This window comes from Microbulbifer sp. MLAF003 (genome assembly GCF_030012965.1).
GTDB lineage: Bacteria > Pseudomonadota > Gammaproteobacteria > Pseudomonadales > Cellvibrionaceae > Microbulbifer > Microbulbifer variabilis.
Genome location: NZ_CP120232.1, coordinates 1776200 through 2006885, shown reverse-complemented (window position 1 = coordinate 2006885; position 230686 = coordinate 1776200). Strand labels below are relative to the sequence as shown.

Genomic DNA, 230686 nt, shown 5'->3' with positions numbered 1-230686 from the left:
CTATAACCTCTTTTGTGCAAGCTATCACCACTGAGATCGACAGCAATATCTAACCTGTCGCGGTTGAGACGTAAAGCCACCGTGAGATCTGGATGATGTTTATCAATTGTTGGTCTGGCACCAGTCTGGTTACGCAGGCGATCGACAATGGCATCCTTGGTCTTTTGTGCGCCAAACTGGCTATTGCGAATCTCACGGTTTGTCCCCGAAAACTGCAGCCAAAGCTTGCCAGACGGCCGGATATGTTGTTCCCAGGGCTGTGCAGCAACGGCCCGATACAAGTCATCTGCACTGCTGATACGAACTTGCTCCAGTTGCAACAAAATACGATTCGCCAGGCGACTCCAGAGGCAACAACGATAGGCTACCTCAAGAGAGCCAGAGAAATGCACTGCCGCAGGCTGCTCCCGCCTGATATCAGCACCTAGAGTGCGCAATTCCTCGACAAGTAAGCTCTCCAAGCCTTTGGGACAAGTCGCAGTAAACTGAAATTCTTCCATATGAGGGTCTGTCAAAACTATTACTCAATTAACCCCTGCAAAATGGGGGATTTCGCACCTGTAGGTGCCAATTTGAAAAAGAGGTTGCGCAGCCATCAGAAAATTGGGGTCACCTTCCTCTCAGCTATTTAAAATCGCCACCTTTCTGGCGCGATTATCCCATTTTGGCTCGGCTCCGCCTACGCCAGGCTCCTCCTGGAACACAGTGTCCATTTAGTCATATGATTTTTTATGCCCAAATTAATACCACTCACAGGTTACTGAGTCAGATTTTCCGATCGCCCCACCTTCACAGTATTCTTGGAATGTGGAGGAGTGACAGGAATCGTACGTGGCTGCCCGAAGGAAAGATTCACTAGACTCAAAATATTGATGCAATAAAACTGTAACGAGCATCCATCACGCCGCGTAGCAATCCGAACATCTACAAGCAGAGGTGCCGTATTGATGAGACGCCAAAAACGCAATCACGCCGACAGGGCCTTCTACAAGGGTTATTTGGCCGCCCTAAACAATAAGTCCATTGACAGCTGCCCTTTTGTCGAAAGCGATCCCCATCAGGAATGGGTAAACGGCTGGCGTGAAGGGCGGGAAGACTACTGGAACGGCTTTGATAGGATTACAAAGGCGCAAAAATTGGAGATCTATGGCGCTATTTCCACCGATATTCAGTATCCCGATGGGTGGAGTACTATTTAGAACACATAACCTGAGCGTTTATCTACAAAACCAAGCCCAAAATAGATAGTGCGCCTCTATGCAGGCGCGCTAAACATTTGCTCACCACCCAGCTCAATCAGAATTTCTCAGGCTGGGCGCTTCGACCTCTAATCATCTTCCGAGCGACGGCGGCGCTCCAACGCAATAGCCTCCACTGCCTCACGAATCAGCCTAGGCCCACGGTAAATAAATCCGGTATATACCTGTACAGCTGTAGCCCCAGCGCGAATTTTCTCAGCAGCACTATCCCCATCGAAAATGCCACCAACACCAATAATTGGTATCTGCTTTTCCAAGGCCTCGGATAGCTGGGCAATCACCTGGGTGGAACGCTGCTGCAGTGGCTTGCCACTAAGTCCCCCTCCTCCGTACCATGCGGCAGATTGGAAACCAATGATTTATCGATAGTCGTATTGGTCGCGATTACACCGTCAATGCTGTATTCACACAGCGCTTCGGCAATCTGCGCAATGGCATCACCATCCATATCCGGAGCAATCTTCACAGCCACCGGCACATAGCGGTCACTCTTTTGAGCTAACTGCATCTGCTTGTCTTTGATACTTCCCAGTAACCGGTTGAGGCTGTCGCCAAACTGCAGGTCGCGCAGTCCCTTGGTATTGGGAGAGGATACATTGGCAGTAATGTAATCGGCATAGCGATAGACTTTCTCCATGCACAGACAGTAGTCATCTGCGGCCTTCTCCACCGGTGTATCGAAGTTCTTGCCCACATTGATACCCAGTACACCTTTGTAGCGGCGATGTTTTACACGCTCGATCAGGTAATCAACGCCAAGGTTATTGAACCCCATGCGATTAATAATGGCGTCAGCCTCTTCTACTCGGAACAATCGCGGTAGAGGGTTGCCGGGCTGTGGCCGCGGAGTCACAGTACCCACCTCTACAAAACCAAAGCCCAAAGCCCCCAATCCGTTGAAAGCCTGCGCATTCTTGTCCAGACCTGCGGCCAGTCCCACAGGGTTGGGCAGGGTCAACCCCATCAGCTCTACCGGATCGTGCGCTATCGGCTTCTTAAACAGGGACATTAAGCCGAGGCGCTCGGCGGCACCGATCGCATCCAATGAGAGGTGGTGGGCCCGCTCAGGGTCGAGCGCAAACAAAGCTTTACGCAGAGTCGAATACATACCTTTCCTTAAATAGGAGCCAGCCCCACCCACCAGATGGCAACAAGTGGAGCCATGTGTTTTAGCATACAAACGAGAGGCCACCCAAGGGTGGCCTCTCAGCAAGCCTGGCTAGCTTACTCTGCCAGATCTTCGCGATCAGCAGTGGCATGGGCGAGGTACATTAACTCGCGCAGGGCCACGGTGAACATCGCAAAGTCACTGACAGCGGAAGCCTTCAACTCGGCAATCATATTGTGCCAACGCTGAATAGCTGGCGCCATGATAGCGCTCCAGCGCGACATTGCACTATCTACATCCAATTTCTCATCGCCGGCCAAGCGCATAATGTTCACTGCCAGCGTCGAGAGTTGGCTATCCAGATCATCCATACTGGTTTCCCTGGCCTGTGCCTGCCAGAAACTATCCACCGGCAAATCCACGATCAGATTACCAAACCAGTGCAAATTCAACTCATCAGAGAGCCTGAAATAGACAGTGGCCACCTCTTCTACCGGTCTCTCGCTGGCGCGGGCCGATTCGGAAATACCGAGGGCTGAGTACAGATAAGTGGGTGATGCCGACAATAGCGCCAAAGATTCTGGTACCCCTGCTTCCAGCAGCTTCTGGTAACGCTGCTCCCATTCGGTGAGAGGGTCGCCGCTCAAGACTTTCGGCAAAGCCTTGATTACCCGCTGCACCGACTCCTGGAACAACTCGCAGTTTTGTGCCGGCTCCAGCTCACTGCGACGATTGCGCAGGAACCAGCGCGTAGCGCGTCGAACCCGACCGATCATTGAATTCAGCAGTTCAGTTTGCAGCTCAGCGGGCACTTTGTAATCCAGTTCCGCCAGCTGCTCCTGAAACTCCGGCATTTTGTAGACATCGCGGGCACTGACATAAGCTGCTGCAACATCATTTACATCTGCGCCGGTAGCCGTACTGATGCGGTTATAAAAGGTAATACCCATACTGTTGACCAGTTCGTTGGCCACCTGGGTGGATACTATCTGGCGCAAGAGTGGATGCTCGTAAACCTGCTCTTTATAGCGCTTAACCAGCTCTGCCGGGAAGGCGGACTCTACAGCTTCGCGCACGCGGGGGTTGTCGGTAATCTCTGCGCCTTGCAATTCCTCTTTGAGCTTCACCTTCACGTAGGAGATCAATACCGACAGTTCTGGCCTTGTTAGGGTCTGCCCTTTGTGCACGCGTTCAGAAATCTGTTCATTGTCAGGGATAAACTCCAATGCGCGATTCAGACGGCCATCATCCTCAAGCGTGTTAATCGTGCGGCGATATTCATCCAAGCGCATGGAAACCTGGTACTCAGCCACGCTCAAGGCTCGAGTCTGATCATAGTTATTGTGCAGCACAAGATCGCTCACAGAGTCAGTCATGCCATGCAGCAACTGGTTTCGCTGTTTGTCGGTCAGGTCTCCACTAGCCACAACCTTATCGAGCAGAATCTTGATATTCACTTCGTGGTCCGAGCAGTCCACGCCGGCAGCATTGTCAATAAAGTCGGTATTACAGCGACCACCATTAAGCGCAAATTCAATTCGCCCGCGTTGGGTCATACCCAAATTACCGCCCTCACCAAAGACCTTGGCACGCAGCTCAAGACCATTCACGCGCAAGTGGTCATTGGACTTGTCCCCAACTTCTGCATCTGATTCGGTAGCTGCTTTAACATAAGTGCCAATACCACCGTTCCAGATTAAATCTACCGGTGCTCGCAGCAGCGCACTAATCAACTCATTGGGTGTAAGTTGATCTTCTTTAATATCGAAGGCTTCCTTCATCTCCGGAGAAATCTTGATTGCCTTTACACGGCGCTCAAAGATACCGCCACCTTTTGAGATCAGGTCACGGTTATAATCGCGCCAACTTGAGCGCGGCAAATCAAATAAGCGCTTGCGCTCTTCAAAACTCGAGGCGGCATCCGGGCTTGGGTCAATAAAAATATGCATGTGGTTGAAAGCGGCTTTCAGGCGAATATGTTCAGACAGCAACATGCCATTACCGAACACATCCCCTCCCATATCACCGATTCCCACTACGGAAAAGTCCTCTCGCTGGACATCCACTCCCATTTCACGGAAGTGTCTCTGTACCGACACCCAGGCACCCCGGGCGGTGATTCCCATTTTCTTATGGTCATACCCCTGGCTACCACCTGAGGCAAAGGCATCGCCCAACCAAAAGCCATAATCCTCAGCGATGCTATTGGCAATATCAGAGAAAGTTGCAGTTCCCTTATCAGCAGCCACGACCAGGTAAGGATCATCCTCGTCTCGGCGCACCACCAGCTTAGGCGGCACTATCTCACCATCTTTCAGGTTATCGGTAATATCCAATAATCCACGGATAAATGTTTTGTAGCAGGCAATACCCTCTTCCATCAGAGCTTCGCGACTGCCGTCCGCCGGCGGACGACGCATCACAAAGCCTCCCTTCGCTCCGCTGGGCACAATCACTGCATTTTTTACTGCCTGGGCTTTAACCAGCCCTAGCACTTCTGTACGGAAATCTTCCAAGCGATCCGACCAGCGCAGGCCACCGCGTGCCACCTTACTGCCACGTAGATGCACCCCCTCTACCCTCGGCGAGTAGACAAAAATTTCAAATTCAGGACGTGGCTCCGGGATACCGGGAATATCCCGCGGGCTGAATTTAATTGAGATGTAATCTTTAGGCTCACCCTCTGCGTCAGTCTGGAAGAAGTTGGTACGCAAAGTCGCAAGTATCAGCTCCAGATAGCGGCGCAACACCAGGTCTTCATTCAGGTTTTCGACACTATCGAGATTGTCGTGAATCTTGCTAATCAAACGCTCAACCCGTGTCTGCTCCTGCTTGCCTGTGCTGAGTCGCGGATCAAACAGGGCACGGAAAAGAGCTACCAGGTTACGGGTGATTTCCACGTGGCTGGCAAGAGTCGCGGCAATATAACTCTGACTGGCACTGGATTTGGTCTGCTTGAGGTAGCGAGCGTAAGCTCTCAGCATGGATACTTCGCGCCAGTTCAAACGCGCGGCAAGTACCAGGCGATTAAAGGCATCACTCTCGGCGGTATGATTCCAAATAGCGGCAAAGGCGTCCTGGAATAAACCCCGGGATGCCTGTGCATCAATCTTGGTGGGCAAACCGAACTCCAGGTGGAATTCGTGCATCCATACATCGGTCCCACCACAGGGACGAATGGTATAGGGGAATTCACCAATTACCCTTAAGCCGAGGTTCTCCAACACAGGGATTACATCGGAAAGAGTGAGGCCGCTACCCCAGTTAAACACTTTAAAACGCAGGCTGCCCTGGGCCGCACCAACCGGCTGGTAAAAACTCATTGCCACCCGATTATTTTCACTGAGCCCTTGGATCGCAGCTACATCCTGTACGGCAATTCGCGGCTCAAAATCCTCGCGGTAGCCAGCGGGGAAGGCACGGCCAAAGATGCGGAAAAGACGATTGCCCTCTTCCTCACCGCTGCTGTCAATAAGTGATCTCTGAAATACATCTTCCCAGGAGCGGGTTATATCCACAATCTGCGCCTCCAACAGCGCCACATCTATATCTACAGGCTCATCGGGTGAAACACGGAAAACAAAGTGCACCCGGGCGAGAATCGACTCGGAGAAAAAGGTAGTGAAGTCTGAATCCTTGGCCTTGATCGCCTTGGCAATATGGGAGCAAATCAGTTCACGTACACTACTGCTGAACTGCTCCCGCGGTACATACACTGTTGCAGTGACAAATTTGCCGAATGGATCGCGACGCATAAACAAGCGGATATGCGCGCGTTCATTTAAGCTCAGCACCCCCATGACTACATCGAATAACTCCTGGGTACTGCCCTGGAACAATTCATCGCGGGGAAAAGTATCCAGAATCCTACGCAGTGCCTTACCGTCGTGACCATGACCGGAAAGACCACTGGACTCAATCATAGAAGCCATCTTGCGGCGTATAATCGGTATTTTCGCCGGGCTTTCAGTGTAAACCGGAGAGGTATAGAGCCCCATAAAGGCAGACTCTCCAATCACCTCACCTTCAGCGTTATAGCGTTTGACCATCACATAGTCAGAATAAGCACTGCGATGCACTCGGGATTTAACTGAGGACTTGGCAAAAGTTAAGTAGTTGGGGCCTTGATAAAAGCGCTGCTTACCTTCGCTAAACGCTGTCTCAGGCATGGGGGCTGCAGCTTCTTCCAACTTTTTGAAAATCCCCAGGCGGCGATCTTCCACCTCGCTGAGAATTTTCTTATCACCTACCTGGCTAAACTCATATTCCCGATACCCAAGAAACGTGAAGTTGCCATCTCGCATCCATTGCATGAAGGCACAAGCCTCCAGCAAATTAGTTTCATCTTCGGATAGCCCCGCACGCAACTGGCCCTCCATCGCACTACAGGTCTCGAGCATTGGCGCGTAATCATCGACCACCAGCTCTACATCGCCAAGTATATCCTTTAATGCCGACGACAAACTGGAGGCAAACTCTGTTGAGGTATCATGATTTACCTCAATATAAATCAGCGCCTCATTGAGCATCTTGGCGGGTTTGTGCTCTTTTCCTGAAACGTGCTCATAAGAGAGATCGAGAGATTCATCGCGGGGCGGAAGCAAGTGCTTCAATTTACCGCCGGCATTGCGCTCAAGATGCAAGACTGTGCTCTTGATCGAGTGAATAACCGTATTTCTTTGGTTGACCTCCATACGTACCGAGTCAACCAGAAATGGCATATCTCGTACAAGGATGCCAATCACCGTATGTGAACACTCCCAGCCATCATCCTCCAGACGCGGATTGAAGATACGCACCTTAGGTAAATCATCTGAGCGCTGCTGAATAAAGTTCCACCAGGAATAGATGCAACCGTAAACATCCACCAAGCGCCGGCCTTCCAGGTCCTCCAGTGGATACTGGTGCAGGAACTGCTGCGCAAAAGCCACAACAGGCTCCGCTTCACTCGCCAGCTTGTCACGAATCAGCTCACAAATTTGTGCCACCAATTCCTCACGGCTATCGGTAATCACCGTCGCCATATTCACGGGGAACCTCCCAATCTCATTTTTGTCACATCGAATCCAAAGACTGCAGATCCGAAAAGATAGTCATCTCATCCCTGTGTGCTGCAGGAGAGAGTCCTAAAAATTAAACTTTCACTTAGCCTTCGGGAAGGCACCAGAGCCTCCTCGAATTATGTCGCTTAACAAGTGTGTGCGTGCTCAGTGGTTGCCTCTTCATCTGATGCCGCTAAAATCGACGTGCCCCACCTTCTTGGCGGCGACTATATATAAAAGATGGTAGATAGCCACCCAAATCGACAGGGTAGGCGCAATCGCAAAAGAAGAGACGCTATGGAAGCAAACCGGAATTTCAGAGATCGCATTATCGCATTGGGCAACTGGCTGGAAGAGCAGATTATCGGTCAGGAGACACTGGTTAATCGCATATTGATTGCCTTGCTTGCGGATGGCCACCTGCTGGTTGAGGGCGCCCCAGGCCTCGCCAAAACCAAGGCGATTAAAACATTGGGTGAAGCTATTGAGGGAGACTTCCATCGCGTTCAATTTACGCCAGATCTGCTACCGGCAGATATTACCGGCACCGACATCTACAGGCCGGAAACCGGAGAGTTCCATTTTCAACCCGGACCGGTATTTCACAACCTGATCCTGGCCGATGAGATAAATCGCGCGCCGGCCAAAGTACAGTCGGCGCTGCTGGAGGCCATGGCCGAGCGACAGATCAGTGTAGGCCGCAAAACCTATCCGCTACCGCAATTATTTTTGGTGATGGCCACCCAAAACCCTATTGAGCAGGAGGGGACTTATCCTCTACCTGAAGCCCAATTGGACAGATTCCTGATGCAGGTGAATCTTGCCTACCCCAACGCAGAGGCGGAAGCAAAAATCCTGCGGCTGGCCAGATCCGAGGCTACTCTTGGCGAAAATCGCCCCTCAGATATTATTAACCAGGAGACAATTTTCCAGGCCCGCAACCAGATTCTGGAAATGCAGATGGTTGAAGCTGTGGAGACCTATACTGTCCAACTTGTCATTGCTACGCGCGAACCGGCGAAGTATGACAGCGAGCTGGCTTCATGGCTAGATTTTGGTGCCAGTCCGCGAGCAACAATTGCTCTCGACCGCTGTGCACGCGCACGAGCATGGCTCGCAGGCCGAGATTATGTTACACCCGATGATGTTATGGACGTGGCACCAGATATTCTTCGTCACCGCTTGCTGCTTAGCTTTGAGGCCGAGGCCGCTGGTATCACGACCGACCATGTCATCCAACGCCTTCTGCAGCAGGTACCGGCAATCTAATGCACGCGGCAACCTCCCCAACGGAATTCGACTTACGCGGGGCTTACCCAGAGGTGGGCTCACTTGTACAAATGCGATATGTTGCACGCCAGCTGCAATTATTCAAGCCGCGCCTTGTACGTAGCGACCAAGCAGGCAACCTGCTGACTCGCTACCGCGGACGCGGGATGAATTTTGAAGAGGTGCGAGACTATCAGGCTGGCGATGATGTCCGCTCTATCGACTGGCGTGTAACAGCCCGCACAGGAAAAACCCACACCAAGCTTTATCAGGAGGAGAGAGAAAGGCCCGTTATAATCCTTTTGGATCTGCGTTCGCCAATGTTTTTTGGCAGCCATCGAGCCTTCAAGTCTGTCGCTGCAAGTGGAATTGCCGCAGCACTAGGCTGGGCTGGGCTCCAGCACAGCGACCGCATTGGCGCCCTACTTTTTTCCGACCGCGAAATAGATACAGTCAGACCGCGACGCAGTCACCACGCAGTGCTGTCAATGATACATAGTACCGTGGCCAGAGCTGCAGAATTGTGCAGTCCTGTAGCGGAAAGCGGCAGCCAAACCATGAAAAACCTTCTGGAAGAGACTCGGCGTATCGCCCGCCCCGGTAGCGCTTTATTTCTGATTAGTGACTGCCATGATCTGGATGCCCACTGCTCTCAATCCCTATACCTACTATCGCGACATGCGGATTTACAAGTGATTCGGATTACCGATCCACTAGAGCTACATTTACCGACTCAATCACTCACGATATCCGATGGTCGCCAACGCACATTTCTGAATGCAGGCAACAAGCCCCTGCGCGATCATTTCGCAGAAAAGCAGGCGCAAATACGGACCGACGTCGAACAGCTTTGCCGCCGACACCGATTGCCATTGCTGGATTTTGATAACACCAAGCCCCTAGTGCCTGAGTTGATATCATTCTACGGCTCACGCCAACAAAATGGTTGGCATAAGAATAAAAGGCAGTAGCTGTGACGGATAAGGATGCAAATGTGTTTTTGGTGCTAGAACTCTATTTCGCAGGTGAGATGGCAAAGCCTTCGATGGGGGAAGCATGTTGAGAAAACAGCAACAAATGCAAAGTCCTTCACCGGAAGCCCAGGAGCTATTGGCGCAACTTTACGATATTCAGGAACCGACCCCCATCAGCTGGTGGCCACCGGCTCCCGGTTGGTGGATTCTCGCCACAATACTCTTGTTAAGCGTTTTGGGAATCACCCTGTTAGTCAGATACCAACGTAAAAAAGCGGCGCGCAATCGCTACCGTATTGAGGCTATTAAACTGCTGGAAGCTGTAGATAATACTCAGGCAACAGCTACCGCAGAAATTAATGAGATCCTCAAGCGTGTTGCCGTAACTACCTTTGGTAGATCTCATTGTGGAAACCTCACCGGTGATCAATGGCTGAGCTTCCTGGAGAAATCTGCAGCCCATAAGTGCCCTCCAGATGCACGCCAAGCTCTACTGGAGCAACTCTACCGTGGAGTTTCTGACCCTCGAAATAACCAGGCACTACGCGAATATGCAATCACCTGGGTGAAAATACACGGTCTGCAGTCCCACCAGCCCTCTGCATTAGTACACAAGGAGGCTGCCGGTGTTTGAATTCGCTTGGCCGTGGGTTTTCATTCTCATACCTTTGCCATTACTTGCCCGCTGGCTACTCCCCAGAGCCAAGCCTATCAGCAGCGCTTTAAAGGTTCCTTTTTACGCTGACCTATCCCAGCGCAGTGGCGGCGAGCAGCGCAACTACTTCGGCTTACTATTACTCATTGTGATTTGGCTGCTACTAATAAGTGCCGCCGCTCGACCCCGGTGGTACGGCGAGCCAATCACCCAGACCAGTAGCGCCCGTGATCTTTTAGTCGCAGTAGACATCTCCGGCAGCATGGAAACCCCGGATATGATGCTGGGCGGCCGGCCAGCGATGCGCATAAACGCCGTCAAACAGGTAGTTGGAGATTTTGTAGAACGCCGCCAGGGAGACCGGTTGGGACTAGTGTTGTTTGGTACTCGCGCTTACCTCCAGGCACCTCTCACTTACGACCGGGAAACCGTGGGCACATTATTGCGCGAAGCCCAGATTGGTTTTGCAGGCCAGGGCACTGCTATCGGGGATGCAATAGGTTTATCTGTAAAAAGGCTTACACAGCGCCCCGCGGATCAAAGAGTCCTCATACTCCTAACCGATGGTGCCAATACCGCAGGAGAGGTATCGCCACTAAAAGCGGCAGAGCTGGCACAACAGGCCGGGATTACTGTCTATACCATTGGCGTTGGAGCGGAGGAGATGGTGCAGCCCGGGTTGCTCGGCAGTCGTTTTGGCAGTCGCCGTATTAACCCCTCCCGAGACTTGGATAGCAAAACCCTTCAAGCTATTGCAGATGAAACCGGAGGGCGCTATTTCCGAGCGCACAACCCTCAGGAGCTTGCCAAAATCTACGCTGAGCTGGACGAATTGGAGCCAGTTGAACAGGAAGCGGAAAGTTATCGACCGCTAAAATCGCTGTTTATTTGGCCTCTAGGAATAGCTCTACTGCTTGCAGGAACCTGGGCCATCCTCCCTTTAGCAACCAATATGAGAGAGCTGCAAAGCAGCACCAAACAGAGACTTAATACCGGAGGCAAGGCCCTGTGAGTATTCCAGACCTTCTCCAGACCTTTCATTTCCTACGCCCCTACTGGCTGTGGTTACTAATTCCTGCCGCTCTGATTTGTTGGGGATTGGGAAGGACCATTCTCAACAGCGCACAGTTACAAAAGATTATCGATGCCGATTTGCTACCGCATCTCTTAATGCGTGGCGGCACCAGGCGTCCGTGGCTGTTTGCCCTGATATTTGCCATATTGGCGGCAATGATCATCTCCTTGGCCGGGCCAACCTGGCGAAAATTACCAACGCCGGTATACAGCAGTCAGGATGCCCTAGTCATACTCCTGGACCTGTCTCCATCCATGATGGCGACAGATCTCTCCCCTAACCGCCTAACCAGGGCACGCTTGAAAATCCTGGATATCCTACGCGAGCGCCAGGATGGGCTGACAGCCCTGGTCGCCTATGCCGGCGAGGCCCATGTAGTAACACCGCTCACCGAAGATACTGCTACGATTGCCAACCTGGTGCCTGCCCTATCCCCAGCAATCATGCCTGTGCCTGGCAGTAATATAGAAATGGCAGTCACCACAGGCATTCAGTTATTAAAAGATGGCGCTACCGGGCGCGGTCAGCTCCTGGCTGTCACTGACGGCATTGACCCTATCGCAGCGGATGCTGTGGCAAAGTCTCTTTCGGAGGCCAACGTTGAGCTAAATATTCTCGCGGTCGGTAGCGGCGAAGGCAGCCCCATTCCCCGGGGAAATAGCGGCGGCTTTGTCACCGATAGTAAAGGGGCGATCGTCATTTCCAATTTCGACCCCCGTGAACTCCGCCAGCTCGCTCAAGATAGCGGGGGCCGCTATGCAAAAATCACCGTGAACGACTCTGATATCGAGCACCTTCTTCCCCACTCTGAGAGCCCCCAAAAAGCTGAACTGACCGAAAGGGAATTCGACCAGTGGCGGGATGAGGGCCCTCTGCTCATTCTGCTCATACTGCCATTTGCCGCGCTTTTATTTCGTAAGGGGGCCCTAGCCTGTGCTCTACCCTTTGCATTGCTAGTAGGCTTTCCCAGCGACAGCTATGCGCTGGAATGGAAGGATTTGTGGCAGCGGAAGGACCAGCAGGGCCAGAAACTGCTTAATGAGGGGGAGCCCGGCCAAGCGGCAGAAACTTTCCGCAACCCACAATGGCGCGGCGCCGCCAATTACCGGGCCGGAGACTACGCAGCCGCCCAAAAAGACTTCTCCTTAAATAGCGATCCTCAAGCGCTCTACAACCTCGGCAATAGTCTCGTCCAGCAGGGCAATTACCAGCAGGCAATCGAAGCTTACGATAAGGCCCTGGAACAGGCTCCTCAATTTGCCGACGCAGAGCATAATCGGGAGATCGCGAAAAAGCTGCAGGAGCTGCACGAACGCCAGCAACAACAAGCTCAGCAGCAATCCGGGGAACAACAAAAACAGGAACAACAAGAGCAAGAACAACAGTCCGGAAATCAACAACAGCAAAGTCAACAGGACCAGCAGCAGGAAGACCAGCAACAACCGTCAACTAGTGAATCCCAAGCCTCGCAGCAGGAATCCGAGGGACAGGAGCAAGAACAATCGGCACAGCAACAACAGACTGCAAGCGAGCAGCAGGAAAACCAGGAACAGGAACAACAAAAAGCTCAGCAGGATGAAAAGGAACAAGAAGAGGGGCGGGAACAAGAGCAACCCGCTAATGCGAAGGAAAACACCCTGGACCCAGAAACCCAGCAAGCGCTGGATCAGTGGCTGCGGCAAATCCCTGACGATCCCGCTGGTTTGATGCGTGAGAAATTCAAGTATGAAAGCCTGCAAAGACGCCGGGCCTATCGCAGTGGGGAGTGGGAGCCCCCAGAAAATGGCGCTACGCAGAGGTGGTAAAAGTTCACCACTTATGGATTTCTGAGTGCCCTAATTTCGGAAAAGTTAATGGTACACGTAAACGAAAAGCAAATGATAAACAGCGTATTCAGCCAACTTGGCCTCTATCACCTGTTCTTTTTTTGCTGTTACTTGGTGGCAGCAACCTTAGTTTCGCCAGTGACCTAACAGCCACTGTCGATAGGAATAAAATAGGCATCGATGAAACTGTCAACTTACGTGTGCGCTACTCCGGCGATGAAAACGGCGGGCAACCTGACCTTGAGCAACTTGAGCAGGATTTCGATATCCTCTCCAGACAGCAATCCAATCAATACCGGGTAATAAATGGCCGCGCAGAAAGCTTTGTAGAGTGGACGCTTACACTCGCGCCCAAGCGTGAAGGAAAACTGTTCATACCATCTTTCCACTACAAAGGCCAAGTATCAGATGCGATTCCAGTCACGGTTAGTGAAGCAGGCAATACTCCTGATGGCACCAACCGCAAGGCATTTTTGGAAATTGAGCTGGATAAAGATAAAGCCTATGTACAAGAACAGATACTGGTCAAAGTACGCCTGTACACCACTATTGGCTTACACGATATAGCCACAGAGCCACTCCAGGTTGCCGGTGCTCACGTAGAAAAAGTTGATGAACAGCGCTATGAGCGCAAGCTGGATGGTATTAGCCATGCGGTATACGAGCTTACTTATGCGGTCTTCCCAGATAGCTCCGGTCAACTCTCCATCCCTGCTCTGACTTATGTAGCCATTGCTGGGCGCAGAGATCCCTTCTCTCTGTTTAATCGAAATAGCCAACGCCTACGCCTGCGCTCACAAGCGAAAACAATAGAAGTGCTTCCGAAGCCGGATAGTTATAGTGGAATTGACTGGCTACCAGCTGCGAGCCTGGGGATCGTGCAGAGTTGGAGTCAGGACCCAGATACATTTACTGTCGGCGAGCCTATCACTCGCATCCTCACTATTCGCGCTGAAGGTCTGAGAGCCGCCCAACTCCCACCATTGCCCAAGCTTGACGTAGAAGGGCTTAAGACTTATCCAGACCAACCCCAACAAGAGGACCAGGTTGGCCCAAATGGAGTAACCGGCAGCCGTATAGAAACCACTGCAATCGTTGCCACCCAGCCTGGTGACTACCAACTCCCCGCTATTACTGTTACCTGGTGGGACACCAAGAGTAAAAAACAGCGGGCCACTCAGTTACCAGCTTTTCGTTTTAATGTCAGTGGTACAGCAGCAACCTCACCGCAAAATCAAGAACCTGGTCAATTACCCTCCCCGGCCTCTAACACTACAAGCCTAGAAATCCAGGACTACTTTTGGCGCAACTTGGCTATAGCGGCAATCGCATCACACTTACTGTGGGTTATCTATTTTTACCGAACTCGCTGGAACAGCCACAGGCCAAACAGCCACCAAACTCCGAGGAATACGGCGGCACAGCGAGAATCAGCTCTAAGGAGGGCTGTGGATAGTGGAACACCGTTATACATCCAAAAAGCTCTTTTAGATTGGATTCATGTACGCTGGCCCCAGCTAAGAGGCAGCAACCTCACAGAAAGTACCCAACAATTAGCTTTTGAAGAGCTTGAAGAGCTTCATGGACTCTTAAGCGCAGCTATATATCAAGAACAGCCACGGCCGTTGAATCAACAGAAAGTCAAAGTTTTAGTGGAACGGTTGCTGGAAAAGCAATTGCCTTTTTCGGAAAGCACAGAAGAAGAATCTTTACCGAAATTATTTACCTAAGTAATACCTCCGCCCACAAAAAAGACTGCAAACATGCACCCCTCCAAAAAGAGGGGTGAGCTCTACTATTATCACTTAATATTTTTTTGATAAAGGAAGTTTATCTACTCATAACATCAAGCAACAAAGAATCAAACCACTATAAAATCTCACCACTGGTGCGGACGCCCCCTAAACACACTCTTGACCTTAACGTTTAGAGTGACCTATCTAAGCACCAACAAAAAGAACTATTGTTAAAAGTGCACCTCTTTTCCTGTGGCATTTTCAATGATTTTTTGGGGTACAGAGATAAATCCCAATCAGGGAAATCTAATTAACTGAAAAAATACAGGACAGACCATACGAATCATAGCATCCATATTAAAAAGCTTACCACTGAGAAGTTGCCCAGGCCGCAACAAACAGAACCTCAGGATAACTTTCCATTGGTGCAAATCTTAAAAATCTATAGCCCATCACTCTACCTAGCTGAAAACCTTCTAACCCTATAACTATAAATAAATTAGAGTTCTAGACCCGCAGCTTAAATACACACTAACTAGTTTTTTGCCAATTTAATTTAGAGCGGCAAATCTCATAAAAATTATGATCTAAAGGATGAATCAATGTTAATCGATGTGGCTTTTTATGAATTCTAATTACATCTCCAGGCCGCGTAATAACCTGATCATGTCCATCACAAGTGACATATGGCTTAGCAATATTATGTTCACCAATTATGAGTTTAAACTCACTGCTACCTTCCACAACTATAGGACGACTGCTTAGCGTATGAGGATTAAGAGGCACCAGGACAATTGCATCTAGCTTAGGGTGCATAATAGGCCCCCCACCAGAAAGCGCATAGGCTGTTGAGCCTGTTGGAGTGGAAACGATTAAACCATCCGATCTCTGTGTATATACGAACTGACCATCAATATACAAATCAAATTCAATCATCCGAATAAACTCACCCGGATGGAGCACCACATCATTGAGAGCAGCCCCCTTGCCAACTTGCTTTCCGGCTCTCGTGACAGACATATCTAATAAAAATCGACTCTCAGCCATATACTTACCAGACAACACCTCCCCAACCTTTTCTTCAACCTGGCCTGGCATAATATCTGTTAAGAAACCTAAACGTCCCCGATTAACCCCCAATAGCGGAACACTATACTTAGCAAGCGCCCTAGCTGCCCCAAGAAGACTTCCGTCACCACCAACAACAATAACTAAATCACACAATTCGCCAAGCCGCTCCTTGGAAGACACTCTAACATTGTGCCCTGATAGCGCCTCTGCCGTATTAGTTTCCAGAACTATTGAATAACCTTCTTTTTGAAGGAATGACATTAAGCGCTCGAGTGATATAACTGCACTCTCACTTTCTGTACGACCAATTAGACCTATATTTTGAAACTCAGTCACCATTCCCCCTATACATATTTAGTACCCCTCAACAGCCAGCTGAATACCCGCTCAGTCGATACTAACTGGCTAGGTGAAACCCCGAGAGCCCAAACCCCCATTATGCCGGAGACTAACTTTTCAGTCGAACTTGCAGAAGTCAGGAGAAAGTACAAAGTCATCATAGACTACGACGCACACTTTCCCGACAACCTTGTAGATTTAAGAGGTTCATTACGTCACCTCACCTAATATTTGAGCAACTCCTATTCATAACCGCGCCTTCCCTGAAGGCCCCCGGAATGAACTATAAGAACACGCTCCCCATGAGAGATATTTCCACTATTATTAATCTTTTGAAGGGCATTAAATAACTTCACAATATAAACAGACTCAATCGGGATCCCAGAGTGATCTTCGAGTATACGTTGTAACTCTCTTAATTCCGCTGAGAGCTTCCCATAGCCTCCTCCATGATATCCCCCCAACAAACACCCCATTCTTTCATTAGACAAGAGGTGAGGCACTTGCACTCCAGCCTGGATACTCTTGTTAATCTCTGAAGATTGGCCAAGCACAGTAAGCCAATGTTGTGCGCTTTTCCGAACACTCTCCCCTGCTTTTAAAACCTCAACCCCAACAACAGACGATCTCTGAATACTTGAACTAAGCCCAGCAAAGGTAGCTCCAGTCCCACAGGCTACCCAAACTTGATCAAAATCTACTGGCGCCGTGCACTCTATTACACGTCCCAATAATTGAGCACCTCGCACGCCAGCCAGATTAGAGCCCCCCTCAGGTACAAAGTAGACGCCTTGATTTTCAAGCCCCAACTCCTCTATAAAGCCCGATTCATAGCGTCGTCGATACTGCGCTCTTGTTACAAAAATTAATTTCATTCCAAGGCGTTCAGCATCCCGTAAAGTAGCACTAAGCACCGGCGGCCTTTCACCGCGAATAATACCTATAGTATTAATGCCAAAGCGAGCTCCAGAGGCTGCAACTGAGTGTATATGGTTTGACCAAGCCCCGCCGCATGTAACAATTGTCTCAGCCCTTTGATTTCTGGCCTCAATCAAATTATGGATAAGTTTGTAAGCCTTATTTCCTGATATTAGTGGATCGATCAAATCGTCACGCCTGACCCAAACATCCAAACCAGGAAACAAGCCGCCTCTAACCTGCTGGTATGGAATTCGAAAAGCTGCATCAGTAAATACCTGAAGATCTAGTCGGTCTAAAAAATGGGGCATCATGGACAAACCTTATAAAAAACTATTATGCCTATTTGGGGGGCACCTATCAGATACATTAATCTTATTATCCGCTCTGCCAAGAGCATTTCCCTTTACCAACTTAAACCAAAACATCAATATTCTAATTAGGCACACATTAATGTTTTTAAAACCACGAGGCGACAATTAATCCAAAAGAAATTGAGGTGTACTAAAGAACAAGCTTCCACATCATAACCAAGCCAGCCTATAGCCTGCATTTCAACTGAAAAAGGCTTCGGTACGAATGGGCCAATATCACCATATCCAAAAAGCGGCTTCAATTTAGATGCAGTAGTTCATACAATAATTTTTCGAGCAGATGCCGTGCCAAACAATTGTCGGAATACATAAAAATAACTACAAAATGCAAAAGCTTCAGCCAGGTTCATGTGGTGCAGTAACGACAGCTAGCCTCGCAATGCGACTTCCGCATAAACCTACTTCCGGGGAGACTGACCTGCAGCCCTATCTTGCACCAGGTCCAATTCTGTAGTCACCTCAAATCAACAAGGAATATGAACCCACCTTAAATTACTGAACTGCCAGTAAAATGACTATATATCCATAACCATACACCTCAAAGCCCCCTGAAGGAACAATCTACCTAAAAGGGGATGGGGGTGAAGATTGTCGGCAGGTATGATACTTCCGGCTAGCAGGCGGTATTTAACTAGAACTCAGGCCTTTATAGGCAGAGCAAGAAACTCAGAAGCTTGCCACATAACCGATATGACTTGTGAGTATATTAACAGCTGAAGGTCGAAAATTATTCAATATCGGCGACCACAGAAATGTTTCCCCAGCCTAAACAGCCACAAAAAAGGCCCGCACTTTCGTGCGGGCCTTTTTTAATCTGGCGGACCGGACGGGACTCGAACCCGCGACCTCCGGCGTGACAGGCCGGCATTCTAACCAACTGAACTACCGGTCCTCGGTAGCAAACTTCTTAGAAAGAAGTTGGTGGGTGGTACAGGGGTCGAACCTGTGACCTACGGCTTGTAAGGCCGTCGCTCTCCCAACTGAGCTAACCACCCGATGCTCTTTTCTTTAAGGGCCTTGCCCCCTTGAGCGAGGCGCATATTACCGGATTGGAATTTATTGTCAACAATTTTCGCGCCAAAAGTAAGAGTTACTAATCTTGGGCCTCTTCAGAGGGAGCAGAAACCGGTGCAGCCATCACATCCACCTCATCCACACTCACCTCCTGCATAATTTTGCCCTGCCGATAGTCGGGATCAATCAAGTGACCAGCTATCTTCACAGGGATTTCCATTGGAATTAACTGCTCCTTAGGACGCGCCAAATCCTGCTCATTGAAGTTACACACCCCAGTAGGAAAAATGCGCAGCAAATCATCAATTCGTCCAGTAATTTCTTCCGTGTGAGGACCATATACGCCTTTTGCCAAGGCTCTCTCTACAGGCTGTAATGCACACTTGAAAATATCATCAGTAATCGGTGCACCGGCCACCTGCCTGGAAGTGCTATGAATCGGGTACTCGCGCATACATTTCCCGGAAGCCAAGCCGTTCCATTCACCATTCCAAACTTCAGGGCCAGCCGCTAGTACATTGCCCTCCCGGTCAAAGCAGCGGTCGTTGGCACCTTCAGGCCGATTGCCTACCACACCCTTCGAAGGATTATTAATAATGTTCTGCATCCAGCGATCAACTATATCGAGCGCTTCATCCACTGGGTTGTGGTCCTTGTGACTCACCCAGATCAAGTGGTTGTCTGCATGACCCCGAGCACGGCGAATACGCTCACGTGCAGAAAAAGAAGCTGAGCTATGGTGCATATCGGGCTCTTTATCCAGATAGTGGCGCATATCCACTATCGGAATCTCAACATCTCCTAGAAAAACATGGCCCGACCGGTAGATCCCATTAATCGCCTCCATACTTGCGCGGCTCCGTTTTGCCGGCTTTGCAATTGTACCCAAGTTTAAATTTTGCTCGCTCCAAACAGATAGCTTCACTGGCAATAAGCCTCCGTTTAGAAACCACAACTTTTCATCACTCTGGTTTTCCTGTGCCTTCCACCCTCCAATAGATGCATTCACCTTTAAAAAGGTATCGATGCTTATATCCCCATTTACCAGTGCCTTTAAACCATACTGAACACCTTCATTATCCCAAGTACTATTGGCATAACCATTCTCTCCAGCGCCATAGAATTGACGCAGGTTCTCCCAATGAGTCCAGTGGACATTATCTACAACAGAGGTAGAAAAACTCTTAAAAAAATGTACAAAGTTAGGGTTGTTAACCAAGGGCACCAGCCCTCGCCACCCTTCCACACACTCCGTTGCCCCTCGAGCTCGGTTCCTATAGCGGCTATCAAATAAAGAAGCTGCAACGTTGATCATGTGGAAGCGACTATTCACTTCAGGGTTAGCAGCGAGCCCCTGAAGAATTGAACGCTCCTCTACACTCTTCCAGCGAGGATTATCGGCATCCTGCACATCAAAGAAGTATTCCAGCGGCTCACAATCGAATGCGTAGATAGTCTGAGTGACCATATCCGGATACGAGTAGAGAGGGATTACAGCATCCAATAAACCAGGGGCATTTTGGGCAAACAAGTACTGCTGGATAGCCCCCCCGATCCACCTATACCCACTGTATACATTGGCTCGCCATAAAGGGCTTCGAACTGCTTCTTTAATCGACGCGCTGTATCCTCCGCCAGCCACATATTGTAGTGGTTGCGGGTTTGGTTTGCTGTCGAGTAAACAATTGCATATCCACGCGCCAACTGATCCACTCGCCGCCTGGTTACATCGCCTTTATTGAGGTTACCTTGGCGCCCCCCAATACCGACACCTCCCCTAAATTGATAAATCAACCGCCGGTTCCAATTGCTGCCATTAGGTGCCTCTGCAGTTTCCCCATCCCCCCGCAAAGCAGCAATCGCATAGAAATGCCGATTTATAGTGCCTGTCTCTACGCGTATAATGAAATCCACTTGGCGCCCATTTACAGTCACTTTATCAATATCATTTCGCGCCTCAAACAGATAGCGAAACTTTCCATCAGTTGTACTGCGATAGAAATAGGTAACCTCAGTTGCATGACTACAGTCGCGACTATATCCAATAACTTCCTTTGTTTTTTCGCCTGCCTCATTCAGCGCAAAAACAGGTACCCCCTCTTTCACCTGGTTATCGACCAACGGCTGTTTATTCGTAATGGCATTTCTACCGCAAAAGAATGGATACTTGGATGGACCGGTAAACAGGGTCTCCACAGGGCCAACTTCACCTATCGAGATCGGAAATGGAAAGTATTCTGGCGGGCGAGACATCATCCTCGGATGAGGACCAGTATATGCAGGTGTAGGGTCATAATTTAGTGCGCCACTAGGCACCCCCAGTACAGGAGCATCTACTTTTCCATGTACTTTTGGCAGCTTCTCATACGCAACCCACGCAACTGCTCCCAACACAGCCAGCAAGAACAAGAAAAAAACTGAGAGAAACCATGCTCCCCTTGTCGACATAAACGCCTCCACAGCCGTCAACTTCTGTATCTGGTACAGGTTGATTATATGAAGGGATAAGCAAGGCAGCCGCTAGTTGGCGCCGGTCAGGACATCTAGGGCCAAAGTATCAGTAGCCGGAAGCAGATATCTTATCTATGGAAAGTCAAATCAAGTAGTTATTGAAAGTTAAAAAGGAGGCGCTATGGCCCCCTATCAAGACGAACTTAAGGAAATAAATTAGCCTTTAGTGATGACGCCTTTCTCCTGCAATGTAGAGATAATCATCTCCACTTCTTGTTCAAGAGTCATTTCAGCAGTGTTTAGGTGTAGCTCAGGGGAGAGCGGGGCCTCATAGGGATCATCAATGCCTGTGAAACCTTTGATCTCTCCGGCTCTAGCCTTTTTGTATAACCCTTTCGGGTCCCGCGACTCAGCCTCTTCAAGAGGACAATCCACAAAAACTTCTAGGTAAGGAAGATCGCCAGATTCGTGTATTTTTCTGACCATGTCACGATCATCACGGTATGGACTAATAAAGCTACTCAATACCACAACCCCGGTATCTGCAAAAAGCTTGGAGATCTCACCTACCCGACGGATGTTCTCCTGTCGATCTTCAGCAGAGAAGCCAAGGTTGGAGTTGATACCCAGGCGAATATTGTCCCCATCCAAGCGATAACTTAGCACGCCCCTAGCGGCCAGAGCCCTTTCTACAGCAACTGCCACAGTGCTCTTGCCAGAACCAGACAAACCAGTGAACCAAAGGGTCGCGCCTTTGTGACCAAGGATTTCCGCCCTTTTCTCCCTAGTCACTTCACCCTCATGCCAATGAACATTGGTCGCTTTGCGTTCAACTGTAGTAGTCACCGATCACTCCAAGATTTCACATACCATTCCTATGCACCCCACCATTAGCACTAAGTACCAACTAGCGGGGAAGTTTGGGCGCCAATTATCAAGGATTCAAGGGGATGACGTAAAGGGATTGCTTATAGCTATTTTGGGGGCGGAGGTTCATCCAGTGAATAATAAATGGCGAACTAAATTGCCCCAAAAGCCAAAAAAAGGAAAAAACGACTATTTAGAAAGGGAGAAATTCCCCAATTCCATTGGATAGCCCCAAAATTACTCTCCCAGGCTCAGCCACCAACTCAGCTAGACTTCACCCACCTAATATAAGGTCGCAGTATCCACAAGCTATGGGGAGAGGTCCAAGATGGGGCGAATCATCATATTATGCGGTGATTTTACTGAAGATTATGAACTGGCAGTTCCATTCCATTGCCTGAAGATGCTAGGACATGAAGTGAAAACCACTAGCCCTGGCAAAGTTGACGGCCAATACATCACTACATGCATCCACGACTTCAACGATCGCTATCAAGCGGTTACAGAGTGGGAGGGGCACCGATTTATCGTTGATAGAGCATTAAATGGGGTAGATGCGAATGACTACGATGCTATCATACTTCCCGGAGGCCGCGCCTGCGAAACCTTGAGAAACGATCCACTCGTCAAATCACTAGTAATAGCTTTTGCAGAATCCCAGAAAGTCGTAGCGACAATCTGTCGAGGACTCCAGATTCTACTCGCCACGGGCCTAATGAAAGACCTACCAGTAACTGGTCACCCTGTATGCCAGGCTGAGGCAAGCTTAGCAGGGGCACACTGGAAAAAGTTGAGTTTTGATGAGACGCTTGTTAACAAGAATTTCGTGATGGGCACAGAATGGCCAGGGTTATACGCATGGCTTCGTGATATTCGGACAGCTCTAAAGAGTGAGTCTCCCAGCTAACAACTAGGTAAACCCATTTTAAGTATCTTTGTTAATGCTAGAGAAAGCCTCTTATCTTATCTCTTGCTGACTGGCCATCGCTGCCCGATGAAAAGATCGAGCTACTCTCGAGCTTTTGTAGAAATCAACTTATCCAACACGGACCCTGTAACAGCGTGTGTGGCTCGACCCATTGATTCCAGCTGAAATGTAATTACTATTCCGAGCCTGATCGAAGGCACTCTAAGCCACAACATGTTGAGCCAGCCCCCAGCAGGGCACCTCAAATTACGGTAGCTTCGAGTTAGAAACCTGTAGCCTCATATAGTCAAGTTTCGGCTACAGGTGAGGAAAAATTGCCTTTTTGGTCACACAAAAAAATTAATTAATCTATTACCAATGAAGGAATAAAATGAAGTACTTCCTAGATGCGCTAAGTAAATATGCAGACTTCTCTGGACGCGCCCGTCGCACTGAATTTTGGATGTTTACCCTGGTTTATTTTGTACTTTCCATCGGTATAAGCATACTAGATGCTGCGCTTGGTGCCGGGTTCCTTGCAATCTTATTTGCCCTTGCAATGCTAGTCCCAACTATCAGCATCACTGCACGCCGCCTACATGACACTGGTAGAAGTGGTTGGTGGCAGCTTTTGAGTCTGATACCTCTTATTGGCGGAATAGTTCTAATTATTTTTCTAGTACTTGATAGTACAGAGGAGAATAAATGGGGCATCAGCCCAAAATTTGCATAATTGATATGTAGGCAAGTTAAATTATTGATGTGGCCTAGACTCAAATAGGCCGCATCATTCCCCTCGCCCACTCCAGGCCTAGCTTTTGCAAAAATTATTAAATTCCTCAAAATTATATAATTTTGTATATCCTCGATATAGAGCTATGCAAGCCAGAGTCCCTCTTGAGCATTTTGAAATGCCTTGAACTAATAAATTAACCTGTTGGGCAGGGTGGACTACAACTCAACAGCGACTCTTTATAATACCCATCTATTTTCCAACCCCACCCCTGCCGTCTCCCACTGAGCATTTAACAGGAACCCAAACCACCCCTAATCAATGTAACCACTTATTGCAAGAATAACACTGCCAAACCGAAGTTAAGACAACTCTGATCTCTTTAGCCCTGCATTATGTATGGGCTCTTTAAGGCCCTCATGAAGAAACTCGTAACTAGCCTTAGGCCGCTTATCCACGTCGCTGTAAATTAGAGCAATCCTGTTTTTACATGCAATATGTCTTTCAAGCGAACAAGTGCAATAAAGCCTCGTTAATCTGGTTAAAGATATCGGGGTCATGCTAACCTCTGACTCCTATAGGTAATTGAAAAACCCTACATTTCATGGGGTTTGGCTTTGAGAAAGGGGGTATTAGCCGATGGCAAAGAGCGTTTTGGATAGGTTCAAGATTCGCAAGGGAAAGGTTTTTGAGGCACCGCTGGAAGAAGCATTTGGCCGCCTGGTTACTCCATTTGAAGAGTTTATCCATCGCCAAAGCAGCAGTGGAATTTTGCTAATGCTATCAGCACTGGCAGCGCTTATTATCGCTAACTCCCCCTTCAAGATGCCTATAAGCACCTACTGCATATGCCTATCAGCTTAGGTACAGGTGATTGGGAGCTTTCTCTGTCTTTGCACCACTGGATCAATGACGGCCTGATGGCCATCTTCTTTTTTCTAGTGGGGCTGGAGCTTAAACGTGAATTTCTTGTAGGAGAGCTCTCCGACCTGCGTCAAGCTGTATTACCTGTAATGGCAGCTATCGGCGGCATGCTAGTACCTGCTTTAGTTTATACCTCTTTTAATATTGGCGGAGAGGCAGGGCGTGGATGGGGTATCCCCATGGCTACTGATATCGCTTTCGCAGTAGGATGCATTGCGTTACTAGGGAACAGGGTTCCCCGTGCAGTGGTCACTTTCCTGGTTGCCCTAGCTATTGTTGATGACCTCGGCGCAATCCTCGTGATCGCCATCTGGTATACCGAGCAGGTGAACGTTATAGCTCTAATCGCATCTGGAAGCCTAATTGTAATAATGGGGCTTCTTAACGCTGCCGGCGTACGTCGATCATCAGCCTACGTATTCCTTGGGATACTATTATGGTATGGACTTTACTTAGCAGGCGTTCATGCCACGCTTGCGGGCGTCATTACCGCTATGGCATTACCTGCCAAGCCAAAATATGATCCTGTTGCTTTTAGCACATTTGTAAAGGATATTATCCGCAGCTTTGACCGCTGCTTCCGCCCAGGTGATAAGATTATTGCCAACGATGCACTACGCGCGCGCGTTATGGCCCTGGGTAATGGCGTGAGCCTCGCCCAATCCCCCTGCAGCGTATGGAAACCCGTTTACATATCCCTGTTGGCTTTCTTGTAATCCCAATATTCGCCCTCGCCAATGCTGGCATCCCATTCGATAGCTTTAGTAGCTCAGCGGCAGTTTTTAACCCAGTTACTCTTGGAGTTATAGGAGGCTTGGTCTTTGGCAAGCTCGTGGGTATTGTGGGCGCAACCTGGATTGGCTGGAAGTTAGGATGGGGGAGATTACCCAAGGCAGCTAATTTTCAACATATAATCGGTGTGGCATTGCTCGCAGGTATCGGCTTTACCATGTCAATCTTTATCGCCGAGCTTGCGTTTAGCTCTCAGTATGAGCTACTAATTCAGGCCAAAGCTGGCATTCTACTAGCCTCTGTAATAGCTGGAACCGCTGGCTTCCTGGTATTACGCAATGCTCCTGCAACCACTACCATTGATGATGAAGAGGCTCAAGGCGACGACTTCGATTATCCAACTCAATCTTTATCCCAGTAAACATTAGCTTTAGCGCAACCTAGAAAACTGAATCAAGCACTTCTTTGGCCGAGTAAATTCTTGTTACTCGGCCTTTCAATTCTACGTTCTGTAATAATTAACCATGACAACAAGCGCACGCTGAAGTTAATGATCGAGATCACCACCTAGCAAGGTTTAACCATAAAACCAGCATCGCTACTTGCATAGTAGCATTCAGATTTTGCAAACTTGCCCAAAACCTTTCTACGTAAGGCCAAGCTAAACCAATAGATTAAACCCCGACAAAGCTATACGCACAGTATTTCTCTAGTTCCAGGAAGTTAAATTCTGACTAAAGTTACATCACAATGCGCATGATTCACTATACCATTTGCCGTAGATCCAATAATAGAACTCAACCCCTTCTTGGAATGAGTACCCAGCACGATTAAATCTACCTTCCTCTTCACAGATTCCTTACATATGACTTCGTAAGGTTTTCCTACCTTAAGAGCCCTGTTCTTTTTGGAAATACCAAAATCGGATACGATATCTTCAAATTTCGGCAGAGCACTCTCCTTTAACTCCTTCTGATAATCCCTCGGCAAGAAGCCATAAGGCAACACATTTAGAACAAACAATTTACTTTCAAATTTCTTCGAAAGCTCTACCGCTTTTGAAAGAACAAGCCTGCCTTCATGTGATGCCTCTATAGCACATAGAATGCTCTTATACATCTTTTAATCTCCTATGGTATATTAATGCTCTTTATGGAAAAAACACCTAAACAAAACCACAAAATCAAAATTACCAGTACATTAACCAGTCAAAATTTGACCGCCCCTCCCTCTATAACCCCCTTGGAAATCATGTAGAATTTATCATCATTAGATCAAAATCACGAGTTAATTAGCCAAAAACAATAAAACGACTTCAGCAATAAAATCATCGCTGCTTGGACATTCACCTCGAAACTAAAACCCCTATGAAACTTTTACTATCCTGAACCAAGAATATCATGTAGGCTTAAAACAGTATAAGCTTGTTAAAATTAGAGCAATAACAAAAAGTTACTCCCTGCTAAAAAACTGAGTTTTTAGCAATATAGAGAAGGGTAAGTTGGATGAAGCAATTACAATTAGAGCTTACAGTATTACTATTGAACGCAAAAGCCAAGCAGAGAAGTATTTATCGTCAAGATAACTTGTGCCTAGCCTAGGAGTTTTCCACTCTTAACTAGGCCCTCTATTCACAAATATGAAATCAGATAAGCCATGACCACTGACTTCATAAAGCCTGATATAGATAAGACCCGATTAAGATGCCGCACATCATCAAGGTTATATCGAGAGGCATAGTATATAGACTTGCGACCTTAAAGAAAGTAAATTTAAACCTAAAGGCAGCTTATAGCTTTAGGCATCTCGGCGTAATTAATGAGCCGCAAACCGCGAGAAAATATACCTCCTAGAACGGGAGCCAACAGCACCAAAATACTAATAAAACCACCTACCATTGCGTATCTATATTGCAAAGTGTACTCTCACCCATACAGGCTTCTATGAAGATGGCCCGCTGATTTTACAACAACCATTGGAATCTGCTTCATGGGTCAAAGTCAAAGCTGCCAGTGATGTTAGAGATAGACCTCAGAAGGGAAGTGGCATAAAACCCATATCTATACAAAGAAATACAATCAACAGCTGATATGTTTATCATGCCTAAATCGAAAATATCCAGGGAAAGTAAATATTTTAGATTAATCTTCGCTCTTCCTGCCTTCCGGTTTCGAAAACATCGAAACACTCATTTCTATAAAATTCAAGCTTTTTGCCGCCACCTGCTCTTACCTAAATCAAAACACTAAGATTTGCGAGCAATTTTTAACCAAGATCCCTCACAGCTTTTATCCCCTCACCTGCCATCTCAGTATCAACCCCAAACCCAAACATCTCGACAGGCTCTCTGTGTCGTCAATCTAACAGTCGTTCGCTAAAAAATTAATCTCAATAATTATGAATTTGATTTAGAATTCGCAAAACTGCCGTCGTTTCAAACACCCATGCCAGCTCTTTTGCAAAAGCGAGGGAGTTGGTGAGATGGAAATTATATAATCTTAAAGCTGGTCGAGCTCACTTACCCCCCCAGATCCTGCCACATTCAGATCAAAATCATTGACATTTTAAACATTCTTAATTTCGTTTTACCATTAAAAATTAAACGTTACATCATCTTTCTGTAAGCATAATTCGCTCACCCCAAAAAATTCAGAGCCCCTAAATTTGGAAAAAACTCAGGGTCCACCCCCGATATCATCAATTATCCAAACCAGATGAATAATGCAAAAATATATTTAGATAGCTTCCACAAGAGTAAGCATGGCCAGTTAGCATGCCAATTTGGAAGATAGACTTAGAAATATACAAAAAATCAGATTAAGTGCATACCGCCACAGATGGCTCAAGATCAAAAAAGGAACCACCCAATTCACCTTATTGATCAATTATCTTGGCTTAAGATGAATATAGTAAAGTCGAAGTAAAATCTACGTTTGATTACAGCTATGTGCAGTTGTTCCACCCTCTGCATATCTGTTTCTCATATAATTGTCTGATTATTCGCACCTATTCACAACTCTGCATCGGAGTCTCAGGTAACCAAGCTAGAATCTAGCAGACCGGCACAGGCTTTTAATTAATGGAAATATTTCGAACTAATAGCTACTTTCACTTGTCCCAGTCACAAATAGCTTTTAAGTTTACATATAAATCTCAACTATAAAGATTGAAAGTTGGTAGAAAGTATGCTATCCATTTGTTGGCAGCTATAGAATTTTATCAACAGGAAGTATCATTCGATGAAAAATAGTAATATATTTTTACTGATTATAATTACTGCGATGGCTTCTAATTTTGCTACTGCTAATAAGCCCTCCCCATCGGAGGCTTTGGCTGCTCGACCTTTACATTCAAACAGCCTCTATAACAGTAAGCTGCCTAACAATGCCCTACCACTATCCTCTATAATTACCATCTTAGAGCAGCATAATTATACACCAATAGACATAGAGTTATTGGATGACCAGTGGGTCATTAAAGCCTATAAAAACTACCAAAGATTTGAGCTGAAGGTAAACCTTTTTTCTGGAGTTATTCTCTACGAGAGAATTAGCAGCCATTAGGTTACACTCAAAAAAAGATGGGAAGTTATAAATATTCACCCTCCTAAGTAAATTCAGAGCACGCCTCCTCAAAAAAACAATATTTAGCTTATGATAACTGGGAATTTACAGCTGATTTTCAAGCACTTTTTTGCACAAAGCACTCTATCATCAATGTGTTACACTCTGCATTTGGTGAGACTTCTATTTTTTAGCAAATAAATAAACTGTATATATAAACACCGCTTAGCTCAAAATTCAATCATTCATACCCCATCTTCCAATAGCTGGAAGCTCAAGGTTGATTAATAAGATACTCTTAGGGGCATCCCGGAATAGACAAACAACTCTGTGTATTTATCAACCAAAAATAAAATGACGCTCATATAGGGCTGATTGATACCTTTAAGCCCCCCTTTAATCAGTCGTCTGCATATTAAGTCACAAAGATTACTATGGCGAAGCCGGTAAGGGTCTCCCACTAACCATGAATATCATTTCTTTAAAATCAAAAGAAACCTACGTAAAACCCCTTTCGCTAGATGGCTTTCACAAGCTTGTTCACGTTATACTTCTGCCGTCCATATTCAGGGGTTTATGTGTGTCTAATTATAAATCGAGGGTAAATAGAGGTATGATGAAACTAGTTGGTAGCTCAATCGGAGCTTTGTCTTTTCTATTAGGCTCAAGCAATATACTAGCGTATGGAGATGGCGATGACCCTCTCTGCAAATATGGCTGCCTTATGTCGACTAGTGCAGAAGTTACTGAAATACGAACATACACTCACCAGGCTGAACTAGTCGTCGCCGTTGACACGGGGTTTGAAGAGTGTCCAGAAGGTGGGTTCGTTGCTAAAGACTCCATTAACCGTATGGAATTAACATCGTTACTTTTGAGTGCCTTTCATTCTAAAACTCCAGTAAAGCTTCAGGTCTATAAAAGTAATGAATGGTATGCTTCGGAAGGAAAAACACATTGTATGATTAGAGCTGTTAGGCTGTACCAGAAATAGTATTAGATGGCAGCTGTAGCTGCCCGCGATCCTAGGGTCGCTATATTTACAAGTAGATATATCTATCTTTCAGTTATCTATGTCAGCATAAAAAATCATCATCGAGAGCTAATTTAAAGTATTTATAACGTTAAAAAAAGAAATTTTTTATTATTTCAATAATGACAACCCTTTCAGCTCTCTTTACACAATCATATGCATATTTAGAATGTGGCTACATCGATGTAAAAGGTATCACAGTGCAAGCAACTCGCGATAATGGTAGTGCTTTTGTAAATATATTACGTACACACGTAAATTATCAGGGAGATTGTAGCGGGGTTATGTATACCTACCTTAAAAATTCAAAAGCTTCTTACCCAAGGGTTTTATCTACAATATTATCTGCACAAGCTTCAGGAAAAAAGTAAGTGTAAATGTTAAAGAATCAAGGGATATATCTTCAAATGCACATGAAATTGAATGGATTAACAATTGGGAATGATGAAATTACCATTGGGCTAATTGGTATCATAAGCTGCGCATAGCAGACAGTTAAAATCAAGCAGCCCCAGATTAGGTCAGGGCTACTTTTCTGCTTAACAGCGCGGCACACGTGTAATCTCAAATTGTATACATTTAGGAATCTGAACATGTTAAAAAAATTAGTTTTTAGTTTTATGATTAGCGGGATATCCATGAGTTCTTTATCAGCTTCTCAGGATGTTGAAATAACAGGTATAGGCATAAGTGAATCTACGAAAACTGTCTATATAGGCGTTTATCCAAGCATTTCTGATACCCCATGCAGTGGAAGCTCACAAGTAAGAATTTCTCTTGCCAGCAGCTTCACTGCTAAAGAAGTGTATTCAGCTGCATTAACTGCTTTTGCCAGCTCAAAAACAGTCAATATAGGATACGATGATTCAAGCTCAGCAGAGTGCCTGTTCAACAACCCAATAATACAGACGCTCTACATTAAAAAATAGCCCCGCAAAATATTTGAAAATACATTATCAAAACTAACAAATGGAGAAACACTGATGAGAAAGATTATTTTATTTAGCCTTTTCCTATCAATGGAAACCTTAGCAAATGGCTGGAGCGGAATTCGGGATATTGAAATGATACAGCAAAGGGAATGCTCATCGGAGAATAAAGGCTTCGAGATTACGTTCAAAACTGATCACAAAAATCCTGACAGCTGCTCCAACCCTCGAATTGTTAATTTATCTTGCACACAACCAGGTTATGAAACAATGGTTTCCATGGCGTTAACAGCATTGGCCACAGGAAAAGGAATTGATACCTGGGTTGCCGGTTGCGACTCAGAGGGACATGCAAGAGTAGCTTCAATGACATTACGGCCATAGATTAACTAGGACAATTTTTGGTTATTGACTTCATTAGCTACCTCTCACGGTCAACCAAAATAAACAGGAGCAAATATGAAAATATCTATAATATTACCTTCAATTATTACAATGTTCACATCAGCACTGGCACATTCAGGGGCTTCGACAGAAGGGGGAATTGAACGCCTCTATTCCCAAGAAGAAGGTAATGTTGTACTCTGTTTAGAAGAAGGGTCTAACGATGCCTCGAAAAGTAAGCGCCTTACTTTCAATGGTTTTACAGGTACATCACTTCCGCTGACCCCATCTTAAAACCTACTTTACTGTCAGCTAGTATAGCAAAGAGAAAAGTTACTTTTAGAAGGCAGCCAAGACTTCTGGATAAAAAATTAAAGCCACCTACATAACCGAATAGCAAAACAAACCTCGACAGCAGAGACTCTTTGAGCCAGAGCGACTTGTATTGAGATCCAGTCGTCTCTGCCTAGAGTTAAATACTTATGAATATGGCCTACACATAGCACTAATGCCACCATCTTCAGCAAACTCTCAACTTAAGAATAAAGATAGGTCACACGAGAGGCTTCCGAATTTTTAGTGTTTTCTTGGGACTATCAGTTCCTAGGAAGCTAAGTGTGCTAAACATTTTACTTACGATAAAAAACTGACTATCAACAACTGTAATTAATCAGACCCAGTGCCATTTAACCGTCACGAAATAACAACAAGCTACAGTATTCAAGCGCCGAGTATATTCTGCAGTGTGCTTTTCCACCCCCTTTGGATCCCCACAATGAATTCCAACGATATAAACCGAAAGGAACTCTAATCCATCTAAATGGTTATTATGAAGCCAAATAAACTAACAGTATTTGTAGCTTTGCTATTTACCTTTTTTTGAATCCGCAGGGGATATCACTTATGGGACTATAGGTGCGTTAAAGGTTTACAGCTTTGATGGTCAAAAAAATTACGGAAATATTTTTTCTAAAACCGCAGCCAAATCTGAGCCATCGTGCAACAAAGTTGCAGTTATTACGAACAGTCTCCATTCTGACGAAATAGACAGACTTATAATTATTACTTTAATTGATTACATGTCAAGAAAAAGAAGGACAGCCTCTCAAACATAAGAAAGCTCACAGTGATCTTGCCCCGATAAAACGGACACACTACTTTTCATGCTGCTATTCGCTCATATTCTATTGGTGATTGATAGCCTAGAGCTGAATGCAGCCGCTTACGGTTGTAAAAATCATTAATATATCGAGCCAGAGCATACTATAAATGGCTCATTGTTTGGAAGCTAGTTTCTCTAATCAGTTCAGCTTTTAAGCTATGGAAGAACGACTCCATATGAGCATTATCCGCACATTTACCCGCTCTACTCAAGCTATGCTGGATTCCATATCTTCTCAACTCTTTTTGATACTCGGACCTTCTGTACTCTACACTTCTGTCCGTGTGTAATATTAATTCCGGTTGTGATCCTCTTTTCCTTACAGCATTCATCAGGGTTTTTCGGGTTAATTCTGTTGTTCTCTTCGTGTCCAAACTCCAACCGATTACTCGGCGAGAATACAAATCCATCACCACTGACAAGTACTGCCATTGACCCTTAACCTTAAGGTAAGTTATGTCAGCAACCCAACCTTGATTCTTGCTTTTAGGTACAGCTCCTTCCGGTCTAAGATTCTCCCCAGAGGCTCGGAAACGCTTTATGCCTGGTGCCCTACGTGCCACTCTCGTAACTCTGGCTACGACTCCTAATTCCTGCATCAGACGGGCTACGCGCTTACGGCTAACTTCATAGCCCTTGGTCTGCAGGGCTTTCCAAAATCTTGGACTACCATAGCGCCCTGCAGAGTCATCCGAAATCTTTTGAATCTGAATCTTTAGATCATCATCTTGGTGTTTTCGGTGCGATCGCAACCTCTTCAGCCAATCATAATAGCCACTGCGCGATACTCCTAGCCACTGACAAGTTCTTTTGATACCTAGTTCTGATCCGAACCTCTGGATAAATTGATATCTTGCTGATGTTCCTCCGCAAGAAACCGTTGCCACATTTTTAGCAAATCAAGCTCCTGCTTTAATTTACGATTCTCCGCCTCTAAACGCTTTACCCTAAAAAATTCCTTTTCTGTTCTAGAGACTACATCAGTAAGCTTTCTTCGTTTATCTGCCACAATCTTCCCTTCCTGAAACGCATTTCGTCATCGTGACAGCATGAAAGGGTGAATGGGTGAATGGGTGAATGGGTGAATGGGTGAATGGGTGAATGGGTGAATGGGTGAATGGGTGAATGGGTGAATGTCGAGAGTTTCAGCCACTTCCTTAACTTGAATGCCCTCTATCAAGCTAAGCATTACCGCTTTCACTTTGAATTCGTTTGAATACTGCCAAGTCTTTCTAGGTTTTTTGTATTTTAGCATAAGACACCTCGTCTGTTTGACTTTTGTGTCCGTTAAAATGGGGTAAGATCAGGGTGTCTACTAAACGTGGGTAAGTCTTACCCCTAACGCCGCAAGCAAAGGCGCACGAAGTGCGTCCAGCCCGCAGGGCGATTTTGCCTTGCCTTGTTAGAAGTTGTTACTTGCATTGAATTGGTTTTAGAACCTCTTCGCCATATAGTACTTCATATTTTCCAGGTTTATCTGTATCAACCACCTCTATGAGCGGTTCTGCCATATACAGACAAAATTGATGCTTGTTATCTATGAATACGGGCAATTTTTCTGGATTTTCAAATTTAGCGAAACCGCCACTCACCAATGGTTTTAGCTGAGCAGCATCAAACCCAACTGACAATTTGCTTTTAGTATTATTCTTTATTGCTAGATCAATAATCGACGGGAAACATTACCCGCCCCTGATGCTCATCTAGGGCTTCGTTGGCAGACTGATACAAGTCAGGAAGCTTATACTCCACGATGAGCATTGGGTAGAGAATATATGCTTCGGTTTTTAGATTTGGAAATACCGACTCTCGCTCTAAGGCCTTAACTAAAGAGTTGATTGCATTTTTGATTTGACCTTTAGCGATATATACAGTCGCCATATCACAGTAAGCCCGAGCATGATCGAAGTCATCTTTTAGCTGGAAGTATTGTTCTAGTAGTGAAAGTGCAACATCAGGCTCTGTGCTGGCAATGGTACAAGCCTGGACCTGCAAATACTGTTCTTTTCGGCGAGCACGCTTAAGCTTCTCGGAGAACATGCTTTCAATTTCTTCTCTCCACTCTTCGTTCCTATACCAATCTTCATTACTCACTCGGTACTTCCTTTACTCATAACGCCCCGCTAAAGGGCCGAAGTGAAGACGAACGTTTTTGGGTAGCCTAGCGTTAACCCAAAAACGAGCGCCGAAACGGAGGTTCAAGCCGCAACGCGGCTGAACTTTAAGTGGCTTGTTATGCATATATATGAATGAATTCCCTTACACACAAATAAAAGCTTACTAAAAACACAATAAGAACCACTAGGCTAAACCTGGCAACGTTAATTTCTACTGCTGAATTACCAATTTTGGTAGGTAAGAATATAGCTTTAGCGAAAGCAGAAAAAAATACGGATATCGAACCTGAGCTATGCGTGGTTCTTGTATTCGATTTATTTAAAGATATTTTCAGTAAATAACCAAGTCCACCGAGCCAGATAACTGAGGCTATAGAACTAACAACAAAATAGAAAATCAACATTCTTCCCCAAAAGATGCATAATGCCCGGCTAAAAGGCGCGCCGATAGGCGCGTCCAGCAGAACGAAGTGGAGCGGTTTTTGAATCGCTTGTTATGAATTTCTACTACCATTGGCCTCTTCTGCCTGATCGGCAGGGCATTTTATTTCTGTAAGTACGAATGATGGAACCATGTTGCCAACAATCGGAATTACTACTGCACCTAGAGCCGCTTTATTAGGGCTGCCCTTCAAACACGTTGTCTCGTTCGGTTTTAGCTCTATTTCTATCGAAGAAGACGGGCTAGCATCAGCCTTAGCTTGAATGGTATGAACACCTGAATTCATCTTGACTGAACCATGCTGCCCACTCCTCAGCCTGAGGAAATATTTGTCTGATTCGCCAATATACATGCTTATTGCTCCATTCTGAAATGCAGATTCCCGAAATACTTTTAACTCTGATATTTCGGAACCTTCAGTGACCAATTTCAAGTCAGTGGAAAGGCTAGTACAACCCGTTGCGAGAACAGAAATCCCTACCAAAAGTTTCTTCATAAAACACATCTATATTTTCCTCTGTATTCATAACGCCTCAGTATGCGGCGAGCGTAGCGAGTCCGGCGGAAGGCTGCAAGCCTGGAGCGCACATCACTGACTTGTTAGGCATTTTCTGCAATCATTTGGCAAAACACATCTGGATCCCAGGTCTTTTTATCGGAAACTTGGCCGTCACCCAGTTCTACTAACCGTAACACACCATCAGACCTTTGAATTACATCGACTGAGTAAAATGGTGCCGCATGAATTTTTGATATCTCTGAGACCAAATCAGGCACATTTCCATCAGCTGAATATGCCCTTCCATTTAGAACGAAATATCTTTGCTCGGTTTCTGGGAGATACTCCTCAACTCTTCTTAGTGATATACCTCCCTCGATCTCTCCTCTGTGCTCTTTAATAAGACTTACAATCTCTAGCACTTCAGATGGTGAATTAGCTATCGAACCACGCTCGTTATAGTTCGACTTTACAAAGTCCTTAACGAAGAAACGCCCCCAACCTAAATCATCGGCTAATTTCTCTAAATCCTTTTCTGAATCAGAAAAAATGGTTTCTGGTGTTAATTTTTTACAACTCTCATACCAGCAGGGTAAATGGTGTGAGCGAATAAAGCTTTGAGGTGGGGTGAGCATTTTCCCACCTTTACGCTCCACCATTGATGTGAGTTTTTCATAGACGGACGGTTTCATCATCCATCCACGATATAAAATAAGCTCTCCCTTATTTAATTGCGGTTTTGGGCGAAACTCATCAAATTCAACTGAGTCGTAATCAAATAGGGAGCAATCGACTCCCCTAGACTTGAGTGAAAGATACTCATCCCTAAAGGGGCCGTCAGCTTGCTTTTCGTCTAATGGATCAGCCGGAAATATTATTCTCATACTCATTTACTGCCTAACGCTTTTAGCAGAGGCGCAGTTTACTGCGTCCCTTGTCTAAACTTGTTAGGGGCGGTCAGCCAGAACGCTAATGCACCCACGAGGCCGCACACCCCAAGAAATAGAACTCCCTGCGTAAACTGAAGCCAGCCAGCTACTGTGGGCACACCATCTACCATTGTTTGCACACCGTTTACAGAAGCACTTGTTTTTAGCTCTGGATACTTCAGAGGCCAAGTGAAAATTGCCATTGGGATTGCAGCCAAAGAAAAACCAACAACCAAAGTCGACCACCAGCGAACCAACCGAAACTTACGCAAAACAAAATAGGCAGGTAGCCCGAGTAACAACACAAATGCACCAGACACAAAGAAGCAAATCATAGCAAAATTTCCTGTGCGAACCCAGATATATGGATCACCTGCCTCAAATATCTGAAATTGCCCGTACAGATACCATATGACCATCAGTAAGGCAGGAGATGCCGCTGCTGATATGAACGCGAGCAATAGTCTCATAAGTTCCCTAACATCGCACTGCAACGCCTTGTTATGTGATTGCTCAATGTAGTTTCCGAATTACTTCTAGGCACTTAGAGTATTCTTTGCGCTCGAAATGATTGAGCCATAGATCAAATACTCCATTCCCACATTTTTGATCAATGTAGGCTCGAACAGAGCCAACTACTGCCGTTCCAAACCCCTCTTTGTACAGAACCTTACCAACACCCTCACATTCGGTTATAAGTTCACGTAAGGACTCCACTGCCTTTTCACAGGAAAATAGGCCTAACTTTGTATCGGGATCAAAGTCCCCCTTTTTTCCATCATTTTGGCTACTTTAATCGTATACAAGTCCGAAAGTGCCTTAGGAAATTCAGATTCTATTCCGTAATGGCATAAGAAATCATCACACCAGTGCTCAAAAAATCCATTCCTAATATTTATTGGTATATTTGCCATAACTTGGATTCACATAACGCCGTGATAAGCGGCTTATTTTTTGTTGGTTTGAATGTGTGCTATTAAAGCACACATTTGAAGCGACGAAAAATAGGTCCGTCTTGATCGCCTTGTTATGTGTGCGTTAAATAGGTAATAGATCGTTCAATTGCTCCCGCAATTTATTAGTAATAGCAAGGGCTTCGTTGCGTTTAGCTTCTTCAGACTCCTCACTTTTTATTAGCTTGTTTAGCTTTTCTAAGTATGGATTTAAGTCTATAGGTGGGTTCAGCCCTAATCTTGATTGTGTGGTCTGTAATTCTGACGTCAAGTCAAAGACCGTACACTTTCTATCGAACAGCTTGTCTAAAGAATCAAATAAATTCTCTAATAGCTCTATTTCTATCTCAGTCATATATTCCGAGGCGAGTTCACATAACGCCTCAATAACCGGCCGCGTTGTGGCAAAGCCACGCTTTTAGCGGTCCGGCGCCGAAGGCGCGCAGCTGATTGATTTGTTAAGTGCATTTCCTGCATTGCCTGCAGCGCCTGCGATTTAAATAGATGCCACAACACAACCCCACTCCCATGAGGACCGCTGAACCATATGCGGCGACAATATACGGTGTGGCTTGTTCTTTAATTATTGCCGGGCCAATATGTGGATCATCAAAAGTAGCGAATGAAGCGTAAGTAAAAAAAGCTACCACTAGCGCACCAAAAGCACTTGCCCAGATAAAACGACGAATTACAAGCAATAATACTATTGCACCGACGGCTCCCTGAATCCACATTACTGGAATAGAGGTCATCTTGTCTGATACCTCAGCCAGAGCTGGCAGCGGGAATAAGGACAATAGTGGCACGATGTATTTCATAGTGTGAACACTTAACGCCTCAATAATGGGCCGGAGCACGCAGTGCGAAGGTCCAGCCCCGAAGGGGCGACATTGATTGACTTGTTATGTGTTGGATACATTAACTACTTTACGACCTCACACTCTTTACTGTCATGCATGAACTTACCGCCACTATCTAAGCACTTATCTATTTTTAACTGAAGCATGATGGCCGGCACGACCACAGCAAGTACGAGCAGAAGAAGAACAATTGAAACGGGTATAAACCAACTTTTCATACGACCTATTAAAAATCCATATTTCTGTTGAATATCCAAGCTTGTGCTAACGGTGACACTGGTCTTGCCCACAAAAAGTAGACACTCTAACTATGCGTATTTTCGCTCATACTCTGCTGGACTTACATAGCCCAATGCAGAGTGCTTACGAACCCTATTGTAGAAAATCTCAATGTACTCAAACACCTCAAATTTTGCTTGCTCTTCGCCTTCGAATGTTCCGGCATAGACCAGCTCGACTTTTAGCCTGCTAAAGAATGATTCCATTGCCGCATTATCCCAACAGTTAGCCTGGCGACTCATACTCGGCTTGCACTTGCTTTCGGACAAGAGATCCTGGTATTTCTGCGATCGATATTGCACACCCCTGTCAGAGTGAACTATTAGTCCAGGCTTTATTTGTCGTCGCTCTAGAGCCATTTTCAATGCTCGACGTGTCAATTCATCGGTCATCTGGGAGTCGAATGCCCAACCTACAATACGTCGAGAATACAGATCCATAACTACCGCGAGGTACAACCACCGCTCCAGAACCCAGATATATGTAATGTCACTTGTCCAGCGGCAATTTGGTCGATTCACATCAAAGCAACGCTTAAGTAAGTTGGCGGAGACATTAATGCTCCCCTCTACGGGCTGACTATATCGAAAGCCTTTGCCGTTTCTCGCTTTAATATGCTCCTGATGCATAAGCTTAGCGACGTAGTTCCGTGAACACGGCTCACCTAACTCTCGAAGCTCGTAAGCGATTCTAGGCGCTCCATAACGACCTTTAAACGCAGTAAACGTCTCTCGGATTTTATCGATTGTTCGTATCTTTCTAATCGTGCGAGGAGGTGGCAACCGCCCTCGCCATCGATAATAACCCGATCTTGAGACTTCTAAACACCGACACATCAAGCTAACCGGGAATGACCCTACATGCTCTTGTATCAGTGCGTACTTTACTCTTGGTGGTTCGCAAAGTACGCAGCTGCCTTTTTTAGAAATTCAACCTCCTGACGTGCTTCATGCAGTTCCTTCTTGAGCTTGCGAACTTCAGCGCTTTCCTGTTTGGAATAGTTGACGCCGTCTAAACTATTGAACTGCTTATCAGGCAGTCGATTAAATTGACGACGCCAGTTGTAGATCTGCTGTGCGCTGACGCCTAGCCCTCGTGCCACGGAGGCCGTTGTTGCCCCAGGCTTTTCCGCTCTCTTAACTGCTTCTCTACGGAACTCCTCCGTATACGCCTGAGTTCTTTTCTTACCCATGATACACCTCCGTGTTAGGCCTAAACCTAACTATACAGGGTGTCTACCAAACGTGGGCAAGTCTTACACATAACGCCCACAGTTGCGGCTGGATTGGAGCGTAACGGACAACCAGTCCGACAACCTGCGCTTGTTACGCAAACACTCTGTACAATAAAACTGGTGCCGCTACAACTGAGCAGAACAAAATACCTGAAACAAATAACCAAAAGAGCACCGGCTCTTTGTTCTTATCGAGTTTATCTGTATAAGAAAGCAGCTCAATCTTCCCTCTTTCAATACCATTTAAGCAGTATGAGATCATGAATATCGCTCCAACGAAGAATAAGTAGTTAGCTGCTCGTTCTGTACTGTTTGGAATTTCGGTGATCCCGCCGATAATGAAACCAACCGGGAACAATGCTAGACAAATGTACTTCACCTTCCTGTGTATATTTTGAAAATTCATATAGTTGCATAACGCCCCGCACAGGGGCCGACAAATAAGCGCAGCGTTTTGGCGGTCCCAGCGACCGATGGGAGCAGTTGCTGCGGCTTGTTATGTGAACGCGCAATATACATTTACCGCTCACTCTCAATCTTTTTCACTTGCTTTTTGTAGCTGCGCCTTTCCCGCTCAGAGTTTTTATATGAGTACTTTTTCCCAAGCTCTTGAGTGTCGGGATCATTCTCGTTCAGCATACGATGCATCTCACGAGCCGACTTTCCGCCATAAACTCCTTTTACGGTTTTATGGATACTTCTACTCATATTCGATGGTTCCTAGTACACATAACGCTTTTAGCAGCGGCCGAGCGCAGCGAGGTCCAGCCCCAGCGTCTTTTTGCTGGGGCGATGCTGGCTAAACTTGTTAGAAGTGTGCACGTCTCTGCTCCTTGTTCGGATTGTGAGAGACGCAATAACTAATGGCAGATGCCGTAAACTGCTTGCCCAAGTCTGATGTAAGCTTTGCAGAAATACTGCACTGCATCAAATGCTGCCCCCAAAAGCTGTAGGATCGTTTCGGATCAGTGGAGAATGTGAACTCAATAGACACACTTTGAAGCCAGCTAGTTTTGCCACCCATGCGTTTTACCATTTCAGATAAGTATGCCAAATAGGCTTGAGCGAATGGGAGCAAATTAGAATTATTACATTCGACTACATCTTGTGACGCTCGAAGGGACAATTTGTCTGCTTCCATTTGCCGAGCGATGGTTAAGAGCTGGCCTAGTGACCAATAACCTTCATAGTCATTGTTGCGGCTTGCTAAACGCTTAGCAAAACCTTTCGCGATGCTTTTGAATTCCTTTCGTCGCACTTTTTACTCTCTTACTTCTAACGCCCGCAACAGGGGCGACCAATGCTATGCACATTTTGTGCGAAACTGGGAGCGTAGCGACCCGCACAAAATGTGCATAGCGTTGGGCGTCCCGCGGAGGCCCGAAGGGCCGGGGCATCCTGCATGCATTTGTTATGAATTTAGCACGCCACTTCACGAATCTCTTCAATTGCAGGTAACCCAGAAAAAATGCCGACTAGCCCAGACACATAGGTAGTCTTACCAATACACCCTTCCATCTCGGAGTGAACGCTGCCATTTCTAATTGCTGTGTCTGAGAATAACAGTAAACTCAATACGTTAGCTGGAGGCTGTGTCTGTAAATTAATATGATCTTTTGATGGGATTAATACTAAAACATTGCCTCTAGGCGGTTTGTACATATAACCGACAACTTGAACATGCTTGCCATAGTAATTTTCAAACATACCGACAACCATAGGCACATCTCCTCGCATAAACCCGCCGGACGGCTTATTACTACAAGCGGTCAGCCCCAAGAGAACTAGTAGCAGTATTGATTTAGTATTTCTCATGAATTCATAATGCCACCGGCAGGGGCAGCTTACCTTGTGCGCGTTTTGCGCGAAAATGGGAGCGAAGCGACCTGCGCAAAAGGTGCACAAGGCAAGCTGTCCCGTGGAGGGCCGCAGGCCCGAAGCAAATTGCCCGGCCTTGTTATGCTAGCGAACCTCGAAAATATAAAGTTTCTTGGGCTTACCTTCTATAGGGACCCAAACCTCTTTGACTCCTTTAAAGTCCAAGACTAAATCTGCTTCTTCCAATATGCTTTGGCCTTGAATGAGCCCATCCCAGTAAACTCCACCACAGGTCCAGTAAAATGGTGCTTCTTTTTCAGGGATATTTACTACTAATTCGCCACTTTTCGGCCTGGTGATACTTAATTCGTGTTCTTTGAATGCAGCCGCGGAAATGAAATTCTTTCCTTCAATACTCATAATTTCAGGAAGTTCTATTTCCCTCACCTCTTGGGACGCACAACCGCCAATGGTAATCAAAATTATTGCGAGAAATATACGATTCATTTCATTCCTACTTGAGCATAACGCCCGCCATCAGCCGCCGCTTTGGAGCGTAGCGAAAAAGCGTTCGGTTGCATGGCGTTGTTATGCGTCACTCTTGATCACCTCGAATCTCACTAAGACGTGCTCGGATTCGCCTCATTAACTCTCCGTGCAGGTCGGTTTTCCGGCGGCTGGGGGCGATATCTTGCTTAGTAAGCACATCGTCAGGCGCTATCCCATGACGCTCAGTTATTTCCGCGAGTAAGCCAACCAGAGCCTCTATTTGAGCTTCAGGGTATTTTGGACCAACAGCTGGGTGGTCTATTGGAAGTTTTAGCCAATTCTTTCCATCCGAGGTCGCAAGGTGAACTAAACCGATGCCGATTGAAATGCTATTAAGATTCTCTTTACCTTTCCAGCTGCTCCTTCCTGCGTGCCAAGCTATATTCTCTTCTTCCACCAACTTCTCAATGGTCCCATCTGTGCCAATAACATAATGATAAGAGGCATTTACGTTAGGTCTTGATAGCGAGGACATTACACTCTCTAAGGTTGCATTTTCAGTGTCTGCTATAACGACATACTCAATGCTGCGAGGAGATGATGGAACGGTGAAGTTCCTCGAGGGAGAAGAGGTGCCAATCTTTACGCTGGGGAGTGACTCAGTATTCAGTTCTTCTTGCGCTTCTTCACTTAGCTTAATTTCGGCGTATCTATTAATATTGTCGATTGCCCATTTGCGCAGATTTACGGTCTCGGGCCTGGGTGGCTCAGTAAGAATCCCCACAGAAATTTCGACGTACTTCGTTTCAAGTTCTTTGCTTTTTACCGACCCTTCAATACCCTTACCAACAATTAGCAACACAATTGGGATGGCGACGCTTGCGATGATCGTCGTGAAGAGCTTCAAAACTTCTACAATCGAAGTGGATCGCTTCTCACCATCAGGAGGCTTCTTCAGAGTTACCACATATTCACGGATCACTCGCTATATCTCCTTGACGCATAACGCCCGGCTTTGGGGCGGCCATGGAGCGGCGAAATGGCCGTCCCAGCGCCATAGGCGCGACAACAGCCGCTTGTTATAAGCTTTTGCCACGGAGCTTCTCCCTTAAGGCCCTGATGCCAACTGGCTTTAGTGAGCAATACTTTGCAAAAACAAACTCAGCAAGAAATGGAGCAGCTAACAATAGGGATCCAAAAACCACTAAGCTTTGAAGTGCCAACCCCATGTAGATTGCAAGGATGGGTATACAGGCCCCGTAAAATGCTATCACCCACTTAGATAAGGATGTGTATTCATACTGGAAGAAGCACTTTTCGCAATGCATTCTACTTGAGAAAGACAGCATTTTTACCTTTACCGCTTTCTCTTTACATTTTGGGCACTTTCTCATCATGACTTATAACGCCCGCAGCTGCGGACGACTTGTAGCGACGAAGGAGCGGAAAGGCGTTCCGACAGCCTGCGTTTGTTAAGCGATTTTACTCGGGTGACCATTCGTACTCCATTGCATTACCAAGTGGAATAAACGATGCGAATCCAGAGATTTCATAGACACCCTCTGTTTCAGCGGATTTAGCAAACACATAAAAAGCACTGTTAGGTATTTGAAATACACGAGAACAACTTGAACTTAGCTTGTTGTTTATTACCACCACTCCTGAAACATTACCTTTGTAGGACTTTATAACCGTGAATGTGGCCACTTGTTTTCGCCCATCTTGGATCATCTCTTCTGAATCGAGACGCCCAAAGAACATCACATCATATTCTTGGAGCATTCTATCAGAGTCCATGGCGGTTCTTTTGAACGGACTCATGATGCATGCGTGGCTGGCAGTAGAGAATGCCAATATTAATATGGTCAGTATGATGTGCTTCATTTTTCGCTTAACGCCCGCAGTAACCGGCAGGCCGCGCGAAGCGCGGGCTGTCCGAGTTGACTGCCTTGTTATGCGCGTACACCGAACTGCTCCCGAATTTTGCAGACATATAACGCTAAAGCGATGGCAACAAACATTAATAATACATCGACATACAAAAGCAGTATCGGAGTGGTCACACCAACTAGTAGATAAACGATGAGACCTCCTAGCATATTACTTAAAACACCGATGATCAGAGCATGTAGGACTGGTCTTTCTAATTTAACTTTGAATAGGAAATAATAAATACAAAAACTTGCCAGAAAACCAGACACATAGACGAATAGGTGATAGACAGGTGATTCAATAATCTTCTCGTCATGGCTGATCCATAATCCGAACGGAATACCGACCAAAGTTCCTATGATGAACGAAAGAATTGTGTATATAGCGATTATCTTAAAATTCACAAGTCTATCCTAAAGCGCATAACAGTTTATTAATGAGCCAGTGGCTCACTATCCATTTGGCCACTATTTCTGGGAGGGAGCCTCCGAGCTCCGCAGAAAAGCCTTTATTTACAGCAGGTTATAAACTATTGCCTAAATAACAACCAGAGATAGTGAGCCATTGGCTCAAGTCGTCTGGTTCAACTTCCCGCTCTTGAACACATTTTACCCATAATTAAATCAATAAGTTAGGGGAGACTTTCTGTAGATGTAAGCCATGGCTCTATAATTCGGGCTTTCGCACCGGCGATACGCCCACTCCACTACTGAAAACCACAGCCAGTATCACCCACTCGGTATCGCCATCGCCGCAATAGAGCTATGCACAGCCAGGCGGTTGGCCACTTCGACAATGCAGTCAGATACCAGGCCCGCTACATGGTCAGCGACGTTTACCGGCTGGCCTGCATCAGTCTGCAGAGTCTTGGTGGTGACATAAACACTGGACATCAGATCGCCGGCGCCATCAGTCTGTACATTGTTCTGGTCATCAATGACGGCAATGGAGCATTTAAGCACTGCGGCAGCCTGAGCTTCGTTATTGGTGGGCTCGATGGCCTGAGTTACCGTTGCGCGCACAATAGTGCCCGCACTGTGGCCGTCGTCGATGGTGTAGGCGAACTGCCAGGCCTCCAGGCCTGGCACTGTTATCGGGGAAAAGCTGGGCATTCTCTATTCCTTAATCAATCAGATTTATGTTGTCCGTTGTGGGTGATAATTCGGTGCTGCGGATCAACGCCGGCGGCGTAGCTCTTACCACCTACAGATATTTTGTACACGGTACGCAGGCCGGCACATTCGACCCTCTCGACACGCTCCCAGGTGAGCGGTTCTTCTTCATGCAGTACACCCAGCTCAACGCCCTGGCAGTGCTGCGCCTCGTATACTTGGCCTGCACGGTCGGTGACGGGGGTTTCACGGCTGCAAATTACGTGGGCACCACTTGTTGTGGTGAGCAATACACAGGGTATTTCTGGCTCTGCATCTACCCCGCCAATAATGGAACTTAAGTGGACATCGTTGTCGCCGGTATCCCAGCAATCGATCAGGTCTCCGCTTTCGCAGTTGTCCGCAAGTAAACCTTCGCGCAGCCAAGTGCCTGCAGCAATGCACCAGGGTCTCTAGGGACCGTAGTGCCGCCGCCATTACTCGGGGTTGTAATAGTGCCTATACCTCGGCGCCAGGTGCTGGCAGCCAGCTGGTAAATGTTGGTAGTTGCGTAATAGGTAACCGCACCGCCCTGAGTGCCTGGATCATCACAGTACACATAATATTTAGTGCTGAAGGACAAACCAGTGATGCTGCCACTGTTGTAATTAACAATGCCGAAACCAAACTGCACCGAGTGCGCGGCAATCGTGATTTTTGCGGTACTGCCATCATCTGAGCCGGACAGCGCGGAACTGGTAGGCAGGCTGGCAATACCAGATTGAATCATCGGCAGATTGCGCTGGTCCTGCACTTCCACCACATCGATTTTTATATAATCGATTAAGGTATCACCCGTTTTAGCCGGATAATTGCAATAAAAAATCGGGGCAATAAACCGTACTTTGTTCTGTAGCTTGGCTGGGTTGCCAATATGGTTCGCTCCTCTAACGCCACTGTATTCAGCATTGCCACTAGCGTTGCCTTTGACATAGGCCACCAGCTTCTGCCAATTCTGCCCCACTATGTTTAGGCCAGCAGCAAGGACATAGTGCTGGCTACTCATAGTATCTGCACCAGTAGCATTGCAAGCAGTACCGGTATTATCGTAACCAGCCAAACCGGCATACATGGTGCGATCGGCATCACCTGCGGCATACATATAAACCCGAGTCTCTATCCGGTAAAGCTTACTGGGATCAAAGGGTATTTTTTCTGCGTGGTACATCGAAACATGATTAGTCAGGCGAGCCGCACCACCACCAACTGTTAGGTAACCGCTGGTATAGAAATTCTGGTATCCGCCGGAAAAGTTGGTCCAGTACTGGGAATAATTGCTATCAGAAAAATCCTCCAAAAAGGTATTACGCATGGAGCGGATCTGCGCACGCTCCTGTACGGTAGCGCCGACTGTGGCGCCCTCCTCAGGTTTATTGGTCCCATAAATTTCTTCCCAGTCTGCACGGGCACCGGCAATCTGATCGATTTTAATCAGCACCTTTTGTCGTGTGCTATATACCGCCTGCCATTTGGCTTTCCAGGTGGTGCGATCAATGCTGGTGACTGTTGAGGTATTGCCCAGACCTGCGCCGCTGAGATAACTGGAGAGTGCTGTTATTGCACCGCTGTAGTTGGTTTTCTCGGTGGTAATGCCGTAGCTATTGGCTTGTCCTTCGATATCGCCCTGCTCTGCCAGAATCTGGTTGTATTCGCGCACCGCGGTTAATTTCTCGGTAGGGTGCAGTTTGCCATCTGCGGCTATGTTACTGAAGTCTAATAGAGCAGCCGCGGCATCAGTTTTGGCTTCAGCAGCAGCATTTGCGGCGGCTTGTGCCTTGGCATCCGCTGCAGACACTCCCAACAATGCCTCGGGGTCACCACTACCGCCGAGGGTAACCACGATACCGCCATAACTTCCCCCGTCTGCGGCGTTGGCCCAGATAGAGATTTCATTGGCTCCAGCTTGAAGAGTGACTGGGAAGGAATACCATTGGGTTGAATCATTCGGCCCACTCATAATTCCGACCTGGACACCATTCAAACCAACGCGCGGGCCACCACCTTCGGCATCATAGGCCAGTACATGGATAAAGCCTTGGCCAGCAGTGGCATTAAAAGAATACTTAGTGCCGCCGGCATAGTTGGTATTGGTGGGCCAAAGTAACCCGGTGGGGCGGCCATCCCACTGAAACTGCAGCGTGGCCCCGACCATGCCCGCCTCGCGTGCCTGTTGGGCGATAGCGTTGAGTAGGACTTGGCGAGCGCTGTACACCGCCTCCCAATTAGCATTCCATATTGTGCGGCTGATAGAAGTGCTGGCTGCGGTATCGTTCCAGATGGGAGATAAGCCCCCCAGGTAACTAGTGAGGGCTGCCAGGTTGCCGGAGTAGTTTCCTTTTTCTATTACGAGTCCGGCACCATCAGCCTGCGCTTCAATACCCACTTGCTCTGCCTGAAGCTGGGCATACTCACGAATGACAATTAGCTTTTCGTTTTGATGTAAAACACCATCGGCGGCAATGTTATCCAGGTCTGCCAATGCGGCATCAGCATCCGCCTGTGCGGCTTCGGCCTTATCGATCGCCTGCTGTACTTCAGGGTCGAGTGCCGGGTCTTCATAGTCGGTATAAGGCGTGCGCGACTTGGGCACAAACATCAGGCGCGCGGCATTGGTGCCCAAACAGGTGCCCCCGTGCCCGGCATTACCGGGGCTATCCGGGCTTTCCCCATAACATGTATTTTGCTGTTACTAAGGATTGGCATGGGGTTCTGTGTACCGTCGACCAACAGCACTATGCCGCCAGGGGCACCACCGCCGCCACTGCCTCCAGGCACCTGAATTACATTGCTATCGCCAGTAGTACCGGGGCTGCCATCTTCACCGGAGTTTTCTATTTTGCCGCTGACACCAATGGCGATACCTCGCGCAATTACAACAATCCCAGCACCGCCCTTTCCACCTAAACCACCGCGTCCGCTGGGTTCATAACTGCCATCAAAGGAATAAAAAGAGGAGTGACCACCGCGAGCCCCACCAGATCCGGATAGGTCGTCAGGGATCCCTTGTAGATCTCCGCCGTTATTCTCGATATTAAGGGGCGGCATTACCTCATTGGGGCTTTGACAGTTTTTCCCCAAGCCCCTCTGGCTGTTCCTCGATTGACAGTCTCTTGAGCATTTTTTAACTGACCTGCACCGCCATAACAGGAACCGAGAAAGCCCACGCCGCTATTGCTTGGGGTGCCCCGTAAAGTGCCGTCAATTTGCAATACACCACGCACCCGCAGCTCAATATTGCCACTCACAGAAAGTGTGCGTCCTGCAGGTATCGTAAGATCACCCGGGTAATAATAAATTGCGCGGCTATCGCCATTTCCAGCCAAAGTACCATCAGCAGTTAAAAAGCCGCTGGCATCGATACTCAGGCCACTGGCCGTCATGGCCGCACCTTCAGCGCTGTACCAGGCATCCGGTAATTCCGCGCTGGTGCTTTCAGCCTGATCGGCAATCATGCCGGCGGGCTGGTAACTGCCGAATAGATCCACGGATACCGCACCGCTCACCTGATCGATACTGATGCGTTGCACTTCCATAGCGCGGTCTAGGCTGTACTCATCGAGGCCCAGCGCTGGCAACAGGCGAATATAGTCCATGTCATAGCTGTAGTCTGCGCTGTGGTCGTGACCAATATCGAAACGAATTAAAGAAACTTGGTTGCCGGTCCAGTCGCTAACTTGGGACAGATTAAGCACCAACTCCTGCCACTCCCCTTTGGCCCCATTTAGGCGCTCAATCAGGTCCAGCATTTCCGCAGTGCCAGCAGAAAAATAGCTGCTGCTCTCGGTGTGTTTAAAAAACAACTTGCTTCCGCTGCCCGCCGCTATAAGTTCGTCGCTGGTGCGGCGCACACGCAATTTAATAAAGGGCAGATCCGCCCCTAAAAAGTGGGCGCAAAGCTGCGACTGATCCAGGGGTTTTCACCTTTTACTGTTACCGAAAGGACACTATTGCTAATGCTGGAAGTGGTGATGCCATCGCGAGGGATCCAGCCTTCGCTGTCACGACCAAAATTAAAATCGTAGGGCCTGTCTCCGCGGATAGAGTGATCGCGCAATTGCGGCAGGCTCACCCGTACAATATCCCCCACTTCCAGGTCATTGTTACTGGGCAGTAATCCTAAACGCAGGCTTAAAGGTGGGCCGGCGAAACGATCGCGCAGAGCATCGAAGGTGTTTTTAATCGTGGTATAGGTGTGACGGGAATTGTGCAGACCGCGAAACTTTAAACTGTGCTGTTTTGCTTCACCATGAATAGCCACCGAATCCGCATCGATTAAATTATTCGAGCGCAGAAACTTGCCATCGAATCCGGGCTGCTCAAACCAGCTCCATTGCACCGAGAAAACATTGCGCACCCCGGCCAGGTTGTATTTCAATTCACCCAGGCTTTTCACATCATCGGGGCCTATGGTGGCCACATTGCCGGATTCAGCCAGCACCCCAGCCATACGGCGAAAACCTAGCTGGCCGGCCGCATTAACCGGCATAAAAGCGCCGAGCAATAAATTGATTTCGGTCTCGATAAACTTCTTGCCGTCAGTCTTTTCCAGGCCATCGAAACGTAGGATCTTGCCTTTGCTGTGGTCGCCGGGCTTGTACCAGTCGGCGCCAATGTTTTGGAACTCATCCAGCACCACGAAAGCGGGGTCTATGCCCAGGTGCCAATTGCTGGGCAGTACGTTATTGGTACCGAGAATCTTTCCAGTCAACAGTGCATAGGCCAGCTGGGGGCCAGGGCCTTCCAGATAGATAAATTCTTCAACTTCTACACCGCTTTCGTCGTCGCTGTCTTCAGGCAGGGCATGGTCTCGGGCAAAGGTGCCGAACAAACCCCTAGCGCAGTTGGTAAAGCTACTGCTGGTTTTACCGGTTGCGCGCACAATCTCGAAACCGTCCTGATATTTAATCTTCAGGTAATACACGGATTGGCCAGGGGCATCGCCATAAGCTGCGGTATGTGGGTTCGCTTCAAAGTTGCTGGTATCAAATACCTGCAGGGTGGTATCCGCTTTGGCGAAATTGGCAGCCAGGCGCGTGGTATTAGGTACAAAAATATCGCGGCGCATCTCGCGCTGGATATCCCGGCAGCGTACCCGGTAGATCCCTTCCGCATAGGAAATGGATTCCTCGGCAATCTGGGTTTGCTCCAGGCGAAAATCATTCCAGTCGAGCCCAGCAAAACCCTGATACAGCCGCACCGTACGGCCCTTGATACCGTTGCCCTGCTCCAGCTCGTCGCGCAGCACATAGGACAGCTGGCCACCAATATCTACCACCTCAAACGAGATAGCACCAATCTGCGCCAGGCCCTGCTCTGGGATTAATTTTTGGCTGGTAGCGCTGCACTTTTTTAGGGTGCCCAGAATCGCGTTTAAAGGCAGGCCGGGAATATCGTTGTGGCTAGTAATGTAGAGCGGCAGGTCGTAGCCGATTTCGATGACCAAACGCAGCTCACGCTGAACCTCCCGGTTGTACCGGTCAAAAGTTTCTGAATTATTGCGCATGATTAAGCTATGACTGCAGTAATAATAAAAGATAAAAAACACTTGGAGGGCTGTGTAAAAGAGCTAGTTCAGCGCTTAACAGCAGGGAACACAGCAACAATCAAGGTGGAAGATACCACCTGGGCAATTTTAAATACTCGGTAGAAAGGCTTATATCGATAATAACAAGGATTCCAATGCGGAAAGGAAGTCCTTGGGGAAATCACAAGGTGAGCTACCGAAAAGCTAAAGGATAGATGCGCTGAGGATAAGCGGAATATAACCTGCACTTCAGAGTTGAATGCAGGCTTTTATCTAACAGAGACTACTATTATTTACTTAATAGAGGAGGATCTTCCGCACCAACCGGAACGATTCTTAGATTATTTCAGTATAATTGAGTTTACATCTTCACCATCATGCCAGCGGTCGCATTTCCCGGACCCTATAACTTGGACCGTTTTTCCTGAGGCATAGGCGGTCAAAACCATTGAGAATTGTGATTTTCCAGCAGTAGAATTTTCATCTTTAATCATCCAATAACTCCCTGAAGCGCAATCAGGTTTATCTACAGCAGTTCCCGACATTCTAAAATAATGCAATCCATCACTTGCCCTATTAAGGATACTTGTGATTTGACCTTCTTGTGTACCAGCTTGAGCACTAAGTGAAATTAACATTAAGCAAAATGAAAAAAATTTTTTCATCACTCTCTCCATATATGGAATATTGATTAGGATAGTAAAAGAGATTGGAGCATAAAGATTAATATTCCGCAAAAGCATCACTTCGCAAGTCCACTCTCCCAGTTATTGATCATGCCGGCAATGTAATTGATAGTCATAAACAACTCAACCACATTTCGCCCAATAATTGCCATATGATGACACCCTCGATCTCTTTAATCGTCAGGAATGTCATGCCTTCATCAGCACCCTGTTGCTGACCTATACACTGCATAGGCAGCACCCTAAAAACATTGTTCGGAGATCTACTACCTTGCCTAATGTCGCCTGATGCAGGCTCATTCTAGAACAGCTCAAGCTGAGCCCCCGGTTGTACCGGTCAAAATTTTCTGAATTATTGCGCATGATTAAGCGATAACTTGAACGGTAGTGAAAGAGAAAATAAAGCGGCCATCTTTCTGACGCTGCTCTTTGAAGGATTTATATTTGAGTTGCACTTATTGCGGAAAATCGGCAGCGGCTTCAGTGCCGTATGCATCGAAAATAAAAATTCCCCGAAAGCGCAGCTTCTTTTAAACTCCCGCCAACGGGCCAAATCTGTGTAAGTGAGTTTTAGCGGTACCGTCTGACAAAGATATTCTTCTTCAAGGCGGTAAACTGTGTATTCTGTTTTACCACTGAGCGCCTTGTGCTCTTTACCTTCGGGGCGGTCACTGCAGTCATAGCGTTTTAGCTTGGCTTCAATCTGATAATCACTGCCATCGCCGACAATAGAGCGTGTTGGAGTGTATTGAATTAACATGGCCCTACCCCATCAGTTCCTGACCCTGGCGACTATTCTTATCAAATAACACCAGATCCCCTTCCTCAATTTGAGTTTTAATATCCTCGATAAGCTGATCAGCGCGATCACCAACCGGGCCATGGAATTCAAAAATATACTGGCTTGCCGGCTGTTTGGTTTCCCCTTCTACAAAACCATCATTACCAGAACTGGCAAAACTCTCTGATGGTGTGGCTGCTACCGCACCCCCGGTACTCATACTGGGCGCACTGGCATCACCGGAAACCCCGCCGGGTGCTTTCAGCGATGACAACATGCCGGCAATCTGCGCCCCTTGTGTAATAGCACCGGCGATCATCGGAATATTTTGCGGATAACCGATCTCAGAAGCCTTAGCAATATTCTTTACTAGCGAAACCCCAGTAGAGAAAACAGCCATAGCCATCTCTGCCTTTGCCGCTTTTTGGTTGTAAGCAGCCGCGGCAGACAGTATCTGCCCGGCACCGGTAGTAAACATTTTCAGCTTGCTTTTGTTGGAAGCCTGTTCGAGCTTTTCGCGCTGCTTTCGATGTTTGTTTTCTAAAAGAGTGAGTTTGCGTTCATATTCATCATGAGCGAATATTTTGCTGGCATAGGCCTGATCCAGCAGGGCCATTTCTTCATCCTGCTGTACCTGTAATTGTTCCATCTCGGTGAGCCAGGAAAGCTGCAATGTTTCTAGGCGGGCCACCATACGCTGACGCTCTACTTCAGTAAGGCCATCGGCGCCAGCTTGGTTACCATCGCCTTCACCACTCTCCGAGCGCGCCTGCTCTTCAGCCAGAGCCATTTGATAGCGCTCTTTCTCACGCTCAGAGTATTCAGTCCGCAGAGCCTCGATAGAATCGAAGCCGCGCCTTGTCAGCTCCTCCTCAGCAATCTGAAGGGCGGCTATTTGCTGCAGTCTCTGCTCATGATCGAGTTTTATTTTTCCCTGCTGATCTGCCAGAAATTGATCCAGCTGTATTAACTGAGCTCCACCGGCCTCCTCTGCCATGGCACGTTGTTGCGCAATACGGTCGCGCTCAGATTGCTCCCTCGCCGCTGCAGCAGCTTCTTCAGCTATGCGCTCTTCCTCTTGTCGCTTCTTCTGCGCGGCTATGTGTGCATTCTGTAACTCATCAAGCTGTTTGCGTATTTGCTCCGATTTGTGGCGGTGAATTTCAACCTGAACCTGGACGCCTTCAGCTTCTGCCTTGGCCAACAGGTGTTGATGCGAAACATACCGGCTGGGAAGCTCAGCAAATTGTGTACGCTGCTTTTCTTCATCAGTTGGTGCGATACCTCGGCGCAGGGTATCCACTACCCCAGTGAGTTTCTGAATCCCTGCCGTAGCGATACTGGTTGAGCCAGTGGTTTTACTGAGCCCCTCCAAAAACTCCTGCCAGGACTGCGCCAAGGAATCAGTAGCACCGGTGAGACCGCCCGCTTCGGCAGAACCGGCACCGCCCACCTGCTGCTCCAGTTTAAGCAGAATCATGCGCTGGGCTTCCGCTACACGGCCCGACTGCTCCAGGGTTTTAATCTGCTCCTTTTCTTGCTCGGTAAAACTCACCCCCGCGCGCTTAAGAGCAGTCAAGCCAGTCGATGGCTCCTCTAATGCCTTACCCAGCTGCAGCGCTGCACTCTTGGCATCGCCACCCATAACGGCTGATAAATCCTGGCTCAGTCGAATAGCATCATCAAAGACTGGCCCTTGCACACCCTTAAAGGTGAGCAATACGCCTTGGGCTTCCCTGATACCAGTAACGCTCGCCAAGGTAGCGCGGGCCACTGAGCGCACCTGGTCATCCAGCTGTTGTGCAGTGCGACCACTGGCACTGCCAGTAGCTTTTAGCAGACCTTCTATCTTGAGCTGCTGCCGCTCCATCTCCTCTCCGGCGCGAATGCTCTGATAAAACACCGCAGTAACACCGGCCACCCCTGCACCAAACAATGCCCAGCTAGCCGCGCCATTAGTCAACAGACCATTCAGGGCACCGACTCGACCAGATACACCACCCAAAGGGCCATCAATCGCGGCGACGCCCTGAGCAGCACCACGCATTGAGCGGCCAAACATAGTGCCCGCGGAACTGGTAGATTTCATTTCGCGGGTGAGCTGTTTATTGCGTGCGGTTGCTTGGGCCATCTCCCGCTTATATTGAGTGGAGCGCAGCTCCAGATTCGCCACCATGGTGGCCATGGAAGTTTGTTTTGCCATTGCTCAGCTCATGGAGTTCCAGATTGCGATTTGTTGCTGCACGGTTTTTGGCTTGTGCGGCAGAGGAAGGAAGTTAGAGACTTTGCCCCCCAGTGTGCCGGCGGCAATGTGGGCGAGTTGCCACTGCTGGACTTCGGTATTTAGGGGACGCTCAGAGTGATATTCATACCAGTGGTCGAACTCGGTAGAACTCATGGAGCGCAACATATTGAAATAGTCGGGACGATTAAAATCCCGCGCGAGCTGCCGGGCGAAATAGAAACCCGGCACTAGCCTTTTTTTCGTTGTCCTCGCTTTCTGGTTCGCCGCTCTCTCCCTCAGTGGATGCTTCTACATAGAGACCGGATAACTTGGCCGCAGGTACATAAAGCACATCAATCAACTTAGGAGTTACACTGCGAATTAAGCCCTGATGGATCTGCTCCAGTGATTCCTGACAGTCTGGTTTCATCCAGATGGCATAGGCAACCAGCAACAACTTCTTGCTCACCTCCCCCAACCGGAAAGCCCAAAGCTGGCCAAAATTTTCCAGTTCAGTTTCTGGTAACTCTTCACCCTGCGGCAGCGGAATATCTTCGGTGGTCTTTTGCAGATATTCACAGCGGTGGTAGGCGCTCAGCTCAAATAACTCTACTTCCTGCTGGCCAAATACAACGGTTTCGGATTCTAAAATAGGCGTGAGAACTGAATTCATTGTTAGCTGCCTGCGGTTACAGTGGGTTTACCGGAAATCTTAAATTTCACGGTGCGAGTGATCTTGTCATCCTTAGGCACTGCCTTACCCCAGCCGGTAATATGGCCGGTAAACTCTACTGTCGTGCCTTCAGGATATTCAATCTGGTAATACTTATTAGTATCGGAGTCGTAATCTGCCCGCAGTGCCTGCTGGCCGCTGTCGCTCTCATTCCAAATCAAGGTAATGGAAACCTCACCGGCATCACGTAAGCCTGACGGATCGTAATCCATATAGCCGCTGGTACCATCAATCGGCGTCATCTCAACAGAACCGCGCGACTCCTCGCCCGGGTCGATATCTAACATACCCGCTACTGGCGTATAAGAGCTGCCATCATCGCTGCGGGAAAATTTTGTTTTATAACCTTGTGCCATCGTTGTGCCCTCTGTGGGTTGCTCAATTAAAGGTCTATGGATTCAGTGGAATACTGGGCCGTATAGGTCAATCGAACCTCGCCCAGTGGGTGATCCTGATCCAGCGCAAACTGGGTTTGGCTGAGTAGGAATAAGTCACAGCTGCCACCCAGAGAGGCATCCTGCAGGGCACTCTCAATATCTGCAGCCGCTTGATCCAGTGCGGCATATATATCGCCATCGCTCTTTACTACCGCAGCAATAGTCAGATCCAGCTGCCGACTGGTACCGCCATGCATTTCGGGGTCAGTATTTTCGGTTGCAAAACCCACCACAATCGCTGGCAGTTTTTTGGAATCGATTTCTTCTGTGGTGCCAGGGGTGGGAATGAATAGCCGCTTATGTTCTCTATTTCTTTCTGTACTGCATCGCGTATGGCTATGCGTCGAGTCATAGTCTAATCCTGATAAATTATGGGCATAAAAAAACCCGCGATTGCGGGTTAGGGTGTTTACAGTGCAGCAATGCTTACCGAACTAATCATCATTTCTTGGGTGATTACCTAAATCTCGATGAGCCATGCAAATCAAAAAAAGGAAGCAGTTTTATTCATAGTCACTTATTAAATGCCGACGAGCCACCGTGCCCCGACCTCAAAAGCCCCGAAAGCTACTATCCAATATGAAGATATAAACGAGACCATTACTACCGCCAATGCCACCTTAATTTGGCTATATTTCCAGTGCTCTCGGACGCCGAAGAAGATTAATATACCTAAGGTAACAAGCATCATTGGCTCGTAGAAATACCTAATCGGAGCGTTGAATGGATAAAGAAATAACCCATAGATTAACCGACCCAGGCCTGGCGGAAATATTGCCACCAAACTTAGCAGCATACAAAGCATGTGCTTTTTTGGGGATTTTCGATACACAAAGCCGGAAACCAAGAAAAATACGAATAGGGGTATTAGGAATAGATCAACCCAATACACATATTGAAAAATAATCCCTTTCTGAACAGCTAATTCTATAGTACCTAAATATAGCCTTGACGAAGTGACAATAAAAATGACTGCTACACCAAGGGAGGACCATCCCAAATACTTGTGAATCAGGAAACTTCCTCTATTTATCAAATATGACTGAGTACAGAGCAGCAAAACCCAAAGAAATGCAACCAACCCATGAATATGGTGCAAAGACGATAACGTCTCGTAAACCATAAAATAACTTGGAGCAAACCCAAGAACAATCACAGCAGATAGGCTACAAACCCAAGCAAAGAGAACTCTAGAATTCAAGTATTAACCCTCATGATACTTAACGCCTTGCTAAGGGGCAACCGAAACGCAGTGTAGATTGCCCCACGGAGGCCGCGCTCTTTGCGACCGTGTACTTCAGCAACTTGTTAAGCCCCTACTCCCAGAGTTCCAAGTACTTGCTATGAAGCTCTTTCCGCTCTTGATCTGACATGTTTGAAATTGTCAAACCTTTAGCGCACCTATTTTCGATCACATACTCCTGCCAGCTTGGAGGGAAACCTGAAAGCCTAACCTCTGGCCCAATTTGCTTAAAGTGAACCAGCTTGAGAGTAAAGTAACTAAACTCTTGTTCTCCACGCATAACTTGGAATGATTGCCAAAAATGCATATGCCCAAAGAGGACAGATATCATTAAAACGAGCGAGAAAAAAGGAACAAATCGCTGGGCTTTTGCAACTATACCAAGTACCAACTCCAAAAGTGACCAGATTGCAAGCAACAGGAAAACTACCGTATACATCCAAAAAGGATTCAATGGATCCGGGCGGTAATCCCATACCTCCTCAAAACTCCAGCATTCGAATGGAGTTACCGTGATAAAAATATGAAATCGGAAAAAAATCAGAACTGCCGTAACCGACAGTACTAGCACCGTTAATCTCCAATAATTTGATTCCACGTATCTCATTTCTACTATGGCTTAACGCCGCGCTCACTGGCGGACAATACTATGCACTTTGGACGCATAGCAACCAAAGTAAAGGTGCATAGCGTTGGCCGTCCGGTGCAGCGCTTGGTTATGAGTTTAGGGCATCAGTTCTACAAATCGAACATCGGCACCGAACCACTCACTAATGCTGGAGCAACTGGATGATGGAGCATTGTCTAGAGTGATTTTTAGATTCTTCCCCGTTGCACGAGCAGTAGTTGCTAAAGTGGCAATTAATTTACAGCTTTCAGCACCAGTTCGGTAGTATTGTGCTACCGGATCGCACACTTTCATCATTCCAGTATCTCCAATTTTAAGATAAAGCGCATCCGGTTCATGATATGCAATACGCTCCACAGCCCCTACACAGGTAGCAACTTCAGAAACAGCATTAATTGAAAAAAATAAAAAACAAAACTACTGGATATTTCATAAGATTCCTATTTTATTCATAACAATTAATTCAAAAGAAGCTTCTTTATACCACCCTGCTATATAATTCTTGGCCCCACCTTTTTGAAAAACGAAATAAAGCCTATTAAATCAATAGGTTAGCTTAAATTGGCACAAGTTTACAAAAATAGATATAAAGCAGCGTCTTTATATCTCTGTATTTTCGCTGCTTTATATCACTTTGGGAACCCTATAAATATCAATGAGTTACTCATTTTCACTCAGAAATAGAAGAAGCTGCTGCTGATCTTTGTCACCAAATGCACAAGTGTGCATTTTTCAACCGTCCACCTGCACCCTTCGCACGATGCCATCATCTTCCAGAAGCTTACGCACCTTGTGTTCCACACTGTTAAAGCTGATTAAGGCATCCGAGCTGTGAGGCCCAACCTCACTAATCAACAGGCTGAACTCATCACGTGGCGTTCGCACCCGGTCATCAGCAAAGTCATCAATACTCTAATCGGGTATCACGCGGCACTCTATAGGCTTACCTCCGCCACCATCGTTATAGATAGCTGGCTTACCCCATTTACGAAACGCACGCTCTGCGGCTCTCTGCTCCAGATCCATAAATCACCTATGACTTCACTTTGCCAGGTGCTCCGGTAAACTTCACCGCTAGGCTAGTAGTGCCATTTCCAGCTGGCTCTGCGACAGCGGGTAATCGAGTAGAGTTCACCGTAAATAGAATTTGTCGCACTTATCAAGCTCCCCCTCGAGATTAAGAATACGTTCCTGCTTTATCGTAAGCTCATAGGCAAAAGCACTAGTATTTATGTAAGCTGATATAGAAATGAGAAAGAATATGAAGAGTACCCGCACTTTAAATATCCTTGATGCCTAACACCGTGAAATGCGGCGGTCTAAGCGTGGCATGCGCCGTCCGGTAGCGCGCTGTAGAGATGGAACGAGCATCATCAACTTGTTAATTTTTGTGCGGAGACAAAAATTGTTTCAGAATCATACCTACCAATTCTGGTGACTCCTGATGAGAAGCGTGCTCCGTAAATGGAATATTGGCAAAACTAGCATCAGGTATTTTTGCCTTCAGCGCCACAGCCTCATCTAATGAGAAAAGGAAATCATTGTCACCTCGAATAATTAAGGTCGGACACTTTATTCTTTCGACCAGGCCCCATGGATAACCGGCCTCTGTAGTATCAAGCCACACTTTTTTTACTGATTCTACAAGACTCTTGAAATCCGGGTTGGGATTGGAAGCATTATAGGACTCCACATCTACAGGAAAGCTTTCACTCCAAAACTCAGCAGTCAGGCCACCCAGGGCCTCGATAGATGGGTCATTAGCCTCCAATCGCCATTGCGAACCAAGTGTGACTAAGCAAACAACATTTTCTGATTGTTGCGCCGCCAACCGGTAGCCCACAATTCCGCCATCACTAAAACCAAATATTGAATACCGTTTAACACCTAAATGAGAAAGCACTTCTTGGATGTCTCTTTCATATTGAGCATAACTCAACGAGGGCCCTGCTAATGGTGACCTTCCATGACCACGAAGATCGATACTAATCAAATGGAAGTCTGGAGCAATATATTCATGCAAAGGAGCTAGGTCTTTCCCCGAACCTAAACCTCCATGCAGCATTAGTAGCGGCTCACCATTTGGATTACCAGATAGTTCGTAAAAAATTGGTGAGCCACAGGTTTCTATGTAACCACTTTTATCAATCATCACAACTTTCCAACTAAATATCTATCTTTGACTTACTAAGCCTTCTTAGCAACTGATGGCCTATGAACTGCAAAATACTTTTGCCTGCCTCTCGACCGATTATTAAATAAAAATTTCTCAATAATCTGAGAGGCTTCAATTTCCCTTTCAATTATTCCACCAATACACTCCACTCTTCATTCTTGGGTTTATAACATTCCCACGCGAACATAAAATCAAATCTGTCACCGTGCCTAAGCAATCTTGGAGGAATTCCTTTAAGGTGCCTATAAATTTCTACTGCTACCGTTTTGGCCCATTCTTGTTCTTTCACTTTCTCTCCTGTAACTTAACAGTGAGTTCAAGAGAAACTTCTTTATATCACCCTGTTTTATATCACTTTAGGGCCCCTATAAATATCAATAGATCACTGATTTTCACCGATAAGAAAAAGCGCCTTTTGATCTTTGTTATTAAAAGCACGACTGTATATTTTTTACTCGACGCCAGTCTCCCTTAATATCCCCAAAACCAAAGATCCATGGGTTTCAACTATCCACCTGTACCCGGCATATAACTCCATCATCCGACAACCGCTTGCGCACCGTATAGGCCACACCATTAAGCGTTATCACCGCCTCTGAGTTGTAAGCCCCTACCTCACTCACCAGCAGACTCAACTCGATACGTGGCACCCGCACGCGATCCTCATCTTCGAACTCGTCGATCTCCTGATCTTTTATCACACGGCAATCAATAGGCTCTCCGCCGCTACCATCATCAAAGGTAGCGGCTTTTCCCCATTTACGAAACGCGCGCTCCGCGGCTCTTTGGTCCAGATCCATGGATCACCTAGGCCTTCACAGTGCCCGGAACACCGGTAAACTTGACCGCTAAGCTAGTAATGCTATTACCGGCTGCCTCTGCGGCAAAAGCGGTGGGGCCAGTGATATCGCCGGTTGCGGCTGTTGCGGCGCTGTTATTAAAGGCTGCTACGGATACATCCCAGGTGAGGGTTTCCCCCTGACTGATCTCTGCGGCGGATACCTTGGGCACGGTGAATACGCCTTCAATAGCGATCACACCAGATGCGCCCACGGCGATATCATCCATCGCCACACCCAGTACTGCGCCTACTGCTAGCACCTGGCCAGAGGTAATTACCGCGCTAGTGCTATTGGTGTAATCCAGCATGCGCCCGTCTTGTACAAAATTAGTAGCCATTCTCTTTCTCTCAATTGAGTAAATTACTGAAAGCAAAAAAGCCGCGATGTGCGGCCCTTTTCGGACTCTTTAAGGTTTGGTTCGGTTTGAGCTGGGTATTAGGTCTTAGGTGTTTTCACCATGCCTTTCGCATCCCAGGCTTTCGCAGCTGCATCCAGGCGGACTTTGAATTCCACCCCGTCGATATTCCAGCCGTTTTGCTGTTCCAGCACTGGGGCTTGCTGGCCATCCAGATAGAGCACTTCGATAGTGTCGTGCGCTACCGGGTCGGCATTGAGGTACCAGCCATTGTGGCCGCTAAGGCGACCATCGGAGATCACACTGGCAATATTGCGCACGCTATTGGGTACGGTGTTGGATTTCTCGGATGCACCCACTTCAAATTCAGATTCCAGTGCAACCTTTGCGGCACCCTCATCGGCGATATCACACAGCAAGAATTTGGGGCGGATATTCAGGAAGGCGGTGCCATCCTTTTGCTTGCCCATCAGCACCCGTGCGGCATCGATGCTGGCGGTATTGATACCTGACTTGGTGGCGAGGTTGCCATGATCGGCATGGAACAATGCCTTGCTATCGGCCATTTTGGGGTTGTTAATCAGGATACTGAACACCAGATCCCCCACGGTGCGAATAGCAGCGAGCCCCATCTTTTGTGGGATTCGGGTGAAGGCCCCCAGGTCGTCATTGATGATTGCCTGGCGAGTAATGGAGAAGAGTTCCCCGTAAGTGGCCAACGCGGCAGTTTCGGCGCGCTCTCCAATACTCACGTATTTAAATTCTGCCCCGGGTGCCACTTGGCGCAATGAGGGGAAGGTACCAAGATCCGTGCGAGTAGCTATCTTGAAGTCGCTCAAGTTTCCAGTGGCGGTAAACTGCGGAAAAACTTCCGCCGCTTCAGAGTAACCCTTCAGCATCGATTTATTAGCGATATTGCCCAGGACGGTAGCGAAGTCACCAGAGCTATGCGTAAACGCTGCGGCGACTACACCCATTTTGTCCTGGCCCGCTAGGTTTTGGCTGTGGGCATGCATAAACATCCGGGCAATTTCCAGCATGGTATAGCCGGCCATACTATTGCCTTCGGTGCGTTTCTCGCCAAAGGCGCGCATGGCAATGACATTCTCAGCGTCTGCGTTGATGCGTTTGATACCCTCACCTTCCTGCACCACCACACTGTAGCTTTGTACCGGGGTTGGGGTCTGGTTACCCAGGGCTGTGAGCAGTTTATCTTTGGCCTTTTCAGCGGTGCAGTCCATATCATTGAGACATTCCTGCATCACAACACTGTGTGCCTCGAAGCCTTTAAAAACTCCTTTGATAGTGTCTTTGCGCTTTCTCTCATCCGCTGCAAATTGTGCTTTGGCATCGGCGGCAATCTGGGCTTTCATTTCCGGGGTGACCTCGATCGCAGCGGTTGCAGCTGGCGTGGTGGAGGTGGTTGTGGTCATGGCTTGCGCCTCCTTGGTTTTGGGTGGGTTGTCTGCAACCGCAGACGGGAATCTAAATTCAGTGGGCCCCTGCATAACCAATGCACTAATAGCTTGAGGGGTATTTTTGAACTGGTTTAAGTGATCAGCACTGAAGCTTGCGGCCATTTCCATTGCTGCTGTGGTGTCGTTGGCAAAACCCACTTCCACTGCTTCAGCGCCGGTATACCAAGTCTCGTCATCCATCACTTGGCTGATTTCCGCATCCGACATTCCTGAGCGGGAGGAATAGAGGCCGATCATGGTGGTTTTCACTTTTGCCAGCAGGCTCTTGGTTTTTTCCAGGGCGCGCTCATCGCCTCGCACACCGGCACTGGGGTTGTGCACCATGTAATAGGCATTCTCAGCAATATGAACCGTGCCTCCGGCAAGAGCGATCACACTGCCCATACTGGCTGCGATACCTTCAATCCAGGTTTCCACTTCGGCTCTATGATCTTTGAGCAGGTTGTATATGGCGGTACCGTCGAACACATCCCCACCGGGGCAGTTAATGTGCAGATTGATCTTGCTGACATCCCCCAGCGCTTTTAGATCGCGGGCAAAGTCTTTTGCAGTTACGCCCCAATAACCGATGGTGTCGTACAGATAGATATCGGCTTCAGTGTTATTTGCGGCAGCGGTAATGCTGTACCAAGATTTTTTAGGCATTACGGTCTCCTATTTAGAGTCGGAGTCAGACTCGGAGTCGGACTCAGTATTTTCTGTGGGGACCGCAGCGCGTTTGGTTGGGGTGGTGATTCCGTTCTCTTCCAACTTCCTCTGCCAAGCAGCGGTTTGTTTAATAACGTCATCAGGTTTTTTGCCTCGGCGACGGATGGTCTGCTGTGGGCTAGCCAGAACATTTTCCAGCAGCGTTTCATCGGCGCTGGCTTCATGTGCTGGATTAATCCAGGGCATGACCGGGGTAATGAAATCGACGTGCATCAGGGTTGCCGGATCCACATCAGCGGGCACTTGAAAAGCTTCAGCCAGTAAACCCATTTGCACCCAGCGACGAGTAACCGGTTCTACGATTTCCTCACAGAATTCCAGGCTGAAGGTTTCGTAGTTTGCCCACTGCTCTACCAGTTCCTGACGCTGCGAACTATAAGTACCGTTGTAGTTTTTGCTGATGCTGCTAAAGCTGTCCATGGTGCCGGCGGCAGCCATGCGGTGCATGGTTTCTAAAAAAGGAGTCAGCAGACCGCTTGGGCGATTACTCTGGATGGTGCCGACGGTTTCCCCTGGGCGAAGGTCGTCATAGATGGCTCCGGCACGGATATCCAGGGTGCGGTTTCCGTCATCATCCAAGTCGTCGTCATACTGATAGCGATCAGGGCTGCCCTTTTGGATAAAACCAACCATCGCAGAAGTGATCTTGGCTGCGACCCGTTCATTTTCTTCATAGTCTTTAATATCGTTGAGGCGATTCATTACCGCTGCAAAGATGGAGACCCCACGGCTTTGGTGCAGACGGCGCACAAACTTCAGGTGTTCGATATTTTCTGCACTATGGAACCTGCGCTTCATGCACCAGTTCAACGAGGCACCGGGGTGCTCGTCATACAGCCAGAATCCTCCGGGTTCGCCCCAGGCAGACTTTTGGATGCCTTGAACGATGCGCTTGCTGGGGTCGCTGTAATTTACCGGTAGAAAATCCGGTTCTAGACATTCGATGGTGTAAGGCACAGCAGTGCGATGTTTTAAGCCGGGTACTGTGCCCTGCAAGTGCCTCAGTAGGGTTTCCCCATCCCGCAGCCAGGTATTGCACAGTAGTCTCTGGGATTTGGCCCAGCTGAACTGCCGGGTACATTCCGGGCGCCGTGCCCATTCCTTGTGGGCATCATTCATTTGGCTGGCGAGACCATCATGGATATCTCCATCCCAGGTCTTGGGCTGAAACTCCACATCGATGCCACGCGGGCCAACAATGTTGGTGACCAGGGTTGTGAGAATACCAGCGGCGAAATCGTGGTTTTGTTCCAGGTGCCGAGCTTGGCCGCGTAGAGTTTCCACATCCGCTTCTACCACCAAGTCCCCGCTGCGGTTATCTCCAGGGTTTTTTCTTGTACGGCTTGGACGTGTAGCTTCATAGGCTGCAACGATTTTTAAGGCCCTGCGAGCTTGCACACGGCGCAGGGCAGCCTCGGGCGCAAAAAACCCGATTACAGAATCCAGTTTGTTCATTAGCAAAAATTCGCGTAGGCAGGGCCACGGCGTTTACCAGCAGCCTTTAAGGTTTCTTGATGTGCGCGGCCTTCCCACTCCTGCCGACCCGCACGTATTTCCTGCAGGTTCTCAGCGGTAAATTGACGGCCATTAATCACCGTGGTTTTTCCGGCGAGCACGTCTATCTCGGCCTCAGTGTAGAGGTCGACCATTTCCTGTGCGGTTTTAGACATTTAGCTATCCAATAAGGAGCCGGCAGGCTGTGATGGCTGCCGTGGTTTTTTTCGAGCAGGCTTGAGCTGTTCGGGAGTTGAGCTAGACCCAGGTTCACTAAATAAAGTGCGCTGGCCTAAACGCGCCTCAATGGTTGACCATTTTTTTTCGTTCCATTTGTGCATACCCATGACATGGGCTGCGTGCAAGGCGTAGACTTCAGTATCTAGCCCTTCGTTACTCTTACCTGCTCTTTTTTGCCACGCTTTCTTACTTACGTGTTTTTTGCTTGGAGCCTTAACCTCAGCAGTAACTTGCTCCCAATAATCTTGCCGTACATTTTTACAGCTGTGCATGTAGGCACTGGTGCCGACTAGACGTTTAGCAATCAGGTCTTTAGCCTTGTGTGTACCGACGAAATACAGTTTTACCTCAAAGAAATCTGCTTTGGTTCGCCTTTTGGAGTCGGCATATTCGACCTGTCTAGGAGGGGTATAAATCTCCTTTCTCCCAAAATCGTTACTATCGCCTTTGATTGGATTCACTTGAACACGATGATATTTTTTATCGCGAGTTCTTGCCCAGTGGTACACCGCGTTGCTGGTGCCACCATCGCCGGAATCAATACTTACCGCTGCCGCACGGATCTCACCAAAACGTTCGTGCTTAAAGCTTTGGAAAACCAACTTATCCAGAGCCGCCCAGCAATCATCCTGTTTGTCCGCAGTATCGCCATCGATCTCGCCCCAGAACATTTGCCAGCTTTCTTCATTGCGGCCAAAGGCGCGGATGGTGATTGCCAGGCGGTCGTGCTGCACATCAATGCCCACCGTAACCAGCAGGCCACCTGCAGGGCAGAATAATTCCGGGTAATCCTCGGCAGCCTCTTGCAGCTGTTCATGGTCCAGCAGCCGGCTGGCCGCATACTGATAGGGCCGGCCCAGTTTGTTGTTCTAGAATACGATACGTGCAGATTCATCGCCGCTTTTGGCTTCGTGTTCGGCTTCCAAGAAATCCCTGACAACCTCCGCCAAGCTAGTGCCAGGGATACACACATAAAGCTCCGATAGCTCCATAAAGGTTTCAATCGGTTCGATTTCATCGGGCTCAAAATCCTCGCCACACTGGGTTTTGACCCAACCGGCAAATTCATCGCCGTTTTCCCGTGCGGATTTACAGGTTTGCTGGATATTGGCCTGGCGGCGGTAATCATCCCAGGCACTGCCACATTTTGGGCAGGAATAAACAGCGGTTTCTGGCTGATTCAGGCCGAATACCGGGTGCGGTGTGCCGCCCTCTTTCTCCAACCAACTAACGTTTTCCCAGTCCTGCACATGGGACTCACCGCAGTCGTGACAGGTAACCGGTAGCACGCGCATGGTGCCGAGCTTGGTGTAGTGCTCGACTTGGGAAAGATCAGCAACCGCCGGCGTGCCGCCAATAATCAATTTCTTATTGCGCATCCGTTTTAGACGTTCACGCAGATGGCGAATGGAGTCGCCCTGATCACCCACGTCTTTGTTGGTATCGTCCGGCTCCTCCACATAGCCACGCTTGGCAGTGGTGGATTTAACATTAGAGACGGAATTAGAACCGACAGTCCGCACCTCCCCGCCGGGGAATACTTTTCTGGTAGATCTGTTCCCCAGCTTGCGACTGGTGGAGACATCAATCACACGCGCTACATTCGGCGAGCCCTCAACAATCTTCACGAACTTTTCGTCCATGAAATTCTGGCCTTTTGAATCCTTTGGAAAGAGCATCAATACCCGCGCGGGATCAGTCACCGCCACCTTACAGATATCTGCCGCTAGCAATACCGTCCAGCCAATCTGCGCCGCTTTTTGCATTACAACCATCCAGGAGACTTGGCTATCGAGCGCGTGCATTACGCCCCAGAAATAGGGCACAAAATCTACTCGGTAGTACCCCGCGTTATCGCTATCTTCGGATGGCAACTTGATATTTTCTGGCAACCACTCAATCAGCGGAATTTTAGGCTGCGGTATCCAGGTCTGGCGTACCTCCTTCACCAGCCTCTGTAAATTCAATCTCGTAACCGCCAATAGTTCTGAGGGCAGCTTCAATGTTTGGCTGTAGGGGTTCTCTGTTGACGGTAATGGCATACTGACTTTCGATAGCAATAATGATGCTCTCTACCGCTCCTATAAATTCATTCTTTCCAACGGTGGACCACTCCACCATCGCTTTGCGTGTTGACTCGACATCAAGGATTAATTGATCGTCTCGATATAGCTCGCGCATTTTTAGTTTTGCATTAACTTCAGACTCAATCGCTTGCGCCATATCGCGACGGTTTCGGGCCTCATTCGCCTGGCGGCCTGCGGCCTCGGTTCGCAGTCGCTCGTAGTATTCATGAAGCCAAACTTTGTAACTGGCACCTACGGTAAAAACCTCTGCCTTGTAGTGTTTGGCAATAGCAGGTTGAGTAGCACCAACCAGGCGAGCAAAACCAGACTGAGTGGCCTGATCATCAAGTGATAGGTTTTCAGCCAAGGTATAACCCCCTAGGAAATTTCAGATAGCTGTTAAAAAAACACGGTCCGAATTACCCGTGTGTTGGCCCCCTCAGGAGGACCCGTTCAAGGTCTCTTTGCGGTCGCAATCGCATGATCCATGGCCTTATTAAGTTCAATCGGCAGGTGACGCCGCGCTATGCCCTCGGCAATACGGAGAAAGGGAAAGCGCTTTTTATAGTCTGGCTTTCCCCTGAGGAATATCAGAATGGGTTTAACCGTAGGCCGGCGCTTGCTGCCTGCCCTCTTCCATACGCCTAAGACACCATTAACTTTGCCAACGAAATACTTACCCTTCTTATCCTGCCCACTACCAGATCCTGCCCGAAGCTCAGCCAGAATTTTTTTATAGGTTGCTGCTGAGATATTCCCGTGCTTGTTTAATCTCGCTGCTTTACCATGCACCACGTACATGCCAGAAGGTAGGACACCCATGTGCTGAAGGGCACGCTCAAATCTCTTATCGTTGCGCTTCACATCGATAACCGACGGTGCCAAGTACTTACTCGGTGCCGTACCGTTGGTTGCTTGATCACGGATAAAGATCTTCGCGATACCTGAGCACTTAGTGGCTTTCTTCACCAGTACAGAGTTCAGCGTTAACTTTGCCGGATTTTTAAATACACGCCCCATCGCTGAGCGCTCTTCTCCACGTATACGAAAGGCCACGTTATTTAGGGCAACCGAGCTGGCATAAGGTAGTTGCTTTTTCAGTTCAGCAGCTGCACGCTCAAACTTTGAAGTATCCAGCTTTACACTAACGTCCATCTGAAAAGTATTCCTACGTTATTTAATTCTCAAAATTAATATTTCAAAAACTAGCAAACCACATAGAGATCGCATTACCCAAAATAAAAAAACCCGCACTAGGCGGGCCAAATTAATACTAACTTAATTAAACCTCATGGTTTAACATCTATTTACAGAGCGGACACATCCCCATAAGCGCTATCCAACAGCTGCTGTAAAGGTAAAGTATCTGATATAAATTCCTCACCATCCAGGTTTACTGCCCGAACACTAACAAAGTATTCATCAATCCCAGAACCAGCATCTTTTGATATCATAAGATCAACAGGCTTCATAAAACTATCATGAAGCCAATTTGAAGGGATAACCAACTGTGCCTCTCCCTTTCCAAACCACAATGAATCAATAATAATTCCGGTGTGCCGTTCGGTAGGTATACCAGAAATATGATCCCTTAGGGATAGCTTTAGTGTACTATCATTAACTTTTAGTTTTTCTACATCAACAATCTTACTTGGTGTCACATCAACGAGGCGCCCCGAAATCTCAAATAGCTCTCCACCTAATTCATTTGATCTACCCGCACCTAGGAAGCTATCACTTTCTGATACAAAAGCTCTAATTTCAATATCATCAAAATGCGGATATAAAGCATCTATATTAGGTATATCAAAATTAAGCTGTCGATACATCCAAGCATTATTTACAGACCCTCGAAAGTTCCCAGCAACTCCCCCCAATGAGGATCATGCAGCTTGAAGTTTTTTATTACCAATTTGGGTGCATTCGCAAAGTCAACCTCGAGAGAAACAGACCCAGAATCAGCCTCTGGATGCGCAATATTTACCGTCAAAACTAAAGAGTTAATATTATCAAGGTTAAATGGTAGATAATATAAATGACCTTGGGATACACGCGCATCCTGCACCTCATACTTAAATGTTTTTGCTTGCACATTTACAACTAATAGGGTTGCAAAAATTACCGCAACCTTCATGGCTTTTTTAAAAATCATAAAATAAGTTTAATATCAGAAATAAAAACATACACAAAAAAATAAAACCACAAAAGAGTAGCTTTATTTGATTTGAACCAAAATAGCGCAAAAAATCTTACATTAGATCATGAATTAAGTACACATTGTTTTTTTGGGGGGATTACTTGGTACAGAAACCCAAAATACGGGAAATCTTTAACGAAAAATACGTATTCGAGAAATAGGAATACTGCACCTCAGAAGAAAAACACAAAACCTCAGATAACATCATGATTCTCCACACTCTCTTTCCTGCAGCTTTAAACGCTTGTGGTTGTAATACCAATTAACCATTAAACCTGCTGCAGCTATCAGCACACCAACAAAGCCAAGCCAGTTGTTAGCAAGCCAACCCGCAAAAGTTCCCGCACCAATAGCAGTCATATAGCCAGCCTTATCCGCTATTTCTCTCAAAGCATCCTGAAGTGTCATGACTGCTTCCAAGCCCTCACCGCTTTTTCAGCGCTGCGCCCCACGACATAACCACCGAGGCCGATTTTTACGATTTCCAGCAGGGCTAGAGTCTGCTCCTCGCTTAGATTTGGAGCTGTCCACCCCAGCCATTGAGCCACGATCAGCCCCACGAACGTGAGCATTGTTACTGGCCGCCAGTTTCTTTGTAGCCATGACTCTCCCCCAGCTTCTGCAGTGATTACCTGGGTAGCCGCTCTCAGCTCCTCCAGGTCCATTGAGATTAACTTTGAATCCACCTGTGCCTTTAGGCGATTGGCTTCTGTCTTATCCGGGAATGCCTTGTCTATGACCCTGCCGAGTAAGCTGGATATAGCTGAAATCATTAGTAGCTCCATACCGTAGGGCGCACACGCTCGCCAGGAATTGAATCAAGGTCATCCAAATGGATAAACCGCTTTTTGATCGGCCCCTTCTGCTTCACCCCTATACCGCTGAAACCCTCTTCTAAGGCAACTTTCATAAGCTCATGTGCTCTGTCTACAGCCACAGAAACATCAACAGCCTGCCCAGTGGTATGGGTTATGGTCGCATTTAATCTGGCGTTATGAGCTGGGCAACGGTAGCCGGAATTAATAATCATCGGCCTGCCATATCGCCCCCTAACCCGAATTAACCGTCTAAGCGTTTCATCTTTAAAATGATTTTTGCCACAACATCGGCAGGCCAATTCCGACTCTGTGAAATAGTCATTTTTAAACATGAAGCCTCACTCAGTTTATTCAGACACAAAAAAACCGGCTCAGAGGCCGGTTTTAGGGGAATTCCTTATTCGCTGCATGAGAACTTGACAGCTTGCCAGAGATTACTTATTTCATGGCTAGCTGTCAACACATGCAATTTCTGATAAAAACCCCACTTCCAAATATCCACAAATATTTTTTACTAAAACCTACGTGCCACATCTGTAATAGTTTGTACTGAGAGCCAATTGAGCATAAGGGTAGCGTTCTATAATATGCCGATTGGTGCCGTTTTAGCTTGGTGCCAAATTGAACTTCCTATTTATACAAACAATAATTAATAGGCATAAAATCATGAGAATTAATAAGTATTTCCAATGCTTGGCAGTCTTAACCCTTATTTTAGGTTTTGCTCAATTCAGCCACGCAATACCTCAAGGTCCTGGCGATTGCTATATTCAATTACAATGTCCAAATGACTCTACGATTGTCAGCTGTGCAGGAGAAACTTCCTCATGCCATGTAGGTTCCGACTATGTAAGCTGTAATGGCCAACGCCATGAATGCCCAGTTATTATTGTTGATCCGGAACCCTGTGTTGCCCCTCCTGTCATGGATATTGTAGAAAGTATTCCAACTTATTACCCACCTATGCATCCTTATGGTCGATACTATTTAAGTGGAAATTCAGTAGATGATTATAGTTATGCTTGGTCAGTCAATTATGGCGAAATTTTGAGTGGTAGTACTAGCGGATCTGCAGTTATAAAATCGCACTCCTTGGGCTGGTTCACTATTACTATTACTGCAACCTCAAAGGTTCCAGGCTGCACTAAAACCACGCAGTTTTCAGAAAATTTTTATGTTGATGAAGATTTTCGAGCGATTAAGTAGGTGACCTATCTGCCTCCTTGTAGTAGAGGAGGCAGAATTCAATTTTCTATTTCGCCCTTTCCCACATACTGAATGCTATTTCAATACTCGACTCAATAATCTGACAAAGAGTTTTAATACTAGCCACCGACTTCTTAACCACTCTAGAAACATCCTGCAATTCCCATCTTCGGAAATAACGAAGCCAAAATACCCTTAACTCGGCCTCCGCCTTATTCTGGCTCTTCCGCCCCTTGACTGCCCGAAGATACATACCTACAACCTGATCAGTTTCTTCTGCTCGTGCCTCATTCACCGGTATAAGGCTCTCCCTATGACCCGATACCATCTCCCTCGCAAAAGCGGACTTACGCGGCCAGGATATGGAATCCCCTGCTCTCTCCGGGTAGGCCCGGGACCACTCCCACAACAGTTCACGTATACCTAATTCAGACATCGCCCCTCCCCCTTCAAATCTCTAAAGCCAAAAACCAGCCATACACCCCATCAAGCTGCCTTCGGCATACTCTCGTAGTAATCCTGAAACCGCCTTTCGGCTGCATGCAAATTGTCTCGGTGATACGTGCCCAGGTAATTTATGTGGCCCTGGTTTATCCAGAATTGGGTAACCACCGTATTCGCGAACACAACCTCCACGAGGTGAGCATACTTGGTGCGGAATACGGCCAGCGGACTGCTGGGGTTGGTGGTGGAAATCCTTGCGATGGCTTCTTGGATGGTGACTGTGCACATGGTGAGCTCTCCTTGGTGATTGGGTTTTACCAGTTGGTATCCGTTGCGATTTCTACTGCGCTGAGGTTTCGCGTTAGCCGCTGCCCTGACCCCCGAGGCTGGGGTGCGAAGTACTTCTCGCGTTTAAGCCAGTTGCGCCAGGTGGCGAGCCAATCGAGTTTTACGCCGCGCTGACCGGGTTGGGATATCCAGTAATCGCGAAAGCTTTCGGCAATGTCGTGGATTCGGGGGATCAGGTCTGGGCGGAGGCGTTTGGCTTCGGTGCGGAATTTGTCCGTGAGAATCCAGTTTCCGGGCAGGCGTGTGCCGCGTTTGGGGTTGGCGCGTTTTGGAACTGTGCCTCTCTCTACTGGTTTCTTATTGGTTCTTACTGGTTCTATAGAGAAGGACGTGTTGTCATTTTCACCGGTTGGGTGCTCAGATTTCACCGGTTCGTGTTTTATTTTCACCGGTGAAATTATTGCACCGGTTTACGTGTAAAAAGAGGTCATAATTGGTCCTGCGCCCGTTGGATTTTTCGGCACTCAGGTAGCCCAGTTCTTCCAGCTCTTCGATGGCATTAATCACCGAACGCTTCGTGCATTGCGCAACGTCGGCCAGGTAGGCATTACCCGGATCACACTGCCCGGTATCACTGTTATGGCAATCGGCCAATGCAATTAAAACCAGCTTTGCTGTTGGTGTTCTGGTCCTGCGTTTAATGGCCCATGCCGCAGCTTCAAAGCTCACCACTCACCTCCTGTATAAATTTCCATATAGCGCACTGGATTACCGCCCTACTCCACAATCGGCAGAATCACCATGTCACAACAGAGGAATTTGAAAATGATCAATGTTTTGTTGTCGTCGACCAGCTCGCATACTGGATACCTGCAGGCACACCAGATCTGCTATTCACGCCCTGAGGCTCAAAAATATTTAGGTAGTGCCATATCGTGAACACCGTTCTGGCCAACCTCCTTTCAGTCGGTTAACCGCACAGAGAACACCCTAAAAGTTCCACTAAGCGTCCTTTAGAAGCACCTGCTTTCACCATATTTTCAGTTGAATCCAGCCATATTAATACCCCAGATATTAATAACTGACAATACCCCAGGTATTTGTTTTTCAATACTGGCGCTATTAACCTCAGCCGATGAACAAATCTAAACGCAAACTCACAGACAGCGAAATGAAGCTGTCGGAAGGCCTCCGGCGTATTTGGCTTGCAAAAAAAGGAGAGCTAGGACTTAACCAAGAGAAAGCCGGTGCCGCCATGGGAATGACTCAAGGGGCTGTAGGGCACTATTTAAACGGGCGTATAGCTCTTAACACTGAAACAATCATTAAGTTTGCCCGTCTACTTCATGTCGAACCCAGTGACATTGACCCCAATCAGGTTGTTAAATTGGGAAGGCGCTCAAATCCAAGCGCACTAACTGAGAACGCAATGCAGGGAGTTAGCAATGCATCCAGAAGCCACTTTTCCATCCCGCCACACCGTAGTACCGTGCCATTAATTTCATCTGTGCAAGCCGGAGGGTGGGCAGAAGTTGTAGACAATTTTCAGCCTGGTGACGCAGAAGAATGGCGGGAAACTACGGCAAAGGTCGGCCCAAATGCATTTGCTCTGCGTATTGAGGGTGACTCAATGACCTCGCCGACAGGCGTCAGCATTCCCCATGGGTCGATCGTGATTGTTGATCCTGACGTGGAATACACTAATGGTTCTATCGTTGTTGCCAAACTGATCGATGTACAAGAAGCAACTATCAAAAAACTCGTAATTGATGGCCCCAACAGATACCTAAAACCACTTAATCCAAACTATGCACCCATCCCGATTAATGGGAACTGCCGGATTGTAGGTGTAGCAAAAAAGGTCGAAATCGACCTGTAAAACATAAAAGGTGGTCCTTAGGCCACCTTTGCCACCCACCAACCTCAAGTTTCCGCCTACCTCACGCACCTTACCCCAAGGTAAATCCCTGGCGCGCTTTAATACCTGAATATTAAAAAATAATACCTCAGGTATTTACATGTAAAATACCCCTGATACTATTCAGATCGATAACCAAGGGAAATCGCTAAGGACAGGGCGCCCAAATGGAAACAGGCAACCACTTGAGAACACTGGCTCCACGCCAAGCCGAAGCGCTTACACATCGCGCCCGTGGCCTTTCCAATAAGGAGACGGCAGAAGCTATGCGGTGCTCAGTAGCCAATGTCACCAACCTGCTGGCGGAATGCTTTTACAAGCTGCATGCCCGCAACAGTACTGAAGCGGTGGCCAAGGCGGTAAAGCACGGATTAATTCACTTCGCCCTGATCGCTTCAGTTCTCAGCGGTATTGGTGCGGATGCACAGGAGCAATTACGCACCCGCATCCAACGCCGCCCCACTATTCGAACACTCCGCATCCGCAATAATCGAGAGGGCATCGTATGACCGCCAAAGTCTATGTACTCCCAACAGCTCAAACTCAGCGCGACACCAATCGCTCCAGTGGTTATACCGGGCCAATCGTTGCCCCAAATCATAAAGGCCGCAACACGGTATCGTCGCAGCCAAAACCTACTTTGGCTCGACCTATACAGGGTGATGGTTGGCCTCCGTTTGGAGGTGATGCGGCATGAACTCTTTCAGCCCAAAACAGAGCGTGGAGACCTTGCTCACCGTAGCCAACGGCTACTCCGGCGCTAGTGCAATTGCTGCACAGGTATTGCTTTCAGCCTGGAACAGCAGTGATTTCGCGGTCCCTATCGCCGAACTCGCGTTACTCGATGGTGACAACTATCAACACGCACTTAACGTAATCACGCTTCGCTACCAAGGCAAAGAACCCCACAGCGTCATTACTCATGGCGAGAAAAAGTTTCGCGCCCTTAGCGTCGAGTGGTCTCACCTTGAAACGCAGAGGAAAGGTGCAGCGTGAGACAGATTCAGCAGCTCCCAAGAGTACGTTGCGTACGCTGCAGAAAACCCGCAGAGCCAGTATTTAACGGGAAGCTGTTATTGCGCGGCTGGAACTGCCAATCATGCAAATACTGGGAGCCGGCAATAGGTAGAGAAAGAAAATTCAAGAAGCTGGTAGGAACAAACCATGAATGAATTCTCCCAGCTGCTGCACATCACTCAAGACCTAATGGCCACGGTAGAAGCCCAACAATTACAAATAAACGGCATGCGCGAACAAATCGCGGCACTCTCCGAAGCCATCCAAGGCCAGCCACCAGAACAAAAATTGAAGGACCAGGAGGCAGCGTGAAAAAGGAAAAACTCTTCACCATTACCCAGGCCGCCCGAACGCTAGAAATGGGCAGGAATAGCCTACTCAAATTGCTACGCAACAATGGCCTGTTACACAGCCGAGAACCCATGCGCAATTCGCCGACAAAGTTCGCTGCGACACAGGGCCTACTAGTAGCGGAAAATGCAGAGTTTGAGCGTGGTCCGGTTAAGGTGCCGTACATCATCACCAAGGTTACATCGAGAGGCATGGTCTGGATTCGCGATCTTATTGAAGACAAAAGCGCATCCAAAGCCAGCTAGTAGTTTTACGCGCCCCGGCGCAATCAGTCAGTAGTACCTCTCTGGGGCTGCCTGTAAGGGGCCCATTTTTAAAGTTAAGGAGAATCCAATGAATAGATACGCACTATTTTGCGGCACCTACAACCTGATGATGGGTGGAATAAAAGATTTTCAGGAGTCCGCCGAAACCCTTGAAGAAGCAAAGGAAAAGGCCGCCCAAATAGCCAAAGAGGAACTCTTTAAATATTGGGTTCAAATCTTCGACAAGGAAACCGACCAATTCACCACTTACAGCATTATCGACGGCCAACTAAAGGAAAGAGATGACGAGTAGTCAACCTCCCTAACCTACTTCATAGCCCGCCTAGTGCGGGCTTTTTAGGTAGAAGACAACAACGCGAGGGATGTGCGATGGGTAACTTGCTGACCAAGCATGAAATAGCCCGCCTAACCGGTGCTGCCGCCGAAAATACCGAAGAGCAAAAACGCATTCTTGATGCCAACCGGATTCCCTACGTGCTGAAAAAAGACAGATCCCCCGCGCTAACCTGGGAAATGGTCAACCAAGCCATTCTGACCCGAGGGGCCGCAAAATCAAACTCGCCAGGCGTTAACCTACCCCCAGGCTTTAATCTTGGAGCAGCAAGCTGATGGGCAGGAGGCGCAACCCCGAAAATGCATGGATGCCACCACATGTTGAGCGGTACAAGAATGGCTTTCGAGTAAACCGAAGGGGCTATCCAACCAAGCATTTAGCTAAACAGGATGCCAGCAAAGCAGAGGTTTGGACGGCATATGAACGCTACCTTGCGGGCCTAGTCGAGAAAGAATTCACTCTTAAAGACCTTGTTGAGCTGTACTTTGCATCACCTCAGTACACTAAGCACATCAAGCCACAAACTCAAAAAGACTACTACCGCTACAGCCAACGTATATTGACAGTGTTTGGAGAGATGACACCTGATTCAATCACTTCACCACTGGTACAGATGTTTTTGGATGCCCGCGGGGCAGAACACCCTACCGCATCAAACCGAGAAAAAACCTTTCTAGGAATTGTGATGAAGTGGGGTAAGGCCAGAGGGTTTGTAAAAATCGAAGACCCTACAGTGGTAGTTAAAGCACTCAAGGAAAAAGCTGGCGGTCACTATTTGGAAGACTGGGAGTATGAAGCCTTTTGGCAATGGCTTGGTGAACGCGGCCACATCATGCACCAGTGCGCCATGGAGATCAGATATCTGTGTGCAGCCCGACAGCAGGATGTATTGGCCCTTACGAGAGCAGACATGAAAGAAGATGTTCTATTTATTATTCAAAGCAAGACCGGAAAAGCACAGATAAAACTCTGGAGCCCAGCACTAAGGGAAGCTGTGGATCGCGCACTCGCAAGCAATGTTGATGCACAAATTCAAACAGCTCATATTATTCGCAGCCGCATCGGGCGACCCTTCACCCGCATGGGCTTTAATGCCACCTGGCTAAGAGAGCAGCGAGCTGCGCTTGAAGCGGGAGTTATTAAGGAGCGGTTTCGGTTTCACGATTTGAAAATTAAAGCCGCCAGTGATTTTGACGGTGATGTGCAGAAATTTACCGGACATAAAACCCGCTCGATGGCAGAGCGATACAATCGAACAGCAGATAAAGTTGCCAGCCTAGACCGGAAGCGCCAAAAGAAAGGCAAGTAATTGGTTACGAAGAGAAAAATTATTAAAACACCAATTACTTTCCTTTCACGCTACCTTTACTACACTACCGGATCTGATTGCGGCACTAGTAGCCAGGTGCGACATCCACCCCATTTCTCACACGCTCTAAAGCCAGCCGTGTCGTCCAAGTCATAGTTCCGGTGGTATTTTCTGTTAACCAAAGTGACGGATAACTACCCCAACTCTGAATTACAAACGAATCTACATTAACGCCAACTCCAATAAGGGAATGGATGTAATTCAAAACTTCAACCCGATATGGGTGATTTCCTTCCTTCGCACCCCTCGCAGAATTGATTATCATATTGAATTGATAACCATAATCCTTAACTACGTGATAAAACTCAATCAGTCGATTTTTATAATCCACATCCTTAACTAGCTCAACCTGATTTGAGTAGCCCTCATTTAAAAATGCATCATAGTTGTAATCTGCAGCTACAGCGTCAAAGTCAACCTCACTACCTCTAACCACACCCAAGACTTCTCGAAGGGCCTCATCATAATTTCCGTACCCAAGACTTTGAGGGGGAAGACCTTTACTATTCCTGGCAGGCTGACCTTTCCAACCCCAGTTCGAAAAATTGGTTAGAAGTACAAACTTAATCTTTGGAACCACAGAACGCCAAAGACGCATAGTATCAACAAGCTCATTTCCAATTGACTGGTAAGTATGGGGGGATATCGGAGTATCAGACGGATATAACACTCTCCTAATGGGGCCATCAAAAATCAAAGTATCGATCTCCCCTCCTAAATCAACAAACCGCTTTAGAGACCTTGTATAATTACTAGAAAATGATTCTTCACCAGTTAAAGATTCCCCTTCACTTTCATGCAAAGCGTAGCTTGAAGATAATCCATTAATTTCAATCGCGATTTTAATACCGTTTGATTTCATAGCTTGAGAAAATTCGACCAGCTCCTCATCACTCGCCTCAATGATTGCGGAACGATAAACCACAACGCCATCAAGTTGACCAGCCAGGCTAGACCAACGAGAAATATTTTTAATCTCCAATCTCGATTCACGGCCATTAGATAAAGAACTACCCGAGCCGGCCGGTACTGACATCCAAAAATCAGCATCTAAATCTCTATTCATCCCACTCGCATAAAGCTTTGTCAAATCAAAAGCATCAAAATATCGGACATAGTCACCAGATATAGTCTTAGCGACGATTCTATATCGCCAAGAGCGCTCTGAATTTATTTCGTCCCTGTCAAGATAAGAAGATATCTCAGGGGTAAAAGAGGATACAAATTCCCATTTAGCCTGAGACCAACCTCTTCTATATAACAAAAATTTAATAACATCAGCACCTTCATATTTCCATGAAATATTTGAAATCGTCTTAGATTGAGTGAGCTCACCCCGCGCCGAAATAAAATCAGCCTCGACACATGCCGAAGCTATAAACAAGAAAAAGAAAAAAAGTCTATTCAACATACCCAACACCTAATACGAATTTTTATAATTTTCTGCGCACTTAATCTTTTTTTATTTCAAGGATCAGCATGCCATGCAAATTATTATCTGTTTTCGACCGCTAAAAGGAGGATTTCAATAAACCCCTATGATGTGCGCCGTTCGGCAAGAGCCCTGCAACTCCAACTTCGATTTCTTTAACCCTAAGCGATACTCCTCAAGGTCATGAATCCCACAATCGGGTCTTAGCTGACTTAGCCGTTTAAATTCACCATTTAATTTCGATGATTCATCTAGCTCACTCAGAATCGATTTGAACGGCTCTAATTGATCGGCAATACAAGTCTCTCCCCCTTGCTCCAACTTAATACCTCAATATAGATTGAGGCCAAAATTACCACACCAAATTACCACACGGGGAGCAGAAACGAAAAAACCCCGCACTAGGCGAGGTTTTAAGTCCTTGATAAACAAGGAAGAATCTGGGGTGGCCGACGGTGATCGAACCCGCGACCTCAGGAGCCACAGTCAAACCAAAAACCATATAACTATCATATAGTTATATAACTTCGTGTGTAAATAGCAAGGTCGTTTAGACCCACTATAAACCCCGTGATTACTCAGCTACTCAATTTTTTTTACACGTAGAAACTGTATGGCTGCACAGTAACTAGACTGTAATCACCGACAGTTGATCCCACTGAGTTGTATAGGTCGGAGAGCGATGCTCCTGCCCCATCTTCCATTTCTTCTGGATACCTTCAGCCCCCAGGAATAGAGTCCCCCGTCCAAACTTGCGGTTGATGCTATCGATCTCCCCGGCCCTTGCCGATTGGCCTGGCGTGAATAGATCACCCTGTCCTAGCGCAAGGAATAATCTCAACAAGCTCCACTCCTGCTTTCATAAAGCGGCACCCTGACCGGTACAGACTTGCAATAAACTTTCTTACCAGCCCCACAATTACCCGCGTATCGTCGGTAGGGTATAGTGTCCGTACAATTATGCTGCAGCTGTAGTAGCTGGGCTTATGGTACAAGGTATGCAGAAGCACATGAATCGACTTTACGAGCGATTTCTGAGCCCGTAGCTTCTCCGCCGCCCTGTTTGCGTACAAGGTGGCAGCCTGCAGTATCGGCTGTAAGTCGGTGAGCTTTTCACCAAAGGAGCGGGTGCAATAGATCTGCTTCTTGGCTGGGGCTCTTCCTCCAAGCCAAGGCAGGGAATCCCGTTCAACTCCTCAATCGTTCGCTCAATGTTCACATTGATATGGCGGCGCAATACTTTTGGGTTGGCCTGCGCCAGGTCATAGGTTGTCTGTATGCCAAAATCGGCCAAGCGCTTGGACAGTCGCCGGCCTATGCCCCAGACATCATTGACGGCGGTACGGCGCTGCATCCATTGCCACTTTTCTTGTGTATCCAAAGCGCAAACCCCATCGCACTTGGAGATTTTCTTTACTGCTCGGTTGGCTAACAAAGCACCACTTCGTGCAGATTCCATTTCCTCCCTTTATTGCCAGGCTTTATGCTCAACTTCCACTGGAGTTTCGACGACATATCCATAGAGTTATAGAGAGCAGCTATGGAAGACTCGGCGATAACGCTTTTAGCAGGCGCGCGGCGCTTGCCTAAATTTGTTAAGTGCTCATAGCTCAAAAATACGCTTGAGAAAATTTTCACTGTCCTTGCATTGCTGCCATAGTAATTCACGAAGCTCATACCCTCTTTGCGCCTCAACTGGAGGAGCGCCAGTAAAATACAACTCATCACTGAAGCTACACATTCCTCCATATGCACGCAATGAATGAGAAATACTTGCTTGTGGCTTATTGTTTTCTAGTAGCTCCAAGGATTTAGAAAAATAGGTGAACCAATTCTCTTCATTATATTCTCTGAGAATCAATACTAACTCTTCAAGAACTAGCTTATATGCACTGTACTTATCGCTCATAGGCACTTAACGCCGCCGGCAGGGGCAGCTTACCTTGTGCACATTTTGCGCAAAAATGGGAGCACAGCGACCTGCGCAAAATGTGCACAAGGTAAGCTACCCCGCGGAGAGCGCGAATTTCGCGACCGGAGTGTACTTCAGCAACTTGTTATGACTCTGTGAGATGAGACATAAAATCTCTGATGTAGTATTCATGGGCACATAGAGATACCACTCCGTTTTCGTTTGGCTCGGGAAGATAGCGTAAGTGCAGCGTGGACCTTGGAGCCACTTCATAGTTCAAGCATAAATATAATTCCGATTCATTGATTGAGTCAGATGAACCAAGAATATTTACATTTACTTCAAGAGAGGTGCTATCCGCAACTCCAGATCCCAGCAGGTAGGTTGCATACTTCAACTTTCCACCCCTGTACTTTGTAGGAACAACTACTTTCACAGGATGGCACTGAGGCGAATTGTACAATGCCCCTTCGGACAACTTTATGTGATGCGGAATTTCATCACTACCACATGCCTTCCCATGGAGCGGCAGCATCGCTAGAGCAATAATTAAATATTTCATACTACTAAGAGTCATAACGCTCGCAATAACCGGCCGGAGCTGCACAGCAGCGGAGGTCTGAGTTAATTGCCTTGTTCTGTGCTACTTGCACATGGGTACTTAGTGTAAAATGCTTTTCGGACTAAATCAGCAACACCTGCGACACCACTTTCACGATACCTAGTAACAGTTTCAGGGTTATTGTTGATGTATTCGACAACCACACTAACCATCTCTTTATTTGAAATATCTTGCTCAGGAAGACAGGTCAGAGGATTGTCAGAGTTACCATCAAAAAAATCTACTCCTTCCACGATGCCTGAGATAAAGCCGAAACAAAATCCTACACCAATCAAATCTGCCTCATTTGGAACCCTAGACTTCAATAAATAAATCGAGCTGTAAGCCTTACATCCGTTGACTAAAGTATCGAAGTTACCAGCAGCAATTAAGCTATGAGACATTAAAACAAGTACCGAAGCTAAAAATACATTCTTAAATCTCATATCAGAACTCTCAACCGCACAGAACGCCGTGCGCAGCGGCGGCTTACTTTGTGCATTTTTTACGCGAAAATAGGAGCGTAGCGACTGGGCAAAAAACACACAAAGTAAGACGTCGGTCTGCCGCACCTTGTTAAGGCGACAAGGACCCTGGCCCCGGCTTCAGTATCCGTTATACTTTGCCATAAGAAACTAGGCATCTGGCGCTTCATCATAAGTAGTAATTATCGTTGCTTCAGAAGCAATACTACACTTTGGAGAGTCGTGATTTTCAGTTTTTATAATTTTAGTAATACGGAGATTTATGTCTCTCGGCGGTGAGGATAGTCCAAAAGTATAGATCCCAATATTCGTGACTTCTGCTATTAGCTCGACATATAGAAGCTTCCTAAAACCTGACTTCTCTTTTTGGTACATAGAGTAAATATCGAGATCGCTACTGTCATCTAAGCCGTATACATCACTTCCACAGTGATAAAACCCGACCCACTCTTCATCGTAAACTAAATAGCCTTTGAAACTACTCTGATCTGTTGCCTTTGCAATTACAGACCAACTAAGTATCAGCATACATAGGAAGACTTTATTCATTATTTGCCTTAATGCTCACAACAGGAGCGGACAATGCAATGCATTTTTTGTACAAAACTGGGAGCATAGCGACCGTACAAAATGTGCATAGTGTTGACCATCCCTTTGCTTGTGTTTGTTATGAGCATACCTGCTCACCGGTAATCATATGTGACGTATACCCCGTACTGCTAATTGAGATACTTCCACGACGAACGCAATCTGGGTAACCATAATTGAACCTTGCAGTGAAAATGACATCAGTAACGGTAAAACCCTCATCAATATGACTAGTTGACAGTGAAAAGCTAGAGGGATTGATACCTTTGAAGCTCTCTAAAACGTTGGATGGTACCTGAATTTTCTCACTATTAAGGACGAATACCATCTCTTGAATATTGTCTTCACCCTCCGAAAATTCAGACTTTAGATGAATATCAAGCTTTAGCATACCAAGATTCATCGGAAGTGATTTTTCATAACTCATTTTATCCCACCACCAATAATCATCTTGCGTAGCAAATACTGATGTCGAGATAAAAAGAAAAATTAAAGTAAGTGCTTTCATTGGTAATTTCAGCTCATAACGCCCGTGTCATTTGCCGCAGCGAAGTGGAGGTCAAATGCACGTGCTTGTTACGTTTTTATTCAGAACTAGCATAGATTTTTTCTAGTTCGATCACTCTCATTTCACTTAATCGGCGTTTACAGAATGCCATATGTAATCGGTAACTACTGAAGTTTTCAAGTCCGTCCATTTCATTTATAAGTGCGCAGTGTGAATCCCTATATGAGCGCCACACAGCTGAGGTTGATTTAAAGCGTTCTATTAATTCGTTTCCATCGGCAGCTTTACTTAGTTTCTCAATAATCTCTGCGTCTAGAGCATCGATTCTTCTTTCAGCTATAATATTATGAGCCCAACCACATTGTGCCGCCCCCCATTTACCACCAGCATCGTCGCATGGATCGTAAATATTCAACTTAATGCACTTTATTAGAATCTCCTGATCTTTAGTTGCCCTACATGACTGCCGATCAATCGAAAACGATTCTAAGTCACTCCCGCTCCATAAAAGTTTTCTGAGCTCTGCTGTGCGTTGCTTGTATGCCGAGATGCAACTCTTTTCATCTTTACATGCATCATCCCGCTTTTTAATCCAGCTAATCTGCTCTTTCTTAATCTCCAACGACTTTTGCCCTGAAAATGTCGACATGACAGACTTATAGACAGCTGATAGATTTTCATCATAAGATCCAAGTCGCCTATTAGAACAGATCAATAATTCAGAACTGGTAGAAGCCTTCTCACAATCAAAGCTTGTGGCAAAAATATCAGGTGAGCTAACAATCAAAAAAGCAATTAATGTAAAGAAACTAATTTTCATTAAATATCCTTATCGCACGTAACGCCAAGCTCAGCGGCGTGTGTTGCACGTCCGGTGGAGGGCTGAAAGCCCGTAACGAACTACAGCGCCATGTTAAATGTTTTCGTGAACCTTATTTTTAGCTAGACTACTTTTGTAAATAGCAAACATTTCTTCTGGACTTTTACCGTAAACTGACTTGAATGCATCGTTGAATGTCTCCCCATTTTCCAGTGTACGAATAAGCTCAATCCCGCCATTTGGATGCAAAAACTCATAGAATAGGGAAGCCTGCCGGTAGTTCATATGTTGCTGGTACCAAGGTTTAGGCCAATCATCATTTGCCACAACATAGTTTAAAGGCCAAGGGTCGCTGAAAAGAGAGCTTTCGTCCACCACGACTATGTGCTTGCCGTTATGAATGTACTCTAAGGCTTTTTTTCGGCTAACCTTATTAGCTCCACCGCCATTCGATGCAAACGTAGCCAAACCTTCCTGATACCACTGAGGTATAAAACTGGCTCTGAAGGTCGATATTTGTTGACGAAGGTGCAAATGAGATAACTCATGTGCCAGCCATCGTGAATAATCTTCATGAGTAACTACATAAGACTTTAAAAATAAGCCATTCGAACTCACCGCAGCTAAAATACCACTATCAATTCCTGTATATTTAGCAAAGCACTCCCTTGTATCGCAAAGATGAACGACTGGCGGATTGATGAATGGTTTTCCATGTACTATTTCGATATCTTTGACTTTTTCATCTAGCACATTCCGAATCAGTAAAGCTTGGTCTTTCATCCCTTCCTTGTACAGAATCCGATCATCTTCGGTCAAAGTTAAAAAGTCTTCTTTTGCTGGAGATTGTCTCTCCACAGGGAAAAAGTCTGAGCAGCCAACTAAAGCTGAAAAAGCGATAGCAAGGGCACCATAAATAGACCGTGACGACCGACTTCTAGAAAAAAGCATCCTTACCTAAACTCCATCATTTTTTTGTTTTGCGACCAAGGCAAATGGAATGGCGATTGGCCCTAGAAGTCCCCCCATAAAAGCCCAGAATACTCCATTTAAATGACGTTTTCGCGCGATCGAAGCACAAATAACCATGCTGGTAAGGACCAAAATAAATATAAGACTCATCATGTCATATTTCCTCTATAAGTAACGGTTCCCCACTCGGACATTTAACGCCTGGCGCACAGGCAAAGCACTCAGTGCTTTGTCCAGCCACACGAAGTGTGGAGATTGTGCCGCCACTTGTTAAGTGTTGATGTACTGCCTGTACTCTTCATGGACATCATTGTCTATTTCCACACCACTGTTACCGCCATACAGACGGTCATTTTTATCTTTACGGGGCCCGGATATCCAATAGTGGTCACCAGACTCGACCTCGAAGTAATTTGCTTTAAAGCCACTACCTTTAAGGCTTTGAAATTTCATTCCTCGATAGTAAAGCGTTTTTCCTGACTTTGATAAGTAAACACGACCAATACGAGCCTCACCTTCTAGGCCGCCCGACTTATCTTCGATATACATTATTTTAGAGCGAGACAGCTTGAATTCTGAGGGAAGTTTCTCTCCCTCAAATTCTCGCTCTTCTTGCTTTCCTTGATGTCTACTCATGGATTTTACACTTAACGCCTCGGTAATGGGCAACTGGAACAGAGCGAAGCGGCGTGTAAGCTGTCCCAGTGAGCGGAGCGAACGAAATTAACCGCCTTGTTAGGTTTTTGGTAGTTCATTTATGGCTACTTCCAGCTCTTCGTCGTATAGCTCTGTGCCATCTACATAACCACGTCTAAGACGGTCTTCTGCCTCCGGAAGCACAATGGCTAGTGCAAATTTTTGGCGGATGAATGTTGCAAGAACATGATTCGAAACTTGAGAAACTGGCTTCGACCAATTATCTCTACATCGCTGGATTAACCCAGAGTTTAACTCTGGCTCTACCCACGGCCCTTCTATATCAGCAACACTTTTAACATTCATCATCTAAACCTAACGCCTTACTCAGCCGCCACCGGAATGGAGCCGCTTTGTGCTAGCGTAGCGTACAGTACAAGGCGAGCGGAGTGTAGGTTGTCGGATGCAGTAACTTGTTAACCGTGTTGCTTGATAATGGCTATACAAGCCTCAAGTATACGCGGACGAAATTTAAATTCTATTTTGGCTAAAACTGGGTCTAGCTCAAGAAGAAGGTCCGGGTTCCACTCAAGACGCTCTACACCCACTGGAATATCTAGTGGCAAAGCTGAATGAAACTCCTTAAATATTGGATATCTTTCTTCCCATTCCGGTCCTAGCCAGTAAAATTTGTTCGACACTGATTTAGAACCGATAGTAATTCCTACCTGCCCAGACACTACTGACTTCGCGGCAGATACCAACTTTTTCGTTCGTGCTATTTCTTGATCAATGGTAAGGCTCATATACGGTTAACGCTTTGCTAAGGGGCGTTTTTAGTTGTTTTGATTTGTGCTATTTAAGCACAAATTGAAGCAACTAAAAATACATCCCACTTGCGCAACTTGTTATGCGTTCGGACATTTAACACCGCTACAAAACTCTTGCACACCGGATGCAAGACTGCTTACGCCACATTGTTCTTGAAGCCGATTTTCCATTTCAATAATAAATGGATAAATTGTGTCTATTGCTTCCTGCGGTGGGTAGCAGTTTAAACAACCGTATCCATGCCTGAATTCCACCTCACCGTTGTACGATTCGGCGAAATAAAAGTCATTTTCAATGCCTTTGTAAGTGTACCAGTAGCGATGAATTACATTCGTCTTCTCAATGCCATGGAGAGTCAATGGTCTTCCTCCGCTCTCTGTGACGTACTCTATTTCTGTGAGGCCTTCAATGGACTTGGCTGAAGTGATGACGCACTCATTGGCAGGCACAGGTTCGAAGTAGGCGACCCTGGTGACACCTCGTATAGTCTCACTATCCTATGGCAAAGACAGCCAAAATTAAGATCACTACAAGCTTCATTGCAATAGCTCGCATAACGCCGCGCACAGGAGCAGACAAATAAGCGCAGCGTTTTGGCTGTCCCAGCGACCAACGGGAGCGATTGCTGCGGCTTGTTAACTGCGATCATCCTCAGATGCAACCGCATTGAATATTTTGGCTAGCTCAGAACAGACGGACATAGGTACTCCCGTAGTTAGCAATGCTCCTTCTTGGAAACAGATATTGCCAACGTTCTCACCACCCTCGCAGTAGAATGCCACCCCTACACCAGAAAATATTACTTCTTCATGAGTAAATGGATTGACTCCCTTTCTATCTGGGGCTTGCTCAAGAAGTTCATGTTTAGAAATAACCTCGCTCCACAGATCAAGATCGATTCCTTCAGTACCTTTGACAATCTTGCCGAAGTCCATCAACTCTCCTTAGCAGTTAACGCCTCAATAACCGGCGCGCGCTTTTTGCGCGTCCGGCGCCGAAGGCGCGAAGTTGATTGACTAGTTAGCTGCCTCTGCCTGCATGCGAAATTTAGCAAAATAGGCAACCATTGGGTGAGAGTCTTTTTGCATTTCCTTAACTTTGGCTTTTCCTAGCTTTCTATGGAGAACGCCAATGACCCTTAGCAAAGGATGCTCTGACTTGATGCAATCTTGCGCTGAGATGTTTAATGACTCAAAGCACATAATTTTAAAATCATAACTGCTGAATTCACCCGCTTCATATAGATTACCTTCAGTTCTTTCGGAGTCGTTTACAGCTTTATGAGTTAGGCAATCAGTAGGCGTGAGTTCATGAAAATATGCTCCTTGCTCCCACCAAGAATTACAATCAGTAAGACTTACTTCTTGCTTTCCATCAATTACAACCCAACTTCTAGCCGTCTCATCTTGTCGCCTGTATGCGGTTGTAAAAACCTCGATTCTACCTTTGATTGAGTCAGCGAAATTTTCTTCTATTCGTTTCTTCAATTTTGACCATTGCATGAGATTTACTCTTTGCAGCTAACGCCCGGTACACGAGGCGCTTTGGAGCAGCGCAGCTGCGGAAAAGCGCTCGCCGTGCTGCCGTTTGTTAGGAGCCAACGCGGATCCCGACAAATCTACCGAGCTTTTCTCCACCAAACATGTGTACCGTCTGGCGAGTACCAGATATACCAAGCTCCGTGATTTCCCCTCGTAATTCATTGCCTGCATCACATATGTTTGCGTTTAAATCGATTACCAAGTAGCTACCCGTCAATGTATACGCCGGCTCAGGGATGAAGCCAGAATTAGCTATTGCTTGAACCTCAGAGTTTGCCTCTATGACACGTAGCCGTCTCCAGTCGCCGGAGGTACAAGTTTTCGCAGCCAATGAAGTAAATTCAACTTGCATCGTCTCAACTATCTTGGACGATTCATCCAGCAGTACAAGCGACCAAGGTGTGTCAAGCTTCCAAGTGCTTGGAGCTGGATTAGCGATTATACGGTTATACTCGCGAATATAAGCTTGATATTCCCTCTCTTCATGCGATAGGCATCCTGAAATAACAAACAAAAAAAGCAATCCTATGAAGCTTCGGTACATAATGCTCCTAACGCCCATAGCAGGGGCGGCCGAAGCCTAGCGTAGGCCGTCCCGCGCAGGCCTGAAGGGCCGGAGCAACCTGCCTGTGATTGTTATGCGGTTTCACACAAACCCCCAATACACGCCCCATGCTAACCCAAGGGCTGCAACAAGCTGGAACCAAGCGCTATACCTTTTATACAGAGCTACTCCACCAACTAGAAGCCCGAAGCTTGTTGGACCTAGTACATAGCCACCCCAAATAGCCCATCCCTCACAATCCGGTGTGCCCTCTGGGCAAGTATATATACCCGCTAAAGACCACAAGGCGCCACCCAATAATATTGATCCAGAGACAACAAGAACTAACGCAACAAAATTTCTAATATTCATTTCCGCTTTGATCTGATAGCCACATAACGCCGTGATAAGCGGCTTATTTTTTGTTGGTTTGAATGTGTGCTATTAAAGCACACATTTGAAGCGACGAAAAATAGGTCCGTCTTGATCGCCTTGTTATGTGTGCGTTAAATAGGTAGTAGATCGTTCAATTGCTCCCGCAACTTATTAGTAATAGCAAGGGCTTCGTTGCGTTTAGCTTCTTCAGACTCCTCACTTTTTATTAGCTTGTTTAGCTTTTCTAAGTATGGATTTAAGTCTATAGGTGGGTTCAGCCCTAATCTTGATTGTGTGGCCTGTAATTCTGACGTCAAGTCAAAGACCGTACACTTTCTATCGAACAGCTTGTCTAAAGAATCAAATAAATTCTCTAATAGCTCTATTTCTATCTCAGTCATATATTCCGAGGTGAGTTCACATGATGGCTACAACAGGGGCGGCTGGAGCGCAGCGTAGGCCGTCCCGCGAAGGGCCAAAGGCCCGTAGCAACCTGATTGTAATTGTTATGTACGTTGCTCAATATCAACTTCACATTCTGCGCCCTTACCGAGCTTACCCGCAAAAACGTACACTATGCCTTTCTTGAAAGTTTGGATGAACTCGTGCTCCGCTTTTTGATGAAGTCCTCCCCTTCGTAGATAGCAAGAAACCACTACCTTATGTTCTCCAGGATCAATGGAAATATTTTTTGTACTATTGAAGAAATCCGATACCTTCTCACCATCAATTGCTTCAATCCGTGTATTGGCTTGGGTTTCTAGTGGAATAAATGACTTTCCCCACGCATCATTTTGGGCAACCAAGACCGCTTTATTTAAATTCGGTTGATACATCTCTGGAGTCGTAGCACATGCCGCTAGAAATACTGTTAACAATATTACTCTTCTCATTACTAGGGCCTCACCACCTTATCGATTACACATAACAGTTTATTAAAGAGCCAGTGGCTCACTATCCATTTGGCCACTATTTCTGGGAGGGAGCCTCCAAGCTCCGCAAAAAAGCCTTTATTTACAGCAGGTTGTAAACCATTGTCTAAATAACAACCAGAAATAGTGAGCCATCGGCTCAAGTCGCCTGGCTCGACCTCCCACTCTTGAACACATTTTACCCATAATTAAATCAATAAGTTAGGGGGAATTTCTGTAGATGTCAGCCATGGCTCTATAATTCGGGCTTTCGCACCGGCGATACGTCCACTCCACTACTGAAAACCACAGCCAGTATCACCCACTCGGTATCGCCATCGCCGCAATAGAGCTATGCACAGCTAGGCAATTCTCTACTTATACAACCTAAATAGGGCAACTGGGACACAAGAGCATCCCAGCCTGTAAAAATCTATACTTTAGTCAGCACTTTTTGTGAAAGACAGGCTGTCTTTCACCCGAACCCCGGTATTTGGGTCAGTCACATACCAAGTCAGCTCGTAATCTCCAGCCTCAAACCAAGCAGGTATGTTTAGATAATTTCGAGTGTAATCCTTCGCTTCAGAATAATTTAATACCACATCCCTTGATTTATGGATGGGATAGTTATCACCGTTGGGAAATTTAAGTACACTCCATTGTTCGAGTGTCACCAAAGATTGTGTAGAGTCTAAATTACGAATACTTGCGTCATAATTGACTCTTCCCCCATAGGTAGGAACTGAGAACTCGGCAGGTTCGTCAATCTCAATCGCCAACCGAATGTCGGAAACATCACCCTCAACAACCAGCTCAATGTCCCAGAAGTCTATATAACCACCGGACACATTGTATGTAAATCCACCTTCTCCATCGAGAAAGCTCTTTGCCAAGATACTATCTTCTCCCTGACAAATATTGATGCTTTTTTGCAACTGTGGAACAGGGTTAGGATTTTCAGATGTTGGAAGTTCGAAGGTCTTATACAACCCCAACAATTGCGGAGTAATAACCAAAAATGGATCTGCAGATTCATCTTTCGCTAAATAAGATAGTGCGGTAGCAGTTCCATTATCAACCTCGGCATTGATACAAATTTTACTAATGGTATCAAATTGATAGCCAACATCTACATTTATCTTATATTCAACCTCATTTTCCATCCTAAAGGGGAACGGCTCACCCAGGTCTATTTTTTTACTGATCGTATCAGCCTGAGCTAATGTCGATGTGCAGATTAGAGTGAAGCCAGCGATAGAATTTTTCAACACAGCCCTTTGCAGAGAACTGTTTTTATTTAGTTTTTTCAAAATTACAATCCATTACATATAGTATGAGATACGACAATATTTCAGACAGTTTTTTAGGACCAAATGCTGATAAAGCGAGACCTGTTCCTTGACAACCTATATTTTCCATATGTCTTGATAGCTCCAATCCACGAAAATACCTTTATAGATTTACTGGGCTAAAACTGTCGGAAGCATTGTATTTCACCCTGTCATACCTATCCAAAATTTTTTCCTCTTTAACCGTACCAGATAAAAAACTAAAGACAACACTGCTAATTAATCTGGTTATCCCAATAAAAACTTTTTAACGCGAGTTAAAATTGCGTAACCACCTCGGCCAAATTGCTACCCGTATCCCTAGTAAAACAATACTTTTAATCATCCGCTCGGAATCGCCATCGCCGCAATAGAGCTATGCACAGCCAGACGGTTGGCCACTTCGACAATACAACTCGCTACTAAATCAGCAGCGTGATCAGCAACGTTTACCGGCTGACCTGCATCGGTCTGCAGTGTCTTGGTGGTGACATAAACACTGGACATTAGATCGCCGGCACCATCTGTTTGTACTGTGTTTTGGTTGTCGATTACGGCAATAGAGCATTTAAGTACTGCAGCAGCCTGAGCTTCGTTGTTGGTAGGCTCCGTGGTCTGGGTTACCGTTGCGCGTACAATAGTTCCGGCACTGTGGCCGTCGTCGATGGTGTAGGCGAACTGCCAGGCCTCCAGGCCTGGCACTGTTATCGGGGAAAAGCTGGGCATTATCTACTCCTTTGCTTAATCAGATTTATGTACGCCGTTATGGGTGATGATGCGGTGCTGGGGATCGATACCGGCAGCATAGCTCTTGCCACCAACAGAGACCTTGTACACGGTACGCAGGCCGGCGCATTCGACCCGCTCGACACGCTCCCAGGTGAGCGGCTCTTCTTCATGCAGTACACCCAGCTCAACGTCCTGACAGTGCTGCGCCTCGTATACTTGGCCTGCACTGTCGGTGACAGGGGTTTCACGGCTGCAAATTACTTGGGCACCGCTTGTTGTGGTGAGCAATACACAGGGTATTTCTGACTCTGTATCTACTGCGCCAGTAATGAGGCTTAGATGGGTTTCCTCGTCGCCGGTATCCCAGCAGTCGATCAGGTCTCCGCTTTCGCAGTTGTCCGCTAGCAAACCTTCGCGCAGCCAACTGCCTGCGGCAACGCACCAGGGATCTCTAGGGACTGTGGTTCCACCTCCATTGCTCGGGGTTGTAATGGTGCCTATACCTCGGCGCCAGGTGCTGGCAGCCAGCTGGTAAATGTTCGTGGTCGCGTAATAGGTAACAGCGCCGCCCTGAGTGCCTGGATCATCACAGTACACATAATATTTAGTGCTGAAGGACAAACCAGTGATACTGCCACTGTTGTAATTAACAATGCCGAAACCAAACTGCACCGAATGCGCGGCAATTGTGATTTTTGCGGTACTGCCATCATCTAAAGAATTATTTAAAAGCCAGCACACCCTGATTCCAAGGCTCGTCGTCTTCGCTCAACAACAAAGCTGGTGATGCTCCGGAGGGGGCCGGCGCACCACCCAGCAAAGCGACCTGCGTAAAACGTGCATAAGGTAAGCCGTCCCGCGGAGGCCTGAAGGGCCGGAGCATCACTGCCCGTGATTGTTATGTGCGCCCAACGCTCGAAAGAGGACCAAGAGCTGAAGGACTGCAATTCCCACAAACACGAAACTCCAGAAATAGTAACTTGACTGAATCAACTCAGCTCCAATTGATATTTTCTTCTCAGCTTCTGCAAGCGATTTAAATTTCTCTGCAATCTGCACGTTTGTGTATTTCCCCGACTGAATTTCGGATGCCCAAGTAACGTACGAGTTCTGAATCTCACCATTAGCTGAAAATGTATTTCAATTTTCAAAGCTTTTGATACATAGAAAAAGAACTAAGATTAGCGGTAGAAGTACCACTGCTACAATTATCGATTTTTCTCTCTTCATGGCTCTATCACATAACGCCGCCAGCAGGGGCAGCTTACCTTGTGCGCGGTTTGCGCGAAAATAGGAGCGAAGCGACCCGCGCAAAACGTGCACAAGGTAAGATGTCCCGCGGAGGGCCGAAGGCCCGGAGTAAATTGCCCGGCCTTGTTATGTTTCAACCTCGCGCTCGCCTATACATTTTTGAATAGCGACCTCTTCAATGTATTTTTCAACCCTCTCTTGATCTATAAGCTCTCTAGGTGAATGGTTATCAATCAAATCATCTGCTAGACATGAGCATACTCGTCCCTTTTCGTCGGTATTTTCAGGCTTTACACAAGCCTCAACAAAAGACTCCTTGTAAGATGCATTGAACGTATCTGAGCTCTTGTCCAAGAATTTGTCGATAGCACCGTCGCATCCTGACAAGAATACTATGCAAACAAATAGTGGTTTATATTTCATAGCTTAATTATTACCAATTTAGAACATAACGCCCCAAGCAGAGGCTTATTTTGCGATTTGGAGCGAAGCGACAGCAAAATAAGTCCTGCTGGCTTGGCTTGTTATATTTAACTTTCAGGGTAGCCAATTTCCGCTAACTCCTCTGCAATATCTTGGATGGTAATATCAGGGTTTAAATATTCAAGGGTTTTGGCAGTAATGGGTGCATGTGCGTAGATATCGCGGATAGGTGCCAAAGGAATATCTTCTTCATAGTACTTTTCAGCGAAGTCTTGGTAAGTTCTAGGCTTTCTATCAAGTATTTCCAATAAGTATTCGGAACCATCAGGATCTTCGGATTTGGGTAGATCGAAATCCCCTCGACTCCAGCTCGGATCACTATTCAAGCGCCAAAAAGCAAATGAGACATTTTCAGTTGAAAAAGCGGGCTCTTTTAGCGCAGCGCTTAACTGACTTGGAACTCCCTTATATATATTCGGCCATGGTGATTGATCTTCTGTAGACCATGAAGACATTTCACTTTCATGATCGAACCCTTTAATGAAGCATCCAGCCTTGTTGAACCAAACAAAAAATTCGTCACCCATCCCATTTCTCATGGAACCCATTTGCTCGTGTTCATCCCATTTGGAGTTAAACGAGTAATATCTAGATTCCCATTCAGGAGACATAATTAGATCTAGCGTCGCTAGCGATTTTAGTAACCTTCTTAAATCATCTATATCACTTAATCTACTTAAATCTTTACTCGATATCATGATGGTTCACTTTAAATATAACGCCGCCGGCAGGGGCAGCTTACTCTGCGTACGATTTGTGCAAAAATGAGAGTGAGGCGACCTGCGCAAAACGTGCACAGGATAAGCTGTCCCACGGAGGGCCGAAGGCCCGGAGTAAATTGCCCGGCATTGTTATGCATGGCCGCTACACCACCAGCTTCCGTCCCGCCAAAATTATGGCAACAAAAAGCCCAAGGTAGTACGCACTCCACAAATTGAACTGCCTATCGCGTAACTTCTGGATAATACCAAACAATAGGAAAATGGAAGGTATAAGAGTGAAGTTCATTACAAGGCCAAATATTGCAGGTAAAACTGCTTGCTCATTTTGAACAATGGCAATTGGTGTAAGTGAAACTAGTACACCGACTATAGCCAACGCAATTGCGATTTCCTTAGGAAATTTCTTCTTCACTTGTATCTCTGATGTATTCACTTGAATTCTCTAAGATGCACAACGCTTCAAGCTGGGGCGCGCGGTAGCGCGTCCCGGCGCGAAGCGCCCTTGCAGCCTTGACTTGTTAACTGCCTGACCATTGCTTAATGGCACGGCCTATTTGCTCCTTGTCCTCTAGTGGTAAATTGGCAAGACTCCATTTGAGAAAGCCAATCACGGTCTGTTTTTGCTCGTGACTGCAACGAAACTTGAAAGCTAAATGTGGCAATTCAGGGCTCTTGCAGCGCCCGAACTCCGCGAGCGCATTGATGGTGTACATACATATGAGGTTACCATCTATGTCTCTATTCTGGACACACCAGGCCATGTAAGAGGGCATGTATTGGAGCGGCTCTAAGTCTGATATATCACTCATCGGGTCGGGGTGGGAGCAGATATAGTCTTCCGAGATGGCGCTGTTCTCAGATAACTGAAATGCTTCTGCGATTTCCGAGTACATGGGCAGTTAACGCCCCGCACAGGGGCAGACAAATAAGCGCAGCACTTTGGCTGTCCCAGCGACCAGCGGGAGCGATTGCTGCGGCTTGTTACACACGCCTTAGCTCTCTTAGTGAAAATCCCAAACCAAATATTGCTAGCGTATAAATAGCTAAAAGTGAAAGCCCTAACTTTAGATTGGTTTCTTCCACAGATTCTGTCCATTCACCTTCATATGACCTGCGAATTGTAACAATTTTACTGGCGCTAGAAACACTTATAAATTGTTTCTGATCATAGGTATTACTGTAATCACATTCTCCATTGATACAGGAGTAGCTGCCAGAACCAAATCCGATCTGAAACAGTTTAGAGTTTGGAAGGTAATTTCTTGCTCTCTCTACGTGCTCTAAACTTGGATTCAAGTACCCACTCACAACAGAGTATATCGGCAAAAAAACAAGCACTAGGCATGGCATTAATACAAAAAATACTACAACTAACTTTCGATTAAGCACTAATTCTCCTTACCGTGTAACGCTTTGCTCACCGGCACATACTGCTGGGAACGTTTTTGTGTAAAAATGGAGCGCAGCGACAGACACAAAAACGAACGTAGCAGTATGTGTCCGCGTACAGCAACTTGTTATTTTACTTTAACGTCAGAAACAAAGTTATAGTAGGTAGACCATTCAGGATCATTTTCCATTTCAATTTGTATCGGATATACGTCGTGTCCCACTAAAAGTTCGTTAAGTTTTTCCATCCATTCATCGGAGTCTCTAACGTACCAAATCCATTCTTTGCGTCCATTGCCAGTAACAACCATCATTAAATGTGACACACCATTTACGTCTAAGGGTGCTATTGCATCTTCAAAGACGATTTGTTTTTTGTTCGTATTTCGATCAGGCATGCCATTATTTTCTTTCTTTTCAAATGGCCAATATATGTTTATCAAAGTAGGGAAATCTGTTTCCTTTTCCCCCTTAGGGACACTTTGCATATTCCTGTAAATAACAGGCTTCCCTTCTTGCTCACCGGTTGCAGTGAAATATATATTTTCAGCAACTGCACTAGACATAAATATCAACCATATTAAAAATGTGCTAAAGATTTTCAACTTCTGCGACCCTCTCTAGGGAATATAACGCCGCCAGCAGCGGCCGAGCGTAGCGAGGTCCAGCCCCGGAGGGGCGATGCTGCTTGGCCTTGTTACATTTATTTACTTGAAAAATAGGTTTTAAGCTTTGCCTCTTTAAACACATTCAGAAGTTCTTCGGATTTCTCAATTGGCACAAGGATTAATGGCAAGGAATCAGAATCTTCATCAATAGCAAGAAGCTTAAAACCTGCTTCGTTAGCACATTTAAACAAAGAGGGCCATTCACCATCCTGTAAGAAAGTTGCAATACCATAGTTACTTGATCTATAGAAATCCATGATTTCATTGTATGAGTCTGCTGTCTGTAGCTTTTCCTTAGAAAGGGTGTTTAATTGTAACAATGCATCATCTGGTTCATGAGCGCCATCTACGTATATAAGAAATTTATTTTTCATTAAAATTTCTACCACAATGACGGAATCAGACATGTCATCTACTGATTCGATGTCTCTTTCTCTGAGTTCGAACTCATATTCCTCAAGGAAAGATTCAGGTGAATTTAAATACAGATTTATATCGTTACTTGCCTTCTCACTAGACTTAGAAACTAATGATACCAACCTACTTAATGGGTGTGTTGGTTTGTCAGTCTTCTTCATGCTGGCATAGACAGCAAAAGATGCTAAGCATAAGCAAATGATTAGGAGTAGTTTCAAGGTTGTACCTCTTTGTAAATGTAACGTTCGTTTTTGCGGCGGCTGGAGCGTAGCGTAAGCCGTCCGGCCGCGATAGCGGCGTACAACATGCGCTTGTTATGATCTTGATGCCTCTAATGCTGCTGTGAGCCATTCTTGAAGCCCACGATACTCTATTTTACGACTGTCATCGTCGTGCCAGTAAGCAATTACCATTCCGGCATTTTCGCCTTCTGATTCATAGACCAAGTAGTCTCCACCACCATTGTAAGCAATTGGAATCCAGGATTTTGACATTGGCCCCTGTATATCTGTCATAGAACCATTTAAAAATTCCCATGCATCAATAACTTCGTCAATCGGTAGAAATGTCCGATTATCATTTTGATTCAGTGAGCCATATCCAGTTTGGCCATTGTGCCATTTGTAAAGAAGTTCCAAATCAGGTGGCAAATCTTTACCTTTGAAGCATTTCTCTTGAAGCTCTTTTAGATCTTCTTCGGATGCTCCCGGCTGAAGAGAATCAAAAACATCCTTGAAATTTTCTTTAAAGGAAGAATCTAGTTGCTCGAAAATTTTCTTAATCATTGTTCATTTCTTTTAAAATCATAACGCCGCACTAAGTTGTGCTAAAAGCGGATCTTTTGGCATCAACTTGAGTGCCTTGTTATACATTTTTTTTGATTACTTGTCTAAACGTCAAAGAAACTCTGCGCGACCTTTGAACTCTCTGCCCGTTTATTAAGTCACTTTTTCTATTTGGAATACTGTGCGTCCATTTATACCGAGCATCTTTTTGGAGTATTACTACCGATCTTGGATTTAACAAAATGGTTTGCTTCTCGACCTGTTTATTGCCAAATACCATTTCTGCTTGTGATCCAATACTTAGAGAAACAATTGTTTCCTTGAAACATGGCACACAATCAATATGTGCTGATATTCCTTGACCTGGCTCGTATTCATTGACGATAAGCTGGTCAAAGGTTTCTGAAATAAACTCTTTGGCATGTAAGCGAGATAGAATTTTGGCAGACCACTCAGGGAGTGCCCCGAGATAAAGAGAGCTATCAACGAACCTAGCCTTATAGTCGTATCGATATCCATAGTGCTGCACTCGTCGCTTTAAACTCGTAAGCCATACTTCATTATCCAAAGAATCTAGTAGAAATTGCTCTTCTTCTTTGGAGATAAACTCTTCTATGTGTGTTAAACCGTGAATCATATTATTTTCGTAAAATGTATAACGCTTAGCACACAGGCAGACAAACCGTAGGCTTGACTGTCCAGCCACGAAGTGGCGATTGTGCTGCGATTTGTTATGTTTTTGACCACTTTACTGCTTGACCCGAACAAAGCTTTGCAGCCCAGCAGTTATTAACGAATGGGGCCGCAGAACAACTTGTGTTTATGATCGCATCAGCATCTAACGATGCAGCTTTTGCCTTTAGAGTTTCAATTGCTTTTTCTGCGTCACCCCAAACTCGACCTCCATAAGGAGCACCTGAACAGTCAGCAGCGCTAATATCATCTATGGTGGTATATTCTTTATCAGGAACTTGGCCTTCCTTAAGAATCTCTATTTGATCCACTCTTGCTGCTTGATCTGGAGTCAGCTTGGGTGCCCCCATTACACAACCTGTAAGAGCAAAAACAATAGAGACAATAATCAATAACTTCATTAGTACTCCTTAAACATAACGCTTTGCTAAGGGGCAGACAAACCAAAGGTTTGGCTGTCTCGCGGAAGCCGCGCCTTTTGCGGCTGGAGTGCACTTCAGCAACTTGTTAAGTGTTGCTTTCAAGCCAATAAACCCCGTCATGTTGCCCAACTAAAATTTTATTGATTGATGGAATAAATATTTCAATATCACCACCAGGTTGATGCTCCTCTTCAATAGCCTCAGCGATAAACTCTTTAAGCTCTCTTCTATCCATTGAGGCTGATTTTCTAATTTCACCTTTATTATGTGGACGCACTCTATCAAAGCTAACAACATCACTACTCAAGGAGTCTATTAGTTCGAAAATATCATCTTTATTCAAGTATTCCATATGATTTGACACTTAACGCCGCAATCAGCGAGACTGCGCAGCAGTCCGCTGCATTGCCTTGTTATGAGTACCTCGCTTCATAAGCCTGTAAAAACTCATTGAGCGCTCTCGCTGGATATTGTTCGTTTCGATCTATTTTGTAAGTCTTCATTTTCATGAGTTCACGAAGCTTAATAGCCTCTCCGTAGATGCAGGCCATAAGCTGTTGCTGCTTCACGGTAAACTCGATTTCAGACATTACCCTATCTGATTCCTTCCATTCGCTCATCGATGCTGTTTCGGTGATGCTAATATCAAGGATGTGATGCTGTTCTTCGTCACGAGTTATTTCCCAGCGATAGGCACCTGGCTCATCGAGCCACATTATATATGTAGATTTAATACCCTTAAGTAGTTCTGTAAAAGCAGAGAACATTTCTTCGAGAGGATTGTTAAAGATGTGCGTCATTCCAATCTCTATATGTTCTTCTTTGGTCCAGATACGGAAATCGCTCCATCCATACTCACCTAAACTAAATGTAAGTTCAATTTCTTGTATCATTACTTTCCAGTGGAAAACTCATAACGCCCACAGCAAGGGCGGCTTACTTTATACACGTTTTACGCGAAACTGGGAGCGAAGCGACCGCGCAAAACGTGTATAAAGTAAGACGTCCCGCGTAGGCCCGAAGGGCCGGAGCTTCACTGCCTGTGATTGTTAAGTGCATTGAATCACCCCACTTTCCGTAAGCCACTTGAACTTCCTCAGATTGAACGAGGCGGCATAAGTGTGGGTGGACTTTGGCACTTCGGTGAGCTCTTTAAGATTTTCTAACTCTGTTTTTTCCCATGTGACATCACCCGAACGAAGGTAAATCCTTAGTGAGGCCACTTGCTTTAGACATTTATTGTATTTTTCAAATCCTATACCCGGAACTCTTCTACCGCCATCGCCAAAGCCATAAGCTTCAGCCAGAAAATCAAACTGCCCTAACTCCATCTCTTTTTGAGCATCCATTTCAGCAGAAGCAGATACTTCCATTAGAATCTGATCAAGATTTCTGCCGCCTTGCTGAATGTTGACAACACTGAATGCCAAAACTAGAAATACCGTCACGGCACCAAGTATTACTATTGATTTGCTCATATCTCTATAGGCACTTAACGCCCGCCGCACAGGTGAGCAACTTGTTGCGAGTCCACAGCGCGAAGCACGCATTTGTGCCGGCGCTTGTTATAAATAATTTCAATCATTCAGACCGGTACCCATATTATCTTCTAGCGCCTCTCCGACTTGGTGGAGTCCAACCACAGTAGTATTCTCGGCCGCCCAATGGAGATTGCCAATTATTTCCCGAATCGCCGTTCGGTCCATATTCAGACTTAACTGTGCATCGATAGACTGCAACTCCCTAGATAGCTGCATGCAAGTCGCTGCAACAACATCTAACCTCCTTTTCAGTTCTTCAGGTTCCATTTTTCTATTACTTATAACGCCTAAAGCACAGGCGCAGTTTTGCTGCGTCCAGTGCCTTTACTTGTTATGAGCCAGTCGCTGGTTGATTGCACGGTGTAACGCACACTCTTTAAAACCTTTTCGCCTTTACAGAGATAGTCGATAAAGACACCCATTGTGTGCTTGCTATCTGTAAAGTAACCAATTGCTTCTGGCTCTGATTTTGATGCAGGTAGCTCTGTTATATGAAGCAGCAACTCCTCACTATTTTTACCAAGTAGAAAGGTGCCACTTCTAGATGCTGGACAACCAGAAGGACTTTCTTTTGGGCCTTTAAGCTCAAACATTATTGCTGGGTCTTCTGGCTTCACGCTTATATGAAAACCTAGTTTCGCGGCTAGCTCTGGTGTCAGAGAAACCTCTTTAGGCCCTCCACTTGCAGCAGCCAAGGATGACATTAAAGCTAGAATTATAAGAATGTGCTTCATAGTTTAAAGCTCATAACGCCCCGCACAGGGGCAGACAAATAAGCACAGCGTTTTAGTTGTCCCAGCGACCAACGGGAGCGATTGCTGCGGCTTGTTATGTGTTTGGGTAGAATACAAGGCAGCTACCATCGTGAAGAGCACTTTCGTAAAAACCCCTAAACCCTCTATGAAGATCAGAATTTAAAGCCTCGACTTTTAGGCTGTTACCTTTTAGATCGCTGACACCCACAAAGCCGAAGTTAGCAATTTCGAGTGTGGCGGCCTCGAAATTAACTGCGTCTTCGGTTTGCCGAAGAAAAAGAAGACAGTCGTGACTATCTCCTTTCTCGGGAGGACTCCAGTTGTATTTCGATTCTCCCGAGTAAGTACCGTTAAAACCGTAGAGATATACTTTCTTCATCGTTTACACATAACAGTTTATTAAAGAGCCTGTGGCTCACTATCCATTTGGCCACTATTACCAGGATGGGACCTCCAAGCTCCGAAAAAAGCCTTTATTTACAGCGGGTTATAAATTTTTGTTTAAATAGTAACCATAGATAGTGAGCCATTGGCTCATGTCGCCTTGTTCAACCTCCCGCCCTTGAACACATTTTACCTCCAATTAAATCAGTAAGTTAGAGGGGATCTTTCTGCGGATGTAAGCCATGGCTCTATAATTCGGGCCTTCGCACCAGCGATATGCCCTCTCCGCTACTGAAAACACTAGCTAGTAATACCCACTAGGTACGGCCATCGCCGTAATCGAACTTTGCACAGGTAGAAGGTTTACCACTTCAACTATATAGCTTGCCACTAAATCGGCCGCGTGATTGGCGACGCTCACCGACTGGCCTGCATCAGTCTGTACGTTGTTTTGATCATCGATTAAGGCAATCGAGTATTTTAAGTACTGCAGCTGCTTGGGCATTGCTAATGGTGAGCTCGGTGGCCTGCGTTATCGCTGTATGCACAATAGTGTCGGTGCTGTGGCCGTTGTCGATTACCTCATCCGTGGCAGAGCCGGGCAACGCGTCACCTGCGGTGCTTTCAATAGCACCTGGAGTCATGAATAAAAAACCACCGCCACAGCTAACATCCTTTGAAGCGATTTCGACTTCACGATTTAAGGATAAAACGCATCTCGGATTTCGAAGGCGATAAGCAGAAATTCAGCGGATATAAAACTCACTACATAATAGGGCGCTACAATCACACCGCAGATAAATTTATTTCACTCAACAAGGCGATAATTAAGAGTAATAGGGACACGCCAACGGGTAGCAGATAAAAATCTTACTAGGAGCGGATAATTTCCAATGACACTTTTGGTGAATTCTCGAAGCCCTATCGAGCCTTCTTGCATAGTCCGAGAAATCCATCTCATCATTCTCCAGCTCTTTGCAGTAGTCAAATTCAAGATCATATTTGCTTGAAGAAGGTATCAAAACATAATGCATAACGTTCCAATCCCCCATCTCATTTTCCAGGTAGAACGCCTTTAAATCTTTTACAAGCCCGGCAAGTTTCAAAGGCGTGCCGGGAGAAAATGTGAAGCCTTTCCCCTTTCTAAACCTTCCGGTCCATGCAGAAATCAAAAAAGTATCTACAAATCCCCCAAACAGAACATGAACCTCCCCGGAAACATCAGGAGCCTCATTAAATAGTAACTGCCCTATTTCAGCATATATTTCTTTGTCTTTCATTCAGAGCCCCACCGCAGAAAATTTGAGCAGCGGACTAGGCTTCCACATCAAACATTGGCGGCATTTTTCTCTCTACAGAAAACTCATCGAAACTAAGAATATTGACGCCTGAAAGAACCACTTCTGAGCACCAAAAGCACTGGATAAATATCCAACCCGGGAAGCGGGAAAAATCGATTGTGGTAAAAATTACCCCCTCGAATTAACCCTCAAAGGCCCAAAATGAAAAAACCCCGCACTTGGCGAGGTTTTAAGTCCTTGATAAACAAGGAAAAATCTGGGGTGGCCGACGGGGATCGAACCCGCGACCTCAGGAGCCACAATCCTGTGCTCTACCAACTGAGCTACGGCCACCATAGTAGTGATATACTTCAGCACCTTGTGGCAGTACTGAGTTCCGGATATCTCTTGCAGCCAATCTGGCTTCAGACTGAGTCCTTTTTGCCAAACCAGCACCATCTAGTGAAGATGGCACGCCCGGCAGGACTCGAACCTGCGACCATCCGCTTAGAAGGCGGATGCTCTATCCAGCTGAGCTACGGGCGCAAGGTGAACCCGGAAAATTGGTCGGGGCAGAGGGATTCGAACCCCCGACATCCTGCTCCCAAAGCAGGCGCGCTACCAGACTGCGCTATGCCCCGTTTTTCCAATCATTCGCACTTCTTTGATCTTGCTTACCGCCCTTGGGGTGGTTGTTTAGATCGCTGCATTTGCGAAGTGCGCGCATAGTACTGATACCCCAGGCCTGTGTCAACGCTTCTAAGCTATTATTTTTTAAGAAGTTTATCCTTTTGCCTCTCAAGGGCCTGAAGTGGCGAAATTATTTCCAACCTGTGCGAAAATGGCGCACTTCGCGAATCCGACCGGATAAAAAGTAAGCAGCTCGAAAGCCGCCTGCTTCCGCCCTTCTATATAAAGTAGGTGCTGGAGCAAACTCCGGTCTATTTAGCACTCGATTTTTTATTGTTAGAGATAGCATCTATGTCTGCATTGGTTCTGGACGGCAAGGCCCTGGCACAGAAAACTGAAGAGGAACTTTCGGCTCGGGTAGCCGCACTGAAGGAGAAGAGTGGTGGCCAAACGCCAATCCTGGCTACCATCCTGGTGGGTGATGACCCCGCTTCCGCCACTTACGTAAAGATGAAAGGCAATGCCTGCCGCCGTATCGGCATGGATTCCATGCAGGTGGAACTGCCCTCCTCCACCACTACTGAGCAGCTGCTCGCCAAAATCGAAGAACTGAATACCAACCCCAACGTCCACGGCATTCTGTTGCAGCACCCGGTTCCGGCACAGATCGACGAGCGCGCCTGCTTCGACGCTATCAGCCTGGATAAGGATGTTGATGGCGTAACTTGTCTGGGCTTTGGTCGTATGGCCATGGGCGAAGAAGCCTATGGCTGTGCAACTCCAAAAGGCATTATGCGCTTGCTGGAAGCCTACAATATTGAACTGGAAGGCAAGCATGCCGTGGTTGTAGGTCGCAGCCCCATCTTAGGCAAGCCAATGGCGGCCATGCTGCTAAACGCCAACGCTACCGTCACCATCTGTCATTCGCGCACCAAAGATCTGGCCGATCATATCCGCCGCGCAGATATCGTAGTGGGCGCCGTAGGCAAGCCGGAATTTATCAAGGCTGAGTGGATTAAGGACGGCGCAGTGGTTGTCGATGCCGGCTACCATCCAGGCGGTGTGGGCGATATAGAGCTTGGCCCGTTGATTGATCGCGCTGCCGCCTACACCCCGGTGCCCGGCGGTGTTGGCCCTATGACCATCAATACCCTTATCTACCAATCTGTCGATTCCGGTGAACGTAAGATTGGCTAGTTTTATACGATTGGATAAGGCGGTCAGCCAGGTGACCGACCTCTCCCGCTCCGACGTGAAGCGCGCCGCCAAAGCGGAGCGCATCAGTGTGAATGGCGAGATAGTCACCGACCCAGCCGCCAAGGTACAGGCCGGCGATGCACTGTACCTGGATGGCGAGCCCCTGCACGAGCCGGGGCCACGCTACATTATGTTAAACAAACCTCTGGGCTATGTGAGCGCAACCAAAGATGGCGAACACCCCACGGTACTGGACCTGATTGACGAGCCCAACAAATCCAAACTGCATATTGCCGGGCGCCTGGATATCGATACCACCGGGCTGGTCCTGCTCACCGACGATGGCCAGTGGTCCCATAAAGTAACCTCACCAAACCATCATTGTGATAAAACCTACTACGCCATGCTGGCAGAGAGGATTGAGGAGGATGCGGTGGCAAAGTTTGCCAAGGGCATCTGGCTCAACAACGAAAAGAAGAGAACCAAACCGGCCAAGCTTGAGATTCTCTATGCCAACGAGGTCCGCCTCACCATTGGCGAGGGCCGCTATCATCAGGTAAAACGTATGTTCGCCGCTTTGGGTAACCGGGTACTAGAGCTACACCGGGAGAGAATCGGCGATATCTCCCTCGATGAAGAACTCCAAGAAGGCGACTATCGCCTCCTAACCCCTGAAGAAATCGCCTCGGTACAATAAACAATATGTCTGCCCTTCTCCTACAGGAACTCCTCCAGGCACCCAGGGAAACCCTGTGGATCGCCGATGAAAACAGTAAATCCCTGCTGCAGCCGGGATTTCACTTTGATGGTGACCTGCTCAGTAATCGCTGGGATATTGCTGAACAGGCAGAGGGCAAAGTGGCCCGCAGCTTCTTTAACGACTTCCACTTTGGGGAACTGGACCGCAACTATCGCCGCATCGTTTATTCGGTCTCCAAAGAAAAGGCGGTAGTTCATCACATCATCAACCAGGCTCCACACTTTCTCGGCGAAGGCGGCGAGCTGGTATTGCTTGGGGGAAAACAGAGCGGCATCAAAAGCTATGCGGCTAAAGTAGCTGAGCGCCTTGGCACTGCTAAACAACTGCAAAAACACGGCAATGACTATTCCAGTACTAACCGAGTGGATCACCCAAGTGCAGAGGAGCTAGTTGGCGAACTGGATTACCCGCAACTACGCAGTCTGCCGGAGCTCAACGGCCTGTACAGCAAACCTGGCCTGTTCGGCTGGAACAAGATCGACAAAGGTAGCGCGCTGCTGGCCCAACAATTCACCACCGAACTGCCGAAACCTGGCGCCCGCGTCGTGGACCTGGGGTGCGGCTACGGCTATCTCAGTGCCCAGCTGGCCCCCTTAGGCGAATTCCACTTTACCGGCACCGATAACAATGCCGCTGCTCTACTGGCCTGCGAAAAGAATTTCCGCGAGCTGGGTATAAAGGGCGTGGTATTGCCTTCAGATGCCGGTTCTGAGTTGGAAGGCGGAATCGCAGATTTGGTGCTCTGTAATCCTCCCTTTCACCAAGGGTTCCAGGTTGAAGGCGACCTCACTGACCGTTTCCTACAGCACAGCGCGCGGATACTTAAAATTACCGGCTCAGCACTTTTTGTGGTGAATGAGTTTATTCCTTTGGCAAAGAAGGGACCGCACTACTTCTCTGATGTGCGGCTAATCACCAAAGAGAAAGGGTTCTGCGTGTACCGCCTCCGCCCTTAGAGCGCAGGCGATACGGATAACAGGAAAAGCAGTCGCCAGGGCAGGATTGCGATCCTAATAATCGCGTAAATTGAAGAGGTTCATCGAAAGCGTGTGTTCCTCGAGCTCCTCAAGCTGGCGCAAACGTTCGAAAGCTTCCCGTGCCGAGGGCGTTTCTGCACCCTGCGCCAAGTCACGATATTGATCCGCCAGGTAAATCTCGATATCCATAGCCAATTTGGCAATGTCGTCGAGGTTTTCAATATCGATACTTCGCAGTCGCTGCAGGAATTCTTTCTCGCGCCCTTCGGGAGCAAATTGCACCCAAGTATGCAGAGCACCTGGGGGAAGATCTGCATGGAAGTTCTCCAGCGAGTGCTTCATGGAGTCTTCCCGTCGTCGAAGCTGATCCAAAAGTAGCTCGACCCGTTTATTGGTGGCGAGCTGCTCATACTCTTCATATTGCAGCGCCAGCTTGGCATGAAAGTCCCTTCCTTCCTGGATCACTTCCTCAACAGTTTTGTACCGCATCGACCGGTCCCAAAAAAACTACGTCGCTGACTTAAGTATAGGCAGCCGGTGTCAAAGGGCGCCAATCAATATCAGTATTGAGGTGACAGCGTTTAGGTGACTGGTAAGTATTCCCATATTTGTCACCCTAGTGCCGGAATTGAGTCCTAAGGCGGGCAAAAATTAGTTGTCAACGCAGCCGGCTCATCTTGAAATTGAGGCGTCGGTTGGGGTTGGTTGGATTAATCTTATCTGGTGCGCGGCACTGCAGATCCGCCAAAGGCAAAGCTTTGCGACTGACTGCCAAAATATGATTCTCATACTGAGGCATATACGCCATCCAGGCACCTTTTAATCTCTGGCGCATAGACTGCTGGCGCCAAGCACTGCCCTGCAATTCGTGTTTGTCACCAAAGTTACTCACCAGCACGCCATCCCGGTGTAACAGGCGCATCAGGCTGGAGCACCATTGTCTATTTGCGGGCACCGCGCGCTGCGCCACTCCCTGAGTGTGGCCAAATAAGTCATCGATAACCAGATCAAATGGTTCATTGGAAGGATCATTTAGGTGATCCGCCACATACTCAGTGGCGTCGGCACACACCAGATCGACATTACTCACACGGAAGAAACGCCGGGCAATCTCTAAATGCACAGGGTCCAGATCAACCCCAATAATACGCTTTGCCGAGGTATAAGCCTGCAGTAAGCGAATCAGGGCGCCACCTCCTACACCAAGCAGCAGCACCGAGTTCAAGCGCTTTTCATCAATGAAAAATGCCGGCAGCAGAAGCAGCTCCCAAAGGGAGCCCTTGAGAGGGTCTCGGGGATTCCACTGGGAGTGAAAAACCCCATTACTGTAAAGGCGCACACTGGCACCATGGTTACGCACCTGATAACAGGTACCCCCTACCTGCTTCTGCCACAGTAATGCCATCAGCTTGGCAAATCGGAGGATTTCAGCAGCACCTGTGCAAAGGACTGCAAACCTGTCAGGTCTTCTCGCGTAAAGCGGGCAACGGTGGGGCTATCAATATCCAACACACCGAGACAATGGCCATTATTATCGTAAAGCGGAATGACCACTTCAGAGGCAGAAACCGCATCGCAAGCGATATGCCCGGGAAACTGGTGCACATCTTCAACCAATTGGGATTCGCCAGTGGAAACTGCAGTGCCGCAGACACCGGCACCTACCGGGATGCGAGTACATGCCGGTTTGCCCTGGAAGGGCCCCAAGCGCAGCTCTTCGCCATGCAGAAAGTAGAAGCCCGCCCAGTTGATATCTTCCAGCTCCATAAAAAGCAATGCACTGGCATTGGCAGTATTGGCCAGCCAGTCTCTTTCAGCTGACAGCAGGCCTTCCAGCTGTCCACTCAGAGATGCATAAAATTTATCTAACGACATTGGCCGTATCGCCTCTCACAAACCGTGGCTACATATTGAGTCTGCTACAAACAGCAAACCTGCGAAATACCTAGCGCTATGCGCGCCAAGACGCAGGTATTTTGCGGGCTTTCAATCTGGAATCAATAGCTGAGAACAAATTACTGGTAAGGGTCCAGTACCTCCTGCCCCCCAGATTCCTCCTGATATTGGTCTGCATCTATGGTCGGGCGGGACCACTCGCTGCCCTGCTCTGCATTACCATTATTAGATTGGATGGCGGGTGGTGCTGTAGTGACATCGGAGGTAATCAAGCCGCTGGACTTTCTTTCATATCGTTTTTCCACCACAGGCTTAGGCGGCGTGGAAGGTGTGCTCTCTCGGCGGATACGACTGGCCATAGTTCTCAGATTCGGGCGGCGACGCTCGGCAAGCTTCACTGCCTCCAGCTCGCTGTTAAGTCGATTGACCTCCGCTTGCAAGTCGCCCATCTGCGCCTGTAGCTCAGTAATCTGGGTCAGGACGCCTTTTACTTTACGACTTTCCTTCTCGTACAAAACAGCGGCGCCGCCAAAGGCCAAAACGAAAATGACCAAAATGGAAAACTGACGCATAAAATCTCCAGAAACATCCCTTCTTATTTTAGAAGGGCATTTTTACAGCAAATTTTCTGTATCTTCCGAGATATTGCGCATAAAAAACAAGTTCAAAAGCCTGCCAAAGCCTTGATAGTCACCATTCCATAAAAACGAGCAATTAAAATTTATCGGATAGCGACATATTCACACCAATGTCCCGGCCAGCTCCCCAATCTCAACCGCCTCCTGATCCACATAGCGATTGCTGTCTGAAATTGCTGGCAACAGCGTGCTATCTGCGTATTGGCAACCAATCGCTTGCACCAGCTTTTGCCCCACCTTTTCTGCCTGCTCCGGAGCATGGGCTTTTCCCGTGCGCAGAAAATACAGTAACAGATCGTAGCCCGGGCGCCAGCACTGCAAGTCGGGAAAGCTCTTTCTCAGCGCTGCGGCAATCCGCAATCCCTCATAGTCCAGATCCCCCAGAAAAATGTTGGAACCGTTCGGGACTCCCCATCGTGCCACCAGTTAAGGAATTGCTGCCGGATATTTTCACCAACCACATTGATAGTGCTGAAGCGCACCCTCTCCCCATTGCGAATCCGTTCTGCGCCGCCCTGGTAGCCCTCGCTATAAACCAGCGCTGCACGACTGGGTTGCAGCTCCGCCAGGCTAATAAAAGTGTCCTGGTTTTCGATAAAAATGACCTGCTCAAATTGCCTGGGCAGGTAGGCGTGGAGTAAAAGCTGGCGCTCCTGGATTTTACGGCTCAGGTCAGGATAGAGATTGCGCACCAGAGATTGACGGCTGGGTAATTCCAGGTATTTGGAATCCCCTCTAAAGCAGCGCGCGGCCAATTGTCGCCAGGAAATTTTATCGGCAAAGATCAGCTCTTTGCCGACAGACACCCAGCAAGCAATAATTTCTTCGACGGACTCAAACCCCGGTTGGAGTTCCAACCCTTCGAGGGGAAAAGCAGAGGGATTCTCAAAGCGATCGACATAGGGTTCCAGCAGGCTGGTCCAGGCGGACTGGCGAACGGTGGGGGATGGGCGATTGAGCCACAGGCGCAGCTGTTCCTCGCTGGCATCCCGAAAAATTAATTGGGCCCCCTGCCACTCGGCAACACCCGGCCGCCTTTTCGGATTCGGTTTCACCGTAAAACACTGGTATTCCCGCGCAAAGTGCTGTAATTCATTCCACAGCTCCTGCTCGTCTTGGTCGGGGTCCCTGAGGGGCTCCAACACTTCCAGCCAACGCTTACTGCCAGCGCGCAAATCCAGCCTGAAACTAATGCGGGCTTCCTTGCCGCGTTCCAGCTGGCTGTCCCGCCGATCCAGAATAAAATTCAGGATGCCGATTAACAGCGGGTTTTCCTCTACCCAATAGGGCAATGCCTTTTCCATTGCTTGCCTCCCTGCCAATGGAGGGGTTTCCCCCGAAAATACCTATCCCTCTACTTCTACCAGGTCCATAAAATCCAGCGACGCCTGCTGGCGAATCGTGCGGCGGTGGTTGGCCCAGAGTTCGGCGATACGCTCCTGGTTGCACACCTTGCGATCGACATACACCCGGGTATTCAGCTGGCCGATGGGCTTGGCACTGGGGCACTTGCTGAATACAAACTGATTCGAGATCAGGTCCATAAAAGGCCCCGATTTACTGCTGGGCATAATAAACAGCAGCTGTAACCCCAGGGTTTCGGTCAGGTAACGGATCACTTCCTTGGAGCGGGACTCATCCATTTTGGAGAAGGCCTCATCCACCAGCACCATCTGCAAATGGCTGCCGCTTTCACCAAAGCGGAAGGCCGAAGTCACCGCTGCGGAGCGGATAATATAAGCCGGCGTTTCCAGCTGACCGCCGGAACCGGTGCCGTACTGGCTGAGCGCAATCGGCTCCTTGCCTTCTGGTTCCTTATAGATCTCATAGCTGCGGTAGTTGCGATAGTCGCTGATTCGATCCAGCTCGCGCCGCGCTACCTGCTCGTCTTCACTCAGCAGCATACTCAGCAGGCGATCCCGCACCTTGCGGTGCTTGGGCGCCAAGTCTGTGTCGAACAGGCTCTGCTCTTCGCCCAGATTCGGCAGTTCAATTACCGCCTTAAAGAAGCTCCAGTACTCCTTGAATTCCGCTACCCACTGGTAGTCGAAACGGAAGCGCTCGCGATCCGCACCAAAGCGGTGGTGCTCCAGCTCTTTGTTCAGATCATCCAACACGCGCTTACCATCGTTAATGGACTGGTAAATAGCGTGGCACAAGTGGGTTACAAAAGTGGTGTTAAAGGATTTTTTCAATCCCAGCAGTTGATCGTGGCGCTCCACCAGCAGGTTGTTCTTCAGGCGGTTGCGCAGGGTCTCTACCTGATCGCCGAGACCGCTGATCAACTTGAACAGGCCATCTTTATGGCTGCCACTCAAGTCGGGCTCAAATACCAGGGTATCGACGCTGGCACAGGTAGCGTTGTACTCCATCACCGCGCGATCGAGCTGGCGACTGTATTTCTCCAGCTGCCCCTGCCAACTTTCGATATCCGCTGAAAAGTCGAAGTTGTCGGCGGCGCGCTCCACCTGCTCATCGGCAGTAACCAGCACTTGCTCGGCATCGAAAGTGGGATCGATGGCGGTAATACGCCTTACCATTTCCTCGCTGTCACTGGCGGCATCGTCCAGGGACTCCAGCTCGCCAGACAGCGCGTATAAGAGTTTTTCGTTGCTTCTTAGCTTGGTCTCCAGAGAGCCATGCTTGCGCTGGAGGTCCGACAGCTGCTTCTGCTGGTCTTTAAGCTGGGCCTTGAGTTCATCGACCTGCTGCTCGAACTGCTCGAAGTCCTTCAGGTCCAGGTTTTCCAGAGCCCGCTCGGCGCTGCGCCATTCCCGCTGGGCCGCCAGGGCGGAATCCACAATGGACAACAGCTTGATATTCGCCAGTCCGCGCACCGCGTTGGTAACGCGGCGGTAGAGCTGGTGGCGCTCGTTGACGTGGGCGGCCTCTTCCAGCAACTGCTCCATAGCGCGCTGCTGCGCCGCCAGTGCGCGGGCGCGGGCGCCCTGGCCGAAGACCAACTCGGCATCGTCCATATCGCAGCGCCACATGCTGTAGTTGCCACTGGCCATACCGTCGGCAGTCAGGCCTCGGCGGGTGCCGCGCAGCTCGTGTTCATCCTCCACCTGAACCACTGCACCGTAAGAGGCGCGCAGATAGTGCTCGGCAGTTTTATGGGTGAACTCCATCAGCTCGATAATAGAGCCCGACGGCGTATCCAGGCGCTCCGCATCGCGGCGGGCTTTATCTCCCTGGATCACGCGGGCGCGGTTGTTGCGCCCGGGCAGGCTGCGCACGATACGAATCGCGCGGGCTTCATGTTCCGGCTCCACAATAATCGAGAAGCGCGCGCCGCCCAGATAGCCTTCAATCGCCATCTGCCAGCGCTCATCCAGCACTTCCACATAATCACACAGGACGCGGGGCTCCGCCTCAGGGCACTGCTCGCGAATTGCGGCCAGGGCCACTTCCACCGATTGGGGGTAGCGCACGCGATTGGCCTGGAGATGCTGAATGCGACTCTCCTGGGTGCGCAGCTGCTTTTGCAGTTGCTGCACTTTTTGCTCCCAGCGGGAGGCCTGCTGGGCAATCTGCTCTTTGGGGGAAACCTCATCACTGGCGCCAGCTTTACCACTGCTATCCAGCAGGTCGTAGAGGCGGTTCTGTAGAGCTTCGCTGCTGGCAGCGCGCTCGCGCAGTGGCTCCAATGCAGCCAGGTCGATCCAGTCCTTGCCCAATAACTTATGCAGATCCGGCAGGTCTTCCTCGCGGGCTACCTGCTTGATCGCCTGCACCAGTGCTTTATCGGAGAAAGCGGCAATTTCCAGCTCGGCAGAGGTGGAGTTGAGCAGGTTTAATAATTCTTCGGCGGCCTCACGGTTCTCGCGCCAGCGGGCCTCTTCGGCAGACATGGGAGTGTGCTGCTGGGACAGAAGGCTCAGGGCATTGTTAATACGCTGTTCCAGTTCGTCCTTATTGCGCAGCGCATCGATACCCAGGCGCTGGGCTTGTAGCTCTACCAGCTGACCGTTGAGCTGCTCGACACGCTCGGAAGCGACGCGCACTTCCCGCTCATTGTTGTCCAGATCGCTGCGCAGTTTTTTCTGGTCGTTCTTGCCACTCAGATAACTCTTTTGCACCCGCTGCTGGCGGTGGCGCGCGCACAAATATTCCTGCACCCGCAACTGCAACCACTGCTCCCGATAGAGCTCTACCGACTGGGCGATGGCCTCCAGGGAACTGACCCGCTCCACAATCTGGCGGGCTTCCTGCTCCATGCTGTGAATGGTTTTCATCAGCTCGGAGACGGAGCGGATGGCATCACCCAGATCGCGTTTTTCCAACACCTCTTGCGCGACAAAATCGTTGATGCTTTTTACTGGCTTGTAGGCCATAAAATTGGCAAAGGTGCGCGCGGCGTGCATAGCCTCTCGATCGGAGACCGCATCGCGGCGTCCGCGCAGGGCACCGTAAAGGCGGCGCAGGTAGGCCTTTTTCTTGTCGTACTGCTCTACTTTTTCGAACTGCTTGCTCAGGACCTGGTTGAATTTATCCAGCGGCAGCAGGTGTTTGCCATCGGTGTAATCCCGGACAAAATCCCCCATCACCAACTGCTCGCCGGGGAATACGAAAAAGTGCAAATCACTTTGGCGGGCCTGGGCGGGTTTGCTGCTGTTATCCAGGTGTGCGCGAATACCCATCACTGCAGTAAAAGGCTCAGCATCGTCTTCACCGCTGGTGGGGTGAAAAATACCGGCAATGTAACAGTCGGTGGGCTCTACCCGAGCGTAACTGCCGTCGTCACAACCCAGTACATAGGAAGCTAGCGTCCGCACCTGCTTGCCACCGCGCCCGCGCTGGGTGGTTTCATCCTGTCCCGGGTTAAAGGTAAACAGGGTGTCGTGGGCGGCGGTCATCAATGTTTGGATAGCATCGGCCGCCGTGGTTTTACCGGAACCGTTGCCGCCGGAAAACAGGTTGATCGGGCCGAAATCATATTCCAACTGCGGAATATTGCCCCAGTTAATCAGGATCAGTTTTTTTAGGAACATAGTCTTTTCAAAAAAACGGTCTTTTCAAAAGCAGGGTCTTTTGCAGGCGGGAAGCCGACACCCTTCTCCGAGGCTCCCGGGTGCGATTTACACAAACCCGGGCGGTCGAATGTTTTCGATTTTTTATAGCCGCTACTGCGGCCTCTATTTTCATCTAGGAAGCGGCTTCACTCTCAAACAGGCTGCTATCTTCGACTTCTGGAGTGATGCGTTCGAGCGCTTGCTCTTGTTCCGCCTCTTCAACCTCGCCAACCTCATAAACTTGAGCGGCCGCGCTCTCCACTGCGGGCGGGACTTCGCTGTCGATCAGCTGGTGCAATACCGACTCGCTGACAAAGTGGGCGATGGTCGGGCGTACGCGCAACCAGACTTCCGCACTGGTCTCCACTTCTTCGCTGCTGAACTGCACCAAACGCAGCTGGCGCAATTTCTTCAACAGATTTTTGCGCTCGGCGTGCTTATCCGGCAGGGACATTTTCAGCAGGTTGCGCATGCCCAGTTCCAGGGCTTCCATCGATAGCGCCGCGCAACCACTCTCATCCACCTGCCCTTCCCGCAGCGCTTTATCGTATTCCACGCGCAAGGCGAGAATCGCGGCCACTTCCTGCTGACTGAGGCGGGCGCGGAAGCCACCGTGGTGCGGCTCTTCCTGGTCCGGCAGGCCCGGCACTTCGGCGCCGGGCGGATACACGCGGATAAACTGGAAGCGGCTGTCGTGCTGCAAACGCAACCCCAGCGGGGCCAACCACTCGCGCACCAGCTGCTCGCAGCGCTGGAAGCGATCGTAAAGCGTGGTCTCAATTACGCTTTCATCCCGGCAGATAACGCCGTAATCCAACAGGCGCACCAGCAGCTCGGAAAATTCGCTGCGGTTCAGACGACACTGCGCCAGGGCCTCTTCCAAAGCCTGTTCAATCACTGTTTTTCAGCTCCAGGATATATTCGTCAAATTCTGTGAAATAATCATTGCTGGCGATTTCACCGGTAAATTTCACCTGCAGGTCGGCGGCGCCGCTCTGGTTCACCGCCGCCGCTTCGATCACATGGCTCATAGCGAGCAGATCACGCGCATCGCGCAATGGCAGGTTGCGGCTATTGATCTGGCGGCCGGTGCCGAGGGCATCACTCAGATAATCGCGCAGGTTACTGTTGTTGAAATTAAACGCCTGGTCGAGCAGTTGTTGCAGCTCGATCTCGCGACGGTTTTCTTCACCGATGGGGGTTTCATCTTCGACCCGGGTATTCACCGGCTGGCGGCGATTGCGCTGCCACAGCTGGGTTTGTTTGGGGTCAAACAGGCGCAGCTGGAAGCCACCTAACTGTTCGCCCAGCTGCTCGAGAATTTGTGTTTTTTGCTGGCTTTCACCGAGGCGCTGGCACAGGTCGGCAAATTCACCTTCGGCCTGGCTGTGCAGGTAGCTGAGCTGGCGGATAATAATATCCGCACGCTTGGTAAAGCCCTGTAGTGCGCGGCGCAAAGCGGGCAACTTCACCTCGCAGGCGCGGCGCATGCGGTCCTCGATGGTATCGAGCATCAGCCACAACAGGGATTGGCCCGGTTGCATCAACTCCGGCAGCAGCTGGCGCAGGCGCTTCTCCCACTCCGCTTTCTGCACATCCTCCTTGCGGCGAATGCAGTCAATCACCCGGTTGATGGAGTCGCGATGTTTTTCCACGCTGTCCGCAGACAGTCGGATAGCCAGGTCCGGCTGGAAGCGGCTCTCCATAAAGGAGAAAAACTCATCGGTGGCCTGTTGCACCAGCAATTGGGCCTCCACCTCCCGCACCATTTCTCGCTTGCGCTCTTCCAGCTCGGCGATCATATCGGTGAAATCCGCCACGATACGCTCGGAGTATTCCCAGGCATCGATCAAGTCGTGGATTTCACCTCGGCTGGCAAAGGCTTCCAGGGCATTTAAGGTGTTACGGGTATTGCGGTGACGGGTGCGCACGCGGGTGCCGTTCACTTCAACCAGCGGCTGAGTAAAAAGGCGGCCCCGGCGGCTAAACGGATAGGTGGCGGTGAGCGTGGCACTATCTACCTGCTTCTCCAGCCAACCGAATTCCACCAGGCTGTTCAATACCCAGACGGCCTGGTCGCGCAGGTTGCGGAAGCGGCCCTCGGGGTCCTGCACTCCATCTTCACTATCGAGTTGGGGCGCGCGGGTCAGGGCCTCGGCAAAAATTTCCAAAATCTGTTCGCGCAGCAAAGACTCACCGTAGTCAGCCTTGGCGGTGTACAGACGCTCATACAAAAGACGCAAGCATTCAACCACCTGTTCGCGGTATTTACCGGTCAGCGGGCGGAAGAAGTGCTGGTAGGAATCGACGAAGAACAACGACTATAGGCCCGCTTATTCCTCTTCCGGCTTTTGGTTGAAGACACAGTACTTGGTGTAGTCGCCCGCATCATTCATGGTCCATTGTCCCTTAGGCACACTGTCCATTTTTTTACACCAGGCATCGGAGCCACGCTTGGGTTCACAAGCTGTCAGGGTTACCACTGCGACAATAGAGATGATCAAGACAAATACTTTTTTCATAGTTTGCTTCTACAAATGAAATTCGGATGTTACCCCAACCCCAATTACCTATTTGAAATGAGGGCGGGAAAGAGCTTGAGTGTTCCTATTGATTAAGAGGCACCTTACTCTCGGCGCCACTTGGTACCTTCTCGACTATCCTCTAGTACTACACCCTTAGATTTTAACTCCTCCCGAATCTCATCGGCACGGGCAAAGTCTCGATTTTTCTTGCTCTGTACACGCTCTTCAATCAGCGCTTCAATTTCCTCAGCAGAAACAGACTCCTCTCCACCACGGGCCTGCTTGAACCAGGCTTCCGGGTCCTGCTGCAAAATACCGAGCATTTCACCGGCAGCCAGCAGTAAACTTTTTAAGCGCGCTTTGTCAGCATCTTCAGCCTTGTTCAGGTCACGAGCGATCTGATGCAGTTCACTGATGGCGATGGGCGTATTCAGATCATCTTCCAGCGCTTTGATAAAGGCGCTGCCACCCAAATCTGCAGCTCCAGCCTCAACGGCTTCGGTTTCACGCAGGGCACCGTAGAGGGTGTCCAAGGTTCGCCAAGCTTGATCGAGTAAGTCAGCACTGAAGTTCAGTTCAGAGCGATAATGAGCGGACAGCAACGCAAAACGCAGAACTTCACCGGGGTACAACTCAAGCAAATCTTTAACCATACGGAAGTTGCCCAAAGACTTGGACATTTTCTCGCCGTCGATATTGACGTAGCCGTTGTGCATCCAGTAGCGCACAAAGTCGACACCATTGGCGCAGCAGCTTTGGGCGCGCTCGTTTTCATGGTGAGGGAAAGTCAGGTCGCGACCACCGCCATGGATATCGATGGTATCACCCAGATGCTTCTTGATCATGGCCGAGCACTCCAGGTGCCAACCCGGACGACCACGCCCCCAGGGGCTGTCCCAACCGGGCTCTTCATCTGAGGAAGGCTTCCACAGTACGAAGTCACCGGCGTATTTTTTGTAAGGTGCCACTTCCACACGCGCACCGGCGAGCATATCGTCAAGGGAGCGCTTGGAAAGCTGGCCGTATTCCTGCATGGACTCCACTGCGAACAGCACATGCCCCTCTGCAGCGTAGGCATGGCCTTTCTCCAGCAGGCTTTCGATCATCGCGATCATTTCCGGCAAGTGCTGGGTGGCGTAGGGGACAATATCCGGCTCCAGGTTATTGAGCGCGGCCATATCCTCGTAGTAAGCCTGGGCATAGCGCGCCGACAGCACGCCGATTTCCTCGCCATTATCCCGCGCGGTTTTCATGATTTTGTCGTCAATATCGGTGATATTGCGCGCGTAAATCACATCGCTGAAGTTTCTTTTCAGCACCCGGTACAGGGTGTCGAACACCACCACAGGGCGGGCATTGCCAATATGCACACGGTTGTACACGGTGGGGCCACACACATACATGCGCACCTGATCTTCCACCAATGGTACGAAGGGTTCTTTCTTCCCGGAAAACGTGTTGTAGACCTGTAGAGACATCTTTTCTCTCGAATTCTTTTTGCTGCCTGGGGCGGGCCGCTCACTGACCCACCCAACGAAACTGCCGTTTAGACAGTTACTGGTTTTGCTACTACTTGCTTTGTTCTTTCGCCCAGCTGTCGCGCAGGCCAATGGTGCGGTTAAATACCGGTGCTTCCGCACTGCCATATTTGCTGTCGCGACAGAAATAGCCGTTGCGCTCGAACTGGTAGCCCTGCTCCGGCTCCGCCTTGGCCAGGCCGATCTCTGCCTTACAGCCTTTTAGGATTTGCAGGTTGTCCGGGTTTACGCAGTCGAGGAAATTCTTACCGCCGGCATCCGGCGATGCATCATTGAACAGGCGATCGTAGAGACGCACTTCGCAATCGACATTGTTATCGGCAGATACCCAGTGAATAACGCCCTTTGGCTTAACACCGTCGGCCGGGTCTTTACCCAAGGTATCGAGATCAACTGAGCAGATCACCTCAACAATTTCACCGGCATCATTCTTCACGACTTCTTCGGCAAAGATCACATAGGCGTTACGCAAACGTACCTTTTTGCCCAACACCAGGCGCTTGTACTTCTTGTTGGCCTCTTCGCGGAAGTCGTCTTTCTCGATATAGAGGGTGCGCCCAAACGGAAGCTCACGAGCCGGCAGGTCATCGCGTACCGGGTGGCCGGGTGCTGACAGCATCTCTTCCTGGCCTTCCGGGTAATTTTTCAGGGTGACCTTCAAAGGCTCCATCACACACATGGCGCGCGGTGCATTTTTATCCAGATCGTCGCGAATGCTGTATTCCAACATGCTCACATCTACGACGGAATCAGAGCGGGTTACGCCGATCATCTCGCAGAAATTACGGATTGAAGCTGGCGTAAAGCCGCGACGGCGCATACCGGAAAGTGTCGGCATACGGGGATCATCCCAGCCGTCTACATGCCCTTCGTCTACCAGCTGCTTGAGTTTGCGCTTGGATACCACCGTGTAGTTGAGGTGCAGGCGTGCAAATTCATACTGGCGCGGGCGTGAAGGCACCGGCAGATTCTCGATCAACCAATCGTATAGCGGCTTGTGATCTTCAAACTCCAGGGTACAGATAGAGTGACTGATGCCCTCAATCGCATCACATTGGCCGTGGGCAAAATCGTAGCTGGGATAAATGCACCACTTGTCACCGGTCTGGTGGTGGGCCATTTTCTTTATACGATAAATGATCGGGTCGCGCAGATTAATATTGGGCGCTGCCATATCGATCTTGGCGCGCAGGCTGCACTGGCCCTCTTCCATTTCACCATTGCGCATCTTTTCAAACAGCGCCAAATTATCTTCCACAGAGCGATCGCGGTAGGGACTATTTTTACCCGGCTCCTTGAGCGTGCCACGGTAGTGGCGAGCCTCTTCAGCAGACAAGTCACAGACATAGGCCTTGCCTTCTTTAATCAGGTGTAGGGCCCATTCATATAATTGGTCAAAATTATCCGAAGAGTATTTAGCTTTACCGTTCCATTCGAAGCCCAGCCAGGAAACATCGCGCTTGATTGCGTCGACAAACTCTTCCTCTTCCTTGGCAGGGTTAGTGTCGTCAAAGCGTAGATTACAGGTACCGCCAAACTCCTGTGCCAGACCAAAATTCAAACAAATAGATTTGGCGTGGCCAATGTGCAGATAGCCGTTCGGCTCAGGTGGAAAGCGGGTTGCCACTTGAGTCACCCGACCCTCGGCCAGGTCTTCGCGGATAAGGTTCTGTAAAAAGTGAGCGGGCTTGCTCTCGGATGTCATAGGTTTCTCGTTACAGCTGTGCGAATGTAAACGGCCGATTATAGCCTAGTTGGGCCACAGAATATCGAATTTGAAAAGGCTGCTACCAATCAATTGGTTGGCGGCGTTCACTTTTTAGGCAATCGGCACCGATCTGCTATCGCAGCATTTTACAGCTACGGACTACAAGGTATCATGCCGCCCCAAATCAACCCTTATAGGACACTTTATGATCACCCTGCACACTACCCACGGAGATATCTCTATCGAACTGGATTTCGACAAGGCCCCAAAGACTGCTGCCAACTTCCTGCAGTACTGTCGTGATGACTTTTATACTGGGACCATTTTCCACCGGGTGATCGACAACTTCATGATCCAAGGCGGCGGTATGACCCCCGAAATGGAGCAGAAGGAAACCCGCGAGTCCATTGAGAACGAAGCCGACAACGGCCTGAAAAATGATACTGGCACCCTGGCCATGGCACGCACTATGGATCCACATTCCGCCAGCTCACAGTTCTTTATTAATGTTAAAGACAATGATTTCCTGAATTTCCGCAGCAAAGATGCACAGGGCTGGGGCTACTGCGTTTTCGGCAAGGTGACCGATGGTATGGACGTTGTAAACAAGATCAAGAGCGTGAAAACCGGCAGCAAAGGCTTCCATCAGGATGTACCCATGGAAACCATTGAGATCACTGGTGTCAGCATTTCTGACGACTACGCCGGCAAGTAATTTCTCGGGTCCATTCAGACTCTAAGGCGGGGACATTGTCTACTTATTTAATTTCTGATTTGCACCTCGACGAGGGACGCCCAGATATTACCAGGGCTTTCTTTGATTTCCTGCGCGGTCCAGCCGCCGGTGCCGAAGCACTGTATATTCTCGGCGACTTCTTCGAGGCCTGGATTGGCGATGACGACGATGCCCCGCTGATTGATGAGGTTGTCCGGGAACTCAGCCACTACACTGATACCGGTGTAGAATTGTACTTGATGCACGGCAACCGCGATTTCCTGCTAGGTACTGATTTCGCCCAGCGTGTTGGTGCAGTGCTTTTACAAGACCCTACCGCTCTCTCCCTTGCCGGCCACCAGGCTCTACTGATGCATGGCGATAGCCTGTGCACTTTAGACGAGGAATATATGGCGTTTCGCCGCCAGGCCCGCGACAGTAACTGGCAGCAGGCGCTGCTGGCCAAGCCTCTTGAAGAGCGTCGTGCTATTGCCGCACAGATCCGCGCCGCCTCCAAGGCGATGAACAGCCGCAAAGCGGAAGACATCATGGACGTAACTCCTGAGGAGGTGGAAAGGGTAATGCGCGAGCACAATGTGGACACCCTGATCCACGGCCATACTCACAGGCCCGGGCGCCACAGCCTTGACGTTGACGGAACTCCGGCAGAGCGCATCGTACTTGGGGACTGGGACCGCAATGGCTGGTGCTTGAAAGCGGGCAAGGACTCGCTGGAGTTGATCCACTGGCCTATAGGCTGATCAGCACTGCTTGAGGCTATGCTCTTCCCGCACGGCCTCAACCAGCTCCCGCAGGCTCTCCCACAAACGCTTCTCTCCCCCGAAGCGAAATCCCTTGCATCTTAAATAGGCACAATCCAACACTGCCGGCTCCATCCCCTGTGCTGCTGATGGCAGTGGCCCACGCGCGCCCGAAATCGACTGGATAATTTCCGCCACTTCGCGATTGCTTATTATTCGGTCGCTGCAGTTTATCGCATGGCCGCGAGCATCTTTCGCCTCCAGTAATAATTCCACTGCCCTGGCTACGTCTGTGCCGTGCACCTCGGTGGCATTCCTTCCCTGGGAATAGCGCTTCTCTCTGATAATTGCACAAGCAATGTCATACCACTTACTGCGCACTAACGGATTTACCACACCGTAAACACCAGTCAGGCGCAAGGACACCGCGTGCCAATCTCTTTGCCCGGCCCAAGCAGATACCATAGCTTCTACAGCAGACTTATATGCCCCATAGAAAGTTTCCGGCTGGGTTGCACCATCCTCGCATAGGTCGCCACGTAACTGTCCTGTGGCATAGACTGCACGACTGGAAAGAAATATGAATTTTTTTACCCCGGCATCGTAGGCCATCTGCATCAATGCCAGAGTACGATTCAAATTCGACTCCAGGAAGCCGGTAAGGTTGCCCCCTCCCCACCACGATATCGCCCCGGCAAATGCTCGAAAGCCCCATGGACCACCGCATCGAGCCCTTCGACAAACCCGGAAAGTACCTGATCGCTCGACATAGTACCGCAGGTCCATTCAAGCCTGCTGTCACCGCCGAAAATCTCAGATTTCCATAAGGAGCGTGACAATCCTCTCACCTGGCACTCTCTCCGCAGGAAATGCCTGACAATAAATTGCCCCACATATCCACTGGCGCCGGTGATACCAATTCTCACGAGATTCCTCCATTAGGCTGAAGCTGTTGCGCACGACTCAATTGATCCAATTGACCGCTGATATCCCGTCCCTCATAAACCGCCCACCACAAATCAATCAGTGGTTTGAGCTGCTTAGCTTTAGGGTGTGCTTGTTGCCAAGGCTTCTCGTACTGGTAGTGAATCACATGGATACTGCTCCACTGCCATAGTTGTGGCAGATTCAGGTACAAATACTGCAGGGCATTGTAGATGTAAGGCAGTCCATGCCATCTGGAAAAGAAAGTCTCAAGAAAGGTTTGATCTGTGCGCCGCCAAAAAACACCGGGGCGATCCAGCTCTGCCAACATTCTCTGATAGGTTGCCTCACTCGGTACGGCAGTGAATGAACCTGAGTTCATTCGGTGGAAGCCATCCAACCCCTCATAGAGGTTGGGGGCCGCGCAAAACTCCGGGAATGTCATCAGGTGGTCGATATTACGCAACAACAAAATATCTGCATCGAGAAAAAAACTTTTTCGTATTCAGTCAACCCCCACAGTGCCAGCTTGCAGAAATTATTCAAGGGATTATGAAACTCGGGCTTTTTCCCTTTATTAAAAGGAGCGCGCCTATGTAAGGCCTCACGTCCATGCTGAAGGGTAAATTCATCAGAAAGTGAAGGAGGGCGCACCTCCCTTACAATACAGCCCGCCTGCTCAAGAGGACGACTGTCACAACTGCCAGCAACCACCATGCATACCAGGGGATGAACACTGCCAACCCGATCCAGGGAGCGCTTCAAGGCAGTGGCGCCGATTACATAATCTGGACTGTTTACAAGGGTAACAAAGGCACATCGTGACATAACAACAACTGTCAAAACTTGAGGCAGTACGACTATTACCAGTACAGCTTGGGCACAAGCCAATTAAAGTGGGGGCATCCTATCCCCATCTCCACAGATCACACGGGCATGCCAACGATCCACGAAGCTTTCCATTTGCTCTTGGGTGAAGCAATTAACATTGTAGATAAAACTGGAGCGCAACCGTCCGCCATAGGCAGCCATAGACAGGTATATGCCATAAGGTGTCAGGCGTGTCGGTAGAGGTATTGTACGTATTTTTAAGTCATCGCTGAGATCTACCCAGTCTGAATTCTCACCGGTATAAACACCGGTAAAACCCTCCTGATGCTCTTCTGCCTGCAGAAAGGTAATCAGATAGGCACGGGAAGCATTCAGGCTATGACCCAAAGAACCATGGGGACCAATGGAGTCGGCGGCATATACTGTACGAACCGCACGCTTTATTTCCAGGGAAAGCCGGCTCAGTTTTTCATTCCAGGATTCATCTCTACGCACTCTCAAGCATGCATAGCGACACATTGGACCGAACACCTCTCTGTGTTCTCTTTTGAGGCGCAGGGATAAGTTCGTATTCATCCAGAAATCAAAATGCAGGAATTCACAAAGTGTCTGCTGGTAAGCGGCACATAAATAAGTAAAAAGGCTGACATTTGCCGAATTCGCCTGCTCCTTAATTCGGACTAAGTCCTCCCCTTCAATCAAGTCACACACATCATCACAACTAAGCGAGACAATCTCCTGATGAGATGCCCGCTCAACGGCTTCTTTTTCCTCGCTAAGCATATTTAGCCAGTAGTAGCACGCCTTCTGCCCCCGTTCGGAATCCAGATAGGCCTCCTCAAAATTGATGTAGTCGGCAAAATCCGTATCTTCCACTCTGGGATTAAACCCTGTTCCAGCAGCAAGGCTTAAGTAATTTTTCAGAGACTCTGCCCAAAGAAGCGACAAGCTAATTCCATCCGTAATGATATGGTGGCTTTTGGTCAGGAAAATATATTCGTCTTCACCTGTACGGAACAGACTAAGCCCCAGTAACTGGTCTGCATTGAGATCCATCGGAGAGCTGCTGAATTGGCGTAAAAAACTGGTTATATGTGTTTCGCTCATATGGCGAATGTCTAAATAATCCAGCTCTATGTTTTTAAAGCTGCGAGTGGGGGATGAATCATATCGACAGCGAAAGATAGGGTAGGAATTAGCAACTCCTGGAATTGCCTTCTCGAACAGCTCAATATCGACGTCCCCTTTCACATACATCGCACGTGTAATCAGGTCCGCTAATGATTTGCGATGGTTCAAATCGTAGATGCGCTGCTCAGTTATCGAAAGCGGCACACTGAATGAGGAACTCCAGCCAGCCACGGTACTCTCCTGGCCTGTTCTTGTTTCGGAGCAACCAGCTGGCCCTTGGGCCGCAATCCGGACGCCCAGTACATTGATGACCGCTCACAAACATCTACACCAGAGCGATACAAAGCGATGGATCTGTCGTATAAGGCACCGTTGTCAATTGTCACTATGCGAGATTTTCCAATTGACTGCATACTGATACTTCCAGCGAAAGTATGAGTTAAGGATATACAAATCCCGCAAACTTACCGCTTGTATACCCCCGCCAGAAAATCGCACTGGCGGAAAAACAACCCCCAGACGCATCAAGATCTACTTGATTTACAATGCTGGCCCATTGCATGATTCTTGTAGACCTCAAGGTAGGAGTTCGATCCAAGTGATCAACAACCTAAACAAACGTGTATTGATACTTGGCGGCTACGGCAATTTTGGCGAGCGTATTGCGCAAATGCTGAAATCCGAACCCAATATCCAACTGATTATTGCCGGGCGCAACAAGGGATTGGCAGACCGCTGTGCAGAGCAACTTGGCGGTCTTGCCGAGGGATTGCGCCTTGAGCGGGATTCCATCAACCTGGCTGCACAACTGAGGGCATTGCACTTGGATCTGCTGATCCACTGCGCCGGACCATTCCAAAAGGAAGTTGATTATCGGGTTGGCAAAGCCTGCATCGAATCCCACACACCTTATATCGACATCTCCGATGGGCGCCGTTTTGTATGTGACTTTCATCGGCTCTCGCCCGCTGCAGAAGCCGCAGGCATTGCCATGGTTTCCGGTGCCAGCAGCCTACCCGGGCTGAGTTCTGCGGCACTGATGGAAATCGGTCAGGAATTGCCGGTGATCCACTCTCTAGAGATTGCCATTGCACCGGCACATCGAATTGACCGGGGTCTGGCTACGGTATACGCGGGTTTTGAATCCCTGGGGCACAGTTTTCCGCAGCTTCAGGAAGGTCACTGGCGTGAATCCTTTGCCGGGAAGAACCTGCGCCCGATAACCCTGGCGCACCCGGTGGGAAAGCGTTGGCTGTGTGATTTCGATGTGCCCGACTTGGAGCTTTGCCCCAAGCATCTTCCCAGGCTGCGCAGTGCACGTTTTGCAACAGGGCTCCAGCCGCTTACTTTGCAGGTGGGCCTTTCCGCCTGCGCCAGGTTGGCTCGTATTCATCTGCCGGCCACCAGCGCACGCCTGGCTCAATTGGGTCACAAGCTGGCACCCCGTTGGCCCGGCGGCACGCCCCATGGTGGAATGATTGTTCGTGTAAAAGGTGAAAACCAACATGGAGAAACTGCTACGCGACAATGGCAGGTTCTCGGTCTAAATGGTGACGGCCCCTGGATTCCGGCTGCACCGGCAGCAGCATTGGCACGGAAATTCCTCGCAGGCAATGGGCCCTCGCCCGGCGCCCAGGCCTGCTGGCAACTTCTCACCCTTGATGAAATCCTGGTGGAACTGAATGATTATTCCATAGTCACTGCAATGGAAACACATTCCCGGGAACGAATGCCTGCAATTGCCCATTAAAAATATCCCCTCTGGAACTGAGGAACTGCCACTAGACATCGTACTAGGTACATTGACTCCAGAGGCAGCCCTTATAAATTTCTTGAGTACATTAACTACCCATGCAGCAAAAGATAGCGCCATCGCTCAAATAAACTCTCAATTTTCTCGCGGTTAAAGCAATTTACATTGTAAACGAAGTTGGCGCGCAGCATTTCCCCGTAACAGGCAAGAGAAAGATAAATTCCATAGGGCGTAATTCGTGCAGGCAAATTAATAGTACGAATTTTTATGTTTTCATTTAGGCGGACCCACTTAGAAACATCACCAGTATAGATTTCCTGAAAATCTTCTTGATCCCTTGCTACGTTGAAAAAATTGATTAAGTAACAAAAATGAGCCGAGAGATTATTGCCCACACTACCATGAGGACCAATAGAGTCGGCAACATAAGCCGTCCGTATTGCATGATGGATTTCTCTGGATAGCCGAGCTAACTTCACCTCCCAGGTTTCCTCCCTCCGAACCAGTAGGTTGCCCAACCGAAACATTGGCCCGAGCACTCTCCTATGCTCACGCTTTATCCGCAGGGACAGACTTGTATTAAGCCAGAAATGGTTATCTAGCTTTTCAATCAGGACCTGTTGAAAACTAGAGCACAAATATGCGAAAAGACTAACTCCTGCAGCATCTGCCCGAGCACGAATTTGGGTAAGAAGATGAGCCTTTATATCGCTGCTCAGCACGTCGCAACAAAGAGAAACCATTTTTCCGCTGGACGCCTTCTCTATTGCATCGTATTCATTTGCTAGCTTGTCCCGCCAGCTATGTAGAGCTCTTTCACCGCGCCTGGAGAGAACGTATCTATTTTCAAATCTGATATAGTCAGCAAAATTGACGGAGTCGGGTGATGGCTGGTAGCTTTTCCCCTCCTCGAGCTGCCGATACTCAGTCAGTATTTCTGACCAAAGTAATGACAAACTAATACCATCAGCAATAATATGGTGGCATTTTGCCAAAAAAATATATTCGTTCTCTCCTGTACGCAGCAGACTAAGGTTTAATAATTGGTCGGTATCCAATGTCATTGGGGCATTACTGTATTGCCGCAAGAAGCTCTCTCTTTGAGAAATATTCAATTCGCGGATATCAATAGAATCCACTTCAAAATTTTCAAAAAAACGCGTCACAGGCTCTTTGGTATACCTACAAAGAAAAACTGGGTGCCGATTCACGGTTCGCCGAATAGCGTCCTTAAACAACCCGGTATTGATGGGCCCCTCTATGCACATAGCTCGTGCAATTATATCTGCCAAAGCCCTACGGCGATGAAGGTTGTAAATGCTCCTCTCGGTAATCGACAGAGGCACATTTTGATAACTTTCCCAATCCGGCATCTTTTGCTCCATTAAAGGACTCCACGGCACCTCATTTTTGTCTATTTAATCAGAAATATACTGCCAAAATTGGCCACAGCCAGGCTTAGATGTACCCCCTGAAAAAGTACAAGTTGTCCGATCGCTATTCACTAAAAAATTACCGCCAGTGGAAGCTAGCTTTTTATGGATCACGCAGGACACCTATTGTGATAAATCCGCCAAATTGTTTTCACTCTTAAGCCCATCATTAACTTTATACTGGCAACCGCTCTCTTAACTGCCTGTTTAACGTTTGATAGCTCGGGATAGCGGCAAAATACCCCAAGATGATCTAGGTTCAGTATCAGAACTCCCTGTAAAGATACCGAGCCGCACTCCCTATGATCATCATTAGTACTTGGCGTGCTTATGCCAGTAGAAACGGAATTAAGCGCGCAATTATTCCGCTGACGGGCCTGGTGCTCACACCTATTTTTCTGGTGCTCACCTTTTCCAGAAGCGCTTGGTGGTTAATCCCGCTGGCAGCGAGCCTGTTCCTGGTATTTCTGGGTCTTTACGACATATTCCAACGCCAGTGGACCCTTACCCGCAATTTTCCAGTGGCCGCCCGTATTCGCTGGATGTTCATGAACCTCCGTCCCTACTTTCGCGCCTACATAGTGGAGGGCGATGAGGAAGGCAGGCCGTTTAGCTATGAGGCCAGGCGATTAGTAAACGCCCGCGCCGAGGGAACATCTGATATGCACCCCTTCGGCACAGAGCAAGATGTCTATTCCGGCGAGCAGATGTGGCTGACGCACTCTATTACACCAGCAAAAAAAGCGGATATGAGTGTCCGAGTAAAAGTGGGTACTGAGCAGTGCTCTAAGCCCTATTCCGCATCCCTACTCAACATTTCTGCCATGAGCTTCGGAGCCTTATCCGCCGCAGCGATTGAAGCTCTGAACAAAGGCGCTGCAATCGGTGGCTTCTATCACGACACAGGTGAAGGCGGCATAAGTCCTTACCACAGAAAACATGGCGGTGACCTGGTATGGGAGCTGGGTTCCGGCTATTTTGGCGCGCGCAAGGATGATGGCAGTTTCGACCCCGACCTGTTTCGCGAGGCTTGCAATGACCAGGTCAAGATGACCGAAATCAAATTAAGCCAGGGCGCCAAACCCGGCCATGGCGGAGTCCTACCCGGTGCAAAAGTCACCCAGGAAATCGCTACCACCCGCAAGGTAAAGCCAGGGGTCGACTGTGTTTCACCACGCGCACACTCAATGTTTTCCACCCCCATTGAAATGCTGGAATTTGCAGAGCAGATGCGCACCCTCTCTGGTGGCAAGCCAGTGGGCATCAAACTTTGTGTCGGACATATCTATGAAGTCATGGCCATTATGAAAGCCATGCATGAAACAGGAATATTGCTGGACTTTATCGTGGTGGATGGCTCCGAAGGCGGGACCGGAGCAGCCCCACTGGAACTCTCCAACCGAGTGGGCATGCCCCTAATTGAAGGGCTGATCGTAATGCGCAATGCTCTGGTGGGCGCCGGGCTACGCGACAAAATACGTTTGGCTGCCAGCGGCAAAGTCTATTCCGCCTCAGGGTTGGCTGAGTGCCTGGCAGTTGGCGCCGACTGGTGCAATGCAGCACGTCCTTTCATGTTTTCCATCGGTTGTATCCAGTCTCTACGCTGTAACACAGATACCTGCCCGACCGGTGTCACCACCCAGGATCCCAAGCGACAACGCGGACTGGTGGTAGATGTGCAGAGCAAGCGCGCAGCAGCATTCCAAGCAAAAACCCTGGAAGCTCTCGGGGATATTGTTGCTGCCGCCGGGCTGACAGATCCTCGAGACCTGCAACCCTATCACCTATATCACAATATCAATGCGGTCGAGACCCTGCCCATTCATCACATCTGGCACTTTATCGAGGAAAACTCCCTGATTGATGCACCTGAGGAAACCCCTTACGGGCGCTGGTGGCTAGCCGCCCAAGCGAATTCTTTCCAACCTGCATTTAAGTTGGAGCACGGTCTGGACAGAGGCATCCGGCGTATTTCGGAATAAGCAACTCTATTACCACACCCTTTTTTGTGGAGATTAAAATGAAAACCGTTTCGGAGGTTGTCGTCGACACCCTGGTAAAAGCCGGGGCCAAGCGCTGCTATGGAATCGTCGGCGATACCATCAATCATTTCACTTCAGCCGTACGCACCTCAGATCTCGAATGGATACATGTACGCCACGAGGAGGTCGGTGCCTTCGCCGCCGGAGGTGAGTCTTACCTGAGTGGTGAACTAAGCATTTGTGCAGGCACCGCAGGCCCCGGCAGCCTGCACTTTATTAACGGTATTTTTGAAAGCCACAGAAATGGCGCGCCTGTACTGCTGGTCGCCTCCTGTATCGACCGTGCCGAACAGGGGCTTGGCTTCCCACAAGATGTGGACCAGAGAAAAATCTACGAGCAGTGTTCAGTTTTTTGTGAGGTACTGGCAGACCCAAACCAGGCCCGTCGTATTTTCAGCCAGGCAGCACAGGCCGCCCTCAATCACCGTGGCGTGGCAGTTGTGGTAGTCAGTGGCGATATGTTTAAAACCAAAGTGAAAGATTCGGTCCCCTGGTCTGTCCACCGTCCCCAATGGCTGACACGCCCCACCGATCAAGAGCTGAATGCCCTGGCAGAGAAAATTAACCAAGCTGGTAATATTGTTATTTATGGTGGCATTGGATGCCGCAACGCCCATGATGCAGTGGTAAATCTCGGTCAACACCTGGCCGCTCCGATAGTACACACCACAAAATCCAAGGAATTCCTGGAACACGATAACCCTTGTAATGTGGGCATGAATGGCATCCTCGGTAATCCCGCAGGCTATCGCGCAATTCAAACCTGTGATTTATTACTTTGCCTCGGGAACGATTTTGCCTACACCCAGTTTTACCCAGAGAAAGCCACCATTATCCAAGTGGATATCGAGCCAGCTCATCTCGGCCGACGCACTCCGGTTGATATGGGGCTGGTTGGCGACGTAAATACAACCATTGAAGCTCTGTTGCCAAAATTAAAAGCGCGTAAGCAAAGTAAATTCCTTGATGACCTACGTGCGCACTACCAAAAAGACCTTGAGCAAATGCAAGAGCGCGGTCATGAACCTGACCCCAAACTGATCCACCCCCAGTTTGTAGCGCAGACACTCGATAAGCTGGCTGACGAGGACACCGTATTTACCGCAGATGGTGGCTCTCCCATGGTATGGCTGCTGCGCCAGCTGCGCGCTAACGGAAAGCGGTCATTCCTAACCAGCCTATCCCACGGCACCATGGCCAATGCATACCCACAGGGACTGGGCATGGCTAAAGCCTATCCCGGGCGCCAGGTAATCGCCATGTGTGGTGACGGCGGTATGACCATGTTGATGGGAGACCTGCTAACCCTGGTCCAGGAAAAGATACCGCTCAAGCTTCTGGTATTTAATAACCACTCGCTGGGCTTTGTAGAAATGGAGCAGCGAATCGAAGGGATACTGGACAGTTTCACCGGTCTGAAAAATCCCGACTTCGGTCGTATGGCAGAAGTGATCGGCCTTACAGGAGAAAAAGTCGAAGAGGCGGGAGAACTTGAGGGCGCTATGAAGCGCTGGCTGGCAGTAGAGGGCCCTGCGCTGCTCGACGTAACCGTAAACCGGCTGGAATTGGTGATGCCGCCAGAAGTCACTGCCCAGCAGGTATCCTCAACTGCCCTGTTTGGGCTTAAGGCCATTCTCAATGGACGCGCCGATGAAGTGGTCGACTTGTTAAAAGATAACTTCCTGAAGTAGGCCGGCGTTATCACACAACTCTATCTGTGGGAGAAAATTATATTTTTCACCCTCCGCCGTTTTGGGTAGGCGCCTAAGGGACAGGAAGTGATGCACAAACTTGGAGAAAAGGTCCCCAACTCTCTGCTGGCACTTCTCGCCAGTGGAGAAATCGCCAGCAACAGCGCTCCTGGGCGCGCAGCGGCACGTCTTGAGGAGGAGCTGGCTCTTCGTCGCATTGACTTAATCACCACTGTCTCCAGTGACGATGCCAGCGCCATGCTGCGAGCCAATCCCGCAATCCAGTGTCTGCTATTGAACTGGGAACTTCCTGGTGACGGCGACTACCCCGCCCTGCACGTGTTGGAGCAGTTGCGTGCGCGCAATCTGCAATTGCCTGTCTTTTTACTCGCCGACCGCGAGACAGTTGGCAATATGCCGCGCCGCGCACTGGAACTGGCCAACGATTTCATCTGGATGCTGGAGGACACTCCCACCTTTATCAGCGGGCGTATCCAAGGGGCCATAGAGCGCTATCGCCAGGCGGTATTGCCGCCCATGTTTTCTGCCCTCACTCATTTTGCCCGCGTGCATGAATATTCCTGGCATACACCGGGGCATACCGGCGGCACCGCTTTTTTAAAATCCCCCGCCGGCCGCGCTTTTTACGATTTCTTCGGCGAAAATATGCTGCGCTCCGACCTGTCTATCTCGGTAACCGAGTTAGGATCACTGCTTGATCACACAGGGCCTATCGCTGCAGGGGAACACTACGCAGCGCAGGTTTTTGGTGCAGACCGCACCTACTATGTCACCAACGGTTCCTCCACTTCCAACCGGGTGATAGTGATGGCTTCCGTTACCCGCGGGCAATTGGCGCTGTGCGATCGCAATTGCCACAAATCGGTAGAACATGCGATCACCATGTCTGGCGCCGTACCGGCCTACCTGGTGCCACTGCGCAATCATTACGGCCTGATTGGTCCAATACCGCCTGAGCAACTGACCAAGGGAGCGGTAGACCAGGCCATCCAAGAGAACCCACTCTCCAAAATGGCGGATGGCCAGCGGGCAGTGCATGCGGTGATTACCAATTCCACTTATGACGGCCTCTGCTATAACGTGCGTAGGGTGGAAGAACTGCTGGGGGAATCGGTAGACCGCCTGCATTTTGATGAGGCCTGGTACGCATATGCGCGGTTCAATCCTATATACCGGAATCGATTCGCCATGTACGACAGCGACGACCCAGAGCCCAACCTGAAACCCACCAAATTCGCCACCCAGTCCACGCACAAATTACTCGCCGCGCTTTCCCAGGCTTCCATGATACATATTCGCGATGGGCGCAGTCCCATCGAGCACGGACGCTTTAACGAGGCATTTATGCTGCACGCCTCTACATCTCCGCTCTATTCCATCATGGCCTCCAACGACGTCAGTGCCGCCATGATGGATGGTCCTGGCGGCACCGCCTTAACTGGTGAATCCATTGCCGAAGCCGTGGCCTTTCGCCAGGTACTCGCGCGTCTAAAAAGGGAGTATGAGGACAAAGGCGAGTGGTTTTTTGATGGCTGGCAACCGGATCGGGTAACCGATCCCAGTAGCGGACACAATTATGCATTTCACGCAGCTCCCGCTGAATTGCTGTGTAAGGAAGTAGCTTGCTGGCTGCTAGATCCCGATGAGTCCTGGCACGGGTTCGGCAACCTGGAAAAAAACTATTGCATGTTAGATCCCATCAAAGTCTCTATCACCACCCCCGGCATGCAGCGCAATGGAGAGCTGGATAAATGGGGCATACCAGCCAGTATCATTAGTAAATATCTTGATAATCTTGGAATAATCGTCGAGAAAACTACAGACTTCACCATTCTGTTTTTGTTTTCCATTGGCATCACCAAAGGCAAGTGGGGCACTTTAGTTAACGCCCTACTCGCATTCAAGCGGGATTACGACGCCAATCACCCCATCAGCCAATGCTTGCCAAATCTACTTAAAAAGCATCCAACCTATGGCGATATTGGCCTGCGCGACCTGGCCGACAAAATGTTCGCCGGCATGAAAAAGCTGCGTAGCACCGCAACAATGTCAGCAGGTTTTTCCGCCCTACCCGGTGCAGACTGCAGCCCCGTTCAGGCTTACGAGGCTTTGGTACGTGGGGATGTGGAGATGCTGCCACTGAACCAGCTGGCTGGGCGCACTGCGGCAACCGGTGTAACCCCCTACCCTCCCGGCATTCCGCTACTGATGCCGGGTGAGAACTTTGGCACTGCAGATAGCCCCGCTCTGAAATATTTGCAGGTACTGGAGTCCTTCGATCGCGAATTTCCCGGTTTTAGCCATGACAATCACGGCGTGGAAGTTCGCAATGGGCGCTATCATATCTATGCCCTGAGGCCGGAGGTGCAGCCATAGCCCAGCTCCCCAGCGAAGTAAGTAAGATCAGCCTGCTACCAGCCACCCTCATGGTGGCAGGCAATATGATGGGCTCCGGGGTTTTTATGCTACCTGCCAATTTGGCCGTAGTGGGCAGCATATCCCTGATAGGCTGGCTGGTAACTGTTGTCGGCGCTGTAGCCCTGGCATTGGTTTTTGCACGCCTCGCCGCCTTAGATCCAGCCGCTGGCGGCCCGTATGCATATGCACGCAAAGCCTTCGGTGACTATATCGGTTACCAGACCAACCTGGTTTACTGGTTGGCCAACGTAATTGGCAATGTCGCCCTGATTACTGCTGGGTTAGGTTACATCACGCACTTCTTTCCCCCACTCAAAGATCCTCTTACGTTCGCCCTGGCCCAAGTAGCACTAATCTGGCTACTTACCTATGCCAATATCCTGGGGCCACGCACTGTAGGACGCATCCAATCCCTGACCACTAGCCTGGTACTAATCCCTATCCTGGGCACGGCCATATTTGGCTGGTTCTGGTTCGATAGCCAGACTTTTAGCTCAAGCTGGAACGTATCCGGCAAAAGTGATATCAGCGCAGTAATGACTACCCTCACCTTTACCCTATGGGCCTTTATCGGTGTTGAAACAGCTTCTGTATCTGCTGCTGTTGTTAAAAATCCTACTCGAAATGTACCTATCGCAACCGTAGGTGGCGTTCTGATTGCATCAGTGGCTTATGTGCTGAGTTCATCGGTCATTATGGGAATGGTCCCCAATAAAGAACTGCTGGCTTCCTCAGCCCCATTTGCCGACGCTGCCCGTCTGGCACTCGGTAACACCGCCGCGAATATAGTTGCGATATGTGCAGCCATCGGCTGTATCGGTTCTCTAGGCGGTTGGATTCTACTTGTGGGGCAGTCTGCTAAAGCCGCATCCGACGATGGGCTGTTTGCCAGTATTTTTGCCAGAACCAACAATAAGGGAGTGCCCTCCGCGGGCCTTACTCTTGTCGCAATACTGATGTCACTACTGGTACTCGCTACTATCTCCCCCAGCGCCAGCCAGCAGTTTGGCAAGATCGCTTCGGTAGCGGTAATAATGACGCTATTGCCCTATATCTATTCTGCGGTGGCGCTCAAGATACTCGCATACGGCAAAATGCCACATCATGAATACAGTATTTTCACCGTTATCTTGCTTATAGCTGCAGTTTATTGCCTGATCGCACTGGTTGGATCAAACGCACAACAAACACGCTGGTCTCTAATTTTTGTCATCACCACCGTCATTTTTTATGCACTGATATTAAATCGTCGCCGCAGCGTGGAAGAAAAGCATTTGCTGCCTGGCGGTCCCGAACCCGCCTGGGTACATTACTTCACTTTGACTGTCACCATCGGTGCACTATGTATTTTCTTCTGGATATCGGTCGGGCAATATAAAAATTTGGATCTGCGCCTGCGGGCACCACAACCCATCGAGCGACTGATTCATTCAGACCATAAAACAAGCGAAAGTACTTAAGTCAGTAAAAAACCCGTTGAATTATGTCTGCTGTCTTATCAGCTAACCCAGGTGAAATAGACTCCCTGTTACCGGCAATGTTAAGAACTTTCGGCCTCACAGAATTTATAAAATCGCGGATTTCAACAATACAATTTCGACATGGATTCACCAAAATACAGGGCTTACCCAATTTCTGGCAGTAATATAGAGTAAGGGCAGTTCCATCACTACTAGGCATTGTCGCAAGGATCAGAGTTGCATCAGAGTTTTTAACATTCTCCTCGGTGCGCTCCTCATAGTTTGCCGAATGACTTTCTACCAACCCATAAGATTTCAACATCTCTGGCCTGGCACCTTCCTCAGTCAAATAACCCAGTGGTGCGCAGCCTCCAGTAGGAATCCCTACACGTTTGGCGCCTATCAACCCACCAACATCTGCTCCGGTTTGCCCCCCACTGATAATTTTTTTGGCCAAAACATAAATTTATCCTCCTCTCATATTCAGGAGCCAACAAATAACCACCGACATTTATAGCCATCTAATCGGTTACAAGTAAGGCGCAGCTTCGTATGAAATCCACATCCCCCAAAAGGAGTAAGAGATCACTCTCTTAGGGCTAATTCATACGCTAATTATTACTCTACCGTTACCCGCTGCCATCGCTACTCGACATAGCTACTCATTGGAGAGACCGTCATTGAGTTTTCAAATTCAATGGCTTCTAGTAAACTCACATTCTTCGTATTTACAGAAACTATATATGTAGGAGTAGATGGACCAGGCGTGTAACGATATAGAATAGTACCTTTCGGGAGAGATCCGACAGCTTCAGGTGCTTCTTGCAGCTTCAGTGACTCTGTGAGCATCATGGGATCATTTAGAAGCTCATGCCCACTCCATAACACACCTAAAACAAAACCAATCGCAACAAACACTACTACAAACAGTAGACGAAATATCACTCTGCCTCCCTATAAGCATAACCCTGCCACCAGGGTGCGACTTGATTTTCATACAACTTGCAGGAAACTAAATACGCGACGAATGCTAAAAGCATAGGAAAAAATAGTTCAATCACATGATTGTGCTTGGCATCAGGCGGGCGACGGTGACACCCAATCTAGCCCGATCATGTACGTCGCTCAAAATATACCCAGAGATAGAAAAAAACCTACCATTTTACCAATGGGAAAATTAAGCAGGCAAAAAACAGATTTCTACCTGGCTATATTTGTATACACGCAGTTTTTAAAGATAGATCGGGCCCCACTCAGGGTTATTAACAATCACAACCTTTATTGGCGGTTTCCGCATAGGTGAAATATAGCAGTATTAGATCGTCCTACAGGCGATAAAAAAGCCTGTGATATTGCTTATGTAAGAGACTTAATTTCATCGCCTAGAATCCATAATAGAAAAGGTGAACCTCTAAATAACCCCGCCAAGCAGATCTGAAAAACCACAAAGATATTGTGAAACTATTCAGAAGTTACTAATTTCAGATCTACCTCCCCATTGAAATCTTTATCGGCACCCCCTATGTTACGCGAGCATTACGCTAGGCAAACTCATGAACTACTATCTGATACTAAAAACTCTGCATATCCTCTGTGCGATTATCATCCTGGGTACTGGTACCGGCATTGCCTGGTATACCTTTCGCGGCTGGCTATCCGGAGACTCACAGGTCCTCCGCTGGGTAAGCCGGGAAACTGTAGCCGCCGACTGGATTTTTACCGGTAGTGCTGTACTGGGATTATTGGGCAGCGCTATTGGTATGCTGACAATCCATCCAGTCTGGATGCAGCAAGCTTGGTTGCAAGTTGCTGCGGGGCTCACTGCAGTTATGTTCCTGCTGTGGTTACCAGTGGTGTACTTGCAGTATCAGTTACGCGCTCATACAGACAGTGGGTCATGCAAGAGGAAAACCGGTAAAATTATGCGCATCTGGTGTTTGCTTGGGGCTACCGCATTTCCAATAACGGTAGCTATTGTCTACCTAATGGTGGCCAAGCCCGCGTTGTAATCTACTGCGCCCAAATCATAATCAAGTGACACCCAATCACCAGCCAGGTCACCCTGCTGCGGGTGCGAAAATACTGTTCGCGCCCGGGTAGATTTGGATTCAGCCGCGCCTCCATCCAGGCAACAAAAGCAAAGCCGATAGCCAGAACAGGAAGCCCCCAAGAAGTTTGGTATAGCAACATCCCTACCCACCCAAATAGGGCTACCAGGTTGCTGAGTAACACCAGGGCAATTCGGTGAGGATGGCCAGGGCGATTCAGTGCTCCTCCCCACCAAATACCGCAGAGGAAGCTGAGAATAACCACGCTATATGCGGAAAAAAACAGGCGCCCATCAATACCCAGCAGTGAAATTTCCAGCAACTGCAGCAATATGCCTATGACAAAGGGAGCAAGCCCCAAATATGCCAGGGCATCAAACAGGCGGGTATCCACTACAGGTTGTTGATAGCCATGACTATCCATGTTGTCTAAGCTTCCTGTTCAGTCCGGCAAGAAATCTCCAATTAGAACAACTAGTTTAGTGGCACGAGATCAAGCTTATGGAAGAAGAACACAAAGTCGACGTCAAACAGGCACTGCGGGTCTTCGATCGGGCCACCAAAGAAGGGCAAAAGGAGGCCGATGGCTGGCATTTCCAAGGGCTGACGATGAGCACCGACTTTGACGGTTATACGGTTTTTATCAATTCACCCAAGGTAAAACTAACCGTCTTTTTCCATAACAAATATTCGGTAGACTATGAAAACAGCAGAGATCTTGGGGAGTTTCTTAAATTAATCGCCAGCCTCGATAATAACTGAGAGTCAGTGCTCCGGCACTCCGCTGTGAAAGCGGAATTCACCATCGCTACTTTGGACCAAATCCCTCTCCACTTCCAACAGGGCCTGCACCCGGTGCTCGATATCTTCACCCGCGGCCTTCTTGGCAAGGTGCAGATAGTCACGGAAATGGCGGGCCTCAGACTTCAACAGAGACAGATAAAACTTCTGTAGCTCTTCATCCAGGAAAGGGGCAATCTTGGCAAAGCGCTCGCAGGAGCGCGCCTCAATAATCGCACCACAAATCAAAGTATCGACCAAACGATTCGGCTCAGTAGTGCGCACTTCCGCGCGCAGACTCGCCGCATAGCGGGAAGCGCTTACATGGGGATAGGCAATGCCACGCTTTTCCATGATGGCCAGCACCTGCTCGAAATGGCGCAACTCTTCGCGAGCCAAGCGCGACATTTTGTTCAGCAACTCAAAGTCATTCAGGTAGCGGAACATCAAGTTGAGCGCAGTGCCCGCCGCTTTCTTTTCACAGTTCGCATGGTCAACCAACATCATTTCAGGCTCGGCCAGCGCCGCTTCAATCCAGGCATCCGGGGTTGAGCACAGCAGGAATTCATGGATAGGGGAAAGATCGGGGACTTGGGCACTCATAAGATAGATATTTCAACTGGAGTAAATCACTTGGCGCGGGATTATAGCGGCCTGCTCAAAGAAACGCAGGCTTATCCGCTAAGTCACCTTTGACTCCCCCTACTATTGACCACAACCGACACCGACAGAAGGTACAAATTGGTACCCAGCTCAGGATATTTAGATTGATAACGGTTTATTAAGTGAATTAATATAGATTTTCAAAAACCCTCCAAAACAATGTCAATGAAAGATCACCGCGAATTGGCCCGCACAATCGCCCCTTTACTGGAGCAGCTCCACAGTAGCGCAGGGCAACTGCGCGAATCTCTGGAGCAGCTGCAAAGTGCGGGCAAGCCCTGGCAGCATTACTTATTGCAACCTCAGTTCGCACAGGAGACAGCCCTGGCTCTAGGGCAAAGTTTCGAACGGCCATTTTCACTGGCTGGTGCTCTCTATACCCAGCTGGACTATGCAGAGCCAGTGGATTCTGGCAGCGATGCCCGCGCAACCCTGCAGCTTCCCGGACTTCTCGCAGTACCCCAAAAGACATTGAGGCTGGCACAGCAGCTTAATACCCATAAAGAGAGCTTTAGTGCGGCTATTGCCGATTTCCGGGCGGTACTTGGGGAGCGACCAGTGGCAGAGAGAGATCGCACGGTGCGGGAGGTACTGGCAGATGCCGGTTTCCCCCGCGCCCACCTGCGCCAGTGCTATCGGCTGGTACTGCTTTGCGCCAGGCGGCCCGATGCCATCACCCTTTCCTGGATAAAGGCACGCAAATCGATTCGCAAGGTGAGTGTAAAGTGGTGTGAAAAGAAACTGGACCAGCTGGACCCGCTAGGGTCTGATCCCGGTATTCAATACCAGCGGCAGCTACTCGCTGGCCTGCACAAGAGCCAACAGGATGATTTGCGCCAGGTACAAGTGCAGAGCCGCCCCAACCTTCAGGTGGCAGAGATTTTTTATAGCCATGAACCTGGAGAAGAAGATGAATACCATCAGGTTGGTTATTCATCCATGCCGATCCTGGTGGAGGGAAATGAGGCCGGACAGCTGCCAGAGTTTACCCGGGTAGATCACCAGCCCAGCCTGAGTCGGCGCCGCCAAAGGCGCGATCTGGCGCTCTCTACCGAGGCATTCCTTCCCGCACTGCGGGTATTCTTGCGGGAGCAAAGGTAAAATCCTGGGAGGCCGCTTTTTCATTTTTAGAAACTATAACAACCCAATAGAAAACCCAGCTCTCAGTTTCGCTACAAGTTCTACTTGAACAGGCCGTGTATTTTCGAGAAGTACTGCCACCCCACCACGCAATATCAGCCCTTGATGACGCCGGGAGCAACAAAACGCTGGTAGTAGGCAACTGATAAAGCGTAAAAATCCTCATCAATACGCTGGCGCACCTCTACCAGGGGCACGCCACGTGCCTGGGGCGTTGGGCTCAGGCCGTATTCTCGTAAATCATTAATTTGGCTGGCGCCCGCACGCAACAATTCGAACACCCAGCAATAAGGGCTCTGGCTGTCATCAAATCGGATTTGTTGATGATACAGCTGCGCCACAAAGCGCTTTTCATCAACAATCTCTAACTGGCTGCGCACCGCATTCACCAAATAGCCCTCACGCCGCTCAGCAATAATACGGCGCTGCTCCTCGGTATAGGCATTCCAGTCGATCACTTCGTGGGCAAATCGCTTACAGCCTCGGCAAACATCGTCGCCTATTCCCGTTGAGCAAACCCCAATGCAGGGTGTGCGGACTTTTTTGTACATCGATTAACCAGTTGCAGCCATCCTGGCCCCCATGGCCTGGATCAATATTGCGCGTAGACTATTTTGTTTCGACCGGCAAGAAAAGTGTTAAGACGATTACTACCACACCTACTAAAATTCACTCCATTAATAGTCGTAATTCACTTAAATTATTGATTTTTCGATAAACTTAACAGCAGTAAGGCTTTCCTGTAGTATTCGCCACCCGCCTTCAGCGGCCTCGAAAAAAATCCCAGCAGCCTGTGATGCATAGACTGGGAATTACACCCGCTGATGGTGCCACCCCACACACCGAGAGGGACTTATCCGTGCTTGAAGCCTATCGTAAACACGTCGCAGAACGCGCCGAACAGGGCATTCCACCGAAGCCGCTCGACGCCGAGCAAGTAGCTGGCCTGGTTGAGTTGCTGAAAAATCCGCCAAAAGGCGAAGAACAAGAATTAGTTGAGCTGCTCACTCACCGCGTACCGCCAGGTGTTGACGAAGCAGCTTATGTTAAAGCCGGTTTCCTGTCCGCCATCATTAAGGGTGAAGCGGAAACCCCACTGATCGACCGCAAGCAGGCTGTAGAGCTGCTGGGCCAGATGCTGGGCGGCTATAACATCCACACCTTGGTTGAAATGCTGGACGACAAAGAGCTGGCTGAGCTGGCTGCAGAGCAGCTGAAAGGCACCCTGCTGATGTTCGACGCCTTCCACGATGTGGAAGAAAAAGCCAAAGCCGGCAACGAACACGCCAAAGCAGTACTGCAGTCCTGGGCCGATGCCGAGTGGTTCACCAAACGCAACAAAGTACCTGAGAGCATCAAAGTTGCTGTATTCAAGGTAACCGGCGAAACCAACACCGACGATCTGTCCCCGGCACCCGATGCCTGGTCCCGTCCAGACATCCCCCTACACGCGCTGGCCATGTACAAAATGAAGCGCGATGGCCTGGAGCCGGAAGAAGCTGGCGTTACCGGCCCGCTGAAGCAAATTGAAGAAGTTAAAGCCAAGGGCCTGCCCGTTGCTTTCGTTGGCGACGTAGTGGGTACCGGCTCTTCCCGTAAGTCCGCCACCAACTCCGTACTCTGGTACTTCGGTGAAGAAATGCCGGGCGTACCCAACAAGAAGGGTGGCGGTATTTGTATCGGCGGTAAAGTTGCCCCGATCTTCTACAACACCATGGAAGATGCCGGCGCGCTGGTATTCGAAGCTCCCGTTGACGAACTGGGCATGGGCGACGTTATCGAGATCCGCCCTTACGACGGCAAGATCCTGGCGGAAGACGGCAAAGTACTGTCTGAATTCCAGCTGAAGTCCGATGTACTGCTGGACGAAGTTCAGGCTGGTGGCCGTATCAACCTGATTATCGGTCGCGGCCTGACCGGCAAAGCCCGTGAAGCCCTGGGCCTGGCGCCTTCCGAGCTGTTCCGCAAGCCTGAACAGCCCGCCGACACCGGCAAGGGTTACACTCTGGCACAGAAGATGGTTGGTAAAGCCTGTGGCGTTGAAGGTATCCGTCCGGGCACCTACTGCGAGCCGAAAATGACCACTGTGGGCTCCCAGGACACCACTGGCCCCATGACCCGTGACGAACTCAAAGACCTGGCCTGCCTCGGCTTCTCCGCCGACCTGGTGATGCAGTCCTTCTGTCACACTGCGGCCTACCCCAAGCCCGTCGATATCGACACCCAGCACACCCTGCCGGACTTCATCATGAACCGCGGTGGTGTTTCCCTGCGCCCGGCTGACGGCATCATCCACAGCTGGCTGAACCGCATGCTGCTGCCGGACACCGTAGGTACCGGCGGTGACTCCCACACCCGATTCCCCATGGGTATCTCCTTCCCGGCAGGTTCCGGTCTGGTAGCTTTCGCTGCCGCAACCGGTGTTATGCCACTGGATATGCCCGAGTCCGTACTGGTGCGCTTCAAGGGCGAAATGCAACCTGGCATTACCCTGCGTGACCTGGTACACGCCATTCCTCTGTACGCCATCAAGCAGGGCCTGCTGACCGTAGAGAAGAAAGGTAAGAAGAATATCTTCTCCGGCCGCATCCTCGAGATCGAAGGCCTGGAAAACCTGACGGTAGAGCAGGCTTTCGAACTGTCTGATGCCTCCGCCGAGCGCTCCGCAGCTGGCTGCACCATCAAGCTGTCTGAAGAGACCATGTCTGAGTACCTGCGCTCCAATATCACTCTGTTGCGCTGGATGATCGCTGAAGGTTACGGCTCCAAGCGCACCCTGGAGCGCCGTGCGCGCGCCATGGAAGAGTGGCTCGCCAACCCGAAACTGATGGAAGCGGACGTCGACGCCGAGTACCTGGAAGTCATCGAAATCGATCTGGCCGAAATCAAAGAGCCGATCGTTTGCGCCCCGAACGACCCAGACGACGCTCGCCTGCTGTCTGACGTTGCCGGTGACAAGGTAGATGAAGTCTTTATCGGCTCCTGTATGACCAACATCGGCCACTTCCGCGCTGCCGGTAAGCTGCTGCAGGAACACAAAGGTGGCATTTCCACCCGTATGTGGATCGCTCCGCCCACCAAAATGGACGAGCATCAGCTGATGGAAGAGGGTTACTACAACATCTATGGTGCATCCGGTGCCCGCACCGAAATGCCCGGGTGTTCCCTGTGTATGGGTAACCAGGCACGTGTGGCCCCTGGCAGCACAGTGCTGTCCACCTCCACCCGCAACTTCCCCAACCGCCTGGGCGACGGTGCTAACGTATACCTGACCTCCGCCGAGCTGGCTTCTGTGGGCGCCATTCTGGGTAAACTGCCGACTCCGGCTGAGTATCAGGAATACGCGAAGAATCTGGATTCCATGTCCGGCGAAATCTACCGCTACCTGAACTTCGACCAGATTGAAGACTTCCAGAAGTCTGCCGAAGAAGGCAAGCGCATTGCCGCTACTGAGATCCAGGACGTTGCTGTTTAAGCAGTAGCTCTGCCTTATGGAAAAGCCCTGTCATTTTTGGCGGGGCTTTTTTGTTTGTGCCTACAGTACTAACAATCAGTAGCCAACAATGAGAGGGTGCTATTCAGGCAGCCACTGCTTATTCCCACTACGCCCTGCCACAGGCTATCTCTCCGCTTCCAATAACTGGCAGATCACCTCGGCTACAGAGGTCCACCTCAATATTCAGCAATACTCAAAAACAAGTAACAGCTATATATTGAATGAAACATCTAACTTTCAGTGAGAAAATCAAGAAAAGGGCGTGCCTGTGAGATGGTGAATTCTCCTTTCGCCATTATCTTAAACGACTATTCCCTGAAAATTTTTATAAATTGATTCTTATAGAAAACCAATGGGATAAGAAAACCGATAAAAGTAACAATTCCATCTACAAAAAAGGCCCTATAAATACCGGTTTCAAGGTCATGAGCAACGGCAAGAATAGTGGCATTGATACCAAGAGCAATTGCACCACCAAGAAACCTAAACATGTAAATTACAGCACCCGCAAGACTGGATTCTGCTGGATCGACAACGGTGACAGCGGCAGTTACTACCGCAGGGCTATAGATTCCCAAACTTGTACCTATCAAAAGCAACCCGGGCACAAACTGAAAGTAACTTATCTCCCCTTTGAGCGTTGACAGCCAGAAAAGGCCGATACTCATGCTTAAAGCTCCCACACATATCAACAGCCTTGCCCCCAACTTTTCATGCAGGATTCCAGAAATAAAAGCAAAAACTCCCGAAGTTACCATCATTGGCAATAGCGCAACCCCCGCCTGAAGAGCACTGTAATGATGCACACTAATAAAAAGTAACGGAATATAAACAAGCGTTGCAAAGAAGGCTGCCGCCATTAGCAACACGCTAAATCCGGCCGATAAAAAGCTGGCGTTTTCAATTAAACTCAACGGCACAAGAGCATTAGTTTTTGCCCTTTTTTCTGTATAAACAAAAGCCAAAAATAACAATATGAAAGCCGACAGCAAAAGTAAAACCAGAAAGTTTTTAATACTGTATTGCGCCAACACATCCATTGCCAGCAGAAAACAAAACAGTGAAATGGAAAGTGCCAGCATACCTAAATAGTCGATATGACTATTAACCTTGCTAAACACATCCACTGGATACTTTTTCCACCCAAGAAGAAAAACTAACAATGCGACAGGTATATTAATAAATAGAATCCAGCGCCAACTCAAGTACTCTGTAAAAAAACCGCCCAACACAGGTCCACAAGCAGTAGCCAGGCCAAGCGCAGCCGGGATAAACCCCCCGGCAAAACTCGCCCGCTCCTGCGGCAAAAGATTGTACGCCATCCCGAGAACTGCGGACCATATCAGGGCTCCTGCAAGTCCCATCAGGGCACGACAGAGAAACAACACCCAAAGCTTCTCCACCAAGCCACCTGCCAGAGAAGAAATAGCAAAAATGAAAACTCCCACCAAAAAATACGCCGGCGGCCATAAATATCTGCAAAACGGCCACTATTATTACGCCATAAATCAAAGAGTAGGCATTAACTACCCAATGGATTGTCGCAATATCACTAGAAAAGCTATGAGCAATAGCCGGGAGTGCTGGAGAGAACGCAGTGAAATCACCCGCCACAAGGACAACGGCCAGAAAAAGTACCGACAGCCCCCAATAGTGCTGCCGTGACAACGGACTATTATAACGCCCCATCACTTTGCTCTAGAAACCATTCAATATATCTTAAACATTTTACACCACCCTTTCCTCCCAGTTAAAAATAATTGCTTTAACTTTTATGTACAGATACCAACAACACGATATCTCGCCAATGGAAATTAAACAAACACATAAACTATGCAAATAACCCCCCGCAGACAAGATATAAAAATCAACTTAGCGCTATAAATGAAAGCCACTACCGTTTTAAAATTTCACATAAAAGAACGACAAGACCCCACAGCGCATTACTGGAGATAAAAGAGAAGTTCACAAGAACAACACACCAACAGATTGAAATCAGGAAAACCTAGCGGCCTAATATAAAACCAAATAAATGCATTAACTATTCATAAATTTCGACGTGACACATCGAAGTTAAAATCGCTATGACTGTAATGCTACTCGCCGTTCACACTTAAAATGTCAGAATAACGGTTGCAGAAAACATGACTCACTCCCCTTGCATGCACACTCGACAGTATCACTGTGTTCATTGTCCAGGGTGTAATTGAGGTAACCACTGGTTCTGTCGATCACCCTTTATACGTCATCCACAGCAACCTGGCAGTTTTCACATGAGTACCGATCACTTCCACAATTAAGGCCAAAAGCAATTTGGCCGGGACCTGAGAGTCCACGTCAGCTTCTATCCAGTAATAGAAATCACGAGGCTCCCCAGGCACTCGAAGAAACAGCAAGAGCAGATTTCAAAGCATCGAACTTCTCTGCTTTGCTATAAAAATAATATTTGCCTTTCTTTAGTTTTCTTTAAGGCGAATATGGTATAGTCCTTGAGACCAAATCTCACCCCATGACTGTGAGCAGGAAGAGAACTTTTCTTCGTCAAACCATAAAGTCACATTCTTACCAGTTACATGAGCCGTGGTTAGAAGAGAAAAAGCAACCTTACACGATTCTTGCTTGAATCCACCCTCAATATCTTCTGTGACTCTGCAAAGTGCGACACTATGAAAATTTGTGCCATTTCCGCTATCTTTTATACCAGCATTAACATTTCCGTTTGCAGCAACTTCTACTGAAGTTACTTTACCAGTACATTCAGTGCCAGAGTAAGCACTTCCAGTAGCAAAAATAAATCCCAGCATGGCAAGCTTTCCAGGATTCACAATATATTTCTTTAAATTACTATTCATATCTACTTCGAGCTATAGTCAAATTCGTCGTTAAAGGGATTGAAAGATTTGCCCTATCTACTTGATACTGTCGCCAAATAACAAATCAGTTTTTGGGTGCGACCCATAAAATAAAATATCAAGTTTGACACTTTAGGTCTATAAGAGATGGTCGATTGGTTATTAGAACCAATACACTAAAAAGAGAGCTATTGCAGATTATCGAGAAAAGTAAACCAACCACTTTCTTGAAAGTATTTCGTGTGCGCTATTTAGATGATGATCTCTAAATCGTAGTGCACAATGGTCCCTACCGGAGATTAATTTTCAAATCAGTAACACTGGCGGTGCTTATAGTGCGCAGTAAAGCTTATCAGACACTACTATGTAGTAGCTTGACAGGATTTTTGAGGATAACAACTAACCGCAAATTATGTAGTGTAGTAAAAATTAAATTAGGGTATAGAGGGAATTGCTTTGCGTACTTGCTAGTTGACCCTCTTATGACTTTTACGATTTAAATATCAATGAGTTCTCACCAATCAACACAATTATAGGCGAACCTATTTTATTTAAAGTAAGAGTTGGGAAATATGTATTGACATCCAGTCGATAGCAAATTGCTCTCCAAACTCCTCTAACGAAGAAACTAACAGACCCTGCTACTTTTTAGGAGTATCTAATAAGTGGGTGGAGCCATTAAAAATCAAGTGAAATTAAATAAGTGGGCCCGCAAATGCGGGCTTTTCTAGCATCTTACTGGCGAACTAACCTCGTTGAGAATCTGGCACTCTGTCAATACGCCCATTCTTTACAACTTCCCAATAATATTCACAAACACCCCCTGGCTATCGTAATCAAGTTGGGTAAGATCATCGGAGAAGTCGGTAAAATTGTAGCCTACACCCAGTTTCAGGTGATCCCCGATATGGCGATATAGGCCAATCAGAGCACCACTCTTGCTATCTTGGGCGTCTGGAAGGTCAAGCAGGCGGCCCTCGATCAACAGATCCCAGCGCTTTACGAAGTGCCAGTCTGCTCGTAGAACATAGAGGCTGGCACGGCTGTCGAAGAACTCAGGGTCTTCTCTATCGAGGCTTAATTGCCCAAGGCGATAGGCATATTTGGCTCCCAGAGTCCAGCGGCGGGTAAGATCATAGCTGGTATCTACAGAGAAAATATGGCTCTTCTGTATAAATTCAGCTGAGGTATTTTCCACCGTAACCTGGTCTTGAGTCGGTACATTATAAAAATAAGTGTATTTCAATAACGTATTCAGACGGTCGTGATTTACCGGGCGATAAGCATAACCCATTACGGCTTCGGTAAATTTGCCATCATAAAACTCTCCCTGGGAACTTTTGCTGTCGGAATAGTTTAACTTACCTACCAAACGCCAATCCGGGTTGAGCTGATAACTCAGGGTATTTTTTAGCAGCCAGGTGTCCCGCTCAGATTCCGTTACGGTTTCTTCATCTAATGCCGTTTCTATAATATCAGTACGGTACTCAAGCGCAGTTGCCAGGCGAATAGTGTCCAGGCTATAGCCCATATTAAAGCCCAGGGCATTGCGCTCGGTTTTGGCACCAGTACGCGGATCTTCCAATGTGCCCGCCTCTACTGTGGTGCCGTAGGTCCAGCGGTCGTTAGGTGCCAGATCCATACCCAAGGCGTGTGTCAGGCCGGTGGAAATATCGCCGTGGCTGTAACGCTCCTCGCCGTACATACTCAAAGTATCGGAGTAGCGGCTGCGGAAACCGGTACTCATATTCCCCTTGCGCGCACGCACGCCAGTATCACTGCGCTCATTATCCAGGGTGTAATTGAGATAAACACTGGTTCTGTCGCTAACCAGGAGATCTGTGCCCAAACGTGCTGCCATACCGGTATCGCCGCTGGAAAGTTCACTATCCATTGTGAGTCGATCGCTCACTCTATAGGCGCCTCCCAGGCCAACACGGTTATTTTCCTCTCGAGTACCGGTGACCTCCATAGTGTTCTGTACAAAACCATAAGCACTCCAGTTTTCACCGGAATCGTAACTGGCCTCCACTGCCATATCGGTGCGGTCACCCTGGGTTTGGGTGGCTGCAACAACTTCAGAGAAATCTTCACGACTGTCCGTCCTCACTCCGGAGCTGAGCCGCCAGTGATCGTTAAGGCGATAGCCGAGCATCAGGTCTGTAGCACTGGTATGCAGCCCAAACTCCTCTTCCTTGCTATCCGCTTTGAGGCCTACATCAAAGCTCTCCCCAAGGGGTAGATTAATACCGGCTCCATACTGGGTGGTATCACCCTGTACAAATTGACCGGGACCGGAGAAACCTGCTTCCCGCTCCTGATGATAGAAATTCCCGGAACCGCGTAGGCTTTCAAAAAATCCCCGATCTGCAGGCTACCCTCAACCTTGGTTGCGCCTGCTGTAGCTTCCGGGTCCAGGTTTTGCCCATCATCAAAAGTAAAACCGCCATCCAGAGAGCTAAAGCTATCCAGGTTACCGCCTTCGCTATCTGCGACTTCAACCTTTAACCAACTACCGGCACTTTTCCGCAGGGTGAGATCAAAGCCCTGGAGGGCCGTTTCATTATCATCCTCGTCCTGCTGAGTGCCACTGATACCCAGCTTTACGTAATCCCCAAACCAATAGTGGGCGCGGCCACCAAATGCCAGAGTGTCCATCTCCTCAAAGCCGGGGGTATATTCGTAGCGGGCTACCAGGTACTGGGGGTTCCCGTTATAGGAACCATCCTGAATCAATAAATTATCATTGGCCAAGGCGGAAAGGGGCTTATTGAGTAAGATACGCCCCTGGATATAGTCGATATCGTAATCGATCACCGGAGAGAGATTTTTTACTCCTAAAACCAGGCCGGAATCCTTATCCCGCACTTCTATACGCAGACGCTCAGAGCCACTGAGAATATCCTGGTGACGAAGGGAATATAGTGAGCCGCCGGTACCACGATATTCATCGCGACCGGCAATAGTGCCGGGTTCCGCTCCAAAGGCATCTACCTGGAATCGCTTTTCCCCGAAGCTGGTCATGGCATCACTTTCAAAGTGGCCATTGGCCCCGTAAAGTGCCCGGTCTATTTGCGCCAGTTCGTTGTCAGAATAGGTCGCCTTGAAATTACCCCACAGGCCGTAGTCATCGTATTTGGATAACTTCACATAAAACTTGCCGGAAGTGGGCGCATCTTCAACTACCGTAGAATCATCACCGAAGGTGGGATAGTAAAGATCACTATCGAGCCGACGAAAAAGTGCATCCGGTGACTTTTCCATAAAATTGGAAAACAAATCATCGACAGGCCCCTCTTCCGTATCCGCACTGGCAGCCAAGCGCCAACCCTCTCCAAAACCGCCGCTGGTATAAAACGCCAGACGACCATCGTAGCTTACAGAGTTGTCGTAGTGGGTTTCATCGCCCGTCACCAGGGCCGCGGGGCCATTGGTTTTATCGTAACCGACAGTTAGGTCGGCTATCCCTACGGTAAACCAGTCATTTTTAGCAAATTCCAGATCACGCAGGAACAGTTCACCATTGCCCTCTTCATCCAGGATTGCCACTTCTACAGTGTGCATACCAGGGTCAAAAATCTGTTCAGCAACGAATTGACCTTGATCATTTACCGGTACCGGATTGCCCGCCAGCCATACAGTATGGCCCGGCGGCACCTGAGCGCCGTTGACAAGCACACTATTGCCGTCCAGGGGAATATTTCTCCGTGCGAGGCGGTTCTCACCATAGCCCACCAGTAGCTCTTGGGCTATATCCACCTCTTCATCAGACTCTTCGATACTATCTACCAGCCACAAAGTTTGCTCAGCGGTTTCATCGAAGCGGCCTTTTTTGTCATATACCCGCAGCACATAGTGGAGCTTTTTCAGTGGTGCCTGGAATTCAGTAAATTCTGCCTGCCAGTTCCCTTTTCCATACTGGTCTAACGGAACAATCGCAATGGGAGTATCGCGCAGGGATTGTTCCTCTTCAAACAGCCGCACTTCGGCCCGATCAACAAAAGATGGGTAATTGGTGTAACTGCGAAAAACTACACGATTCTCGCTAAGGTCAGTATCTGGATTATCCGCATAGCGAATGGTATTGGGCCACGCAGTGACATTTAGCCGTGGTTGCATTTTTTTGTTATCGAAACGGAATTGGATATTGGCACTATCCAGAGCCACGTCCGTACAGCGCTGCAGGTCAGCGGAGTTTTTATAAGGGTCGTATTCCGGGCTGCCATCCACGGTAATACGCATCAAATTCAATGAGTAAGGATTATTGGCGATAGCCTCACGGTTAATGCGCTCGATTTCTAAGCGATCACTTTCTGCCAGTATTGCCAGCTCATCGTAGAGCACCTGCACTTCAACACGCGCTCCTTCCTCCTGGATAAAGCCGTTGGTCACCACATCGTCTGACTGCACATAACCACGCCCTTCAAACTCCACCTGTGCATCTTCGAGGCCAAGCAGTTCTTTTACCTGTTCCATTGCGCGTTGGGCACGGGCGTCAGATAAGCCAATATCATCCCCATAGACCATGGCCTCACGGCGATCCATACGCTTGTTTTCGCTATAGCCAATAAAACTTAAGCGCACATTGGCCTTGCTGGAAATTTCTGACATGGCACTGCGCATTTGCATCAGTTGCGACTGGGTAATGATGGGGTCGCCATTGTCAAAACGAATCGGTGCTACCGCACCGCGAAGGGATTCATAGGCAATAGTAATAGTTTCTGCGGCTGCAGCTTCCGGGCAGGCCTGCACACCATCCGCTGTAACTTCCAACGGGTCGTCATACCAAAATTCCACTTCCACCCGCCGGTTAAGGGCACGACCTTTAGGTGTGTCATTTGCGGCAATGGGCTGGCTGGCTCCTTTACCACTGCTAGTAATCATCGCATCTGGCAAGGCCAGTGCATCGCGCACGGTGAGGGCAACACGGCGAGCTTCACCGTGGGATTTTTCCAGGTAAGCTACCTGTTGATCTTCGGAACTTTGATTCACATCCAGCGGCAGTGCATCGGTGTGCCCAACAAAGTGCATTACCAGATTATTTTTATCTGCGAGATTTGACCGCACTTCGCCTAAACGCCGAATAAATGCTTCAGGTAAGTCTGTTTGTCCCGGCTCAAGGCGCAGGGGAATAACCAGGTTTTTCAAGCGTGCACGTTGCTCACTACCCGCAGTGTAATTAAGTTTACACACTGTTTCCTGGCGGCACACTTTTACTCGATTCAATGCCAAAGCTTCTGCTCGGGCACGTGCAGCCATGGCTTCCTCATCTAGTGCGTCATAAGTCACCTGTACCTGAATACGGCGATTTAATTCCCGCCCCGCGGTGGTGATATTATCGGCAATCGGCTCTACATCACCGCGACCTTCCACCACTATCATTTCTTCCGGTAATTCCAGCGCTTGCTGGAAGAAATCTGCAACAAATTGAGCACGAGCCAGGGTAAAATCTTCCTTACTCTCTAAATCTGCCACCAGTTCTTTTTGCATGGGATCAGAATCAGTGTGGCCGATAAAGTACAATTTGAAGTTAGGCGTCTCTCCCAGTTCGTTTAATTTTGCCCGCAATAATTCCACAGTTTCTGCCGGAACCTCGTCATCCACTGTGTAAAACGATATTGGTTCGATAAAGTCTTCTACAATAATCGGGTCAAGCGGTGGAATAAAAGTGGTGGCATCCTGCAGCCATTGATTAGTAGGTGCACGCAGCAACATACCTTCGGTATTACTACCGATAGACGTTTCCTCAAACTCAACTTCGGGCCCTTCCACTTCCGAAGCCAAGCCGGGAATTCTCTGCCATACCTGCCACCAGCTTGCTTCCTGGTACTGAGTGTCCTGCGCTGCAGCTTTCTCTTGACCTTGCACGGGAAGAGTTAAAGCCAGGGCAATCGCTGTGGCAAGACAGTGTTCGCGACGACGGAAAGTCCTGGTCATTGTTTCCATTGAGCTACCAGAGCTGCGTAACCGACCCATATTGCTGCGCTTGACCGAGGACATTACTCCAATCCTCCCTTACTGGGCGGCGCTCCACGCCGCCAGAACACTTCAGTCTCAATATTCAAGTCGTAGTCGCCATTACTACGCGCCCACTCATCGGCAATCTCTGCCTTGATCGTTTGCAAACGCTCTTCCACCAGATCCGGATCTTCATTTTCCGCAAGGTAGGACAGGCGCAATACTGATGGAGCTTCACTGAGTTTTTCCAACAACAGCTCAATACGAGACTGCCACTGGGGACGCAACTCAGTAGAGCCCGGCTCAAATACCGCCTCGGCCATATCCAGGCGTACTACCCGATGCAAGCTGGCACCGAAGTTAAACTTCACCATCTTGCCTCGAGTTGCACGCATCACCCGCGGGTTTTCAGTAGTGAGACGATATCCGCTAGGCAAGCTGCGGTCGTCGAGCTTGAGCACAAAATTGGAACCGCGATCAGCATTTGGTACTACTGCACAGGTGATATGGAATCGCCCGTGAGCATCAGCTGTGGCATTTAAGCCGGTTGCAGTAACTACCCTTGCTCCAGGAAGGCCACCCTCACCGGCATCCTGGTAGCCGTTCATATTTTTATCATCGAAGACTTTGCCGATGACATCAGTGCAATCGAAAGTGGGGTCCGGCACCACGCGCACCGTGGCTGAGGCTTCACCGGACGCAACCTGGCCGGAGAGCTGGTTAAACATACGCGCGCGGTTGACATACTTACCCTCGCCTACACCGGAGCCGACTACCAGCAATAGTTTCAGTTCACGTGTTTGCTCGGCTTCCACACGCAGATCGGACCAGATCAGCTGTAGCCCATTCATCACCGGCTCCACTGGTTCGCCATCCATGCGCGCCGAACCAGCCACGTATTTAAAGCCTGCGGGGAAGAAGTCCACCAGCTGCAAATCCGAAAGCGGTATAGGCAAGGTATTGCCAAAGGTAATGGTGTAAGGCACCAGCTGGCTTCGGGTTACATTCAACATCGCCGCAGTTTTGGTAATGGAAAGTGCACCTTCCAGGTGCGGGTCCATGGCGATATGGTTATTGAACAGCTGGCTGTCTCCTGGAACCTGATCACCGTCCAGTGTCAGGCGCAGGTAATAGTCGGTAGCTGCATCGCGTGCTTCTATATCCAACGGTGGGAGCGCTGGAGATAGCTGTACTTCACAATGCTGAGCCGTGCCAGGAATCATATCGGCATTGCTGCCGAGGCACGCACCCACATCGAAGCCCGCAGTTTCCTCATTGGTCTGTGCAGGAATTACCAGGGATTCACCACCGACATAATCCTCATCGGCAATCTCCACTTTAATCAGGTAATCCGTATTGGCCGGACACGCGGCGTCATCGAAGTTAATATCAAATTTGTAATAACCACCTGCACGGGTTACTTGCCCCTGCTGCTTTTTATCATCGAAGCAACGATCCGGCAGCTCCTGACCAGAGCTGGCGCGCAGCATAGTCAACGTAGCTCCGGTGATAGGAGCACGCAGAATAGAGTTATAAATCACTCCATTAGGCGTGAGCGGCAGGTTCAGATCTTGCGGATTGGCTCCCGACTCCACAAAGATCTCGCTGATACGCTGAGGACCATTGGTAAAATCAGAAACCGGATTACCCAGGGACGCTGTATTTTCGCTGGCATCTGGAGCGGTGTAACGCATCTCATAACTGAGTCCACCATAGCTATTAGGTACTAGCCCCTGAAATTGGAAGTAGCCATTTTCATCGGTCTGAATGGTTTCCAACAATGCGTCATTGAAGTAGAGATCTACGGCCCAGTTCAACAATAACCGTTCATCCATATCGACTTGGTTATTGAAGTTCACATCGTGCCACAAGTAGCCTGCCAGATTGGCGATTCCCGGTGTGCCACCAACATCAAGAGCAACGCTGGCCTGGTTGGTTGAAGGTGGATCATTCCAATGCACTTCCGCGGTGTTCAACACCGTATAACCAATTTCCAGGTTATCGGAGAGCTTGGCCTGGAAACGCAATACAGCACTTTCACCCGGTAACAAATCTCCATAAATAGCGGAGTAATCTGCGGTAATTACGGTACCGGCTATGCTGACTCCATCTACCTGACCATTAAGCATGGCGGAGTCTGTAACATAGGTAAGGACACCATCGCCAGCAACCATAAGATCATCAGTAATACTCACCATGGTCGCCGGTACACCACTGATATTTTCGATGGTCACCAGGTATTCAAGCACCACACCAGCTTCTGCTGCGCCGCCACCGACAACAGCAACTTCTTTTACAATCGACAACAGCTGCGCATCGCCCACAACCACAAGTGTCGGCTGCGCACCATTGGCCGGATTGCCATCCGCATCAGTGAGTACCAGTGGCAGCTCCTCTGCGGTAACGCTGCCCTGATTGCTGATCACAGTACCCCTGGCAGCATCCACATTCACCATTACATCAAAAGTTACGGTGGCAGTTTGTGCAGAAGTAATCACACCCTCATTGGCACCCGGCAAGGGTGGCGTTAGGTCATCCGAAGCTACTGGCAATTCAGTATTTAGAAGCGACATACCACCGGCGTTATCAGCGACAGCCATACCATTTAAGGTGGTGCTGCCGGCAACATAAGTGGTATTTGCGGGCACTTGGTCAGTGAGTGCCACCTGCAGTGCATCAACGCCCCCCATATTGGATATTGCAATGGTGTAACGCAGTACATCACCGGGATCGACAATCCCCATAGAGATATTGTCCACGGCAATTGCCACCGTTTTATGAGCGATTAAAAGGGGAACATCGCCAACAATATCTATAGTCGGGTCGTTGGGAGCATCTGTAGCAGGGTCATCCGATGACGCTTCATCGAAGGGTCCACTGCCTGCACCTTCGCCATTAACAAAGCCTTGGTTGGAAATTATGGTACCGTCATTGACATCATTAATGGTGACATCAAAGGTGATTAAAGAAGCCGCGGCGCCAGTTGCAGTTGCACCAATAAAGCCATCGGCCTGACCAGGTGTATGAATACTCATACCAGCTTCAAGAGGCGAAGCACCACTCACATCTGAAAGCGCTGAACCGTTCAAGGTCGTAGAGCCAGCTACATAGGTGGTATTCGCCGGGATCTGGTCGCGCAACATCGCATTAACGAGATTTTCGTTACCGGCATTTTCCACGCGAATGGTATAGCGCAGGGTATCCGCCACCATCAGTAAATCCGGGTCACCGGTGATATCTGCTGAGGTTTTGTGAATCACCAGCAGTGGCTCGGACTCAATTAATATCTGGGTAGGATCTTCATCATCCACAACGTCAGGGTCGTCAGTACCGTTGATATTGGGATCATCACTGTTTTTCAGCAGCTGACCAGGCAATTGCACCTGAGCCTGGTTCAACACCGGCGTACCGCTGTCGATCACAGCTGCCAAAGTGACCTCGTATACCAGCTGAACAGAATCACCAGTATTTCCTGTGGCCGCCAAATCCAGGTTTTTCACCTGTAAAAAGCCGCTGCCGTGTGTGCCAGCAGACGCATCAGAGTTACTGCTATCGCTACCCACCGGCGCTGTCACCATTTGTAGTGAACCCGACTGGAACAATGGCAGGCTGTTCAGACGACCCAGATCATCAGTAATTTCAATACCACTAACATCTGCACCACTCAGGTTGGTAAGCGTGAGTGTATAGCGCAGTACATCTGCCGGAGTGGCCAAAGTTGCCGGATTTTCTGCACGGGTAACATTCTCAACGGTTTTGTAGAAAGTTACCTTGGGCACAGAGGCGCTTACGGTATAGGCATCTTCGTGATCGAGTACGCCTGGCGTGCCATCAGTGGGCGCCGGGCGTGTGTACTGGCGAGCTTCCGGTAAGCCACTATCCCAACTGTGCCAGAGTTCCACACCGGCAATATTGGTCAGTGTATCGCCATCGATGGTATCCACGTCCAGGGTGGCATCGTAACTCAACAACAGGTGGTGGTCCGCAGCCAGCATAGCCGCCGCACCCATGGAGGTGATCGTGAGAGTGCAGCTGGCTTCATCAAAAACCGTATTAAAGTCAGTTCCTGCTACCAGAGTGGCAACCGCAGTGCCTGCACCATCAATAATTTGCGCAGCAAAATTATTCGGAGGAGTTTCACACATACCACCGGGATCTTTATCCGGCAGAATATCGGTCACTGTAATATCCCATGCGGGGCCAGTGCCAACATTGTGAAGGTCGAGGGTGAAGGTACCTGGCAATCCAGACTGCACACTGGCAGGGCCGGTTTTAGTCAGAGTGATGGCCGTTGGCTCCACTACCTGCATATCAAGGGTCGTGTTTCCGGCACCGGCACCCTGCCCGGCGGCCGCATTATCATTGTCGTAGTTATAGCTGTAGCTGGCGCTATTATTAAATGCCAACCCATCCACATTGGGTGGATTGCTGTCGCGCAGGCGCAGAGTCACATCAATAACCACCTGTTCACCCGCCGGTACATCAATGCCGCTAGTGGCATCGGCAATGACCAGCGCAGTGCCCGATCCACTATTTTCTGGAGTGAATACGTTGCTGCCCGATACTTTTGCCGCGCCGACAAATTCCAGGTCGGCTGCAGAAGTACTCAGGTCCATCAGCACACTGACATCGTGCAGGGCTGTGGGCTGCACGGTTTCCGGAATAGTGATGCGGTAATTAAACGGTTCGCCAATCGAAGATGTCGGCTGGGTATTTTCAATAAGCAACGGCGCTGCATTGGGCGTATTGAACTGCACACTGACTGGTGCTGTAGGACCGTAGTCCTCACGCATATCTGTGGTAACCGCGGTCGCACCCAGGGATGGTAAATTATCGTCATCTAATGAGTAATACAGCTCGACATAAGCGGCATTTTGCAGATTGAGACCTGCCCCCAGATTGGCATCTGCCTGAACGCGATACACCATCTCCAAAGCCTGGCCAGGATTAATGGCATAACCTGTGCCCGCAGAGAAATCCCAAACTGCCGCACCAGTGGCGTTGTCAAAAGTCGGGGCAACGATAGTTGCTGCAGCGCCATTCACAGTAATGGACTGCACATTGACACCGCCCTGGCGCAGGCCAATGGGGATCATGTCGCGGAAGACCGGATCGTAGGCCGGCGCTGATCCGTTATTGGTAATCGTTATGGTGTAATCGACAATATCACCGGCAGACAAGGTAGTGCCGCCAGCAGGGGTAGCGCTGATTGCCGCAATGAGATCCGGCTGTAACAGGTCCAGGGTATCACTATCATTTCGCAGCTCGGCACCGGCGGCGGCATCGAAAGTGAATTCCACATTATTGGTTAGCGCTGTATTACTGGCCGGCCAGGGGTGTACGTCCTTATTCAGAACCCTTGCCTGATAGCGAAGTATAAATTCATCGTTAGTGAGATTGTTATCACCACTGTTGATCAGCTGTGCAATATTCCAGCTCAGTGTTGTCGTGCCGGTAGCGGGATCACCGGTCTGCACAGGTTCGGCAATATCGTTATGAGCAAAAGGTGCCGCCGATGCGAAGGGTGCAGTGGTAACGCCATTAATTGATTGGGTACCTACAAACACCATTCCCTGTGGCAGGGTATCGACAATTAAGGTATTGGGAGCGGTGCCCTCTGGCAGGGACAAACGCAGCTCGTATTCCACCAAGTCACCGACACGCAGCTGTGCATCTGCACTACCGTAACTGTCGTCAACGCGGGTTTTACTGATTGTGCTGTCATTGGCAGCGGTTAGCTGAGCGGCAATATTTTCCAGCACATAATCATTCAAACCACCAATACCATCGGCACCGTTTCGCTCGTAGGGGCTACTGTTATCCTCATCCAGGCTGGTCCACTCAATACGGGCAGAGGCAGACAGCGAGGCTTCAGCCAGCACTTCATCCAGCACCAGCACATCAAATACCAGTAGGCTGTTAGTGCCAGCAGCGATATCCAGGTCGCTGTTTGCGCGATTCCACTCCAGTAACTGCGCAGCATTAATACCATCCCCACTCACAGTAGGATCAGCCTGGGCGACACCGGCAAAGATCACACTGCCCGGAACAAATTCCAGGCCAAGGGACAACTGCTCCCTGACCAACAAATCGTAAGCAGCGGCGTTTTCCGGATTACCTGCGGCGGTGAGATCCAATGTGAAACGCAGGATATCGCCAGCATCCGGGTCGTTACCAGGGTTAGTCTGGTTAGCCACAGAATTTGTCGCAGACAAATCCGGCTCCACGATAGTTAAGGTCGGTGCAGCACCCGTGCCACCGGCTTGAATCACACCACCGCTTGTAGCGGCATAGGAATAGCTGGCTTCATTATTGAAATTATGACCCGCCTGTGCCGTTGCATTGTTTGCAACCCGGGCACGCAACTCGAAAATAGCGACAGCACCAGCCGGAATAATATCCAGGGTCAGGGCAATATTGTTGTTAGTGGTGTTATCGGTAAATGCACGGCCATTAATTTCCTGCAGCTGGATCAGCTCCAGGCTCGGGTCCAGTACATCGGTAATTTCCACATCATAGATGGCCGATGTGGTTGCACTACCTGGAACCTGTATACGGTAAACCACTTCCTCGCCCACCGCTGCCGTAGCAGCACTCTGCAGAGTTTTTTGCGGCGCAGTGACTGTGGTGGCGACAGTTCCCATCGGATAGGGTGTACCCAGTGGAACAGGAGCATATTGCTCTCCGCTTTTTGCCGGCAGTGACCAGAATTCATTGACCGTGAAGGTATTTACCCAGTTTTCGCCACCGCCAATATCAGTATAAAAGCCAATTTCGTAATTGATATCCAGGCAGGCTCCCGCTTCGACAGGCACCAGGAAAGTGAACTGCATATCGTCGCCACGATTACCTGGCGCTGTGTAGGTGTACTCGGTGCCCTGTGTGAGGAGTGTGCCATCCAAAGTGACCTGCAGATTGGCGATGGAGGCCTGGTCCATCTGAGTAGCCAGGTCATCAGTCAGGGACAGATCGTAGGCTGGCGCCAAACCGGAGTTACAGGCGTGCAGAGTAAACTGCATCACATCGTTGGCCGGGTCCACATTCATATGGGAGCTTGGCCAGGTAGCGTCCGTTTTTGTCAGGCTGTCGATCACCGGCTGCAATATCGTAATGTCGGCACTATCTTGCAAGGTACTGACAGCGCCGGTGTAATTAAGCACGGCTGTATTGGTCAGGGTCGCAGTCGGCGCTGCAATACCCGAACCCGCCACTACTTTGGCGGTGTACTCGATAACAAATTTATTGGTATTGCCGAAGTTGCTGAGGATATCCCCCAGGTTCCAGGTGACCGTACCTGTGTCCCCTGCTGCGGGCACAGCAATGGCTGAATAAACAAAATCATTCAGGTTGTCGTCGTAGGGCGCAGCAGTATCACCATTCACACTGACAATGGAATTAAATTCCAATCCGCTCGGCAGTGCATCATTAATAGTCACTGCCGGTGTCGTACCCGCTTGCAGGTTCAGGGCCAGTTGATAGGTAACCGTATCGCCAACCCTCAGCGTGCCTACTACAGAAGCGGTATCAGAATCTGCAACAACCGTTTTCACAATACCGGTGTTGTCCACAGTATCGATACTGGCTTCAGCCGGACCCTCACAGTAATCGTCTGGTGCGGATACTGCCGGGCAGCCGTCACCATCACGCTCGTAAGCCAGCTGGTTAATGCTGCTGTCGTCGAGGGACGTCCAGTCAAGCATTACGCTGTTGCTAATCGGCGAACCAAATACTCCTGTTACCTGGGTTCGATAGGTAATAACTAAAGTTTCACCAAGCTGCAGGTCCAGAGTGTTATCGCCATTATCACGCCCCCAAACCAGAGGGCCAGTGGGTGCTGCCGCAGGTGTTGCAACAAAACCAGTAACTACACCACCATTAATTAATGCAGTTGGGGTAAAGCTGCTATCAAACTGCAACTCCGATGGCAGTGTATCCACTAAATTCAAATCAAATGCCGCAGCAGTAGATGCGGGATCATGGGCAACGGTAATCACATACTCCAGTACATCGCCACCCACCGGTAAATTGCCGGGGTTAGTCGCATTGCTGACCGCTTTATTGATAGTAAGCAGAGGTTCTACCACCGTAACTGCGGCGGTATTGTCATTTAAGTTTTCTGTCGCCCCACTCTCACCGTTACTATATGTCAACCCCGCACTGTTCTGACGCGTGTCACCATTATTGGTCGCAAGGTCATTCTCCACGCGAGCGAAATAAGTAATTCTTACTAAGGGGTCCAGAGTACTGCCGGCAGTATCATTTTCACTGGCAGTATCGACTGTACCAATATTCCATACAGCGTTACCGGAAGTATTATCAGTAGGGAAACTGTTGAATACCCCCTCAGACGGGGCCGCACCATTAATGGTTTCAAGACCTACAAAATCATAGGTAATATCGAAATCTGCATTGTGGCTCAGTACATAGCCTTCCGGGCTGCCAAGCTGGTCGGTAATCACCACATCCCGGCTGATGCCTTCCGGCAGGCGGATTTCCACTGGAATTTTTTATGCGCACCTATAGTAGGAACTACAGTGGGCTCAAGATCGGTTTTAACCAACTGTAACGCTGGCACCTCTGTCTGGGCACTAGCTGTAGTTTCGTAATCATTAATCGGATCGCCGGTATTGGGTAATACACCAATACGCATACCATCGTCTGCACCATCGGTGCCGATAGAATTACTGCTGTTTAAAGCAATATCATTGCCCGGCAGGGACTGCCAGCGCGATTGGATGGTGTTATCCAGGATTTCATGGGGCTCTACGCCCTGCTCTACCCGGACATCAAATGTAAAGGTTTTAGTCTCGCCTACAGCAATGGCGTAATCCGCATTGCTGCGATTCCAGCTGAAGATGGGCGCATTGGCTCCGATAGTAGTGACATCGACAACCTGAGGCGGATCAGTACCACCGATATTGCCCAGGTAAACCAGCTTGGTGCCTGTGAGATCGTCGAGCACATGTAGATTGTAAGCTGCCGCAGTACCAGTATTTTCTGCCGTTACAGTAATGGTAAGAATGTCATCTGCATCGCTGTTAGCAACTGAAAATGACTTATTTAATTGTATTTTCGGTTCCTGTACAGTAATTGCGTGAGAATCAAAGGGTACAACTACGGTAGTCCCTGCTTCATCAACATAACTCACCTGTGCAGTGGTATAGCTACCGCCATTCCCAAGCATATCGCCGTCATCAGTATTGCTGCTGTTCTCAATACGTGCAATAAATTCCACCGGGAAATCAAAAAGGCTACCCGTGACAGTGGTAAGCTCCTGATCACCAAAATCCCACTGTACATAGTCGGCTGTGCCAGTGCTCGTACAGGTAGCATTAAATGTACCACCGGGAATAAAGCCGGCGGCATCGTAAGGTGACGTATTCAGGTTAACCGCTTGCCCTTCGATACAGCGCATACCAGCCGGCAACTCATCACGAATTACAAAGTTACGCAATTTAGCCGCGGGAATTTTCGCTGTCAGTTTATAGCGGACTTCCTCTCCGACAACGGCTGTATCGCTGTTGGTGCCACTGGCAATGCCATTAGAGAATTCCAAGGCTTGTTTAGGCTCTGCCTTAACTTCAATAATCTGCATACGCGCTTCGGCGTCTGCAGATTTATAGTGGCGTGCACGCCCTGCTGCAGGAGTTCCATCACCAATACCATCATTATCCGCATCGCTGTCGATTTGTGGCGCACTCTGGTTACCATAGTCTCCTTCCAAACTATCGTAACGAGCATAGAAAGTATTAGTAAACGTCTGCAGCGGTGCTACGGAACGATGTGGTTTCACTCGATAATAAAGAGTGACAGAGTCACCCGGGTTAATACGCTCAAGGGCCGTGGAATGTTCATAAGAGAAGGTAATTACTGCCGGTGTCCCGCCATCACTGCAGTGGAGGGCTTCAGAGTAGTCATTTGCTCCAGTAGTTATACCCACCAAGCCGTCATCGCCTGCGATGGTCTCTGAGGAACCATCTCCATCGTTGTCCAAACCATCACTATCCAAGGGCTGCACGCACATTTGCCCGGAAACATCTAGTGTGTCAGTTACAACCAAATCATAAGCAGGGGCTCGATTTACACCGCCATCGGACGTACGATTAGTTAAAGTCAGGCGGAAAACATAAGTTTGGTCACGATGACCCTCGTTAGTAAAATCAACGAAATTTGCACAGCTGGTGCCTATACCATGCAAATTTTCGTTACAGACTTTTTTATCGATTTCGATGTGGGGCTCAGAAACAGTAACAGATTCGGACCACTCGGAAATATCGGGAAAGCCGGGTACTGTTGTAGGCACACCATCAATATTGGTCAGCACCCCACTAGTATTATAATTATCTACCACGATGGTTTCGGTATCAAATACTGCGGTAAATTGCGCACGAGCATAGTCGGTACTGGGGTTTGCATGCTGATTGGGGTCAGCGCTTTCAGTATCTATAGGATCATTTAATAGACGCGTGGTCATATCCGATAGGAACCAACGATCCCGTTCGGTAATTTTTGAAGTTACCTCCCATAGAAAATCTGTCTCGCTAAGGGGAATATTCAGGCCTCCACCTTCTACAATATCACCAGAGGAAATTACAACACAGTTAGCCTGAGAAACCGGATGCGGCAGAGTTACATCTACACAGTTTAGCGGCGCATCTGCTATATAACCCTGGCCATCCGGTAAGTCATCACGCACATCAATATCGCGCACTTCAATCAGAGTAAATCCGGGTGTGTCAAAGCCAAACCAGCCACCGGCCTGGATTTCAAAGCGGCACTCTTCACCAATAAGAACACTGCTATTGGGGAATGCTGCCTCAGAAGTCAATTCATTACACTGATCAGAGCGTTCCTTGATCAGATTAAAACCCATTACACGAGCGCGCATGCCATCGAGGGTGTAGTTATTAGCCAGTTGTTTACCTGGTGTTGTTTCAGTCAGAGTGGCAGGTTCAGGAAAGTTCAGGGGTGTATCATCAGATAATGTAATCTCCCCCACCACATCGGCACGGAAAGTGAGATCGTCATCGGTTGCCGCGTGGTTTTTTTCCACTTGAAAAACGATACGCTCAGTTGTTCCGGGCTCAATAACACCTCCCAAGTTGGTGGTATTACATCGATAAACAATAGCTGAAGAAGGAAGGTAATCTGGCTGATTCCATACAGGATGCCCAGGTACAGTACCTGGATTTGGACTACCAATCGCAGTACAGGCACGATCGCTGGACAATACTCTCATTGCCTCACCGAAAGTCACATACACACTAAAATTATCCGCATCATGACCACCATTGTTGGTCACATCCACCGTTAACTCGGAGGTGCCATTGTCCCGTACGATATACAAAGGGTGTACTGTACTAATATCAAGATCTTCTGGATCTGGTGTCACCGATTGATTTTCAACCTGGGTAGGCGGACTGGTGCCAGGACAGAAATCTTCATAATCAATAGTTAGAACATTATCAGATAAACGGATATTGCTGTTCGGATCTTTGCCATTTGATGCCGACTCCTCTTCAACATCAAGATCGGCAATCTTGTCATAGAAATTTGGTTCGGTGGTGACAATACGAAAGCGAATCTGAATTTCATCGCCATAACGCATCATATTTTGCTGATCTGAATAGTTGGGATGTACAGTGCTACTCAATAGGCGAAATTCTGGTTTGTTGTTTTTTAGAGGGTCTGTATCCCACTGATTCCAGTTGCTCCCCACGCGCCATTCGAGAGTATCTGCTTTACCCGGATAAGTGGCACTATAACTTGCACTATGATTATCTTCACCGCGACGTTCGCGGACAATTTGCGGTGTATATGTGGTATCTACCACATACTCATCAGGCAGATCACTAACGAACTGGATATCCTTAACTGATCCACCTGTCCGGTTATTGACAGTAACAGTCACAAAACCAGCCGAACCCAATGGCTGGTTCAGGTTTGTACCGGTTATCGCCTGGGTAATATTGAGGTCGGTAGTTACCAGGGCCCGCATTTCTTCGGAGTCAGGTCTTGGGGCATTTGCCGTGGCCGGATCAGAGATCCCCCCTACTCCGGTATCATCATCAATTTCACAACCCCACTGCAAGTCAGAGACAGTATTTGTACCATTGCTGCAAGAAGTATTGACTTTACCCACCAGGTAAATGTTTAAGGTTGAATTTGCAGGAATATCCGTACGTCCGGGGCCATTGGAGAAAGCTCCACTCAACTCAAAATTATTAATGCTGTTATTCGCAGATACACATCCAGAACCTACCGGGTTTACTCCATTATTATTTGCAACTGAAAGTGCTGCACTTTCACTGGGGCAGGCATAATTGATATCCATATTGGGGTTGGTCATCAAATCATCGAATCGCACATCCTGCATATCGGCATCTCCACCATTAGAGATAGCGATACGCCAGATCACATCATCATTGATATTGCCGTAAACATCGTTGGTATAGTTGGTCTGCGCCGCATCAATATTCCTCCCACGTTTATCCATGGATGGAAGGGGTTCACGTATGTCCAGCTCAATACTGTCTGTATCAGTTGTAGTGGGATAGCTACAATATTCAAAAGTCGCTGTAGCATTCAAGGTACGATTGTTGTTTACCAAATCCTCTTCTCGGTCGACCTTACTGCGTACACCAAAAGTAATTGTCATCGTGGTGTTTTCATTGCGCGCGGCAAGTGCGGAGAGATCATTCTGATCCCAGCGAATAACCGTCCCGCTTATGGTAGGCTCACTCAATACAGAGCCTGAACTTACTCGAGTAGAACCCGGAATATACTCTAACTCAGAACTACCCAGATTTTCCGTCACAATAATATTTTCAATATGCTGGGTTCCCATAAAACCACTGGAGATTCCAGGCACATCAATCTCTATCGTTACCTGCCCATCTCCACAGAGTTCACACCAGCTATCACTGAAGCGGTGATCCAGAATATTAAAGTTAACTGGGTTATCGGGAAAAGAGGGACAATTATGGTCAGCCAGGGCCTGCGGCGCGAACATGATTGCCCAGATACATAGCAGTACCAAGCCAGCAAGCAAATTATTCCAGGATTTCCGTCCAGTTACTTCTGACATCATCGTCACTTATAGCCGCCACTTTTCTATTTCAAAACCCTTGACAATGCCCAAGAACACTGCCGCCGAACAGACACAGTCCGGTGCGCGAACTTTAAATACAGGGTGAAAAAGTGGCCGTGAAGCAGGTCATAAATAACAGTCAGGTAAGGGAACTTTTTTGGGGATTGCCAAGTGGTTCTCAGGCTGGGGGATAGAAAAGACTGATCAAGTGGAGGGGAAGAAACCCAACTCCTCGGCGCCTTCTAAAATAGCAGCCTCCTTCTCACTTAAACGAGAAGGAGGCGGAGGCAATACCACCTAGTTGTTCGGGAAGAAGTCGATTGGGAAAAGAATGGTGATCGTTGGAACACCGGCCTTCTCGCCAAAATTAAATCGCTTCACCCGCGCTACAATCTTGGCGTTGAGTGCAGGCGAATCCATATCGCTGGACTCCACTTCCGCAAGGGATACCGAGCCATCAGGCTCAATGGTAATCCTCAAGACCATCTTACCCTGCAAGGCGGGGTTGTTACGCAGTTCACGGTTGTAAATGCGATACAGCGAAGCCTTATAGCGGTCGAAGACAATCTGGATTTCCTCGTCGGTACGAGACGGACCCACACCATCACTGAGCGGTCGGTCCTCGCCGGCGAAATCACCTTCTGTGCCAATGGAGCTCTCCACTCGCGAGAAGGCTACACCACCCAGGGATGATCCAGTACCACCCACATTGCGACTAAGCTCTGCAGTATTAATACCACCACTACCCGCAGTTGCCGCTGCAGTAATCAGCGAACGCTGACTACGGTTTTCCTTCTTACCTGCAGTGCTGAGCTGTGTTTGTTGGCCCAAACGATTGTCCAGGTCATCCTGAATAAGATCCTGGAAATTATCCTTAAAGGCGAGAACACCCGCACGCTCAGCTTTCTTACGCGCTTGTTTTTTCTCCACTTTGGATGGTTTCGGATCCTGCTTGGCCACTTTCTGCTCAGGCTTGGTTTCAGGTTTTTTCTCCTCTTTCTTGGGCTTGGCTTTTTCTGGCTCAGGTGGTGGCTTGGGTTTGGTCTTCTTCTCGATTACCAATTTGGCCAGGCGCTCGGGTATCTCCACTATCTGTGTTTCGGGTTCAGGCAAGGTATATAGAGGAACCAGATAACCCAACAGTGCCGCAATAAACAGTGATGCGAATACACAAATACGGAAGCGCTTTTCATCCTCACCCTTGGTATGCCAAGGCATTTCCATCGGGCGAAAAGTGGGCTGCTCATATTCACGGGTGATCTCGAATTCAAACTTGGATTCCTCTTCCTCACGGCGCAGCTCATCAGCGCGCTCATCGAGGGCAAAGATCTCCTCATTGCAGTATTCGATATTATCCAGGATATCCCTACGCTTCTGATGAAGCTGATCCAGGCTTTCGTTATAAGTACGAGTTGACGCCCCAATCCGTACGATAACCTGCTGGGAAGCATCGGTCCGATAATTCTCAGCCCAAAACAATTCACCTGCGCCGATGTCTTCGAGTTTTCCAAGGCGCTCAGAAATTTCATCGAGCAACTGGTACTTGGAACCATCGACTTGCAATTCAGCCAGCTTCTCTTCGATCTGCCGCTGCTCATCCTCGAGCAGATGCATACGCTGGCGAACCGTATCAAGCGCCTCGCTGACCGCCTGCTGTTGTTGAAGAAAATTACTCACAAACTTCCATTAACCCTGAGATGCTTTCTGAATTACCGCCAGTGATACCTTGGTGTAGCCCGCTTCGGTGCAGCTGGACATCACCTTTTTCAGCAAACTGAACGGAATGCCCCTGTCCGCAAGAATATTCACTTCGGGTGGCTCCGGTCCCTGCTCACCTTCCATTTCAGCCTCGCCCTCATTTTCTGCGGCAGAGGCCTGGGCTATACCGATTGCCTTACCCAGCTCTGCAGTCATGGCCTGCTTAATAACATCAATCACAACCTCTTCACTTTCGAGCACCTCACTGGTTGCGATAACAGATTTGGATTCCACCAGGATCTCCTCTGCAGTCACCATCAGGGTTACGGTTTCCCTGGGTTTGGTCTCAACCACCGAATCCGGCAATGTAATCACCTTGGGGGGCTCCAGCGCTTCGTTACTGGAAGTATTGGTCAACAGGAAAAATACCAGGATAGTGAACACATCCATCAGGGATGTCAGATTCATGCCTGAAGTTTTTTTACGCTTATGGCTGCGAGCCATGCGCTTCATTCGTCGGCTTTCATGTCTCACGGCGCATCTCCTATGGAAATATCAGGAAACAAAATCACCTTCTCCACAGCTTCCGGATCACTGGGGTCACTGCCTTCAACCCGAACTTCTGCACCACGCACGGTATCCATGACACCCACAAGATGCTCATAAGCAATATCCGCCTCCATCAATAAAATGGAGTCTGTTTTTTCCGGATAACTGGCTTTCACCTGCAATAAAAACTCAGTGAGTTTTTTCAGGTCGTACACTTCAGCTGTCGGTAATACTGCGAGGTCCGTATTCTGCCCATCGGCTTCCACTACAGTCACACCCGGCTGGACAGTCTCCCTTTCTTCAGTGGCATTCAAATTAGGGAAACGCGCAATTACTTTCTCACCATCGCTGATTTCCACAGCCTGCTTTCGCACCACTACTTCCACGGTCACTGTGGGGTCATCCGGTGCACCACCGCCAGCCCCGCTCGGCATATTCAGTTCCAGGATTGTTACCCGTGAAAACACCGCCGACACCAGTAGGAAAGGTACCAGTACCACCATCAGGTTAAGGAAGGCGGTAATGTCCAGCTCCGGGGCTTCTTTGTCTCTCCCGTGACGCCGCCTTCTCATTATGCAGTTTCCGTTTGCAATTCTTCGGTTTCGACTTCATTCGCAGATTGCTCGCCAGGCTGTTTTTCTGGCTTGGGTGCATCCATTTCGAAGCGACGACGGGTTGAGCTGTCAATCAGGTTGGAAGCTTTTACAGAGACCATTTCCAGGCTATCGATAATTTGACCGGTCAGGGAGTTGAGCAGTGCGTGCACTATCAACAGGGGAATACCGGTCATCAGGCCAAAGGCGGTGGTGTTCATCGCTACGGAAATACTGGCAGAAAGTAAATCAGCTTTTTCCGCCGGGTTGGCATTGGCTACCGCAGTAAAGGCTTCGATCAAACCCATGATGGTACCGAGCAGCCCCAGCAGCGTGGCGATATTGGAAAAGAGCGCAACATAAGGTGTGCGTTTTTCCAGCTGAGGTGTTATCTCCATCATGCTCTCTTCCATCGCGATCTCGATATCTTCGCGACGACGCACCGCACCCTGGCGCGCCAGACCCATGGACAGCAGTTTACTCACACTGGAGTTATCCTGCTTAACCAAGTTGCGCGCGCGATCAAAATCCCCGGAGGCGAGAACGGGCTGTAATTTATCCCACATGGCACGGTTAGTATGGCGCTCATAATGCAGGCGAATAAATCGTTCAATCGCTACGGCGCCGCCCAAAGCGGCAACGACAAGAATGGGGTACATAAAAGTACCGCCCGTCTGGAAAAACTCGATGACGCTGTTAAAAAAGTCCATTACAAACCCTCTTGAGAAATACTGCAGTAATTTGTTGCTGCTCCAGTCTTACCCGGAGAAAGGACGGCGTTAATCGCCGGACAGGCTGAGCTGGTAGAACTCCAACTCACGCATGAAAACTTCCTTGTCAAGCGGCTTAAGTTTGTCATCCATCAGACTGGAGACAAGATCGCTTTCGACACCGACTTCGGAACTTTTCCAGGGGACAATATAGAGAGACTTGGGAGCTTCCTTGTTACCGATAATGGAAATACCCGATAGCTCTTTGATCTTGGAGTCCACTTTCTTTTCCTTGGACTCATTTTCTTCTTCACTCCCGGACTGCGCAAAGGTAGCGGGGAGAGTTGTGAAACAGACAACCAATAGCAAAATCCATTTAAACTTCAATATCACTTGCCCGCTCTCCGCTTAAGATCCGCCAGCCAGATGGAAACATCCTGGTCCTCTGGCTCCAGTTGTACATATTGCTGGAATTGTGCCAGAGCACACTGGAGATCTTGCAGATAGAGATCACACAATATGCCGAGATTTTTTATCAAAGGCAGGTATTCGGGGTTTTCTGCCAAAGCATTCACATAAATTTTCCGCGCATCCGCAAAACGCCCCTGCTTGCGATAGAGCACTGCCAATTCATTGGTTGCGACCGGGTGTTTCGTATCCAGCTCGAGAGCCTTCAGAAAAGCTGTCTCCGCGTCTTTCTCACTTCCTACCTGATAGTGAGCAATTCCCAGGTTGATATAAGGGGCCGGAAGGCGCTGCTCCCGCTCCACCACCGACTGCAAAAGCTCAATAGCAGGCTCGTACCTCTTTTCGGCCAAGTATTCCAGTGAGCGCTCAAAGTCCCTATTAACACTGCCCGAAACCTTCACCGAGGAATAGTCAGAGATTTTTCCCGTCTTGGTTTGGGTGCCCGCACAGGCCGTGAAAAGCAGTGTAAGCCCCAGTAGAAAAAATACTCTCAATTTTGTATGCATAACCTTCAGCCCCGCACCTTAATGCTACTAGCTTGAACCTTTTATTTATTACCGCGTCGGCAGTTGCCCTTACTGACCGGAGACCGCTTCACCAGGGCCCAGCTGCTCAGGTGCTGGCGGCAGCGGTACAATACTTTGCAGATACTGCCCTGCTTCCTCGGCCCTTGCATACCGGGCCGGTATCAATCCAGCAAGCTTATCGATACTCCTATCAATCCAGGGGTTATAGATACCTACCCCCAGAAGCTCGACATTTTTCTGGTGGACCGAGATCGCCTTTTCCTCAAATGGGTAAATCTGATCCTCCAGAGCCAGCTCGTATTCCTCCAGTTCCAACGCATTTAAATCAGTAGGCCGCTCGGAATCTTTGAGAGACTGACTGAAATGCAAATAGATTTCTGCAAGATAATAAGTCGCCGCGGCAGTGACATCTGCAACCTGGTAATCAATCAAATCAGTGAAAGTGCTGATAGCTGCTTTCATCCGCTTGCGCTTCAAGTTCAAATTCTTTTCAATGGGCTTCACCAGGGCTATCTGGGTAAAGGCAGCGTAACTCGGCTCGGCAAGTTGCAGTGCTGCATTACCTGCAAGGTAGCGGGTGCGATCAGTACGCTGTGAGCCACCGCGCAATTCAATACGGACCATCTCACGAAGCTCTTTCATATAGAGCTTTTCATTCCCACCTGCTTTATAGATATCGGCGATTCTCTGCCGTGTTTCGAGAGCAGGCTCCATGGGGTTGGGGAAAAGGCCCACATAGCGGCGCAACACTTCCAGAGCTTTTTTGCTGTCTTTTGCTGCACTGTACAAATCCGCTGCCTGAGTCAGGGCTTCGCGGCGGATCTCCTCATCCTCAGACTCGCGCTCAATACGCTCAAATTCCGCCGCAGCCAGCAGTAATTCACCACTCTCCTGGTACACCACTGCTAATTTCTTGGTTACGTCTTTTGCCAGTTCATGCTCAGGGAAGTTAGTGCGAAAATTGTTGAGCACTGTCGCAGCCTGGGTCCAGTCTTTCAGGATAATCAGGGAAGCGGCGGCATCATACTCTGCCGTAGCCAGCAGGGTTGCTCCGGGAGCAGCGGTACGAATACGCAGGAAGTGTCCAGCAGCTGCCGCATGATCTTCCTGCGTACGGGCCATATCGCCCTGCTGGTAAATCGATGCTGCCAAGTTATCGATCAGCCCAGCGCGATCTTTGGCATCCGCAGCGGTAAGAGCCAGGGTTTCCCCATAGGCTACTTCCGCATCCTCAAACGCCTGAACATCAAACGACGCATGTGCTACAAGCATCCAGCTGGACCGGCGAATCTCCTGTTCCGCCGCCGGGAATTTCTCCAGCAATGATCGGCCGTTTTCGATAGTGGGGGTATAGTCCTTGAGGCCATACAAGTCCTCTACTGCACCTAACATCACCTGCGGTGCCTTCCCATGCGCAGGGAAAGTATCAGCAAAAGTCAGAGATGAACGGATAATCTCGCGTAATAAAGGAGCACGCTGGTCTGCCGAAGCTTCTTTCAGGTTATTTGCCAGGTGTTCGCGGTAAGCGTAGACGGCCGCATATCCCGCCTCACTGGAATCCTTGTGGGCCGGATATTCATAAGCTGTGCGCTCATACTCCAAAGCGGAGCTATGGAAATCCCTATTCTCCAGCATCAAGCCGGCCAGCTGGTAATTAATCTCCGGTGCACGCTCAGTTTCACGGAAGGATTCCAGGTAGCTGCGATACCAGTGAATTGCTTCACGATAGTGCTCGGACTTTTTATCCTTCAGCTTCTTGTTCTGGTAAGCCGCATGATAGTGGCTGGCGAGGTCAATCAGGTTTGCCTGCAGGAACTCGACCACCTCTCCGTATTCATTGATATCGAATACTGTCCAGTATTCAGCTTTGAGGGCATAGGTGTTGGCAAAGGATTTCTTGGCTTCAAGTACCAGCTTGGGAAAGCCACCCTTCGCGTAGATTTCAATTACGCGAATAGAGAAATCTGCAGAAACCTTGTGCAGGGGATTACGCTCAACAAAAGCAGTGTAGGATTTTGCCGAGTCCTGATAGCGACGCTTATCCAGGTAGTATTCGCCCAGATGGCTGTACACCAGGTACTCGTACTGGCGCGCCCCCTTGCGGGAGAAATAGTCGACAATCGAATCGGGACCTTCCAGGTAAGAGAAGCTCAAGCTCACCACACGGAAGGTATCATCGATATGCTTTCGCTCTACCTCGTTGGTCTGCTGGTCGAAGTCATAACCTTGGGAAACTTTGTAATCGAGCATGGCGATATAATCATCCAACGCCATCTCGTACATGTCCTGCTTGAACAGGGACCAACCGCGCTTGTACAGGGCCAGCTCATAAAAGCTGGAAACCACTCCGATATTGATCACCTTACCGTAGGCTTCCTCAGCATCCAGGTATTTCTTACGGGTAAAGTAATACTCTCCCAGGCGGAACCAGGATTCATCAATGTGACGGGAGTCTGGATATTTGGCAACCAACTGTCGCAAAACATCCACTGCATTTTCAATCTGTCCCGCCTCTTCATAGGCTCGGGACAGCTGATACATCACCTGGTCGTTGCGGTCGTACAGCGGGTATTTTTTAAGTAAGTCGAGATATAGGTTAATTGCTTCCCGGGCATTGGCAGACATCAGCGCATCGGGATCATCCGCAGGCAGTGGCAATGCAGAATTGTCTGAGGCAATCTCAACATTGCCACTGGCACGCGCCTCAAATTCATCATCAGACTCTATCGCACCTGAGTTTTCCCCTGCCACCTGTTGGGCCCGAGTAACCGGTGCGGCGACTTCGGCGGGTGCATCAAGGGTATTCTCCGCGGAAATTTCCGCTGCTTCTATAGCAACTACCGCTCCACTCGTACTAACCGCGCCGGCACCACTGGCGATTCCATCAATAGCAGCATCCTCAGCCCGGTGCGCCTGTTTAATTTTCAGGTCGGCAATTCGACGCATCGCCTCCGGGGTGAGATTCGATTCAGGCGTTTCCTGTAGGTAACGTTGGTAACTGGCGAGGGCTTTCTCCAGGCTTCCGTCGATATACTCCTCTTTAATTTCAATATCGACATTTTGCAGGCTGCCAATAGTCTTGCCGCTATTCACGGCACAGGCATTGAGCATCAGTGCAGCAGTGGAAGCCAGTACACATCGACGCGCAATAGTCATACTCAGCAGACTGGAATTAAAGCAAGGCATCAGGCTTCCCCTCCATCACTCACTTCGACTTCCGCATCCAGTTCGGGAGGATTTTCCTCTGGCAGGGATTCGCGGTGCTGCTCAATTTTGAGCTGGTCCTCACGCTGCTCCTGCAATTCATTGGCACGGTCATAGCTGTCGGCCAAGGCAAATCTCGCTTTGATTTGATAGCTTTCCAGCTGGGTACGACGGCGCTCCAACTCCTGGATTGCCAAAGCCTCCAACATACTACCCTGACGTGCCATCAACATTTCCAGGCGCTGTTGGCTGCTGCGGATCTGCGCACGCAAGCGGGTAATCTCTTTGTTGTAGCCGGTGTAACTATGTGTGGCCGCCTGGCGGCTACGCACATAGGACTGGTAAACCACCTGTAGCTTTTCAATTTCTATATTGAGTTCCTGCAGGTGTTTATAAGCTTCTGTAAGCCGCTGGTCATATTCAGTGGAAAGGCGAAGATCTAAAACACCCTGCAGGCGCTCTACCCGGCTACTCGTCGCCTCAGTGAAGCCCTGCGGACGCTCTGTGATCTGTTGATGCAACTTCATCAACTCCAGGCGTGCCTCCTGCTCATTTGCGGTGGCAAGATATTCCGGGCGGCGAGAAACCAGCATCTGTTCAATACGGCTGGCAAATATATCCCGCTGCTCAATACGTAGTTTGATACGGGCATCCAGCTTGCGAAATTGCTCGTCGAGCTGCGGCAGCAGGGGTTCGTAATAAGCCCTGCGGATACTGATAATATCTTCGTAGGCGCTAAGGCTTTTGAGCCACTCTTCATTGCGCTCAAAGAGATCGTTTAGGTCGCGGTAGTTACGCAGGAATTCCTGATAGTCATTGGATGCCATCAAGTCGAGGAGATAATGAGTCTCAGGGGCATCAGGCAGGTTGCGCAGTGCCACCACCCAGTTCTGTACCTGGGTTGCCTCTTTGCGGCGCAATGCCTCAAGGAACTTGCCTTCTCGGATACTGTTGATCGAAGCGGTCAACGTATCAATCTCATTGCCGAATGAGTCCAACGCACGACCATAATTAATTGCGGCTGTACTGTGTACATCCAGCTTGCCATAGGCATAGGGTACGGCGAGCATGGCTTCATGTACGGATTCATTGGTGCCTTTGCGGTTTTGCAGCATTTTCCAGGGCACCAATGCTCTCCCATAGCGACCGGCACGTGCCTCGACCCAACCAGCGCCCAGCAACGCGCGATTGGAAAACGGTCCTTCGAGATTGACGCGATCAAAATATGGGCGAGCCAGTTCTAATTCACCGGCCTCCATTAAATGCGAACCTAGCAATAAATTGGTTTTATCATACAGCGCCTGCGCGGCGGGCTTGCTGCTGCTCTTCTTACCCAAGGCAGTCAGTTCCAGTACACCACGGGTTTCTTCGCCAGACTTTAACTGGGCGATTCCGAGGTTGAACTCAATAAACCCGGCAAGGGATTCTTCCCCCTTCAGGTCTTTTAGTAATTCCACCGCTTCATCAAAGCGCCCTAACTGCATAAATACCCGTGCACGTAAGAACTGTTCTTCCGCACGCACACGCTCGGGTACACGCCCTTCTATCATTTCCAGAGCATGCAAGGCATTCACTGGTTGCTGCTTGTGGTAATGAATTTTGGCAAGGCGATAGGCAGCCTCATTGCGTACCGCCTGAGAAACATTACCTTTAAGCACGGCTTCAATTGCGCGCCCAGCCTCCCGATGCATGCGATAGGAAAGCTCCAGGTCGCCCACGGAAAATTCTGCCTGCCCCAGATGCGCACTGAATGGGTCCAGCTCCGGCTGATCCAATCGATAAAACTGGGCCAGCTCTGTATCCAGAGCCACAATCGCATCAAAAAAGTTTTCCTGGTGAGCATGAAACATGGCAGCACCAAAAAACAGGTCGCGCAGTTCCTCACGCTCTTCGGCATTAACCACACCTACGAGGATAGGCAAAGTACACAGGGAGGCCGCCAAAGCTCGCAGTATTGCTTTAGCCGGGACCGGCAGTAGCGACAGCAGAGATGTACACATGGTTACCAGTCCTTGAAGTTAATCTCAGACTCGGCTCCTAAGATGCTGATCTCAACAAATTTCGGCCCCACAGCCTTATCTACCTGGTAAGAAGCTTCGGCCCGATACTCGCGGCCGGAGGGTGTTTTACCGATGAAGCGGACTTGCAAAGGATGCGCGCCAGTCTGGACGTTACCGGTATATAATTTTTGCACGCCACCTTTTTGTAGGGATTCGATTTCGCGATAGGTATATAAATGGTGCGCAACAATTTCGCCGTTTAGCCTGACCTCTACAGATTCCAGCTCAAAGGGATGCTCATCGGCAACAGAGACAAAAAAGGCCACTTGTGAGTTAGAGGGAAACAGTAGTTTCTCTTCCAGCTGCGAGAGAGTCGCAGTCAGGTCGATCACATCCTTTTTTACATCCTGGATTTGCTCATCCAGACCACGAATATCATCGCGACTGACATTTTGCGCAGAAACCACGCTTGCCAATAGCAGCAGGATTGTTACCTGTAGAATTCTGAACATGTGATCTACCTCTGACCCTACCTTTAACAATGAAACCAGCGATGCGGAAGACCCTTGCGGGCCACATTGAAATGCCTGTACACAGGGACCCTTCAGCCAGCGGCATTGTATTGAATACAGGAATCGGCAGATGTGAGGAAAGTCAAATCTAGCGAAACAGACAGGTGGGAATTTTTCCGATTTTAGAGGGGCACAGGGCAGGAAAGTGTGAAGAAAATCACGTATTTTATCTATGCGATGGCCAAGCTCTGATTACTATAAAACAGCTTGCATTACCTTAAGGTTGTACCACTTATTGATAAACCTACAATAATAAAACTTTTGTACTGTACGAGTTTATCCGACCCCTTAACTTGACCGCCCCTGTTTTTGGGGCGGTATTGATGTCAAATCAAATTATCTATTTTAAGAGCTTTACTACCCACTTAAGCATTAGCTGACTCCCCCATGGATACAATAACCTTGCCTTTCGCACGACCGGTTTCCAGGTATGAAAGCGCCTCAAGGCTCTGTTCAAAGGGGTAAATCTTATCAATAACAGGGCTGATAATATTGTCCCGACAAAGGGAGCCCAATTCCTCAAGCTGCGATCCGTTTGCCTCCATAATCACCATCCGGTAAAGCGCTGTCTTTTCCTTTGCAGCCTTCATTACAGAACGTGCTTTAAGCCTGAGCAGCTTGCGCAGGAGCCAGCCGATACCAAATTCCTTCGCCGTCTGGGGGTCCAATACACCGGAGATTGAGACAACCCTTCCGCCCCGCTTCAGAACTTTAAAAGCATCGAGCGTGTATTGCCCACCCAGGGTGTCATAGACCACATCAATATCAGAGAGGAGATCCAGGTAATTTTCCTTGTTATAATCAATTACCTGATCCGCGCCCAGTTCGCGTACCCACTCAACATTGGCGCTACTTGTTGTGGTAATGACATAGGCCCCATAGGCCTTGGCGAGTTGAACTGCCACAGAACCGATACCACCGGAACCGGCATGAATCAGTACTCTCTCGCCCTTTTTCAGGCCGGCAACCTGGATCAGGGCCTGGTAGGAAGTCAGGCTCACCAAGGGGATGCTGGCAGCCTCCTCATGCGTCAGATTTTTTGGCTTTCTCGCCAGGTGTGAGGCATCCACGCTCAGGAAATGCGACAGTGTTCCCACATGATCCTCCCCAACGCGGGCGAAAACCTCATCGCCGGGCTGGTACGCTGTAACGCCACCGCCTACAGAAACCACTACGCCGCTGAGATCGCGACCAATCCCTACCGGAAGATCCAGCTTTTTGACGGCCTTCATGTCGCCACGCATCACCATCAGGTCAATCGGATTGATACTCGCTGCATGGATTCGTATCAATACTTCACCTGTTCCTGGTGTCGGCAAGACCGCCTCACCAAAAGCCAGGCTGGTGTTGATATCACCATAGCGAGTTATTTTAAGTGCTTTCATAAATATCTCTGGTCATCCGTTCATTTGATGTCAGCGATAGTGCCCCCCGCCCACCTTGGGAAACAGATGACAATAGGTGGAAGTCTTTTGTCTTTTTGACAACAATAAGGAGAAATACTGGGCGGTATGATCACTTGGGGAGGTAATTATGGACAAAATCAGGGCGTTACGTTACTTCAAGCGAGTAGCAGAACTATGTAGTTTCACTGCCGTGGCCGAGGAGTTTGACGTACCAGCTTCCTCCATCTCGCGCAGAGTCCGCGATCTGGAGCATTCCCTGGGTATTGAATTGTTACAACGCAGCACTCGCCAGGTTGAGGTGACTGAACTGGGGAAACTCTACTACTCCATGATCGGCGAGGCCATTCGCCAACTGGAACAAGCTGATGAACTGGTCAGCCAGACTTTTGAGGCTCCTAGTGGACTTGTTCGAATCAGCTGCCTCCCCTCCTATGGTGAGCAACACCTGACTCCCCTGCTGGAGCAGTTTGCCCAACGCTATCCGGATATTGTCTTTGACCTGCACTATAGCGACGATCTCACCCAGCTGGGTAAGGACCCGGTTGATATCGCTATACGCGGAGGCTACGCTCCTGACGAACATGTTATCGCCAAGCGCTTGTCAAAAAACGAATTCTCACTAACCGCTTCACCTGAATATCTCAGCTCCCTGAAGCAAGAATTTCCCCTAAACAAGCAAGCCATAGAGTCCGCAAACGCATTGCAATACCGGGGCCCCAAAGGGCCTATTGACTGGCACTATTTCAACGGCAATTACTGGGAGCCAATCGAGCTTACCACTCACCTGATCAGTAATAATGGCAAAGCCCTACTGGCTGCCGCTTTAAATCATCGCGGTATGTTCTGTGTGCCCTCATGGAGTATTTGTGAACACATAGACTCTGGCGAGCTGGTAGAAGTGCCTACCGAGGGCAAGGTATCGGTTAGTCCCGGAGGGGACATTGGCATTTTTCTACTCTACGAACGCAGCAAATATCAGATCCCCAAAATTAAACTTTGCGTGGACTTTATATATTCAAATTTGGGCAAGCTGTAAAAATATCGAAAAATTTACTCAACACGACTTTCCGGGGTGCCCCTGGCAATAAAAAATACCCCAACTATCAAGCTAGCAAAAACCAAAAATGCATTTAACAAAAAGGCCCGACCAATACCAGAGATCATATCTGGAGCAAATGCCACCACCACAGCATTCAGGCCCAACCCCAAAGCGCCACCCGCAACCTTAAACATAAACAGGATTGCGCTGGCAAGGCTCTCCCGTCCAGGCTCGACTATTGTTACAACCAGGGTTGTTGCGGCAGGGTTAAACAACCCCAGGCCAAGCCCCAACAATACTAAACCTGGAACAACATCTATGTAACGTGATTCACCCGATATAGCAGAAAGTGATGCCATACCTGCCCCCATCAGGAAAATCCCCACACAAATTATAAGTTTCGGCCCCAAACTTAAATAGACTCTCCCCGATAAAAACGAGATAAAGACGAAGGAAATCATTAGTGGCAGTAGCGCCAAGCCCGAATCAAGAGCCGAGAATCCGAGCACTTTAGAGGAATACTGAGGCAAATAAAGAATCACTGAAAAGAAAACAACCGATGTAACAAAACTAATGGCACCCACTACTGTAAATTTTGCGTTAGTAATTACATCACCGGGAATCAATGCATCCCTGCCTTTCTTTACTTCCAAAAACAAAAAGATCACAAGAGAAACAAAAAAAACGAAGAAAAAATACAATGTATATAAGCGATTGAACCCGATCTCCGCGGCAACATACATACCAAACAAAAGACTAAACACTGACACCATTAGCATAATTACACCGGCATAATCGACCCTGACCGATGATTTAGTTGGCGTATCCTGTGGAACAAACTTCCAGCAAAGAAATACAGATAACAGGGTTAGGGGTATATTGATCAGGAAAATCCACCGCCACCCCCATAGATCAGACAGTGTTCCTCCCAGAATTGGCCCTATTGCATTTGCCAAACCACATACCGTCATCACCAACCCACCTACCTGGCCAGCCCTGCTGGGTGGCACCAATGTATAGGCAATTCCCAGAATTGATGGCCACATCAGTGCAGCCCCAGCCCCTATAACAATTCTAGAAATCAGCAAGGTTGGCGTATTAAAGGATAAGCCCCCGATCAACGAAAATAACAGAAAAATAGTACTACCAATAAAAAATAGCCTACGGCGCCCATAGATATCAGCAAGACGTCCACCCGTAACGATCAATACCCCAAACATCAGCCCATAGCCATTGATAATCCATTGGGAGGTAGTGATATCAATATTAAATTCCTGTTCAATCGCGGGAATTGCAGGAGAAAAAGCCGTGAAATCAACAGTGACAAGGAATAAAGCGAGGTTGACTGCCAAAAAGCCCAATTTCTGAGACTTCGAGAGCGTCATCTGGAAATATGACATAAACAGCAGCCTTACCAAAAACCTCAAGTCAACTCAGCGATGAAGCCCCTTCAACCGAAAAACCAATACAGCCTCCACCAACTCACAAAAAATGCTTATCATTCAGTACTACCTCTCTCACGCTCAGTCACAGTGGGTGCGCTCATAAACAGGAAAGCAATAACAAACCCTACAAATGCAAAGCAGGCATTTACTTCAAAAGCCCTACTAATACCTGTAGTAATATCGGGTGCAAATCCTACAATAGCGGCATTAACACCGAGTCCCACCGCACCGCCAGTGATTTTCAACATATAGATAATCGCACTGGCCAGGCTCGCGCGACTGGGGTCTACTACAGCGATTACCATTGTGGTTGTAGATGGATTAAATAACCCCAGTCCAGCCCCAAGGATAATCAATCCAAAGATATACTCACGGCCATCACTTAACCTGGAGATATAGAACATCCCCAGACTCATGGCCAGGATCCCAACACAAACCAGAATCTTCCCCCCGGCCTTTTGATAGAGTTTACCGGCTATAAATGAAAAAACCGCAAAGGCAATCATCAAGGGAACAAGTGTTAAACCCGATTGCATAGTGGTAAATCCACGTACATTTGTCAGGTACTGGGGCAGATATAAAATAACTGAAAAGAAAGTAATAGAAGTAAAAAGAGTAACGGCTCCGGCCGCAAAGAACCTCTTATTTTTAATAACATCCTCAGGAATAAGAGCTACCTCTCGTTGGTGAGACTCTATATAAATAAAAACTGCACTAAATACCAGAAATCCCACCAATAGCCCGATTACCAACGGGTGCATAAAACCAACCCCCGATGCATAATTCAGGGCCAGGAGAAAACTCAGCAGAGAAGCAGTCAGAGTGATAACACCCAGATAGTCAATACGTTCATCGGGATCAAAGGGAACATCTCGGGGAACAAATTTCCAGCACATAAGTGCAGCGGCAAACGCTACTGGCAGGTTTATAAAAAAATCCATCGCCAGCTGAACATATCCGCCAATAACCCGCCCATTATAGGTCCAAGGGTGTTCGCCAAGCCACAAACAGCCATAATCAGACCACCGGTTTCTCCAGCGCGCTCTTCGGGCATCAGGCTATATGCCATTCCCAGAATGGAGGGCCACATCAACGCTGCCCCCACCCCCATGAATGCCCTGGCGGCGAGAAGCATCGGCACATTCAGGGCAAGGCCGCCCATCAAGGAGAACGCCAGGAAAATTCCTGCTCCAGTGATAAATGCCCGTCGCCGCCCAAAGATATCCGCAATTCTCCCTCCGGTAACCACCAGTACACCAAAGACAAGACCATAGCCATTGATAACCCACTGGGAGGTGGTGATATCCATACCCATCTCCCGCTCGATCGCCGGGATCGCGGGAGAGAATGCAGTGATATCAATAGCAATGATAAATAGGGCCACGAATATGGCCAGCAAGCCTAGACGGGGGGAATTGGGGTCCTGCTCCTGGATGTGTGACATGGACGTTACCAACTCCAAGGGTTTCAGCCTGGAATTACAATCCGACCAGATTCCAAGTTAAGTTCCCGGAAAGTCCCAAGTTATACCCCATACCCTTGGATGTGCGCTATAGCCTCAGCAGCGACGGAATTTATAAATTTCCACCCCAACCGAGACAGAGAATAGGTAGCAATAAGTTTAGTTGAGAGCACTCGGCTAAAATATAGATATTGGTGATTCTTCCCATCCACAGCCAGGTTTTCTCTACGCTAGTAAACAACTCTTTATGCTATTTAAACAACGTAAGCAGAGATGCTGAAGTCACCAACCGGCCCATAGCAGAGATATTCTCATGCGCAAATACATTGCTCTTATTTTGTTAATCTTCGCTCCTTATCAATTTGCGGAAGCAGACCCAGTGAACAATCTAAGCAGCTTCCAGTGGCAGAAACGCATATTACTCCTCAACAACCCTGCCAATGAGGCAGAGACTATGCAGTCTCTACTGAAGTTGGGCCCTCAATTTGCAGAAAGGGACTTACTGTGGTTTGTCTTTTCCAAGGGCAATATCGAGACGAATTATCCAGGGAAAATCACCAGCGATTTCAACGCTAATATCAAGGATCAGTATTTCAAGGGCGATGGCGAGCAGGTAGTCTTGATTGGAAAGGACGGCGGCGTGAAATATCGTGCTGTCAAGTATGCCCCCACGGAAATTTTGCGGCGTATCGACAGCATGCCGATGCGCCAGCAGGAGACAAAAGATGGCTCCTCTCCTTAACCCCCAAGGTATCACTGGCGCCCACACGCAAAAACACTGAAGGCGACCCTTTAGCTATAAGCCCACACAAAGCTTATACCCTATCCCTTGCCCTCTTGCCGGCCATTTTGAATAACACCGGGCGCACTTTGGCTACCAACCAACCCAGTGCCTTGCCACCAGCTGTAGTCTCTGTTGCCTGGGCGTATTTATTCAGTGCCAGCTCACTTTGGGCTTGTTGACTTAACAGGTCGACCTCTTTATCCAGCTCTATTCCTGTGGCGTTGGCAATACGATTCATGCGCTGGAAACTGCCGATTAGTGCCGCCACATCCACTAAAGCGGAACTACCGTGTTCCTGCTCCAGTCTCTCCCTGGTGGGGGGATCAGCTGTACATCCTCGCCCATGACCGCATCCACAAAAGCGAGAAGTTGCGCATAATCCTCTGCTCCATGGGCGTGATGTCTTCCACCGCCATTGCCTCCTGCAGAATCTTCAGAAATAAGCAGGTTGGCAATATCTTCCTGTTTTCCCTGCACTTCACTACTCACCTGGAGCAACATCGCGTGTGAGGCCGCACAGTAAAAGCACTCGTTGTTCATCGACACCCTAGTGGCCACCAACTCTATCTCAGTACGAGAAAGAGCGCGATCGTGATTCTCTCCCACTTGCATGACCTGAAAGGGCATAAAGTAATAGCGGTTTTCCATATAGCGCTGGCAACGCACAGCATCCGGCACCAAGCTCAGGGCCCTGAGTACATTAGTAGGCCTGGGAATATCCTCGTACAGATCCTGCTCGGCACCCGTGCACTGGCCCTGTCCAATCATAGGCACCCAGGCAGCACCCTCTTCCAACCCTGCGGGTGTGTATTGGGAGGGCACTGTGTCCTCCCCGGCCAACGCCTTAGGGAGCTCTTCTAAATCCAACCCCAACGCACGATGGAAGGTATCCACATTCATGGCAAAGACAACAACCGCCACAAGCTCCACATACTGGCCTATGGAGATTTCCGAAGGTACCAGCTTTTTCAACCACTCTTCACTCAGGCGGGAGGGGTCAGTCACTATTCGATGAACAGTATCTACAACCGCTTTGGGAAGATCCGAGCGGCAGTCGTGCAGCCCCTCCACCTGATAAGGGGAGAGCGCCTTTCTTCGCTCCCGACAAAATTCGCAGTCGTAGGCCGCACGCACTTCCCTGGCAAAAGCAATATGATCTTCTACAGACCACCAGTTGCCCGTTTCTCCAATAAACTGCCAAGCCTTTAGATTTGCCTTGCGTAAATCATCGCGAATAGGATAAGGCACGTTCGAATAATTAAATGGCATCGCTTATACAAATCCCTATGACTAATAACCAAAATATTAGGCCGCCAATCGAAGGAGTATTACTCAAGGCATTACGTTTTCCAGTATTCAATTCACGACTACTCTTCAGACTAATTCCCCCCAGCATGAAGTACAGTTCAATTTGTCATTAATACCGGTGATTTAAGGATTCTCTACAACGCCAGGCCCACAAAAAGCTTGAAGGCAACACCCCTGGCAGGCCATCATCCACACGCATTCCAAACAAAGAAGTCGGAAGCTATGGCTAAAAAAGCAATTGTTATAGGTGCAACTGGGCTGATTGGTAGCCACTTGGTTGAGCAGCTGGCACAGGAAAAATCGATAGGCGAAATAGTCGCTCTGACCCGCCGCCCCTTGTCCTTTTCCCATCCAAAAGTTCGCAATGAGCAGGTTGATTTTGAACACTTAGAAGAATACGCAGACCTGTTTCATGGTGACCTGCTGTTCTCCTGCCTGGGCACCACCAAGAAGCAAGCGGGCGGCCTGGAGCAACAATTCAAAGTGGACGTGGAATATCAATTTCGCGCTGCACAGCTGGCAGCAGATAATGGGGTTGCCCACTACCTGCTGGTATCCTCCAGCGGCGCCAATACGAAAAGCAACAGTGCCTATTTGCGCATGAAAGGGGAACTGGAACAAAAGATCCTGTCACTGCCCTTTGCCCGCATCAGTATTTTCCGCCCTTCTCTGCTCATCGGTAAACGGGCCGACCTCCGCCCTGCAGAGAAAATAGGCGCCATTATCTTACCCTGGGTCTGCCGACTACCCGGACTACATCGTTATCGTCCTATTACCGGCTCCCAGGTAGCCGAGAAAATGGTAGCCGTATGCGAAAAAGCGGGAACTGGCGTAGAAACCTTCACCTTGGATGAGCTGTTCTACACCTGACTTTTATTTCTGCATCCGGGGCATCAAGACTGGCGATCAGCGCCACAGGGGCACAGACTATCAATAGGTAACCGCTTTCCGGTAAGCACTATGTTGTTGTCTGTGCGCCTTCTCACCCCTTTACTTTTTATCTGTTGGGCCCTATTTCCCAGCTCCTCCATGGCAGACTGTCGCCTAGATCGACAGCAACAGAAGCGCTGCGGCCCCGGCCAGTGTGCGCGAGATAGCGATGGAAATGTCTATTGCGCTATTCACTCCGGAGGTGGAGCCCTCTCTGATATCAATGGCAATATTGTCTGTGGTGTAGGGTTTTGCACCAAAGACTACCTCGGCAAAGTCTGGTGTTCAAAACAAAGGGGTGGCCTGGTTGGGCGCGATAGCAAACAGAAAGTTGAGTGCCAGGGAAGCTGCGCACGGGGCACGGCGAAACTCTGTGTGCCAGGGCGCTGAGGGCTAGCCCATCATGTCACAAGAGATTACCGGTCTTAGCCAGTTACTGGATCAGATAAAATCCAGTTGCCAGCACACCGAGCGCATCTCCCTACAGCTGGTACTGGAATCCATCGGGCGCAGGTCATTCGCGCCCTTCCTGCTATTAGTGGGGTTAATCCTCTTCTCTCCCCTAAGCGGAGTACCCGGCTTATCTACCGTAATGGCCACTCTCTTATTGCTCGTCGCTATACAACTGCTGCTGGGCCGTAGGCACGTTTGGTTGCCACAGTGGTTACTGAGTCGGTCCATCTCGCGGAAAAAAATGAATGACGCCTTACAATGGCTGAGGCGGCCAGCAGCATTTGCCGACCGCTGGATGCGGCCGCGCCTGGATTTTATGGTGCGGCGCAGTGGCACCTATGCGATAGGCACTATCTGCTCACTGATTGCATTAACCATACCACTACTGGAACTGGTGCCCTTCTCCGCAACCACAGCAGGTTTTGCCCTCACCATTTTCGGTCTGGCGCTCGTTACCCACGATGGCCTGCTCGCACTGATTGCCTGCATAATTACCGTGTTACTCACCTGGCTTCTCGCCCATACCCTACTTTGACAAATATTGAGCCATCTGCACCGTCGTCTTATGCACCGGTATTATAATTGTAGGCTTGTCGCTTTTAACGGATTTATTAAACTCAACTCTAAAAACTTAGCCCAGCATAAGCTTTTTCAAACACGCATGAATGAGTTTTCAATTTTAAACATCAAGTTTAGCGGTGATTAACGTAAAATAGCTTACACACCATCAAACCAGACCAGTAACACACTATTACCAACACGACCTTACCCAAACATGTCAGAAAGTACATTTCATCAATTCTAAAAAATTATCCCCCGCTTAATGACACAAACAAAAACAAACCCGATATGAATTAGCCTTTAAAAAACAAGCTTATAAATAGATTGGCCTGATACAAACAAAATTGTATTTACTATTGACCCCTACTGTTAGCAATCCTAAACTTGAGCGCCTAACATGCAGTTTCATTGGACAACCCACATGACAGATTTTATCGAAGTATATGATGATGCCCTTCCCTTAGATTTCTGTCAGCAGGTGATCAAACTTTTTGAGAGCAGCCCAAGCAGGCAAGTACAGGGAGTAACCGGAGGAGGCGTCGACCCGTCTAAAAAACTAAGCAAAGATATCTATTTAAATCAACACTCTGAATTTAAAGATATCTTAGCGCAAACCATTGACTATACCTCAGAATATATAACCGAGTACTTTAAAAAGTATTACTTTCTGCTTATAGGTACCTTTGGACTTACTGTCATCCACCCCAAAACGGGGGAGCCGGTTAAACTCACCCAGGATAATTATGAAGAAGTCGGCGCTCCGCAAGCACATATTTTGATGCAGCAGTTGTTCCGCTTAGGGCATATTAACGCCCAGAAATACAATAAGGGGGAAGGTGGCTACCCCTATTGGCACAGTGAAGTTTTTCCACAAATGCCGCACAATGAGGCCTTGCATCGCGTCCTCTTGTTTATGTTTTATCTAAATGATGTTGATGAAGGTGGGCATACTGAATTTCACTACCAAAATAAAACAGTAAAGCCCAAAGCTGGCCGAATGGTGATTGCTCCAGCAGGCTTTACCCATACTCATAGGGGTAACGTACCCAAATCAGGAGATAAGTATATATTAACTTCTTGGGTCCTATTCAATCGGGCAGAGCAAATATATGGTGCGGCAAAGTAATTCAGATAAAGGCCAGTTTTTACTGGCCACTTTTCTTTTTTTAAGTGAACGTCTTAGGGCTTGCCGGCCACCCCAACCTGTGCGGCACCTCCTCCAATATCAACAGAATACGCCTCCTCACTCAGTAAACAACTCGCTAGATGTACAAAGACAGTTCATGTTCCGCTGAAGAAGCGAGACAGATCCTTCCTGAACCCGCCTCCACACTACTAAAGTGTATTGACCGACAATAAATGATCAGTAGCTGATCTCGCTCAAGCTGTTTCTGCCAGCAATCATTAACCTACCAGCAAATCATAGATTAGCCTTTAAGTGAATAAGCCCTTTGGGGCATCGAAAATACCTGAAGAACCACAAATCGTGTAAGAAATGTGGAGCAAAAAAGGAGTAAATAAGGAACTTTTGCTTAATTCGCCAACTTAGGTAGTTACCAAAAAATTGGCATGCTAAGTTCAAGATTCGAAGCTACATTACACTATCAGTTATCAAATTAATTTTATTATCTAGTGAAATGAAGAAATCGTCGACTATCGACCTGCATTTGAATAATCTATAAACACTATCATCTTAGCGAACAACCGGATATCGCGCATAGTTAAAATCTAACGAAAAGGAAATAGAGATATGCCAAGTTATGACGATTTCTTAAGCGAATTGGACAACGATATTGAGACGGCCTTCAAAAAGTATAAACTGGATTTCAATACTCAGGAATTTGATATTAAGAATGGAGTGTATCAAACCGGAATCGACTTTGTATTCAGGGACCCAAATATAATCCTGATGAAAAAGGATGACAAATCCGAAAAAAAGCGACTTATATGACCTGGGCTCGTAAATCAGCCGTATCAGTAACTTTAGATAGTAAGAGCCCTCCCTACTTTATGACATCGCACCTTAGCGGCTGCCGAATGACCCTTAAATTTCACGATGACGCAAGACATAGCGTTACAGTCATGCATGTTGCCGGTGATACTAGTTCAGGGACAACCTGGAATGGTTCTAAACAAAGGGATAAACTGGAAGAAGAGGTAGATATTCCTGCTCCAGTAAAGCTCGAAAGAAGGCTTTCGGTTACGGGCTTTAAAATGAATGGAGTATCAGGACCCAAAAAGATGAAAAAAGTACTCGCGAAAGGAGGTACTACCTTCTACGACAGCCTTGCCCGCTGTTTTGGGGTGCGCGGCGAAGATAACAAATGGAGATTCTACGTCCAAAATTTAAATAATGATGAACAGATCATAGGCTTTTTTGAGATTGTATAACAATATATTTATGCGGTGGTCCAAATTAACATTTTCCCTATTGTTAACTGGCTACCGCATAATCAAAATCGAATCATCAGGCCTAAAATCGATCAACAAGCCACCTGTATTTAAATAATTTTTTTGTTTTCTCCAGGGCAGACGGAAGGTGCTGCCCCAGACAAATAGTTTCCCAAATCTCTATTTGTCCAGTGGAACTTCCAGGCCTAACATACGAGGATATTTTGAAAGTACCATGAGTGCGAGCAAGTCATAAACTGCATGCCAAATAATCACCCCCAATAAGCTGCCTGTCTGCTGATAAGCAACCCCCAAAACCAATCCAACAACAAATGTCAGCAGGAAATATGTAAATGATGCCCAATGCAGAAAGGCAAAAATTAGTGAAGCACCCAGCAACCCGATTAAAGGGGAACTGAGCTGTGATAGCCATACCTGTAGAAATCCCCGAAAAAAATCTCCTCACAAATACCTGCAACGATAGACAACAGAATAATCTGCGTAGTAGATATTCCTGAGAATAATTGAGTCAGCTGCGCACAGTGGCCGCGCAGCGTACAACCGAAAGATGTAGGAGAGCGGGTAAGAATTACAACAGCGGTAAAACTAAATAGTGCCCCACAGACTCCCCAAACTACTGACAAAAATGGAGAGTCGCCAGTTATAGGAAGTTCAATACCGGAGAAGCCAATCGCAACAAGGGCAAATAGCAAACCCCCTGCCTCAATCCACATCATGACAGAAAAAATTTGTCTGCTGCTCAATTTATCCGCTGTCTTCTTAAACACTGAATTTTTGTCTTCCGACACAGGACATGCTCCATCAACCCCCTTGCTCGCCAGCCCGCTCTTCACCAACAACGGTTTTAAGGCTTACCTGGCCACTGGGCGCCACCATTAACTCTGCCACCCCCTTCTCGTAGATCCTTCTCAAGCTGCAGCGCCTTTTTCTTGGGAGCAAAGTAAGCCTCTATGCCGTACTTAACACGATAGCTATCGTCATTACCCCAAGGCCTTGTGTTGGATATACGCCCCCTCAGGAATATACCCTCATCGGGCTTATCAAAACTCGCCGAAGAGAATTCATAAAGTCCTGATGGAGACTTCTTCAGGGAGACATAAACCACCTCTCCCTGGCGCACCTGCCTGCCAGCAGACAGTGCCGATTTCTTAATCTCGGAAAAGCCATAGTTCAAGCGGGCGTAATTACCTCGGAACATGGAGCGGGGGTCCACCGGGATAGTCTTAACCCGAATTGGCTCGCCAAACCAAAGCGGTACCTGAGCCTTCACGTATAGGCCAGCAAGAATCAAAAACTGTACAGCAATCGCTGCAACTAAGGCGAAGACCCCCCTCTTCATCGTGCTTCCTCCCTGCCCTGATGGAACTTCCAATACTTGGCCGCCCCCAACAAAAGGCCGGCGAACAGGATGAAAATCAGAGCTGCCCCCAGGTAATCTCCAATAAGGTCGATATAACGTAACAAGGCGGTGAGCAGTATCGCCACCACTCCAATGAAGAAATAATGTGAAATACCATCGTGAACCCCGCGATATATCAGCCAAATACCACTGCCAATCAAGGCAAAGTTGGCAGCCACCTGCAGGTAAATTGCCAGATCTATATTATCAATGGTAGTTACCAAAGCCAGGACTCCAGCAAACAAAACAAGGAGGGCACTACTGGATAACAACCTTCGCGTAGGCATCGCCAATACCACGGTTACTGCAGCCATGGCTGCAACCACCAGCCACATGGACCACAAATGATCCCAATTCGCTTCAATCAAGGACTCCCAGGGAGATTCAAAGCTGAAAACCAATAAGGTGATCAACGCAAAACGCAAGCACCAAATGGAGATTACCGCCGAATAATCCCGAGCTACGGAGGATTGCTTCAAGGCCAGCCAATGACTGAATACATACAGCATTACAAACAAAGCAATTGCCACCGGTAAGCTCTCAGCCTGCAGAGCCAGCTTAAAGCCCTGCTCTTGTATGCGCCAGATCTCCGCCAGTGAGTATTCAATCCAAAGGCCAATGCTTCCCAGTATCACCAGCAGCAATAAAACACTCGCCCGTCCACGTAGCAGAACAAAAAGGGAAACAAGAATGAATAACGGAAATAGTGCTGGGTAATATCCCATCACTACCTGCAGGTAGAACCAAATTAGCGCAAGGATATTGGCTTGTAGCGCTATCCAGGGGCTCCTTGTAATCAGGGCAAATGGGATACAGCCAAGCGCCCACCACAAGAGCCCATCGGGCATATGCTCACCTAAGTGATAAATCTGGGCGATAAGAATTATCGAGGCACCAAAAAAGAAGTTCCCCAATAGGAAAAGCCCCTCGCCTGCACGGGGGTTGCGCTTGAAATATACATGCAATGCAGCACACTGGGTCGCGACAGTGAGGGCGATCAAACCTCCCATTCTCAATGCGCGGGGAATCTCATCCCAGTTGGCGCCTATCAAAGTGATTAATGCCAGGGCAATAAACAAGTAGCCAAGGCCCACCAATACGTTATACCCAAGGGAACGCTGGCGCGCCTTGTGGTAGTCCACCTCGTAGCGAGCACAGATCAACTCGGCCTGCGCCTCACTGATCAATCCATCATCTACCCACTCCCCAGTCTCTTGTGCCAGGTCGTGCTTTAACAATCGAATCAGTCGCATACCACTATCCTGCGGAAAAGTATCCATCCCGGTGCGATCTACTACTCGCACCCTGAGTCAGCACTGAGTATCCCTAAAGTCGCCCTTACCCTCAATGAACAGCCGCAGATAGTCAAAGGCTATCTGCGGCATTTAAATTGTTAATTTCTATTAAAGTTGACCAACCCATAGCATTTAAACCATCAAAGAACACAGACAAACAACGGAATTTCAAAAGGAGCTATCCATGTCCCGTTACATCGAATCCCAACTCAAGCCGTTCAACGCCAAGGCCTATCAAAACGGTGAGTTTCACGACGTCAGCGATTCCGATGTCAAAGGCAAGTGGGCTGTATTCTTTTTCTATCCTGCCGACTTCACCTTTGTCTGCCCCACTGAGCTAGGCGACCTGGCCGACAACTATGAAGAGTTCAAGAAACTGGGTGTTGAGATTTACTCCGTATCCACCGATACCCACTTTACCCATAAAGCGTGGCACGACTCTTCCGATACCATCGGAAAAATCCAATACCCGATGATCGGCGATCCCACCGGCACCATTACCCGTAACTTCGGCGTGATGATCGAAGAGGAAGGTATCGCTGACCGAGGCACCTTTGTGATCGACCCAGAAGGGCGTGTCCAGATCGTTGAGATCACCGCAGGCGGTATTGGGCGTGACGCCAGCGAGCTGCTGCGCAAAATTAAAGCTGCTCAGTACATCGCAGCACACCCAGGCGAAGTATGTCCAGCTAAATGGAAGGAAGGTGAAGAAACCCTAGCACCATCTCTCGACCTAGTAGGAAAGATCTAAGATTTCCCAAACCCTCACAGGATTGGAACTGGCTTTGCCCACCATTTGGTGGGCATTGTCATTAACTGAATCTAATCTTTGCTGGAAGTTTGAGAATCAAGGAAGAAGCAAATTTCTAACGTTCTCAAACAGCCTGGCATCAGGAGTACCCTTAAATGCAACCAACACTAATCTTCAGCTTGCCTTGCTCTTAATGATGCGATCACAGCTTATAAGCAACTCTATTACTTGTAACGATTCTTCCAGAGGAGCTTGCGGACATTCTGTTAAACCCGCAGCAATACACCGTTGTACAGCGGCAGCCTCATAATATAGCCCTTCTGAACTCGGGAAGTTAAACTCGCCTTCAATAGATGGTAAGGGGAACTCCAGCTTTATAATAGTGTTTTCTGGCTTCCGACGACTCCCACCATATTTGACTACTGTAACACGTGTAGGACTATGGGCAGGAGAGTGCACTCGAATCCGTCCTTTCGAACCATAAATATCCATCTCTTCAGCTCCTTCATATAAAATACTCCAGGTCGCAATTGCCGTTAAGGTTTTTCCAAAGTAGGCATGTAATACTCCAGCACCAACTTGGCCAAAACCATAACAGTCAATAACCCCCGCACACTCACTATTCTTAATATGATCTCCACATATCATTAGAGCTTGATGGACTGGATAAACACCTGCATCAAAAATACCACCAGACTTCCAGGTCGGCGAATCTAAACCTTCATCACGCTTCAAATCAAAGCTTAAATCTGCTCGGACTTGTTCCACCTCCCCAAGGTCGCCACTCTTAATTAAATTTCTACAATATTCCATTACGGGAAAGAAGCGCATCCACATGGCCTCAATGCAAAAAAGTCCTTTTCTTTTTGCAAGGCTCTTAATCATAGAGACTTCACCCGCCGAAAGAGCTATAGGTTTTTCTATTAACAAATGTTTCCCAGCATTCAGAGCTAATTTTGCATGATCCGCATGAAATTCAGTGATAGTGGCTATATAGACAATATCTACCAGGGGATCATTTACTAATTCTGTATAGTTGCCATAGAATTTCTCGACCCCATGAGATGATGCAAATGCCCTTGCACGATCAATATTGCGTGCTGATACTGCGTAAATTTCTGCTGACTCCAGATAATTAAGCACCAAGGCAAAATCATTGGCAATCTTGCCACACCCAATAAAACCCCAACGGAATTTACGATCTACTCCTAAGGGAAGATTATCCAATGGAGTAACAACATATCCAGAATCAGACTCATAGGGATTCATAAAACAATTTCCTTGAAATCATGATCCAAATACCTACAACATTCTCACCTTACTGTGAGTACAATGAACGAATTTAAACAAAACCACATAGATTATAAGTAATCTGTCACAGAAACGTATAAAGAAAATAAATAATATAAATTACCGACTATAAAGCCAATCTCAAACACATCATTGATGACCGGCTATTCTTCTGCCAAGTGAAGCTAAAAACACACTATAAATCATATAAATAATTTCCGGTTGATTTATATACATCAAGACAATATACAACAGCAACACAGCTTAGGGCCCAAAAATGAAAACAATGGAGAAATATCTATGTACCAATTAATAATTGCCAACAAGAACTATTCTTCTTGGTCCCTAAGGGTTTGGCTTCTTATGCAACAAATAAAAATACCATTTAGTGAGAGGCTAATTACTTTTGAACAAGGTAATAGCCGGGAAAAATTTAGCAGAATCTCTCCCACGGGATTACTACCATGCCTTATAGATGAAGACACCCTGATTTGGGACTCGCTAGCGATTGTGGAATACTTGGCTGAAGCCTTTCCAGAAATATGGCCAACAAACAAACTTGTAAGAGCCTGGGCCCGCAGTGCGACCTGTGAGATGCATTCAAGCTTGCAATTTTTTAATAGTAAATCTCTTAGTTGTGCGACACAAGTAGAATTAAAACACTTACCTGAGAAATCTAGAGAGGATATCATTAGAGTTGATAGACTATGGCAAGAGGGCCTAAAAAGTTTGGCGGCCCCTTCCTGGCAGGCGAAAATTTTACTGCTGTAGATGCCTTTTTCTCTCCTGTGGCAATTAAAATAAATAACTACAACTTGCCTATCGCTGATATATCTCAGCACTACGTCAATAGAATCTTAGAATTACCTCACTTAAGGCAGTGGATTAAGGAGGCTCTGAACGAACCGTGGCGAGTATTTGAGTATGAAGAACTTGAGAAGAAAGTTGGAATCATCATCAAAGACCTACGATCTTAGATTCAGTGTGAGTTAACAAAATTTAAAAAATATAATAGCAACTGCCTTCTGTAGACTAAATAAATAAATCTTTACGAAGCATGCCCCACATAACTTTTAATTATTTGTGCGATTTATTTTTTTCTATACACGCCATAAGTATACAACATACCACTCCCAATGTGAGAAATACCGGGACAACGTTAATAGCTATACTTATACCGTAATGGTCGTTCAGCCAACCCACCATAGCATGTGCAAAAATCAGAAATACACCTCCCAATCCCAATGAAAACGAAACAGTAAATGGAGGGTTTCTTGAGCTTTGAGCCAACCACTCCATCAGGTAGGGGAACAAGTATGATAACGTTAAACCGCAAACCGGCAGCCATAAAGGACTAAGCCAATAACCAAGAAAAAATGCCACAGCTGTGCCAACAAATGAAACAATTAGCCAAAATAATGCGCTCCCCGGAGAAGTACGAAAGTGAAGAAGATTCTTCCAATGCACAGCAAACCAAAAAAATTGATAATAATATATCTGCATCAGCAGCCCAGGCACCCCCTCTATCCTCTAGAAAAAGCACCAGTCGGCTAGCGAGGATGTGCTCTGCTCCATTATATGCAGAAACTATCAATCCACCGCCGATAGCAATCCACCATTCTTTAGGCTCATGCTCGCGCCTTGTCTCCACTCGATAGGCACCTGGGTTTATCTCTCCACCTCCTATTCGCCGCTCCCCCTTCCTTTTAAGTAGACCGCCCAGGATAAGAAGCAGAATGACTACTGAAATCCCTCCAAATAAATAGAATCCACCCTCCCACCCAAAGTGGAACTTGTACATTAATCCAGGCAATAGGGGGATAAGACGGAAGCGACTCCATATGTACTATGCAATCCACAATAACCTTGCCGGGTAAGATTTTCAGGCACAAAAAGTGGAATCGCCACATTGATCAGTACCATACTACCGCCGGCACCCAAACCAAAAAGGAAACTTCCCAATATAAGCACCGCAAATGAGTGTATATATTCAGAGATACCTGACAGAAACGAGCCCACCCCCATAAACATCACGAATAGCGCCAGACCGGAGATCACTCTCACTTTTTTCACCCATAATGCCCCAGATAAAGTCATAAGTAAGGCAGAAAAAGTAGACAGAAAGAAAAAAGTAGATCCCTTCGTTGGTGAAATAGAAAAAAATCCAAAATTCTCGGGTAAATTGGAGCTTTATATACCTCTATAAAGCCCAGTAGAAATAGAGCCCCATAGCAAGACAGCAACCCAAACCAGTAGATACCGCGACTCACGCAGCCCTTCTTTTAATATATTGGTCACATTCAGTAATCATTCGGATCGCCTGGATGGAGTTATCTAGAGGAAGTTGTGGGCTCTCAATCAGTTTACCCTCCAGACAGGCTTGAACAGCTCGGGCCTCGTAATACAGGCCTTCCGAGTTGGGGTAATAAAATTTACCTCTAATTCTTGGTAATGGAAATTCAAATAATCTATTATCGTTACTAGTCCTTCGATCACCTTTGGTTCTAGTCACTGAGACTTTTGTCGGGCAATGCGCCGGAGGGTATACTTTTACTCTCCCTTCAGTACCATAGATTTCCAGTTCTTCCGCACCCTCTACCAAGTGGCTCCATGACAGCACCGCCGTTGCCCCAGAATTAAAGTGCGCATAAATTAATCCAGCACTATCCTCTCTGTATCCATAATCGTCAATCATTCCTGAGAATTCTAAATCTGATGTACCCCTACCCAATACCATCAGCGCGGCATGAACGGGATAAACGCCAGCATCCATACCAGCCCCGACTTGCCACTTTGGAGATTGGAGCCCTTCATCTTGAAGCAAATCAAAACTCAAATCTGAACGAAGCTGACATACCTTACCAATATCTCCATTGCTTATAACATTTCTACAATACTCGATAGCTGGAAAAATCTCATCCACATGCCTTCCATGCAAAATAATCCCTTTCTATTGGCGAGCTCTTTTATCTTTATAGCATCTTCGACGCTAAGCGCTAACGGCTTCTCAATAAGAACCGGCTTCCCTGCCATTAGGGCTAACTCAGCGTGCTGTCGATGTAACTCGGGAATAGTTGCAATATATACAATGTCGATGTCTGGATCAGTAACTAACTCTAGATAACTTCCATATACTCGACATGCTCCATGTTTATTCGCAAAATCTTTTGCTCGATTCAAGTCCCTTGCCGCCACAGCATGAATTTCAGCAGACTCCATATAATTGATCACTATCGCAAAGTCATTGGCAATCCTTCCACAACCAATAAATCCCCAACGAAGTTTTTGGGCCGCAAACTTCTCCCGATTGTAAACGCTGGCAATTTCTACACCCTCAATCAGGCCTTCTTCGTCCTCTATCGTATCAGGATCCAATAATAACTCTGGGTGGTGGAAAAGCTTCTCCTGCAGATTATTCCAAGCATTTTCCAGATGTTTGCTCTTTATCTTGTTAACCCATATGCACCTTCCAAGGGGTGCTGGTAGAGGCGCTCGTAACGTACCTGAGCGATGGATCGAGATCTGTGTTATCGCAGTTTTGTAAACGTCCAGGCTAAGCCCTTTCACACTAGCTGCAAGCCCCAACTTCACGTAAATACCAAACAGCAACTCAACTTCTGCCTTGGATATCAGCCCCATCTGCTCAGCTACCAGTGAAGTAAACAGGCAATCAATGCCTACAGCTTCGCCATGCATCAACCTAAAGGCCTCATCACGCTCCAACCATCGGGATAAAGTATGGCCAAAGTCCATCGGCCTTGATAAATTTTCTTCCTTCAAGTCCCCTGCGATACTGTCAAGCATGGCGTCGATGCAATTTATCAGCAGGTTATAGGATATATCACCGGGTAGGCCATCAGGATCTAAAAATTTGTTTTTCAATAGAGATGCACCCTGCTCTGAAAGAATATCGAGTACATCTTTATTAAAAACTACACCCACTTTGATCATCTCACCAATTGCACTTTTCAGCACTCGCTGTGGATTAGTTTTTAAGAAGGTAGGATCAATTATGGTATGCAAGGGACTGTGAAATGCACCAATCCCATTTTTGATATTGTGGTTTACGCTAACCTTAATGCCGATAGATGAATCAATCATTCCCATTAGGGTAGTTGGGATACGTATCCAAGGTGTATTACGTCTCCATATCGCACTAACAAACCCAATCGTGTCAGTTACCGCTCCCCCCATCGCTACGATTGGCTCCCTGTAACGCAGAGGGTTTACCTTCCATATTTCATCGATCATCTTTAAAAGACTATCAATATTTTTTGACTGTTCACCGCCTTTCATTACGATTGGAATAAATTTAACCCCAACGGATTTTTCCCATTCATTGACATCTCTTGCATACAACTCCCATACCTTGTCATCAACACAGCAAATAATTCTGTTCTTTGGTGGCCTTAGGAGTTCAATGAGAAACTGGTTGCCGGGATCAAACAGTCCTTGATGGTACCAAATTCTCTGGTTGGTCGGAGCCTGACATACAGTGTCTGAAACTTGAACGATAGAGTGATGGTTTTTGTCTGCTCGCACTTGCGCCTTAATACTGGGCTCAATCACCGCGGCTAACTCAAGAACACTACATGCATGCTGTAATCGCGGTAAGCTCTGGTATTTCTCATCATCGTCACCCAGAATAGATTCAATAAAAAGCCGCTTCAGGTCACGATAATCCTGTTCAAACAGGTAGCAATACCACATCGCCCCCTTTTCTTTTCTTGTAAGCTCAAGAGCGCGATCAAGCTTGTCAGGCATAGCTTGCCGAATAAATATGGGTCTGCCTCCAAGCCCCTTTCGCATCACTATACAGTTTTCTACGCCTTCACAACGGGTAGCCAGAAAGGAAAAACTAACGCCCAAGTTGGTTTTCAGGGTAAAAGAAAGCTTCTTGAAATCCTCTATATCGCCAAATCGCTTTTGTGATGTTTCATCTCGGTTTACCACTACATCAACAATATTGTGAGGAGCGAGATTCCACTTTGCTGTACAGAGCTCAAGTTCATGGCAGCATTGGTTTAGCAACATTCCTTCGGCATTTTGCCTGAAGACGCTTTCTAAATTGGCCTCGGGATGCGGGTTGTGGTGAATAAATCCAACACTTCTAGACTTCAGCTTCCATTTCGCATTAACTCTCTCAGCTTCATTGACGTAGCTGGCGATATGCTTTTGATAACCAACTACAACATTGACATGCTTCTCATCGGCAATCCTCTCCATTTCACGCAATTTTTCCAGGGAGTCAGCACCAGGCTTTTCCAAGTAAATATTCCTATACCCTTTGGCTATTACAAATTCAAAAATCTCTTTCGTTGACTGGGTTCTTACCGAGATCACAGCCAAGTTTTTATAGGAATGATTTACCTTAGATAATTGATCTAATGAAGAATAGATTTTAAAGTCACCAAATTGGGCCCTGAGTCTTGCCATCTCCTCTTGAAATGCCATTCCTTTATCGGAAGATGCGACATTACCTGATAGCCAGTACTCTTCAACAACGGCATCTACCACTACATTTGGCATTTTCATCAGCTGCAAAAGATGCAGCCACCCGATTGACTCTCCAGGCAGACCAACTCCAATTACTGTGACATGCACCACACTCGGACTCATAGCGGCAACATTCAACCTCTTGTCAGTCCAAAGCCACCCAGATCCACAGAAATCCGGCTTGCTCCTTTAATTCATTGCTAGCGTCTTTCCATTTAGAACCCAAGCCTTTTTTGCCCCTTGGGCTTAAAAAGCAATGACCACTTTAGCGATCTAACACTTCCCTATTCCGGAAGTGTCAAGCGGGCATCAATAAAACTACTTCTGACAGTTTTGGCTTAACAGAAGTATTCCGAAATCCTTAACTCTGGCCCAGACCAATCAGCTCCATATTAATGATTGAAAAAAACTATCACAGATATTTACATTAATAATTTTTATTAAAATATATAGATCGATAGTATAAATCCCGTTCCAAAGACAACGACTGACAAGACAGTGATGAGTAAGGAGTTATCCATGTCACGTTACATCGAATCCCAACTAAAGCCCTTTGACGCCAAGGCTTACCTGAACGGCGACTTCTTGGATATCAGCGACGCCGATGTTAAGGGCAAGTGGGCGGTGTTCTTCTTCTATCCCGCAGACTTCACCTTTGTGTGCCCCACCGAACTGGGCGATCTGGCGGATAACTACGAAGAGTTCAAGAAACTGGGAGTGGAGATCTACTCCGTATCCACCGATACCCATTTCACTCACAAGGCCTGGCACGACGCTTCCGACACTATCGGCAAGATTCAATACCCCATGATTGGCGACCCCACAGGCACCATCACTCGTAACTTTGGAGTGATGATCGAAGAGGAAGGTATCGCTGACCGCGGCACCTTTGTGATCGACCCCGAAGGCCGTATCCAGATTGTCGAGATAACTGCCGGAGGAATTGGCCGCGACGCCAGCGAGCTATTGCGCAAGATCAAAGCAGCACAGTACATCGCCGCTCATCCCGGGGAGGTCTGCCCAGCTAAGTGGAAGGAAGGTGAAGAGACCTTAGCACCCTCCCTCGATCTGGTAGGAAAAATTTAAACCAAATACCTCTGACCCGGCCCACCAACCGGTGGGCCACAACCAATCTGAACTAGTTAGAGAAAGGACACACCGATGTTGGACGCAAACCTGAAAAAACAACTGGACACTTACCTGCAGAATATCGTCAAGCCGATCGAGATTCGTGTGTCCACTGATAACAGCGAAAAATCAAAAGAACTGGAAACCCTGGTAGATGAAATCTCAGGGCTCTCTAGCAAGATTACCGCACAACAGGGCCAGGCCAGGCGCACACCAAGCATGGCTATCGCCCCTGCTGGAGAGGAACCCCGTGTAAGCTTTGCCGGCATTCCCCTAGGCCACGAATTTACATCATTGGTTTTGGCGCTACTACAAGCTGGTGGCCACCCCTCCAAGGTGGATCCCGAGCTGTTGGAGCAAGTGCGTAACTTGGAAGGTGAATTTCACTTTGAAACTTACATTTCCCTCTCATGCCAGAACTGCCCGGATGTTGTTCAGACACTGAACCTGATGGCCACCCTTAATCCGAACATCACCCACGAGATGATCGATGGTGGGCTGTTCCAGAAGGAAGTTGAGCAACGCAATATCATGGCCGTACCTGCGGTCTACCTAAACGGCGAACATTTCGGCCAGGGTAGAATGTCCCTTGAAGAAATTGTCGGCAAACTGGATACCGGCTCCGCAGAACGTAAAGCTGGAGAATTGAATGAAAAAGCCCCCTACGACCTTCTAGTAGTTGGCGGCGGGCCGGCGGGCGCAGCGGCAGCCATCTACGCCGCACGTAAAGGCATTCGTACCGGACTGGTAGCCGAACGCTTTGGCGGCCAGGTGATGGACACTGTTGGTATTGAGAACTTTATCTCCGTACCTTACACCGAGGGCCCCAAGCTCGCAGCCAGCCTGGAGCAGCACGTTAAAGAATATGGTGTAGATATTATTACCGACCAGCGCGCAGCAAATTTACAGCGCAACGAGCTGGTAAACATTGAACTACAAAGTGGCGCCACCCTATCCAGCCGCTCAGTAATACTGGCCACGGGTGCACGCTGGAGAGAGCTGGGCGTTCCTGGAGAAGCAGAATACCGCACCAAGGGCGTAGCCTACTGCCCCCACTGCGATGGCCCATTCTTTAAAGGCAAGCGCGTAGCGGTTATTGGCGGCGGCAACTCCGGTATCGAAGCAGCCATCGATCTTGCCGGCATCGTTGAACACGTCACCGTACTAGAATTTGCCGATAAACTGCGTGCAGATGAAGTATTGGTGCGCAAAGCACAGCTGATGGACAACATCGATATTATTGTCAATGCACAAACCACGGAAGTATTGGGCGATGGCAACAGGGTCAACGGCCTTGCCTACACTGACCGAGAGTCAGGCGAGAGCAAAAAGCTCGATCTGGCCGGCGTCTTTGTGCAGATTGGCCTGGTACCCAACACGGAATTCCTTAAGGAAACCGATATAGAGATGAACCGTATGGGTGAGATTGTGATCGACGAGCGCGGAGCAACCTCTATCCCCGGCGTTTACGCCGCTGGTGATGCCACTACCGTACCCTACAAGCAGATTGTAATTTCAATGGGTGCAGGGGCTACAGCCGCACTGAGCGCTTTTGATTACTTAATTCGATCTTCAGTTGAGTAATGATAATAATTAATAGGGCCAGCAAAAAGCTGGCCCCTAATCAGTAAAAAAGCAATATGCACAGGCCAAAAATTGACTGAATAACTTACAAGCCCTTCAAGCAATCAGGGCTTGAGGAATCAGCTGTATTATTTTCCCAGGTATTCAGCTGATTGGTACAGAAAGCATTTTCTGTGACATCAATTAAGTCGAACATGCCACTCCCCAGCGCCGTGTTATTCTTGATTGTATTTCCTACTGCATTTGTCTCAATAGCAATCCCCAACTCAACACTATCTATAACATAATTATTATTGATTAAATTCCCGGTTACGACATTATCCACATCAATACCATCCTCTCCATTCTCCCTGATAACATTTCCTGACATTGTGTTGAAGCCAGTCTCTATATCAATACCGTCATCTAAATTAAAACTGATAAAGTTATTGGTTACCGTGGTATTTTCTGCATTTATCAATAATCCATTGACACCACTATTAACTATTTCATTTAGCGTCACCAGTGAATTTTGACCACGAACAGCTATACCATCTATGCCATTGTCATCTATAAAATTACTGCTAATAGTTGTGTACTCTCCCCCTTCAGTGATTGCCACTCCTGTACTTGAAGATCCTGGCCCTGAACCGATTATTTCACTTCCAGAGATGAAATTAAAATCACTTATTACCTCAACCCCATCCGATGTTGAGTTACTAATCTTTGTATTCAAAATAGAATGCGAACCAACCCCTTCTAAAATGATTCCTGTAGGGCAAGCGTCAACTGCACCGCCAGCTACAAATGAAGAGAGACCTTCTACCAATACCCCAGCGATTCCAGCACCTAGAGAATTATCGCAAGTTATCTTGCCTTCACCGAGCATCCTTAAATACCCAGAAGGCCCAACGATAGTAAGCGCATATGGGCTATCAACTGTTAGAGGACAATGCAACTCCTCTGTCAGAAATGTCGGTGTAAGTATTCTATCACCGCATTCAACCGCAAACGCTTGGTGTGGCACAAGAAACCCACACGCCATAAGAGAAGAAAATATAGGACCCGCTGCCAGATTTAAACTCTTCAGATTCATAGTTAATTCCCTGTATAGATAAGGCATTCAGCGCCAAAGAAAATCCGTCTGTAACCCCATAGGGGGTTCTAGCAGCGTAGATTGAAAACACCTGGAAGATTATTACCTACATATATTTTTTATTCTGAATTCGAGTGTTTTTATTCTGCTTCTACATGTATGACCTGTATGTTTGACATGCCCTGAAACCCGCCCAATAAAAAAGCGTCAAATCAGAATAAATACAAGAAGATCACCCTAAATTTATAACGTCACAAAAAACATCATTACGCAGCAAAATACGAATTGAAGACTTCACTTTATAAGGAGCATCTTATGACAGCCAAAACTTCACCGCTCATAAAATAGGTATGATCTCAATGGTGAAGGAATAACATATAAAATCGAATCTGGACCATGCGGAATGATAGTAAAACATAAAGCACATCGTTTAAACAATTAAATCCGTTCAATTAGACTTCTTAATCTAGACCAACAACCCTTAGAGAATTTCACCATACTGGTCAATCAAAACATCAGATCACAGTTAAAGCGAGAACGGGCCCCTATAAAACCTATCTCTATTTACTTCAGCCAGAAACGCCAGCAAACTCATTTCAAGCGAATAAATCTATATTTTTGTTTTCCATTACCCCAGTAAGTGAGGCTCATACCCGGATATAGATATTTCGGCACATATATCTAAATTAACCATAGACGGCAGAACTTTTCCCTTCCTCCTTACCCTCTCCAATTGATTGATGACAGATAACGGTGTCGCGATATGCCTAAAAGTGAAGTTGATCCTCACTATCATCTCTAGAAAACGGACAGAAAAACTGAAAATTAATCTATCAAAGGGAACCCTCACCCTAGCTGAGGGTCAGTTCAATTAGTGTAAGTGAACGAGTTCATAAATTTATCCAAGAATTTTTTTCTACAAATCTATGAAACAGTAAAAAAGATTCCAAGGCAAAGAAAAGCCAACTTGCTTCACAGTTTATGCTAAGAAATTATTTTTAAAATGCCAAACAGGCCGAATTAACCCCTTTTAACGGAGCCGCTCAAACAGCAAGATTTTCTTGCTAACAGTTCAACCATAACCGTGAATAATTTTATTCATCTAAGAAAAACGGGCCTAAGAAAGATATAGAAACCTGGAGTAATTTCATGCTACTAAGAACTAAATGTGCCATTGCAACAATGCTACTAATGCCTTTCAGTATGCAGGTTCAAGCTCATGGCTGGTCTGAATACCCAAAGGCCAGGCAAAAAATTTGCTATGACCAGGGAAACATCTGGTCTGGAACACCACCTAACCCCGCTTGCGCACTGGCAAAAACTATTTCTGGATCTTATCCTTTCCAGCAGCACAATGAATTTTCTATCAACATCCCTGACTACAATAATTTTACAGCCGTAAAAAATGCCATTCCTGATGGGACTCTATGTTATGCCAATGACCCCCAGAAAAAGGGCATGGGTGCAGCAACTGAAGCCTGGACCCGGGTTGAAGTCAGTGCGGGAACCTTCGAGTACGTATTTCACGCAACAGCACCACACAACCCATCTTTCTGGCAATTTTTCCTAACAAAACCAAACGCTGATCTTTCGCAACCCCTTGCATGGGATGACCTGGAGCTTATCCAGGAGGTGGGAAATGTGCCTGTTGTGAATAGTCAATATCGCATGAATGTTACTATTCCAGAAGATAGAGTGGGTAATGCAATTTTATTTGTACGCTGGCAGCGAGAAGATGCAGCGGGTGAAGGCTTCTACAACTGTAGTGATATCACCATTGTAAATGGTGATGTTGAGCCGCCTACCGAACCTGATCCCGGTACTACGGAGCCATACCTCATCCAGGGTAACACCTTTATTCCAGAAGACATTAATATCGATTCGGTAGATGTAGGTGACACCGTCAATTACAAGGTATTCAATAAAAATGGTGAGGAACATTCATCATTTTCACTGGCAATTACCGAAGACAATAAAAATGATTGGGATAGACTGCTCGCCTCTCAGGTTACCGGCTGGTATCAATCAAATCACAATGGAAATGTCTTTATCGGCCGCTGGCATGAGGAGATGAACCACTACATGTATTTCCAGGGTGATTTACATGGAAACTATTTCAACTCCAAAGATTCTCGCGCTTCCGGCGAGTTCACTATCACGAGTAATGGAAGCGAGTTAATAGCCGCTATCACGCCCAAGGTTTTAAAACCTCTCGACATAGCAAAGGTGGAGCACGGAGATTTACTGGTACTCTCACCGGGAGAAAGCACAGGAGATATCACTGATACCGCGTGGTCACAAGTAAGTGGAAGCCCTGTTGAAACAGCGACCGGACCTAGTGGTGCACTGGTAATTGATACGTCAAGCTTAACCAATGAACATCATGAGTTGAGCTTCAAATTAACGGTAAGCAGTAACTCTACTACGGATGACGAGGTCTACTCCTTTGTAGTTGAACCATCATCTCCTACTGATCCTACTGATCCTACTGATCCTACTGATCCTACTGATCCCAATATTCAAGCTTGGGATAGCAACCAAATCTACACCGCAGGTGATCAGGTAAGCCACAATGGCCAAACATGGACTGCTGGATGGTGGACCAGGGGTGAAGAACCTGGCACAACCGGGCAATGGGGAGTGTGGCGCTAAGCCACCCAACAAGTAACTTTTACTTTATTAACCTAGGGGGCTTGTGACAATTGACACAAGCCCCCTTAACCCTTTCTAAGTTGCAACTTAGTAACGGTATTGGAAATTTCTAGGCGCTCCCACTCCTAAAAATCTCTAGAAAAGTAGCCAAAATACAGCCAGATCAGTTTTTTCTAGATGCCCTGCCCTAGCTGATTGAAGATCAAACACCTGAGATTAACTCATTAACAATATCCATATACTCATCGATATACTTAGAGATACTTTCCTTACTTATCAAAGGTTCACAATAACCAAAAATAAAAACCGAGTTTCGGTAGGTCGTATAATTGACTACCATTAGCGGATTTATGCCATTAGTTAATGTAATCATTGGCTTCTGTATTTCAAAATATCGTATTTCATCTGCTAAAAAGCGCATATTCCCCACGTTTGAAACAATTATACCTGCCGGGAAAGAGCTTTGTTGCGCTGTAACTTCAGCAGCCATACGGGTTATGTCTTCCATGTTGTAATCAGAACTTAGGTTTTTTGTCATCGGTCTCTGCTTGAGTAGCACAGCGTCAATCTGCTCATTCAAACTTCCGGCAACATCGATAATATCAGCTGAGACAACATTGGGAGGAAGAGCCAAACTGGTAGTTTCTGAAAATGAGCCGATATGATCGAAAGGTATATTAGGACTGCACAATCCTCGTGCATCCATAGCCAGAATAACTTCTGTTAATTTTTTGTAACCAGGTATAGCTCTTGCAGCAATTGATGCTATGGCGCAGTAAACCGCAGTAAGTTTTACCTTGTTTTTTTAGCCAGCTGGGCCAACAAATCAATCTTTTCCGGCGGCATGAGATATGAGATGGCACAGGCCTTGCGTTCAGAGGGAGCGGCTTCTTTCTCTACTGCCCAGCTAAAATCTCCTTTGCTTTTATGTTCAAGCTCTTCCTCTCCAAAATATCCAGAAGCTTCCAATTGGCTCGCTATGCTTTCCTGTAGGGGCAGAGATTCAACTTGTTCAAGGTTTGTGTTAGAGCGAAGAAATCTATCTAAATCTGAGAACAGTGTCATTATTGACCTGCCATCGAGTACTGCATGAATATTGATCATAGAGACCCACTCGACCAGTCCCTCTTTATTAAGGTACAACCTCAAACTGTATACATATTTTTCACTATCCAGACAGTTCAGCGCATGGGTCTTAAACGCTTCTTCAAGGTTTAAGTCGCTCTTTATGTGGCATATCTCCAGAGGGATATCCCTAAAGTCAACATCACAAATCCAGCGCAGTCGCCCCCCTTTTCACACGAGCACGTAGAAGTGGATGGCGTTTATGAAGGTAAGCCAATCCCTCACGTAGAGGGCCTACCTTTAAGGGTTCGCAAACCCTTATAAAAGACACAAACTGCAAACCGCCGTGAGACAGCCTGGTCATCTCGACAAATAGTGCTTCTTGGGGGCCAAGCTCCCTCGAGAATGGCTCTAAGCTCATAAAAAACACGCCAAGTATTAAGAATACTGATATACCGTTGCTCTAGACAGTCACCCGCTTAATCATCTACTCACTGTTATTCAGAATAATTCCATATAAAGGCCGAAACCAGTTCTAGATCGTCAAGATCTCCTCAGACAGAGTGCAATTTAGATGGCGCAATTTACGCTAGCACTCATACTTAGTATCGAATTACTTGTTCAATTGTTGGGAGGATTTTATGCCTAAACTCTTATTTCCAGTGGCTTTGGCGATATTTCTTGGCCTCACTGGTGCCACCAGTGTAATTGCGCAATCCGATAACCTTCAAGAAAATAAGAAAATTGCGCTAAAAGCTATTGACTTTTGGAAAAGTGACTCAAAAATTGATCCATCAACAATATTCGCACCTAACTATGTGAATAATCTTGACTCTGCAGTTAGCCCAGATCTTGGAAAGCAAAAGCGTAATCTAAAGGAATTTGAAGCTGAAGTTACAAAGTTTCGTGCCGCATTTAAGGACTTGAAAGTACTCAATAGTATGCAGGTAGCTGAGGGAAATATGGTTGCCACTCATGTTACGGTTAGCGCCAAGCATGTTGGGTCTTTTATGGGAGAAACACCAACAAATAAAACTATCACCTGGGACTGCGTGGAGTTTGTCAAGATAGAAAACGGAAAAATTGTTGAAACCTGGGTCACTTGGGATAAATATGACTTTTTGAAACAAATTGGTATCTTAAAATGATGTCCATTCAGTCTATCAATATTATGTGATCACTCATCGAGCCCTGGTAATCCTACGCCAGGGCCTTCCATTTATAAAAACTACTTTAAAAATTATTCTATAAAAATATTACTGTTACAGAAATAACGAACCAATAACTCGCGCACACTACCAAGGCTTCCTCTGGTAGCTTTCAACTAACCTCAGATCACTGACCTATCACACTAATTAACTATCATTGAATCTATTCGTGACCCCGCCCACAAATATAATCAAACTTAAACCACCACCAATAATTACATATGTAATTAATTGACATTAAAAATCTTAATTTTACAGTGTGAGGCAAATAATCTAGAAGGAGCTTTTATAAACAGAACAATTAATCGAGATGTCACATACAGGATTTATAAAGATCAGGCCTCTTAACTTTTCACGGAATGGAGAGTATCAATGTTTAAAAAACTTCTAGCACTCGCACTTTGTTCAGTTTTTTCTGGTCCAATTCTGGCAAAAACATTGCTCATTGATGGGCAGCAAATTGAAATTGGAGAAATCGCTGTTAACGGTACCGGCTGTCCCGTAGGATCTGTAACAGCCACGGCGACAGATAACAACGAAAATATCGCTATTCTATTTAGTAAGTACAGCGCGGTTACAAACTCTGTAACCCCAATTGCCAGCTCTGACTGTAACTTGGCGGTGCCTTTGAGCGTGGAACCTGGATTTTCAGTAGGAATACTGGATATTGATTGGCGAGGCACGGTATTTTCTGCCGATGGGTCACATATCAACTTCCACCGAGAGTACTTTTTCTCTGGCAGCCAAGGTCCAAGCCATGACAATAACTGGAATAGCTCTGGGTTTGAGAACTTTGTCCTCAATGATCGCCCACCATTTGCCTACTATTCCGGGTGCGATGGGGAGGCCCTTATTGCGAGAGCAGATACCGTTGCAACAGTAATCGGCGCTGACAGTTTATTTTCTTTACGCTCTGCCGATGTTGGAGCACAGTTGCTTTTGAATATACAAATTGTTCCTTGCGATGAGTAATTAAGGACAACTGTTGTCACTCCCCACCCTTTGTAAGGTGGGGAGTACAAAAAATTTTAATAATAAAAACGGCCTCTTTAACCAGCTTGGCAATATTAATATCAGCAATTAATTAAAGATTAATCATTCAGACATACGGAGTGACTCACCTCAGCAAAGCCAGAAAGATAGGTAATCGCTATACACTTTTTCCCTCCAATAGAGGCTCAACCATCCCGGCTATGCAAACCTGAATTTATGTAAGCGGCTTCACCCTAAATTTCGGTCACTTTTAATCATTGAATAGCAGGCTGCCTGCCCGGCTCTAATCATGCTCCGCCCGCTCCAATCCCCAAGACACCAAAAACTACCACCTTTGCCCACTTGATTTGCAAATGCGAATCATTACCATATGAGAAAAGTTCACTTCTGGGAAATCAACCCATGTTTCGCAAAAGCTTGATCGCCATCACCCTCTCCTCCGCAATCCCTGCCTCCTTTGCCAATGACGCGCCTTCCGGACAAAACGCTGTAATGGAGGAGACCCTAGTGATAGGTGTCCGCCAGCGACTGTATGAACGCGGCGCCCTTTTGGACGCCATACAGAAAACTGAAGTCGTAGACGAGAGCCTGATCAAGTCCCAACAAGCGGTAAACCTGACGGATGCCATTGAGAAATCCCCCGGTGTACGGGTTTCCAATGAGTGTTCTATGTGCGGCGTCAAGCGGGTAATGCTGAATGGTATGCGCGGGGAGCACTCCACCATCCTCACCGACGGCGTTCCCTTACACACGATGATGGCTGGCTACTACGCGGTAGATGCACTGGCCACCACCGGCATCTCACGTATCGAAGTGGCCCGCGGTGCTGGCGCATCACTGCTGGCACCCGAAGCAATCGGCGGAACCATCAATGTGATTTCCAAGGAGATAGAAGAAACTGGCGTCAATATAAATGCCTCCATGGAGGACAACGACAGTTATTTTCTTGGCTTGATGGCAGGCTATCTGAGCGATGATGAACGCACCCGCACATCGCTGGTCATCCAGGATGACAAACATCACCAGATGGACAACGATGATAACGGCGTCAGCGAGGCGCCGTTACAGGAAAATACCAGTTACGTGGTGCGTCTCTCGCAAGACCTGGGCGAAAGGGACAACCTGATCCTTCGCGCGGCCTACACCGACTCCAATATTTTTGGTGGACCCCAGGAGACAGCATTGGCTCAGTCTTGCACGGATACGATGGTGTGGAGTCTGACCACTTATTTGTCGACGACGATGTGCGACAGCAATATATCGGTAAACCCTGGGAAACCACCGAATGGATAGCCACCACCCGCAGTGAAATTTCCGGCAGCTGGCTACACGAATTTAACGAATCCTATAACACTTTGCTGACAGTTGCCTGGTCTGAGCATAAACAGGACTCCTTTTACGAGGGGTTCGACTACAGCGCTACCGACACGCTCAATTACTTCGACCTGCGCAACAACCTGATCCTGAACGACCAGCATATGCTGACGTTTGGTGTCGACCTTCGCGATGAATCCATGCGCTCCGACTCTGCTGCAGGGGCGGAAAGCGACAACTACATCGAAGATAGTTTCGACTACCAAACTACCGGCCTTTACCTGCAGGATACCTGGACAGTCTCACCAGATCTTGAGTTGGCACTAGCCATACGCCTGGATAATGCCAAAGCCGATTTCGTCGCCGAGCAAAAACCCGGTACTGAGATCGATGAAACTGTGGTGGCCCCGCGTATAGACCTGCGTTACCTGCACGACGATCAATGGACCTCCCGCGTAGCGCTGGGGCGAGGCTACCGAGCCCCCTATCCTTTTTCGAAACGGATCATGGCATCCTGGATGCCGGAGATGGCTTTGCCATCGACATTGAAAGTCTGGAGAAGTCTCTATCTGCAACTTATGCGCTGAGCTTCGAAGGAGAGCGCCTTAACAGTACCCTGTCACTGGCATTTACCGAAGTAGACAACCTCGCGGCATTAAGTGAAACCGAGGACGGGGTACCGCTGCTTACCCAAATGCAGGAAAGTGCCTCTGTAGGCGCTGCCGACATTACTCTCAATTATGCGCTGAACGACAATCTATCTATTGGCGGCACTCTGGAGACCTACGATTACGACGATGTTTTCCGGGAATCCTTTGCCATTGCCCCAGTGGAGCAACGTGCGCTATTCAATCTGGATTACAAAGCCGATTACTGGATGCTATACGCTAGCGCCACCTGGGTAGGCGCCCGCGACCTGGATGAATTTGGCTATAAGGGCTTTAACCAATTGGGCGACACCTCGTTAAAGGGTACAAACGCAGACGCCTATTGGACACTGGATATGAAATTGACCTTTGATGTGAGTGAAAACCTCAGTCTGTACCTGGGCGGCAACAATCTCACGGATTACACCCAGGTCGAGGAAGGGGAAACCCCTCTGTTCTGGGATGCCAGTGGTGCCTATGACGTAGCCTATATCTATGGTCCCCTGCGCGGCCGTGAATTCTACCTGGGCTTCGACTGGAACCTCTAATGCGAGCCTGGCTCTTACTCTTCACACTTCTGTTCGCGCCAACTGGCGCGACTGAAGTTCCCACTTCCCTATTCGATTTTGAATTGCGCAGCCTTGCCGGGCCTGAGCGTATCAACTTGCAGCACTTCAAAGACAAGCCAAGCCTGATGGTACTGGTAGAACCCGACTGCCCCTGGTGCTTTCGTCAGGTTCGAGCACTCAACCGGCTTACGCACAGGTGTTCGCAACAGTTCCAGCCACTTGCCCTGGGTATCAACGGATCGCGCAAAGCACTATTGGCTGAGTATCGAAAATTGCGCCCGGAATTTCCCATGTTCCAGGCGAATCGAAAACTCCAGCAAGTGCTGGGTGAAACTCCCGGCACCCCCTTCAGTTTTCTAATAGCACCCAATGGCAAGCCACTGCGCTGGCTCAGGGGTTATATTCCTGATGAGCAACTGCAGCCAATCCTGGAACAAAGCTTTGGTTTTACCTGTGGTAATACTTCTCAAAAAACATCATAAATTGAATGAGTTAATTTCGTCCCTGGTAAAGCACAGGGGTAGATAGAAAAACAATCGAGCTTTTTCCATTAACTGCCCAACTAGATGCGCGGCGCTGATTTTCGAGAGAAGAAATATTTCCAGTGAAAATGATGCTTACGCTAATACTCCACCGTGAATACTCTAATATCCAGGTTAACTAGTAGCCGCCAGTAAGCCAAACCATGACAACATCTCTACGCCAGCTTTCTGAGATGGTCCGTAAAAGAAAGATCACAGCGACATCCTTAATTGAAGAAGCCTGCGATAATGCGGTTGCCCACTCAGAGCTGGATGCTTTTATCTGCCTGGATAGGCAAGGCGCATTACAGAAAGCACAGTGCATTGATAACGAGCTGAAAGAAGGCAGCAATTACAGACCTCTTGCTGGTATTCCCGTCGTCGTCAAAGACAATATGAATGTGAGAGGTATGCAAACGACTGCCGGCACGCCTGGTATGAACTTCCAGGCCAAGGCTTCTGCCCCAATAATTGAGAATCTAGAGAAGGCCGGAGCTATCGTCATTGGAAAAACCAATTTGCACGAACTCGCCTTCGGCGTAACCTCTAATAACGCCGCCTATGGCGCCGTCAGGAATCCTTGGGACAAATGCTGCTTTCCAGGTGGTTCATCCGGGGGAACAGCAACAGCCATTGCCGCCGGGATCGTATCTGCAGGCCTGGGCACGGATACCGCCGGTTCAATCAGGCTGCCAGCAGCCCTCACAGGAATTGTGGGCTTTCGGCCATCCACTGGCTGCCTGAGCACCGAAGGAATAGTGCCCTCTGTGCCAGCGTTTGATACCCCAGGCCCCATGGCCGCCAACGTAGAGGATACCGCCTATCTGTTTGAAATATTAACCGGGTCTGCCCCACCCCAGGCAAAGCCACTCAATCAGCTGCGCCTGGGGCTTGCCCACCCGCTATTTGATAATCTCTCACCAGGTGTATACCAAGCTTTTAAAGCTGCGTTACATTCCCTTAGCTCCGCGGGAGCCACCTTAGTAGAAATCGACTTATCCTCATTAGTGAGCGCAGTCCTTGATGTTGGGTTTCCTATCGGATTTCATCAAATGAAAACCGCTATGACCCAATTCCTGGCGAGCTACCAGCCTAATACCCAACTGGCTGAGTTGGTTGCAATGATCAAAAGTAAAGATGTAAAGGCTGTCTATCAGGAGTCAGTAATGGGCCCCAAGGCACCATCAAATGCCGACTATCAGACCGCTTTAAAGAGAATGCCTGGAGTACGCGACAGCTACCTGAAAATCATCCAGCAGCACCAACTAGACGTGATTGTATTCCCAACAGCACCGATCGAGGCTCAACCCATTAGCACGTCATCTAACCAACTGGAACTGAACGGAAAAATACTTCCGACTCTGGATACACTCATACACAACAATGCCACAGCAGCAGTCACCGGTGCTCCCGGAATAAGCATTCCTATTGGGCGAGGCAATAATGGCTTACCGGTGGGTCTGGAACTGGATGGAGTGCCCGGCGCAGACTTAACACTTCTCGCCATAGCGAAGGAAATTGAGCTTCAGATACCACCACTGGTATCGAATGGCCTGAAGTGAGATTTCAGGCCCCACCTAGCCTATTAATACTTAGTCTTTATAAATCTCTTTATAAATCTCTACAGGCAATTGGTACATACCTGCTGTCGAATAGGGGCCACATTAGAGATGTCTCAATTATTGATAGCTCACTTTAATTACTGACAGCTCGCTTTAACTCCTCTCTTTTCTTTAAAACCATCACCTTAGCAAAAGACCGCACACTGACAGTCTCAGCCAAGTAGAAAGGACTCTGAACAAACAACTTATTCCACTCACTGACCGTTCGTTCACGCCCTCGTGTTCCCATCAGCATCTGCATATCCATTGCCGCTAAATTGAGATCTGTCCCTTTCTCTGGCAGTACAGCATCAACAATAGCTAAAGTCGCATTGTGTTCACCCATCGCCCGGTGAATATTCTTCAAAAGCTCTTTAGCCCTGGTATCATTCAGCAAGTGAAAAATAGCCACACACAAATAGATGTCCTTATCACTTACTGCATTTGGAAGTGGGTCATTTAGGATATCAGCAGGATAAAAGTCTAATCGTTTCCTAACAACATCATTCAGGTGAGTATGCCAATACTCTCGCGCAGTCGATTCTACATTGCTCCTATCAACAATAACTGCCGTTAAGTGTTTGTACGAAGAAAGGATACTCGCACTTTTACTACCCTTTGCGCCGCCCAAATCAATAATTCGACCAAAATTCGCCCAGTTAAAGTCTTGCAAATATTGTAAACCGGTAAGGTGATCAACAGTATCCATTGCATCGGAAAATAGATCACTAACCTTCGGGTGATCATTCATATAATCAAACATCTCCCGCTCATACACACCTTCAAAAGGTACACTGCCCTCCTTGATATGCCCCTCAAAATTGGTAAACCATGGCCTACTGAATTCAGGTGAATTATGCATCAGGATCATACTCTTTACGCTATTGTCAGCGTTGGTACGAAGCGCCCTTGAATTTCTATTATGGGAGAAATATTTCGATTCCCCTTCTTTAAAAACCCCCATTGCACAGAGCATTCTCATCAATCGATAGAGGTATTGTTTGTCAGCATCGCAAGCATCCGCCAACTTCTCTATTGAAATGGCTTTATCTTCAATATGATCAGCAACATTGAGGCAGGCAGCAGCGTATAAACAACGAGATTGCCAAAATAAAGATCCTATTTGCATCAAACGAAAGGGAGGCGGGATCAGGCGGTTTGGAATATTACATAAACTGTAAACCGCATTGGAAACCCTCTGAAAGATCCAGTTAGAAACCCTATTCTTTTGCATAGACCTGGGCATAAGAACTCCTCAGAAACAAATATCCGATAAAAATAGCCATTAAAAGAAACATCTCTGTGATTACAAACAGAGACTTAAAAGGTTACATATTTTGTAAACCAGCCTTTAGGATTCGGCCATTAAAATCGGCAAGCTGCTTTAAAAACTCAGGCCCCATTTCCTGGCCCATTTGCTCCTCGAGAACTGGCTTGGCCAGCATGGGTAACATGGCAAGACTGACAAACGCTATCCTGAGCAAATCATATTCAGTGCCATTGTCCGAAGGTTCAGCGCCCTGAATTTCCGCCAATCTCCTGGCACCCCGCTGGCGCCCCCGCTCTAAGAGTTGGCGAATAACATTCTTTCCTGGCCCTTCATTAAGTGCCATAACCTTCAAGATTAGGGCTGGAAACCTGGGATTCTTCTGCATTGTGGCATAGTAGAGATCGAAGAAGTCACCGAAATCCCAGTCGCCATCGAGGCTCAGCTGCTCAACCGCATTAATCAGGGGGAGCAAGGTTTGACGAATCATATCTTCGTATAAGCCATCCTTACTGCCAAAGTAATACCGGATCATTGATACCGCCACGCCCGCCTTAGACGCAATCTGGCGAGTGGTTACCCGGTGGTACTCATCGTTTAAAAAGCACTCCCGTGCCGCCTCTATCAACCGATTGGCAACATCCGACTCCCGCATATTCCTTACCGTCCCCGATTCACAATCCAATGGAGGCTAACAGGGTATAGCGCCACCTTCCAGAATGACTATTGTTCAATATAAGGGGTTTGTACGAACACTGAGAGCTTTACTACATAAGAGGACTTTACAGAAAATCAGGAACAATCTGATTCCCCATATACGCCTTCCAATTGAATAACCAGTCTGTCACTAGCGCGCCCATTCATACAGACAAACCCTAAGTCATCCAGATGCTCGTAATTGATAAATCATCGGGGGCTGGTTAACACAGGAATCTATAAAGAACGCGAATTTAATCCGAAATTCTTAAGAGGAAAATCAGATTTATCCAACTGAAAAGAACAAAATATAGGCACGAAAATAATCTTATTGGATTTTATTAAGTTTGTTTTAGTGTCAAAGCTGCGTAGAATTAGTAGATATTTATCGATATTTAGGGCCGCAACTCAACAGGCTTCTATTGCTAAATAGCTCAGAAGTAAAAGGCCCAAGATCTTTTCAAATAACCCATTTCCCTATAGGAGAACGGTAGCGTGACATAAGAGAAAGTAAAAGGCGCTGACCCAAGGTGCTACCAACACCAGGGGCCAGCTAACCAAATTGATACACAGACTATCAAAGTGGCTACATGCATAGTACGCTAGAAACCCGCTCGTCTTCAATAAAGTGGAGTACATTCAGCAGCTTGGAGCGATTCCCCAAGCTCTGGGAGCGTATTGCCTGCCTTTTCTTTTTCTACGCCTACCGTTCCCGTGCCCCACCTCAAATTTCCTGCAAACACCGCCCTTCAAGCCTTTCCGTTACGGAATGCCTAATCATAGTATGTGTATCAGTAGGAAAAGAATATGTTGATCTTAAAGCGCCGGACTGGCGAAAACCTAAGAATTGGAACAAATGTCTCTATCACAGTATTGGAGGTTAAGGGGAATCAAGTAAAGATAGGAATACATGCCCCCAAATGCCTACCTGTGCACCGTGAAGAAATTTATAGACGCATTAAACAAGGAAAGGGGATAAGTAATAGCGGTCAGTGAAACCCTACGTCCCCAGCAAGGAAGCCCCAACCTGCTGGGTATCCCCACATTAACCTAAATAGTTAGATTACTACTAGTACTAGCAGAGAATGAAATAATTTAAAAATCAATAGAATTTAGGCAGTAAGGGGAGTTACTGCCATACCGTAGAGTAGTTTATATCGACAAAGGGACAGCCGTGAATTGGTCAGGTACAGAAATCACTCTTCGTCGAAAGAAACTATTCTAGTCTGCTAAAAAGATATTACAGAATAATTAGGAGACACCCTAGAAACCCATCAAAATGATAATTCACTTCATATTTTTTTCTATGAATTCGATAATTGAGCTAAAAACAGCTACGTGATGCTCACTATCAGCAGGGCCATGAGCCATATCTGGATAAACTTTCCACTCATAGTCTTTATTAAATTTACTCAACATCATATGCATACGATGCATATGCTCTATATCGACAACCTCATCCTTCTCGCCATGAATAATAAACACTGGGCGACTAAGTTCTTGAGCCAAGTATACTGGAGAGATATCTTTCAAGAGATCGTAATTTTTGACAGTGTCACCAACATTCTCTTGTAACCACTTAGTTTGAGCCTCTGATGTGTAAGGGGAGTTAAGATATAAGTTAACATCTGTAACACCAGCTATACTAACTGCACAGCGAAATAATTGTTGATGTTTAATAGCCATCATCAATGCTGCATAACCACCATAACTCACTCCTGCTGCACAAATTTGTGAAGACGCAATATCCTTACGAGCGCCAACCACCTTTGTAGCCTGATAAATATCCTCAAGCATCAAGTTACCCCACTGCTGAATACCGGCCTCTTCCAGTTCAGCTGAATAGCCACTCGATCCTCGATAATTCACTCTAAGAACAGCATATTTATTCGCCACAAAGAACTGCGTGTAATAATCAAAATACTGATGATCAAAAATACCCAATGGGCCACCATGTGGCATCACTATAAGAGGGTATGGCCCGTTTCCCTTCGGTATATTCAAAACATAAGGAATATCTATTCCCTCTACTTGAATCCAGTCATGAAATTGACGACTCTCAAGCCGACCATCTAAATGAGGAAACTTAGAAGCAACAAGCTGATCAGATTTCTGCCCTTGTTTTCGGATGAAATAGCGTCCAGGCTGATCGTGGGTCTCACTAAAGTAAAGCTTTACAGTATTATCGATACTTGCTCCCACCGTTGTTTCCAGCAAACTGGTCATGCCATCGTTTACTTGTATGCTTTCATCTATATATTGATACTCAAGCTTTCCATCCCTGACAACTTTTACACCAATTAACGCACCCGTTGATTCATCTATAATCAGATCAACAATATCATAGCTATCTGATCGGTAAACTACACTTTCTTCCCCAGTGGAAAAATTACACTGGTAAACAGTGCGATCTTTCTCAGCAGTTGTATCCAGACAAAAGTAAGCACCATCCTCAGGGCTAATAGACACCGGAATAAGAACACCATACTTTTCACCTGCAGATGGCTTCTCCTCTAACTCTTCTTTCGCCCAACTCTTTATTGGAGTTGAAGAAATACCATCGGCAATCCTACTTAGGTGAAGCTTCCCTTCATCGAAATACAGAGCAGATTCTGGCTGACCTGACAGGTCAAAGAACCATCGTGCGGCAAAGCCCTTAACCGAGGCTACTTCATTCTGAGCTGTAAATTGACCGCCATCTTTTCGTACAAGCTTACTCGCTTTCTGGTTAAGTAAGTTCAGTTTTGATACGTCTATCTTGTATACCTTGGAGTAAATCCCACTCTTGGCGTATAGAAAATACCCAGGCTCATCCGGTAAGGCATGAACTAACCAACCTGATGTTTTCACCTCAAATACTTTTGGCGGTAAACTTTTAGAACCTAAAACATCGAGCACCAATAAACGATAAGCAGGCTTGGTATCGAGTAAATTTTTAACACCTTTTTTTAACTCCATAAATTGCGCAACAATATATCTAGGACCGATCCAGCGAATGAATCGGATTGACGCATCCCTAGGTGTTAAGGCTTTCAGATCAATCAATGTTCTCTTAGATCCATCCACACTATTCCAAATAACCAACTTCTGGCTTTCATCACCCTGAGCTACAGAGGCTACAAACTTCCCATCAGGACTAATCTGAGCCGTCATAGTTTCAACGGGCTTAAAGTAAGTTTCAGCAGGCATCGCAACTGCCGACCCAACATTTACTATGAAACTCAACAAAGCTAATTGAATTAGCTGACAAACAATCTTCACTGCTCTACCTCCAGCGGACCCTGCCAACTATTAAAGAACACATCTTGTACTCCCGTGCCAGACACCAGAGGATATAACTCAGTTAACGATCCAAGTGATGCTTGGATTTCATTAAAATCTGTTGCTATACGATTTTTTAAATAAACTTCAATCGAATCTGATTTTCTCTGCTTACCTATGAACAAGCTGCCAATGTAATTGGTCTTTTCTGCTTCCACATGAAAACGCCAAGTACGTCGACTAGACGTATCTAGCTTGTATGGAAGATTAAAATAAGGTGCATTAATTTGAGTAATTTGGTAAAGGCCTGAGGGGATAGCCATTAAGTAATAGCCTGAGGGCTTACCCTTTAGGCTGATATGGTAACGGTTATTTTTTCTCAGCCTGGTTTTTTTCCCACTTTCTAAGTAGGTGCTTCCGTTGGAATACAATTTAAAAAATTCGATCGAAGGCGCCGTTCCATCCACATCAAGCTTCACCAGTACATATCCCTGCCTACTTCCCAAATCAGGTGGATTTTCATAAGATACCAGTGATAGAGTTCTTGCAATTACTGACTCCGATAAAAAAAGCGCAGTAAAAATGGCACTCTTTAAAAAGAGGGCCATTCGGCCTGAGTTACACTCTACCAGCCTTTTATTCTCCAGATTTTGCGTCAAGATACCGCTTCCATAAGTTCAGGTTTGCAAATGAATGATACGGCTGAGAATATTATCTTAGAGCTAGTTGCAATACAATTAGCAGGCATCGACCAAAATTATGGAGAGTAATATGCCCGGGATAAAACCCTTCAGATGTATAAAGTTTTACCCACTTATACTTTTGACCTGTACAATAATTATACAGGGCTGTGCGGGGCAGGTTAATATACTGCCTGCTCTGGAAGAGAGCACTCCTATTAATGATCAAGAGGGTATCGTAGTCGCTCGGATCATCAATGCCTCAGGTAACCCCCTACCCTTTAATCAGCTTACAATCAACCCTGAAAACCTGAATGAGTCAAAGTCAATAAAGCCGGAGCGCCTCCTAGCCGCAAAGCCAAAATTAAATGGCACGACCGTATTTGCCTCCTATGTCAAACCTGGAAACTACTCTCTGAGTAGCATTCGAGCGTTTTACGCCAATGGTAATGGATGGTACAGCCGCTTTGTCAGTGCAAATGAAAAACTGGGAACCTTCTCCGTAAACCAGGGAGAGGTAACAGACCTCGGCACACTAATCTATTATCCGAAACCTCAAGGTGATAGGTATCTTGACCTCTTGATTCGAGCCCCAGAATCAGAGAAAGGTGAAGTGCTTACGAAATACTTCCCATTCCTTAAGTACAACCCTGAGGTACTTAATGGATGGCATGTTGATGAAAATGATGAGGAACGTGAATCAACGTATATATCTATTGCACAGAATCCTGTGACATACAATGAGCAGTATGTTTCGCCGGCCAATTCTATCTATTTTCTAGGAAAGATTGGTGTATTTATCAAGCGGACCTCTGAAGGAGAGTGGGAGCTTGATGCTGTTGACACTAATCATGAATTAACCGCCATCGCTCAAAATAAAAATGGTGACCTGGTGGTAGGGGGTAGTGAAGGAGCTCTTTTCTGGCGTCCAGCTTTTGGGGACTGGCTAGATATATCACTAGAGCACAACTCTCATGTAGAGCATTTAAGAATGCTTGATACAGGAGAAATCGAGATTTTGGTTGCTCGTGACTTTGAGCTAGATATTCTAAGAGGCGCCGTATCTGGTTCAGATGTACAATGGAGACTAATTAACCGCTATTCCACTAATTCGAGTAAAAGATGGGATCATAGATTAGAAGCTGAAATAAAAAACAAACAGGCTCACTCAAAAAAAATAGATCGCCACATATACAACACAACACTATTTGAACTCAATGGGCAGAACTATATAAATATCCGTAACCACTCAATCTACGAAAATACCGTATTTGCGACAATCAATAGCGAAATTTTCATTTATAACCCCGACAATTGGATGATCGAAAGATCTGTTAATGACTTTGAATTTTCAGCAATTATTGATGCTGGTGCTGTTCAGCTAGGTATTGAAAAAGCTGGCTTTTGGTCATTGAGTGGAAAGCCAACCTATCATAAAATCGACCAAAATGGCGCTCAGAATAAAATAACAACCTATATCCGAAGCTGCCCGGATAATAAATCTCCAAAAAACTCATGTCGTAAAAAGAGCTTTACATTCCGATCCGTTCCCTGGTTCTCCAATGAAAATGATGCTATTGCTATTGTAAGCTTTGCGTTAAATAGCTTTTCTGGTGGAACTCGTGATACTGAAGTCAAAATCCTAACCACCACCGATGGTGGGGAGAGCTGGGTGGCAACCGAAAATGAACCGCCGACAGACTATTGTACCTCTATAGTCCCTCAGATTGCCGACCGCCTGTTGGTATCCTGTGATGGTGCCAATGGGGACTTCTATGAGTCAACTGACTTTGGAGCCAATTGGCATCAGGTAAGACAACAGGATAATTTCTAGCAAAATATGGGTGAGCATTGGTATTTTATATGCTCACCCATATTAAGTTAAAAATAGCCTATATCGTGCACCACCCCCAAATACTATTGAATTAGTAATTTTTCATTTACACACTTCAATGGCTAGCCTAATTTGCACAAGGTTTCACTTTACCAGATGCCAAACTCCGCCCAGACTTCCACAGCAAATGATATGCTTAGCTCTAGAAAAGGAATACCGGCTGCAGGCCAATGCACTTCTATCCATAGTAATTCTGAATACCCATTGAAATCAGATTGCTTACTATTCCGCCCCTCTATCTCAGGAAATCTAATAGCGTACAGCGCCTCTTTAATAGTATTTTCCGTTCAGTACTAATGGCTGTATGAATAATTGGGCTTTTACTATCTGCGATAAAAATCCAAGGCACATTGAAGAGCATGTGAAATCTAAATATATAAAATATAAGGTACCTTTATATCTGTACAAGCACATAAGATTGCTACTACACCTTGAACAGATTAGTACTTTTTAAGCTGGAATAAATTACCCATTTCGTATGCTGAATAAATTTCCTGCATTGCTTCTTCGGTCACTTGATTGATCTTTTCGACCGTAGGGTTCAATCCAGTACCGTCCACAGTTGTTCGAAATGGCCGACTTGAAGGCTCCGTCTTCAGTAAGTTCAGAACCGCATCTGCAACTAATCGCGGACTGGGGGCATCCTCTGATTCATGGCCCTTCTCAGTACCGGCCCACATTTGCTCAGGGGCATCTGCATATTCACCATAACTCGCAGCCACTTCTTTATCACTTGCTCTTAACAGGTTTGAGCCAAAACCGGTTCCAAATCCGCCTGGTTGAACAATCAAAGATTGAATACCAAATTGCGCCAGCTCTACGCGATAATTCTCTGCCATTCCTTCTACCGCATGTTTGGTGGCATTATAAGAACCAAGAAAAGGTAATACGAACTTGCCTAAAATGCTTGATATTTGAATGAGAGTTCCACTGCGGCGTTGTTTCATCTGCGGCAACACTGCACGTATTAAACGCTGAACGCCAAAAACATTGATATCAAAAACCTTTTTAAAGTCCTCGATGGTAAAGCTCTCCTGCCACCCGAGCGTACCGACTCCCGCGTTATTAATTAATATATCAATTGGACCGACTTCTTTAGTTGCTTGAGCAATACCCTTGGCGACGCTCTCATCATCGGTTACATCAATATCGACGACAACGATACCTTTAGCAATAAGCTCATTGGCTACAGAAGCATTGCGGCCACTTGGATCTCGCATGGTGCCGATTACTTTATGGCCATTATTTGCAAGTGTATTGGCAATGAGATAACCGAAACCACTATTTGAACCAGTAATAAGCGCTGTTTGAGTCATGATTGTCTCCTTAAATTTTTCATCACATCAGCTGCTGCAAAGATTAAAACTTGTACGCGCATCAATGGAATTAATTTTATGTATATAGTACTGAACAAAAACAATAGCTAAAAAACCAGTACGCAAAAGGCTTTATAAGCCACCCCTATTGATCAGATATTCAATCAGGGAGTTTTTAAAAAAATAAGAAAAAAGGACTTCAGCACAAAGAGCCGGATTGGTTATCTATCAGCTCTTTTGTCTAGTTTTTAGTAAGCAAATAGCCAGACATATCGTGCCGAATAAGAGAAACATACGAAATTTTTGAAAAACCAGTCTAAGGAATGAAAACCTTAAAAGCAGTTATCTAGTACCATACAGGTATAGGACTTAAACAATTACAAAATTGAATTAAATCCTACCTGCATTCCATTTAGATAATTCTGATTATATTTCCTACTAGGAAAATAGTATTCTCACTGTTTACCCATCTCCGCCTCAAATGCCTCGCGGTAATCGGGATGCCAACGAGAGAGTGGTGGGCGATTGTTAATGATATCCCCCATAGCCCATCTCATACGTTTAACATCAGTTTCACGATCTACGTCATTATCTGGGCAAAGAATGTAAAAATCACCACGCTCGACGCTCTCCAACATAAAACTAACCACTTGATCTGCAGTCCATGCGCCATCAGGTTTACTAGAGCTACCAGTCATACCCGTGTAAGTGAAACCGGGAATTAATAAGTGGGATGAGACCTGACTTCCAGGTGTATTTCGAATAGAGTGCTGTAACGCCTCCGCAGTGGCTTTTACCGCAGCTTTACTGACGTTGTAAGCCGGATTTCCTGGTGGAGTGGTAATTCCCTGCTTAGATCCGGTTGTAACGATAACCGATGGGCTGCTTTGACTTATCATTTCGGGAGCAAATGCATGAATACAATGAATGACCCCCCAAAGGTTGGTATTGATGATCTTATTCCAACCATCTAAGTTCTCCCAGCTTCCATTTTTAACAGCAGTGCCTGCATTGTTAAAAAGAAAATCAATACGGCCGTATTCTTTTTTAACTTTATCTTTGAGTGCCAGTACCGAGCTAAAATCACTTACATCGGTTTCTACTATTAAAGTGTCACTTGGTAAAACGCGCTTGGCTTCTTCCAATTTTTCTTTGTTAACATCAGCTAAACAAATCTTCATCCCTATTTTTGATAGGGCCTTTGCGGCTGCAAAACCTATTCCACTGGCACCACCAGTAATAACTGCGACATTATTCGGCTGAAAGATAGTAGATGTGCTCATAGGGATTCCTGGATTATCGTCAACGGTACTCAAAGGTATAAAATAGAGTTTGTAAAATACGGCATTTATACCGCCCCTTCAGGCATAGGCTATTTACCGAAATCATTCTTTATAGCCTTGAGATTCTTATTGAAGCTTTGCCTGAAGAAGCCTGTTACTAAAATAGACTACTATTTCATCAATTTTAGAAGTTCTTGAGCAACAGCAATGGAGGATTTGTTGTTCTGGCCTGTTACCAGTTCACGATCAACAACTACATGCGGCTGCCAATCTTCTTTGCTACGGGAATAATTACCGCCCGCATTGGTGAGTGCATTTTGAGGCCAGTAGAACAGCTCATCACCACCCAGGTAGTATTGAGTAGCCACAGCTTCTTCTGAGTTACTAAAAGAGGTCATTTTGTAGCCGTCATACACCCACCCTTTGGCAGCTTTAGCTTTCTTACCGGCTTTCATTTGGGCTTCAAATTCAGAGCTGTTAGGCAATGCGGACAGCAGCGCAACTGGGCCGTGACACACTAAACCGGTAGGCTTGGACTCGGCGTTAAAATGTCGTAAGAAGCTACCCAGTTGATCATTGGATACCAAGTCACCTAAAGGTGCATGACCTCCCGGCACAAACAGCGCATCAAAATTCTCTATCCCGATTTGCTCTATACGCGCAAAGCTGACTACTGGACTGTGATCTTTGTCAGTCAGCATAAGCTGGTTGAATAAAGCTCTATGGGCATTGTAGTTTTCTTGACTGGTATCCAAGAAATGGTCAGGCGCATCCGAAACCGGATCCAGTGTCGGCGCCAGCCCCATCGGGGTGGCAAATGTTATTGTGTGACCAGCTTCCATCATCAATTTGACCGGTTCCATAAGCTCATTCAAATAGAAGCCCGTTTTGTAGTCACTGCCACCCTTCAGCTTCATTTTCGATACGTCTGACATCACAACCAGAACGTTGTCTGCCATCGCCAGTGGGCTCACCAGCAATGCTGCCATCGCAAGCAGTTTCTTCAAGCTCATAATCACTTCCTCGAAATTGGGGTTGAAACAATTGAAGTGGCGGCAGAATAGGACCTTAGGGTTTATTACTGAAATTAATTAATTTAATATAGCTATGAACATAACTAATAGCCGAGACCGGTTAGAATGAGCAATATTTCGGACATTGAGCTAAGCCAACTTAGGCTCCTGCAGATTATTTTTGAGACCCGAAATCTAACCCGAGCAGGCGAGCGTGCAGGGCTAACGCAATCTGCGGTAAGCCATACGCTGAAGAAACTCCGCCATAGCTTTAATGACTCACTGGTCATAAGACAGGGTAATCAACTGGTGCTGACTCCAAGAGCTGAGTCCCTACAAACACCGCTAAATCGCTGGTTAAATGACTTTGAGCGGAATATTTTAAATCAAGAAGAATTCAACCCTGCAAGTACCCAGCACACTTTTTATATCGCAACGAGCGACCTGGTGGAGCAGAGTATCGCTCCCCCTCTAATAGCATCACTTCAAAAAGACGCCCCGAGAATCCAGATTATTTTTATAAAGTTAGATAAGCACAGGATCGCCAACCAAATTGAGAGCGGTGAAGCGGATCTCTCTATCAGTGTTATGGAATCAAATCATCCAAGCCTGGTGGTAAAAACTTTGTATAAAGATGATTTCGTCTCCGCGGTACGAGATGAGCATCCATTTTTGAGAGACAAAAAAAATATTCATAATTTTTGTCGATATCCGCATATTATGGCAGGCACAGGGAGAGATAATCGCGGAACGGTTGACAAGGCACTAGAAGAAATTGGCTTGTCCAGAAATGTTCAATTTAAAGTAGCAAATTTTTCCAGTGCGCCCTACATTGTAGAATGTAGTGATGGAATCCTCACCGCGCCAAGAAAATTTATCCAGTCTATTGCCGGAAAATTCAATATTGTGCATTTTACTCCACCGGTCAGCCTTCCCCAATACTCTATGAAAGCCTATTGGAGCTTAAAAAATAAGGATGATCCGGCAAATAAATGGCTAAGGGAAAAGATTGCGAAAGTTGCTCGTATTGAGTACTAGTTTTAAATGAGTTTGGTTTGAACTACTTTATTAAATACATCAGGTATCGAAATTTATCACGTATGGCTACAATCAGTGAAACCTCTAAAATATTTATTTATAAATTAATATCGTTATCAAGAGCCCGCCGAGAACCTTTTGGCGGCCCCCACCTTACGCACACATCATCTTTCTCCAGGGTACCTTTCAGAACATCACACCTGATTTTAGGGGTCCTTATTTGCTGTCTACAGTTCTCTAATGACATATCCGGATAGGAACCTCGACAGTATTCAGCAAGTAACTCACTTGCTTTTTCCGGTCTAGTAAAATAGGTGATACTGATTATCAGTAACACTACTACCACCACAATTTTCATTAATTTGACCTTGTGCATAGATTCGGAGCACCCACAAAACTCGTAGCTATAAGCGCCATAAATATTGACACAGCATAGACTGCAAAATCAAATGCTGCACAAATATACGCATTTATATAACCAATGCCTTTGCCTCGTAGCGCTCAGATCTCTTTGAGCACGATACCCTATTATCATTGCACCTCTCGCTATGCAAAATGGGAATTCCTGTGTGATACAGATATGGAATTTAGCATTGACGATGAGTATCGTCGCGAGTAAATTGAGTCCAGGATACATAATCCGACTTCAATTACCCAAAACCACAAGGTTCGAACCCCAAGTATACCTTTCAGTTTTTCACTGCCGATTAGCCCTAAATTGATAATAAATATCTACCGATACTGTACTGGTACCAATAACCTTATTAGTACCTATCTCCAATTTTTAGGTGTCCTGAATTCACCGCCAACAAATTACGCTAAAAATATACACCACTTATCCCTCTATTAATTCAACTCACCTTAAAACTAACGACCAGATTCAAATTATACAAATAGAAACTCAACACCATTAATCATCTAAAAACTACTATCACCAATAAAACGGCAAATTACATCAAATTACAAAAACCACAAAACGTACACTCCGCAAAAAATAGCATTAAACCTATTGACGCATTGATATTTACAAATATACCATCAGTGGCGCTACCAATACTGAAATAAAAATTAATTTCCTTACGTTGAGTTGTGCGTATAACTTCACACCCAACTCAATAAGCTCACACAGGCTTTCCTGTTGTAGAGACAAAAGGATATCAAGGTATTTGGTACAATTTATCTTGAAGGAAACTCACACAAAACTTTGGCTAGGAGCCACTTAAAAATGAAAAAATTCCTATTATTGGGTCTTGCAGCTTTAGCTGCGAATGTTCAAGCTGATGCTGTAGTTGGTCCAGTAGCTAGAATCTATGTTCATGACAACATCGTCAACTTCCGATTAAAAGATGATGCCTGTAAATTAGAGAGTACCGTAGGAAATACCTATTGGCGTTTCAGCTTGGACTCTCAACCGGAAACGGCGAAAGCTTGGTATGCCATGCTATTAAATGCGGCCACTACTGGAAAGAGCGTTAAGCTTGGGGTTCCATCATGTGACCCGGAAAACCATCAGTATATTAGATATGTGTACCAGGACTATTAGGGAGCACCTTAATTTTGGTACCACCAACTGCCAGAACAGCTTTAGTAAGTAACCAAGATGCTTCTGGAACTTTAGGGTTTGGTGAGGAATGCTTCACCAAACTCTTGCTGAATATTGAAATCAGCAGAACCATTGTGAAGCATCAATCACTAAATTAGATTGGTGCAAACCACAAAATTCTATCCAAAAGTTGCCTTTCATATTGGCGCATTTACAGAAAAGGGGAAGGTATCCTTGATTATAGGATATGCATTGCCAATAGTTACCTGGAATCTTCCGGCACAATGCCCGGGTTAAATTGTAAATATATCTACTCAGTGAACCAATGTTGGGCGGCGACTAGCTTCGCATTTGCGAATACATAAACGATAGGGAAGCAATAATGAATATAAATGCAATACTAGGGATAGTCTCTTTCGGTGCGCTGGTCACCGCGGGATCATTCTCATTTGCCGAAGACAGCCATTCATCAATGATGAATGAAATCCCCCTCCTCCAGATGCAGTTATCAGTGAATCCATTTGTGGACCCACTACTGACTGGCAAGATGTTGAGAGCTATAACGGAACGCTTGGGCCAACCATAGACTTCGTTAACACGCATCAAGGTGCTGTCGGACATATTCGATGGAACAATAACCTTAATGCGCTATATAACAACCCAGGAAATGTCAATGACGTTAGGTGGTGTACGGGTACATTACTAACCAACAATTTGTTTTTAACCGCCGGGCACTGTTTCGATCAGCAAACCAATGACGGGCGCGGATGGGATGCTCCTATTGACAATACCACAGGGCGGACAATTACATCCGCACAACATGCTACAAATATGCATGTTGAATTTAATTATCAATATGATGCAAATGGCACATTGAGATCCATAGTATCGTTTGACATTGTTGACTTGGTAGAATATAGACACGGTGGTTTAGACTATGCAGTAGTCCAGCTAGCAGGCAACCCTAACTCTCAATTTCCATCTGCCTCGTTATCTGCCGACATTCCAAATCTGAATGACCAATTAACAATTATCCAACATCCCGCAGGAATTCCAAAGGTAGTTGACGCCGGCCAATATGACGGCGTAGAGTCGAGTGGCGGCTTGGTCGGCTATATGCGCTACGCAAACTTGGACACAACAGGAGGGAGCTCCGGCTCCGGCGTGTTAGATGATTCCGGTCACCTGATTGGTGTACATACCAATGCAGGTTGTACGTCAACGGGCGGTGCCAATCACGGCGTTTTAAATTCCGATATTGAATTGGTCTCTACAGAGGTAGCTATTCGTATTGATAACGATAATGATGGCTTGTCCAATTGGCATGAGCGTCAAATCGGTACGAATGTAAACCTGACTGATACAGACGGTGATGGAATTGATGATAAATGGGAATATGACAATGGCCTTAATCCATTATCTGTAAATGACGCATGGTATGATCCAGATAATGATGGATATACCAACCTTCAGGAGTATGAAGAGGGTACTGATCCAAATGATCCATCATCCAATCCGCAAACCAAATTTGCAGCTATTTTAATACCAATAGTCAGTCTTCTATTAAATTAAAAAAAGAGCCTGCCAATGCCAGTAATTAGCCCACTGGCATTGGTGAGCGAAAGCTGTCTAGCAAAAAATCCAAAACTTGCTGTCAGTTATGAAGTGTAATACCCAAACCTTGTATGACACTTGAATCATAAATCATTGAAGCATTTGACAAATAAATTTGTGGGCATCAAGCACACATCGTCTATTCATAAACAGGCAGATTTTACCTGACATACATATATTCCTTTTGCCAATCGCAATCGAAGTTACTCTAACATGAACTAAGATACCGACCTTTTCCACTGTGAGACCTCGTCAAAAAATTAGTCGCACTTATTGATAAAAATCAGACACTGGCATTGATCCATAGGTACTCTTACTCTCCTATTCAGTCTTCGACAAAACTTCTAGTGATTCCATTTAAAACTTCTCCAACTGGTCAAGAAGAGGGCCTATACCAGATTTCCTTTCAATATAGTGACCCAGTAGAAGATATATTAAGTACTGCACAGAAAAGTAAATAAAGGGAACTAGAATGGTCCCCCAATTTTGCCTTTTCAACATTGTGAAGTGGTCCACAAGTTCCCACATTGCATTCGATTTAAATAATGTATCTTTGAGCAGACTATGGATAAGCTATTTAGCAAGAAAATTTTGGCACTGACACTTACTATCGTATTGGCTTCATGCGGTGGCGGTGGGGGCTCCTCTTCGGATTCCGATCCATCCCCATCCACAGGGGGAGATGGTAGTGGCCAGGGCTCCGGGGGTAGCACAGGTGGCAGTGGTACGGGCGGCAGCGGATCAGGTAGCACTACACCACTTCCAGACAATGAACCCGGCACAGTGACTGTTGGCGATATTGAAACTGCAGACTTGGGATTTGCCCGAATTACTTCTCGGGATATCACCCTACCGAATGGCCAACCCAATGCTCAAGAGGTTCACGGGCTCCCACACTATATTGCCAGGACAGACAGCACCCAGGACGACACCCTAAAGTCGGTCCCCATGCGAACTTACACGGCTGCCTGCGCAACTGACACTGATAAACCTCGGATATTTGTTTCCAAGACCCTAAGCGAGGGTAGTGGAGATGATGAAGTCACTTATGGCACTGTTTATGAGCTGCAATATAACCCAGAGACTTCAAGCTTCGATCAAACCGGTAACACAACGATACTAAAACAATGCTACGAGTCGCATGGAATTGCGGCCAGCTCAGATTGCTCCCGGGTTGCGGTCTTGTGCAACACTGAATACCAGGCAAACAAGCGTTATGAGGTGCAGGGTGACTTGGTAGAGCAATACGGCAGCGATTGGATGAAAATGGAGGACAATATCAGCCCTATTGATGCCCGTATTGAAAGGGACATCGGCCTGATGATATCAACCAATCATAGTCAGTACATCGGCTACTTTACTGATCATCCAACCCTAACATTTGAGGACTTCCTCCCCGGGCTTAAAGCCAATTTCCCTGAGACTGATTTTGGTGATTCTCCATCCTTTAAGACAATTAAAGGAAATGAGATGCAAGAGGAGATGGCTTATATCGTCGATCAGCTCTCTGAAGCCGACTATAACGCGATGGTCGAGTACATTCGTGAGAGAGGCTATAAATATAACGACCAGATCTGGCTAATGGAGTGGGACAATCAACCGCTCAGTGAAAAGCCCGCAGCCTATGTTGTAAACAAGATGCACGGTGGTGGCCATGCCGGAGCCCAGGAGCTTATCTATGTGGATAATGATAGCCAAGGCCGTACCAGCTATGCGTTCTCCGTGACAGCGCGAGTTTTTGACGGCAGCTATGGTGGCTCCCACTATTCTGCAGGAATGACCGTCATTGATCGGGACAACTGGTCCCTAAACATGAGTGGCAGCAATAATAGGGGTTGGTATTGGCTTTGTGGCTATGGCCATGTATTAAATATCCGGGCTTTCTATAACCCAGACAATGAAAAATATGGAGCAATTTGTACCAGCGATGGCGGCAAATATAATCAGTCTCGTGGATTAAACACTATTGCTATCAAAATGGAGGATACTTCCTCAACCAGTAGATTTGAAGGAAATTACAATTACCTGGTCCCGTCCGACAATGCATTCTTCTCCAATGGAGGTGGGCACACGGTAGTTCCGGTTGATGAAGATACAAATCTATCGCTTATCGTCTCCCCCAAGTATATCGATGACGAAGAAATGAATAGCTTCCTTCAAAGCAAATACGGCATTGATACAAGTAGTGGAGGCCCCTTTGATGAGCAATGTTCAGATAGTACAAATTGCTTCTTCTCATATATGTCAAGCAGCGGCAACCCAACCATCTCCAGACAGGGCCTACGCGGAGGCGATGCCTTGGACGCCTCTTCTTTAACCCGTATTGGCATCGCCAAAGTCGATGGTAACGGCAGTATCGAGGGGCAAGGCTTCAAATGGCTGGTAGAGGAGCCCGACTGTCAAATCAGTGACCCTCAACTTATCGATTTGAAAAATGGTCGCTACCTGTTTGGCTACGCACAATTTCAGTGTATCTCCGACAACCTGTCATATAACCGAAGTTCAGCTAAGAATGGCGCAATGCGTATGCTGGTCCCTAAAGCCTATTATGTTATGGAGATTGACGCAGACCTGAATGTGTTAGAAGGGCCAGTTAAACTGACTAAATATGGTTGGGGTGGCCTAGATGAACCCATTTTCCTTGGTAACGGTAAAGTAGCCTGGTCATACATCAAGAACCCTACCTATGACAACTACGGTGGCGGCAAGCAAAATGTTTGGCAAGCGATGATTTACCACTCAAACAACATTAATTAATTCAGCCATAGAGAAATCACTAACAACTTAAAAATGGAGAGCCTCGCTCTCCATTTTTTATAAAAACATCTAAGTGGATTACGAATAGTTAAGGTTAATATTCTACAACAGAAGAAAATGCTTGGTACTGACTCAAGAATACATCTCCAGATAACTTCTGCAGAAAACTACTCCTCTCCAGGCAATCCATCACTGGCCCCTTAACTTCCGACAGATGCAGTTGAATGTCTCTATCCAGTAGATTGCCATTGATAGACTCCAATACCTCCAAGGCACTCCAATCTATCTCATTCACCGCACTACACATCAATATCACATGCTTCACTTGAGGATTACTGGCGAGGCCTGCATAGATACGCTCTTCTAAAACGCCAATATTAGAGAAGATCAACCGCCCATCTACACGAAAGCTAAGAATCTCAGGAACAGTTTTTACCTGGTGCCTATGAATATTGCGGAAGTGCTCCGTCCCCTCCACCAGTCCAACTTCCGCAATATGCGGCTTGGAAGCTCGATAAATAAATAACAGCAGCGAAGCACCTACCCCGCAGGCAACGCCGGGCTCTACTCCGAACAGCAGTGTAACGGCGATGGTCAGGGTTACTGCTAGAAAGTCCGCCTTAGCAAAATGCCAGGTTTTACGCAGGATAGAAAAATCCACCAGCGAGAGAACTGCAACAATAATCGTAGCAGCCAGAGTGGTTTTGGGGAGATAGTAAAGAAACGGGGTTAATAAGAGTGCGGCCAGGGCAATGCCCACCGCGGTAAAGATGCTGGCGAATTGCGTTTGCGCACCGGCTGCGTCATTCACCACAGAGCGGGAGAAGCCTCCACTCACAGGAAATCCGCCAGAGAGACCAGCCCCCACATTGGCCATACCCAGGGCAACCAATTCCTGATTGGTATCAATTCTCTGCCTGCGCTTAGCCGCTAGGGTTTTGGCAACAGATACAGACTCCACATAGCCAATAATGGCGATCATTAATGCCGGCACCAGTAAAGTCTCAAGTAACGGCAACGATATTTTGGGCACGGTCAGCGATGGTAAACCTGCAGGAATAAGACCTACCAAGGCTACTTGCCGCACTTCAAAGTCCATCCAAAATGACAAACCAATCGTTGCCAACACCCCCAATACTGGAGCAGCTTTAGATAGGAGTTCGGCAGTGCCCGATGATAAACCAAAGGTTTTCAGCAGTGTTGCCCCATAAGCTCGAGCCCAATATAGAAACAGCACGACTCCCAAGCCGGTTATTAAAGCCAGGTTATTAACTGCACTTAAATTTTCCCATAGGGAGACAAGCAATTCGGGCGCAGTATCACCACTGGCAGATATACCCAGCAGATGCCGCAACTGGCTAAGTGCTATCAATAAGGCAGAGGCAGTGATAAAACCAGATATCACTGGGTGGGAGAGAAAGTTAGCGAGCATGCCAAGACGCAAAGCACCCAGTACTGCGAGGATAGCCCCAGATAAAAGCGCAAGAGCGGCAGCGGCACTCAGGTAGTCCACAGCACCTGACGCTGTAACTTCTCCTAATGCGGCAGCACTCATCAGGGAAACCACAGCAACCGGCCCCACCGATAGAGTATTGCTAGTGCCAAAAACACCGTAGACGATAAGGGGCACCATACTGGCATAGAGCCCTA

228 protein-coding genes, 5 tRNA genes and 5 pseudogenes (2 of these 238 cut by a window edge) are annotated in these 230686 nt (G+C 47.7%); 70 read left to right on the top strand and 168 right to left on the bottom strand.

The features are described 5' to 3' along the window. Positions 1–500 (bottom strand): annotated as a pseudogene (gene rlmKL / locus P3339_RS09820) (bifunctional 23S rRNA (guanine(2069)-N(7))-methyltransferase RlmK/23S rRNA (guanine(2445)-N(2))-methyltransferase RlmL); it reaches 1689 nt to the left of the window's first position. Positions 501–947: 447 nt separating this feature from the next. Here rlmKL and rmf point away from each other — a divergent pair. Further along, a complete protein-coding gene (gene rmf, locus P3339_RS09815) occupies positions 948–1199 on the top strand; it encodes a ribosome modulation factor (protein WP_020413112.1) in 252 nt (83 codons plus the stop codon). 128 nt (positions 1200–1327) lie between these two features. Here the strand turns inward: rmf and P3339_RS09810 are convergent. Beyond that, positions 1328–2367, bottom strand: a pseudogene (locus P3339_RS09810) (quinone-dependent dihydroorotate dehydrogenase). A 116-nt stretch (positions 2368–2483) separates the two neighbouring features. After that, positions 2484–7391 (bottom strand): NAD-glutamate dehydrogenase, encoded by a 4908-nt coding sequence (locus tag P3339_RS09805; RefSeq protein ID WP_282953574.1) that lies wholly within the window; start codon positions 7389–7391, stop codon positions 2484–2486. 315 nt (positions 7392–7706) lie between these two features. Between P3339_RS09805 and P3339_RS09800 the strand changes: the two genes are divergently transcribed. From P3339_RS09800 to P3339_RS09775, 6 genes are all read left to right on the top strand, one after another. Continuing rightward, a complete protein-coding gene (locus P3339_RS09800; RefSeq protein ID WP_020413115.1) occupies positions 7707–8678 on the top strand; it encodes an AAA family ATPase in 972 nt (323 codons plus the stop codon). Next, on the top strand, positions 8678–9649 hold the full coding sequence (locus tag P3339_RS09795; protein ID WP_282953254.1) for a DUF58 domain-containing protein: 972 nt from the start codon (positions 8678–8680) through the stop codon (positions 9647–9649). Before P3339_RS09800 ends, P3339_RS09795 begins: the two co-directional genes overlap by 1 nt. Positions 9650–9734: 85 nt before the next feature. Then, positions 9735–10286, top strand: a complete 552-nt coding sequence (locus tag P3339_RS09790) for a DUF4381 domain-containing protein (protein WP_282953253.1) — start codon at positions 9735–9737, stop codon at positions 10284–10286. Beyond that, entirely contained in the window at positions 10279–11319 is a 1041-nt protein-coding gene (locus P3339_RS09785; RefSeq protein ID WP_020413118.1) for a vWA domain-containing protein, read from the top strand. The genes P3339_RS09790 and P3339_RS09785 overlap by 8 nt, the downstream gene beginning before the upstream one ends. Next, entirely contained in the window at positions 11316–13187 is a 1872-nt protein-coding gene (locus tag P3339_RS09780) for a VWA domain-containing protein (RefSeq protein WP_020413119.1), read from the top strand. Before P3339_RS09785 ends, P3339_RS09780 begins: the two co-directional genes overlap by 4 nt. After that, positions 13148–14938: a BatD family protein gene (locus tag P3339_RS09775; protein WP_282953252.1), complete on the top strand. Its 1791-nt coding sequence runs from the start codon at positions 13148–13150 to the stop codon at positions 14936–14938. The genes P3339_RS09780 and P3339_RS09775 overlap by 40 nt, the downstream gene beginning before the upstream one ends. Before the next feature lie 537 nt (positions 14939–15475). Here P3339_RS09775 and P3339_RS09770 read toward each other — a convergent pair. The 6 genes and pseudogenes from P3339_RS09770 to cysC form a co-directional block, all read right to left on the bottom strand. Beyond that, positions 15476–16351, bottom strand: coding sequence for an NAD(+) kinase (locus P3339_RS09770; protein ID WP_026305068.1), 876 nt, complete (start codon positions 16349–16351; stop codon positions 15476–15478). Positions 16352–16596: 245 nt separating this feature from the next. After that, a complete protein-coding gene (locus tag P3339_RS09765) occupies positions 16597–17586 on the bottom strand; it encodes a 1-aminocyclopropane-1-carboxylate deaminase/D-cysteine desulfhydrase (protein WP_282953251.1) in 990 nt (329 codons plus the stop codon). 875 nt (positions 17587–18461) lie between these two features. After that, positions 18462–18538, bottom strand: a tRNA-Asp gene (locus tag P3339_RS09760). Positions 18539–18565: 27 nt separating this feature from the next. Beyond that, positions 18566–18641: transfer RNA gene (locus tag P3339_RS09755), tRNA-Val, on the bottom strand. Between the two features lie 98 nt (positions 18642–18739). After that, positions 18740–20913: pseudogene (locus P3339_RS09750) on the bottom strand (DUF6351 family protein). 414 nt (positions 20914–21327) lie between these two features. Continuing rightward, the gene (gene cysC / locus P3339_RS09745) at positions 21328–21957 is read right to left on the bottom strand and encodes an adenylyl-sulfate kinase (protein ID WP_282953250.1); all 630 of its coding nucleotides are present in this window, start codon (positions 21955–21957) and stop codon (positions 21328–21330) included. 349 nt (positions 21958–22306) lie between these two features. On the opposite strand from cysC, the gene P3339_RS09740 reads away from it, so the two are divergent. The 5 genes from P3339_RS09740 to P3339_RS09720 all read left to right on the top strand — a co-directional run bounded on the left by P3339_RS09740 (position 22307) and on the right by P3339_RS09720 (position 25695). Continuing rightward, complete coding sequence (locus P3339_RS09740) at positions 22307–22885, top strand: DJ-1/PfpI family protein (protein WP_282953249.1); 579 nt, start codon at positions 22307–22309, stop codon at positions 22883–22885. A gap of 391 nt (positions 22886–23276) precedes the next feature. After that, a complete protein-coding gene (locus P3339_RS09735) occupies positions 23277–23618 on the top strand; it encodes a DUF805 domain-containing protein (RefSeq protein ID WP_020413126.1) in 342 nt (113 codons plus the stop codon). Between the two features lie 639 nt (positions 23619–24257). Further along, a complete protein-coding gene (locus P3339_RS09730) occupies positions 24258–24482 on the top strand; it encodes a hypothetical protein (protein ID WP_282953248.1) in 225 nt (74 codons plus the stop codon). After that, on the top strand, positions 24467–25258 hold the full coding sequence (locus tag P3339_RS09725) for a Na+/H+ antiporter NhaA (protein ID WP_282953247.1): 792 nt from the start codon (positions 24467–24469) through the stop codon (positions 25256–25258). Before P3339_RS09730 ends, P3339_RS09725 begins: the two co-directional genes overlap by 16 nt. Next, a complete protein-coding gene (locus P3339_RS09720; RefSeq protein ID WP_282953246.1) occupies positions 25219–25695 on the top strand; it encodes a Na+/H+ antiporter NhaA in 477 nt (158 codons plus the stop codon). Before P3339_RS09725 ends, P3339_RS09720 begins: the two co-directional genes overlap by 40 nt. 302 nt (positions 25696–25997) lie before the next feature. Here P3339_RS09720 and P3339_RS09715 read toward each other — a convergent pair whose 3' ends face one another. Next, the gene (locus P3339_RS09715) at positions 25998–26393 is read right to left on the bottom strand and encodes a universal stress protein (protein ID WP_282953245.1); all 396 of its coding nucleotides are present in this window, start codon (positions 26391–26393) and stop codon (positions 25998–26000) included. Positions 26394–28513: 2120 nt separating this feature from the next. Between P3339_RS09715 and P3339_RS09710 the strand changes: the two genes are divergently transcribed. The 4 genes from P3339_RS09710 (at position 28514) to P3339_RS09695 (ending at position 31477) form a co-directional block, all read left to right on the top strand. Next, positions 28514–28837, top strand: a complete 324-nt coding sequence (locus P3339_RS09710; RefSeq protein WP_282953244.1) for a hypothetical protein — start codon at positions 28514–28516, stop codon at positions 28835–28837. A gap of 1626 nt (positions 28838–30463) precedes the next feature. Continuing rightward, positions 30464–30799, top strand: coding sequence for a hypothetical protein (locus P3339_RS09705; protein WP_282953243.1), 336 nt, complete (start codon positions 30464–30466; stop codon positions 30797–30799). Positions 30800–30853: 54 nt separating this feature from the next. Then, positions 30854–31183, top strand: coding sequence for a hypothetical protein (locus tag P3339_RS09700; RefSeq protein ID WP_282953242.1), 330 nt, complete (start codon positions 30854–30856; stop codon positions 31181–31183). Positions 31184–31258: 75 nt separating this feature from the next. Beyond that, positions 31259–31477: a hypothetical protein gene (locus tag P3339_RS09695; RefSeq protein ID WP_282953241.1), complete on the top strand. Its 219-nt coding sequence runs from the start codon at positions 31259–31261 to the stop codon at positions 31475–31477. Positions 31478–32344: 867 nt separating this feature from the next. On the opposite strand, the pseudogene P3339_RS09690 reads toward P3339_RS09695, so the two are convergent. The 31 genes and pseudogenes from P3339_RS09690 to P3339_RS09540 form a co-directional block, all read right to left on the bottom strand. Further along, positions 32345–33600: pseudogene (locus tag P3339_RS09690) on the bottom strand (IS3 family transposase). A 157-nt stretch (positions 33601–33757) separates the two neighbouring features. Next, entirely contained in the window at positions 33758–33976 is a 219-nt protein-coding gene (locus P3339_RS09685; protein ID WP_282953240.1) for a hypothetical protein, read from the bottom strand. Positions 33977–34007: 31 nt separating this feature from the next. Next, complete coding sequence (locus tag P3339_RS09680) at positions 34008–34439, bottom strand: hypothetical protein (RefSeq protein ID WP_282953239.1); 432 nt, start codon at positions 34437–34439, stop codon at positions 34008–34010. A gap of 517 nt (positions 34440–34956) precedes the next feature. Next, positions 34957–35400, bottom strand: a complete 444-nt coding sequence (locus P3339_RS09675; protein WP_282953238.1) for a hypothetical protein — start codon at positions 35398–35400, stop codon at positions 34957–34959. Between the two features lie 104 nt (positions 35401–35504). Next, complete coding sequence (locus P3339_RS09670) at positions 35505–36293, bottom strand: ATP-grasp domain-containing protein (RefSeq protein ID WP_282953237.1); 789 nt, start codon at positions 36291–36293, stop codon at positions 35505–35507. Positions 36294–36325: 32 nt separating this feature from the next. Next, on the bottom strand, positions 36326–36802 hold the full coding sequence (locus P3339_RS09665; RefSeq protein ID WP_282953236.1) for a hypothetical protein: 477 nt from the start codon (positions 36800–36802) through the stop codon (positions 36326–36328). A 568-nt stretch (positions 36803–37370) separates the two neighbouring features. Further along, a complete protein-coding gene (locus P3339_RS09660; RefSeq protein ID WP_282953235.1) occupies positions 37371–37640 on the bottom strand; it encodes a hypothetical protein in 270 nt (89 codons plus the stop codon). Positions 37641–37743: 103 nt separating this feature from the next. Continuing rightward, positions 37744–38103, bottom strand: coding sequence for a hypothetical protein (locus tag P3339_RS09655; RefSeq protein WP_282953234.1), 360 nt, complete (start codon positions 38101–38103; stop codon positions 37744–37746). A 350-nt stretch (positions 38104–38453) separates the two neighbouring features. Then, the gene (locus tag P3339_RS09650; RefSeq protein ID WP_282953573.1) at positions 38454–39296 is read right to left on the bottom strand and encodes an IS3 family transposase; all 843 of its coding nucleotides are present in this window, start codon (positions 39294–39296) and stop codon (positions 38454–38456) included. Positions 39297–39307: 11 nt separating this feature from the next. Beyond that, positions 39308–39616: a transposase gene (locus P3339_RS09645; RefSeq protein WP_282953233.1), complete on the bottom strand. Its 309-nt coding sequence runs from the start codon at positions 39614–39616 to the stop codon at positions 39308–39310. A gap of 133 nt (positions 39617–39749) precedes the next feature. Then, a complete protein-coding gene (locus P3339_RS09640) occupies positions 39750–40064 on the bottom strand; it encodes a hypothetical protein (protein ID WP_282953232.1) in 315 nt (104 codons plus the stop codon). Positions 40065–40177: 113 nt separating this feature from the next. Beyond that, the gene (locus P3339_RS09635; protein WP_282953231.1) at positions 40178–40366 is read right to left on the bottom strand and encodes a hypothetical protein; all 189 of its coding nucleotides are present in this window, start codon (positions 40364–40366) and stop codon (positions 40178–40180) included. A 100-nt stretch (positions 40367–40466) separates the two neighbouring features. Continuing rightward, entirely contained in the window at positions 40467–40916 is a 450-nt protein-coding gene (locus P3339_RS09630; protein WP_282953230.1) for a hypothetical protein, read from the bottom strand. A 161-nt stretch (positions 40917–41077) separates the two neighbouring features. Next, on the bottom strand, positions 41078–41377 hold the full coding sequence (locus tag P3339_RS09625; RefSeq protein WP_282953229.1) for a hypothetical protein: 300 nt from the start codon (positions 41375–41377) through the stop codon (positions 41078–41080). Positions 41378–41620: 243 nt separating this feature from the next. Next, positions 41621–41983 carry a hypothetical protein gene (locus P3339_RS09620; protein WP_282953228.1) on the bottom strand — a complete coding sequence of 121 codons (363 nt, stop codon included), beginning with the start codon at positions 41981–41983 and terminating at the stop codon, positions 41621–41623. An 88-nt stretch (positions 41984–42071) separates the two neighbouring features. Next, positions 42072–42947, bottom strand: coding sequence for an N-acetylmuramoyl-L-alanine amidase (locus tag P3339_RS09615; RefSeq protein ID WP_282953227.1), 876 nt, complete (start codon positions 42945–42947; stop codon positions 42072–42074). Positions 42948–43447: 500 nt separating this feature from the next. Next, entirely contained in the window at positions 43448–43762 is a 315-nt protein-coding gene (locus P3339_RS09610) for a hypothetical protein (protein WP_157533280.1), read from the bottom strand. 155 nt (positions 43763–43917) lie between these two features. Continuing rightward, the gene (locus P3339_RS09605; RefSeq protein WP_282953226.1) at positions 43918–44301 is read right to left on the bottom strand and encodes a hypothetical protein; all 384 of its coding nucleotides are present in this window, start codon (positions 44299–44301) and stop codon (positions 43918–43920) included. Positions 44302–44625: 324 nt separating this feature from the next. Further along, on the bottom strand, positions 44626–45009 hold the full coding sequence (locus P3339_RS09600; RefSeq protein WP_282953225.1) for a hypothetical protein: 384 nt from the start codon (positions 45007–45009) through the stop codon (positions 44626–44628). Positions 45010–45023: 14 nt separating this feature from the next. Then, the gene (locus P3339_RS09595) at positions 45024–45299 is read right to left on the bottom strand and encodes a hypothetical protein (protein WP_282953224.1); all 276 of its coding nucleotides are present in this window, start codon (positions 45297–45299) and stop codon (positions 45024–45026) included. A gap of 86 nt (positions 45300–45385) precedes the next feature. Further along, on the bottom strand, positions 45386–47668 hold the full coding sequence (locus P3339_RS09590; protein WP_282953223.1) for a hypothetical protein: 2283 nt from the start codon (positions 47666–47668) through the stop codon (positions 45386–45388). Beyond that, the gene (locus P3339_RS09585; protein WP_282953222.1) at positions 47644–48093 is read right to left on the bottom strand and encodes a hypothetical protein; all 450 of its coding nucleotides are present in this window, start codon (positions 48091–48093) and stop codon (positions 47644–47646) included. The genes P3339_RS09590 and P3339_RS09585 overlap by 25 nt, the downstream gene beginning before the upstream one ends. Next, positions 48093–48848, bottom strand: coding sequence for a hypothetical protein (locus P3339_RS09580; protein ID WP_282953221.1), 756 nt, complete (start codon positions 48846–48848; stop codon positions 48093–48095). Before P3339_RS09580 ends, P3339_RS09585 begins: the two co-directional genes overlap by 1 nt. 77 nt (positions 48849–48925) lie before the next feature. Next, the gene (locus P3339_RS09575) at positions 48926–50551 is read right to left on the bottom strand and encodes a hypothetical protein (protein ID WP_282953220.1); all 1626 of its coding nucleotides are present in this window, start codon (positions 50549–50551) and stop codon (positions 48926–48928) included. Between the two features lie 362 nt (positions 50552–50913). Next, a complete protein-coding gene (locus P3339_RS09570; RefSeq protein WP_282953219.1) occupies positions 50914–51237 on the bottom strand; it encodes a hypothetical protein in 324 nt (107 codons plus the stop codon). A 373-nt stretch (positions 51238–51610) separates the two neighbouring features. Then, positions 51611–52018 (bottom strand): hypothetical protein, encoded by a 408-nt coding sequence (locus tag P3339_RS09565; RefSeq protein ID WP_282953218.1) that lies wholly within the window; start codon positions 52016–52018, stop codon positions 51611–51613. Positions 52019–52022: 4 nt separating this feature from the next. Beyond that, the gene (locus P3339_RS09560) at positions 52023–54242 is read right to left on the bottom strand and encodes a phage tail length tape measure family protein (protein WP_282953217.1); all 2220 of its coding nucleotides are present in this window, start codon (positions 54240–54242) and stop codon (positions 52023–52025) included. Positions 54243–54245: 3 nt separating this feature from the next. Next, positions 54246–54437, bottom strand: coding sequence for a hypothetical protein (locus P3339_RS09555; protein ID WP_502867321.1), 192 nt, complete (start codon positions 54435–54437; stop codon positions 54246–54248). A 31-nt stretch (positions 54438–54468) separates the two neighbouring features. After that, positions 54469–54936, bottom strand: coding sequence for a phage minor tail protein domain-containing protein (locus P3339_RS09550; RefSeq protein ID WP_282953215.1), 468 nt, complete (start codon positions 54934–54936; stop codon positions 54469–54471). A gap of 2 nt (positions 54937–54938) precedes the next feature. Then, a complete protein-coding gene (locus tag P3339_RS09545) occupies positions 54939–55352 on the bottom strand; it encodes a phage tail tube protein (protein ID WP_282953214.1) in 414 nt (137 codons plus the stop codon). A 26-nt stretch (positions 55353–55378) separates the two neighbouring features. Then, positions 55379–55663, bottom strand: coding sequence for a hypothetical protein (locus P3339_RS09540; RefSeq protein ID WP_282953213.1), 285 nt, complete (start codon positions 55661–55663; stop codon positions 55379–55381). Between the two features lie 493 nt (positions 55664–56156). Here P3339_RS09540 and P3339_RS09535 point away from each other — a divergent pair, with 493 nt between their 5' ends. After that, positions 56157–56339, top strand: coding sequence for a hypothetical protein (locus P3339_RS09535; RefSeq protein ID WP_282953212.1), 183 nt, complete (start codon positions 56157–56159; stop codon positions 56337–56339). Between the two features lie 410 nt (positions 56340–56749). Here P3339_RS09535 and P3339_RS09530 read toward each other — a convergent pair whose 3' ends face one another. The 18 genes from P3339_RS09530 to P3339_RS09450 form a co-directional block, all read right to left on the bottom strand. Further along, entirely contained in the window at positions 56750–57247 is a 498-nt protein-coding gene (locus P3339_RS09530) for a hypothetical protein (RefSeq protein ID WP_282953211.1), read from the bottom strand. Positions 57248–57400: 153 nt separating this feature from the next. Beyond that, positions 57401–57601 carry a hypothetical protein gene (locus P3339_RS09525; RefSeq protein ID WP_282953210.1) on the bottom strand — a complete coding sequence of 67 codons (201 nt, stop codon included), beginning with the start codon at positions 57599–57601 and terminating at the stop codon, positions 57401–57403. A 435-nt stretch (positions 57602–58036) separates the two neighbouring features. Then, the gene (locus P3339_RS09520) at positions 58037–58189 is read right to left on the bottom strand and encodes a hypothetical protein (RefSeq protein ID WP_282953209.1); all 153 of its coding nucleotides are present in this window, start codon (positions 58187–58189) and stop codon (positions 58037–58039) included. Positions 58190–58685: 496 nt separating this feature from the next. Then, the gene (locus P3339_RS09515) at positions 58686–59456 is read right to left on the bottom strand and encodes an alpha/beta fold hydrolase (RefSeq protein WP_282953208.1); all 771 of its coding nucleotides are present in this window, start codon (positions 59454–59456) and stop codon (positions 58686–58688) included. A 527-nt stretch (positions 59457–59983) separates the two neighbouring features. Then, complete coding sequence (locus P3339_RS09510; protein WP_282953207.1) at positions 59984–60280, bottom strand: head-tail joining protein; 297 nt, start codon at positions 60278–60280, stop codon at positions 59984–59986. A 7-nt stretch (positions 60281–60287) separates the two neighbouring features. Then, positions 60288–60659 (bottom strand): DUF2190 family protein, encoded by a 372-nt coding sequence (locus P3339_RS09505; protein ID WP_282953206.1) that lies wholly within the window; start codon positions 60657–60659, stop codon positions 60288–60290. A 98-nt stretch (positions 60660–60757) separates the two neighbouring features. Continuing rightward, positions 60758–62800 carry a ClpP-like prohead protease/major capsid protein fusion protein gene (locus tag P3339_RS09500; RefSeq protein ID WP_282953205.1) on the bottom strand — a complete coding sequence of 681 codons (2043 nt, stop codon included), beginning with the start codon at positions 62798–62800 and terminating at the stop codon, positions 60758–60760. 9 nt (positions 62801–62809) lie between these two features. Then, on the bottom strand, positions 62810–64318 hold the full coding sequence (locus P3339_RS09495) for a phage portal protein (protein WP_282953204.1): 1509 nt from the start codon (positions 64316–64318) through the stop codon (positions 62810–62812). Then, complete coding sequence (locus tag P3339_RS09490; RefSeq protein ID WP_282953203.1) at positions 64318–64533, bottom strand: DUF6148 family protein; 216 nt, start codon at positions 64531–64533, stop codon at positions 64318–64320. Before P3339_RS09490 ends, P3339_RS09495 begins: the two co-directional genes overlap by 1 nt. Beyond that, the gene (locus P3339_RS23410; RefSeq protein WP_353056922.1) at positions 64534–65457 is read right to left on the bottom strand and encodes a terminase gpA endonuclease subunit; all 924 of its coding nucleotides are present in this window, start codon (positions 65455–65457) and stop codon (positions 64534–64536) included. Between the two features lie 9 nt (positions 65458–65466). Then, a complete protein-coding gene (locus P3339_RS23405) occupies positions 65467–66546 on the bottom strand; it encodes a phage terminase large subunit family protein (RefSeq protein ID WP_353056899.1) in 1080 nt (359 codons plus the stop codon). After that, positions 66509–67030, bottom strand: coding sequence for a hypothetical protein (locus P3339_RS09480; RefSeq protein WP_282953202.1), 522 nt, complete (start codon positions 67028–67030; stop codon positions 66509–66511). Before P3339_RS09480 ends, P3339_RS23405 begins: the two co-directional genes overlap by 38 nt. A gap of 86 nt (positions 67031–67116) precedes the next feature. Next, positions 67117–67818 (bottom strand): hypothetical protein, encoded by a 702-nt coding sequence (locus P3339_RS09475; protein ID WP_282953201.1) that lies wholly within the window; start codon positions 67816–67818, stop codon positions 67117–67119. Between the two features lie 152 nt (positions 67819–67970). Beyond that, positions 67971–68492, bottom strand: a complete 522-nt coding sequence (locus P3339_RS09470) for a hypothetical protein (RefSeq protein WP_282953200.1) — start codon at positions 68490–68492, stop codon at positions 67971–67973. Between the two features lie 11 nt (positions 68493–68503). Further along, complete coding sequence (locus tag P3339_RS09465) at positions 68504–68815, bottom strand: hypothetical protein (protein ID WP_282953199.1); 312 nt, start codon at positions 68813–68815, stop codon at positions 68504–68506. Between the two features lie 249 nt (positions 68816–69064). Beyond that, on the bottom strand, positions 69065–69280 hold the full coding sequence (locus P3339_RS09460) for a holin (protein WP_282953198.1): 216 nt from the start codon (positions 69278–69280) through the stop codon (positions 69065–69067). After that, positions 69265–69633 (bottom strand): 3TM-type holin, encoded by a 369-nt coding sequence (locus P3339_RS09455; protein WP_282953197.1) that lies wholly within the window; start codon positions 69631–69633, stop codon positions 69265–69267. Before P3339_RS09455 ends, P3339_RS09460 begins: the two co-directional genes overlap by 16 nt. Beyond that, positions 69633–70010 carry a D-Ala-D-Ala carboxypeptidase family metallohydrolase gene (locus P3339_RS09450; RefSeq protein WP_282953196.1) on the bottom strand — a complete coding sequence of 126 codons (378 nt, stop codon included), beginning with the start codon at positions 70008–70010 and terminating at the stop codon, positions 69633–69635. The genes P3339_RS09455 and P3339_RS09450 overlap by 1 nt, the downstream gene beginning before the upstream one ends. A gap of 334 nt (positions 70011–70344) precedes the next feature. Between P3339_RS09450 and P3339_RS09445 the strand changes: the two genes are divergently transcribed. Continuing rightward, complete coding sequence (locus P3339_RS09445; RefSeq protein WP_282953195.1) at positions 70345–70884, top strand: hypothetical protein; 540 nt, start codon at positions 70345–70347, stop codon at positions 70882–70884. A gap of 46 nt (positions 70885–70930) precedes the next feature. Here P3339_RS09445 and P3339_RS09440 read toward each other — a convergent pair whose 3' ends face one another. The 3 genes from P3339_RS09440 to P3339_RS09430 all read right to left on the bottom strand — a co-directional run bounded on the left by P3339_RS09440 (position 70931) and on the right by P3339_RS09430 (position 72345). Then, complete coding sequence (locus P3339_RS09440; RefSeq protein ID WP_282953194.1) at positions 70931–71320, bottom strand: hypothetical protein; 390 nt, start codon at positions 71318–71320, stop codon at positions 70931–70933. 322 nt (positions 71321–71642) lie between these two features. After that, positions 71643–72065: a hypothetical protein gene (locus P3339_RS09435; protein WP_282953193.1), complete on the bottom strand. Its 423-nt coding sequence runs from the start codon at positions 72063–72065 to the stop codon at positions 71643–71645. Then, positions 72034–72345: a helix-turn-helix domain-containing protein gene (locus tag P3339_RS09430; RefSeq protein WP_282953192.1), complete on the bottom strand. Its 312-nt coding sequence runs from the start codon at positions 72343–72345 to the stop codon at positions 72034–72036. Before P3339_RS09430 ends, P3339_RS09435 begins: the two co-directional genes overlap by 32 nt. A gap of 406 nt (positions 72346–72751) precedes the next feature. Here P3339_RS09430 and P3339_RS09425 point away from each other — a divergent pair, with 406 nt between their 5' ends. The 9 genes from P3339_RS09425 to P3339_RS09385 all read left to right on the top strand — a co-directional run bounded on the left by P3339_RS09425 (position 72752) and on the right by P3339_RS09385 (position 76811). Beyond that, positions 72752–73495 carry a S24 family peptidase gene (locus tag P3339_RS09425; RefSeq protein ID WP_282953191.1) on the top strand — a complete coding sequence of 248 codons (744 nt, stop codon included), beginning with the start codon at positions 72752–72754 and terminating at the stop codon, positions 73493–73495. 206 nt (positions 73496–73701) lie between these two features. Further along, positions 73702–74043, top strand: coding sequence for a response regulator transcription factor (locus P3339_RS09420; RefSeq protein ID WP_282953190.1), 342 nt, complete (start codon positions 73702–73704; stop codon positions 74041–74043). Beyond that, positions 74040–74231, top strand: a complete 192-nt coding sequence (locus P3339_RS09415; RefSeq protein ID WP_282953189.1) for a hypothetical protein — start codon at positions 74040–74042, stop codon at positions 74229–74231. The genes P3339_RS09420 and P3339_RS09415 overlap by 4 nt, the downstream gene beginning before the upstream one ends. Then, entirely contained in the window at positions 74228–74530 is a 303-nt protein-coding gene (locus P3339_RS09410) for a DUF7673 family protein (RefSeq protein ID WP_282953188.1), read from the top strand. Before P3339_RS09415 ends, P3339_RS09410 begins: the two co-directional genes overlap by 4 nt. A gap of 168 nt (positions 74531–74698) precedes the next feature. Then, a complete protein-coding gene (locus P3339_RS09405) occupies positions 74699–74863 on the top strand; it encodes a hypothetical protein (protein ID WP_282953187.1) in 165 nt (54 codons plus the stop codon). Then, on the top strand, positions 74860–75147 hold the full coding sequence (locus tag P3339_RS09400; protein WP_282953186.1) for a phage antirepressor KilAC domain-containing protein: 288 nt from the start codon (positions 74860–74862) through the stop codon (positions 75145–75147). The genes P3339_RS09405 and P3339_RS09400 overlap by 4 nt, the downstream gene beginning before the upstream one ends. A gap of 88 nt (positions 75148–75235) precedes the next feature. Then, on the top strand, positions 75236–75460 hold the full coding sequence (locus tag P3339_RS09395; RefSeq protein WP_282953185.1) for a hypothetical protein: 225 nt from the start codon (positions 75236–75238) through the stop codon (positions 75458–75460). A gap of 77 nt (positions 75461–75537) precedes the next feature. Next, positions 75538–75777 (top strand): hypothetical protein, encoded by a 240-nt coding sequence (locus tag P3339_RS09390; protein WP_282953184.1) that lies wholly within the window; start codon positions 75538–75540, stop codon positions 75775–75777. Then, positions 75777–76811 carry a tyrosine-type recombinase/integrase gene (locus P3339_RS09385; protein ID WP_282953183.1) on the top strand — a complete coding sequence of 345 codons (1035 nt, stop codon included), beginning with the start codon at positions 75777–75779 and terminating at the stop codon, positions 76809–76811. Before P3339_RS09390 ends, P3339_RS09385 begins: the two co-directional genes overlap by 1 nt. 85 nt (positions 76812–76896) lie before the next feature. Here the strand turns inward: P3339_RS09385 and P3339_RS09380 are convergent, their stop codons facing one another. The 14 genes from P3339_RS09380 to P3339_RS09315 all read right to left on the bottom strand — a co-directional run bounded on the left by P3339_RS09380 (position 76897) and on the right by P3339_RS09315 (position 85631). After that, complete coding sequence (locus tag P3339_RS09380; protein WP_282953182.1) at positions 76897–78282, bottom strand: hypothetical protein; 1386 nt, start codon at positions 78280–78282, stop codon at positions 76897–76899. A 649-nt stretch (positions 78283–78931) separates the two neighbouring features. After that, entirely contained in the window at positions 78932–79147 is a 216-nt protein-coding gene (locus P3339_RS09375; protein WP_282953181.1) for a DUF4113 domain-containing protein, read from the bottom strand. Further along, a complete protein-coding gene (locus tag P3339_RS09370; RefSeq protein ID WP_238152208.1) occupies positions 79113–79391 on the bottom strand; it encodes a DinB/UmuC family translesion DNA polymerase in 279 nt (92 codons plus the stop codon). Before P3339_RS09370 ends, P3339_RS09375 begins: the two co-directional genes overlap by 35 nt. Continuing rightward, positions 79325–79762 carry a DNA polymerase Y subunit UmuC family protein gene (locus P3339_RS09365; RefSeq protein ID WP_282953180.1) on the bottom strand — a complete coding sequence of 146 codons (438 nt, stop codon included), beginning with the start codon at positions 79760–79762 and terminating at the stop codon, positions 79325–79327. The genes P3339_RS09370 and P3339_RS09365 overlap by 67 nt, the downstream gene beginning before the upstream one ends. A 144-nt stretch (positions 79763–79906) precedes the next feature. Continuing rightward, positions 79907–80212: a DUF6966 domain-containing protein gene (locus tag P3339_RS09360; protein ID WP_108732349.1), complete on the bottom strand. Its 306-nt coding sequence runs from the start codon at positions 80210–80212 to the stop codon at positions 79907–79909. 627 nt (positions 80213–80839) lie between these two features. Then, a complete protein-coding gene (locus P3339_RS09355) occupies positions 80840–81262 on the bottom strand; it encodes a Rap1a/Tai family immunity protein (protein ID WP_282953179.1) in 423 nt (140 codons plus the stop codon). A gap of 189 nt (positions 81263–81451) precedes the next feature. After that, positions 81452–81850, bottom strand: coding sequence for a hypothetical protein (locus tag P3339_RS09350; protein ID WP_282953178.1), 399 nt, complete (start codon positions 81848–81850; stop codon positions 81452–81454). A 118-nt stretch (positions 81851–81968) separates the two neighbouring features. Beyond that, the gene (locus P3339_RS09345) at positions 81969–82397 is read right to left on the bottom strand and encodes a hypothetical protein (protein WP_282953177.1); all 429 of its coding nucleotides are present in this window, start codon (positions 82395–82397) and stop codon (positions 81969–81971) included. A gap of 76 nt (positions 82398–82473) precedes the next feature. Then, on the bottom strand, positions 82474–83217 hold the full coding sequence (locus P3339_RS09340; RefSeq protein WP_282953176.1) for a lysozyme inhibitor LprI family protein: 744 nt from the start codon (positions 83215–83217) through the stop codon (positions 82474–82476). Between the two features lie 93 nt (positions 83218–83310). Next, entirely contained in the window at positions 83311–84168 is an 858-nt protein-coding gene (locus P3339_RS09335) for a hypothetical protein (RefSeq protein WP_282953175.1), read from the bottom strand. A gap of 6 nt (positions 84169–84174) precedes the next feature. After that, positions 84175–84342, bottom strand: coding sequence for a hypothetical protein (locus P3339_RS09330; RefSeq protein WP_282953174.1), 168 nt, complete (start codon positions 84340–84342; stop codon positions 84175–84177). Positions 84343–84459: 117 nt separating this feature from the next. Then, positions 84460–84825, bottom strand: coding sequence for a hypothetical protein (locus P3339_RS09325; protein WP_282953173.1), 366 nt, complete (start codon positions 84823–84825; stop codon positions 84460–84462). Positions 84826–84924: 99 nt separating this feature from the next. Beyond that, a complete protein-coding gene (locus P3339_RS09320) occupies positions 84925–85194 on the bottom strand; it encodes a hypothetical protein (protein ID WP_282953172.1) in 270 nt (89 codons plus the stop codon). Positions 85195–85301: 107 nt separating this feature from the next. Beyond that, positions 85302–85631, bottom strand: coding sequence for a hypothetical protein (locus P3339_RS09315; protein ID WP_282953171.1), 330 nt, complete (start codon positions 85629–85631; stop codon positions 85302–85304). 264 nt (positions 85632–85895) lie between these two features. Between P3339_RS09315 and P3339_RS09310 the strand changes: the two genes are divergently transcribed. Further along, a complete protein-coding gene (locus P3339_RS09310) occupies positions 85896–86078 on the top strand; it encodes a hypothetical protein (RefSeq protein ID WP_282953170.1) in 183 nt (60 codons plus the stop codon). A 213-nt stretch (positions 86079–86291) separates the two neighbouring features. Here P3339_RS09310 and P3339_RS09305 read toward each other — a convergent pair whose 3' ends face one another. From P3339_RS09305 to P3339_RS09165, 29 genes are all read right to left on the bottom strand, one after another. Further along, positions 86292–86591 carry a hypothetical protein gene (locus tag P3339_RS09305; protein ID WP_282953169.1) on the bottom strand — a complete coding sequence of 100 codons (300 nt, stop codon included), beginning with the start codon at positions 86589–86591 and terminating at the stop codon, positions 86292–86294. 81 nt (positions 86592–86672) lie between these two features. Next, the gene (locus tag P3339_RS09300) at positions 86673–87158 is read right to left on the bottom strand and encodes an SF0329 family protein (protein ID WP_282953168.1); all 486 of its coding nucleotides are present in this window, start codon (positions 87156–87158) and stop codon (positions 86673–86675) included. An 88-nt stretch (positions 87159–87246) separates the two neighbouring features. Further along, positions 87247–87711: a hypothetical protein gene (locus P3339_RS09295; protein ID WP_282953167.1), complete on the bottom strand. Its 465-nt coding sequence runs from the start codon at positions 87709–87711 to the stop codon at positions 87247–87249. Between the two features lie 536 nt (positions 87712–88247). Continuing rightward, positions 88248–88517: a hypothetical protein gene (locus tag P3339_RS09290; RefSeq protein ID WP_282953166.1), complete on the bottom strand. Its 270-nt coding sequence runs from the start codon at positions 88515–88517 to the stop codon at positions 88248–88250. A 105-nt stretch (positions 88518–88622) separates the two neighbouring features. Continuing rightward, entirely contained in the window at positions 88623–88994 is a 372-nt protein-coding gene (locus tag P3339_RS09285; RefSeq protein ID WP_282953165.1) for a DUF2057 domain-containing protein, read from the bottom strand. A 473-nt stretch (positions 88995–89467) separates the two neighbouring features. Then, positions 89468–90337, bottom strand: a complete 870-nt coding sequence (locus tag P3339_RS09280) for a hypothetical protein (protein WP_282953164.1) — start codon at positions 90335–90337, stop codon at positions 89468–89470. A gap of 360 nt (positions 90338–90697) precedes the next feature. Next, positions 90698–91081 carry a hypothetical protein gene (locus P3339_RS09275; RefSeq protein ID WP_282953163.1) on the bottom strand — a complete coding sequence of 128 codons (384 nt, stop codon included), beginning with the start codon at positions 91079–91081 and terminating at the stop codon, positions 90698–90700. A 15-nt stretch (positions 91082–91096) separates the two neighbouring features. Next, positions 91097–91825 carry a hypothetical protein gene (locus P3339_RS09270; RefSeq protein WP_282953162.1) on the bottom strand — a complete coding sequence of 243 codons (729 nt, stop codon included), beginning with the start codon at positions 91823–91825 and terminating at the stop codon, positions 91097–91099. 636 nt (positions 91826–92461) lie between these two features. Continuing rightward, positions 92462–92758 (bottom strand): hypothetical protein, encoded by a 297-nt coding sequence (locus P3339_RS09265; protein WP_282953161.1) that lies wholly within the window; start codon positions 92756–92758, stop codon positions 92462–92464. A 107-nt stretch (positions 92759–92865) separates the two neighbouring features. Next, complete coding sequence (locus P3339_RS09260; RefSeq protein ID WP_282953160.1) at positions 92866–93345, bottom strand: hypothetical protein; 480 nt, start codon at positions 93343–93345, stop codon at positions 92866–92868. Positions 93346–93682: 337 nt separating this feature from the next. Further along, positions 93683–93952 (bottom strand): hypothetical protein, encoded by a 270-nt coding sequence (locus P3339_RS09255; RefSeq protein ID WP_282953159.1) that lies wholly within the window; start codon positions 93950–93952, stop codon positions 93683–93685. A 106-nt stretch (positions 93953–94058) separates the two neighbouring features. Then, the gene (locus P3339_RS09250) at positions 94059–94433 is read right to left on the bottom strand and encodes a hypothetical protein (protein ID WP_282953158.1); all 375 of its coding nucleotides are present in this window, start codon (positions 94431–94433) and stop codon (positions 94059–94061) included. Between the two features lie 88 nt (positions 94434–94521). After that, positions 94522–94929 (bottom strand): hypothetical protein, encoded by a 408-nt coding sequence (locus tag P3339_RS09245; protein ID WP_282953157.1) that lies wholly within the window; start codon positions 94927–94929, stop codon positions 94522–94524. Positions 94930–95057: 128 nt separating this feature from the next. Further along, on the bottom strand, positions 95058–95495 hold the full coding sequence (locus P3339_RS09240) for a DUF695 domain-containing protein (protein ID WP_282953156.1): 438 nt from the start codon (positions 95493–95495) through the stop codon (positions 95058–95060). Between the two features lie 137 nt (positions 95496–95632). Beyond that, the gene (locus tag P3339_RS09235) at positions 95633–96232 is read right to left on the bottom strand and encodes a DUF6630 family protein (RefSeq protein ID WP_169337086.1); all 600 of its coding nucleotides are present in this window, start codon (positions 96230–96232) and stop codon (positions 95633–95635) included. A gap of 96 nt (positions 96233–96328) precedes the next feature. Beyond that, complete coding sequence (locus P3339_RS09230) at positions 96329–96799, bottom strand: SMI1/KNR4 family protein (RefSeq protein ID WP_020411197.1); 471 nt, start codon at positions 96797–96799, stop codon at positions 96329–96331. Between the two features lie 79 nt (positions 96800–96878). Continuing rightward, positions 96879–97436, bottom strand: coding sequence for an alpha-ketoglutarate-dependent dioxygenase AlkB (locus P3339_RS09225; RefSeq protein ID WP_282953155.1), 558 nt, complete (start codon positions 97434–97436; stop codon positions 96879–96881). Positions 97437–97530: 94 nt separating this feature from the next. Further along, the gene (locus P3339_RS09220; protein ID WP_020411195.1) at positions 97531–97893 is read right to left on the bottom strand and encodes a hypothetical protein; all 363 of its coding nucleotides are present in this window, start codon (positions 97891–97893) and stop codon (positions 97531–97533) included. A gap of 106 nt (positions 97894–97999) precedes the next feature. Further along, positions 98000–98257 (bottom strand): hypothetical protein, encoded by a 258-nt coding sequence (locus P3339_RS09215; RefSeq protein WP_157533275.1) that lies wholly within the window; start codon positions 98255–98257, stop codon positions 98000–98002. Positions 98258–98327: 70 nt separating this feature from the next. Continuing rightward, positions 98328–98807, bottom strand: a complete 480-nt coding sequence (locus tag P3339_RS09210) for a hypothetical protein (RefSeq protein WP_282953154.1) — start codon at positions 98805–98807, stop codon at positions 98328–98330. A 156-nt stretch (positions 98808–98963) separates the two neighbouring features. Continuing rightward, on the bottom strand, positions 98964–99392 hold the full coding sequence (locus tag P3339_RS09205) for a hypothetical protein (protein WP_282953153.1): 429 nt from the start codon (positions 99390–99392) through the stop codon (positions 98964–98966). A gap of 99 nt (positions 99393–99491) precedes the next feature. Continuing rightward, on the bottom strand, positions 99492–99722 hold the full coding sequence (locus P3339_RS09200; protein WP_020411191.1) for a hypothetical protein: 231 nt from the start codon (positions 99720–99722) through the stop codon (positions 99492–99494). A gap of 20 nt (positions 99723–99742) precedes the next feature. Further along, complete coding sequence (locus P3339_RS09195; RefSeq protein WP_282953152.1) at positions 99743–100189, bottom strand: hypothetical protein; 447 nt, start codon at positions 100187–100189, stop codon at positions 99743–99745. A gap of 94 nt (positions 100190–100283) precedes the next feature. Then, positions 100284–100589: a hypothetical protein gene (locus P3339_RS09190; protein ID WP_020411189.1), complete on the bottom strand. Its 306-nt coding sequence runs from the start codon at positions 100587–100589 to the stop codon at positions 100284–100286. Positions 100590–101049: 460 nt separating this feature from the next. Continuing rightward, on the bottom strand, positions 101050–101238 hold the full coding sequence (locus tag P3339_RS09185; RefSeq protein ID WP_282953151.1) for a hypothetical protein: 189 nt from the start codon (positions 101236–101238) through the stop codon (positions 101050–101052). A 183-nt stretch (positions 101239–101421) separates the two neighbouring features. After that, positions 101422–101874, bottom strand: coding sequence for a hypothetical protein (locus P3339_RS09180; protein WP_282953150.1), 453 nt, complete (start codon positions 101872–101874; stop codon positions 101422–101424). Positions 101875–102152: 278 nt separating this feature from the next. Further along, positions 102153–102228 (bottom strand) — tRNA-His (locus P3339_RS09175). A gap of 115 nt (positions 102229–102343) precedes the next feature. Next, positions 102344–102420, bottom strand: a tRNA-Arg gene (locus tag P3339_RS09170). Between the two features lie 18 nt (positions 102421–102438). Next, positions 102439–102515 (bottom strand) — tRNA-Pro (locus P3339_RS09165). 340 nt (positions 102516–102855) lie between these two features. Between P3339_RS09165 and folD the strand changes: the two genes are divergently transcribed. From folD to P3339_RS09150, 3 genes are read left to right on the top strand one after another with little or no spacing between them, the layout of a single operon-like run. Beyond that, the gene (gene folD, locus P3339_RS09160) at positions 102856–103701 is read left to right on the top strand and encodes a bifunctional methylenetetrahydrofolate dehydrogenase/methenyltetrahydrofolate cyclohydrolase FolD (RefSeq protein WP_020413159.1); all 846 of its coding nucleotides are present in this window, start codon (positions 102856–102858) and stop codon (positions 103699–103701) included. Next, positions 103694–104398 (top strand): 16S rRNA pseudouridine(516) synthase RsuA, encoded by a 705-nt coding sequence (gene rsuA / locus P3339_RS09155; RefSeq protein ID WP_282953149.1) that lies wholly within the window; start codon positions 103694–103696, stop codon positions 104396–104398. The genes folD and rsuA overlap by 8 nt, the downstream gene beginning before the upstream one ends. 5 nt (positions 104399–104403) lie before the next feature. Then, on the top strand, positions 104404–105417 hold the full coding sequence (locus tag P3339_RS09150) for a class I SAM-dependent methyltransferase (RefSeq protein WP_020413161.1): 1014 nt from the start codon (positions 104404–104406) through the stop codon (positions 105415–105417). 54 nt (positions 105418–105471) lie between these two features. Here the strand turns inward: P3339_RS09150 and P3339_RS09145 are convergent, their stop codons facing one another. From P3339_RS09145 to P3339_RS09090, 12 genes are all read right to left on the bottom strand, one after another. Further along, positions 105472–105927 (bottom strand): hypothetical protein, encoded by a 456-nt coding sequence (locus tag P3339_RS09145; RefSeq protein WP_020413162.1) that lies wholly within the window; start codon positions 105925–105927, stop codon positions 105472–105474. A gap of 169 nt (positions 105928–106096) precedes the next feature. Continuing rightward, positions 106097–106843: a methyltransferase domain-containing protein gene (locus tag P3339_RS09140; protein ID WP_282953148.1), complete on the bottom strand. Its 747-nt coding sequence runs from the start codon at positions 106841–106843 to the stop codon at positions 106097–106099. Beyond that, a complete protein-coding gene (gene msrC / locus P3339_RS09135) occupies positions 106843–107313 on the bottom strand; it encodes a free L-methionine (R)-S-oxide reductase MsrC (RefSeq protein ID WP_020413164.1) in 471 nt (156 codons plus the stop codon). The genes P3339_RS09140 and msrC overlap by 1 nt, the downstream gene beginning before the upstream one ends. 140 nt (positions 107314–107453) lie before the next feature. After that, positions 107454–107906, bottom strand: a complete 453-nt coding sequence (locus tag P3339_RS09130; RefSeq protein WP_282953147.1) for a hypothetical protein — start codon at positions 107904–107906, stop codon at positions 107454–107456. Between the two features lie 168 nt (positions 107907–108074). Then, the gene (locus P3339_RS09125) at positions 108075–108332 is read right to left on the bottom strand and encodes a hypothetical protein (protein WP_282953146.1); all 258 of its coding nucleotides are present in this window, start codon (positions 108330–108332) and stop codon (positions 108075–108077) included. Next, positions 108311–109276 carry a hypothetical protein gene (locus P3339_RS09120; RefSeq protein WP_282953145.1) on the bottom strand — a complete coding sequence of 322 codons (966 nt, stop codon included), beginning with the start codon at positions 109274–109276 and terminating at the stop codon, positions 108311–108313. The genes P3339_RS09125 and P3339_RS09120 overlap by 22 nt, the downstream gene beginning before the upstream one ends. Positions 109277–109318: 42 nt before the next feature. Then, positions 109319–112966, bottom strand: a complete 3648-nt coding sequence (locus tag P3339_RS09115) for an ATP-binding protein (protein ID WP_282953144.1) — start codon at positions 112964–112966, stop codon at positions 109319–109321. Positions 112967–113120: 154 nt separating this feature from the next. After that, on the bottom strand, positions 113121–113885 hold the full coding sequence (locus P3339_RS09110; RefSeq protein WP_282953143.1) for a DUF4194 domain-containing protein: 765 nt from the start codon (positions 113883–113885) through the stop codon (positions 113121–113123). After that, positions 113878–115305, bottom strand: a complete 1428-nt coding sequence (locus P3339_RS09105) for a Wadjet anti-phage system protein JetA family protein (RefSeq protein WP_020413169.1) — start codon at positions 115303–115305, stop codon at positions 113878–113880. The genes P3339_RS09110 and P3339_RS09105 overlap by 8 nt, the downstream gene beginning before the upstream one ends. A 15-nt stretch (positions 115306–115320) precedes the next feature. Further along, positions 115321–115509 (bottom strand): DUF3012 domain-containing protein, encoded by a 189-nt coding sequence (locus tag P3339_RS09100; protein WP_020413170.1) that lies wholly within the window; start codon positions 115507–115509, stop codon positions 115321–115323. Positions 115510–115613: 104 nt separating this feature from the next. Next, positions 115614–116990 (bottom strand): cysteine--tRNA ligase, encoded by a 1377-nt coding sequence (gene cysS, locus P3339_RS09095; protein ID WP_026305071.1) that lies wholly within the window; start codon positions 116988–116990, stop codon positions 115614–115616. A 91-nt stretch (positions 116991–117081) separates the two neighbouring features. Continuing rightward, entirely contained in the window at positions 117082–118755 is a 1674-nt protein-coding gene (locus P3339_RS09090; RefSeq protein WP_282953142.1) for a glutamine--tRNA ligase/YqeY domain fusion protein, read from the bottom strand. 208 nt (positions 118756–118963) lie between these two features. Between P3339_RS09090 and P3339_RS09085 the strand changes: the two genes are divergently transcribed. Together P3339_RS09085 and P3339_RS09080 are read left to right on the top strand one after the other, a co-directional pair. Further along, a complete protein-coding gene (locus P3339_RS09085; protein WP_282953141.1) occupies positions 118964–119473 on the top strand; it encodes a peptidylprolyl isomerase in 510 nt (169 codons plus the stop codon). A 35-nt stretch (positions 119474–119508) separates the two neighbouring features. Continuing rightward, entirely contained in the window at positions 119509–120234 is a 726-nt protein-coding gene (locus P3339_RS09080; protein ID WP_282953140.1) for a UDP-2,3-diacylglucosamine diphosphatase, read from the top strand. On the opposite strand, the gene P3339_RS09075 is transcribed toward P3339_RS09080, so the two are convergent. The 5 genes from P3339_RS09075 to P3339_RS09055 form a co-directional block, all read right to left on the bottom strand. Beyond that, a complete protein-coding gene (locus P3339_RS09075; protein WP_282953139.1) occupies positions 120235–120873 on the bottom strand; it encodes an NAD-dependent epimerase/dehydratase family protein in 639 nt (212 codons plus the stop codon). After that, positions 120870–121160 (bottom strand): NAD-dependent epimerase/dehydratase family protein, encoded by a 291-nt coding sequence (locus P3339_RS09070; protein WP_282953138.1) that lies wholly within the window; start codon positions 121158–121160, stop codon positions 120870–120872. Before P3339_RS09070 ends, P3339_RS09075 begins: the two co-directional genes overlap by 4 nt. Then, positions 121157–121627 (bottom strand): hypothetical protein, encoded by a 471-nt coding sequence (locus P3339_RS09065; RefSeq protein ID WP_282953137.1) that lies wholly within the window; start codon positions 121625–121627, stop codon positions 121157–121159. Before P3339_RS09065 ends, P3339_RS09070 begins: the two co-directional genes overlap by 4 nt. Continuing rightward, positions 121603–121986, bottom strand: coding sequence for a hypothetical protein (locus P3339_RS09060; protein ID WP_282953136.1), 384 nt, complete (start codon positions 121984–121986; stop codon positions 121603–121605). The genes P3339_RS09065 and P3339_RS09060 overlap by 25 nt, the downstream gene beginning before the upstream one ends. A 63-nt stretch (positions 121987–122049) precedes the next feature. After that, positions 122050–123351, bottom strand: coding sequence for a condensation domain-containing protein (locus tag P3339_RS09055; protein WP_282953135.1), 1302 nt, complete (start codon positions 123349–123351; stop codon positions 122050–122052). A 367-nt stretch (positions 123352–123718) separates the two neighbouring features. Here P3339_RS09055 and P3339_RS09050 point away from each other — a divergent pair, with 367 nt between their 5' ends. After that, positions 123719–124870: a saccharopine dehydrogenase family protein gene (locus tag P3339_RS09050; RefSeq protein ID WP_282953134.1), complete on the top strand. Its 1152-nt coding sequence runs from the start codon at positions 123719–123721 to the stop codon at positions 124868–124870. 95 nt (positions 124871–124965) lie between these two features. Here P3339_RS09050 and P3339_RS09045 read toward each other — a convergent pair whose 3' ends face one another. Continuing rightward, the gene (locus P3339_RS09045) at positions 124966–126246 is read right to left on the bottom strand and encodes a condensation domain-containing protein (protein WP_282953572.1); all 1281 of its coding nucleotides are present in this window, start codon (positions 126244–126246) and stop codon (positions 124966–124968) included. 362 nt (positions 126247–126608) lie between these two features. On the opposite strand from P3339_RS09045, the gene P3339_RS09040 reads away from it, so the two are divergent. From P3339_RS09040 to adiC, 4 genes are all read left to right on the top strand, one after another. Next, the gene (locus P3339_RS09040; RefSeq protein ID WP_020413180.1) at positions 126609–128288 is read left to right on the top strand and encodes an FMN-binding glutamate synthase family protein; all 1680 of its coding nucleotides are present in this window, start codon (positions 126609–126611) and stop codon (positions 128286–128288) included. Between the two features lie 38 nt (positions 128289–128326). Further along, positions 128327–130039, top strand: a complete 1713-nt coding sequence (locus tag P3339_RS09035) for a thiamine pyrophosphate-dependent enzyme (protein ID WP_282953133.1) — start codon at positions 128327–128329, stop codon at positions 130037–130039. A gap of 90 nt (positions 130040–130129) precedes the next feature. Next, the gene (locus P3339_RS09030; protein ID WP_282953132.1) at positions 130130–132436 is read left to right on the top strand and encodes an Orn/Lys/Arg family decarboxylase; all 2307 of its coding nucleotides are present in this window, start codon (positions 130130–130132) and stop codon (positions 132434–132436) included. Beyond that, positions 132433–133938, top strand: coding sequence for an arginine/agmatine antiporter (adiC, locus tag P3339_RS09025; protein ID WP_282953571.1), 1506 nt, complete (start codon positions 132433–132435; stop codon positions 133936–133938). Before P3339_RS09030 ends, adiC begins: the two co-directional genes overlap by 4 nt. Before the next feature lies 1 nt (position 133939). On the opposite strand, the gene P3339_RS09020 is transcribed toward adiC, so the two are convergent. Both P3339_RS09020 and P3339_RS09015 read right to left on the bottom strand, forming a co-directional pair. After that, positions 133940–134395: a YpsA SLOG family protein gene (locus P3339_RS09020; protein ID WP_282953131.1), complete on the bottom strand. Its 456-nt coding sequence runs from the start codon at positions 134393–134395 to the stop codon at positions 133940–133942. Between the two features lie 188 nt (positions 134396–134583). Then, complete coding sequence (locus P3339_RS09015) at positions 134584–134883, bottom strand: hypothetical protein (protein WP_282953130.1); 300 nt, start codon at positions 134881–134883, stop codon at positions 134584–134586. Between the two features lie 608 nt (positions 134884–135491). On the opposite strand from P3339_RS09015, the gene P3339_RS09010 reads away from it, so the two are divergent. After that, positions 135492–135947 (top strand): DUF2269 domain-containing protein, encoded by a 456-nt coding sequence (locus P3339_RS09010; RefSeq protein WP_282953129.1) that lies wholly within the window; start codon positions 135492–135494, stop codon positions 135945–135947. Position 135948: 1 nt separating this feature from the next. Here P3339_RS09010 and P3339_RS09005 read toward each other — a convergent pair whose 3' ends face one another. Beyond that, positions 135949–136410, bottom strand: a complete 462-nt coding sequence (locus tag P3339_RS09005) for a DUF3429 domain-containing protein (protein ID WP_282953128.1) — start codon at positions 136408–136410, stop codon at positions 135949–135951. 77 nt (positions 136411–136487) lie between these two features. Between P3339_RS09005 and P3339_RS09000 the strand changes: the two genes are divergently transcribed. Continuing rightward, positions 136488–136748 carry a DUF3081 family protein gene (locus tag P3339_RS09000; protein ID WP_020413187.1) on the top strand — a complete coding sequence of 87 codons (261 nt, stop codon included), beginning with the start codon at positions 136488–136490 and terminating at the stop codon, positions 136746–136748. A gap of 3 nt (positions 136749–136751) precedes the next feature. On the opposite strand, the gene P3339_RS08995 is transcribed toward P3339_RS09000, so the two are convergent. Continuing rightward, positions 136752–137369 (bottom strand): MiaE family protein, encoded by a 618-nt coding sequence (locus P3339_RS08995; RefSeq protein WP_282953127.1) that lies wholly within the window; start codon positions 137367–137369, stop codon positions 136752–136754. Positions 137370–137594: 225 nt separating this feature from the next. Between P3339_RS08995 and P3339_RS08990 the strand changes: the two genes are divergently transcribed. After that, entirely contained in the window at positions 137595–138530 is a 936-nt protein-coding gene (locus P3339_RS08990; RefSeq protein WP_282953126.1) for a hypothetical protein, read from the top strand. A 134-nt stretch (positions 138531–138664) separates the two neighbouring features. Here P3339_RS08990 and P3339_RS08985 read toward each other — a convergent pair whose 3' ends face one another. Continuing rightward, a complete protein-coding gene (locus P3339_RS08985) occupies positions 138665–139120 on the bottom strand; it encodes a DUF1289 domain-containing protein (RefSeq protein ID WP_282953125.1) in 456 nt (151 codons plus the stop codon). Positions 139121–139428: 308 nt separating this feature from the next. On the opposite strand from P3339_RS08985, the gene acnB reads away from it, so the two are divergent. Next, positions 139429–142044, top strand: coding sequence for a bifunctional aconitate hydratase 2/2-methylisocitrate dehydratase (acnB, locus tag P3339_RS08980; protein ID WP_282953570.1), 2616 nt, complete (start codon positions 139429–139431; stop codon positions 142042–142044). Between the two features lie 329 nt (positions 142045–142373). On the opposite strand, the gene P3339_RS08975 is transcribed toward acnB, so the two are convergent. Beyond that, positions 142374–143513 carry an MFS transporter gene (locus P3339_RS08975; RefSeq protein WP_282953124.1) on the bottom strand — a complete coding sequence of 380 codons (1140 nt, stop codon included), beginning with the start codon at positions 143511–143513 and terminating at the stop codon, positions 142374–142376. Here P3339_RS08975 and P3339_RS08970 point away from each other — a divergent pair. Then, the gene (locus P3339_RS08970; RefSeq protein ID WP_282953123.1) at positions 143500–143730 is read left to right on the top strand and encodes a hypothetical protein; all 231 of its coding nucleotides are present in this window, start codon (positions 143500–143502) and stop codon (positions 143728–143730) included. The genes P3339_RS08975 and P3339_RS08970 overlap by 14 nt on opposite strands. A 791-nt stretch (positions 143731–144521) precedes the next feature. On the opposite strand, the gene P3339_RS08965 is transcribed toward P3339_RS08970, so the two are convergent. The 15 genes from P3339_RS08965 to P3339_RS08895 all read right to left on the bottom strand — a co-directional run bounded on the left by P3339_RS08965 (position 144522) and on the right by P3339_RS08895 (position 175671). After that, positions 144522–144917 carry a hypothetical protein gene (locus P3339_RS08965; protein ID WP_282953122.1) on the bottom strand — a complete coding sequence of 132 codons (396 nt, stop codon included), beginning with the start codon at positions 144915–144917 and terminating at the stop codon, positions 144522–144524. 790 nt (positions 144918–145707) lie between these two features. After that, positions 145708–147072 carry a hypothetical protein gene (locus P3339_RS08960; RefSeq protein ID WP_282953121.1) on the bottom strand — a complete coding sequence of 455 codons (1365 nt, stop codon included), beginning with the start codon at positions 147070–147072 and terminating at the stop codon, positions 145708–145710. A 59-nt stretch (positions 147073–147131) separates the two neighbouring features. Further along, a complete protein-coding gene (locus tag P3339_RS08955; protein ID WP_282953120.1) occupies positions 147132–150917 on the bottom strand; it encodes an OmpA family protein in 3786 nt (1261 codons plus the stop codon). Next, positions 150917–159373, bottom strand: a complete 8457-nt coding sequence (locus P3339_RS08950; RefSeq protein WP_282953119.1) for an isopeptide-forming domain-containing fimbrial protein — start codon at positions 159371–159373, stop codon at positions 150917–150919. The genes P3339_RS08955 and P3339_RS08950 overlap by 1 nt, the downstream gene beginning before the upstream one ends. Then, positions 159331–163971, bottom strand: coding sequence for an isopeptide-forming domain-containing fimbrial protein (locus tag P3339_RS08945; protein WP_282953118.1), 4641 nt, complete (start codon positions 163969–163971; stop codon positions 159331–159333). The genes P3339_RS08950 and P3339_RS08945 overlap by 43 nt, the downstream gene beginning before the upstream one ends. Before the next feature lie 291 nt (positions 163972–164262). Further along, entirely contained in the window at positions 164263–165642 is a 1380-nt protein-coding gene (locus tag P3339_RS08940) for an AgmX/PglI C-terminal domain-containing protein (RefSeq protein ID WP_282953117.1), read from the bottom strand. Between the two features lie 9 nt (positions 165643–165651). Further along, complete coding sequence (locus P3339_RS08935; RefSeq protein ID WP_282953116.1) at positions 165652–166197, bottom strand: ExbD/TolR family protein; 546 nt, start codon at positions 166195–166197, stop codon at positions 165652–165654. Next, positions 166194–166784, bottom strand: coding sequence for an ExbD/TolR family protein (locus tag P3339_RS08930; protein WP_282953115.1), 591 nt, complete (start codon positions 166782–166784; stop codon positions 166194–166196). The genes P3339_RS08935 and P3339_RS08930 overlap by 4 nt, the downstream gene beginning before the upstream one ends. After that, on the bottom strand, positions 166784–167515 hold the full coding sequence (locus P3339_RS08925) for a MotA/TolQ/ExbB proton channel family protein (protein ID WP_020413199.1): 732 nt from the start codon (positions 167513–167515) through the stop codon (positions 166784–166786). Before P3339_RS08925 ends, P3339_RS08930 begins: the two co-directional genes overlap by 1 nt. A gap of 69 nt (positions 167516–167584) precedes the next feature. Then, positions 167585–167908 carry a hypothetical protein gene (locus P3339_RS08920; protein ID WP_282953114.1) on the bottom strand — a complete coding sequence of 108 codons (324 nt, stop codon included), beginning with the start codon at positions 167906–167908 and terminating at the stop codon, positions 167585–167587. Continuing rightward, entirely contained in the window at positions 167905–168489 is a 585-nt protein-coding gene (locus tag P3339_RS08915; protein WP_282953113.1) for a tetratricopeptide repeat protein, read from the bottom strand. Before P3339_RS08915 ends, P3339_RS08920 begins: the two co-directional genes overlap by 4 nt. Positions 168490–168558: 69 nt before the next feature. Further along, positions 168559–171696: a tetratricopeptide repeat protein gene (locus P3339_RS08910; protein ID WP_282953112.1), complete on the bottom strand. Its 3138-nt coding sequence runs from the start codon at positions 171694–171696 to the stop codon at positions 168559–168561. Further along, positions 171696–173714 (bottom strand): tetratricopeptide repeat protein, encoded by a 2019-nt coding sequence (locus tag P3339_RS08905; protein WP_282953111.1) that lies wholly within the window; start codon positions 173712–173714, stop codon positions 171696–171698. Before P3339_RS08905 ends, P3339_RS08910 begins: the two co-directional genes overlap by 1 nt. A gap of 2 nt (positions 173715–173716) precedes the next feature. Next, positions 173717–174226 (bottom strand): hypothetical protein, encoded by a 510-nt coding sequence (locus P3339_RS08900; RefSeq protein WP_020413204.1) that lies wholly within the window; start codon positions 174224–174226, stop codon positions 173717–173719. A gap of 425 nt (positions 174227–174651) precedes the next feature. Continuing rightward, complete coding sequence (locus P3339_RS08895; protein WP_282953110.1) at positions 174652–175671, bottom strand: NADP-dependent oxidoreductase; 1020 nt, start codon at positions 175669–175671, stop codon at positions 174652–174654. 148 nt (positions 175672–175819) lie between these two features. Here P3339_RS08895 and P3339_RS08890 point away from each other — a divergent pair, with 148 nt between their 5' ends. Continuing rightward, positions 175820–176728: a LysR family transcriptional regulator gene (locus tag P3339_RS08890; RefSeq protein ID WP_282953109.1), complete on the top strand. Its 909-nt coding sequence runs from the start codon at positions 175820–175822 to the stop codon at positions 176726–176728. A gap of 14 nt (positions 176729–176742) precedes the next feature. Here the strand turns inward: P3339_RS08890 and P3339_RS08885 are convergent, their stop codons facing one another. From P3339_RS08885 to P3339_RS08875, 3 genes are all read right to left on the bottom strand, one after another. Then, the gene (locus P3339_RS08885) at positions 176743–178131 is read right to left on the bottom strand and encodes an MFS transporter (protein WP_282953108.1); all 1389 of its coding nucleotides are present in this window, start codon (positions 178129–178131) and stop codon (positions 176743–176745) included. Between the two features lie 98 nt (positions 178132–178229). Beyond that, entirely contained in the window at positions 178230–179117 is an 888-nt protein-coding gene (locus tag P3339_RS08880) for an MFS transporter (protein ID WP_282953107.1), read from the bottom strand. After that, positions 179102–179620, bottom strand: coding sequence for an MFS transporter (locus tag P3339_RS08875; RefSeq protein ID WP_282953106.1), 519 nt, complete (start codon positions 179618–179620; stop codon positions 179102–179104). Before P3339_RS08875 ends, P3339_RS08880 begins: the two co-directional genes overlap by 16 nt. A 331-nt stretch (positions 179621–179951) precedes the next feature. Between P3339_RS08875 and P3339_RS08870 the strand changes: the two genes are divergently transcribed. Then, positions 179952–180380, top strand: coding sequence for a DUF4174 domain-containing protein (locus tag P3339_RS08870; RefSeq protein WP_282953105.1), 429 nt, complete (start codon positions 179952–179954; stop codon positions 180378–180380). Positions 180381–180453: 73 nt separating this feature from the next. Here the strand turns inward: P3339_RS08870 and P3339_RS08865 are convergent, their stop codons facing one another. Continuing rightward, positions 180454–180690 carry a hypothetical protein gene (locus P3339_RS08865; protein ID WP_282953104.1) on the bottom strand — a complete coding sequence of 79 codons (237 nt, stop codon included), beginning with the start codon at positions 180688–180690 and terminating at the stop codon, positions 180454–180456. A gap of 5 nt (positions 180691–180695) precedes the next feature. After that, on the bottom strand, positions 180696–181691 hold the full coding sequence (locus P3339_RS08860) for an alkylhydroperoxidase-related (seleno)protein (RefSeq protein WP_282953103.1): 996 nt from the start codon (positions 181689–181691) through the stop codon (positions 180696–180698). Positions 181692–181952: 261 nt separating this feature from the next. Between P3339_RS08860 and P3339_RS08855 the strand changes: the two genes are divergently transcribed. The 5 genes from P3339_RS08855 (at position 181953) to P3339_RS08835 (ending at position 186065) form a co-directional block, all read left to right on the top strand. After that, entirely contained in the window at positions 181953–182600 is a 648-nt protein-coding gene (locus tag P3339_RS08855; RefSeq protein WP_020413211.1) for an NAD(P)H-binding protein, read from the top strand. Between the two features lie 90 nt (positions 182601–182690). After that, positions 182691–183050 (top strand): hypothetical protein, encoded by a 360-nt coding sequence (locus P3339_RS08850; RefSeq protein ID WP_282953102.1) that lies wholly within the window; start codon positions 182691–182693, stop codon positions 183048–183050. 13 nt (positions 183051–183063) lie between these two features. Further along, positions 183064–183648, top strand: a complete 585-nt coding sequence (locus P3339_RS08845) for an exopolysaccharide biosynthesis protein (RefSeq protein ID WP_020413213.1) — start codon at positions 183064–183066, stop codon at positions 183646–183648. Between the two features lie 447 nt (positions 183649–184095). Further along, positions 184096–184800, top strand: coding sequence for a 2OG-Fe(II) oxygenase (locus P3339_RS08840; RefSeq protein ID WP_282953101.1), 705 nt, complete (start codon positions 184096–184098; stop codon positions 184798–184800). Positions 184801–185711: 911 nt separating this feature from the next. Then, the gene (locus P3339_RS08835; RefSeq protein ID WP_282953100.1) at positions 185712–186065 is read left to right on the top strand and encodes a hypothetical protein; all 354 of its coding nucleotides are present in this window, start codon (positions 185712–185714) and stop codon (positions 186063–186065) included. A 180-nt stretch (positions 186066–186245) separates the two neighbouring features. On the opposite strand, the gene P3339_RS23400 is transcribed toward P3339_RS08835, so the two are convergent. From P3339_RS23400 to P3339_RS08820, 4 genes are read right to left on the bottom strand one after another with little or no spacing between them, the layout of a single operon-like run. After that, the gene (locus P3339_RS23400) at positions 186246–186464 is read right to left on the bottom strand and encodes a CPBP family intramembrane glutamic endopeptidase (protein WP_353056898.1); all 219 of its coding nucleotides are present in this window, start codon (positions 186462–186464) and stop codon (positions 186246–186248) included. Between the two features lie 5 nt (positions 186465–186469). Continuing rightward, positions 186470–186874: a hypothetical protein gene (locus P3339_RS08830; protein WP_282953099.1), complete on the bottom strand. Its 405-nt coding sequence runs from the start codon at positions 186872–186874 to the stop codon at positions 186470–186472. A 56-nt stretch (positions 186875–186930) separates the two neighbouring features. Further along, on the bottom strand, positions 186931–187425 hold the full coding sequence (locus P3339_RS08825) for a GDYXXLXY domain-containing protein (RefSeq protein WP_282953098.1): 495 nt from the start codon (positions 187423–187425) through the stop codon (positions 186931–186933). Beyond that, complete coding sequence (locus tag P3339_RS08820; RefSeq protein WP_282953097.1) at positions 187422–188738, bottom strand: DUF2157 domain-containing protein; 1317 nt, start codon at positions 188736–188738, stop codon at positions 187422–187424. The genes P3339_RS08825 and P3339_RS08820 overlap by 4 nt, the downstream gene beginning before the upstream one ends. A gap of 226 nt (positions 188739–188964) precedes the next feature. Between P3339_RS08820 and ahpC (P3339_RS08815) the strand changes: the two genes are divergently transcribed. Further along, positions 188965–189531 (top strand): alkyl hydroperoxide reductase subunit C, encoded by a 567-nt coding sequence (gene ahpC / locus P3339_RS08815; protein ID WP_020413219.1) that lies wholly within the window; start codon positions 188965–188967, stop codon positions 189529–189531. A gap of 174 nt (positions 189532–189705) precedes the next feature. Here ahpC (P3339_RS08815) and P3339_RS08810 read toward each other — a convergent pair whose 3' ends face one another. Then, a complete protein-coding gene (locus tag P3339_RS08810) occupies positions 189706–190800 on the bottom strand; it encodes a Gfo/Idh/MocA family protein (protein WP_282953096.1) in 1095 nt (364 codons plus the stop codon). Between the two features lie 321 nt (positions 190801–191121). Here P3339_RS08810 and P3339_RS23395 point away from each other — a divergent pair, with 321 nt between their 5' ends. Together P3339_RS23395 and P3339_RS08805 are read left to right on the top strand one after the other, a co-directional pair. Continuing rightward, positions 191122–191592, top strand: a complete 471-nt coding sequence (locus P3339_RS23395; RefSeq protein WP_353056897.1) for a glutathione S-transferase — start codon at positions 191122–191124, stop codon at positions 191590–191592. Further along, positions 191529–191798, top strand: a complete 270-nt coding sequence (locus P3339_RS08805) for a glutathione S-transferase family protein (protein ID WP_282953095.1) — start codon at positions 191529–191531, stop codon at positions 191796–191798. The genes P3339_RS23395 and P3339_RS08805 overlap by 64 nt, the downstream gene beginning before the upstream one ends. An 823-nt stretch (positions 191799–192621) precedes the next feature. Here P3339_RS08805 and P3339_RS08800 read toward each other — a convergent pair. The 3 genes from P3339_RS08800 to P3339_RS08790 all read right to left on the bottom strand — a co-directional run bounded on the left by P3339_RS08800 (position 192622) and on the right by P3339_RS08790 (position 196455). Continuing rightward, entirely contained in the window at positions 192622–192894 is a 273-nt protein-coding gene (locus tag P3339_RS08800) for a hypothetical protein (protein ID WP_282953094.1), read from the bottom strand. A 193-nt stretch (positions 192895–193087) separates the two neighbouring features. Further along, on the bottom strand, positions 193088–193744 hold the full coding sequence (locus P3339_RS08795; protein ID WP_282953093.1) for a Gfo/Idh/MocA family protein: 657 nt from the start codon (positions 193742–193744) through the stop codon (positions 193088–193090). Then, a complete protein-coding gene (locus P3339_RS08790; protein ID WP_282953092.1) occupies positions 193699–196455 on the bottom strand; it encodes a Gfo/Idh/MocA family oxidoreductase in 2757 nt (918 codons plus the stop codon). Before P3339_RS08790 ends, P3339_RS08795 begins: the two co-directional genes overlap by 46 nt. Positions 196456–196836: 381 nt before the next feature. Here P3339_RS08790 and ahpC (P3339_RS08785) point away from each other — a divergent pair, with 381 nt between their 5' ends. Both ahpC (P3339_RS08785) and ahpF read left to right on the top strand, forming a co-directional pair. Next, entirely contained in the window at positions 196837–197403 is a 567-nt protein-coding gene (ahpC, locus tag P3339_RS08785; protein ID WP_282953091.1) for an alkyl hydroperoxide reductase subunit C, read from the top strand. Positions 197404–197478: 75 nt separating this feature from the next. Then, positions 197479–199029, top strand: coding sequence for an alkyl hydroperoxide reductase subunit F (gene ahpF / locus P3339_RS08780; RefSeq protein WP_282953090.1), 1551 nt, complete (start codon positions 197479–197481; stop codon positions 199027–199029). Between the two features lie 85 nt (positions 199030–199114). Here the strand turns inward: ahpF and P3339_RS08775 are convergent, their stop codons facing one another. Further along, on the bottom strand, positions 199115–200104 hold the full coding sequence (locus P3339_RS08775) for a right-handed parallel beta-helix repeat-containing protein (RefSeq protein ID WP_282953089.1): 990 nt from the start codon (positions 200102–200104) through the stop codon (positions 199115–199117). A gap of 1149 nt (positions 200105–201253) precedes the next feature. Between P3339_RS08775 and P3339_RS08770 the strand changes: the two genes are divergently transcribed. After that, positions 201254–202756: a lytic polysaccharide monooxygenase gene (locus tag P3339_RS08770; protein WP_282953088.1), complete on the top strand. Its 1503-nt coding sequence runs from the start codon at positions 201254–201256 to the stop codon at positions 202754–202756. Positions 202757–202958: 202 nt separating this feature from the next. Here P3339_RS08770 and P3339_RS08765 read toward each other — a convergent pair whose 3' ends face one another. Next, positions 202959–203462, bottom strand: a complete 504-nt coding sequence (locus P3339_RS08765; protein WP_282953087.1) for a hypothetical protein — start codon at positions 203460–203462, stop codon at positions 202959–202961. Between the two features lie 86 nt (positions 203463–203548). Next, positions 203549–203860: a hypothetical protein gene (locus P3339_RS08760; protein ID WP_282953086.1), complete on the bottom strand. Its 312-nt coding sequence runs from the start codon at positions 203858–203860 to the stop codon at positions 203549–203551. Positions 203861–204462: 602 nt separating this feature from the next. Between P3339_RS08760 and P3339_RS08755 the strand changes: the two genes are divergently transcribed. The 7 genes and pseudogenes from P3339_RS08755 (at position 204463) to P3339_RS08725 (ending at position 210635) form a co-directional block, all read left to right on the top strand. Then, a complete protein-coding gene (locus tag P3339_RS08755) occupies positions 204463–204969 on the top strand; it encodes an ester cyclase (protein WP_282953085.1) in 507 nt (168 codons plus the stop codon). Positions 204970–205401: 432 nt separating this feature from the next. Beyond that, on the top strand, positions 205402–206001 hold the full coding sequence (locus P3339_RS08750; protein ID WP_020413227.1) for a DUF4360 domain-containing protein: 600 nt from the start codon (positions 205402–205404) through the stop codon (positions 205999–206001). 423 nt (positions 206002–206424) lie between these two features. Beyond that, positions 206425–207315, top strand: coding sequence for a TonB-dependent receptor plug domain-containing protein (locus P3339_RS08745; protein ID WP_282953084.1), 891 nt, complete (start codon positions 206425–206427; stop codon positions 207313–207315). After that, positions 207204–207764 (top strand): annotated as a pseudogene (locus tag P3339_RS08740) (TonB-dependent receptor domain-containing protein); the annotation flags it as partial. The gene P3339_RS08745 and the pseudogene P3339_RS08740, both read left to right, overlap by 112 nt. Positions 207765–207778: 14 nt before the next feature. Beyond that, complete coding sequence (locus P3339_RS08735) at positions 207779–208531, top strand: TonB-dependent receptor domain-containing protein (protein WP_282953083.1); 753 nt, start codon at positions 207779–207781, stop codon at positions 208529–208531. Next, positions 208531–209034: a TlpA family protein disulfide reductase gene (locus P3339_RS08730; RefSeq protein WP_282953082.1), complete on the top strand. Its 504-nt coding sequence runs from the start codon at positions 208531–208533 to the stop codon at positions 209032–209034. Before P3339_RS08735 ends, P3339_RS08730 begins: the two co-directional genes overlap by 1 nt. A 203-nt stretch (positions 209035–209237) precedes the next feature. Continuing rightward, complete coding sequence (locus P3339_RS08725) at positions 209238–210635, top strand: amidase family protein (RefSeq protein ID WP_282953081.1); 1398 nt, start codon at positions 209238–209240, stop codon at positions 210633–210635. Between the two features lie 133 nt (positions 210636–210768). On the opposite strand, the gene P3339_RS08720 is transcribed toward P3339_RS08725, so the two are convergent. Together P3339_RS08720 and P3339_RS08715 are read right to left on the bottom strand one after the other, a co-directional pair. Beyond that, entirely contained in the window at positions 210769–211920 is a 1152-nt protein-coding gene (locus tag P3339_RS08720) for a methyltransferase (RefSeq protein ID WP_282953080.1), read from the bottom strand. 82 nt (positions 211921–212002) lie between these two features. Further along, a complete protein-coding gene (locus P3339_RS08715) occupies positions 212003–212596 on the bottom strand; it encodes a TetR/AcrR family transcriptional regulator (protein WP_282953079.1) in 594 nt (197 codons plus the stop codon). Between the two features lie 848 nt (positions 212597–213444). Here P3339_RS08715 and csrA point away from each other — a divergent pair. Continuing rightward, positions 213445–213633, top strand: coding sequence for a carbon storage regulator CsrA (gene csrA / locus P3339_RS08710; protein ID WP_282953078.1), 189 nt, complete (start codon positions 213445–213447; stop codon positions 213631–213633). 291 nt (positions 213634–213924) lie between these two features. On the opposite strand, the gene P3339_RS08705 is transcribed toward csrA, so the two are convergent. Then, a complete protein-coding gene (locus P3339_RS08705) occupies positions 213925–215898 on the bottom strand; it encodes an alpha/beta hydrolase family protein (protein ID WP_282953077.1) in 1974 nt (657 codons plus the stop codon). Further along, the gene (locus P3339_RS08700; protein ID WP_157533481.1) at positions 215895–216557 is read right to left on the bottom strand and encodes a hypothetical protein; all 663 of its coding nucleotides are present in this window, start codon (positions 216555–216557) and stop codon (positions 215895–215897) included. The genes P3339_RS08705 and P3339_RS08700 overlap by 4 nt, the downstream gene beginning before the upstream one ends. A 112-nt stretch (positions 216558–216669) precedes the next feature. On the opposite strand from P3339_RS08700, the gene P3339_RS08695 reads away from it, so the two are divergent. Then, a complete protein-coding gene (locus P3339_RS08695) occupies positions 216670–218412 on the top strand; it encodes a WD40/YVTN/BNR-like repeat-containing protein (protein WP_020413236.1) in 1743 nt (580 codons plus the stop codon). Between the two features lie 500 nt (positions 218413–218912). Here P3339_RS08695 and P3339_RS08690 read toward each other — a convergent pair whose 3' ends face one another. From P3339_RS08690 to P3339_RS08680, 3 genes are all read right to left on the bottom strand, one after another. After that, positions 218913–219788, bottom strand: a complete 876-nt coding sequence (locus P3339_RS08690) for an SDR family oxidoreductase (protein WP_282953076.1) — start codon at positions 219786–219788, stop codon at positions 218913–218915. A gap of 455 nt (positions 219789–220243) precedes the next feature. Further along, positions 220244–221071, bottom strand: coding sequence for an SDR family oxidoreductase (locus P3339_RS08685; RefSeq protein ID WP_282953075.1), 828 nt, complete (start codon positions 221069–221071; stop codon positions 220244–220246). A 170-nt stretch (positions 221072–221241) separates the two neighbouring features. Beyond that, positions 221242–222084 carry a type 1 glutamine amidotransferase domain-containing protein gene (locus P3339_RS08680; protein WP_282953074.1) on the bottom strand — a complete coding sequence of 281 codons (843 nt, stop codon included), beginning with the start codon at positions 222082–222084 and terminating at the stop codon, positions 221242–221244. A gap of 126 nt (positions 222085–222210) precedes the next feature. Between P3339_RS08680 and P3339_RS08675 the strand changes: the two genes are divergently transcribed. From P3339_RS08675 to P3339_RS08655, 5 genes are all read left to right on the top strand, one after another. Beyond that, a complete protein-coding gene (locus P3339_RS08675; RefSeq protein WP_282953073.1) occupies positions 222211–223122 on the top strand; it encodes a LysR family transcriptional regulator in 912 nt (303 codons plus the stop codon). 1225 nt (positions 223123–224347) lie between these two features. Continuing rightward, positions 224348–224665: a hypothetical protein gene (locus P3339_RS08670; protein WP_020413241.1), complete on the top strand. Its 318-nt coding sequence runs from the start codon at positions 224348–224350 to the stop codon at positions 224663–224665. Positions 224666–225047: 382 nt separating this feature from the next. Further along, positions 225048–225251 carry a hypothetical protein gene (locus tag P3339_RS08665; protein ID WP_282953072.1) on the top strand — a complete coding sequence of 68 codons (204 nt, stop codon included), beginning with the start codon at positions 225048–225050 and terminating at the stop codon, positions 225249–225251. Beyond that, positions 225173–226237, top strand: coding sequence for a trypsin-like peptidase domain-containing protein (locus P3339_RS08660; protein WP_353056921.1), 1065 nt, complete (start codon positions 225173–225175; stop codon positions 226235–226237). Before P3339_RS08665 ends, P3339_RS08660 begins: the two co-directional genes overlap by 79 nt. Positions 226238–226843: 606 nt before the next feature. After that, positions 226844–229036: a hypothetical protein gene (locus P3339_RS08655; RefSeq protein WP_282953071.1), complete on the top strand. Its 2193-nt coding sequence runs from the start codon at positions 226844–226846 to the stop codon at positions 229034–229036. A 94-nt stretch (positions 229037–229130) separates the two neighbouring features. On the opposite strand, the gene P3339_RS08650 is transcribed toward P3339_RS08655, so the two are convergent. Then, on the bottom strand, positions 229131–230686 hold the 3' portion of the coding sequence (locus P3339_RS08650) for a SulP family inorganic anion transporter (protein ID WP_282953070.1). The gene runs 166 nt beyond the window's last position; only the last 1556 of its 1722 coding nucleotides appear in the window; its start codon lies off the right edge, out of view — the gene reads right to left on this strand; its stop codon occupies positions 229131–229133.

Bases quoted from the DNA above. Each gene is read 5' to 3' on its own strand.
- rmf (WP_020413112.1), top strand. From the start codon at position 948: ATGAGACGCCAAAAACGCAATCACGCCGACAGGGCCTTCTACAAGGGT.
- P3339_RS09805 (WP_282953574.1), bottom strand. From the start codon at position 7,391: ATGGCGACGGTGATTACCGATAGCCGTGAGGAATTGGTGGCACAAATT.
- P3339_RS09800 (WP_020413115.1), top strand. From the start codon at position 7,707: ATGGAAGCAAACCGGAATTTCAGAGATCGCATTATCGCATTGGGCAAC.
- P3339_RS09795 (WP_282953254.1), top strand. From the start codon at position 8,678: ATGCACGCGGCAACCTCCCCAACGGAATTCGACTTACGCGGGGCTTAC.
- P3339_RS09790 (WP_282953253.1), top strand. From the start codon at position 9,735: ATGTTGAGAAAACAGCAACAAATGCAAAGTCCTTCACCGGAAGCCCAG.
- P3339_RS09765 (WP_282953251.1), bottom strand. From the start codon at position 17,586: ATGATGCCCCATTTTTTAGACCGACTAGATCTTCAGGTATTTACTGAT.
- P3339_RS09740 (WP_282953249.1), top strand. From the start codon at position 22,307: ATGGGGCGAATCATCATATTATGCGGTGATTTTACTGAAGATTATGAA.
- P3339_RS09735 (WP_020413126.1), top strand. From the start codon at position 23,277: ATGAAGTACTTCCTAGATGCGCTAAGTAAATATGCAGACTTCTCTGGA.
- P3339_RS09730 (WP_282953248.1), top strand. From the start codon at position 24,258: ATGGCAAAGAGCGTTTTGGATAGGTTCAAGATTCGCAAGGGAAAGGTT.
- P3339_RS09725 (WP_282953247.1), top strand. From the start codon at position 24,467: ATGCCTATCAGCTTAGGTACAGGTGATTGGGAGCTTTCTCTGTCTTTG.
- P3339_RS09720 (WP_282953246.1), top strand. From the start codon at position 25,219: ATGGAAACCCGTTTACATATCCCTGTTGGCTTTCTTGTAATCCCAATA.
- P3339_RS09715 (WP_282953245.1), bottom strand. From the start codon at position 26,393: ATGTATAAGAGCATTCTATGTGCTATAGAGGCATCACATGAAGGCAGG.
- P3339_RS09710 (WP_282953244.1), top strand. From the start codon at position 28,514: ATGAAAAATAGTAATATATTTTTACTGATTATAATTACTGCGATGGCT.
- P3339_RS09705 (WP_282953243.1), top strand. From the start codon at position 30,464: ATGTTAAAAAAATTAGTTTTTAGTTTTATGATTAGCGGGATATCCATG.
- P3339_RS09700 (WP_282953242.1), top strand. From the start codon at position 30,854: ATGAGAAAGATTATTTTATTTAGCCTTTTCCTATCAATGGAAACCTTA.
- P3339_RS09695 (WP_282953241.1), top strand. From the start codon at position 31,259: ATGAAAATATCTATAATATTACCTTCAATTATTACAATGTTCACATCA.
- P3339_RS09675 (WP_282953238.1), bottom strand. From the start codon at position 35,400: ATGAAGAAACTTTTGGTAGGGATTTCTGTTCTCGCAACGGGTTGTACT.
- P3339_RS09670 (WP_282953237.1), bottom strand. From the start codon at position 36,293: ATGAGTATGAGAATAATATTTCCGGCTGATCCATTAGACGAAAAGCAA.
- P3339_RS09665 (WP_282953236.1), bottom strand. From the start codon at position 36,802: ATGAGACTATTGCTCGCGTTCATATCAGCAGCGGCATCTCCTGCCTTA.
- P3339_RS09660 (WP_282953235.1), bottom strand. From the start codon at position 37,640: ATGACTGAGATAGAAATAGAGCTATTAGAGAATTTATTTGATTCTTTA.
- P3339_RS09655 (WP_282953234.1), bottom strand. From the start codon at position 38,103: ATGAAATACATCGTGCCACTATTGTCCTTATTCCCGCTGCCAGCTCTG.
- P3339_RS09645 (WP_282953233.1), bottom strand. From the start codon at position 39,616: ATGGGTAAGAAAAGAACTCAGGCGTATACGGAGGAGTTCCGTAGAGAA.
- P3339_RS09640 (WP_282953232.1), bottom strand. From the start codon at position 40,064: ATGAATTTTCAAAATATACACAGGAAGGTGAAGTACATTTGTCTAGCA.
- P3339_RS09635 (WP_282953231.1), bottom strand. From the start codon at position 40,366: ATGAGTAGAAGTATCCATAAAACCGTAAAAGGAGTTTATGGCGGAAAG.
- P3339_RS09625 (WP_282953229.1), bottom strand. From the start codon at position 41,377: ATGGTTGTCGGTATGTTTGAAAATTACTATGGCAAGCATGTTCAAGTT.
- P3339_RS09620 (WP_282953228.1), bottom strand. From the start codon at position 41,983: ATGAATCGTATATTTCTCGCAATAATTTTGATTACCATTGGCGGTTGT.
- P3339_RS09610 (WP_157533280.1), bottom strand. From the start codon at position 43,762: ATGGACTCTGATAGAATGCTCCAAGAATATGATGTGATGTTCTTTGGG.
- P3339_RS09600 (WP_282953225.1), bottom strand. From the start codon at position 45,009: ATGCCCAGCTTTTCCCCGATAACAGTGCCAGGCCTGGAGGCCTGGCAG.
- P3339_RS09585 (WP_282953222.1), bottom strand. From the start codon at position 48,093: ATGCCGCCCCTTAATATCGAGAATAACGGCGGAGATCTACAAGGGATC.
- P3339_RS09575 (WP_282953220.1), bottom strand. From the start codon at position 50,551: ATGCGCAATAATTCAGAAACTTTTGACCGGTACAACCGGGAGGTTCAG.
- P3339_RS09570 (WP_282953219.1), bottom strand. From the start codon at position 51,237: ATGAAAAAATTTTTTTCATTTTGCTTAATGTTAATTTCACTTAGTGCT.
- P3339_RS09565 (WP_282953218.1), bottom strand. From the start codon at position 52,018: ATGTTAATTCAATACACTCCAACACGCTCTATTGTCGGCGATGGCAGT.
- P3339_RS09560 (WP_282953217.1), bottom strand. From the start codon at position 54,242: ATGGCAAAACAAACTTCCATGGCCACCATGGTGGCGAATCTGGAGCTG.
- P3339_RS09555 (WP_502867321.1), bottom strand. From the start codon at position 54,437: ATGAGTTCTACCGAGTTCGACCACTGGTATGAATATCACTCTGAGCGT.
- P3339_RS09550 (WP_282953215.1), bottom strand. From the start codon at position 54,936: ATGAATTCAGTTCTCACGCCTATTTTAGAATCCGAAACCGTTGTATTT.
- P3339_RS09545 (WP_282953214.1), bottom strand. From the start codon at position 55,352: ATGGCACAAGGTTATAAAACAAAATTTTCCCGCAGCGATGATGGCAGC.
- P3339_RS09535 (WP_282953212.1), top strand. From the start codon at position 56,157: ATGGATAAAGAAATAACCCATAGATTAACCGACCCAGGCCTGGCGGAA.
- P3339_RS09525 (WP_282953210.1), bottom strand. From the start codon at position 57,601: ATGATGAAAGTGTGCGATCCGGTAGCACAATACTACCGAACTGGTGCT.
- P3339_RS09515 (WP_282953208.1), bottom strand. From the start codon at position 59,456: ATGATTGATAAAAGTGGTTACATAGAAACCTGTGGCTCACCAATTTTT.
- P3339_RS09510 (WP_282953207.1), bottom strand. From the start codon at position 60,280: ATGGATCTGGACCAAAGAGCCGCGGAGCGCGCGTTTCGTAAATGGGGA.
- P3339_RS09505 (WP_282953206.1), bottom strand. From the start codon at position 60,659: ATGGCTACTAATTTTGTACAAGACGGGCGCATGCTGGATTACACCAAT.
- P3339_RS09500 (WP_282953205.1), bottom strand. From the start codon at position 62,800: ATGCCTAAAAAATCTTGGTACAGCATTACCGCTGCCGCAAATAACACT.
- P3339_RS09495 (WP_282953204.1), bottom strand. From the start codon at position 64,318: ATGAACAAACTGGATTCTGTAATCGGGTTTTTTGCGCCCGAGGCTGCC.
- P3339_RS09490 (WP_282953203.1), bottom strand. From the start codon at position 64,533: ATGTCTAAAACCGCACAGGAAATGGTCGACCTCTACACTGAGGCCGAG.
- P3339_RS09475 (WP_282953201.1), bottom strand. From the start codon at position 67,818: ATGGACGTTAGTGTAAAGCTGGATACTTCAAAGTTTGAGCGTGCAGCT.
- P3339_RS09470 (WP_282953200.1), bottom strand. From the start codon at position 68,492: ATGTATCGACAGCTTAATTTTGATATACCTAATATAGATGCTTTATAT.
- P3339_RS09465 (WP_282953199.1), bottom strand. From the start codon at position 68,815: ATGATTTTTAAAAAAGCCATGAAGGTTGCGGTAATTTTTGCAACCCTA.
- P3339_RS09455 (WP_282953197.1), bottom strand. From the start codon at position 69,633: ATGATTTCAGCTATATCCAGCTTACTCGGCAGGGTCATAGACAAGGCA.
- P3339_RS09450 (WP_282953196.1), bottom strand. From the start codon at position 70,010: ATGTTTAAAAATGACTATTTCACAGAGTCGGAATTGGCCTGCCGATGT.
- P3339_RS09445 (WP_282953195.1), top strand. From the start codon at position 70,345: ATGAGAATTAATAAGTATTTCCAATGCTTGGCAGTCTTAACCCTTATT.
- P3339_RS09440 (WP_282953194.1), bottom strand. From the start codon at position 71,320: ATGTCTGAATTAGGTATACGTGAACTGTTGTGGGAGTGGTCCCGGGCC.
- P3339_RS09425 (WP_282953191.1), top strand. From the start codon at position 72,752: ATGAACAAATCTAAACGCAAACTCACAGACAGCGAAATGAAGCTGTCG.
- P3339_RS09420 (WP_282953190.1), top strand. From the start codon at position 73,702: ATGGAAACAGGCAACCACTTGAGAACACTGGCTCCACGCCAAGCCGAA.
- P3339_RS09415 (WP_282953189.1), top strand. From the start codon at position 74,040: ATGACCGCCAAAGTCTATGTACTCCCAACAGCTCAAACTCAGCGCGAC.
- P3339_RS09410 (WP_282953188.1), top strand. From the start codon at position 74,228: ATGAACTCTTTCAGCCCAAAACAGAGCGTGGAGACCTTGCTCACCGTA.
- P3339_RS09405 (WP_282953187.1), top strand. From the start codon at position 74,699: ATGAATGAATTCTCCCAGCTGCTGCACATCACTCAAGACCTAATGGCC.
- P3339_RS09395 (WP_282953185.1), top strand. From the start codon at position 75,236: ATGAATAGATACGCACTATTTTGCGGCACCTACAACCTGATGATGGGT.
- P3339_RS09390 (WP_282953184.1), top strand. From the start codon at position 75,538: ATGGGTAACTTGCTGACCAAGCATGAAATAGCCCGCCTAACCGGTGCT.
- P3339_RS09385 (WP_282953183.1), top strand. From the start codon at position 75,777: ATGGGCAGGAGGCGCAACCCCGAAAATGCATGGATGCCACCACATGTT.
- P3339_RS09380 (WP_282953182.1), bottom strand. From the start codon at position 78,282: ATGTTGAATAGACTTTTTTTCTTTTTCTTGTTTATAGCTTCGGCATGT.
- P3339_RS09365 (WP_282953180.1), bottom strand. From the start codon at position 79,762: ATGGAATCTGCACGAAGTGGTGCTTTGTTAGCCAACCGAGCAGTAAAG.
- P3339_RS09360 (WP_108732349.1), bottom strand. From the start codon at position 80,212: ATGAGCGATAAGTACAGTGCATATAAGCTAGTTCTTGAAGAGTTAGTA.
- P3339_RS09355 (WP_282953179.1), bottom strand. From the start codon at position 81,262: ATGAGATTTAAGAATGTATTTTTAGCTTCGGTACTTGTTTTAATGTCT.
- P3339_RS09350 (WP_282953178.1), bottom strand. From the start codon at position 81,850: ATGAATAAAGTCTTCCTATGTATGCTGATACTTAGTTGGTCTGTAATT.
- P3339_RS09345 (WP_282953177.1), bottom strand. From the start codon at position 82,397: ATGAAAGCACTTACTTTAATTTTTCTTTTTATCTCGACATCAGTATTT.
- P3339_RS09340 (WP_282953176.1), bottom strand. From the start codon at position 83,217: ATGAAAATTAGTTTCTTTACATTAATTGCTTTTTTGATTGTTAGCTCA.
- P3339_RS09335 (WP_282953175.1), bottom strand. From the start codon at position 84,168: ATGCTTTTTTCTAGAAGTCGGTCGTCACGGTCTATTTATGGTGCCCTT.
- P3339_RS09330 (WP_282953174.1), bottom strand. From the start codon at position 84,342: ATGATGAGTCTTATATTTATTTTGGTCCTTACCAGCATGGTTATTTGT.
- P3339_RS09325 (WP_282953173.1), bottom strand. From the start codon at position 84,825: ATGAGTAGACATCAAGGAAAGCAAGAAGAGCGAGAATTTGAGGGAGAG.
- P3339_RS09320 (WP_282953172.1), bottom strand. From the start codon at position 85,194: ATGATGAATGTTAAAAGTGTTGCTGATATAGAAGGGCCGTGGGTAGAG.
- P3339_RS09315 (WP_282953171.1), bottom strand. From the start codon at position 85,631: ATGAGCCTTACCATTGATCAAGAAATAGCACGAACGAAAAAGTTGGTA.
- P3339_RS09310 (WP_282953170.1), top strand. From the start codon at position 85,896: ATGCCTGAATTCCACCTCACCGTTGTACGATTCGGCGAAATAAAAGTC.
- P3339_RS09305 (WP_282953169.1), bottom strand. From the start codon at position 86,591: ATGGACTTCGGCAAGATTGTCAAAGGTACTGAAGGAATCGATCTTGAT.
- P3339_RS09300 (WP_282953168.1), bottom strand. From the start codon at position 87,158: ATGCAATGGTCAAAATTGAAGAAACGAATAGAAGAAAATTTCGCTGAC.
- P3339_RS09290 (WP_282953166.1), bottom strand. From the start codon at position 88,517: ATGACTGAGATAGAAATAGAGCTATTAGAGAATTTATTTGATTCTTTA.
- P3339_RS09275 (WP_282953163.1), bottom strand. From the start codon at position 91,081: ATGCCCAGCTTTTCCCCGATAACAGTGCCAGGCCTGGAGGCCTGGCAG.
- P3339_RS09265 (WP_282953161.1), bottom strand. From the start codon at position 92,758: ATGAAATATAAACCACTATTTGTTTGCATAGTATTCTTGTCAGGATGC.
- P3339_RS09260 (WP_282953160.1), bottom strand. From the start codon at position 93,345: ATGGGTGACGAATTTTTTGTTTGGTTCAACAAGGCTGGATGCTTCATT.
- P3339_RS09250 (WP_282953158.1), bottom strand. From the start codon at position 94,433: ATGTACTCGGAAATCGCAGAAGCATTTCAGTTATCTGAGAACAGCGCC.
- P3339_RS09240 (WP_282953156.1), bottom strand. From the start codon at position 95,495: ATGTCTAGTGCAGTTGCTGAAAATATATATTTCACTGCAACCGGTGAG.
- P3339_RS09230 (WP_020411197.1), bottom strand. From the start codon at position 96,799: ATGATTAAGAAAATTTTCGAGCAACTAGATTCTTCCTTTAAAGAAAAT.
- P3339_RS09225 (WP_282953155.1), bottom strand. From the start codon at position 97,436: ATGATTCACGGTTTAACACACATAGAAGAGTTTATCTCCAAAGAAGAA.
- P3339_RS09220 (WP_020411195.1), bottom strand. From the start codon at position 97,893: ATGAAGTTATTGATTATTGTCTCTATTGTTTTTGCTCTTACAGGTTGT.
- P3339_RS09210 (WP_282953154.1), bottom strand. From the start codon at position 98,807: ATGATACAAGAAATTGAACTTACATTTAGTTTAGGTGAGTATGGATGG.
- P3339_RS09205 (WP_282953153.1), bottom strand. From the start codon at position 99,392: ATGAGCAAATCAATAGTAATACTTGGTGCCGTGACGGTATTTCTAGTT.
- P3339_RS09200 (WP_020411191.1), bottom strand. From the start codon at position 99,722: ATGGAACCTGAAGAACTGAAAAGGAGGTTAGATGTTGTTGCAGCGACT.
- P3339_RS09195 (WP_282953152.1), bottom strand. From the start codon at position 100,189: ATGAAGCACATTCTTATAATTCTAGCTTTAATGTCATCCTTGGCTGCT.
- P3339_RS09190 (WP_020411189.1), bottom strand. From the start codon at position 100,589: ATGAAGAAAGTATATCTCTACGGTTTTAACGGTACTTACTCGGGAGAA.
- P3339_RS09185 (WP_282953151.1), bottom strand. From the start codon at position 101,238: ATGACTCCAGGTGCTATTGAAAGCACCGCAGGTGACGCGTTGCCCGGC.
- P3339_RS09180 (WP_282953150.1), bottom strand. From the start codon at position 101,874: ATGAAAGACAAAGAAATATATGCTGAAATAGGGCAGTTACTATTTAAT.
- folD (WP_020413159.1), top strand. From the start codon at position 102,856: ATGTCTGCATTGGTTCTGGACGGCAAGGCCCTGGCACAGAAAACTGAA.
- P3339_RS09150 (WP_020413161.1), top strand. From the start codon at position 104,404: ATGTCTGCCCTTCTCCTACAGGAACTCCTCCAGGCACCCAGGGAAACC.
- P3339_RS09145 (WP_020413162.1), bottom strand. From the start codon at position 105,927: ATGCGGTACAAAACTGTTGAGGAAGTGATCCAGGAAGGAAGGGACTTT.
- P3339_RS09140 (WP_282953148.1), bottom strand. From the start codon at position 106,843: ATGGCATTACTGTGGCAGAAGCAGGTAGGGGGTACCTGTTATCAGGTG.
- msrC (WP_020413164.1), bottom strand. From the start codon at position 107,313: ATGTCGTTAGATAAATTTTATGCATCTCTGAGTGGACAGCTGGAAGGC.
- P3339_RS09130 (WP_282953147.1), bottom strand. From the start codon at position 107,906: ATGCGTCAGTTTTCCATTTTGGTCATTTTCGTTTTGGCCTTTGGCGGC.
- P3339_RS09120 (WP_282953145.1), bottom strand. From the start codon at position 109,276: ATGGAAAAGGCATTGCCCTATTGGGTAGAGGAAAACCCGCTGTTAATC.
- P3339_RS09115 (WP_282953144.1), bottom strand. From the start codon at position 112,966: ATGTTCCTAAAAAAACTGATCCTGATTAACTGGGGCAATATTCCGCAG.
- P3339_RS09100 (WP_020413170.1), bottom strand. From the start codon at position 115,509: ATGAAAAAAGTATTTGTCTTGATCATCTCTATTGTCGCAGTGGTAACC.
- cysS (WP_026305071.1), bottom strand. From the start codon at position 116,990: ATGTCTCTACAGGTCTACAACACGTTTTCCGGGAAGAAAGAACCCTTC.
- P3339_RS09090 (WP_282953142.1), bottom strand. From the start codon at position 118,755: ATGACATCCGAGAGCAAGCCCGCTCACTTTTTACAGAACCTTATCCGC.
- P3339_RS09085 (WP_282953141.1), top strand. From the start codon at position 118,964: ATGATCACCCTGCACACTACCCACGGAGATATCTCTATCGAACTGGAT.
- P3339_RS09060 (WP_282953136.1), bottom strand. From the start codon at position 121,986: ATGTCACGATGTGCCTTTGTTACCCTTGTAAACAGTCCAGATTATGTA.
- P3339_RS09045 (WP_282953572.1), bottom strand. From the start codon at position 126,246: ATGCCGGATTGGGAAAGTTATCAAAATGTGCCTCTGTCGATTACCGAG.
- P3339_RS09040 (WP_020413180.1), top strand. From the start codon at position 126,609: ATGATCATCATTAGTACTTGGCGTGCTTATGCCAGTAGAAACGGAATT.
- P3339_RS09035 (WP_282953133.1), top strand. From the start codon at position 128,327: ATGAAAACCGTTTCGGAGGTTGTCGTCGACACCCTGGTAAAAGCCGGG.
- P3339_RS09030 (WP_282953132.1), top strand. From the start codon at position 130,130: ATGCACAAACTTGGAGAAAAGGTCCCCAACTCTCTGCTGGCACTTCTC.
- P3339_RS09010 (WP_282953129.1), top strand. From the start codon at position 135,492: ATGAACTACTATCTGATACTAAAAACTCTGCATATCCTCTGTGCGATT.
- P3339_RS09005 (WP_282953128.1), bottom strand. From the start codon at position 136,410: ATGGATAGTCATGGCTATCAACAACCTGTAGTGGATACCCGCCTGTTT.
- P3339_RS09000 (WP_020413187.1), top strand. From the start codon at position 136,488: ATGGAAGAAGAACACAAAGTCGACGTCAAACAGGCACTGCGGGTCTTC.
- P3339_RS08995 (WP_282953127.1), bottom strand. From the start codon at position 137,369: ATGAGTGCCCAAGTCCCCGATCTTTCCCCTATCCATGAATTCCTGCTG.
- P3339_RS08990 (WP_282953126.1), top strand. From the start codon at position 137,595: ATGAAAGATCACCGCGAATTGGCCCGCACAATCGCCCCTTTACTGGAG.
- P3339_RS08985 (WP_282953125.1), bottom strand. From the start codon at position 139,120: ATGTACAAAAAAGTCCGCACACCCTGCATTGGGGTTTGCTCAACGGGA.
- P3339_RS08970 (WP_282953123.1), top strand. From the start codon at position 143,500: ATGAAAACTCCCACCAAAAAATACGCCGGCGGCCATAAATATCTGCAA.
- P3339_RS08965 (WP_282953122.1), bottom strand. From the start codon at position 144,917: ATGAATAGTAATTTAAAGAAATATATTGTGAATCCTGGAAAGCTTGCC.
- P3339_RS08960 (WP_282953121.1), bottom strand. From the start codon at position 147,072: ATGCTCGGCTATCGCCTTAACGATCACTGGCGGCTCAGCTCCGGAGTG.
- P3339_RS08955 (WP_282953120.1), bottom strand. From the start codon at position 150,917: ATGTCCTCGGTCAAGCGCAGCAATATGGGTCGGTTACGCAGCTCTGGT.
- P3339_RS08930 (WP_282953115.1), bottom strand. From the start codon at position 166,784: ATGAGAAGGCGGCGTCACGGGAGAGACAAAGAAGCCCCGGAGCTGGAC.
- P3339_RS08925 (WP_020413199.1), bottom strand. From the start codon at position 167,515: ATGGACTTTTTTAACAGCGTCATCGAGTTTTTCCAGACGGGCGGTACT.
- P3339_RS08915 (WP_282953113.1), bottom strand. From the start codon at position 168,489: ATGCATACAAAATTGAGAGTATTTTTTCTACTGGGGCTTACACTGCTT.
- P3339_RS08910 (WP_282953112.1), bottom strand. From the start codon at position 171,696: ATGCCTTGCTTTAATTCCAGTCTGCTGAGTATGACTATTGCGCGTCGA.
- P3339_RS08905 (WP_282953111.1), bottom strand. From the start codon at position 173,714: ATGTGTACATCTCTGCTGTCGCTACTGCCGGTCCCGGCTAAAGCAATA.
- P3339_RS08900 (WP_020413204.1), bottom strand. From the start codon at position 174,226: ATGTTCAGAATTCTACAGGTAACAATCCTGCTGCTATTGGCAAGCGTG.
- P3339_RS08895 (WP_282953110.1), bottom strand. From the start codon at position 175,671: ATGAAAGCACTTAAAATAACTCGCTATGGTGATATCAACACCAGCCTG.
- P3339_RS08890 (WP_282953109.1), top strand. From the start codon at position 175,820: ATGGACAAAATCAGGGCGTTACGTTACTTCAAGCGAGTAGCAGAACTA.
- P3339_RS08885 (WP_282953108.1), bottom strand. From the start codon at position 178,131: ATGTCATATTTCCAGATGACGCTCTCGAAGTCTCAGAAATTGGGCTTT.
- P3339_RS08880 (WP_282953107.1), bottom strand. From the start codon at position 179,117: ATGGATTTTTTTATAAACCTGCCAGTAGCGTTTGCCGCTGCACTTATG.
- P3339_RS08875 (WP_282953106.1), bottom strand. From the start codon at position 179,620: ATGTCACACATCCAGGAGCAGGACCCCAATTCCCCCCGTCTAGGCTTG.
- P3339_RS08870 (WP_282953105.1), top strand. From the start codon at position 179,952: ATGCGCAAATACATTGCTCTTATTTTGTTAATCTTCGCTCCTTATCAA.
- P3339_RS08860 (WP_282953103.1), bottom strand. From the start codon at position 181,691: ATGCCATTTAATTATTCGAACGTGCCTTATCCTATTCGCGATGATTTA.
- P3339_RS08855 (WP_020413211.1), top strand. From the start codon at position 181,953: ATGGCTAAAAAAGCAATTGTTATAGGTGCAACTGGGCTGATTGGTAGC.
- P3339_RS08850 (WP_282953102.1), top strand. From the start codon at position 182,691: ATGTTGTTGTCTGTGCGCCTTCTCACCCCTTTACTTTTTATCTGTTGG.
- P3339_RS08845 (WP_020413213.1), top strand. From the start codon at position 183,064: ATGTCACAAGAGATTACCGGTCTTAGCCAGTTACTGGATCAGATAAAA.
- P3339_RS08840 (WP_282953101.1), top strand. From the start codon at position 184,096: ATGACAGATTTTATCGAAGTATATGATGATGCCCTTCCCTTAGATTTC.
- P3339_RS08835 (WP_282953100.1), top strand. From the start codon at position 185,712: ATGACCCTTAAATTTCACGATGACGCAAGACATAGCGTTACAGTCATG.
- P3339_RS08825 (WP_282953098.1), bottom strand. From the start codon at position 187,425: ATGAAGAGGGGGGTCTTCGCCTTAGTTGCAGCGATTGCTGTACAGTTT.
- P3339_RS08820 (WP_282953097.1), bottom strand. From the start codon at position 188,738: ATGCGACTGATTCGATTGTTAAAGCACGACCTGGCACAAGAGACTGGG.
- ahpC (WP_020413219.1), top strand. From the start codon at position 188,965: ATGTCCCGTTACATCGAATCCCAACTCAAGCCGTTCAACGCCAAGGCC.
- P3339_RS08810 (WP_282953096.1), bottom strand. From the start codon at position 190,800: ATGAATCCCTATGAGTCTGATTCTGGATATGTTGTTACTCCATTGGAT.
- P3339_RS23395 (WP_353056897.1), top strand. From the start codon at position 191,122: ATGTACCAATTAATAATTGCCAACAAGAACTATTCTTCTTGGTCCCTA.
- P3339_RS08805 (WP_282953095.1), top strand. From the start codon at position 191,529: ATGGCAAGAGGGCCTAAAAAGTTTGGCGGCCCCTTCCTGGCAGGCGAA.
- ahpC (WP_282953091.1), top strand. From the start codon at position 196,837: ATGTCACGTTACATCGAATCCCAACTAAAGCCCTTTGACGCCAAGGCT.
- ahpF (WP_282953090.1), top strand. From the start codon at position 197,479: ATGTTGGACGCAAACCTGAAAAAACAACTGGACACTTACCTGCAGAAT.
- P3339_RS08775 (WP_282953089.1), bottom strand. From the start codon at position 200,104: ATGAATCTGAAGAGTTTAAATCTGGCAGCGGGTCCTATATTTTCTTCT.
- P3339_RS08770 (WP_282953088.1), top strand. From the start codon at position 201,254: ATGCTACTAAGAACTAAATGTGCCATTGCAACAATGCTACTAATGCCT.
- P3339_RS08765 (WP_282953087.1), bottom strand. From the start codon at position 203,462: ATGGATGCACGAGGATTGTGCAGTCCTAATATACCTTTCGATCATATC.
- P3339_RS08760 (WP_282953086.1), bottom strand. From the start codon at position 203,860: ATGATCAATATTCATGCAGTACTCGATGGCAGGTCAATAATGACACTG.
- P3339_RS08755 (WP_282953085.1), top strand. From the start codon at position 204,463: ATGCCTAAACTCTTATTTCCAGTGGCTTTGGCGATATTTCTTGGCCTC.
- P3339_RS08750 (WP_020413227.1), top strand. From the start codon at position 205,402: ATGTTTAAAAAACTTCTAGCACTCGCACTTTGTTCAGTTTTTTCTGGT.
- P3339_RS08745 (WP_282953084.1), top strand. From the start codon at position 206,425: ATGTTTCGCAAAAGCTTGATCGCCATCACCCTCTCCTCCGCAATCCCT.
- P3339_RS08735 (WP_282953083.1), top strand. From the start codon at position 207,779: ATGGACCTCCCGCGTAGCGCTGGGGCGAGGCTACCGAGCCCCCTATCC.
- P3339_RS08730 (WP_282953082.1), top strand. From the start codon at position 208,531: ATGCGAGCCTGGCTCTTACTCTTCACACTTCTGTTCGCGCCAACTGGC.
- P3339_RS08725 (WP_282953081.1), top strand. From the start codon at position 209,238: ATGACAACATCTCTACGCCAGCTTTCTGAGATGGTCCGTAAAAGAAAG.
- P3339_RS08720 (WP_282953080.1), bottom strand. From the start codon at position 211,920: ATGCCCAGGTCTATGCAAAAGAATAGGGTTTCTAACTGGATCTTTCAG.
- P3339_RS08715 (WP_282953079.1), bottom strand. From the start codon at position 212,596: ATGCGGGAGTCGGATGTTGCCAATCGGTTGATAGAGGCGGCACGGGAG.
- csrA (WP_282953078.1), top strand. From the start codon at position 213,445: ATGTTGATCTTAAAGCGCCGGACTGGCGAAAACCTAAGAATTGGAACA.
- P3339_RS08695 (WP_020413236.1), top strand. From the start codon at position 216,670: ATGCCCGGGATAAAACCCTTCAGATGTATAAAGTTTTACCCACTTATA.
- P3339_RS08690 (WP_282953076.1), bottom strand. From the start codon at position 219,788: ATGACTCAAACAGCGCTTATTACTGGTTCAAATAGTGGTTTCGGTTAT.
- P3339_RS08685 (WP_282953075.1), bottom strand. From the start codon at position 221,071: ATGAGCACATCTACTATCTTTCAGCCGAATAATGTCGCAGTTATTACT.
- P3339_RS08680 (WP_282953074.1), bottom strand. From the start codon at position 222,084: ATGAGCTTGAAGAAACTGCTTGCGATGGCAGCATTGCTGGTGAGCCCA.
- P3339_RS08675 (WP_282953073.1), top strand. From the start codon at position 222,211: ATGAGCAATATTTCGGACATTGAGCTAAGCCAACTTAGGCTCCTGCAG.
- P3339_RS08670 (WP_020413241.1), top strand. From the start codon at position 224,348: ATGAAAAAATTCCTATTATTGGGTCTTGCAGCTTTAGCTGCGAATGTT.
- P3339_RS08665 (WP_282953072.1), top strand. From the start codon at position 225,048: ATGAATATAAATGCAATACTAGGGATAGTCTCTTTCGGTGCGCTGGTC.
- P3339_RS08655 (WP_282953071.1), top strand. From the start codon at position 226,844: ATGGATAAGCTATTTAGCAAGAAAATTTTGGCACTGACACTTACTATC.